The 230,686-nt window shown below is 43.4% G+C and carries 187 protein-coding genes, 8 tRNA genes and 1 pseudogene (1 of these 196 running past the window's edge); 82 read left to right on the top strand and 114 right to left on the bottom strand.

What is annotated here, in order from left to right; genetic code table 11:
* Positions 1 to 55: 55 nt before the first annotated feature.
* Positions 56 to 976, bottom strand: coding sequence for a bifunctional riboflavin kinase/FAD synthetase (ribF, locus tag D1814_RS14150; RefSeq protein WP_118493340.1), 921 nt, complete (start codon positions 974 to 976; stop codon positions 56 to 58).
* Between the two features lie 116 nt (positions 977 to 1,092).
* Complete coding sequence (murJ, locus tag D1814_RS14145; protein WP_118493337.1) at positions 1,093 to 2,652, bottom strand: murein biosynthesis integral membrane protein MurJ; 1,560 nt, start codon at positions 2,650 to 2,652, stop codon at positions 1,093 to 1,095.
* Positions 2,653 to 3,101: 449 nt separating this feature from the next.
* On the opposite strand from murJ, the gene rpsT reads away from it, so the two are divergent.
* The gene (gene rpsT, locus D1814_RS14140) at positions 3,102 to 3,365 is read left to right on the top strand and encodes a 30S ribosomal protein S20 (RefSeq protein ID WP_014950134.1); all 264 of its coding nucleotides are present in this window, start codon (positions 3,102 to 3,104) and stop codon (positions 3,363 to 3,365) included.
* Positions 3,366 to 3,548: 183 nt separating this feature from the next.
* Here rpsT and D1814_RS14135 read toward each other — a convergent pair whose 3' ends face one another.
* The 4 genes from D1814_RS14135 to D1814_RS14120 all read right to left on the bottom strand — a co-directional run bounded on the left by D1814_RS14135 (position 3,549) and on the right by D1814_RS14120 (position 7,335).
* Positions 3,549 to 4,301 carry an SDR family oxidoreductase gene (locus D1814_RS14135; protein WP_118493335.1) on the bottom strand — a complete coding sequence of 251 codons (753 nt, stop codon included), beginning with the start codon at positions 4,299 to 4,301 and terminating at the stop codon, positions 3,549 to 3,551.
* Positions 4,301 to 5,428 carry a phosphotransferase family protein gene (locus D1814_RS14130; protein ID WP_118493332.1) on the bottom strand — a complete coding sequence of 376 codons (1,128 nt, stop codon included), beginning with the start codon at positions 5,426 to 5,428 and terminating at the stop codon, positions 4,301 to 4,303. The genes D1814_RS14135 and D1814_RS14130 overlap by 1 nt, the downstream gene beginning before the upstream one ends.
* Before the next feature lie 150 nt (positions 5,429 to 5,578).
* Positions 5,579 to 6,421, bottom strand: a complete 843-nt coding sequence (locus tag D1814_RS14125) for an SDR family oxidoreductase (protein WP_118493330.1) — start codon at positions 6,419 to 6,421, stop codon at positions 5,579 to 5,581.
* 20 nt (positions 6,422 to 6,441) lie between these two features.
* Complete coding sequence (locus D1814_RS14120; RefSeq protein ID WP_118493328.1) at positions 6,442 to 7,335, bottom strand: bile acid:sodium symporter family protein; 894 nt, start codon at positions 7,333 to 7,335, stop codon at positions 6,442 to 6,444.
* A 119-nt stretch (positions 7,336 to 7,454) separates the two neighbouring features.
* Here D1814_RS14120 and D1814_RS14115 point away from each other — a divergent pair, with 119 nt between their 5' ends.
* Positions 7,455 to 8,360, top strand: a complete 906-nt coding sequence (locus tag D1814_RS14115) for a LysR family transcriptional regulator (RefSeq protein ID WP_118493326.1) — start codon at positions 7,455 to 7,457, stop codon at positions 8,358 to 8,360.
* A gap of 51 nt (positions 8,361 to 8,411) precedes the next feature.
* On the opposite strand, the gene D1814_RS14110 is transcribed toward D1814_RS14115, so the two are convergent.
* Positions 8,412 to 10,430, bottom strand: a complete 2,019-nt coding sequence (locus tag D1814_RS14110) for a hypothetical protein (RefSeq protein WP_118493324.1) — start codon at positions 10,428 to 10,430, stop codon at positions 8,412 to 8,414.
* A 300-nt stretch (positions 10,431 to 10,730) separates the two neighbouring features.
* Here D1814_RS14110 and D1814_RS14105 point away from each other — a divergent pair, with 300 nt between their 5' ends.
* Both D1814_RS14105 and D1814_RS14100 read left to right on the top strand, forming a co-directional pair.
* A complete protein-coding gene (locus tag D1814_RS14105; RefSeq protein ID WP_118493322.1) occupies positions 10,731 to 11,528 on the top strand; it encodes a UDP-2,3-diacylglucosamine diphosphatase in 798 nt (265 codons plus the stop codon).
* A gap of 194 nt (positions 11,529 to 11,722) precedes the next feature.
* Positions 11,723 to 13,441 (top strand): GNAT family N-acyltransferase, encoded by a 1,719-nt coding sequence (locus tag D1814_RS14100; protein ID WP_118493320.1) that lies wholly within the window; start codon positions 11,723 to 11,725, stop codon positions 13,439 to 13,441.
* A gap of 120 nt (positions 13,442 to 13,561) precedes the next feature.
* On the opposite strand, the pseudogene dapE reads toward D1814_RS14100, so the two are convergent.
* The 15 genes and pseudogenes from dapE to D1814_RS14025 all read right to left on the bottom strand — a co-directional run bounded on the left by dapE (position 13,562) and on the right by D1814_RS14025 (position 25,583).
* Positions 13,562 to 14,737, bottom strand: a pseudogene (gene dapE / locus D1814_RS14095) (succinyl-diaminopimelate desuccinylase).
* Positions 14,738 to 15,351: 614 nt separating this feature from the next.
* Positions 15,352 to 17,244 carry a SurA N-terminal domain-containing protein gene (locus D1814_RS14090; RefSeq protein ID WP_118493318.1) on the bottom strand — a complete coding sequence of 631 codons (1,893 nt, stop codon included), beginning with the start codon at positions 17,242 to 17,244 and terminating at the stop codon, positions 15,352 to 15,354.
* A 314-nt stretch (positions 17,245 to 17,558) separates the two neighbouring features.
* Positions 17,559 to 17,831, bottom strand: a complete 273-nt coding sequence (gene hupB, locus D1814_RS14085) for a nucleoid-associated protein HU-beta (RefSeq protein WP_012518978.1) — start codon at positions 17,829 to 17,831, stop codon at positions 17,559 to 17,561.
* 321 nt (positions 17,832 to 18,152) lie between these two features.
* Positions 18,153 to 20,504, bottom strand: coding sequence for an endopeptidase La (lon, locus tag D1814_RS14080; protein WP_118493316.1), 2,352 nt, complete (start codon positions 20,502 to 20,504; stop codon positions 18,153 to 18,155).
* Between the two features lie 342 nt (positions 20,505 to 20,846).
* Complete coding sequence (clpX, locus tag D1814_RS14075) at positions 20,847 to 22,121, bottom strand: ATP-dependent protease ATP-binding subunit ClpX (RefSeq protein ID WP_118493314.1); 1,275 nt, start codon at positions 22,119 to 22,121, stop codon at positions 20,847 to 20,849.
* Positions 22,122 to 22,196: 75 nt separating this feature from the next.
* Positions 22,197 to 22,826: an ATP-dependent Clp endopeptidase proteolytic subunit ClpP gene (gene clpP, locus D1814_RS14070; RefSeq protein ID WP_118493312.1), complete on the bottom strand. Its 630-nt coding sequence runs from the start codon at positions 22,824 to 22,826 to the stop codon at positions 22,197 to 22,199.
* A gap of 98 nt (positions 22,827 to 22,924) precedes the next feature.
* Positions 22,925 to 24,229, bottom strand: coding sequence for a trigger factor (tig, locus tag D1814_RS14065; RefSeq protein WP_118493310.1), 1,305 nt, complete (start codon positions 24,227 to 24,229; stop codon positions 22,925 to 22,927).
* 353 nt (positions 24,230 to 24,582) lie between these two features.
* Positions 24,583 to 24,659 (bottom strand) — tRNA-Pro (locus tag D1814_RS14060).
* A gap of 40 nt (positions 24,660 to 24,699) precedes the next feature.
* Positions 24,700 to 24,784 (bottom strand) — tRNA-Leu (locus D1814_RS14055).
* 6 nt (positions 24,785 to 24,790) lie between these two features.
* A tRNA-His gene (locus tag D1814_RS14050) sits at positions 24,791 to 24,866 on the bottom strand.
* A gap of 167 nt (positions 24,867 to 25,033) precedes the next feature.
* Positions 25,034 to 25,110, bottom strand: a tRNA-Pro gene (locus tag D1814_RS14045).
* A 42-nt stretch (positions 25,111 to 25,152) separates the two neighbouring features.
* Positions 25,153 to 25,237 (bottom strand) — tRNA-Leu (locus tag D1814_RS14040).
* A 6-nt stretch (positions 25,238 to 25,243) separates the two neighbouring features.
* Positions 25,244 to 25,319, bottom strand: a tRNA-His gene (locus D1814_RS14035).
* 86 nt (positions 25,320 to 25,405) lie between these two features.
* Positions 25,406 to 25,482 (bottom strand) — tRNA-Arg (locus D1814_RS14030).
* Positions 25,483 to 25,506: 24 nt separating this feature from the next.
* A tRNA-Pro gene (locus D1814_RS14025) sits at positions 25,507 to 25,583 on the bottom strand.
* A 498-nt stretch (positions 25,584 to 26,081) separates the two neighbouring features.
* On the opposite strand from D1814_RS14025, the gene folD reads away from it, so the two are divergent.
* From folD to D1814_RS13995, 6 genes are all read left to right on the top strand, one after another.
* Positions 26,082 to 26,936, top strand: coding sequence for a bifunctional methylenetetrahydrofolate dehydrogenase/methenyltetrahydrofolate cyclohydrolase FolD (gene folD, locus D1814_RS14020; RefSeq protein WP_118493308.1), 855 nt, complete (start codon positions 26,082 to 26,084; stop codon positions 26,934 to 26,936).
* A gap of 105 nt (positions 26,937 to 27,041) precedes the next feature.
* The gene (locus D1814_RS14015; protein ID WP_118493306.1) at positions 27,042 to 27,620 is read left to right on the top strand and encodes a DUF1415 domain-containing protein; all 579 of its coding nucleotides are present in this window, start codon (positions 27,042 to 27,044) and stop codon (positions 27,618 to 27,620) included.
* A 250-nt stretch (positions 27,621 to 27,870) separates the two neighbouring features.
* Complete coding sequence (gene tsaA / locus D1814_RS14010; RefSeq protein WP_118493304.1) at positions 27,871 to 28,590, top strand: tRNA (N6-threonylcarbamoyladenosine(37)-N6)-methyltransferase TrmO; 720 nt, start codon at positions 27,871 to 27,873, stop codon at positions 28,588 to 28,590.
* Between the two features lie 192 nt (positions 28,591 to 28,782).
* Complete coding sequence (locus D1814_RS14005) at positions 28,783 to 30,501, top strand: proline--tRNA ligase (protein ID WP_118493302.1); 1,719 nt, start codon at positions 28,783 to 28,785, stop codon at positions 30,499 to 30,501.
* A 38-nt stretch (positions 30,502 to 30,539) separates the two neighbouring features.
* The gene (locus D1814_RS14000; RefSeq protein WP_118493300.1) at positions 30,540 to 31,382 is read left to right on the top strand and encodes an MBL fold metallo-hydrolase; all 843 of its coding nucleotides are present in this window, start codon (positions 30,540 to 30,542) and stop codon (positions 31,380 to 31,382) included.
* A gap of 33 nt (positions 31,383 to 31,415) precedes the next feature.
* Positions 31,416 to 32,432 (top strand): phospholipase A, encoded by a 1,017-nt coding sequence (locus tag D1814_RS13995; RefSeq protein WP_118493298.1) that lies wholly within the window; start codon positions 31,416 to 31,418, stop codon positions 32,430 to 32,432.
* A 100-nt stretch (positions 32,433 to 32,532) separates the two neighbouring features.
* Here the strand turns inward: D1814_RS13995 and D1814_RS13990 are convergent, their stop codons facing one another.
* Complete coding sequence (locus tag D1814_RS13990; protein ID WP_118493296.1) at positions 32,533 to 33,435, bottom strand: histone deacetylase family protein; 903 nt, start codon at positions 33,433 to 33,435, stop codon at positions 32,533 to 32,535.
* A gap of 129 nt (positions 33,436 to 33,564) precedes the next feature.
* Complete coding sequence (locus D1814_RS13985) at positions 33,565 to 35,187, bottom strand: methyl-accepting chemotaxis protein (RefSeq protein ID WP_118493294.1); 1,623 nt, start codon at positions 35,185 to 35,187, stop codon at positions 33,565 to 33,567.
* Between the two features lie 383 nt (positions 35,188 to 35,570).
* Here D1814_RS13985 and D1814_RS13980 point away from each other — a divergent pair, with 383 nt between their 5' ends.
* Complete coding sequence (locus D1814_RS13980) at positions 35,571 to 36,350, top strand: sulfotransferase domain-containing protein (RefSeq protein ID WP_118493292.1); 780 nt, start codon at positions 35,571 to 35,573, stop codon at positions 36,348 to 36,350.
* Between the two features lie 64 nt (positions 36,351 to 36,414).
* Here D1814_RS13980 and D1814_RS13975 read toward each other — a convergent pair whose 3' ends face one another.
* The 3 genes from D1814_RS13975 to guaB form a co-directional block, all read right to left on the bottom strand.
* The gene (locus D1814_RS13975) at positions 36,415 to 37,320 is read right to left on the bottom strand and encodes a sulfotransferase (protein WP_118493290.1); all 906 of its coding nucleotides are present in this window, start codon (positions 37,318 to 37,320) and stop codon (positions 36,415 to 36,417) included.
* 204 nt (positions 37,321 to 37,524) lie between these two features.
* Positions 37,525 to 39,102, bottom strand: a complete 1,578-nt coding sequence (gene guaA / locus D1814_RS13970; RefSeq protein ID WP_118493288.1) for a glutamine-hydrolyzing GMP synthase — start codon at positions 39,100 to 39,102, stop codon at positions 37,525 to 37,527.
* 70 nt (positions 39,103 to 39,172) lie between these two features.
* Positions 39,173 to 40,642, bottom strand: a complete 1,470-nt coding sequence (guaB, locus tag D1814_RS13965) for an IMP dehydrogenase (RefSeq protein ID WP_118493286.1) — start codon at positions 40,640 to 40,642, stop codon at positions 39,173 to 39,175.
* Positions 40,643 to 40,742: 100 nt separating this feature from the next.
* On the opposite strand from guaB, the gene xseA reads away from it, so the two are divergent.
* Complete coding sequence (gene xseA / locus D1814_RS13960) at positions 40,743 to 42,095, top strand: exodeoxyribonuclease VII large subunit (protein ID WP_118493283.1); 1,353 nt, start codon at positions 40,743 to 40,745, stop codon at positions 42,093 to 42,095.
* A 15-nt stretch (positions 42,096 to 42,110) separates the two neighbouring features.
* Positions 42,111 to 43,274 carry a hypothetical protein gene (locus D1814_RS13955; RefSeq protein WP_118493281.1) on the top strand — a complete coding sequence of 388 codons (1,164 nt, stop codon included), beginning with the start codon at positions 42,111 to 42,113 and terminating at the stop codon, positions 43,272 to 43,274.
* Positions 43,275 to 43,722: 448 nt separating this feature from the next.
* Here D1814_RS13955 and der read toward each other — a convergent pair whose 3' ends face one another.
* From der to D1814_RS13840, 22 genes are all read right to left on the bottom strand, one after another.
* Complete coding sequence (gene der / locus D1814_RS13945) at positions 43,723 to 45,168, bottom strand: ribosome biogenesis GTPase Der (RefSeq protein WP_118493279.1); 1,446 nt, start codon at positions 45,166 to 45,168, stop codon at positions 43,723 to 43,725.
* A 345-nt stretch (positions 45,169 to 45,513) separates the two neighbouring features.
* Positions 45,514 to 46,773: an outer membrane protein assembly factor BamB gene (bamB, locus tag D1814_RS13940; protein WP_118493277.1), complete on the bottom strand. Its 1,260-nt coding sequence runs from the start codon at positions 46,771 to 46,773 to the stop codon at positions 45,514 to 45,516.
* Positions 46,774 to 46,817: 44 nt separating this feature from the next.
* A complete protein-coding gene (locus D1814_RS13935) occupies positions 46,818 to 47,438 on the bottom strand; it encodes a YfgM family protein (RefSeq protein WP_118493275.1) in 621 nt (206 codons plus the stop codon).
* 12 nt (positions 47,439 to 47,450) lie between these two features.
* Complete coding sequence (hisS, locus tag D1814_RS13930) at positions 47,451 to 48,734, bottom strand: histidine--tRNA ligase (RefSeq protein WP_118493273.1); 1,284 nt, start codon at positions 48,732 to 48,734, stop codon at positions 47,451 to 47,453.
* 82 nt (positions 48,735 to 48,816) lie between these two features.
* Positions 48,817 to 49,935, bottom strand: coding sequence for a flavodoxin-dependent (E)-4-hydroxy-3-methylbut-2-enyl-diphosphate synthase (gene ispG / locus D1814_RS13925; RefSeq protein WP_118493271.1), 1,119 nt, complete (start codon positions 49,933 to 49,935; stop codon positions 48,817 to 48,819).
* 8 nt (positions 49,936 to 49,943) lie between these two features.
* Entirely contained in the window at positions 49,944 to 51,026 is a 1,083-nt protein-coding gene (locus D1814_RS13920) for a RodZ domain-containing protein (protein ID WP_118493269.1), read from the bottom strand.
* Positions 51,027 to 51,032: 6 nt separating this feature from the next.
* Positions 51,033 to 52,220: a type IV pilus biogenesis/stability protein PilW gene (pilW, locus tag D1814_RS13915; protein WP_118493267.1), complete on the bottom strand. Its 1,188-nt coding sequence runs from the start codon at positions 52,218 to 52,220 to the stop codon at positions 51,033 to 51,035.
* Between the two features lie 24 nt (positions 52,221 to 52,244).
* Entirely contained in the window at positions 52,245 to 53,363 is a 1,119-nt protein-coding gene (locus D1814_RS13910; protein WP_118493265.1) for a bifunctional tRNA (adenosine(37)-C2)-methyltransferase TrmG/ribosomal RNA large subunit methyltransferase RlmN, read from the bottom strand.
* 275 nt (positions 53,364 to 53,638) lie between these two features.
* A complete protein-coding gene (gene ndk, locus D1814_RS13905; RefSeq protein WP_012519000.1) occupies positions 53,639 to 54,070 on the bottom strand; it encodes a nucleoside-diphosphate kinase in 432 nt (143 codons plus the stop codon).
* 304 nt (positions 54,071 to 54,374) lie between these two features.
* On the bottom strand, positions 54,375 to 54,785 hold the full coding sequence (locus D1814_RS13900) for a SufE family protein (protein ID WP_118493263.1): 411 nt from the start codon (positions 54,783 to 54,785) through the stop codon (positions 54,375 to 54,377).
* 54 nt (positions 54,786 to 54,839) lie between these two features.
* Positions 54,840 to 55,373: a putative Fe-S cluster assembly protein SufT gene (gene sufT / locus D1814_RS13895; RefSeq protein WP_118493261.1), complete on the bottom strand. Its 534-nt coding sequence runs from the start codon at positions 55,371 to 55,373 to the stop codon at positions 54,840 to 54,842.
* Between the two features lie 51 nt (positions 55,374 to 55,424).
* The gene (locus D1814_RS13890) at positions 55,425 to 55,781 is read right to left on the bottom strand and encodes a HesB/IscA family protein (protein ID WP_118493259.1); all 357 of its coding nucleotides are present in this window, start codon (positions 55,779 to 55,781) and stop codon (positions 55,425 to 55,427) included.
* Between the two features lie 9 nt (positions 55,782 to 55,790).
* A complete protein-coding gene (locus tag D1814_RS13885; RefSeq protein WP_118493257.1) occupies positions 55,791 to 57,008 on the bottom strand; it encodes an aminotransferase class V-fold PLP-dependent enzyme in 1,218 nt (405 codons plus the stop codon).
* Positions 57,005 to 58,261: a Fe-S cluster assembly protein SufD gene (gene sufD / locus D1814_RS13880; RefSeq protein WP_118493255.1), complete on the bottom strand. Its 1,257-nt coding sequence runs from the start codon at positions 58,259 to 58,261 to the stop codon at positions 57,005 to 57,007. Before sufD ends, D1814_RS13885 begins: the two co-directional genes overlap by 4 nt.
* Positions 58,258 to 59,019: a Fe-S cluster assembly ATPase SufC gene (gene sufC / locus D1814_RS13875; protein ID WP_118493253.1), complete on the bottom strand. Its 762-nt coding sequence runs from the start codon at positions 59,017 to 59,019 to the stop codon at positions 58,258 to 58,260. The genes sufD and sufC overlap by 4 nt, the downstream gene beginning before the upstream one ends.
* Positions 59,020 to 59,022: 3 nt before the next feature.
* Positions 59,023 to 60,459, bottom strand: coding sequence for a Fe-S cluster assembly protein SufB (sufB, locus tag D1814_RS13870; protein WP_118493251.1), 1,437 nt, complete (start codon positions 60,457 to 60,459; stop codon positions 59,023 to 59,025).
* 417 nt (positions 60,460 to 60,876) lie between these two features.
* Positions 60,877 to 62,043, bottom strand: a complete 1,167-nt coding sequence (locus D1814_RS13865) for an IscS subfamily cysteine desulfurase (RefSeq protein WP_118493249.1) — start codon at positions 62,041 to 62,043, stop codon at positions 60,877 to 60,879.
* Positions 62,044 to 62,061: 18 nt separating this feature from the next.
* Complete coding sequence (gene iscR / locus D1814_RS13860) at positions 62,062 to 62,547, bottom strand: Fe-S cluster assembly transcriptional regulator IscR (RefSeq protein WP_118493247.1); 486 nt, start codon at positions 62,545 to 62,547, stop codon at positions 62,062 to 62,064.
* A gap of 247 nt (positions 62,548 to 62,794) precedes the next feature.
* A complete protein-coding gene (locus tag D1814_RS13855) occupies positions 62,795 to 63,706 on the bottom strand; it encodes an alpha/beta fold hydrolase (protein ID WP_118493245.1) in 912 nt (303 codons plus the stop codon).
* A 44-nt stretch (positions 63,707 to 63,750) separates the two neighbouring features.
* On the bottom strand, positions 63,751 to 65,205 hold the full coding sequence (locus tag D1814_RS13850; protein WP_118493243.1) for a flavin-containing monooxygenase: 1,455 nt from the start codon (positions 65,203 to 65,205) through the stop codon (positions 63,751 to 63,753).
* A 206-nt stretch (positions 65,206 to 65,411) separates the two neighbouring features.
* Positions 65,412 to 68,762 carry a M1 family aminopeptidase gene (locus D1814_RS13845; protein ID WP_118493241.1) on the bottom strand — a complete coding sequence of 1,117 codons (3,351 nt, stop codon included), beginning with the start codon at positions 68,760 to 68,762 and terminating at the stop codon, positions 65,412 to 65,414.
* Positions 68,759 to 69,718, bottom strand: a complete 960-nt coding sequence (locus D1814_RS13840) for an ATP-binding cassette domain-containing protein (RefSeq protein ID WP_118493239.1) — start codon at positions 69,716 to 69,718, stop codon at positions 68,759 to 68,761. Before D1814_RS13840 ends, D1814_RS13845 begins: the two co-directional genes overlap by 4 nt.
* Before the next feature lie 218 nt (positions 69,719 to 69,936).
* Between D1814_RS13840 and D1814_RS13835 the strand changes: the two genes are divergently transcribed.
* Both D1814_RS13835 and D1814_RS13830 read left to right on the top strand, forming a co-directional pair.
* Complete coding sequence (locus tag D1814_RS13835; RefSeq protein ID WP_118493237.1) at positions 69,937 to 71,583, top strand: sensor histidine kinase; 1,647 nt, start codon at positions 69,937 to 69,939, stop codon at positions 71,581 to 71,583.
* The gene (locus D1814_RS13830) at positions 71,580 to 72,398 is read left to right on the top strand and encodes a LytR/AlgR family response regulator transcription factor (RefSeq protein ID WP_118493235.1); all 819 of its coding nucleotides are present in this window, start codon (positions 71,580 to 71,582) and stop codon (positions 72,396 to 72,398) included. The genes D1814_RS13835 and D1814_RS13830 overlap by 4 nt, the downstream gene beginning before the upstream one ends.
* Positions 72,399 to 72,567: 169 nt before the next feature.
* Here D1814_RS13830 and cysE read toward each other — a convergent pair whose 3' ends face one another.
* A complete protein-coding gene (cysE, locus tag D1814_RS13825; RefSeq protein ID WP_118493233.1) occupies positions 72,568 to 73,392 on the bottom strand; it encodes a serine O-acetyltransferase in 825 nt (274 codons plus the stop codon).
* A 5-nt stretch (positions 73,393 to 73,397) separates the two neighbouring features.
* Positions 73,398 to 74,162, bottom strand: a complete 765-nt coding sequence (gene trmJ / locus D1814_RS13820; RefSeq protein WP_118493231.1) for a tRNA (cytosine(32)/uridine(32)-2'-O)-methyltransferase TrmJ — start codon at positions 74,160 to 74,162, stop codon at positions 73,398 to 73,400.
* Between the two features lie 374 nt (positions 74,163 to 74,536).
* On the opposite strand from trmJ, the gene suhB reads away from it, so the two are divergent.
* The gene (suhB, locus tag D1814_RS13815) at positions 74,537 to 75,313 is read left to right on the top strand and encodes an inositol-1-monophosphatase (protein ID WP_118493229.1); all 777 of its coding nucleotides are present in this window, start codon (positions 74,537 to 74,539) and stop codon (positions 75,311 to 75,313) included.
* A gap of 140 nt (positions 75,314 to 75,453) precedes the next feature.
* On the opposite strand, the gene secF is transcribed toward suhB, so the two are convergent.
* The 6 genes from secF to D1814_RS13785 form a co-directional block, all read right to left on the bottom strand.
* Entirely contained in the window at positions 75,454 to 76,395 is a 942-nt protein-coding gene (gene secF / locus D1814_RS13810; RefSeq protein WP_118493227.1) for a protein translocase subunit SecF, read from the bottom strand.
* A 10-nt stretch (positions 76,396 to 76,405) separates the two neighbouring features.
* Positions 76,406 to 78,250: a protein translocase subunit SecD gene (gene secD, locus D1814_RS13805; protein WP_118493225.1), complete on the bottom strand. Its 1,845-nt coding sequence runs from the start codon at positions 78,248 to 78,250 to the stop codon at positions 76,406 to 76,408.
* 55 nt (positions 78,251 to 78,305) lie between these two features.
* The gene (gene yajC / locus D1814_RS13800) at positions 78,306 to 78,641 is read right to left on the bottom strand and encodes a preprotein translocase subunit YajC (protein WP_025255932.1); all 336 of its coding nucleotides are present in this window, start codon (positions 78,639 to 78,641) and stop codon (positions 78,306 to 78,308) included.
* Between the two features lie 24 nt (positions 78,642 to 78,665).
* Entirely contained in the window at positions 78,666 to 79,778 is a 1,113-nt protein-coding gene (tgt, locus tag D1814_RS13795) for a tRNA guanosine(34) transglycosylase Tgt (RefSeq protein ID WP_118493223.1), read from the bottom strand.
* Between the two features lie 172 nt (positions 79,779 to 79,950).
* Positions 79,951 to 80,997, bottom strand: a complete 1,047-nt coding sequence (queA, locus tag D1814_RS13790; RefSeq protein WP_118493221.1) for a tRNA preQ1(34) S-adenosylmethionine ribosyltransferase-isomerase QueA — start codon at positions 80,995 to 80,997, stop codon at positions 79,951 to 79,953.
* A 322-nt stretch (positions 80,998 to 81,319) separates the two neighbouring features.
* Positions 81,320 to 81,604: a DUF6471 domain-containing protein gene (locus D1814_RS13785; protein ID WP_118493219.1), complete on the bottom strand. Its 285-nt coding sequence runs from the start codon at positions 81,602 to 81,604 to the stop codon at positions 81,320 to 81,322.
* Positions 81,605 to 81,896: 292 nt separating this feature from the next.
* Here D1814_RS13785 and D1814_RS13780 point away from each other — a divergent pair, with 292 nt between their 5' ends.
* From D1814_RS13780 to D1814_RS13725, 12 genes are all read left to right on the top strand, one after another.
* Complete coding sequence (locus D1814_RS13780; protein ID WP_118493217.1) at positions 81,897 to 82,286, top strand: DUF2170 family protein; 390 nt, start codon at positions 81,897 to 81,899, stop codon at positions 82,284 to 82,286.
* 24 nt (positions 82,287 to 82,310) lie between these two features.
* Positions 82,311 to 82,991, top strand: coding sequence for a PspA/IM30 family protein (locus D1814_RS13775; RefSeq protein WP_118493215.1), 681 nt, complete (start codon positions 82,311 to 82,313; stop codon positions 82,989 to 82,991).
* Positions 82,992 to 83,138: 147 nt separating this feature from the next.
* Positions 83,139 to 84,194: a potassium channel protein gene (locus D1814_RS13770; RefSeq protein WP_183037593.1), complete on the top strand. Its 1,056-nt coding sequence runs from the start codon at positions 83,139 to 83,141 to the stop codon at positions 84,192 to 84,194.
* An 11-nt stretch (positions 84,195 to 84,205) separates the two neighbouring features.
* Positions 84,206 to 84,859, top strand: coding sequence for a YjfK family protein (locus D1814_RS13765; RefSeq protein WP_118493213.1), 654 nt, complete (start codon positions 84,206 to 84,208; stop codon positions 84,857 to 84,859).
* A 16-nt stretch (positions 84,860 to 84,875) separates the two neighbouring features.
* Positions 84,876 to 85,292: a DUF350 domain-containing protein gene (locus tag D1814_RS13760; protein ID WP_118493211.1), complete on the top strand. Its 417-nt coding sequence runs from the start codon at positions 84,876 to 84,878 to the stop codon at positions 85,290 to 85,292.
* A gap of 73 nt (positions 85,293 to 85,365) precedes the next feature.
* Complete coding sequence (locus tag D1814_RS13755; RefSeq protein WP_162889860.1) at positions 85,366 to 85,971, top strand: DUF1190 family protein; 606 nt, start codon at positions 85,366 to 85,368, stop codon at positions 85,969 to 85,971.
* A 2-nt stretch (positions 85,972 to 85,973) separates the two neighbouring features.
* Positions 85,974 to 87,140 (top strand): glutathionylspermidine synthase family protein, encoded by a 1,167-nt coding sequence (locus D1814_RS13750; protein ID WP_118493207.1) that lies wholly within the window; start codon positions 85,974 to 85,976, stop codon positions 87,138 to 87,140.
* Between the two features lie 20 nt (positions 87,141 to 87,160).
* The gene (locus tag D1814_RS13745) at positions 87,161 to 87,700 is read left to right on the top strand and encodes a rhomboid family intramembrane serine protease (protein ID WP_118493205.1); all 540 of its coding nucleotides are present in this window, start codon (positions 87,161 to 87,163) and stop codon (positions 87,698 to 87,700) included.
* Between the two features lie 46 nt (positions 87,701 to 87,746).
* Positions 87,747 to 88,448 (top strand): VC0807 family protein, encoded by a 702-nt coding sequence (locus tag D1814_RS13740; RefSeq protein ID WP_025255943.1) that lies wholly within the window; start codon positions 87,747 to 87,749, stop codon positions 88,446 to 88,448.
* A gap of 251 nt (positions 88,449 to 88,699) precedes the next feature.
* Positions 88,700 to 89,431 carry an ABC transporter ATP-binding protein gene (locus D1814_RS13735; protein ID WP_118493203.1) on the top strand — a complete coding sequence of 244 codons (732 nt, stop codon included), beginning with the start codon at positions 88,700 to 88,702 and terminating at the stop codon, positions 89,429 to 89,431.
* A 141-nt stretch (positions 89,432 to 89,572) separates the two neighbouring features.
* Positions 89,573 to 92,437 carry an ABC transporter permease gene (locus D1814_RS13730; RefSeq protein WP_232368890.1) on the top strand — a complete coding sequence of 955 codons (2,865 nt, stop codon included), beginning with the start codon at positions 89,573 to 89,575 and terminating at the stop codon, positions 92,435 to 92,437.
* Positions 92,434 to 93,870: a lipocalin-like domain-containing protein gene (locus tag D1814_RS13725; protein ID WP_118493199.1), complete on the top strand. Its 1,437-nt coding sequence runs from the start codon at positions 92,434 to 92,436 to the stop codon at positions 93,868 to 93,870. The genes D1814_RS13730 and D1814_RS13725 overlap by 4 nt, the downstream gene beginning before the upstream one ends.
* Positions 93,871 to 93,904: 34 nt before the next feature.
* Here D1814_RS13725 and glsB read toward each other — a convergent pair whose 3' ends face one another.
* From glsB to D1814_RS13710, 3 genes are all read right to left on the bottom strand, one after another.
* The gene (glsB, locus tag D1814_RS13720; RefSeq protein ID WP_118495395.1) at positions 93,905 to 94,813 is read right to left on the bottom strand and encodes a glutaminase B; all 909 of its coding nucleotides are present in this window, start codon (positions 94,811 to 94,813) and stop codon (positions 93,905 to 93,907) included.
* A 286-nt stretch (positions 94,814 to 95,099) separates the two neighbouring features.
* Positions 95,100 to 96,578 (bottom strand): alkaline phosphatase, encoded by a 1,479-nt coding sequence (locus D1814_RS13715; RefSeq protein ID WP_118493197.1) that lies wholly within the window; start codon positions 96,576 to 96,578, stop codon positions 95,100 to 95,102.
* 234 nt (positions 96,579 to 96,812) lie between these two features.
* Positions 96,813 to 97,772: a chemotaxis protein CheV gene (locus tag D1814_RS13710; RefSeq protein ID WP_118493195.1), complete on the bottom strand. Its 960-nt coding sequence runs from the start codon at positions 97,770 to 97,772 to the stop codon at positions 96,813 to 96,815.
* Positions 97,773 to 98,413: 641 nt separating this feature from the next.
* Between D1814_RS13710 and D1814_RS13705 the strand changes: the two genes are divergently transcribed.
* From D1814_RS13705 to D1814_RS13690, 4 genes are all read left to right on the top strand, one after another.
* Positions 98,414 to 100,009: an isocitrate lyase gene (locus D1814_RS13705; protein WP_118493193.1), complete on the top strand. Its 1,596-nt coding sequence runs from the start codon at positions 98,414 to 98,416 to the stop codon at positions 100,007 to 100,009.
* Between the two features lie 282 nt (positions 100,010 to 100,291).
* The gene (locus D1814_RS13700; RefSeq protein WP_118493191.1) at positions 100,292 to 101,236 is read left to right on the top strand and encodes a LysR family transcriptional regulator; all 945 of its coding nucleotides are present in this window, start codon (positions 100,292 to 100,294) and stop codon (positions 101,234 to 101,236) included.
* 98 nt (positions 101,237 to 101,334) lie between these two features.
* Complete coding sequence (locus D1814_RS13695) at positions 101,335 to 103,530, top strand: malate synthase G (protein WP_118493189.1); 2,196 nt, start codon at positions 101,335 to 101,337, stop codon at positions 103,528 to 103,530.
* A 372-nt stretch (positions 103,531 to 103,902) separates the two neighbouring features.
* The gene (locus D1814_RS13690; protein ID WP_118493187.1) at positions 103,903 to 104,787 is read left to right on the top strand and encodes a patatin-like phospholipase family protein; all 885 of its coding nucleotides are present in this window, start codon (positions 103,903 to 103,905) and stop codon (positions 104,785 to 104,787) included.
* Between the two features lie 33 nt (positions 104,788 to 104,820).
* Here the strand turns inward: D1814_RS13690 and D1814_RS13685 are convergent, their stop codons facing one another.
* Both D1814_RS13685 and D1814_RS13680 read right to left on the bottom strand, forming a co-directional pair.
* The gene (locus D1814_RS13685; RefSeq protein WP_118493185.1) at positions 104,821 to 105,837 is read right to left on the bottom strand and encodes an NAD-dependent epimerase; all 1,017 of its coding nucleotides are present in this window, start codon (positions 105,835 to 105,837) and stop codon (positions 104,821 to 104,823) included.
* A 13-nt stretch (positions 105,838 to 105,850) separates the two neighbouring features.
* Positions 105,851 to 106,645 carry a S1 family peptidase gene (locus tag D1814_RS13680; RefSeq protein ID WP_118493183.1) on the bottom strand — a complete coding sequence of 265 codons (795 nt, stop codon included), beginning with the start codon at positions 106,643 to 106,645 and terminating at the stop codon, positions 105,851 to 105,853.
* Between the two features lie 197 nt (positions 106,646 to 106,842).
* Between D1814_RS13680 and D1814_RS13675 the strand changes: the two genes are divergently transcribed.
* The 10 genes from D1814_RS13675 to D1814_RS13630 all read left to right on the top strand — a co-directional run bounded on the left by D1814_RS13675 (position 106,843) and on the right by D1814_RS13630 (position 118,550).
* Entirely contained in the window at positions 106,843 to 107,679 is an 837-nt protein-coding gene (locus D1814_RS13675; protein WP_118495394.1) for a PEP-CTERM/exosortase system-associated acyltransferase, read from the top strand.
* A gap of 155 nt (positions 107,680 to 107,834) precedes the next feature.
* The gene (locus tag D1814_RS13670) at positions 107,835 to 108,728 is read left to right on the top strand and encodes a PEP-CTERM sorting domain-containing protein (RefSeq protein WP_118493181.1); all 894 of its coding nucleotides are present in this window, start codon (positions 107,835 to 107,837) and stop codon (positions 108,726 to 108,728) included.
* Between the two features lie 171 nt (positions 108,729 to 108,899).
* Complete coding sequence (gene prsT / locus D1814_RS13665) at positions 108,900 to 111,632, top strand: XrtA/PEP-CTERM system TPR-repeat protein PrsT (protein WP_162889833.1); 2,733 nt, start codon at positions 108,900 to 108,902, stop codon at positions 111,630 to 111,632.
* Positions 111,633 to 111,655: 23 nt separating this feature from the next.
* A complete protein-coding gene (locus D1814_RS13660; protein WP_118493176.1) occupies positions 111,656 to 112,555 on the top strand; it encodes a ThiF family adenylyltransferase in 900 nt (299 codons plus the stop codon).
* Complete coding sequence (locus tag D1814_RS13655; RefSeq protein ID WP_118493174.1) at positions 112,555 to 113,067, top strand: serine O-acetyltransferase; 513 nt, start codon at positions 112,555 to 112,557, stop codon at positions 113,065 to 113,067. The genes D1814_RS13660 and D1814_RS13655 overlap by 1 nt, the downstream gene beginning before the upstream one ends.
* 5 nt (positions 113,068 to 113,072) lie before the next feature.
* The gene (locus D1814_RS13650; RefSeq protein ID WP_118493172.1) at positions 113,073 to 114,245 is read left to right on the top strand and encodes a glycosyltransferase family 2 protein; all 1,173 of its coding nucleotides are present in this window, start codon (positions 113,073 to 113,075) and stop codon (positions 114,243 to 114,245) included.
* Positions 114,242 to 115,405 (top strand): hypothetical protein, encoded by a 1,164-nt coding sequence (locus D1814_RS13645; protein ID WP_118493170.1) that lies wholly within the window; start codon positions 114,242 to 114,244, stop codon positions 115,403 to 115,405. Before D1814_RS13650 ends, D1814_RS13645 begins: the two co-directional genes overlap by 4 nt.
* Position 115,406: 1 nt before the next feature.
* Entirely contained in the window at positions 115,407 to 116,387 is a 981-nt protein-coding gene (locus D1814_RS13640; RefSeq protein WP_118493168.1) for a polysaccharide deacetylase family protein, read from the top strand.
* A 1-nt stretch (position 116,388) separates the two neighbouring features.
* Positions 116,389 to 117,432, top strand: coding sequence for a glycosyltransferase family 4 protein (locus D1814_RS13635; RefSeq protein ID WP_118493166.1), 1,044 nt, complete (start codon positions 116,389 to 116,391; stop codon positions 117,430 to 117,432).
* On the top strand, positions 117,432 to 118,550 hold the full coding sequence (locus D1814_RS13630; RefSeq protein ID WP_118493164.1) for a glycosyltransferase: 1,119 nt from the start codon (positions 117,432 to 117,434) through the stop codon (positions 118,548 to 118,550). The genes D1814_RS13635 and D1814_RS13630 overlap by 1 nt, the downstream gene beginning before the upstream one ends.
* A gap of 197 nt (positions 118,551 to 118,747) precedes the next feature.
* Here the strand turns inward: D1814_RS13630 and D1814_RS13625 are convergent, their stop codons facing one another.
* Positions 118,748 to 120,187, bottom strand: coding sequence for a lipopolysaccharide biosynthesis protein (locus tag D1814_RS13625; RefSeq protein ID WP_118493162.1), 1,440 nt, complete (start codon positions 120,185 to 120,187; stop codon positions 118,748 to 118,750).
* A gap of 208 nt (positions 120,188 to 120,395) precedes the next feature.
* Here D1814_RS13625 and D1814_RS13620 point away from each other — a divergent pair, with 208 nt between their 5' ends.
* Positions 120,396 to 121,244 carry a sulfotransferase family protein gene (locus tag D1814_RS13620; RefSeq protein WP_118493158.1) on the top strand — a complete coding sequence of 283 codons (849 nt, stop codon included), beginning with the start codon at positions 120,396 to 120,398 and terminating at the stop codon, positions 121,242 to 121,244.
* 84 nt (positions 121,245 to 121,328) lie between these two features.
* A complete protein-coding gene (locus tag D1814_RS19725) occupies positions 121,329 to 121,865 on the top strand; it encodes an acyltransferase (RefSeq protein ID WP_118493156.1) in 537 nt (178 codons plus the stop codon).
* Here D1814_RS19725 and D1814_RS13610 read toward each other — a convergent pair.
* The 8 genes from D1814_RS13610 to D1814_RS13575 are packed head-to-tail and all read right to left on the bottom strand — an operon-like array spanning position 121,862 to position 131,541.
* Positions 121,862 to 123,445 (bottom strand): hypothetical protein, encoded by a 1,584-nt coding sequence (locus D1814_RS13610; RefSeq protein ID WP_147402512.1) that lies wholly within the window; start codon positions 123,443 to 123,445, stop codon positions 121,862 to 121,864. The two genes, D1814_RS19725 and D1814_RS13610, sit on opposite strands and share 4 nt — an antisense overlap.
* A 56-nt stretch (positions 123,446 to 123,501) precedes the next feature.
* Positions 123,502 to 124,431, bottom strand: coding sequence for a glycosyltransferase family 2 protein (locus tag D1814_RS13605; protein WP_118493152.1), 930 nt, complete (start codon positions 124,429 to 124,431; stop codon positions 123,502 to 123,504).
* Positions 124,431 to 125,372 (bottom strand): sulfotransferase family protein, encoded by a 942-nt coding sequence (locus D1814_RS13600; protein WP_118493150.1) that lies wholly within the window; start codon positions 125,370 to 125,372, stop codon positions 124,431 to 124,433. The genes D1814_RS13605 and D1814_RS13600 overlap by 1 nt, the downstream gene beginning before the upstream one ends.
* Before the next feature lies 1 nt (position 125,373).
* Positions 125,374 to 126,294: a glycosyltransferase family 2 protein gene (locus D1814_RS13595; protein ID WP_118493148.1), complete on the bottom strand. Its 921-nt coding sequence runs from the start codon at positions 126,292 to 126,294 to the stop codon at positions 125,374 to 125,376.
* Between the two features lie 17 nt (positions 126,295 to 126,311).
* A complete protein-coding gene (locus D1814_RS13590) occupies positions 126,312 to 127,658 on the bottom strand; it encodes an O-antigen ligase family protein (RefSeq protein ID WP_118493146.1) in 1,347 nt (448 codons plus the stop codon).
* Positions 127,658 to 128,737, bottom strand: a complete 1,080-nt coding sequence (locus D1814_RS13585; protein WP_118493144.1) for a GNAT family N-acetyltransferase — start codon at positions 128,735 to 128,737, stop codon at positions 127,658 to 127,660. Before D1814_RS13585 ends, D1814_RS13590 begins: the two co-directional genes overlap by 1 nt.
* Complete coding sequence (gene xrt / locus D1814_RS13580; protein ID WP_118493142.1) at positions 128,734 to 130,098, bottom strand: exosortase; 1,365 nt, start codon at positions 130,096 to 130,098, stop codon at positions 128,734 to 128,736. Before xrt ends, D1814_RS13585 begins: the two co-directional genes overlap by 4 nt.
* Before the next feature lie 30 nt (positions 130,099 to 130,128).
* Complete coding sequence (locus tag D1814_RS13575; protein WP_118493140.1) at positions 130,129 to 131,541, bottom strand: TIGR03013 family XrtA/PEP-CTERM system glycosyltransferase; 1,413 nt, start codon at positions 131,539 to 131,541, stop codon at positions 130,129 to 130,131.
* Positions 131,542 to 131,692: 151 nt separating this feature from the next.
* On the opposite strand from D1814_RS13575, the gene D1814_RS13570 reads away from it, so the two are divergent.
* The 4 genes from D1814_RS13570 to D1814_RS13555 are packed head-to-tail and all read left to right on the top strand — an operon-like array spanning position 131,693 to position 136,510.
* Complete coding sequence (locus D1814_RS13570; RefSeq protein WP_118493138.1) at positions 131,693 to 132,325, top strand: XrtA/PEP-CTERM system exopolysaccharide export protein; 633 nt, start codon at positions 131,693 to 131,695, stop codon at positions 132,323 to 132,325.
* 26 nt (positions 132,326 to 132,351) lie between these two features.
* Positions 132,352 to 133,920, top strand: a complete 1,569-nt coding sequence (locus D1814_RS13565) for an XrtA system polysaccharide chain length determinant (RefSeq protein ID WP_118493136.1) — start codon at positions 132,352 to 132,354, stop codon at positions 133,918 to 133,920.
* Positions 133,921 to 134,865, top strand: a complete 945-nt coding sequence (locus D1814_RS13560; RefSeq protein WP_118493134.1) for an XrtA-associated tyrosine autokinase — start codon at positions 133,921 to 133,923, stop codon at positions 134,863 to 134,865.
* Between the two features lie 40 nt (positions 134,866 to 134,905).
* Complete coding sequence (locus D1814_RS13555; protein WP_232368889.1) at positions 134,906 to 136,510, top strand: TIGR03016 family PEP-CTERM system-associated outer membrane protein; 1,605 nt, start codon at positions 134,906 to 134,908, stop codon at positions 136,508 to 136,510.
* Positions 136,511 to 136,540: 30 nt separating this feature from the next.
* On the opposite strand, the gene D1814_RS13550 is transcribed toward D1814_RS13555, so the two are convergent.
* Positions 136,541 to 137,605, bottom strand: coding sequence for an XrtA/PEP-CTERM system-associated ATPase (locus tag D1814_RS13550; protein WP_118493130.1), 1,065 nt, complete (start codon positions 137,603 to 137,605; stop codon positions 136,541 to 136,543).
* Between the two features lie 156 nt (positions 137,606 to 137,761).
* Complete coding sequence (hldE, locus tag D1814_RS13545; protein WP_118493128.1) at positions 137,762 to 139,192, bottom strand: bifunctional D-glycero-beta-D-manno-heptose-7-phosphate kinase/D-glycero-beta-D-manno-heptose 1-phosphate adenylyltransferase HldE; 1,431 nt, start codon at positions 139,190 to 139,192, stop codon at positions 137,762 to 137,764.
* Between the two features lie 31 nt (positions 139,193 to 139,223).
* Between hldE and D1814_RS13540 the strand changes: the two genes are divergently transcribed.
* Positions 139,224 to 139,571 carry a GIY-YIG nuclease family protein gene (locus tag D1814_RS13540; RefSeq protein WP_118493126.1) on the top strand — a complete coding sequence of 116 codons (348 nt, stop codon included), beginning with the start codon at positions 139,224 to 139,226 and terminating at the stop codon, positions 139,569 to 139,571.
* 99 nt (positions 139,572 to 139,670) lie between these two features.
* Here the strand turns inward: D1814_RS13540 and D1814_RS13535 are convergent, their stop codons facing one another.
* On the bottom strand, positions 139,671 to 140,576 hold the full coding sequence (locus tag D1814_RS13535) for a DUF350 domain-containing protein (protein ID WP_118493124.1): 906 nt from the start codon (positions 140,574 to 140,576) through the stop codon (positions 139,671 to 139,673).
* A 273-nt stretch (positions 140,577 to 140,849) separates the two neighbouring features.
* Here D1814_RS13535 and glnE point away from each other — a divergent pair, with 273 nt between their 5' ends.
* On the top strand, positions 140,850 to 143,756 hold the full coding sequence (gene glnE, locus D1814_RS13530; protein WP_118493122.1) for a bifunctional [glutamate--ammonia ligase]-adenylyl-L-tyrosine phosphorylase/[glutamate--ammonia-ligase] adenylyltransferase: 2,907 nt from the start codon (positions 140,850 to 140,852) through the stop codon (positions 143,754 to 143,756).
* Between the two features lie 17 nt (positions 143,757 to 143,773).
* Here the strand turns inward: glnE and D1814_RS13525 are convergent, their stop codons facing one another.
* The 7 genes from D1814_RS13525 to D1814_RS13495 form a co-directional block, all read right to left on the bottom strand.
* Complete coding sequence (locus D1814_RS13525) at positions 143,774 to 144,391, bottom strand: TcpQ domain-containing protein (protein WP_118493119.1); 618 nt, start codon at positions 144,389 to 144,391, stop codon at positions 143,774 to 143,776.
* Positions 144,392 to 144,691: 300 nt separating this feature from the next.
* Positions 144,692 to 145,621: an LpxL/LpxP family Kdo(2)-lipid IV(A) lauroyl/palmitoleoyl acyltransferase gene (lpxL, locus tag D1814_RS13520; protein ID WP_118493117.1), complete on the bottom strand. Its 930-nt coding sequence runs from the start codon at positions 145,619 to 145,621 to the stop codon at positions 144,692 to 144,694.
* A gap of 230 nt (positions 145,622 to 145,851) precedes the next feature.
* On the bottom strand, positions 145,852 to 146,109 hold the full coding sequence (locus D1814_RS13515; RefSeq protein ID WP_118493115.1) for a DUF3081 family protein: 258 nt from the start codon (positions 146,107 to 146,109) through the stop codon (positions 145,852 to 145,854).
* Between the two features lie 72 nt (positions 146,110 to 146,181).
* The gene (locus tag D1814_RS13510) at positions 146,182 to 146,703 is read right to left on the bottom strand and encodes a hypothetical protein (protein ID WP_118493113.1); all 522 of its coding nucleotides are present in this window, start codon (positions 146,701 to 146,703) and stop codon (positions 146,182 to 146,184) included.
* Positions 146,704 to 146,716: 13 nt separating this feature from the next.
* Complete coding sequence (locus D1814_RS13505; RefSeq protein ID WP_183037594.1) at positions 146,717 to 147,901, bottom strand: hypothetical protein; 1,185 nt, start codon at positions 147,899 to 147,901, stop codon at positions 146,717 to 146,719.
* Positions 147,898 to 148,692, bottom strand: coding sequence for an outer membrane lipoprotein-sorting protein (locus D1814_RS13500; RefSeq protein WP_118493111.1), 795 nt, complete (start codon positions 148,690 to 148,692; stop codon positions 147,898 to 147,900). Before D1814_RS13500 ends, D1814_RS13505 begins: the two co-directional genes overlap by 4 nt.
* Position 148,693: 1 nt before the next feature.
* The gene (locus D1814_RS13495) at positions 148,694 to 150,988 is read right to left on the bottom strand and encodes an efflux RND transporter permease subunit (RefSeq protein ID WP_118493109.1); all 2,295 of its coding nucleotides are present in this window, start codon (positions 150,986 to 150,988) and stop codon (positions 148,694 to 148,696) included.
* A 261-nt stretch (positions 150,989 to 151,249) separates the two neighbouring features.
* Between D1814_RS13495 and D1814_RS13490 the strand changes: the two genes are divergently transcribed.
* Together D1814_RS13490 and D1814_RS13485 are read left to right on the top strand one after the other, a co-directional pair.
* A complete protein-coding gene (locus D1814_RS13490) occupies positions 151,250 to 153,499 on the top strand; it encodes an acyl-CoA dehydrogenase (protein ID WP_118493107.1) in 2,250 nt (749 codons plus the stop codon).
* 162 nt (positions 153,500 to 153,661) lie between these two features.
* Positions 153,662 to 154,369: a hypothetical protein gene (locus D1814_RS13485; protein ID WP_118493105.1), complete on the top strand. Its 708-nt coding sequence runs from the start codon at positions 153,662 to 153,664 to the stop codon at positions 154,367 to 154,369.
* Positions 154,370 to 154,488: 119 nt separating this feature from the next.
* Here D1814_RS13485 and D1814_RS13480 read toward each other — a convergent pair whose 3' ends face one another.
* Entirely contained in the window at positions 154,489 to 156,999 is a 2,511-nt protein-coding gene (locus tag D1814_RS13480) for a TonB-dependent receptor (RefSeq protein ID WP_118493103.1), read from the bottom strand.
* 485 nt (positions 157,000 to 157,484) lie between these two features.
* Here D1814_RS13480 and D1814_RS13475 point away from each other — a divergent pair, with 485 nt between their 5' ends.
* The 3 genes from D1814_RS13475 to D1814_RS13465 all read left to right on the top strand — a co-directional run bounded on the left by D1814_RS13475 (position 157,485) and on the right by D1814_RS13465 (position 163,295).
* Positions 157,485 to 159,503, top strand: a complete 2,019-nt coding sequence (locus D1814_RS13475) for a putative bifunctional diguanylate cyclase/phosphodiesterase (RefSeq protein WP_118493101.1) — start codon at positions 157,485 to 157,487, stop codon at positions 159,501 to 159,503.
* Between the two features lie 5 nt (positions 159,504 to 159,508).
* Positions 159,509 to 160,087, top strand: a complete 579-nt coding sequence (locus D1814_RS13470; RefSeq protein ID WP_118493099.1) for a thymidine kinase — start codon at positions 159,509 to 159,511, stop codon at positions 160,085 to 160,087.
* Positions 160,088 to 160,391: 304 nt separating this feature from the next.
* Positions 160,392 to 163,295: a TonB-dependent receptor gene (locus D1814_RS13465; protein WP_118493097.1), complete on the top strand. Its 2,904-nt coding sequence runs from the start codon at positions 160,392 to 160,394 to the stop codon at positions 163,293 to 163,295.
* Between the two features lie 87 nt (positions 163,296 to 163,382).
* On the opposite strand, the gene D1814_RS13460 is transcribed toward D1814_RS13465, so the two are convergent.
* From D1814_RS13460 to D1814_RS13425, 8 genes are all read right to left on the bottom strand, one after another.
* The gene (locus D1814_RS13460) at positions 163,383 to 164,408 is read right to left on the bottom strand and encodes a LacI family DNA-binding transcriptional regulator (protein WP_118493095.1); all 1,026 of its coding nucleotides are present in this window, start codon (positions 164,406 to 164,408) and stop codon (positions 163,383 to 163,385) included.
* Between the two features lie 183 nt (positions 164,409 to 164,591).
* Entirely contained in the window at positions 164,592 to 165,221 is a 630-nt protein-coding gene (gene upp, locus D1814_RS13455; RefSeq protein WP_118493093.1) for a uracil phosphoribosyltransferase, read from the bottom strand.
* A 206-nt stretch (positions 165,222 to 165,427) separates the two neighbouring features.
* Positions 165,428 to 165,649 (bottom strand): XRE family transcriptional regulator, encoded by a 222-nt coding sequence (locus D1814_RS13450; protein WP_014950268.1) that lies wholly within the window; start codon positions 165,647 to 165,649, stop codon positions 165,428 to 165,430.
* Positions 165,650 to 166,017: 368 nt separating this feature from the next.
* The gene (locus D1814_RS13445) at positions 166,018 to 166,560 is read right to left on the bottom strand and encodes a WbuC family cupin fold metalloprotein (RefSeq protein ID WP_118493091.1); all 543 of its coding nucleotides are present in this window, start codon (positions 166,558 to 166,560) and stop codon (positions 166,018 to 166,020) included.
* A 70-nt stretch (positions 166,561 to 166,630) separates the two neighbouring features.
* A complete protein-coding gene (locus D1814_RS13440; RefSeq protein ID WP_118493089.1) occupies positions 166,631 to 167,539 on the bottom strand; it encodes a hypothetical protein in 909 nt (302 codons plus the stop codon).
* A gap of 12 nt (positions 167,540 to 167,551) precedes the next feature.
* Positions 167,552 to 169,825 carry a galactose oxidase early set domain-containing protein gene (locus D1814_RS13435; RefSeq protein ID WP_118493087.1) on the bottom strand — a complete coding sequence of 758 codons (2,274 nt, stop codon included), beginning with the start codon at positions 169,823 to 169,825 and terminating at the stop codon, positions 167,552 to 167,554.
* A gap of 126 nt (positions 169,826 to 169,951) precedes the next feature.
* Positions 169,952 to 170,959: a ribosome biogenesis GTPase YlqF gene (gene ylqF, locus D1814_RS13430; RefSeq protein ID WP_118493078.1), complete on the bottom strand. Its 1,008-nt coding sequence runs from the start codon at positions 170,957 to 170,959 to the stop codon at positions 169,952 to 169,954.
* 36 nt (positions 170,960 to 170,995) lie between these two features.
* Positions 170,996 to 171,793: a TrmH family RNA methyltransferase gene (locus tag D1814_RS13425; RefSeq protein ID WP_118493076.1), complete on the bottom strand. Its 798-nt coding sequence runs from the start codon at positions 171,791 to 171,793 to the stop codon at positions 170,996 to 170,998.
* Between the two features lie 310 nt (positions 171,794 to 172,103).
* Here D1814_RS13425 and D1814_RS13420 point away from each other — a divergent pair, with 310 nt between their 5' ends.
* The 3 genes from D1814_RS13420 (at position 172,104) to D1814_RS13410 (ending at position 173,440) form a co-directional block, all read left to right on the top strand.
* Positions 172,104 to 172,469, top strand: a complete 366-nt coding sequence (locus D1814_RS13420; protein WP_118493073.1) for a hypothetical protein — start codon at positions 172,104 to 172,106, stop codon at positions 172,467 to 172,469.
* Between the two features lies 1 nt (position 172,470).
* Positions 172,471 to 172,677 carry a hypothetical protein gene (locus D1814_RS13415; protein WP_118493071.1) on the top strand — a complete coding sequence of 69 codons (207 nt, stop codon included), beginning with the start codon at positions 172,471 to 172,473 and terminating at the stop codon, positions 172,675 to 172,677.
* A 106-nt stretch (positions 172,678 to 172,783) separates the two neighbouring features.
* Positions 172,784 to 173,440, top strand: a complete 657-nt coding sequence (locus D1814_RS13410) for a crotonase/enoyl-CoA hydratase family protein (RefSeq protein ID WP_118493069.1) — start codon at positions 172,784 to 172,786, stop codon at positions 173,438 to 173,440.
* Positions 173,441 to 173,497: 57 nt separating this feature from the next.
* On the opposite strand, the gene D1814_RS13405 is transcribed toward D1814_RS13410, so the two are convergent.
* A complete protein-coding gene (locus D1814_RS13405) occupies positions 173,498 to 174,013 on the bottom strand; it encodes an Mpo1 family 2-hydroxy fatty acid dioxygenase (protein WP_118493067.1) in 516 nt (171 codons plus the stop codon).
* Positions 174,014 to 174,201: 188 nt separating this feature from the next.
* On the opposite strand from D1814_RS13405, the gene D1814_RS13400 reads away from it, so the two are divergent.
* From D1814_RS13400 to D1814_RS13380, 5 genes are all read left to right on the top strand, one after another.
* Positions 174,202 to 175,053, top strand: coding sequence for an META domain-containing protein (locus D1814_RS13400; RefSeq protein ID WP_118493065.1), 852 nt, complete (start codon positions 174,202 to 174,204; stop codon positions 175,051 to 175,053).
* A gap of 839 nt (positions 175,054 to 175,892) precedes the next feature.
* A complete protein-coding gene (betB, locus tag D1814_RS13395) occupies positions 175,893 to 177,359 on the top strand; it encodes a betaine-aldehyde dehydrogenase (RefSeq protein ID WP_118493063.1) in 1,467 nt (488 codons plus the stop codon).
* Between the two features lie 18 nt (positions 177,360 to 177,377).
* Entirely contained in the window at positions 177,378 to 179,030 is a 1,653-nt protein-coding gene (gene betA, locus D1814_RS13390; protein ID WP_118493061.1) for a choline dehydrogenase, read from the top strand.
* A gap of 168 nt (positions 179,031 to 179,198) precedes the next feature.
* A complete protein-coding gene (locus D1814_RS13385) occupies positions 179,199 to 180,416 on the top strand; it encodes a BCCT family transporter (RefSeq protein ID WP_118493059.1) in 1,218 nt (405 codons plus the stop codon).
* 139 nt (positions 180,417 to 180,555) lie between these two features.
* Entirely contained in the window at positions 180,556 to 181,278 is a 723-nt protein-coding gene (locus D1814_RS13380) for a TorF family putative porin (RefSeq protein ID WP_118493057.1), read from the top strand.
* Between the two features lie 123 nt (positions 181,279 to 181,401).
* On the opposite strand, the gene rlmF is transcribed toward D1814_RS13380, so the two are convergent.
* The gene (gene rlmF, locus D1814_RS13375) at positions 181,402 to 182,391 is read right to left on the bottom strand and encodes a 23S rRNA (adenine(1618)-N(6))-methyltransferase RlmF (RefSeq protein ID WP_118493055.1); all 990 of its coding nucleotides are present in this window, start codon (positions 182,389 to 182,391) and stop codon (positions 181,402 to 181,404) included.
* Between the two features lie 9 nt (positions 182,392 to 182,400).
* Entirely contained in the window at positions 182,401 to 182,874 is a 474-nt protein-coding gene (soxR, locus tag D1814_RS13370) for a redox-sensitive transcriptional activator SoxR (protein WP_118493053.1), read from the bottom strand.
* A 107-nt stretch (positions 182,875 to 182,981) separates the two neighbouring features.
* Here soxR and D1814_RS13365 point away from each other — a divergent pair, with 107 nt between their 5' ends.
* On the top strand, positions 182,982 to 183,362 hold the full coding sequence (locus D1814_RS13365; protein ID WP_118493051.1) for a VOC family protein: 381 nt from the start codon (positions 182,982 to 182,984) through the stop codon (positions 183,360 to 183,362).
* A gap of 159 nt (positions 183,363 to 183,521) precedes the next feature.
* Positions 183,522 to 184,865, top strand: coding sequence for a M24 family metallopeptidase (locus tag D1814_RS13360; protein WP_118493049.1), 1,344 nt, complete (start codon positions 183,522 to 183,524; stop codon positions 184,863 to 184,865).
* A 180-nt stretch (positions 184,866 to 185,045) separates the two neighbouring features.
* Here the strand turns inward: D1814_RS13360 and D1814_RS13355 are convergent, their stop codons facing one another.
* The 3 genes from D1814_RS13355 to D1814_RS13345 all read right to left on the bottom strand — a co-directional run bounded on the left by D1814_RS13355 (position 185,046) and on the right by D1814_RS13345 (position 187,795).
* Positions 185,046 to 185,513, bottom strand: coding sequence for a DUF3718 domain-containing protein (locus tag D1814_RS13355; protein ID WP_118493047.1), 468 nt, complete (start codon positions 185,511 to 185,513; stop codon positions 185,046 to 185,048).
* Between the two features lie 320 nt (positions 185,514 to 185,833).
* Positions 185,834 to 186,946, bottom strand: a complete 1,113-nt coding sequence (locus D1814_RS13350) for a hypothetical protein (RefSeq protein ID WP_118493045.1) — start codon at positions 186,944 to 186,946, stop codon at positions 185,834 to 185,836.
* A 48-nt stretch (positions 186,947 to 186,994) separates the two neighbouring features.
* Positions 186,995 to 187,795, bottom strand: coding sequence for a PaaX family transcriptional regulator (locus D1814_RS13345; protein WP_118493043.1), 801 nt, complete (start codon positions 187,793 to 187,795; stop codon positions 186,995 to 186,997).
* A 252-nt stretch (positions 187,796 to 188,047) separates the two neighbouring features.
* Here D1814_RS13345 and D1814_RS13340 point away from each other — a divergent pair, with 252 nt between their 5' ends.
* Complete coding sequence (locus D1814_RS13340; RefSeq protein WP_118493041.1) at positions 188,048 to 189,715, top strand: acyl-CoA dehydrogenase family protein; 1,668 nt, start codon at positions 188,048 to 188,050, stop codon at positions 189,713 to 189,715.
* Between the two features lie 28 nt (positions 189,716 to 189,743).
* Here D1814_RS13340 and zapE read toward each other — a convergent pair whose 3' ends face one another.
* The 3 genes from zapE to D1814_RS13325 all read right to left on the bottom strand — a co-directional run bounded on the left by zapE (position 189,744) and on the right by D1814_RS13325 (position 193,093).
* Positions 189,744 to 191,198 (bottom strand): cell division protein ZapE, encoded by a 1,455-nt coding sequence (gene zapE, locus D1814_RS13335; RefSeq protein WP_232368888.1) that lies wholly within the window; start codon positions 191,196 to 191,198, stop codon positions 189,744 to 189,746.
* A 253-nt stretch (positions 191,199 to 191,451) separates the two neighbouring features.
* Positions 191,452 to 191,997 (bottom strand): DsrE family protein, encoded by a 546-nt coding sequence (locus D1814_RS13330; protein ID WP_232368887.1) that lies wholly within the window; start codon positions 191,995 to 191,997, stop codon positions 191,452 to 191,454.
* Between the two features lie 34 nt (positions 191,998 to 192,031).
* Entirely contained in the window at positions 192,032 to 193,093 is a 1,062-nt protein-coding gene (locus D1814_RS13325) for an L-dopachrome tautomerase-related protein (RefSeq protein WP_118493035.1), read from the bottom strand.
* A 332-nt stretch (positions 193,094 to 193,425) separates the two neighbouring features.
* Here D1814_RS13325 and D1814_RS13320 point away from each other — a divergent pair, with 332 nt between their 5' ends.
* Both D1814_RS13320 and D1814_RS13315 read left to right on the top strand, forming a co-directional pair.
* The gene (locus tag D1814_RS13320; RefSeq protein WP_118493033.1) at positions 193,426 to 194,013 is read left to right on the top strand and encodes a DUF4136 domain-containing protein; all 588 of its coding nucleotides are present in this window, start codon (positions 193,426 to 193,428) and stop codon (positions 194,011 to 194,013) included.
* A 170-nt stretch (positions 194,014 to 194,183) separates the two neighbouring features.
* Positions 194,184 to 194,840 carry a hypothetical protein gene (locus D1814_RS13315; RefSeq protein WP_118493031.1) on the top strand — a complete coding sequence of 219 codons (657 nt, stop codon included), beginning with the start codon at positions 194,184 to 194,186 and terminating at the stop codon, positions 194,838 to 194,840.
* A gap of 163 nt (positions 194,841 to 195,003) precedes the next feature.
* On the opposite strand, the gene D1814_RS13310 is transcribed toward D1814_RS13315, so the two are convergent.
* On the bottom strand, positions 195,004 to 195,453 hold the full coding sequence (locus D1814_RS13310) for a Spy/CpxP family protein refolding chaperone (RefSeq protein WP_118493029.1): 450 nt from the start codon (positions 195,451 to 195,453) through the stop codon (positions 195,004 to 195,006).
* 167 nt (positions 195,454 to 195,620) lie between these two features.
* Between D1814_RS13310 and D1814_RS13305 the strand changes: the two genes are divergently transcribed.
* The 8 genes from D1814_RS13305 to D1814_RS13275 all read left to right on the top strand — a co-directional run bounded on the left by D1814_RS13305 (position 195,621) and on the right by D1814_RS13275 (position 206,371).
* Complete coding sequence (locus tag D1814_RS13305) at positions 195,621 to 196,334, top strand: response regulator transcription factor (RefSeq protein ID WP_118493027.1); 714 nt, start codon at positions 195,621 to 195,623, stop codon at positions 196,332 to 196,334.
* Between the two features lie 12 nt (positions 196,335 to 196,346).
* On the top strand, positions 196,347 to 197,714 hold the full coding sequence (locus D1814_RS13300) for a sensor histidine kinase (RefSeq protein WP_118493025.1): 1,368 nt from the start codon (positions 196,347 to 196,349) through the stop codon (positions 197,712 to 197,714).
* Between the two features lie 179 nt (positions 197,715 to 197,893).
* Positions 197,894 to 198,859, top strand: coding sequence for a class I adenylate cyclase (locus tag D1814_RS19720; protein WP_269747665.1), 966 nt, complete (start codon positions 197,894 to 197,896; stop codon positions 198,857 to 198,859).
* Positions 198,822 to 199,880: a class I adenylate cyclase gene (locus D1814_RS19715; protein ID WP_269747664.1), complete on the top strand. Its 1,059-nt coding sequence runs from the start codon at positions 198,822 to 198,824 to the stop codon at positions 199,878 to 199,880. The genes D1814_RS19720 and D1814_RS19715 overlap by 38 nt, the downstream gene beginning before the upstream one ends.
* 235 nt (positions 199,881 to 200,115) lie before the next feature.
* A complete protein-coding gene (locus tag D1814_RS13290; RefSeq protein ID WP_118493023.1) occupies positions 200,116 to 200,508 on the top strand; it encodes a BlaI/MecI/CopY family transcriptional regulator in 393 nt (130 codons plus the stop codon).
* Positions 200,501 to 201,688 (top strand): M56 family metallopeptidase, encoded by a 1,188-nt coding sequence (locus tag D1814_RS13285; RefSeq protein ID WP_118493021.1) that lies wholly within the window; start codon positions 200,501 to 200,503, stop codon positions 201,686 to 201,688. Before D1814_RS13290 ends, D1814_RS13285 begins: the two co-directional genes overlap by 8 nt.
* A 431-nt stretch (positions 201,689 to 202,119) precedes the next feature.
* Positions 202,120 to 202,710, top strand: a complete 591-nt coding sequence (locus tag D1814_RS13280) for a DUF2780 domain-containing protein (protein ID WP_118493019.1) — start codon at positions 202,120 to 202,122, stop codon at positions 202,708 to 202,710.
* Between the two features lie 130 nt (positions 202,711 to 202,840).
* Positions 202,841 to 206,371 (top strand): DUF748 domain-containing protein, encoded by a 3,531-nt coding sequence (locus D1814_RS13275; protein WP_118493017.1) that lies wholly within the window; start codon positions 202,841 to 202,843, stop codon positions 206,369 to 206,371.
* A 115-nt stretch (positions 206,372 to 206,486) separates the two neighbouring features.
* Here the strand turns inward: D1814_RS13275 and gloA are convergent, their stop codons facing one another.
* Positions 206,487 to 207,035, bottom strand: a complete 549-nt coding sequence (gloA, locus tag D1814_RS13270; RefSeq protein WP_118493015.1) for a lactoylglutathione lyase — start codon at positions 207,033 to 207,035, stop codon at positions 206,487 to 206,489.
* A gap of 168 nt (positions 207,036 to 207,203) precedes the next feature.
* Positions 207,204 to 207,866, bottom strand: coding sequence for a DUF1456 family protein (locus D1814_RS13265; protein WP_118493013.1), 663 nt, complete (start codon positions 207,864 to 207,866; stop codon positions 207,204 to 207,206).
* 243 nt (positions 207,867 to 208,109) lie between these two features.
* Between D1814_RS13265 and D1814_RS13260 the strand changes: the two genes are divergently transcribed.
* From D1814_RS13260 to D1814_RS13250, 3 genes are read left to right on the top strand one after another with little or no spacing between them, the layout of a single operon-like run.
* Positions 208,110 to 208,619 carry a (2Fe-2S)-binding protein gene (locus tag D1814_RS13260; protein WP_118493011.1) on the top strand — a complete coding sequence of 170 codons (510 nt, stop codon included), beginning with the start codon at positions 208,110 to 208,112 and terminating at the stop codon, positions 208,617 to 208,619.
* Entirely contained in the window at positions 208,619 to 209,644 is a 1,026-nt protein-coding gene (locus D1814_RS13255; RefSeq protein WP_118493009.1) for an FAD binding domain-containing protein, read from the top strand. Before D1814_RS13260 ends, D1814_RS13255 begins: the two co-directional genes overlap by 1 nt.
* Positions 209,631 to 211,844 (top strand): xanthine dehydrogenase family protein molybdopterin-binding subunit, encoded by a 2,214-nt coding sequence (locus D1814_RS13250; protein WP_118493007.1) that lies wholly within the window; start codon positions 209,631 to 209,633, stop codon positions 211,842 to 211,844. The genes D1814_RS13255 and D1814_RS13250 overlap by 14 nt, the downstream gene beginning before the upstream one ends.
* A 40-nt stretch (positions 211,845 to 211,884) precedes the next feature.
* Here the strand turns inward: D1814_RS13250 and D1814_RS13245 are convergent, their stop codons facing one another.
* The 10 genes from D1814_RS13245 to D1814_RS13200 form a co-directional block, all read right to left on the bottom strand.
* Positions 211,885 to 212,811, bottom strand: coding sequence for a dienelactone hydrolase family protein (locus tag D1814_RS13245; protein WP_118493005.1), 927 nt, complete (start codon positions 212,809 to 212,811; stop codon positions 211,885 to 211,887).
* A gap of 114 nt (positions 212,812 to 212,925) precedes the next feature.
* The gene (locus D1814_RS13240; protein ID WP_118493003.1) at positions 212,926 to 214,695 is read right to left on the bottom strand and encodes a lysophospholipid acyltransferase family protein; all 1,770 of its coding nucleotides are present in this window, start codon (positions 214,693 to 214,695) and stop codon (positions 212,926 to 212,928) included.
* Complete coding sequence (locus D1814_RS13235; RefSeq protein ID WP_118493001.1) at positions 214,692 to 215,147, bottom strand: hypothetical protein; 456 nt, start codon at positions 215,145 to 215,147, stop codon at positions 214,692 to 214,694. Before D1814_RS13235 ends, D1814_RS13240 begins: the two co-directional genes overlap by 4 nt.
* 17 nt (positions 215,148 to 215,164) lie before the next feature.
* The gene (locus tag D1814_RS13230; RefSeq protein WP_118492999.1) at positions 215,165 to 215,611 is read right to left on the bottom strand and encodes a YHS domain-containing (seleno)protein; all 447 of its coding nucleotides are present in this window, start codon (positions 215,609 to 215,611) and stop codon (positions 215,165 to 215,167) included.
* Between the two features lie 47 nt (positions 215,612 to 215,658).
* Entirely contained in the window at positions 215,659 to 216,432 is a 774-nt protein-coding gene (locus tag D1814_RS13225; protein ID WP_118492997.1) for an NRDE family protein, read from the bottom strand.
* A 1-nt stretch (position 216,433) separates the two neighbouring features.
* Complete coding sequence (locus D1814_RS13220) at positions 216,434 to 216,982, bottom strand: hypothetical protein (protein ID WP_118492995.1); 549 nt, start codon at positions 216,980 to 216,982, stop codon at positions 216,434 to 216,436.
* Between the two features lie 15 nt (positions 216,983 to 216,997).
* The gene (locus D1814_RS13215; protein WP_205422062.1) at positions 216,998 to 218,125 is read right to left on the bottom strand and encodes a D-alanine--D-alanine ligase; all 1,128 of its coding nucleotides are present in this window, start codon (positions 218,123 to 218,125) and stop codon (positions 216,998 to 217,000) included.
* Complete coding sequence (locus D1814_RS13210) at positions 218,112 to 218,705, bottom strand: DedA family protein (protein ID WP_118492990.1); 594 nt, start codon at positions 218,703 to 218,705, stop codon at positions 218,112 to 218,114. Before D1814_RS13210 ends, D1814_RS13215 begins: the two co-directional genes overlap by 14 nt.
* 130 nt (positions 218,706 to 218,835) lie before the next feature.
* Complete coding sequence (locus D1814_RS13205) at positions 218,836 to 220,593, bottom strand: DUF1223 domain-containing protein (RefSeq protein ID WP_118492988.1); 1,758 nt, start codon at positions 220,591 to 220,593, stop codon at positions 218,836 to 218,838.
* 10 nt (positions 220,594 to 220,603) lie between these two features.
* Positions 220,604 to 222,079, bottom strand: coding sequence for a radical SAM protein (locus D1814_RS13200; protein ID WP_232368886.1), 1,476 nt, complete (start codon positions 222,077 to 222,079; stop codon positions 220,604 to 220,606).
* 157 nt (positions 222,080 to 222,236) lie between these two features.
* Between D1814_RS13200 and D1814_RS13195 the strand changes: the two genes are divergently transcribed.
* Both D1814_RS13195 and D1814_RS13190 read left to right on the top strand, forming a co-directional pair.
* Entirely contained in the window at positions 222,237 to 223,214 is a 978-nt protein-coding gene (locus D1814_RS13195) for a hypothetical protein (protein ID WP_232368885.1), read from the top strand.
* Positions 223,215 to 223,327: 113 nt separating this feature from the next.
* Positions 223,328 to 223,864 (top strand): PepSY domain-containing protein, encoded by a 537-nt coding sequence (locus D1814_RS13190; protein ID WP_118492984.1) that lies wholly within the window; start codon positions 223,328 to 223,330, stop codon positions 223,862 to 223,864.
* On the opposite strand, the gene D1814_RS13185 is transcribed toward D1814_RS13190, so the two are convergent.
* On the bottom strand, positions 223,859 to 225,886 hold the full coding sequence (locus D1814_RS13185) for a TonB-dependent receptor (RefSeq protein WP_232368884.1): 2,028 nt from the start codon (positions 225,884 to 225,886) through the stop codon (positions 223,859 to 223,861). The genes D1814_RS13190 and D1814_RS13185 overlap by 6 nt on opposite strands.
* Before the next feature lie 263 nt (positions 225,887 to 226,149).
* Entirely contained in the window at positions 226,150 to 229,404 is a 3,255-nt protein-coding gene (locus D1814_RS13180) for a VPS10 domain-containing protein (protein ID WP_118492982.1), read from the bottom strand.
* A gap of 486 nt (positions 229,405 to 229,890) precedes the next feature.
* Between D1814_RS13180 and D1814_RS13175 the strand changes: the two genes are divergently transcribed.
* A protein-coding gene (locus D1814_RS13175) for a tetratricopeptide repeat-containing diguanylate cyclase (RefSeq protein ID WP_118492979.1) crosses the window boundary here: on the top strand, positions 229,891 to 230,686 show its 5' end (the start). The gene runs 1,130 nt beyond the window's last position; the window shows 796 of its 1,926 coding nt (coding positions 1-796); it begins with the start codon at positions 229,891 to 229,893; the stop codon falls past the right edge of the window.

Here is a 230,686-nt window from a genome sequence, read left to right as displayed (position 1 = left end):
CGAACGCAATGAAACTAATACGCGCAGAAACTTCTTGTGACTTTATCACGTTTAACTATGCTAATAACAGACGCGCTTGCGCCGCATCCGCTTGAATTTGATCTTTCAACGCCTCAAAAGAATCAAATTTAATTTCATCTCTTATTTTTGCCATCGGAAACACTGTTATGGGTTTGCCGTATAGGTCAGATGACAAATCAAAAATGTGAACTTCTAGCTGGTTTCTTACCCCGTTTACAGTGGGACGGGTGCCAATGTTAGCAACGCCATTAAAGTGCTTGCCATCTACTTCAACACGCACCGCAAACACACCGTGTATGGGTGTTTTCTGGCGTTTTAGCATGACATTCGCTGTGGGAAACCCGATGGTGCGGCCTTTTTTCTCGCCATGCACCACCCTTCCGTGAATAGCAAAGGGGCGGCCTAACATTTCGGTGGATAGTCCGAAATCACTGTCAGCTAGCGCTTCTCGAACCGCAGTTGAGCTTATGCGATGTGCATGCATAGTAAAGCTATGGGTACTCACCACATCAAAGCCGTACTGATGCCCCGCCGCTTCAAGCATTTCGAAGTCACCTTTACGGCCATTGCCAAAACGAAAATCGTCGCCTACAACAAGAAATTTAACACCCAGTTTGTCCACCAGTAGGTCGTGAACAAAAGTGTCGGCGCTTTGTTTTGCAAACTCAGCGTTAAAGCGTACAGCAAGCAGTCTGTCCACACCTTGCTGGCGCAGCAATTCGTACTTTTCACGAAGAGGACTAATACGCGCTGGCGCCTTATCAGGCATAAAAACTTCTTCAGGCTGTGGTTCAAACACCATCACGGTGGCAGGAAGTGATAGCGATTTCGCTTTTTCAAGCACATTAGCCAGCACAGCTTGATGACCACGGTGTACGCCGTCGAACTTGCCGATAGTGAGCACACACCCTTTGTGGTGCGGTTTTACATTGTTTAGCCCGCGGATAAATTCCACTGTTAGCCACTACCTTTTAACTGCTAGAAATTCAAAGCTCGCGATTATAGCCGACCGCGAGCACAATACCAAGCGCGCTCACCATTCCTGCACTGTTGGTTTATCGTTATTTAAAATTACTCGCCGCCGCTTCTGAAATGCCTGGGCCGCATGCCCAGCACGACCATGGTGGTTGTGAACAATATCATCGATAACGAAATGGTTATTCCTACCTCTAGCATTTGGGCAGAAAGCGATAAATCAAAGAAAGCTAAGCCTTGGTCTCGATAGTAAATAAGCCCGCCCATGGCAGCACTTGAGAGTATCACCCGCGCTATAAACAGAACCGATGTGCGGCTTAACGCAAAAACTCCCTGGCGGTGAAGCGTTATGTAGAGCAAAGCAGCGTTGAGCGTAGCTGACATGCTGGTGGCAATAGCTAACCCTACATAACCAAAAGGTATGGCTAGGACTACGTTAAACACCATGTTAGCGACCATACACCAGATACCGAATTTCACCGGTGTTTTAGTATCTTGACGGGAGTAAAAACCTGGCGCAAGAATTTTAACCAGCATAAAGCTGAGCAAGCCAAACGAATACGCAGTAAGCGAATAAGAGGCCATGATAGCTGTTTCAGCGGTAAATGCGCCGCGTTGGAATATAACAGTTAAAATAGGTCTCGCCATCACGCCAAGCCCTACTGCTGCAGGAATACCTAATAGGCATACCATACGAAACGCCCAATCGATATTCGCAGCAAATGCTTTGGGGTTATTACTTACGTGATTTCTAGACAGTGTAGGTAAAATAACTGTGGCAATGGCGATACCAAACAGTCCTAAAGGAAACTCAAGCAGTCTGTCAGAATAGTACAACCAGCTTATTGAACCGGTAACTAAAAAGCTGGCGATAAAGGTATCAAACAACAAATTGATTTGCCCGACTGACACACCGAACAAGGCAGGGATCATCAGAGTGCGTACTTTTACCACGTTTTCGTCATGCCAGCCCCACTTCGGCTTAACTAAAAGCCCTGTTCTGAACAAGAACGGTAGTTGAAATAAGAACTGAACAATACCGCCGATAAAGACGCCCCATGCAAGTGCATATGCGGGCTGCTCTAACTCAGGTGCTAAGTATATTGCGCACGTAATAATACAGACGTTTAGTAATACAGGGGTGAAAGCGGCAACCGCAAATTTGTTGAGGGTATTGAGTATTGCCCCTGCCAACCCTGTTAAAGAGATAAATGCTAAATAAGGAAAAGTAATTTTCAGCATGGTTGATGCAAGCACAAATTTATCGCCGGCTTCATCGCCTTCAAGCCATGCCACAAACCAACCGGTACCAAACAGGGCAGCCAAAACAGGTGATGCAATAACGCCAATAATGGATACCACAAAAACAATTGCGCCTAACGTACCGCTAATTTTTGCAACAAATTCTCTTAGCTGCTTTTTATCATCGTTTTCGTGAACTTCGGTTAAAACCGGAATAAACGCTTGAGCAAATGCGCCTTCAGCAAACAGGCGACGTAAAAAGTTGGGAATTTTGTTGGCAAAGAAAAATACGTCAGCAGCTGCCCCATCGCCCATAAGTTTGGCTACAACAACGTCGCGTACTAGGCCCAATACCCGCGAGACTAAGGTCATAATACTGACAATAAGACCAGATTTTATTAACTTCCGTGACACGTCACACTTCCAATTGAGGTAAAAATAGGCTGAACAGCAAAAGCCTTTTTTAAAAGTAATTAAAGACGTCTGCTACGCGTAAAGAGGCAACAATAAGTTGCGAGCGAGTCATAATAGCGAAAGCCTATGGTCTACGAAACGATTTATTCAAAATAGTTGTGCACCTTTATGAACTTTCTTGCTATAATCCGCGCCCGATATGGGGTGCTGTTGTTTATGCATGTCTATCGCTTAAATGTCCTGAAAGAATTTCGTTATAGATCTCTTTCAAAAAATGTCGCAGAGAAATGTCGCAAAGAATGTGCAACGTGTTGAGCATACTTTGTGTTCAATAGCTTGCGCGTTTTAACGCGGAATGATTTAAGTTTTAAATCGTTTGACATTTGGGCGTTTGATAGGCACAATCCGCACCCTCGTTTTTGACATGAATTTATTTTGGGAGTTACACCTTGGCTAACATTAAGTCTGCTAAGAAGCGTGCAATCCAAGCCGAAAAGCGTCGTCAGCACAACGCTAGCCGTCGTTCAATGACTCGTACAAGCATCAAGAAAGTTATCGCTGCAATTGCTAGCGGTGACAAAGAAGCGGCACAAGCTGCACTTACTGCTGCTACTCCAGTACTTGACAGAATGGCTACTAAAGGCTTGATTCACAAAAACAAAGCTGCTCGTCATAAGAGCCGTCTAGCTGCACAAATCAAAGCACTAGGTTAATCTTTACGATTAGTAGTTAAAAAAGCGCCTTTTGGCGCTTTTTTTGTACCTGTAAATAAATCAAGGTTTATTTGCTGTTTCAGAATAAACTTTAGACTTTCAAGTATAAAGCCCGCCTTTAGGCGAGCCCTATCATTAGATAAAAAGTCTTTGCGGTCTGTTCACTCTCTAGCTATCCGCTTATCAACTCATCTCCCTTATTGAGCTAGCCGGCGCGATACGCATGATCCAGTGAAGCATTGCCCAAGGCCAGCTTGGCACAAAGGCATTCGCTTTTTCTTTATTGATTGCATTCACCATAGCGCGACAGCCCACCTCGGTATCAACAATAAACGGCACCTTCTCAACTTTTTCATTTATTTCGCTGCGAATAAAACCAGGGTGAATGCAAGTGACTTTAATCGGCGTATTCATTACATCCATTCGAATACCTTCGGTCATAGACGTTAGTCCTGCCTTTGTAGCTGCATAAACAGTCATAGCACGCCTAAACCCGCGCACAGCGCTTATAGATGAAATCGTTACTAGATGACCACTATTCTGTGCTCTAAAGATGGCCATTGCTGCTTCACATTGTGCTAGCGCTGACACAAAGTTAGTTACCGCCGTTTGCTTGTTGGCGTGGAAATACCCAGTGCCAATTGACGCACCCTTGCCCATTCCTGCGTTTACAATGACTCTATCTAGGGTCCCCATGTCGGCTTTAAATGCGTCGAACACTTCAAAAACAGCATCGTGTTCATTTACATCGAGCGATCGAATATAAACATCAATGCTTGGATTAATTAAAAGTAACTCTTCTTTCAGTTTTTCTAAGTTCTCATAACGCCTAGCGCATAGCGCTAAGTTGCTACCCTGCTTGGCAAACTCTATCGCCATGCCCTTGCCTAAGCCAGAGCTCGCGCCTGTGATCAGAATATTGCGTCTTGTTGTCATTATCGTTTTCCTGATGCTTTAATGGCCTTATTACAACGCCACATTAAGTAATGAATGAAGATCCAAAAGTTTTTGAACGCTGGGTTATTTGTTTGCTTATGGTGATAGCGATAGTAGATCTGCTGGGCGATACCGGCTAAACGGAAAAGCCCGTACACCTCGTAAAAAGTAAAATCTTCAACATCTATCTCCATTTCCTTACAGTAATACGCCACAACTTGCTTACGAGTGAGCATTCCCGGTAAGTGAGTTGGCTGACGACGCGTTGATTGCGCTAAAAAGTCATCATCAGCTTGCACCCAATACGCCAAGGTGTTGCCTAAGTCCATAAGCGGGTCACCCAAAGTGGCTAACTCCCAATCCAGAACACCGATGATTTGGGTATAGTTCTCCGGCTTTAACACAACATTGTCGAACCTGAAGTCATTGTGCGTAATACATATGCGTTCTTGGTCAGGCATGTTGTTCTCTAGCCAGCGCATAATCTTTTTACCCGAGGGTACATTCCAGGTTTTTGCTTTACTGTAGCGCTCGCTCCACCCGCTTATTTGACGCTCTATATACCCTGCACCTTTCCCCAAGTGCTCAAGCCCCGCTCTTTTATAATCAACTTTATGAAGTTCTATTAAACTATCAAGTACATTAGTGCAAAGCTGCTTGGTTTGCTGATCTGTTGTCTCTAAACCACTGGGTAAGTTCTTGCGGGGTATTACACCGGTAAATTTCTCCATTACGTAGAACTCAGTGCCTAATATGCTTTCATCTTCACAAAGCCCAAGCATTTCTGGCACGTACCGGTAGACAGGCTTTAGCGCGTGCTGTAATCGGTACTCTCGCCCCATATCGTGGGCCCCTTTGGCTTTTGTGCCTGCTGGTGCCCTGCGCAAGATCAATGACGTTTGCTCGCTCTGGTTTTGATCGTTGCTTTGATAGTCCAAGCAGTACGTCCAATTAGACGCGCCACCGGAGTACTGGGTAATGTTAGGCAAACTATCGCTACTGCGTATAGCGGCTGACAATGGGCTCGAGGCACTAATACTTTCCTTAAGCCAATTGTGTACAGCGCCGACGTCTAGCTCTTCGCCTACACGCACGCTATTCGCTTTATCTATTACCTGTTGTTGCATATTTTTTCTTCTTTTAATTTTTGTAGTAATCGCTTATTCAAACCTGGTTATTGGTAAGCATATCTTCGAAACTAATTTTGTCTTCGCTGTCCATCACGCAATTCATAAATGCGAGCAATATGCGTTTACGAAAATGCCTGTCTGAACTCTTTAAATTTTTTCTTTAGTTATGCTTTCCATTGCTCGTTTCATCGTTTTAGTTTGATTGAGCATATTGCTTATATAGCGCTGAGTGGGTAACAACTTCTTCAATAAGAACGCCCGTTTGCCTAGCTTGTGAGTAAGAATAAGGAATTTCTCTTGACTGACTTGTTGATATATTGACTCCGCCACCTCTTCTTTAGTCATATCTGCCTTAGCAAAAAACTTATTTATCATCCTGTGTGAGGCTGGGTTATTGCTTCGCATCGACTCATCTAGATTGGTTTTGAAAAAGCTAGGGCATACCACACTAACGTTAATATTGTCTGGTGCTAGTTCCAACTTTATGGTTTCAGAAAACGATACTACAGCGGCTTTCACTGCGTTATAACTTCCCATATAAGGAATAGGCGTTAGCCCTGCTTGTGAGGCAACATTAATAAAGTAACCACTGCACTGCTTCCGCATCAACGGCAATAGCGCACGACTTACTCTCACCATGCCTAACACGTTAATATCGAATACCCACTGCCACTGTTCAATAGTCTCGTCTAAAAGGCTACCGCCCGTAGCGACCCCAGCATTATTAAACACATAATCAACGCCACCCCAGCGTGATTCAATAGTTTGCGCTAGGGCTTTAACGTCATCGTCGGAGGTTATATCGCAGTGAACATAAAACGCATTTGCACCTTGTGCAGAAAGCATACCTACCGTTTCATCTCCCCTCTCTTGGTTAATGTCTGCAATGCAAATACTTATATCTTTATCTTTGCTTACCCACTTTTCCGCCCATTTTAGGGCAATGGCCTGACCTAAGCCGGTAGCACCACCGGTAATTAATAAACGCATTATGTAGTTCCTACTTTTTATTATTTTACGAATACTTTTGGCGTTGTTTTCACCGCTATCTTTGCATTTCGCTTTGCCCACAGCGCTAATAATGCGGGACCGATGTACATTGCTATACCGTAAACGCCAGGGGCGATAGCGTAGTCAGGCGCTTGTAAAAAAGTAATGCATATCAGCATCGCAAGTGCCGCGTTTTGTACGCCTATTTCAATCGCAAGGGTAAGCGAGTCTTTAATTGCCAATGCAGAGAGTTTGGCAAGCATCAACCCTAGCAATACTGATAAAAGGTTTAACGCTAAACAAACTAGAAAGGCGCTTTCAAAAGATGTCGCTAGGTTATCTCTTTCTGAGACAAGCACTCCGATAATCATAAGCAACATAAAGTACATAGAAAATTGACGAAAGAAGTTTTCTGTTTTCATAGCGAAAGCGCTAATAAAGTGGCGGATAGTCATACCAATTATCACCGGCAATATTGATATACCTACTAGCCCTGCCACCGTTTGAATAATGGAGAATTCAGGGGCGTTTTCTTTTACAAAGTAGTTAATGGCAAATTGAATAATAAATGGCGTAGTGAAGACGCAGGCAATGGTTGAAATTGCGGTTAAGCTAACTGAAAGAGCTAGATTGGCTTTTGCAATATGGCTGATTAAGTTACTGGTAGTACCGCCAGGACATGCTGCCAAAACCATTACGCCAACGGCAATATAGTCGGGAACCCCAAACGCAATACATAAACCGAAGGCTAACAAAGGTAACAAGATAATTTGACCTATAAAGCCCGTTACTACCGCCTTAGGGGATTTAATAAGTCGGGCAAAGTCATCAAGGGTTAGGGTTAACCCCATGCCAAACATAACAAATGCCAACGCGAGAGGTAACAACACCTCGGTAAGTACAGATGCCTGCATGCACACGCCCCTTACAAAAGAAGCCTCTTTCAAAGAAACCTTTTATTAACATTTAAGCCAGTGTACTCTGTTTACCAATAAATAAAAATGATGCCTTATTATGGAAACCCATAAATAATATGCATGGAAAAATAGATTTTAATTTGTTCGTGGTGCTACGCGCAGTCTATGAGCACGGCAGTATTACGAAAGCCGCTAATGCGCTGCATATTACTCAGCCTGCAGTAAGCCACGCATTAGGGCGGTTACGAGGTAAATTTGATGATCCTCTGTTTATTCGTCATGGGCGACAAGTTGTCCCTACCCCGTTCTGCCAAGGCATCATTACATCGGTCGTGACGTCAATTGAAACCCTTGAAAATACCTTAAAAGGCAAGGTTGAGTTCGACATAGGTGATAAACCACGCACGGTTAACCTTGGACTGCGCGATATTCTTGAATCTATATTTTTTCCAATGTTAATTCCTGAACTTGTTCAAAACACCCCCAATATCACGGTAAATAGTAGACAGGTAACCTGGCCCGAACTAGCGCCTGCACTCACTAATAAAGAGATTGATATCGTAATTGATGCCCTCGTTCCTACCAGCAGTGAGATACGTTCTCAGTTTATCTGCGAAGAAACTTTTGTCGTACTATGCGCGCCTACAAATAGCTACCTAGACAACCCCAGTATTGAAAACTATTCAGCAGCACAGCATGCACTTGTGTCTTTGAAAGATTCCAAGCTGGACAATGTTGATCTCGCCCTTGCTCAACACAATTTGCATCGAAAAATATCCCTGCAATGTGAGCACTACTTTGCCGCCGTTAATGTGGTGAGTCAGTGTGACCTATTGCTGACGATGCCAACGCGATTTGCGCAACAGTTCCGCAACAAATTTGATATCGAAATTTCGCCACTTCCGTTTGAAGTTCCTCCTCTCCCCGTACACATGTACTGGCACAAAAACGCAGATGACGATTTAGTAAACTTATGGATGCGAAAAAAGCTTGTAGAAGTAGCAAATAAATTGGGTTTATAAAAAAGCCGATACACTGCGGTATCGGCTTATACTTACATCACTTTTCTAGAGCTAAAGAATAGGAAGTGTTAACTTGCCCGATGCATTGTCCCCGGCTTTTGTTTGATATTCATAATTAAAGGTCGCACTTACTGGATTTTCAGCAGTATTATCCTCTAGATATAGGCCGATACTATCTCTGTAGATGTACTCGCCGTCGACTACTGTAGTACCTCTTAGATAAGACATGCCAGACTGGTTAGATATACTCTCATTTTGGGCCACGTTTATTGCAAACTGACGCTGCATAAAAATGTTTTCATCTCGAACTAGCTCATAGCTGTTAACAAACGCGTATTGATTTCCATATTCAGTGTAACTTTCGAAATTAATAATAAGGTAACTAAGCGACTCGACTGATGTTGGCAGCAATATACTAACTGAATTTCCATAATTATTTGCTGAATTTGGAACCCCTGCTGTATTTTCACTCACAATAACTGAACCATTAGAGTAAAAATTGCTGTTATCTAATTTTAGCGCGTTGATATCGAACTCTGCAGTTTCATCTGTAGGAGTGGTGAACGAATAATCGTCACCATAAACATTTGCTGAAACGCCACCAGAGGTTGGAGAAACCTCTCCTATTGCAAAACGGTAGTTAGTATTAGCTTGTAATTCGGCTGCTGGAGTAAACGTGTGCTTAACGCCGCTTAATGCCACATTCTGGCTTAGTTCTACGCTTGCCTCTTCACTTAAGATATAAGTGTAACCATTAGGAACGCTATCATCAGCAGATTCGTTGCCCCGAACAATTGAAACCTGGTCATAAGTCAGGCTGACCTCGTCCAGATCTATATCGACAGCTTCGCTGTAGTACACTGAATAAGCAAAACTAGATGGGTTAACATTCGTAGTGATAACTTCGACGGTTGCTAGGGGCTCAACTTCAGTAGGAACTAGTACTAAGTTAATCACCTCTGAATCGGCTACTGTGTAATAGTTATTTGATTCAAAACCACTCGTATTAACGTTAATTGAAGTTTCTCCCGTTGCATAACGTGTTGAGCGACTAAGATTAATACTGCCCGTCGAATAGGTGATATCACCTACCTGGAAAGAGGACATTTCAAACGAGATACCACCATCAAATGGAATGACCAACTCATAAGAGTCACTTTCTTCGTCATATTCAGAAGTATACGTCTCTTCAAACATATCCATCATGAACTCAGCACCAGCGATAGGCTCGCCCATATTATCGATAAGGCTAATTACAACAGTTTTCTCCTCTGCTGCCTCATCCTCGTACTGACTAAGGCTAATTTCCCCTTCCGTAAACTCACTTGCATCGTAAATAAACAGTGTATCGCCAGATATATTTACATTGCCGTTGTTAGTGAAATCGAAGTCAGCTTCACCGTCGTCATCTATGTCGATATTCGCGCGCAACGTAACGTTCAAGTCACGCGGTAAAGTGATTTGATAAGTTTGTGTTTCGTCATTGAATTCACTTTCATGGGCGAAATTAAACACATCGCTGGTGGAAGCGCCCGAAAAAGAGAAACCAATAAAGCTCAGCCCACTTACTGCTTCGCCGCTTTGCATATCCGTAACGCTGAATTCCACTTCAACTGGCTCAGAAACCCCAATGATACCAATGTCATCGTAACCTTCGCCTGCACTTACAGGGCCGGTAGTTATGAAAAATGCTCGCTCAAGATAGCTTTCATCAGTGGAAGAAACTACAACGGTAAGGTCTGCACTCGCTGGTAAGCCTTCTAAGTTAAAACCGCCATTTTCTGAAGTTACACCTTCCGCAACCACTGTATCTCCTTGATAAACAGCGACATTCAAGCTCACTAAAGGTATATCAGTGCGTGTATCAACCACAGCGCCTGCCAGTGTAACCGAAGTTTGATTATTTTCGATTTGCTCTACAAGAAGGTTGTTTTGTTCAGTAAGTACAGTATTTTGTTGATTAAGCGCGTCAACAACTCCGTCATTACTATCATCATCAACTTCAATACACCCTGTAAGAGCGAGGGATACAAAAAGTGGGATCGGAGCGAGCTTTTTATTTATTTTCATGAGTGGCCTCTTAGTTTTTACGTTACATCACAATAGAAACTAAGGACGAAGAGAGAACGAGAGGATATTGATAACGGTCTGAATACTGAGACTGAACTACCTTGTACGTTACGAAACTTCATCCTTGAAACACCAGAGTATCCGATACGAATTTAATTTGCATGTAATTTGTAACGATAATTGCCGCCCTTTTCTTATACTTTAGATTAAGTTTGTAACACAATGGTCAAGCAAGCGTCACGGTAATGTCAATTTGCAAACCTATAGTGACGGTCCAAGGCATCGCTTTGGAAAACCGCTATGAAAAAGACACACTATCGGACACTTTGGCTATCAGATATTCACTTGGGCAACCGAGATTGCAAAGCTGAATACTTACTCTCCTTTCTAGATAGCATCACAGTAGACACCTTATATTTAGTGGGCGACATTGTTGATATGTGGCAAATGACCAAACAATTTCGATGGCCAAAAGCCCATAATCAAGTTATGCATAAGTTTATGCAAATGAGCCAACATGGTACGCGCGTAGTTTATTTACCTGGCAACCACGACGAGCCAATCCAGTCATACTCTGGCATGGCGTTCGGCGATATAGAAATAGAGCGAGAGTTGGTGCACACCACAGTGCGGGGAAAACGTTACCTAGTTTTACATGGCGATCAGTTCGACGGCGATGTGACCATGGGCAAATTCCATGCTTGGATTGGCGACAAAGGTTACGATCTACTGCTCTTTCTTAACCGTGAATTTAACCGATTTAGGACGTGGAGAAAACGTGAATACTGGTCGTTGGCAGGCTATATCAAGAAGCACATTAAAGGGGCGAATGAAGCCATTGCCCGCTATCGAGAGGCGTGCTGTAAGCGTGCAGAGGAAATGGGATTGGATGGCGTAGTGTGTGGACACATTCATCACCCTGAAAGTAGTTATGAAAACGGTATTCACTACATTAATGATGGCGACTGGATAGAGAACTGCAGTGCACTTTCTGAAGACATGAACGGAAATTTATCCCTTATCCATTATCTCGATTCAATTGGGTCAGCTACGGTAACCTCCATCGCAGCTGAAACGTCTCGCTCAAAAGCAGCATAGTTACCGCGACTTTCAAAGGGGGGCGCTCATAGCCCCCGTTAGTACTTTTACTACTCGCATCTACGCGCAACCAATTTGTTGAACCAGCACTAATTATATCTTTATAACACTGTCAAATAACTGCCATCAAACTGTGGGAAAAGCGTCACATTGCCCTGCTATTGTTCGCCAAAACCGAAAGAGAAACAGGTTCTATGTTTACTGTAAACGACGTACTGAACAAGCATTATCCTCAAGTGGCGAATAACCCTATTCTGTTCAAATCGCTGTCTTTCGTATTAAGGCACCTTCTTCACGAACGTGAAATTACCGAGTTTGGTGAAACCTATCCGCACTATGAAGACATTGATTTTGTTGAACAAGTGTTGGAGTACTTCAATATCAGCTACTCCACCCGGGATGTGGAAAAAGAACGTATTCCAAGCGAAGGTAAAGTGGTAATTATCGCAAACCACCCTATTGGCTCTCTCGATGCCCTTGCGCTAATTAAACTAGTTAGTGAAGTGCGGCACGACTTAAAAGTAGTGGCCAATGAAATGCTCATGGCTATCGAGCCTCTTCACGATATGTTGCTACCAGTAAATAATATGCAGGGTGGTACACCGAAGCAGCATTTATCGGCTATCCAAAAACACCTCAAAAGCGACGGTGCTATATTGATTTTCCCTGCTGGTGAAGTCTCTAGATTACGCCCGCAAGGTGTTCGCGACACGCGGTGGCACACAGGCTTTTTGCGTATTGCAAAGCAAGCTAAAGCGCCAATATTGCCAGTTTATATCGATGCTAAAAATAGCCCACTTTTTTACGGCGTGTCTATGGTATATAAGCCACTCGCCACTGCTCTGCTTGTAAAAGAGATGTTTAAACAACGCAAAAAGCACTTGCCCATGCGCATAGGGCTACTCATCCCCTTTGAAGCATACCAGCAAACGTCTATTCCGCTAAAAGAGCAGGTAAAGCTGTTTAAGCGCCACCTTTATCGCATTGGCAGCAACAAGAAAGGCGTATTTGAAACGCAGGCGTCTATTGCTATGCCCGAAGACAGAAAAGAGCTCGCCCGCGCTATGCGAGATTGCGAACATTTAGGTGAAACTGGCGACGGAAAGTCTATCTACCTGTATCAGCACAAAAGCTGCTCTCCGATTATGCGAGAGATAGGCCGTTTGCGAGAAGTCGCATTTCGCGCCGTGGGAGAAGGCACCAATAAACGTAGAGACATCGATCAATACGACTCTTACTATTATCACCTTGTGCTATGGGACGACAGCGACTTAGAAATTGTAGGCGCCTATCGCTTTGGCGATGCAGAACTTTTGACTGCGCCCGACCACCCTACGGGACTCTACTCAGCAACCTTATTTAATTACGGTAGAAACAACGAAAAACTCTTTAAGCAAGGCTTAGAGTTAGGACGAAGCTTTGTGCAGCCTCGCTACTGGGGCAAACGCAGCTTAGATTATTTGTGGTTTGGTATCGGGGCATTTTTAGGTCGCTACCCTAAATACCGATATCTTTTTGGTGCAGTATCACTGAGCAATACCTATCCTGAGCCCGCTAAAGATCTACTAGTACAATTCTATTCCACGTACTTTCCTGCAAAGTTCGGGGAAGCAACCTGTAAACGGCCTTATCAAATGGCTAACGATGCGTTGCATCAATTTAAAGGTAACGATTACAAAGCCGAATTTACCGAGTTAAAGGATTTATTGGCTAATATGGGTGTTAACGTTCCAACGCTTTATAAGCAATACTCTGAACTGTCTAAAGACGGTGGTGTGGCGTTCTTAGGTTTTAATGTCGACCCGGATTTCAATGACTGTATCGATGGTTTAGTGGTGGTTGATGTGCAAAGCCTGACCGAGAAAAAACGTAGGCGCTATTTAACCAACATACAGCTTAAAGCTACAGCCTAAGGTTAAAGGAAAAAACACGTCTCTTATAAAGACCTAGGCAAAAGCTAAAAAGGGAGCGCCTAACTGAGCTCCCTTTTCTACTTTTCTACTTTTCTACTTTTCTAGGCATACCAAAAGCAATTACCTACCGCCAACATTTTTAAGTATATCCGTGTAGATATCTTCGAGTGTAAGCAAGTCAGATATATGAATGTGTTCGTTTACCTGATGAATAGTGGTGTTTGGCACGCCAACTTCAACTACCTGAGTATGCTCACTAGCAAAGAAACGGCCATCTGAAGTGCCGCCGGATGTACTTATTACTGGGTAACGACCTGTCGCGCCTTTGATGGCTTTTTCAACACAAGCAATGAGGCACTTTTGTGCATCACTATTTGGTGTACTTAAATAAGCTTCGCAAGGTCTTGAAAAGCTTACATCGGCTTCTACATCTACCTCCTTAATAATATCGCGTAGCAATGTAGACAAGGTGTATTGATCAAACTGCCATGAATACCTAATGTTAAATTCTACCCGCACTTAACTAGGCACTATGTTATCGGTGAAGCTTCCTGTGTCCATGTGCGTTATTTGAAGCGTAGTGCCAGGAAAGTCATCGCTTCCCTTATCAAATGGATATTCAGTTAATGCGTTAACCACTTTATTTGCTTTGTGAATGGCATTGACCGCGGTCTTTGGGTAGGCTACATGGCCTTGCTTTCCAGTAATATAAATAGTGCCAGAAAGTGAGCCTCTGCGGCCTATTTTTATCGTATCACCGGTTTTTGTAGATGCAGAAGGCTCACCCACTAAACACATATCAAGCTGTACATTGTGAGACGATAAATACTCTGCTATCCACTTTGAACCCCATTGCGCCTCTCCTTCTTCATCGCTGGTAATTAACCACCAGAATGATATTCGGCTAGGATCTAAAGATGCAATGGTCCGCTCTGTTGCCGCTAGCATGGCTGCGATACCCGTTTTCATATCGGCGGCGCCGCGACCGTAAAGCTTATTTTCACTTATAACTGGACTAAAAGGCGGAGATTTCCATTTATCGAGGGAACCTGGCGGCACTACATCAGTATGCCCACTGAACGCTAGGTTTACAGGCCCCTGCCCCCATTTGGCGATGAGGTTTTTAACGCCACTAATTTTGTGTTTTTCACATACGAAGCCAAATTTTTCAAGTTTATAGATTAGGTAGCTTTGACAACCCGCGTCTAATGGAGTGATAGACTCCCTTGCCATTAGTATTTCGGCAAAGTGAATACTGCGCGCCGGCGCTAAAGAAGGTAAAGGCTGAATTGACATTCGTGTAACCCAATTTAGAAACATGGGTCTATTACACAAATTTAACGTGACACACTAATAACAGATTTGCGACAAAGCCATGACATCAAGGCAAAAGCCCTTATAGCGTAGATGATTGGGAAAAAGATTACTGCAAGTGTATGAGAGTTTCGACCGGCATCCCTAATATTTGTCTATAGCCGCACACATTGTTATAAATAGACCACAACTTATAAGAAGGCGTTATCGTGTTAAAAATAATTGTTTTAATACCACTTATCTTGTCATTACTTTGGTTTGGTTATTTGCAGGCTAACAAGTACACCCTCGAACAAGGCAAGCAAGGTTTTCTTTACATATTCGTGCTATCCGGTGTCATTGCGGCGTTTTATACACTCATGTTGTTTTTAACGAATTAACTTTTTTTGCTCATAGCGTGTCTATCTATGAGCTAACCCAACACAGCTTAAGGGTTTAGTAAGTAAATTTACTGAAGCATTGATTACGCTGCAGCACCAATTAAATAACCATCACGCGAAAAAGGCGACCGATCAAAAAAGCCAGCTTTTTGTTAAAAGCTGGCTTTTTACATTTATTGTATTGTTGCTACCCGTTATTTGAGTGGCTAAACCTGATTATAATGATTCTGAAATAGTCACGTCAGCATTTGCGCGAAGCGCATCGATATACTGCTGATAAACGCGTTGACCTTGTACTTGAGCAAGACGCTGTTTCAGGCTTTCACCTAGATCGTTCTCGAGCTCAGGAGCAGCATTTACGCCTTCTAGCATTACAACTGCGACATCGCCGTTAACTGTTGTTGCTACGTCAACCTTATCTTCACCTTCAAGACCCAATGAGAAAAGCGTGTCAACCAATGCACGTGCTAATATACCACCTGCTCTTGGCACTGCCGTAGCCGTTTCCCAAGCTACAGATTTTTCTGCTAGTTCGCTTTCAACGCTTTCTTCAGCGCGTACTTTTTGTGCGATGTCAAAGGCCCAAGCTTCTGCTGCTTCTTTCGCTTTTTCAGCTTTAACTGATGCTTCAATGCCTTCGCGAACTTCGTCTAGTGACTGGGTGCGTTGTGGTTGATGTTCAATAACACGTGCTACAACTACCGTTTCGTCATCAAGCTCGATGATATCGCTGTTAAGGCCTTCCTCGACTAACTCCGATGAGAAAGCAACATCCAGCAAGCCAGGAAAGCTCAGTTCTGCAGGTGCCGTATTTCGACTGAAAAGCACAGACTCTTGTATAGGTAAATCTACGGCATTCGCTGCGTCTTCAAGCGTATCTGGCACCTCAAACGCAATCTCAGCTAGGGTGTTTTGAAGCTCAAAGTACTTCTCCATTGCAGCATCGTAAAGAAGGGTATCGCGAATTTCGCTGGCCACTTCATCAAATGATTTTACTTGCGCTTCTTTAATGTCTGTTAACTTAATAATGTGAAAGCCAAACTCGGTCTCGACAACGTCAGATACATCACCCACGTTTTCTAAAGCAAAAGCGGCTTCATCAAACGCTGGGTCCATCATTTCAGGGGTAATAAAATCGAGATCACCGCCGTTCTCAGCTGAGAACGTATCATCGGAGTTTTCTTCAGCAAGTACTGCAAAATCAGCATCGTTATTAAGCTGAGTTTTTAATGACTCTGCTTTTGCTCTCGCGGCGTCTTGGTCATCACCGGCTTCGATAAGAATATGTGAAACTCGGCGTTCCTCTTCAGTGCCGTAGCTTCCCAAGTTGTTGTCGTAATAAGTACGCACAGCATCTTCATCTACAGAAACGCGACCTTTGAGGTCTTCAACGCTTAGTTTTACAAAAGCGAGTTTCACCTGCTCTTCAGTATCGAAAGAAGCAATATTGTCGTTGTAGAAAGCTTCTACATCAGCGTCTGTTACTTCGATAGAATCGGCGAATTCGTCAGAGCTCACCAATACGTATTTTGCATCGCGAGTTTGACGTTGAAGAGCATTAGCCTGCTGCACTTCGCTATCTAGAGAAAATGAAGAATTCGTTAACGCTGCCGCCAACTGATTCTGGGTCATTTGCGTTCTTAGATAATCGCGGAAGTCTGCAACTTGAAAACCATTTTGACGGAGAATAGCTTGGAAACGCTCGTTATCAAACTGGCCACCAAACTGAAATTCAGGCATTTGCACTATCGTTTCACGAATTTGTTCATCGCTTACACGTAAACCCATATCGGTAGCTTGTTGCTGAATCAGTTTTTCAGCAATAAGTCTGTCCAGTACATTTTTTCTAAAATCTGCGAGATATTGTTCGCTAGAGAAAAGCTGCGCGATGCTTTCGCCGTACTGTGACTCCATTTGTGCACGCTGATTCTGGTATGCGCGTTCTAGTTCTTGTGCCGAAATTTCTTCGCCGTTGACAGTTGCTACTGCTGTAGTACCTGATGATGTTAGGTAACTACCAACACCTGCGAATACGAAACTTAAAACGATAAGCGCAATTATCGCCATCGCCCAAGGGCCTTGAGAACCTTCTCTGATTCTTTCTAGCATGATTGTTCTTCAACTCCGTTGCTTACTACAGTTACCCTAATTCACCATCTGCTGGCAAGCTCAAGGTAAAATAAGCGCTGATTATAACCCAATGCCACCGAATATAAACGCCAAAACACACTATTTGTAATGTCTTTCGTCAAGTAAGGGTGTTTCACTAACATGTATAAGAAATAGACATGCCTGAAAGGGGTTATTCCTATTCTTAAAATATTGGGGTCAGAGTCGTTACTCTGACCCCAATATTGAATTCTTTCTTTTAGAAATAAAAAAGGCGATGGACTAGCCATCGCCTTTTTCTATAATTTTTTTGCTTAGTTACAAGCGTCTTTCAGTGCTTTACCAGCTTTGAAAGATGGAACTTTCGCTGCTGAAATCTGAATAGTCTCACCAGTTTGTGGGTTACGGCCACTGCGAGCTGAACGTTCGCGAACTGAGAAAGTACCAAAGCCTACTAGTGCAACTTGGTCGCCGTCTTTAAGCGCCGCAGTTACTGAGTCAGTGAATGCGTCAAGAGCGCGGCCAGCAGCTGCTTTAGAAATGTCTGCACCAGCAGCGATTTGGTCGATAAGTTGAGACTTGTTCACAATTAGATCCCCTTCGATTGTTATTATACTGTTTGTCCAAAACGATTTTGCTTGAACGTTATAGCAAGCTTGATCGTTAACATCAAGCTTCAGTCACAAATAATTAACTTTTTAAATGAATCGCTGCAATCCCTTTTGTGGCAAGGCTTCAAGCGAATACCAGTTAAAGGTAACACAACTTTTGTGACATGAAAGCCCTATTTTCAAAAAAATAAGGTTTTCTTTCGTCTAATGCGCATAATTTAGTCAATTATTGCATTTTTATAGCAAAAACTAGGCTGCACGCCTTTAAAAATAAAGGTATACAGCCAAACCTGTAAGTTACTTTTTAACCACTTCGAAACTTTCAACCGGTTCCTGAAGCGCAATATCAAGAACATCATCAATCCATTTTACTGGGTGGATTGATAAGTCTTTCTTCACGTTGTCTGGAATCTCTTCCAAATCTCGCTCGTTATCCTTTGGAATAACAACAGTTTTAATGCCACCCCGGTGTGCTGCAAGTAACTTTTCTTTTAGACCACCAATAGCAAGAACTTCACCGCGAAGAGTAATTTCGCCTGTCATGGCAACATCACACTTCACAGGGTTACCCGTTAGTGAAGATACTAAAGCGGTGCACATTGCAATACCGGCGCTTGGGCCGTCTTTTGGAGTCGCACCTTCAGGAACGTGCACATGAATATCACGCTTCTCATAAAAATCGTCATTAATACGAAGCTTTTCAGCGCGGCTTCTTACCACTGTCATTGCCGCCTTAATTGACTCCTGCATCACATCGCCTAAAGAGCCTGTAGACGTCATTTTCCCTTTACCAGGAACTGATGTGGTTTCAATAGTCAGTAAATCCCCACCAACCTGGGTCCAAGCCAATCCTGTAACCTGGCCAATTTGGTTGTCTTTGTCGGCCTTACCGTAATCAAAGCGCTGAACGCCAAGATAGTCTTTAAGATTATCTTGAGTGACAACCACTTTATCTTTGCTCTTCGTGAGTAAGATATCTTTAACCGCTTTACGGCATACCTTCGATACTTCGCGCTCTAAGCTCCTAACACCCGCTTCGCGCGTGTAGTAACGAATCATGCCAATCACCGCAGAATCTGTAATCTCAAGCTCTTTCGCTTTAAGTCCATTGCGCTCCATTTGCTTACCAATTAAATGGTTCTTCGCAATATTAAGCTTTTCATCTTCGGTGTAACCCGAAAGACGTATCACTTCCATTCGGTCAAGTAAAGGACCTGGAATATTCATACTGTTGGAGGTTGCGACGAACATCACGTCTGATAGATCGTAATCAACTTCTAAATAATGGTCGCTGAAGCTGTTGTTTTGCTCAGGGTCTAGTACCTCTAGCAACGCTGACGCAGGGTCACCTCGCATGTCTGATGACATTTTATCGATTTCATCAAGTAGGAACAGCGGGTTTTTAACCCCTACTTTCGCCATTTTTTGCACGAGCTTACCTGGCAATGAACCAATGTAAGTACGACGATGGCCACGTATTTCAGCCTCATCTCGCACACCACCTAGTGCCATACGCACATATTTGCGGCCTGTCGCCTTAGCAACAGACTGGCCAAGCGAGGTTTTACCTACACCAGGAGGCCCCACAAGACATAGAATCGGGCCTTTTAGCTTTTTAACACGCTGCTGAACCGCTAGGTATTCAAGAATACGTTCTTTTACTTTTTCGAGGCCGTAATGATCTTCGTTAAGCACGCCTTCAGCCCGCGAAAGATCTTTCTTCACCGGCGAACGCTTATTCCACGGAACATTAGTAAGCCAATCAATGTAGCTTCGAAGCACGGTGGCTTCTGCTGACATCGGCGACATCATTTTAAGCTTTTGAAGTTCAGCTTTCGCTTTATCTTCTGCCTCTTTAGGCATTTTCGCGTCGGCTATCTTTTTAGATAGCGCCTCGAACTCATCGGGCGCATCGTCTAACTCTCCCAGTTCTTTTTGAATGGCTTTCATTTGCTCATTCAAATAATATTCGCGCTGGCTTTTTTCCATTTGCTTTTTAACGCGGGTGCGAATTTTCTTTTCCACCTGCAGCAAATCAATTTCGCCTTCCATCAGTGCCATCAAATACTCAAGGCGCTCATTGACACCCTGCATTTCTAGCACTTTTTGCTTCTCAGTAAGTTTAAGAGGCATATGCGCGGCCATTGTGTCCGCTAAACGCGCCGCATCTTCAATCCCATTAAGTGAAGTCAGTACTTCTGGCGGGATTTTTTTATTAAGTTTCACATAGCCTTCAAACTGCGAAACGGCAGAGCGGATCAAGACTTCTTGCTCACTCTCATCAATACCTTCATCGTCTAACCTATCAACATTAGCAACAAAGAAGGGATCTGACTGTTTATAGCTTTCAATTTCACCGCGTACGCTACCCTCTACAAGCACCTTTACAGTACCGTCAGGGAGCTTTAAAAGCTGTAGGATAGTAGCAATGGTACCTACAGTGTAAATGTCATCTGCTTCAGGCTCATCAACGCCCGCGTCTTTTTGTGCTACTAGAAAAATTTGTTTGTCATTATCCATTGCCGCTTCTAGGCAACGGATTGATTTCTCACGCCCAACAAATAGGGGTATGACCATATGCGGGTAAACAACCACGTCCCGCAAGGCAAGCACAGGAATTTCAATGCGATTTTCACGCTCAACTGTCATACTTGTTCTCAATTAGTTTGAAATGTCATTTTTATATGGGGATGCAAGAGCAAAGTTCAATCGAAACTTATTAAAGTGTGTTAATTCCTTAACCTTACCTTCCCTGCTCTAGGGCCAGCCGACCTCAATATAACCATTATCGATTTTGCATCGAATGGCAACACAAAACTAAAAAATCTAGTAGAAAGGATAGCTTTACAGCACTTATTCGCTCAAATATCAAACACCTTTGATATTAGCTCATCAGTTGCAGGCAGTTATCACAAGGTTGCTTACGCGCCATTAAGCACCGATAAACACAAAAAAAGGTCCCGAAGGACCTTTTCTGTTCTAAGCTAACATCTATTCAGATGCGGCCTTTTTTTCATTACTGTCGTAAATCAAAATAGGTTTCGATTCACCACGTATAACAGTTTCATCGATAACGACTTTGCTAACATCTTCCATTGAAGGAAGGTCGTACATGGTATCAAGCAAAACCGCTTCAACGATTGAGCGAAGACCACGAGCACCTGTTTTACGGTCCATTGCCTTTTTAGCAATTGCGTTAAGTGCATCGTCACGAAACTCTAGTTCTACATCTTCCATAGAGAACAATGCACCGTATTGTTTGGTGATTGCATTCTTGGGCTCACGAAGAATCTGAATTAGCGCTTCTTCATTCAACTCTTCAAGACTAGTAACCACCGGAAGACGACCAATGAATTCCGGAATTAATCCGTATTTCACTAAGTCCTCAGGTTCAACTTGCTTGAAGAGTTCGCTAATTTGCTTGCTGTTGTCTTTCGACTTAACAGTAGCACCAAACCCTATACCTGTGTCTTTTTGCGCGCGTTGCTCGATAACTTTATCAAGACCAGCAAACGCGCCACCACAAATAAACAGTATCTTAGAAGTATCAACTTGCAAAAACTCTTGCTGAGGGTGCTTACGACCACCTTGAGGGGGAACAGAAGCAACTGTACCTTCAATCAGCTTAAGAAGGGCTTGCTGGACACCTTCACCCGATACGTCACGAGTAATTGATGGATTGTCAGACTTACGAGAAATTTTATCAATTTCGTCTATATAAACGATACCGCGCTGCGCCTTCTCAACGTCATAATCACACTTCTGAAGCAGTTTCTGAATAATGTTTTCAACATCTTCACCTACATAACCCGCTTCTGTAAGCGTGGTTGCGTCAGCCATTGTGAATGGCACGTCAAGTAAACGTGCAAGTGTTTCTGCTAGCAGTGTTTTACCACTACCCGTTGGGCCAATTAACAGAATGTTACTTTTGCCAAGTTCTACGCCTTCATGAACATCGCCATTGCGTAAACGCTTGTAGTGGTTATAAACCGCTACTGACAGCACCTTCTTCGCATGTTCTTGGCCGATAACATAATCGTCAAGATGAGCATGAATTTCAGTTGGTTTAGGTAAAGCGTCCTGCTTTTGCTTAGGCGCGATTTCCTTAATTTCTTCGCGAATGATATCGTTACATAACTCAACACACTCGTCGCATATAAATACCGACGGGCCTGCTATTAACTTTCTTACTTCGTGTTGGCTTTTGCCACAAAACGAACAGTACAGTAGCTTGTTATCACCGTCACCGCTTTGCTTATCACTCATTACTTTTGCCTCTGCCTTACCCGAGCCGAAAACCAAATTCGTGCTATGCACTGGCTCGGGTCATCTATAACTATACTACTTAGTTCCGGCTACGTCAGATCGATTTGCTAAAACTTGGTCAACTAGGCCGTAATCTTTTGCCTCGGTTGCACTTAAAAAGTTATCACGGTCTGTGTCGCGCGCGACTTTTTCATAGTCTTGACCAGTATGGTCTGCCATTAGGCGATTCAACTTCTCTTTAATAGACAGAATTTCTTTCGCATGTATTTCAAAATCAGATGCCTGACCTTGGAAACCACCTAAAGGTTGGTGAATCATAACGCGTGAGTTAGGTAGACAATAACGCTTACCTTTTGCTCCTGCAGATAGTAGAAATGCGCCCATGCTTGCAGCTTGGCCCATACATACTGTGCTCACGTCTGGCTTAATAAATCTCATCGTGTCGTAGATTGCCATGCCTGCAGTGACAGAGCCGCCCGGTGAGTTAATGTACAAGAAAATATCTTTCTCAGGATTTTCAGCTTCTAAGAACAACATTTGAGCAACGATGAGGTTGGCCATGTGATCTTCAACTTGTCCTACTAAGAAAATTACGTTTTCTTTTAAAAGACGAGAATAAATGTCGTATGAGCGCTCACCTTTAGAGGTTTGCTCTACAACCATAGGAACAAGTGCATTCATTGGGTCAAACGGGGTATTAGTCATAGCTACCTTGATTATCTAGCGTTAAAAACAAAAATGCTCGGAAGGCTCCGAGCATTTAAGCAGTTGCTGACAAGTATTGTCAATCAGACAGTAAAAAATTACGCCTGTTTGTTCATAACCTCGTCAAAAGCTTTAGTTACTTCAGTAACTTTTGCTTGCTCAAGAACCCACTCAATCGCTTGTTCTTCTAGAGCAACATTTTGCATTTGCTGCATAAGCTCTTGATTGTTGTTGTAGTAGTCAACAACTTCTTGCGGATCTTCATACGCAGAAGCAGCAGTTTCGATCATCTCGTTAACTTTAGCTTCGTCTGCTTTTAGTTCGTTTTCTTTGATTACTTCACCAAGAAGTAGACCAATAGATACGCGACGCTTAGCGTTGTCAGTAAACAGTTCCGCAGGTAGGTCTGGAAGGTTCTGACCACCGCCCTGCTGGCTGAAACGTTGCTTCGCTTGCTCGCGTAGCGCGTTTACTTCTTGATCGATAAGCGCTTGAGGAATATCAATCTCGTTAGCTTCAACAAGTTTAGAAATCACGTCTTCTTTAACTTGTGCTTTAAGCGTTTGGTCTAGTTCACGCTGCATGTTCTTACGAACTTCAGCTTTAAGTGCGTCAACGCCGCCTTCTTCAACACCGAATAGTTTAGCAAACTCTTCATCAACTTTTGGAAGGTCTAGACCTTCTACTTTCTTAACTGTTGCTTGGAAAACAGCGTCTTTACCCTTTAGGTTTTCAGCGTGGTAATCTTCTGGGAAGGTAACTTCGATTGTCACTTCTTCGCCCGCTTTCGCGCCAACCAGTGGCTTCTCGAAACCAGGAATCATGCGGTCTTTGCCAAGCTCTAGTGCGAAATCTTCTGCTTTTCCGCCTTCAAACTCTTCACCATCGATAGAACCAACGAAGTCAATGATAACTTTGTCGTCTTTCTTAGCTTTACGCTTAACTTCTTTCCAAGATGCGTGCTGCTTTTGAAGTGTTTCCATCATGTTATCAAGATCTTTGTCAGTAATTTCTACTACTGGCTTTTCGATTTCGATATCGCTTACACCTTTCACTTCTACTTCTGGGTAAACTTCGAAAGATGCTACAAATTCTAGGTCCTGACCATCTTCGTCTTTGGTCAGTTCAAACTTAGGCATACCAGCAGGCTGAATTTTCTCTTGAATGACTGCTTGGTAGAAGTTTTGCTGCATAACATCGCCAGCAACTTCTTGGCGAACTGCCTGGCCGAAACGCTTTTTGATTACGCTTACAGGAACTTTACCTGGACGGAAGCCGTTGATGCGTTGTGTTTTTGCCAACTGCTGTAGGCGTGACTTAACTGCTGAATCAACCGTGTCAGATGGAACGGTGATAGTAAGACGGCGTTCTAAACCCTGGGTCGTCTCGACTGAAACTTGCATTATGTTACCTCAACTATACGCCTCTATAGGCGTTTTGTTCTCAATCCCCTCTCCCGTCATGCATTAATTGCATATCACTCCGGGGTAGAAGGTCGTTATTTGACGTTTATAAAATCAAAGTTAGGACACGAAATCATGTCACAAAGCCAACCTGAAACAAACGTACTGGTTAAAAAAAGACGCGGTAGTATACAGCCGCACACCACAAGAGTCGAGAGGGAAACACAAGTTTGTAACAACCAATTGAACGCATTTTAAACAATTTGCGAAACTAGTTAGAAAAATGGCTCGAAAAACGGCTTTGACTAGTAATTTGAGGCGCTATTTGAAGATGGCAGGAAAACAAAAAATAATGGTCGGTGAGACAGGATTTGAACCTGCGACCCCTTGTACCCAAAACAAGTGCGCTACCAAGCTGCGCCACTCACCGATAGAGATGTATATAATTAAGCTTTGTAAGCTTAAGAATATGGTGCGGAAGGAGAGACTTGAACTCTCACGCCGTGAAGCACTGGAACCTAAATCCAGCGTGTCTACCAATTCCACCACTTCCGCAAGAAGTGGGGTGGACGATGGGACTTGAACCCACGACAACCGGAATCACAATCCGGGGCTCTACCAACTGAGCTACGCCCACCACAGTAACCCTGTGATTGTTTATGTGTGAACTGATAAACACATAAACGCCTATCGAACTGCCAGGATCTTGCTTTACTGTTCGATAAATTAACTTAACTTAAACCTTCAACACTCTTCGATTTGTTCTCTGAGCTGTGGGCCACTGCCAAGTCAAATAAGCATAAATGGTCGGTGAGACAGGATTTGAACCTGCGACCCCTTGTACCCAAAACAAGTGCGCTACCAAGCTGCGCCACTCACCGACAGGAATGCTTATGCTAAGCTTTTAAAAAAGCTTGAAAATATGGTGCGGAAGGAGAGACTTGAACTCTCACGCCGTGAAGCACTGGAACCTAAATCCAGCGTGTCTACCAATTCCACCACTTCCGCTAAAAGTGGGGTGGACGATGGGACTTGAACCCACGACAACCGGAATCACAATCCGGGGCTCTACCAACTGAGCTACGCCCACCATAGGGTGTGTTGCAATCTACTAGCTTATATTAGCAGTGTAGATACAAAAATTCAGCCTTGCTGTCAGGACCTACCTGACTCGCATGGCGCGCCCGGCAGGATTCGAACCTGCGACCCACGGCTTAGAAGGCCGTTGCTCTATCCAGCTGAGCTACGGGCGCTTGGCGAATCTTCGCTGCAAAAAGTGGTCGGTGAGACAGGATTTGAACCTGCGACCCCTTGTACCCAAAACAAGTGCGCTACCAAGCTGCGCCACTCACCGACTGACGTATCGACCAAGAAGCGTAAGCCTCTGTGCCGTTACGGGGTGCGAATATTACTGACATCCCCCCACCTCGTCAAACACTTTTTTAAATAAAATCATCAACCGCTCACAAAGCACTCATTATCATGTTTTTTTGTACAATTCCGCCTATATTCAGCTACTTTTAATTACGTTCTGTGTCAGTCTTGGATGGGTATGCCATATTGCTATTGCCACAAAAGTTATTTATGCAATATGTACAGAGCAAATAAGCTTGAAGAAAAGGGCTTTGTTTCTCATTACGTAAACTACTTATTGAAGTTATTGGTCTGTGTTTTTTCTCTTCTATTGTGCGCGTTTGCTCAAATACACAAGCTATACCGTCGAGTTAGACTTATTAAGGTTCAGTTGCGACCAATAACTACAATCTAATAATTGCTAGAGTATTCCCCCTATTTTATGAAACAATAAAGGGCACTTGTTGACCACCCAACCATATAAGAATCGTACAAGACTATGACCGCTCATCTTATTGACGGCAAATTAATTGCCAAGCAAGTTCGCCAACACGTCACATCCTATGTTGAATCACTTACCCAGGCAGGTAAAAGACAGCCAGGTCTTGCCGTTGTCCTTGTAGGCAGTGATGCCGCTTCTCAAGTTTATGTTTCAAATAAGCGTAAAGCCTGTGAAGAAGTAGGGTTCGTTTCTCGCTCTTTCGACCTGCCTTCAGACACTACGGAAGAAACCTTGTTGAATTTAGTGGATGAGCTAAACGAAGATAAAGAAATAGACGGTATTTTGGTACAACTCCCACTACCTGCCGGTCTCAATGCAGAAAAGGTGCTAGAGCGTATTCACCCTCATAAAGATGTTGATGGCTTCCACCCCTATAATATTGGCCGACTTGCTCAACGTATTCCGGCTTTACGCCCTTGTACGCCGAAGGGCATTATGACCATGATTGAGTCTACTAAACGCCCTGTTAAGGGCTTAGACGCTGTTATTGTTGGAGCATCTAATATAGTGGGTCGCCCAATGAGCTTGGAACTATTACTCGCAGGATGCACAGTAACCACCTGCCATAAATTTACGCAAGACCTTAAAAGTCATGTTCAGCGTGCTGACTTACTTGTTGTAGCCGTTGGTAAACCTAACTTTATACCTGGCGACTGGGTTAAACCTGGTGCGATAGTCATTGATGTGGGTATTAACCGTCTTAATGATGGATCGTTAATAGGCGATGTGGATTTTGAAAAAGCCAAAGAGCGTGCAGGCTGGATAACCCCTGTACCTGGCGGAGTTGGACCTATGACGGTTGCAAGTTTGATAGAAAACACGCTTGAGGCGTACGTTAAGTTTCATTCTTAAAGTAGCAAAGCTCAACCCAATTTTTGAGGCAGAAATTCAATTTCTGCCTTGTTGCTTTATACTCCCCTCTTTTTTGAATACAGACCTAATTTGAATAATTTCGTTATGGCAGAAACAACATCTCCTTTGTGCGAACAACACGTCATTGATGCAACGCTTACGTGGGTTGATGATATAGTGATAACTCACAACTTTTGCCCCTTTGCGCGCTATGTAAGAACGCCAAATCAAATTCGTTGTAAAGTAATCGCGGGGGATGCAGGGGACGTTATTCAGTCTCTGTACGATGAACTTCGCCATTTGGAAGAGAATGAAAGTACCGCCACCACGCTAATTGCACTTACACATCCATCTATCGCTGATTTTAATGAGTATCTCGATGTATTGGCTATTAGTGATAATATGCTACACGACTGGGGGTACAGCGGTACCTACCAACTCGCGAGCTTTCATCCTGACTATCTGTTTGACGGTAGCGATTTAGACGATGCAGAAAACTACACAAATCGTTCACCCTACCCGCTTTTACATTTAATTCGCGAAGCAGACATTACTCGCTATATGAAAAAAGAAGCGGATGCAGAGAAGATATTCAGTCATAACATTGAAAAGGCGCGCGCGCTTGGTTGCCCCTACTTTGAGAACATGTTGGAAGCAATAAAAAAAGATAAGCCTGCGCAATAAAACACGCGTAATGTTAATTGCTCAGCTAAGCATACAAGTTTTGTAAACTGGTACTAAAAGAAGTCCTAGTGCGTTAACTGTACAGGCCCAAAATGTTGGATTATTCCAGGGAACTCAAATAAACATTTCATTCGTGAACCGAGAAAATGTGTTATCTGGTTCAAGCTTTCACTTGCACTGTTACATTACCTGTTAATTATGAGAGTAATATGACAGCAAACATTATTTCTAATTAGGTTAAAACAGACCCGTGACTACGCCAACTTCATTTACTGTATCGACAATCGCAACTATCGCTACGCCTTTCAAACAAAAATTTGCTATCCCCAGGCAACCTAACTTAGCAAAAGCTCATGGTGTAATTACCTTCGAAGAAGATTTTAACGATATCCACATGCTAAAGGGGATAGAAAGCTATAGTCACCTGTGGCTACTTTTTATCTTTCATCAAAACATTGAGCGCGGTTGGAAAAATACAGTAAAAGCCCCTCGGCTGGGCGGCAATGCCACCATGGGTGTGTTAGCGACTCGTAGTACACATCGCCCCAACAGCATTGGCATGTCTGTCGTGAAAAACAATGGGCTAGTACACGATAGTGGCAAAGCGCATTTGCTGGTAGAAGGCGTGGACTTAGTAGACGGTACGCCACTAATCGATATCAAACCTTACATCGGTTACGCAGATAGTGTTCCAAACGCAAGCGATGAGCTTGACGATATCAACCCCATTCCCCAACGCCATGTTGAATTCTTAGATACGCTCACGCCAACGCTGTCTGAAATAGACAAACAGCACGACGATTTTACCTCTTTAGTTACAGCAGTACTGGCGCAAGACCCTCGTCCGGCGTATAAGCAAACGTTGGATAATGACGAAAAAACCTATCGCGTTACCCTTTACGATATTGATGTAGGCTTTAAAGTAAAAGATAGTGTCGTGTGGGTAACTGAACTCGTTCATTTAGGATAATTACACTTTTAGTGTAAACAGTCAGTGGCGAAATGGCTCACAGTTAATTAGAATACCGCCAAACGTGTGCTGCCCGCTCGCTGGTTAAAGCATTTAGCAACAATTCCATAAATTGCATAATGTCTATAACTTATTGCAGAGGGCCGACACACCAACAGTCTTAATACATTGAAAACAGGATACCTGCTTTACATGCGCACTAGTCAATATTTGCTTGCCACGCAGAAAGAAACACCTGCTGATGCAGAGGTTATCAGCCACCAGCTAATGCTGAGAGCTGGTATGATCAGAAAGCTTGCCTCAGGTCTTTACACCTGGCTGCCGTCAGGTCTTCGTGTACTTAATAAAGTAGCCAATATTGTTCGTGAGGAAATGAACAAAGCAGGCGCGATTGAAGTGCTTATGCCCGTTGTACAGCCGGCCGATCTCTGGGAAGAGTCAGGGCGCTGGGAAGAATACGGTCCGGAACTACTTCGTGTTAAAGACCGCCATCAGCGCGACTTCGTACTAGGCCCGACCCACGAGGAAGTGATTACAGCCCTTGTGCGCAATGAAATTAGCAGCTACAAGCAACTACCACTAAACCTGTATCAAATCCAAACGAAATTCCGCGACGAAGTGCGCCCGCGTTTCGGCATTATGCGTGGACGTGAGTTCACGATGAAAGATGCATATAGCTTTCACTTAGAAGAAAGCTGCCTGGAAGAGACCTACCAGAAAATGTATGACGCTTACTGCAACATCTTTTCACGCATGGGCCTTGATTTCAGAGCAGTAATAGCCGATTCAGGCTCAATTGGTGGAAATCATTCTCATGAGTTTCACGTGCTAGCGGACTCTGGTGAAGACGCCATTGCCTTCTCTTCAGACAGCGACTACGCCGCTAACGTTGAAATGGCCGCCGCTGTGGCGCCAGAAAAAGCACAAGCAACCGGTGCAGCGGTAGAAACTAAAGATGCAAAAGGTAAGGATTTCGAAAAAATACTCAAAAGTATTGATGCCGATATAACCAATGCAGTGAAAGTTGTTGTGGTAAAAGCTGCTAACGCCACTAATGACAAAGGCGAAGAAGTACAAGCGGACAACTGGGTTGCACTGGTACTACGTGCCGATCACGAATTAAATGATGTTAAAGCAGAGAAAATTGGAGGTGTTGCTACACCGCTAGTTGAAGCGTCATTCGATAAAGCTAAAGAGGTGCTAGGCGTAGTACCCTATTTTGCAGATGCAACTAACCTTCCGATACCCGCTTACGTTGATGCTAGTGCAGCAGCGCTAGCAGATTTTACTACAGGCGCAGGCGCTGGCGGTAAAATGAACGTCAACGTAAATTGGCCTGATGATATTACTGGTGTAGATATTCGCAGTGTAGTTGCCGGCGATGCCGCACCCGACGGTAAAGGCATTCTTGATATCAAGCGCGGTATCGAAGTGGGTCATATTTTCCAACTTGGCAGCAAATACTCAGAAGCCATGAACTGTGGAGTGCTTAGTGAATCAGGTAAGCATCAAACGCTTACTATGGGTTGTTACGGTATTGGCGTATCTCGCATTGTTGCTGCTGCTATCGAACAAAATCACGATAAATTCGGCATAAAGTGGCCAGATCCTATTGCGCCGTTTAAAATTGCATTAATACCAATGAATATGCATAAATCTCATCGTATAAAAGAAGCTGCAGAAGCGCTATACGAAGAGCTTATTGCATTGGGCGTAGAAGTGTTATTTGATGACAGAAAAGAGCGCCCGGGTGTTATGTTCAATGACATGGAATTAATTGGCATACCTCACAGCATTGTTATTGGTGAAAGAAACCTGGATAATCAACAGGTTGAATATAAGAATAGACGTACTGGCGAGAAACAGTTATTAGACCTTAGCGCAGCAAAAGACTTTGTAGCCGCTCTCTAAAACCTGAACTTGCCCATTAGATAAGTAGATGAGGGCGTATGCGGTTAACATTTTATGGCGTAAGAGGGTCAATACCCACTCCGGGGGCAGCTTACGTTCGTTATGGTGGCAACACCGCATGCGTTCACATTGAGCTCGAGGATGGTACCGATATCATTCTCGACTCAGGCACTGGTATTCGTTTGCTTGGCGATCGATTGGTTAGGAAAACAACGCCAATCCACCTTTTGTTAAGTCACAACCATTGGGACCATATTCAAGGCTTTCCCTTTTTTGCTCCCATTTACCAAGAATCACGTGAAATAAACATCTATCCAGGCCTCACCCAGCTTAACGAGCCAGATCAAATTTTAAAACAAATGGAAGGGTCATTATTCCCCGTTCCAAAAAACGCGTTAAAATCTTCCATAAGCCTTATCGAGTATCCTGCAACAGAGAATACATTTACCATTGGAAGTGCGACCATTACCCGCTTGGCCATGAACCACCCAGGCAGCGGAAGCGCTTATTGTATTGAGGCCGACGGTGCCAAAATAGCTTATATCACCGATAACGAGCTCTACCCTCCCTATAAAAAAGAAACAGATTTTCTAGATTTTGCGAAGTTTGCCAATAGCGCAGACTTGCTTATTCATGATGCACAGTACATGTTATCGGACATGCCAGCCAAAAACGGCTGGGGTCATTCGGTTGCTGAAGAAGCGGTCAAACTCGCCATGGCAAGTCATGTAAAACAATTAGCTTTATATAGTCATGATCCAGAACGCACTGATGACGCTATAGATGATGTCGTAAAACATTGTAATGAATATGTCACAGTGGCAGCGTCTACTTTAAACGTATTTGCGTCATCGGAAGGCCAAACGTTGGACTTCAATTAAATATAACAACCCCCTTGCTACGGAGAATTTAAGGTGTCTGTGTTAAAGCCTTTTATAATATTGGCAGCGTTTGCTGCTTGCACGTCGGTATGCGCTCAAGAATCACAAAAAGCGGTAAGCGAAGAAACGTCATCTATCGAGAACAGCGAACAGGAAACCGCTGTTGAAAATACAGATGAGCAAGGGCCACAAGAAGAAAGTGGTATTGAAGTTATTGATATCATTAAACGTGACACAACCACAGAAAGCGCGCTAGATGAACGTCTAGAAGGCGATAAAGAAGCACTTGATAACGTTTTTGCTATTACCCAGCATAGACAAAACTATTTACTTCCTATTACTTACGTTTCCAACCCTAACACCTTCGGCAATGAAGAGTTAACAGAAGAAAATGTAGATAACAAAGAAGCTAAGTTTCAAGTGAGCGCTAAACTACCGTTGTACATGGAAGATACTGGCTTTGACGGCTTGTACTTCGGCTTTACAGTGACCTCTTTCTGGCAGCTTTATAATAGCGAAGCGTCGAAGCCCTTTCGCGAAACCAATTATGAACCAGAAGTTTTTTGGCAAGAAACTGCTGACTACTCGGTTCTTGGTTACAAATTTAATACCTTCCAAGTCGGTTTCAATCATATGTCAAACGGCCAAAGTGGACTACGCTCTCGCAGCTGGAACCGCCTTTTCGCGTCAATAGTGTTCAGCGACAACGACGATATTTACTACCTTAAAACCTGGTATCGCATTCCTGAAGATGAAAAAGCAGACCCGCTTGACCCGACGGGGGACGATAACCCAGACATTGAAGACTACTACGGCAGAATGGAATTTGGTTACGGCAGAAAAATTGGTGCTTTCAAGGTGCTTGCATTGCTTCGAAACAACCTGGATTTTGACGAAAACAGAGGCAGCATTCAGCTAGACTTCACCTATCCAATATCAGACCGCTATGAGTTGCTGCTGCAGTACTTCAATGGCTATGGCGACTCTCTCATCGACTATAACCGCTCACAAGAACGTATTGGTATCGGTTTTCAACTGCACTTTCTGTAAAACAGATACGTATGTTTAAATACAAAGCGCGCAGCAAACGCTCCATTGTTTATCACCCCGTTTAAGCGCGCTTTTTACTTTCGATAGCTACTCCCCGCAGCTAGTCAATTACACCCGCAGCGCGATAAAGCTGAATATGTACATCCACCAGCGCAGCAATATCTCTTTGGTATCCGCCACCAATGACAGCAGCAATTGGAACACCTAAACGGTCAGCTAAAGCAAATACTTTCTTGTCCCTTTCATAAACGCCTTGCGTGGATATGTGCAAATGTCCTAAATCGTCATTTACATGCACATCCACGCCTGCATCATAGATAATGGCATCGGGTTGAAACTGCCTACTAGCTAAAGTAAGTGCTTCTTCAAGTGTGCCTAAATACTCGTCGTCCTCCGCTCCCTTGGCAAGTCCGATATCAATATCCGAAAGCTGCTTTCTGTATGGAAAGTTTTTTTCACCATGTATTGATAAGGTAAAGATATCGCGGTCATCTTCAGCAAGCTTGGCTGTACCATCCCCTTGATGCACATCTAAATCGATAATGAGTACATTATCAATAGATGGGGTTTGCTGCATAGTTTTTGCCGCTAGATACAAATCGTTGAACAAACAAAAGCCAGAACCAAAGTCAGCGAATGCGTGATGATACCCCCCAGTTAAATTCAAGGCTTTGCCCTGTTCTAACGCAAGGGTAGCCGTTAAACAAGTGCCTGCAACGGCGGTTCGAGTGCGTTCAATCAATTGCTGCGACCAAGGAAACCCTATTCGCCGCATGGCTTTCTTATCTAATGCCCCTGTAGTAAGCGCATTGACATAGTTCGAATCGTAATAGGCTGTAAGAAAAGATAAATCAACAGGTGACGGGGTAATAAAGCGCGCTTTGTCGACACCGCGCCTTACGAGCTCGTCTCGGATACCTACATATTTTTCGATGGGAAAGCGGTGTCGCTCGGGAAGGTCTAGCTGGCTATATATAGGGTGAAAAACGAGTGGCGTGGTCATTATTTCTAGTGCTACTTATTCAATACATGGCTCATGGAACTAGGAGTAAGCGGCATGGTTTTAAAAGCCTTGACGCTTATTCCAAAACATTTTCGTTCCACATCTGCGATTAATACTGACAAAGCACAGTTAGCGGGTCAAACTATTCACCACCTTTTCCACGTTTTCTGACATACTTTTCATTGAACGAGACATGTCATCACGCTGCGCAAGCTGATGATATTTTTCTGACGATGTCACTACGTTGCTTATAATTGCTTCCACCTGCTGTAGCACCGCTTCTTGCTCATCTGCCGCTTCGTTAAGCGCAATGACTACGCTCGCAGTTTCTTGAATATCTCTCACTACATCATTGAGGGTTTCAAGTGCCGTAGCTGCCTCTGCCGCATTGTTATCAGATAACTGCTTGCCAGCGGACATAGCAGCAACTGCGCCTTTCGCTTCAGCTTCAAAGCTACTTAATATATCGTTAATCTCTTTTGTTGATTGTTGCGTTTTTGCCGCAAGCGCACGCACTTCATCGGCGACCACAGCAAAGCCTCGCCCGTGCTCTCCTGCTCTTGCAGCTTCAATTGCCGCATTTAACGCTAACAGGTTGGTTTGATCGGCAATTTCATTAATGACGTTCACCACTTTTAGGATATTCGTGCTTCGACTTTGCAGTTCAGACACAATATTACTGGATTCGGTTACCGTTTTAGCTAGCTGTTTAAAGCCTGCATTAGCACTTTCAAATGTTGCGTAACAGCTTGCTACGTTCTTTTCAGAATTATTGGTAGCTACAGCAACTTGGTCAGTAATAGCCACTAAATTCTGTACAATCTCTTTCAGTTTATCTGTGCTGCTATCAAGCGAACGCGACGCATCGCGCTGTCCATTAGCGCCCTCCATGATAGATTGGCTAACATTACCAAGGGTGCCAAAAGCCTTTTCCATTTCTCTCTCAGCCTGTTGAAGCTGTGCAACTGAGTCTTTTAGCTTGTATTGCAAAGCTCGAGCGGAGTCGGCCAACATACCTAATTCATGGTCACTTGTATAAGTTAAATCATAGTCATAGCGACTATTAGCTAAGTTCGATATACACGCAGCAACAGCCTTCGTTGGCTTGATAACTTGCGAGCGCAAGCGAGCAACAACGTACACAACTGAAAGCACAGACAGCGCAATAGCAGCCAATAATATGATCCAAAGCATAGTTCGCGTATTTGCTTTAAGCTCAGCTATTGCACTCGCTGAGTCTGCTGCAATTTCTGATGCAATGCTTGATAAAAGCTTAGCGGGCTCCCTATCAATTCCGCGCACAAAGCTATCGCCAACTTTAGGATCAAAACCTGAGTTAACAAAAGCGCTGTAACCTTCACGATATTTTTCGGCCATTACAGCATGCGCTTTTTTAAATTGCCTGATATCAGACTTCACGCTATCACTTACCACTTCACTTGATAGCATCACGTCGAACTGACGAGTTATATCAGCTTCACGCTGCTTGAACCGTTCCCAGTATTTTTTTCTATCTTCTTTTTTGTGTCCGCGCAGCAAGACGTTCTTCCATTCTTGAACTTGTGTTTTAAACGTACTGAGCGTGGTATTAACGTCTCGCTCAGCTTGAACAAGCGTATTCTCTAGCTCATCAAATGCGCTAAGCAAAGAAAATGACTTTAGAATTGAAGCACCATTGAGTAATACAAGAATGAAAAGACTGGCGAGAACGGGCGTCATCACCAAACGACTGATGCTTGTGTAATTGAACACGGCTTAACCTTTAGTATAATTTTGAAGGAGGACGTCGCCATTAAATGATAGTTTTATGACGGTATGGTTACACTGATTACATTTGTTATATTTTTTTACTAGGGAAATTTATGATTGAGCGATAGATGAACAATAGTATATTTATCGTTCGAAAGTTCACTGCCTGCCTTACTATACAGGTCCCGTTTTTACAACGCGCTCTATTGTAGTGGTAGTATCAACTTTCTAAGGGCCTAATTTGACTACCATTACTTCGAGCCAGCGTTAATGATGAGGAAACTTGTGAAATCTAGCCTTGTCTGATAGTTTAACCAAGTTTTAAACATCTATGAAACTAAACTACTCAGGTGAGTTTTAAATTTAAGTACACACGGAATCGAGTAATGAAACGCTTGTTAAAAAATAGCTATTATACAATTAGGGAGCGACTTTTTTTTTCACGTAGAGTAAATTTCCTAGTATGCGGTACGCAAAAGGGAGGTACTACAGCGCTTGCCGAATATTTAAGCGAACACCACGAAGTATGCATGGCAAAAAGGAAAGAGGTTCACTTTTTTGACAAATTAGAATTGCCCGATTATTCCCACTATCACGCATTTTTTTCTCCAAAGAAGCACCACAAGGTTTTGGGCGAAGCTACACCTATTTACATGTATTGGGAAAGTGCACCCAAACGCATACATGAATACAACCCCCAAATGAAGCTAATCATTGTGCTTCGAAACCCAATAGAACGGGCATACTCTCATTGGAACATGACACGTAATAGAGGTGAAGAACCACTATCATTTAGAGAAGCTATAGAGTGTGAAGAAGCACGGTGTAGAGATAAAGAATCAAACGATAGTAGAAGGTACTCTTACGTAGACCGCGGACATTATCTAGAACAATTAGAAAGACTGTGGGGCCTGTTCCCCCGGGAAAACATACTTTTATTGAAAAATGAAGACCTCAAGAACTTTCCCCAGGAAACATTAAATAAAGTCTGCGATTTTATCGGCGTTTCACATTTAGACAATGTGCAAAAAAAGGACGTACACTCAAGAACATATGAATCCAAAATCTCAAAAGACGATAAAGCGTATTTACAAACTATCTATGCTGAAGGGATTAAAAGTTTAGAAAAAGAACTCGGATGGAATTGTAGTGAATGGCTTGCCTGAAGAGAGTCATCATCCCCTCTTCAGACGATTATTGTTAGGATATATAACTGCTAGGTGATGCCGTTCAAATTTGAAAACCCAACTGACGAACACGTTTCAACGAATTATTATCATATGAAGTTAAATCTGTAGTTTTGTAGCGCCCTAATGAAGAAGGAGCTTTAGGTAGTGTTGCCATAGATACGAAACAGTCTTGCGATACGCTGACGTCGGCGAACGTTAAAAGTTTTTTTATTGGCTCAAAAGGGTCACAACATAATTCATCGTAATTAACTATTAGTACCCTGTCTTGGCCAAACTGCTTTTGCAATTCCACCACTCTTTCATTAACAATTAACCAGTAATCCAATGATCGTTGTCTTATTTCACTTGGGGAGCACCTTGTTTCAATCCCCCACATCGCACACCAATTAAATAGTTGTTGTTGGTTTTCACTTAACGACATATCGAGACCATGCCGTATAGTGTGAACATACTTCATGTTGGGGTAGTAATCGAACAATTGGTAAAGGAGAATATGACTGTTGGGCTCTTTCCACCCCCATCGGCCAGATACTTCTGGCTTCTTGATTTGAGCCATTAACTTCTCGGTTACAAAACGTCGTGCCCAATGTCTACCAAGACCTAACGTGGTTTCTCTCCTTTGCGCCCAATAAAATAACACTTTCAATAATGTAGTCTTTTCCCTTAGCGAAAGTGGTTTATTTAATAGTAGGGCCTCATGCAGTGCAATATAATGGTGTATAGGGAGCTCGTATTTTAAAACTTTTAAGAGCCACTTATTGCGCTTAAAAATTAGTGTAAAAGAGAGATTATCGTTCGCTGGATTTAAACTATAACCCAAATGAATACCTGCCAGCATCATTATTTCAGCGACAACACGCGTCCCGCTACCTCCTACACCACCTATAACTAAAGGTGAGTTGTCTTCATTGCCATTTCCATTTCCATTTCCATGTATATTTTTCATAGTTACTCGTAGAATTGTTTTATGGCATTAAAAGCAACCCGTTATGATAATAACCAGAACTAAAATTGAAGCTAGCACCCCCACCAACCTCTTTAACAAGATTATTACAAATTACACATTATTTCAACATTTGCCAAGGGTACGAAAAAAGGGGTCAAAACAAAAAAAACCGACAAATTGTCGGTTTTTTCGATTGCTTGAATATTATTCCCACTCAATCGTAGCAGGCGGCTTACCTGAAATGTCGTAAACCACGCGGCTAATGCCGTCAATTTCATTGATAATGCGATTCGACACTTTACCTAGGAAATCGTATGGCAAGTGAGCCCAGTGGGCTGTCATAAAGTCGATGGTCTCTACTGCGCGAAGACTTACCACCCAGTCATATTTACGCGCATCACCCATAACGCCAACTGAGCGCACTGGAAGGAATACGGTAAACGCTTGGCTTACTTTTTGGTATAGGTCAGCTGCATATAGCTCTTCAATAAAGATAGCGTCAGCACGACGTAGTAAGTCGCAATATTCTTTCTTAATTTCACCAAGTACACGAACACCTAGGCCCGGGCCAGGGAATGGATGACGGTAAAGCATGTCATAAGGTAAGCCTAGCTCGAGGCCTATCTTGCGTACTTCATCTTTAAATAGCTCACGCAGTGGCTCAACAAGACCCAGCTCCATATCTTCAGGAAGACCGCCCACATTGTGGTGCGACTTAATTACGTGCGCCTTACCGGTTGCTGAACCCGCTGACTCAATCACGTCTGGGTAGATAGTACCTTGTGCTAACCATTTTGCGTTCTCAAGCTTGCTCGCTTCTTCATCGAATACGCGAACGAATTCATTACCAATAGCTTTGCGCTTAAGCTCAGGATCTTCTATGCCTTTTAAGCGGTCAAGGAAGCGATCTTCAGCATCGACACGGATAATATTTAAACCAAAGTGGTCACCAAACATTTCCATAACCTGATCCGCTTCATTAAGGCGCAGTAATCCGTTATCAACAAATACGCAGGTAAGGTTTTTACCAATAGCACGGTGAAGCAACATAGCCGTTACTGAAGAGTCTACGCCGCCCGATAAACCTAATATGACGCGCTCATCACCTACTTTTTCTTTAATACGCTCAATAGCATCGTCAATAATTGCGCCAGCTGTCCACAGCTTTTCACACTTACAAATATCCATTACAAAGTTAGTAAGTAACCGCATACCTTGGCGTGTGTGGGTCACTTCTGGGTGAAACTGCACCCCGTAAAATTGCTTTTCTTCGTTATACATCGCCGCGTGCGGGCATGAAGCCGTTTGCGCAATGGTTTCAAACCCTTCAGGAATAGCTGCTACTTTATCGCCGTGGCTCATCCACACGTCAAGAAGCGCCGCACCATTATCGCCAATTGCATCTTCAATTTTATCTAGCAGAGGGCTTGGTTTAATCACTTCTACTTGTGCATAACCAAATTCACGCTTATCTGAGCCCAGTACGCCACCGCCTAACTGGTGCGCCATAGTTTGCATGCCATAGCACACGCCTAACACAGGCACGCCGGCTTCAAACACATACTCTGGTGCTCGCGGTGAGCCTTTTTCGGTTACTGACTCTGGTCCGCCAGATAAGATAATCCCTTGAGGATTAAATTCGCGGATTTGTTCTTCGGTCACATCCCAAGCCCAAAGCTCGCAGTAAACGCCGATTTCGCGAACACGACGTGCTATCAACTGCGTGTATTGCGAGCCAAAATCCAAAATAAGTATGCGTTGGTCGTGGATATTTGTGGTCATGTTTTATTTTTACCCGTTAAATAAAAGAACAAAGGCTGGTGTAGTACCAGCCTCGCAGTCGTCGGTCGCCTTAACCTAAGCGGTAGTTTGGCGCTTCTTTAGTAATGCTTACATCGTGTACGTGGCTCTCGCCCATTCCAGCTGAGGTCACGCGCACAAATTGCGCTTTGGTATTCATCTCTTCGATGGTAGCGCAGCCTGTTAAGCCCATGGCCGAGCGAAGACCGCCCATTTGCTGGTGGATGATATTAGCAATAGGGCCTTTATACGCTACGCGGCCTTCAATACCTTCTGGTACCAGTTTTTCGGCGTTATCAGAATCTTGGAAATAACGATCTGATGAACCATGGCTTTGATCCATAGCGCCTAGTGAACCCATGCCGCGATATGACTTGTAGTAACGACCTTGGAAAAGCTCAACTTCCCCAGGCGCTTCTTCAGTACCCGCTAGCATGCTGCCAACCATCACGCAGCTTGCGCCAGCAGCTAAGGCCTTGGCGATGTCACCAGAAAAACGAATACCGCCATCAGCGATAACAGGGATATCTGTATCTTTTAATGCTTCTACAGCGTCAGATACCGCAGTAATTTGAGGTACACCACAACCGGTTACAATACGAGTAGTACAAATAGAGCCAGGGCCGATACCTACTTTAACTGCATCTACGCCCGCGTCGGCTAGTGCCTTTGCACCATCACCTGTTGCAACATTACCCGCAATAATTTGTACATCCGGATAGTCAGCACGTACTTTTTTAACACGGTCAATAACGCCTTGCGAATGACCGTGAGAAGTATCGATTAGTAGAACATCTACACCTGCATCAACAAGTAAGGCGATACGCTCATCAGTACCAGCACCAACGCTTACCGCCGCTCCTACGCGAAGACGACCTAGTGAGTCTTTACACGCATTTGGCTTGTTTTCTGCTTTTTGGAAGTCTTTAACGGTGATAAGACCTGTAAGCTTGAACGCGTCGTCAACAACGAGAATTTTTTCAATGCGGTGTTCGTGCATTAGATCTAGCACAACGTCAGAGCTTGCGCCTTCTTTTACGGTAACCAGATCATCCTTTTTGGTCATCACGTTGCTAATAGGAAGGTTTAAACGCTTTTCAAAGCGAAGGTCACGGCCTGTCACAATACCAATTAAGTTATTGTCTTTGTCCGTTACTGGGAAACCAGAGTAACCGAGACGCTTAGATAGCGCGAGAACTTCACCAATAGTTGCATCTTTGTCTACGGTCACCGGGTCAGATACCACGCCACTTTCGTATTTTTTAACTTCACGTACGTGTTTAGCTTGCTCTTCAGGCTTCATGTTTTTGTGAATGAAACCAATACCACCCTCTTGGGCTAGCGCAATAGCTAGACGGGCTTCAGAAACCGTGTCCATGGCAGCAGACACCATTGGAATATTTAACGTTACACCACGGGTTAGACGGGTTTGTAAGTTTGCAGTGTGAGGGAGGACGGTCGAGTGGCCGGGAACCAGCAACACATCGTCGAACGTCAGGGCTTCTTGGATGATACGTAGCATGCAACAACACCTATTCAGTTGAGGGTTAATTGCGGCGCAATTGTAGTGTTTTTTAGTTTTCAGGTAAACTCTAAATGTATTAAACCCAGTGATTTTTTTTATGTTTACAAATTCGCCATCTACGTCTCGACAAATTTTAACAGTTACCAAGCTTAATCGCCTAGCCAGAACCGTATTGGAGGGTGAGATTGGCCTTATCTGGTTATCCGCCGAAATATCCAATTTTGTTGCGGCAGCATCAGGGCATTGGTACTTCACGCTGAAAGACAATAAAGCCCAAGTACGCGCAGCCATGTTTAAAGGCTCTAATCGCAACGTCCGTATTCGCCCTAAAGAAGGCGATAAAATTTTAGTGCGCGCGTCAGTAGGCCTTTACGAAGCACGCGGCGACTATCAACTTGTGGTTGAACACATGGAAAGCGATGGTGAAGGTGCGCTTAAGCAGGCGTTTGAAGCCCTAAAGCTCAAGCTTAACAATGAAGGATTGTTCGATACTTCTAATAAGCGTCCGTTACCAGAACGTATTAACCGCATCGGTGTAATAACCTCTTCAAGTGGCGCAGCACTTCACGATGTATTAAGTGTATTAAAACGCAGAAGCCCACAAACTGAAGTCTTCGTTTACCCTTCAATGGTACAGGGTGAAAATGCGCCGCTACAGCTTATTAACGCACTGAGAACAGCGAACAGGCGCGCAGAAGTGGACGTAATATTACTTACAAGAGGCGGTGGTTCACTTGAAGACCTGTGGTGTTTTAATGATGAAAGTCTAGCAAGGGAAGTCGCAGCAAGTACCCTGCCCATTGTTAGCGCCGTAGGCCACGAAGTAGATTTTACCATTAGTGATTTCGTGGCTGATGTTCGTGCTCCTACTCCTTCTGCGGCGGCCGAAATTTTAAGCCAAGACTCGATGGCACTTTATCAAACGTTGCATCAGCAAAAGCAACGTTTAGCACGCGCAATACATCAATATCTTCAAGCCAGCAAACAGCAACTCGTTTTAAAGAAGCAGCGGTTAAACGCATTGCACCCACAAAGCCGCATACAGTCGCAATGGCAAACATTAGACCGGCTGCAGCTTCGTTTGACGCATAAAATGCAAAGTGATTTAGCAAAAGCAGAGAAGCAACTGAACACGCTAGCCTCTAGATTAAACCATCAATCGCCATCAGCAAACGTAGCGCGTGCAAAAGATAAACTAAACTATGCGAATAACAAGCTTATCTCTGGTATGAAGGCACTTATTAAAGGCAAGAAAAATGAACTTGGCAGCAAAGTAGGCCTCTTACAATCCGTAAGCCCTCTCTCTACACTTGCCCGCGGGTATAGCATCACGTTTTCCGAAAAAACAGCTGTTAACAGTGTTGAAAAAGTAGAAATAGGTGAAGAGATAAAATCACGAGTGACTGACGGTGAAATAACCAGTACAGTGACACATATTCAGCGCCAGTAGGTAACCACTAGTATTATGCCCGTTAGTGCACAAAACACTTTATATTACCCTTTGCAGCAGCGGGCTCGCGTATTGTACTACTACCTACTTCAGAACTTTGCTAAGCCAGTATCTATAACATATCTTTTTATATTTACTGTAATCAATTTCTCAAATCACGCTTTAGCATCTGCGGTAAATCAAAGCGTCTCTGTTTTCTCTACCTACCCAAGCAATGATTTATACGAATCCTGTAGTACACAGCATAAAACAAACAAGCTCGAACCTGATCTCATAAACAGCACCACTTTGTGTCAAGAAGATGCTATCTCCTCGGAAAGTTTCATTAAAGAACTGAGCGAATCCGGAAAATTCAGCAACCTTTTACCCTATGCTGAGGGAAATGACTATGAGTTGCTTATCGCTAACGTAGGTGCTGCGCCAGGTACGCATGAGCAACATGCAAAGCAATTCGCGGAATTTACGCTACAGTGGCGGGGCATTGAAATAGATTCTTCGGCGTTTTATAGCGGTATAGAAACCAGTGATAGCAATGTTATGGAAAAGCAAAGCATAGAAAATAATGCACATTTTCTGGTATCCCGTTGGCTTGAACACGTAAAGCGAAAGAAGATATTTACCAGCGAATTCTTGTTTGATGCCCTTGAAGCAAGCAATTATAACTTAGCATTACAGGTTCCAGACACCATAGGTGACTTCTCTAAATTAGACACCCAGCTTTTTTCTGACCCTTTTAGTGGTGCAATCACCCGTTACATACATCCAGACTTTGAAGACGCCTTGGTCGACGTAACTATCTACCCATTTTTAGCTCAGCTTTCTGTAGAAGAAAACGAACTGTTGCCAAAGCAATTAGAGCACGACTTACAAAAAGCATCAGCTACAGCAGAGTTGCAACACTTAACCTTATCTCAAGTTAGCCCAGCCTCTCCTTATATCGCAAACGACAAGGTTTCTGGATGGAGGTTAGGATTAAGTGCCGCTTCAGAAACATCCCCAACAATCTTCGCGACAACCTATGTATTTAGGCAACAAGACAAAATAGTTAAAGTGACGACCACTTTTCCCACTGAACTTTCAGACACTATCGTCAATCAGTTGATCGTCAAGGTTGAAGTACCCGGTGAGTCTGAAATGATGAAAAAAGTTCGCACCCTACTTTTAAAAAGCCAACGCTAGGCTTTTTTTACTCTTTTTCGCTTAGTAAACGATAAATTCGGTTTTGGCCTTTTTTCTATATCACTGCTAAGGATATAGATTTTTTGCTGTTCTTGAGGTTTGTATCTGTCAAACCAGTTGTATATTTGATTTTTTTGAAGTGGTGAGGTGTTTTTGAATAACTTTTCTACTGACAAAATGACGTCCAAATACAATTAACTACAATGCGTTTTCGCTTAGCAAAGTCAAAAGCAATTGCAAAAAAGGATCCAACAGTTACCAACGAAGGAATGCGCCATTTTTAGAGGGGCTAAGCGTCTTTTTAAGTGCGCGTGGGAATTATGAAAGTTGCGGGATAGCGTAAAGTCTACAACGAGTTTTGTAATTATGACTAAACGAGAGGAATAAATTAGACGCTATTTAAGTTTGACTGAGAAATAGCGTCTAGGTATTTGCGGCGTTTTTAAGACTACTTTTTGTCTTTGTAGTAGGACATCATACGGCGACGTTTGCGCTGCTGTGCTAAGGTCAAATTAGCTTTTTTACCTTCAAACGGGTTATTACCCTCTCTGAACTCTATCTTGATAGGCGTGCCCATAATCTCTAACGCTCTTCTGAAATAGTTCATTAAGAAACGTTTGTAAGAGCTCGGAAGGTCATCAACCTGATTGCCGTGAATAACAATAACAGGTGGGTTATAGCCCCCTGCATGAGCATACTTCATTTTCACCCGACGACCGCGAACAAGCGGTGGCTGATGGTCGTCCTGAGCCATTTCCATAATTTGAGTAAGCAGCGCAGTGTTGATGCGTTTAGTCGCACTCATATAGGCTTCTTGTACTGATTCGAACAGGTTACCCACGCCAGAGCCATGAAGCGCTGAAATAAAATGGATGCGGGCGAAGTCGACAAAGCCCAAACGACGGTCCATTTCACGCTTTATGTCGTCTTTTACATCAGTGCTTAGCCCATCCCACTTATTTACAGCCACAACTAACGAGCGCCCTGAATTCAGAACAAAACCGAGTAAGCTCAAATCTTGATCGGTAATACCTTCTCTGGCATCGATGACTAATAACACGACGTTTGCTTCTTCAATCGCTTGAAGTGTTTTTACAATAGAAAACTTTTCTACTGCTTCACTGATTCTTCTGCGCTTTCTTACACCTGCAGTATCAATAAGAATGTATTCACGCCCGTCCCTTTCCATAGGAATATAGACGCTGTCACGGGTTGTCCCCGGCATGTCATACACAACAACGCGCTCTTCACCTAAAATACGGTTTGTTAGTGTTGATTTACCTACGTTTGGCTTTCCTACAATAGCTAGTTTAATAGGCAGCTCTTGCAAACGCTGACGCTGAGTTTCAGCGTCTTCTTCTTCCTCAGGCTCTTCGTCGACAATTTCCATGTCTGGAAAATCTGCTTCCAAAGGCTTCAGTGCGTCCTGCAGTAATTGGCTAACGCCTCGACCATGGGCCGCTGCAATTTGCTTTATCTCACCTAAACCTAACGAGTAAAATTCTGCGCTTTCACTATCGCCGTCTATACCATCAACTTTATTCGCTACAACAAACACTTTTTTGTTTATGCGTCTTAGGTGGTCGGCAATACCCTGATCAGCCGGCAGCATACCTGCTCTCGCATCGACTAAAAACAGCACCACATCAGCCTCTTCGATAGCGAGTAAGGACTGTTGTGCCATTTCAGCATCAATGCCCTCTTCATCGCCTGTAATACCGCCGGTATCAACAACAATGAACTGGCGCTTTTCAAACTTCGCTTGTCCGTATTTACGGTCGCGAGTTAACCCGGGGTAGTCTGCAACGAGTGCATCGCGGGTATTAGTAAGGCGATTAAACAAGGTTGATTTGCCAACATTAGGGCGGCCAACCAAAGCAACAACGGGTAACATTTATCAGATCCTAAGGGTCATGAAAGCTAAAAAAGCACAAGCCACATACACCATGAAATCAAGCAACGTTTGGGAAGTTTATTCTCTAACGATTAGAAATTTGTGATGAGGCTTTTAAGAATGGGCGCATTATACCTTGTTCACTACCTAATACCAATCCGCATAGATAGTTACCCACTCAGCGAGAATTAAAATGTTCGTAATCGCGGCGTGTTCCCGCAGGTATAGAGGTTCTACATCAAGGTAAAGATATTTATGCCAAACTACGAATAGAATATTAAATAGAAAGGGCGTTTTAGGTCACACCTAAAACGCCCTTAAAAGGATGTATTCAATTATAAAATACTAGTTTGGCGCGCGTACCGAGACTACTTCGCCATTTCTTGTTACTGCAATAATATTACCGTCAACACTCAGCGGCGCTGCGAATATAGCGTCGTCTTCATCGTCACCGCCCACATCCAGTCGAGCCACTACTTCACCAGATTCTTGTTCTATCCAGTGTAAGAAGCCCCAATTATCACCTACTACAATATGTTCCCCCACCGGCGTCGCAGCCGTTAGAGATCGCTGTTTAAGTGCCCCTTGAGACCATAACTCTACGCCATTTCGTCTATCAAGGGCATAAACGTTAGAGTTGTTATCTACAACGAAGATTTTGTTGCCATCAATATTTAGATTACGAAACGACGCGTATTCACGTTTCCAAATAACGCGACCTGAGCGAAGTTCTACCGCGGCCAATGTGCCGTTATATGAAACGGTGTAGATAGTTCCGCCATAAAGTACTGGAGTAGTATCAATATCAACAATACGTTCTAGCTCTGTCGCGCCAGAAGGCGTTGCAATAACTGTTTCCCAAGCAAGTACACCGGTTTCAATAAGGTTTACTTGAATCTTACCTGTCGGCGTACCCACGATAGCGCCACCGTTAGAAGCAATGGGACCAGAAATACCGCGAAGTGTTAATGGAGGCGTATCACCTTCGTGTCTCCACATTTGCTCGCCAGCTCGGGTATTAAAGCCAAACAAGCTTCCAGCGCCTGTGTTTACCACAAGGATCCCTTCATCAGCAGCTGGAGCTGCAAGAATTTCTCCAGGAACCGTCGCTTCCCACACAAGCTCACCCGTTTCTGCATCCATTGCCGCTACATAGCCATTTTCAGTACCGATGAATACATGTCTGTCTGCAACAGAAATGCCGCCAATGCGAGCTGTTTCACCACTTTGCCATAACTTGGTTATTGAGCTCATCATGCCTTCAGAGCGAAACTGTGCGAAGTCTTTTTCCCACAACACCTTTCCTGTCTCTGGCTCCATCGCGACCACGGCGCCGTGGCGATCAGCAGCAAAAAGCTTGTCATAAGCATATACAGGGCGTAGACGTGAGAAGTAATGGTCTACGCCATCACCAATATCACGGTTCCACACTAATTCAGGAGTAAACTTAGCTTCAATCGGCTTTAAACGACGAATTTCTAGTTCTTCTTCATCTGCAAACCAGTCTGAAATAGTAGAACAGCCAGACATTGTGATAGACACTGCCAGTGCCATACCTATCGTGCGAGCAAATCGACCTTTACGGCCACACGTGTTGTGAAACAAATTGCGTACCTCTTTATTATTTACACCAGCCCAGTGGGCATCGCTTACTGTGCAGCAGAAACCGACAGGTTATCTAACTTCATTTGTAAAAGCGGATTGTTGGCATTTTTTTCTAACGCATTTGAGTAAGCTAAACGGGCATCGTCAAACTTGCCTTGTTTTTGATACACATCGCCTTTTAATTCAGAAACCTCTGCTGCAAATGCGTCGTTAGTAACATTGCTAAGCGTAGACAACGCCGCATCAAGCTGGTTCATTTCAATTTGCACCCGAGACAAACGAAGCGACGCTAACACCTTCATTTCATCGCTTTCAGCAAAAGTAACAACGCTATTTAGATGCGAAGCAGCAGCGTCTAAATCGCCCGCATCTACCGCTTGCTTAGCTGCAAGAAGACTGGCAATGCTAGCATAACCACTATCTTTATTTTCTTCGATGAAGGCCATAACTTTTGCGTCACTTCCTTCGGTACCAAATGTTTCTACCGCATTTTGATACGCAACGGATGCAGCTTCTTTATTTTCAATTTGCGCGTCAGAATACGCTCTCCAGCCCCATAGGCCGCCTAAACCTAGCGCAGCGCCAACGATAATAGCTGTACCGTGCTCTTTCCAAAAACGCTTAATCGCTTCTACTTGTTGTTCTTCTGTTGCGAACTGTTCCATGATGTCCTCTATTTATCTTGCGCCCAGCATCTCTGCAACCTTATTTGAAAAGGCATCAAAGCTGACCGTTACTTGTTCTTGACCGTCGCGCAGTGGTTTAACGCCCACTTCGCGAGACTGCATTTCATCATTGCCTAAAAGCAGCGCCAAACGTGCGCCTGTTTTGTCCGCACGTTTCAATTGTTTCTTAAAGTTTCCGCCGCCACAATGCATCATAATGCGAGTGTTAGGAAGCGTATTTCGAAGATGTTCAGCCACTTCCATAGCGTACGACTGCGCTTCATCACCCATTGCCGTTACATATACATCGGCGAAGCTCGTATCCTGACCTTCTTCGGTAAGTGTAGTCAGTAACAGTACCAAACGTTCAATACCCATAGCAAAGCCGACCGCAGGTGTCGCTTTGCCGCCTAACTGCTCTACTAAGCCATCGTAACGACCGCCAGCACATACTGTACCTTGAGCGCCTAGACTATCGGTAACCCATTCAAACACAGTACGGTTGTAATAATCTAACCCGCGTACTAAGCGAGGATTTATTTCGAACTCTATGCCGGCTTGGGTTAAGCGCGAACACAGCGTATCAAAGTGCGCTTTTGATTCTTCGTCGAGGTGGTCGATTAGCGCTGGCGCCTCGGCAATAGCAGCTTGAACATCAGGGTTCTTAGAATCGAGTACGCGAAGTGGGTTTGTTTCAAGTCGACGCAATGAGTCTTCGTCTAGTTGGTCTGCACGCTCTTTTAAAAATTCAACTAGTGTATCGCGATAAGCCGCACGCGCATCGTTTGAACCTAAGGTATTTATTTGCAGCTTTACATGCTGTTCGATACCAAACGCTTTCCAAAAGCGTGCGCTAAGAAGAATAACTTCTAAATCAATATCAGGCCCATCCATGCCGTAAGTTTCAACACCAAACTGATGGAATTGACGATAGCGGCCTTTTTGCGGACGTTCGTGACGGAACATGGGCCCCATGTACCACAAGCGCTGCTGCTGGTTGTACAATAAACCGTGTTCGTTACCTGCACGCACACAACTTGCTGTACCTTCTGGACGCAACGTCAAGCTGTCGCCATTTCTATCTTCGAAGGTGTACATCTCTTTTTCAACGATATCGGTGACTTCACCGATAGAGCGCTTGAATAAGTCGGTGCTTTCAACGATGGGAGTACGTATTTCCTGGTATCCATAGCTCGCCACTACTTGACGAAGTACAGATTCTACCTTCTGCCATGTACCGGAAACCTCCGGTAGGCAGTCATTCATGCCTCTAATTGCCTGAATAGTCTTAGCCACGTGAAATTCTCATACTGCTAAATAGTGAAAAGCCCCGCATTATAGGGGCTTTGGGAATAAACAACAATGAACAAAAAATCTCTTAGTCTTTTACAGAGACCTGAATTTTGTTTTGCTCACTCATGCGAGTTGCCTTGGCGCGAATTCTTGCCTCTAACTTGTCGACCAAGTCATCGTTTGGGAGGCGCTCTTTTACGCGCTTTCCGTCTTCATAAAGACCGCTCATATTGCGCGCACCAGTAAGGCCCAGATCAGACACTTCGGCCTCGCCAGGACCATTGACCACGCAACCGATAATAGACACGTCCATTGGCGTGAGAATATCTTCAAGTCGTTGCTCTAGCGCGTTTACGGTACCGATTACGTCGAACTCTTGTCTTGAACAACTGGGGCACGCAATAAAGTTAATACCACGAGAGCGAATGCGAAGAGACTTTAAAATATCAAAGCCAACTTTAATCTCTTCTACTGGGTCTGCCGCTAGTGAAACACGAAGGGTATCGCCGATGCCTTCGGCTAAAAGCATACCTAGTCCAACCGCACTCTTAACAGCACCAGCGCGTTGGCCACCGGCTTCTGTAATACCTAAGTGCAGAGGTTGATCAATTTTTTGCGCCAGCAAGCGATATGCGCCAACAGCAAGAAATACATCCGATGCTTTAACGCTTACCTTGAACTGGTCAAAGTTAAGTTTATCTAAAATATCCACATGGCGCATAGCCGACTCAACAAGTGCTTCTGGTGTGGGCTCACCATATTTTTCTTGTAAATCTTTTTCTAGAGAACCGCCATTAACACCAATTCGGATAGGTATGTTTTTATCTTTTGCGCAATCGACAACCGAACGTACACGATCCATATTGCCGATATTACCCGGGTTTATCCGCAAACAATCTACGCCGTATTCAGCAACTTTGAGTGCGATGCGATAGTCGAAATGAATATCAGCAACAAGTGGTACGCTTACCTGCTGCTTAATTTCTTTGAAGGCTTCAGCGGCTTCCATAGTAGGCACTGATACGCGAACAATTTCGCCGCCCACAGCAACAATACGGTTTATTTGATCGACAGTCGCAGCCACATCAGTGGTACGTGTATTTGTCATAGATTGAACAGCAATGGGAGCACCATCACCAATGGGAACGTTACCTACATTAATACGCGTAGACTTTCGGCGCTTAATAGGGCTTTCTGCAAACATCTAATTACCTATAAAGGAAGTACAAAACGAGCTGTTCTACCATTTTGATATGGAGAAATATCAACAGCGTCGCCGTTAACTGATATGCGCACATTATCAGGTGCGCCGAGTGTAACTTCAACAGGAGGAACGCCTTGAATTTCCATTATACGCCCTTTTTGCTTTACACCGTAGGCGATAGCCTCGCCAGAGGCGTCTTTGATATTAACCCAACAGTCATCTTCAAAGGTAAAAACCAATGAAATTGGCGCAGCATCAGCTTGAGTGTTAAGAGTGGCATTAGCTAACGTTTCATTATCGCTATCTGCCGCGTTTACGAGCGCTGTTAGGTTATTACTGTCGTCAACTGGACCGTCTGGAGTAGAAATGGCGCCATCGTCGAGCTCGCCGCTTTGAGTAAAACCATTATTCTGCCCACTTACATCGCTGTTTGCACCTGCTAATTCAGCGTCATCAGAGCCTGTATTTGAGACATCACCGATTTGAGATGAGCCTTGCTCTGAGCTTCTCGGTGATGGTGTGCTAGCCAAGTCACCTTGTACAGTGTCAGCACCACCAAAATTTCCATTTGCAGTGCCAGCACTTGAAGAAATTGGCGTGTTTGCCGCCTCTCTCTTTACAGCCTCATTTAAAGGCAGTTCAGCAACGGTGTCGTCGCTTGGCTGTTGATACCACCACACGACAACGCCAGCAATGATGAGAAGTAAAATCGCATAGGTAACCATCATCCAACGGTCATCGTGTGTCTGTTTTGCGACACGTTTTGAAAAACTCTGTAGTTTTTCCGATGAAGGTACTGATGTTTGATTGTGGAAGCGTTCAAATGCCTCAATAACTTCATGGGAGTTCATTCCCAATTGTTTGGCATAGTTTCTTACGTAGCCTTTAGTAAAGGTAACTGACGAGTTTTCATCAATTACATCACTTTCTAAATCATTGATTTGTTTAGCCTTTAGAAACAACTTATCGGCAATATCTTGCTGAGACAAACCTAGCTTTTCGCGACGTGCTTTAAGCATTGCCCCTGGGCTTGGCGTATTTTCTTGTTGTTGCGAAGTAACTTCTTCATTCGCGCTTTCTTCTGACACCATTAAATCTTATTCCTCCTGCATACTTGGTGGTACTAACCAAAGCGTCTGACCAGCAATAATAGCGCCAGTATTTTCAAGGTTATTCCACTTTTGCAGTGTTGCCATTTTGATATTGTGCAATAAAGAAATACGATATAAGTTTTCACCCTCTTTTACTACATGGAATTTGTCGTCAGGCGCAGATAATTCAGTATTTTGCTCTTTATCTTCGCCTTCTACCATGGCAACCTGCTTTTCTTTATCACTTAGGGTATCGTTTGATTTTTCAATCGCGGTTTTAATAGGAGGCGCCGGCTCACTTGCACTTTCGCCAGTTTGCTTTTGAACGGCTTTTTCAGATTCTTGCTCAACAGCGGGTTGTGCTGCCTTTTCTTCATTAGAAGAAGCCTTGGATTTTATTACGACTTTCTTTTGAAGCGCGTCGCGCTCAACCAAATATCGTTTAGTAAGATCACTTTCAGGGAACAGAGAAAGCAACATATCGCCATACCCCTTCGCTTTTTCCAAATCTTTCTGGCCCTTGGCGATTTCATAAGCCAGCCACAATGAATCTGGGGTAACCTTGGCAACACGTTGGTATTTTTGAAGTGTTATATCAGCTAGGTCCCACTGTTGTGACACTGTATACAGTTCACTTAACAAGAATAGACTCTTTCCACGGGCTGGTTGGTGCTGTAAAGCATTTTTAAAGTAACCGATTGCTTCATCAAGTTTCCCTTGGCTCTGCGCACACAAGGCTAGGTTTTCGTAGGTTTGCGCCGCGTTTGCGTATAGACGGTTATTAATCGCCTCGAAGAAATACGCTTTGGCTTTATCGTAATCGCCATTTTGACACTTAAACGCACCATAGCTATTGGCAATATCCCCATCGTCAGGAGCTATATCAATGGCAGTTTTGTAATATTCTTCTGCTCGCTGGTTATCGCCTACTAACTGATAGTAATACGCCATAGCGTACTGAACATCTGCAGAGCGAGGGTTAAACGCAAGCGCCTTATCAAGGTTCTTTTTCGCCTGCGTGTAGTTATTATTTTGGAGATATGTAAGGCCAAGAGACATGCGCGTCTTGGCGGCTTCTTCGTGATCAAAATCACCGCCATACATGCCTGATTGGCTGTTACTAACACAACCAACAGTGAGTATTACCGCGCTTAATAATCCAATTCTAAGTGAAGTTCGCAATCCTGCAACCATAGTATTACCCTATTATCTTAATGATTATTGGGCCATTTTTACTGAAATTGCCTCGCCCTTCACCTGTTTTTTTAACAATCTTTTCGTTCTGTCTACTACATCGCCCACTAATTGACCGCATGCCGCGTCAATATCATCGCCTCGGGTTTTACGCACAACAGTGGTAAACCCATATTCCATAAGCACTTTTGAGAATCTGTCGATGCGCGAGTTGCTAGAGCAAGTGTAAGGCGAACCTGGGTATGGGTTAAAAGGTATTAAATTTATCTTACTAGGAGTATCTTTTAATACCTTAGCCAGTTGGTGCGCCTGCTCAGTGCTGTCATTAATATTCGAAAGCATTACATATTCAACGGTTACGCGTCCTTGGTTAGCTTTAGATTTAGCTAGGTAGCGGCGTACCCCTGCTAAGAATGCTTCGATATTGTATTTCTTATTAACCGGTACAATTTCATTACGCAGTTCGTCGGTCGGCGCGTGTAGCGAAATAGCAAGTGCCACGTCAATCTGATCGCCCAGCATATCAAGTGCAGGTACAACACCAGATGTACTCAGCGTAACGCGGCGCTTGGATAGACCGAAACCAAAATCGTCTAGCATGATGTCCATGGCCGGCACTACGTTTTTAAGATTAAGCAGCGGCTCACCCATGCCCATCATTACTACATTAGTGATTGGGCGTTTGCTTGAGTCTTTAGAAAGGCCAAGGAAAGTAGCTACGCGCCATACCTGACCAATAATTTCGCTCACGCTTAAGTTACGGTTGAAGCCCTGTTGCGCCGTTGAACAGAAGGTACACTCTAGTGCACAACCTACTTGTGACGATACACATAAAGTTGCCCGATCAGTTTCAGGGATCCAAACTGACTCAACTTCCTGACCGCCTTCAAGGGTAAGTGCGAACTTAATAGTACCGTCGCTCGCTTCTTGGAAGTATGCAATTTCAGGGGCTTTAATCTCACAATTTTCAATTAACATCGCGCGAAGGTTTTTGTTGAGGTTACTCATTTCCTCAAAATCGCTGACACCTTGCTGGTAAATCCATTTCATTACCTGGTCGGCACGAAACGGCTTCTCGCCCATTTCTTTAAAGAAATTGCGCAAGCCTTCGCGATTTAAGTTTAATAAGTTAGTTTTTGCCATGAATAAGATGACCCTTTTACCTTCGAGGGATGCCCCCTCTTACTGCTGAATATGGTGTAAAAACCAGCGATTCGATTATGCCTTGTGCGGCATTTAAGAAAAAGAAATGCACTGATTAAAATTTGCGCGGATTTTACCACAGATGAGATACGAGAAAAAGTCGATTTAACGCAGAGAAACGTTAAGTTTGGCAATGCGCGAGAAGCGTGGTTTAGCTTGTTTAGATATAAACAAAAACGGGGCCCTTATGGCCCCGTTTATCTACCTTCGTAATCTTAGCGAGTACGTGGGCAGATTTCCTCTTCAGAGAAGAAGTATGCAATTTCACGTGCTGCTGACTCAGGCGCGTCAGAACCGTGAACTGCGTTTTCGTCGATTGACGCAGCGTAGTCTGAACGTAGTGTACCTGCAGCTGCATCAGCTGGGTTAGTTGCGCCCATGATTTCACGGTTAGCTAGAACAGCGTTTTCGCCTTCTAGTACTTGAACCATAACCGGACCAGACGTCATGAAGTCTACAAGTGCGCCGAAGAAAGGACGCTCTTTGTGTTCTGCATAGAAGCCTTCTGCTTGCTCTTTGCTCATGTGGATCATCTTAGATGCCACAATGCGAAGACCTGCAGATTCGAAACGGTTGTAAATTGCACCGATTACGTTTTTAGCTACCGCATCAGGCTTGATAATCGAAAAAGTACGCTCAAGAGCCATGTTCTCTCTCCAAACAAATAGTGTATGTATCTTTAAATTTTGGCCGCGAATTATAGGCAATTAATAACGGCTTGACCAGCGCCTTTTTAAACCAGGCGTAACATATTGTTTTTACTTGCAATATAGTGTCAGATTAACCCGCTGGCTATGACAATATGATGACAGTGTATACATTATTTTGCGAAAGCAAATATTGTAAAGCAATAATATCTGCCTTCACAAAGACTATACTCGGTAAATAAGATGAGGTGCGATATCTGACATAACGATAATGTACTAGGTTCTGTATATTAGACTTTAAGTATTAAGCGTTAGCTCTTGCAAGCTCTTGAATTTTACCCACGATAGCGCGTAAACCATTGCCGCGAGTCGGGGTGATATGACGCTCAAGATCTAATGCTTCAAAGTAGCCGTCGATATCAAATGCTAAGATGTCCTTTGGCGTTTTGTCGTTGTAGGCGGCGAGTACTAAGGCAAGTAGGCCTTGAACGATAACGGCATCGCTGTCCACGTCAAAGTTGATTTTATTACCGTCGTAAGACTCTATCAACCACACGCTACTTTGACATCCCTTTACTAGACGTTCAGGCGTCTTGGCATCTTCTGGTAAACCCGGAATAGATTTTCCTAAATCAATGATGTACTGATAACGCTGTTCCCAATCGTCGAAGAACGCTAAATCATCAATAATTTCGTCACTGCTAGGTAGTTGCATTGCTATTTCCGTAATTGTGTAAAAAGAATTATAGGTAGGCGGTATATTAACCGCTTAAAAGAACAAACCCGCTTCAAGCTGCGCTTCTTCACTCATCATATCACGCGACCAAGCTGGGTCGAATACCAACTCAACATTCACGTTTTTAACATGAGGCACCATGGCTACACGATATTCCACATCGCCAACTAAAACTGGCCCCATACCACAGCCTGGTGCTGTAAGCGTCATATCGATATTTACGGCACCAGATGCCTGTTCGATATCCACCTTATAGATAAGGCCGAGCGATACAAGGTTGATAGGAATTTCTGGGTCATAGATAGTTTCTAACGCGTCCCACACTTGCTGTTCACTGATGTTACCATCTTCGGGAGCGTCGAAGCTTAGCGTCATGGCTTTACGGCCAATTGCACCAGCATCGGTACCGTCAATACGGTACATATTACCACGCCAAGTTACGGTGTAATTACCACCTAGCTCTTGCGTGATATTAACAAACTCACCCTCAGGTATAACGGTGGGATTGCCAGCAGGAACCAAACGCGCCTTACATTCGCGTTCGGTGGTCACCATTTTTTGCTTCATAAACGATTTTGTACTCTTGGTAATACTCTTTGTGGGTAATGAACGCAGGCGTTAGCCCACGTTGAAGCTCTCGCCACACCCACATTCATCAACCACGTTAGGGTTGTTGTATTTTATGATGCCATTCACACCTTCAGTCACATAATCAATTTCTGTATTACGCAAGAGGTCTGTTGCATCAGCTGCTACTGCCACATTTACAATCGGAGAAATCTCTACAATTTCATCCCCTGCTTGTGCGCCATCAGCGAAATCGAGTACATAAGCATAACCCGTGCAGCCGCTTACTTTTGTCGATAAACGAATTAACTGACCAGGCTTATCTTTAAGCTTACTTTCGAAATGCTTAATGGCACTGTCAGTTAGCGTAATGAGCTTTGTACTAGGTACGAAAGTTTCAACACTCATAATGCCTCCTTAGGCCAACATCATTTTTGCTTTCTTAAGTGCAGCGAATAAGCTGTCGACTTCTTCAAGCGTATTATAAATTGAGAAAGACGCACGCGCGGTGCCAGGAATACCAAAGCGTTTCATAAGCGGCTGTGCGCAGTTATCGCCAGTACGAATTGCGACACCTTGCCTATCCAAAATAAAGCCTACGTCCGCAGGGTGAGCGCCATCAAGTAAGAAGCTCAACACCCCTACTTTATTAGGTGCGGTACCAATGATACGCATGCCGTCAAGCGCTTCTGCTTGTTCGGTAGCATAGGCAAGTAACTTTTGTTCATGCTCGTGCAGCGCATTAACATCAAACGCACTAAACCAATCTACCGCTGCGCCCATACCAATAGCACCAGCAATGTTAGGCGTGCCTGCTTCTAAGCGGTTTGGTAATGCACCCCATGTGGCTTCATGGTAAGTCACATCTTTGATCATCTCGCCGCCTACCTGCCATACTGGCCAGGTTTCAAGCACTTCTTTTTTACCCCACAAGCAGCCTATGCCCGTTGGACCAAAAAGTTTGTGCCCTGAAAACGTGTAAAAATCACAACCAATGTCTTGTACGTCAACGCCGCCATGAGCAATGCCTTGGGCGCCATCTACTAGCACCCATGCGCCAACTGCTTTCGCTTTTTGGGTCAGTGTTTTGATTGGGTTAACCGTGCCTAACGCATTTGATACATGTGGGAATGCCACTAGCTTAGTGTTTTCAGACAGCAATCTGTCGAACGCTTCAACATCAAGCTCACCACTATCGAAAATAGGCACAACGTTTAATGTTGCACCAGAGCTGCGGCAAGCTTGCTGCCAAGTAACTAAGTTAGCGTGATGCTCCAGTTCGGTCACCATCACTTCATCGCCTTCAGCAAGTAGCTGACTTAAACCATTAGCGACAATGTTAATAGCTTCAGTGGTACCGGCAGTCCAAATGACTTCTTCGCGAACGTTAGCATTAATAAACGTAGCAACGCTGGTACGTGCATTTTCGTAGCGGCGCGTGGCTTCATCTGACAAATGATGCGCTCCGCGGTGCACGTTCGCGTTCGTACCCGTGTAAAAATCTACCAAGGCGTCGATCACCGCCTGAGGTTTTTGTGTTGTTGCCGCGTTATCGAGGTATACCAGCGGTTTGCCGTCTACCGTTTTCGATAAAATAGGAAACTGGGCACGAAGTGCTGCAACGTTTAAACTCATTTCACCTCCATCTGAGCGAAACGTTCGCTCAAGATAGGTGCAAGCCACTCGCGTACTGCTACGTTTGGCACATCGTTAATTAGCTCTTGGATAAAGCCAAAATTCAGCATAACCAGTGCTTTACTACGCGGAATACCACGAGTAAGCATGTAGTACAGCGCTTCTTCTTCAATTTCTGCCACCGTTGCGCCGTGGGCACATTTTACGTCGTCGGCATATATCTCAAGCTCAGGCTTGGTATTAATAACGCCTCGGCGAGATAGCAATAGATTGCGGTTGTTAAGCTCTGCTAGTGTTTTTTGCGCATCGCGATGAATGTGAATACGACCGTTAAATACCGCACGGGCCTTATCACCAACAATACCGCGCGCGTTTTCTTCTGTTGTCCCATTTGGCATAGCATGCTCAATGGTTGAATGAAGGTCGAATAGCTCGCCTTCCGCCAGAAGATAAATGGCGTTCATCTTCGCGTCAGCAAATTCACCGGCGTGATGAATATCTACGTCTAAACGAGATAGCTCACTACCATAGCCCACCATAGTGCTGTTGAGCGTAGTGCGGTTATGCAGTTTGAAGTGACTACCACCTAATTGCTTGGCTTTGCCAGTAAACATAGCGAAACGATAGTGCTCTAGATGTGCATCATCAGCCAAATCATATTCAGCAAACGCTGTAGTTAGGCTTTCAGTATCGCCAAAACCTTGTTCGATAACAGTGGCGCTTGCGCCTTCTGCTACCTTCACTACCACACGCGTGTGAGCATCGACATTTCGTGAAGCCATATTCACGATGCGTACCGGTGTATCGATTTTTACACCTGCTTCTACGTTAATAAATATACCGTGTTGGCATAGTGCATCGTTCACTAAACCAAACATATGACGAGTTGGCTTAACTTGACCGTAAACACTACTAATAGCTTGCTGCGTAGCTGCATCATCAGTATTGAGCGACGTAATTGTCATGCCTGATGGCACATCAAGCGTATTAACCTGCGTAATCAAGACACCGTCTACAAATACAAGGTCGATAGCGTTTAGATTATCGATAGCAGGAACCGGTATGCTGTCAGCCTGTACAGCCTGTTTCGCTTCACGCTTTTCTACAGGTGTAAGCGGTGTAAAGCGCCAGCTCTCGCTTCTACGCGCTGGCCAGCCGTCAGCTTTTAACTGTGTTAAGGCCTGTTGACGCACGGGCGATAAATAATCGTCGCGCTGTGCGCTATCAATGACCTGTTCTAGCCATTGACTCATGCCTCAGCCTCCTCGTACGCTTTACCTAGGAATGCATAACCGCTTTTTTCTACTTCTAGCGCAAGTGACGCGTCGCCACTTTTCACGATTTTGCCATCAGCAAGAATATGGACAAAGTCAGGCTTAATGTAGTCAAGAAGACGCTGATAGTGAGTAACAACGATGAAGCTACGTTCACCGTCGCGCTGGCTGTTAACGCCATCTGCAACAACCTGTAATGCGTCAACGTCAAGACCTGAATCAGATTCATCTAGAATGCAAAGCTTTGGCTCTAACAAAATCATTTGCATGATTTCGTTACGCTTCTTCTCACCACCAGAGAAACCTTCGTTAACACCACGCTTTAGGAAGTCTAGCGGAAGCTGAACTTGCTTACAGGCTTCTTTCGCTTTTTTAAGAAACTCAGCAGCCGTCAGAGGCTCTTCGCCACGCTCTTCTCGCATAGCGTTTACCGACTCTTTCATAAACTCCATGTTGCTGACGCCAGGAATTTCTACTGGGTATTGGAATGCAAGGAAAAGACCTTCACGTGCACGCTCTTCTACGTCAAGCTCTAGCAAGTCTTTACCGTTCAGCATGGCTTCGCCTTCGCTGACTTCATAACCGTCACGGCCAGATAGCACGTAACCTAGTGTACTTTTACCGGCACCGTTGGGACCCATGATAGCGTGTACTTCACCAGGTTTAACTTCAAGGTTAAGACCCTTAATGATGTTCTTCTCTTCCACGCTGGCATGTAAATTCTTGATACTAAGCATTGATTACCCCACTGAACCTTCAAGACTAATTTCGAGCAGCTTGCCGGCTTCTACGGCAAATTCCATTGGCAGCTCTTTGAATACTTCTTTACAGAAACCGTTAACAATCATAGAAACGGCTTTTTCTGTGTCTAAGCCACGTTGCTGACACAAAAACAATTGTTCGTCGCTCACCTTCGATGTTGTTGCTTCGTGCTCAACAATCGCTGAAGGGTTGCGGCTTTCGATATACGGGAACGTGTGAGCACCACATTTATCACCGATAAGCAACGAGTCACATTCGGTAAAGTTACGTGCACCGTCTGCGCGCGGGCCCATTTGGACTAACCCGCGATAGGCGTTATTGCTGTTACCCGCTGAAATACCTTTAGAGATGATGGTCGACTTGGTGTTTTTACCCACGTGAATCATCTTGGTACCGGTATCAGCCTGCTGACGACCTCGAGTAAGTGCTACTGAGTAGAATTCACCTACACTGTTATCGCCTTTAAGTACACAGCTAGGGTATTTCCACGTTACCGCAGAACCCGTTTCTACCTGCGTCCACGAAATTTTCGCATTGGTATGCGCTACACCACGTTTAGTAACGAAGTTGTAGATACCGCCTTTACCGTTCTCGTCGCCTGGATACCAGTTTTGTACCGTCGAATACTTGATTTGCGCATCGTCCATCGCAACAAGTTCTACCACTGCCGCGTGCAGCTGATTCTCGTCACGCTGTGGTGCGGTACATCCTTCTAGGTAGCTTACGTAGCTGCCTTCATCAGCAACAATCAAGGTGCGCTCGAACTGACCTGTGTTCATTTCGTTGATACGGAAATAAGTAGAAAGCTCCATTGGGCAGCGTGTGCCTTTAGGAATATAAACAAATGAACCGTCGGTAAATACAGCACTGTTTAACGCAGCGAAATAGTTGTCCGTGCGCGGAACCACTGAACCAATGTATTTTTTAACAAGGTCAGGGTATTTCTGAACCGCTTCAGAAATTGGGCAGAAGATAACGCCTGCTTCTTCAAGCTTCTCACGGAATGTTGTAACTACTGATACCGAGTCGAATACCGCATCTACAGCGACGCCCGCCAGCATTTCTTGTTCGTGCAGCGGAATACCAAGTTTTTCGTAGGTGCGCAGTAGCTCCGGGTCCACCTCGTCTAATGACTGAGGTTTATCTTTCATACTCTTTGGTGCCGAGTAGTAAGAGATGGCTTGATAGTCAATTTTTGGATAGTCGACGTGCGCCCATTCTGGCTCTTCCATCTCTAGCCATGCATGGTAAGACTTCAAACGCCATTCAAGCATCCATTCAGGCTCATTTTTCATTGCTGATATGCGGCGGATAACCGACTCGTCCAGGCCGCTCTCAAACGTTTCAGATTCGATTTCTGAATAGAAACCTGCATCGTACTTTCTTTCTAACGCCTGTTCGATCTGTTCACTCATGTTGGGATCTCACTTGTTTGCCTGCATTTGCTGCCACTGTTCTTTCTACTCAACCGGCGAATAAATTACCCCACGGTCTTGGTAATTTATGTAAATCTTCAGCTTCAACAACTTTATGTAGTTGGGTTTATCCCCCACAAAATTGTTGAAACTGCCAGTTACATGCGGACAGCCTAAAATTTTTGGTGCCGTAGTATATAATACCCGACTATTTCACTCAAATATTCAGCCACTAATTTATGGCTACTAGCGGGTTTTAAACGTTACTTAACGCTTATTTCGCGTTAACTATTCATTAATTTTCGTCCACACTCACTACACTCACAGAATGCTTTTACGAAAAGCGTATTCAGCTTTCTACAAAAATTAAAACTTACGCTTAAACTAAAACCCATTTCCAAACGCTAAATACAGCGTTTAAGCAACGACCGCTTGCCGCAGTCGCGTGGTTACATCAACCACTTTGTTTACTACGTAATCAACGTCTTCTTGGGTCGTAAAACGCCCTACGCTAAAACGTATCCCTGCATGGGCCAGCTCATTGCTGCGGCCAATGGCTTTTAGCACATAAGAGGGTTCTAAACTCGCTGACGTGCACGCCGACCCTGACGATACGGCAATATCATTTAAGCCCATCATCAAGCTTTCGCCATCTACACCCGCAAAACTCACATTTAATATGCCGGGTATGCGCTGCGTGGCATGCCCGTTTAAATAAATATCGTCAAGTTGTTGGAGGCCCTGCCACAGCGATTCACGCAGCTTTAATATGCGCGCACTGTCGTCTTCCATTTTTGACGACGCCTGCGCAATGGCTTCCCCCATTCCCACAATTTGATGAGTAGCTAAGGTACCTGAACGCATGCCGCGCTCGTGTCCACCGCCATGAATCTGTGCCACCAGGTTGATTTTAGGGCGACGACGCACATATAAAGCCCCCATTCCTTTCGGACCATAAATCTTATGGGCGGATATAGACAGTAAATCTACCGGAAGCTCTGCCAAATCAATCGCTATCTTGCCAACACTCTGCGCGCCATCTACGTGAAAAAACACGCCCTTGTCGCGACAAAGTTGCCCAATAGCTCTGATGTCTTGGATAACGCCTAGCTCGTTGTTCACGTGCATGACCGATACTAAGATAGTGTCGTCGCGCAGCGCATTTTCGAGCTCGTTTAAATCAATTAACCCGTTTGACTGTACTTCAAGATAGGTGACATCAAAGCCCTGCTTTTGTAAGTACTCACAGGTATCCAATACCGCTTTGTGCTCGGTATTTACAGTAATAATATGCTTGCCTTTGTCGGCATAGCCTTGCGCAATACCTTTAATGGCGAGGTTATTTGACTCAGTTGCGCCAGAGGTAAAAACAATCTCTCTAGGGTCGCAGTTCAGCGCGTCGCTAATTTGATTTCTAGCAACATCTACCGCTTCTTCAGCCATCCAGCCGAATCGGTAGCTACGAGAAGCCGGGTTACCAAAGTTACCTTCAAGCGTTAAGCATTTTGCCATCGCCTCGGCCACTTTTGGGTCTACCGGTGTCGTTGCTGCGTAATCTAAATAAATGGGTGTTGATAAAGCCATGCGTTGCTCAATACCAATTTAAAGTTGAATACTTACTTCAATATCTTTAGTGACATGACGAAGTGATGCATTACCGTCCTGGCGACCAGCCACTTCCTGAACATCGCGCTTAGCCATTAATTCACCAAGCGTGATCGAATTCAAAAATGCGGCAATACGGTCGCTTAGGTCTTGCCACAAGCTATGGGTTAAGCAACGATCGCCGCCTTGGCAATCGGCTTGACCTTGACAGCGCGTAGCATCGATGGACTCGTCGACGGCGCGAATAACTTCGCCTATCGCAATATCACTTGCTTCCCGTCCCAGCAAATAACCGCCTCCGGGCCCGCGAACACTGTCTACCAGTTGTTCTTTACGCAGCCGAGAAAATAGCTGCTCTAAGTAAGATAAAGAAATTTCTTGTCGTTCTGAGATATCGGCAAGAGGCACTGGACCACGCTTTGAGTGCAAAGCGACATCAAGCATTGCGGTAACCGCATAGCGCCCTTTAGAAGTGAGTTTCATTGGATTCTCCCGCCGTTTTGTAGTACAGGAATTTTCACATACCCGACTAAAATGGTCAAGTATAAGACCCAGTAAATTAGTCAGGTATTATTGATGCCAGTAATCGCTTTTGTACATCAAGGGTTTTGTTTCGTTTTAGCCCCATCAAAATAAGCGCTAATAGGCGCTAAATTTGCGTGGTATCTCTTGCCCTAAATGCTAAGGGATCGTTTATTCTTCAGGTGAAAGATAACGTCTACCATCAGCGCTACTTGTTTGCATGCAAGTGTATATGAGCAAGGATACTGTCTGCTATCCGATGTGATTGAATGGTATCTATTTGATGGCGCAATCCGCGCAGTACTTGATGTTTAGCACCTGATATCGCTCTGGCTGTTGCAACACCGCCACTGGGGTGCACCATGTGATCAACATCTCCGTGTATCACTAATGTTGGGGCTTTGACATTTTGAAGCATTGACGTTCGGTCACCCGATTTCATGATCGCACCTATTTGTCGAAAGAGAGCTTTTGCGTCACTCTTACCTCCGTTGCGCTGCCATGCTAATTTCGCATATTGCTGCCATTGATTTATGGCATCTTCTGCTGCCGCATCGCCTATATGGGTCATCATTGCTTTATAATTTCTAACCGCGTCATTTTCGCTTGCTGGTGCTTTTGCTCTTGCTAAACGCCATAGCGTTGAATACGACGGCTGACCAACTTTTCGGCTCCCAGTGGTAGAGAAAATAGACGTCATAGATTGCACTTTTTCCGGGTGTAGGCTCGCGAGCGTTTGCGCAATCATGCCTCCCATAGACATTCCAGCAACATGCGCGTTTTCGATATTTAGCGCCTCTAAAAGCTGGGCAGTGTCTTCAGCCATGCGCTCTAATCCGTAAGCGCCTTTAGGTGCCTTGCCTCTTAGTTGTTGAAGGAGACTAGGATACGGTGTGTTGCTGCGCACTGACTTTCCTGAATCACGGTTATCAAAACAAATAACACGCAAGCCACTGGCCACTAGGCGTTCTATTAGCGCTTTTGGCCAATAAACCAACTGAAGACCCAGTCCAACAATAAGTACGATTGTCTCACTGTTTTTATTACCGTGCTCGGCATAACAAAATGCATCACCGTTATTAATGGTTACGAATTGCTCATTATGCTGGACTAGGCTCATTTCACTTTCTCTGTTATTGATAACTCTGTATTAGGGGGCGAAACTTATTCAAATTTCAGTGCAGGATCGTCAACACGGCCTTTTCGGAAGATCTTCACATCTTCCGCATAATTGAACGACATCGACCAAGGATAGTGCGTGCCCTGCCGTGGCAACTTATCTAATGAACGCTGAATGTATCCGGCCCCAAAGTTAAGCAGTGGCTGTGTTGCCATGTTCGGATCGGCAACAGGTGTACATTGCACATAATCTTGGTGCTTCATATAGTTCAATAGCCGAGTAAAATGCTCACACAACAGACCTATCTTTAAGGTCCATGATGACGAGGTATACCCAACCGCAATCACAAAATTAGGTACGCCACTAAGCAGCATACCCTTATACGTGACGCACTCTGAAAGTGTAACAGCTTTGCCATCTATTTTAGGAACTAATCCTCCTAATGGCAGAAGGTTTAAGCCTGTAGCCGTTACTATAATATCTGCATCTAAATGCTGCCCCGAATTAAGTTTAATGCCCGATTCAGTAAACGTATCTATCGTATCAGTTTCAACAGACGCTTTTCCATTTGAAATTGAATCGAATAAATTACCACCTGGTACTGCGCAAAGTCTCTGTTCCCAAGGGTTATAGGGAGGGTTAAAGTGTTCATCTACTGGGTACCCTACGGGTAACATTTTTGCATTAAGGCTGCGTACTATTTTGCGCGCACGATGCGGAAAGCGCTGACAAAACGCGTATACCCACCGCTGTTTAGCAATGTTAAACCGACGTGCGGCCTTGAACGCTATATCTTCGCTAAACCACCCACGTAAATATTTCGCGATTGGATCATTAACGGGTACCGGCAATATATAGGAAGGTGTTCTCTGGAGCATCGTCACATGGCCGGCTGTTTTCGCTAATGCAGGAACCAAAGTTACCGCTGTAGCACCGCTACCTATCACCACTACGCGTTTGTTTTCGTATTTCAGATCTTCGGGCCAATGCTGAGGGTGTACGATGAGCCCTTTGAAGCGGGATTGCCTCTTAAAATTTGGGGTATAACCTTTGTCATATCGGTAATAACCTGATGCGTTAAATATCCATCTTGCGGCGATGTGTTCTTGCTGTCCGCTTTCTTCTGATTTTAACGTTACTCGCCAATATTTCTTATCGCTTTGCCAGTCTATATCCACGACACGTGTCAAAAAGCGTATATGTTCCTTGATCCCATTTTCAACAGCGGTTTCGTTAACATAGGCTTTTATTGAGTCGCCATCAGCAATGGCTTTTTTCTCTTTCCACGGCTTGAAGTCATAACCAAAGGTGAATAAATCAGAATCTGAGCGTATTCCCGGGTATTTGAATAAGTCCCATGTGCCGCCCAAATCACCCCGGGCTTCTACAATAGAATAGGAAAGGTCAGGACATTTTTTTTGAATGTGGTAGGCGCAGCCGATACCCGAAATACCGGCTCCTATGATCAAAACGTCTAAAAGTGGTAACTCGCTCTGCATAACATCCCTGAAAAGTCATAACTAGCGTTACCACAATGTATGTTGGAGTCTTACACTAGTCAATACAGATGTTAAATAATTGTAAAACCAGTCTTTTGGTTACTGTTGCAGCGCGAGGGCGCGACCAATTCAATTGAAAAAATGCATGCTGATGCTCATCGTTTAGCGAACGTCACGAGCCAACTTAAGGTTTAACTCGTATCGAATTAGTCAACATATAGTGCTTTTTGAAGCGCTTGTTCAATGAGCGGGTAATGAACCTCTCCGGCGACGGACTTTAGCGCTGCGACAAAGTTCATCGATGTTGCTGGTTCATTCGGGTAACCGTGTTGCGACCATAATAGCCTCAACGCTTCAAGAATTACCTCATCTCCCAACTCAGTTCTTATCAGATCAAACGCTAGTGTGGCTCGCGAATATTGCTGATGTGGTGACGTGGCGTCGACTAAGCCCTTTTCTGTTCCATAGTAAAAACGTTGTTTATTTTCAAAGCGGCGCTTTTCGTATTTGACCAAGGCGTCTTTAGCCTCTTGGCCATACCGTTGTTCAATCATCACAAGTTCGACATATTTAGCCAGTGACTCCACCAAAAACGCACCGTCTTCGCTAATGCCGTTACCAATATCGTGGCCAAACCACTGGTGGGCGGTTTCGTGAACAGCACGGCGATACCTTTGATCAAAGACCGCCTCCGCTGTTGGTAGCGCCATAAAGCCCACGTCATAACCAATTAGCATAGCTTGCGGCATTGCAAATCCGGTTGGGCCGTTATTTGGTATTGCAAACATGCGCAGTTGACGATGAGGGTAAGGTTTAATCTCATTAGACAGCCAAGTTAAGGTATCTGCCATACCAAGTTGATTAATTTCAATCGCCGACTTTAGCTGTGCGTCACTGACATGCTGAGTGTTCGGTACGTACACCTCTGTGATAACATCTCCTACTCCTTGTTGGACAATTCGCCATTCATTTTCGTTTGTTTTATCGGCCTCGACAGGAATAACGAACCAACTTGGCATTTGGCGCATTGGCTGATCACTTTCAAAATGAAACACGGTGTGTGCTTCCACTTGTTCAGAGCGGGTTAATTCACCTGGTCCAATAGCCTTATAGCCAGTAGGAACTTGAATTTTACTTGAATACGTCGCCCATTTGTAAGCGAGCTCTCGTTGCCATGCAAGTTGATAAGGACGAGTTGAAAAGCGCTCTGATGGCATTAAGGTCGGCATTTTAGGTAATTGATACTCAGCACGCAATTGTGGGCTTCTCAACATCCACTCCGGTTGGAACCCAATTACAGGCAACAGTGGGCTCCCGCGTAAGTAGGTCATTTCAGGCTTAATATAAAACTGTGAGGTAGCCGGCCACAACTTAGGCTGCTGCAGTTCAAATCTTGCAACTAGAGTTACCGTTTCGTCAGGCTGTAATGGCTGCGCCAATGTAACTACATTCTGGCCATTGACCTGTCCGGCTTCGATGATATTATTTGAATTTGGCGCTGCCCTGCCTTTATTTGTCCGCTCAACAAAAAGTGTTGGTGATTCAAAATTGCCATACCGACTGACTAAAAACGACGTAATGACTTGCTCACTTTTGTTGCGTAAGCGATAACGCAACTCGAACTGGCCAGCACCTATGGTTGGCTCAATTTTAATATTAGCGTCTATGTGCTCAACGACCGGTGCTGGCTTGTCCAACCAATGACGATATGTGTGTTCGTATTCAGCTTTCCATGCTTCTCTATGGTGTGAGTAGGTCAGTGGTTTTTCGGCCACTAACTGTTGTTCTAGCCTAAAAATCATCAACACACAGACAGCCGCTAATCCAAACCCGAGCCAATATTTACAAGGATGTTTAACAAAGTGGAAAGAAAGCAACTTATTGCCATAAAACGTTCCCCTGTGACTCACAGCATTTGCGATTACAATACACAGAGACACGACTAAAACCCAAATGACCATATATGGAACAAACACAGAGTCACTCCCTGTACTTCCCCAAAAGTGATCACTTTGTTGCAGCGGCGATCCTGCGATATTCCACAAGGTATGAGTGAGGCCGAGACGACCAGATATAGGCGTAAACTTAAAAACCAACAAAGCGACTATCAAGGCACTGCTGATCATACGATTTTGTGCAATGTGCTGGAGGCTAATAAACAAACTAACCAATAGTCCTAAGCTCAACCCAATACGACTAAACTCAACAACATAGATAGAAACAACAACATCACTGCCCCCAACAAGTTCTGCAACCATGCACCCCAATACTGTTAAGGCTAACAGTACAAAAACCAAGACTCCGCCAACGCCCATTTGTGCTGCTAGTATGGTTTTGTTTTTAATAGGAGTCGTCGCAATCAATTTGTGACTTTTATGACTGACAAATAGCCCTGTAATTTGCCAACTCCAAAGCGCCATTAACAAGCTTCCAAACACAGGTAACACATCGCTGTTGATTCGATTGATCGCATCGAGCGAGTTTGTGGATTTTTCTGCAAAAGGTTCAACATAACTCAGGCCAGACAACACCTCGTTAAAGATCAAGAACGGCCAGGCTAATAAGATGAGTAAAGTCACCTTATTGACGCACACTGAGTTCAGGGTTTTGTGAAATAATGCTACCCAAGGAGAACTGCCAGTCCCTTTAAGCTCAACATTTTCAGTCGAGGGCGTCACACTAAGAGTTGAGCCCCTGATAGATGAACGACTAAGTGGCAACTCTGTTTTACCGTCACACGTTCTTAAACACGCGGCAATGAGCAGTAAGGCACCTACGAAGACCCCAAGGCGGTTCAAAGTAAATATAGTGGGGAAACTGGTCAAAACGCCCGCCGAACTCACCATTTCTACCTTAGTAAATTCGGTAAACAAAGGGGTAAATCCAAGTGGGTCCAACCACAACGCCCATTGATACAAACTTTCACTCGCAATAGCACTTCCAGCTAAAATTGGATTACCTGTTAAACTTGCAAGTACCAAATAACAAACCAATACCACCAGCGAAAACGCATAAAAAGAAAATACCGAGGTTTGCCACTTCGCCATCCAAATTCCAATCGCTACGTAACCCAGAACGGTGGGTAACAGTAACAATAAAGAAAAACGAGCCCAATCAATTAGTAGCTCAAGGTATACCAGCTCATTCATTGCTTGTGTACTCGACGTAAAAAAAGCAACTAAGCCTATAAACAAAAATGTGAAGGCAAAAACCAGCCAAGTAATTAAAACAAATCCGAAGACTTTCGCCAACGCTCTTTGAAGAGCCGTTGTTGGTGTTGCATTAACTAGCTCAGCCATGGCTGAGTTCTGCTCTCTCAAAAACACATTAGGCAACATTGCCCCCATGTAAACGGGTAGAATCAGCATAACCAGTGCAACATACTTCAGCTGAATTTGAACAATAAAAGACGGCGCATCGACCGTTAAACCCGTCGTAAAAAGATAGCCAACCGCGGGAACCAAGACACAGGCCACCCCAAATAACGGCTGCCTAATAAGGTAGTTAAGTTCGTTGCGGATCAAGCGGGCAAGTTTTAACAATACGGAATCCATCATGACGACACACCTCTCGTCTCAGAATTAAGCAGTGCAGTAGAGTCGATAGAGCCCAAATCACGCTCGGTCTGTGCACGAGTGCGAAAATACAAATCTTGTAACGTTGCCTGAACCAATTGCGCAGATTCACAAGGTTTACTGTCCGCGAAGACTCGCAACACGGGCTCACCAAATCGAAACGACTTATTCAATATCTGAACGTCGTTGCCTGTTTGAATTACACTTGGCTCTTGCTCACCTTGCATCGGCACAGTCCAAACTTTGTCGGACATGATTGTGACTAAATCGGCGACCGAACCCGACGCTTTAATTTCACCATTAAACAAAAGGGCGCTGTAATGACACAGGTTTTCAACGTCTTCAACGATGTGCGTTGAGAGTAATATCAACTTGTCTCTACTGATACTGATCAGCATGTCATGGAGTCTCTCGCGCTCTTCTGGGTCCAAACCTGCGGTCGGTTCGTCCATGATCACCACTTTGGGGTCGCCCAACAAAGCCTGAGCAATGCCAAAACGCTGTTTCATTCCGCCCGAAAAACGATTCACTGATTTGTTAGCAAACGCCTTTAAATTGGTCAGTTCAAGTAACTTGGGAATTTGCTCCGCTTGCTGTTGTCTACTCAGCCCTTTTAGCACAGCCATGTGTTGTAACAGCGCCACACAGCTCATATTTGGGTATACGCCAAAGTACTGAGGCAGATAACCCAATGTTTGTCTAATGGCTTGAGGCGCTTCCAAAATATCGATAGCCGATGACTCATTATCCGTTATCTGTAGTCTAATTTGGCCTTCATCGGCCTTTTGCAAACCGACGATCGTACGCATTAAGCTAGATTTTCCTGCGCCATTTGGCCCTAACAAACCTACCATGCCGGCCCGTAAATCAAGGTTTATGCCGCTCAGCGCTTTGGTTCCATCGGGGTAGGTTTTTGTTAAATTACAAATGTGAATCACGGCCGTTGCCTCCTTGTCTTTATGCCTACATATTAGCTCTTAGAAGTTGGTTAAAATATGCATAGATGACAAAGAGTTAAGACCATGTGCTGAAAGGCGAAATGACTCATAAAATTTATTTACGTCACAAAAATTGCTACTTTCGTCATCGCGTTAGGACGCACATGATGCAAAAGCAGTAAACTCAAATTTGCAGATGTTTTAATAAAAGGTTACGGATGAAGTATTTAACAACGATGCTTAGGGCCCCAAGCTCAAAGCGCTTTTCTCAATATTCTCAATGCCTGTTCGCGCTGCCATTATTCACTGCAATCCTGATTGAGACTCACGTCAGGTTCATTTCTGTCAAGCATTTTGGAATCGACCACCTGTGGCTATCGTCGACACCTAGGTTTGTTGACTATTTTTTATTGATTGCTCATTTGTTGCTTCAGTCTTTGCCTCTGTTTTTGGCTCTCGGATTCGTTCTGCGAAAGCCGCCAACCGCTTCTCGGTCAATGCTTTCGACTCTAGTCTCCTTGGTGCTAGGCTTTATTATTTATCCTCTCTTGGTTTATATTGCCGCTGTCTCCAGTGAGTGGTTTGCTCGATTCAATTTACTATCACTGCACTTTGTGGGGTTAACCGTTGCGGCAGTTTTACTTTGGTCGCTGGTGCATTTTATGAACCCTGTTCGTTCGCAGCTTACGCCATCAATTCCTACCGTTCATTCACAAAAACTAAGAAAGCTGCTATCCACCTTATTCTCGCTCAATAGCGTCATCGTGATATGCCTATTTACGTGGGCGTTTATTATTTCTGGGGCGTTTCATTATCACGAAGATCCTATGAATAATATGCCTATCAACTTGGTATTTGACCCCGTACAAATCGTCTCCAATCCATTGCCATTTTTAGCGTACTTTTGGCAATTTGCAATCATCTCTATCGTGGTAGGAGTCCTATATCTCGCCAATCGATATGTGTTAATAAAGCGTGTTCTTAATGGTTATGGCGTTTTTTATTTTGTCCTTGCTAGCGTTGTATTTTGGCTGTTATATACGCCAGTCGCGGGACAAATCGTCATTCACTTGCCGATGACACCGGCTGACTTCACTTTTATTCCATCTGAAAATTTTGATGTGTTCGATTCAGATAATTACAAGGTGTCGTTGCTATTCTTGTTTTTAACGACACCGCTGATATTGGCGTTTGAACGACAACATGACGTCGCAACTAATGCTGAAATAGCCGAACAAAAAACTCAGGCAGAGTTACAACTATTGCAACAACAAGTCAATCCACACTTTTTGTTTAACTCGATGAACAGTTTGTACGCACTCACTCTCAAAAAGTCAGACCACGCTCCAGACTTTGTTATGCATCTTTCCAACTTGTTACGCTACACCGTCTACGAAGGTCAAAATTCAACAGTGAAGCTAGAGCAAGAAGTCCAATACCTTCAAGATTATATCGCTCTGCAAAAGGTCAGATTAGGAGATAGATTAACTATTAAATCACACTGGCCGAAGTTACCACAAACTGATGAAATTGCGCCTCTGCTGTTTTTGGTGATCCTTGAAAATGCGTTTAAACACGGCGCTGAATCACAGCAAGGTAACGCAAAAGTTGAAGTCTCTCTTACCGTTACTCCCTCAAAGCACAAAGAAGGAGAAGTATTGGTCAGGTTTGAATGTTGTAACTCGTTTGAACTCGACCATGAACTAACGCAGACAGAAAATCAGTACAGTGGTGTGGGATTAACCAACCTCAAACAACGCCTCGCTATGCTTTATCCAGATAGACACTCTTACAAGGTTTTACACAATTGTTCAGGGCAACAACCGGCTCAAGATTGGCGCACTGTTTTGGAGATCACGTTATGAGTTCGTCAAATTTATCAACCCAATCACTTAAAGTCGTTAATCAAGCAATATCGGCCATTATTATCGATGACGAGCCACTCGCCCATGACGTACTGGTGCATCACATTCAAGCCCACAACCAAACTGCAAATGGGCAACAGACACGCTCTATCGATATAAAGTATCAGGTATACAACGCCACGGACGCGCTAAAATGGTTGAGTGAAAACGTCGTCGATTTGATTTTTCTCGATATTAAAATGCCCCTCTTAACAGGCATCGACCTAGTAAAAGTATTAGCGAATCGGCCACAAATTGTGTTTGTCACAGCCTACCAAGAACACGCAGTGACCGCCTTTGAATTAGACGTTACCGACTACTTAGTAAAGCCAGTGAGTTTATCAAGACTGCAACAAGCGATCGGTAAAGTCAGTCAAAGACTTACCCTGTCTAATACGCGCTCAACGCAAAATGCTGAGTCGTATGTAATGCTGAATTTATCCGGCACTAAACGAAAGGTTTTTACACGCGATATTCAATGGTTTGAAGCCTACGGAAATTACGTCAAAGTCTGGTTGAAAGATGAAATTCTGATGGCAAATTCAACCTTTAAACAGCTGCTGGATAGCCTGCCACATATTGATTTGTTGAACGCTGCTCTAAACAATACCGTTAACCAATACAATGAGAGCATGTTTGCTCAGATCCACAAATCCTATGGTGTCAACCTAGGTCAGGCAAAAGCTCTTGCTGGCGACCACCTTGTAATGATGAACGACACACAGATTAAAATTGGTAAAACCTTTAAAAAAGCATTAAAACAGAGGTTTCGCTGAACCTAGCCTTACTTTCACTCAAGTACACTGCTATATATTTGCATCTAGTAATATCGAATATATCTAGAAAAATCTGCATTTATAGACGGTGTTAGGCAATTTGAGAACTACGCTATACAAAACGCGAAGTATTTCTACCCAGATTTTGTTAGTAGTAAGAATTCCGGCGTTAAATTGCTGGGTCGAAAGAAGAATGGGCTTTTTCGCGCTCTTGGGTCTCTGTTAAATCAAAGCCCGTATCTGCGAAATCTTCAGCACTGATGTTGTGTAAATTATCGGTACACACATCGCCACCCAATGCCTGAATGACCTTGCACATCTCTTCCACTTTGGTGTCCATTTGGTGCATATGCTCAAGCATTATGCCCATAGCATTAGCCACAGGGTCAGGATTATCTGGCGCGACGGCATAAGCATCAAAACCATATTTCTGAGCAATTTTATCACGCTGGGGATTTACCGTTGCATTCGACTCTTTTTGCTTAGAAATGATAATACGACCGGGAATGCCAACTGCTGTAGCATCGTCTGGAATATCTTTAACAACTACAGAATTGGACCCTACTTTGGCATTTTCACCAATGGTAATCGGCCCTAACACTTTAGCCCCCGCGCCCACGACTGCGCCGTTTTTAAGGGTTGGGTGGCGCTTGCCGGCTTTCCAGCTAGTACCACCAAGAGTCACCCCATGGTATAGGGTAACATCATTGCCTATTTCGGCGGTTTCACCGATGACTACACCCATTCCGTGATCGATAAATACCCGCCGCCCCAACGTTGCCCCTGGATGAATTTCAATGCCCGTAAGCCAACGACTAAAGGTTGATAAGCTGCGTGCCAACCATTTCCATTCTGCCTTCCACAATTTGTGGCTAATTCGATGTAGCCATACTGCATGAAGGCCAGGATAATTGGTGAGTACTTCAAAGGTGTTTCTGGCCGCAGGGTCGCGATGAAAAACACCTTTTACATCGTCTTTAATACGGGCGAACATAGAGTTTACTCTTTTTCTTCTATCGCTGTTGAAGGGTCTTCGTCGCCTAAGTTAGCATTCTTCACCGATTTATCGATAGACGCCAAAATACCGCGCAATATATTAAGCTCTTGAGATTCAGGACGAGCTCGATTAAACAAGCGTCGCAGCTTAGTCATTACAACACCTGGGTGGCTTTTACGTATAAAAGACGTGCCCTCAAGCGTTGTTTCCAAATGGGTATAAAAACGCTCTAAATCGTCATTTAGCGGGTATTCTTCTTCAACGCTTGGGTAAGTTTCGCGATTTAAATAGGCCATGCGGATTTCATAACACAGTGTTTGTACTGCAGCTGCTAGGTTAAGAGAGCTATATTCAGGGTTAGCAGGAATACACATGTGGAAGTGACATTGCTGCAATTCTTCATTCGTCAAACCACTATTCTCGCGACCGAAAACCAGGGCTACCGGGTACTTTGCTACTTCCTGTACAAGTTTTTCTCCGCAATCACGCGGGCCAAGCATTGGCCATGAATGAGTGCGCGAACGCGCTGACGTACCTACCACTAAACCACAGTCTTTAACCGCTTCTTCTAAAGTGCTTACAATTTTTGCGTTAGCCAGCACATCGCCTGCACCAGCGGCAAGCGCACTTGCTTGGCCGTCGGGTTCATTCACTGGGTCTACAAGATAAAGACTGCTCAACCCCATGGTTTTCATGGCACGGGCTGTCGAGCCAATATTTCCGGTGTGAGAAGTGTTAACCAAAATGATGCGAATATTTTCGAGCATGCCTGTGATACCTACGTACTTATATAAAAAGATGATATTCGCTAACGCCTATCACCCTACAATCTTCAATTGGCTTAAGTTTACCATAGCGGCAGTATAGAAGGCTATTAGCAGCAATAACCATGCTACCGTCTTAGAAACGCTAGCGCGTGTCTTTTCAGCGTAGCGTAACTCCCTACCAATGGCTTTTTACAGCCATTGCCAAAGAACGCTTGGCATCAGAACGTTTCTTACGTTGATTAACACTTTCTCTTAGCGTTATTCATTTGCATCGCGCATAGATTCTGGTAGACTCCGCCCGTTTTCGAAAACAACTAGCTATTTTTTGTACAGCTAGTTAGTTTCATTGATCTTTTACAATTGGTGGTTTATCTATGCATCCTATGCTGAATATTGCAGTGCGTGCTGCGCGCGCGGCTGGAACAGTTATTGTTCGTGGTTTTGAAAAACATAATGAAGTAGCAACTGAGTCAAAAGGCTTGAACGACTTCGTTACTCAAGTTGACAAAGAAGCAGAGCAAGCAATTATTTATAAAATTCAGCAATCATACCCAGAACACTGCTTCTTAGGTGAAGAGTCTGGTGAAGTACACGGCAAAGAGACTGATTATCAGTGGATAATCGATCCGCTAGATGGCACCACCAATTTCGTAAAAGGCATTCCTCACTTTGCTGTTTCAATAGCACTTCTTCACAAAGGTCGCTTAGACCAAGCGGTTGTTTTTGACCCAATTCGCAGCGAACTATTCACCGCGAGCCGTGGTCAAGGCGCGCAGCTTAACGGTTATCGTATCCGTGCTTCTAAGCCACGTGATCTTACTGAAACCATTATTGCTACAGGCCTACCATTTAAAAACAAAGCTCAATTTGGCGAGTATGCACTAAGCCTAAACAAAATTTTCCACGAAGTGGGTGACATTCGCCGCGCAGGTAGTGCAGCGTTAGACCTTGCTTACGTTGCTGCAGGCCGTCACGACGGCTACTGGGAGCGTGGCATTAAGTCTTGGGATATTGCCGCGGGAGAGCTTATTGTTCGCGAAGCTGGCGGCCTAGTTACCGACTTTAAAGGGAATAACGATCCGCTTCACAAAGGCGAAATCGTTGCTGGTAGTGCAAAGGTTGTTCAAGGCCTAGTTAAGCACCTTAAGTAAACTTTGCTACGCAGGTTGGGGCTAAACCCACGTTAGATTATCGAATGAAGGCGCTATTAACGGCGCCTTTTTTTATTGCAGTTGGACATAAAAAAACCGCATCATAGATGCGGCTTTTTGTATGTTTCAAGCGTGTAAAACTAAGGCATAGGATCTAAGTCTGCGCCTTCCTTTTCCACTTGTGGCGGCATTAGGTCTTCTTTACTAATACCCAATGCAAGTGCCACTGAACTAGCTATGTACACCGATGAGTAAGTACCAACCACTACACCGAACAACAACGCGGTGGCAAACCCGTGAATAAGCGCACCACCCTTGTAGAACAAGGCAACCAATACCAACACCGTGGTTAATGAGGTGATGATAGTACGGTTTAGGGTTTGCGTTAGCGAGATATTGATAATCTCAACAGGCTCACCTTTACGAATTTTACGGAAGTTCTCACGAATACGGTCACACACAACGATAGTATCGTTAAGTGAATAACCAATTACCGCAAGCACCGCTGCAAGTACAGTAAGGTCAAATTCGATTTGAAGTACCGAGAATAAACCTAATGTAAGAATAACGTCGTGCGCTAGTGCCGAAACTGAGCCTAAAGCAAATCGCCATTCAAATCGCATCGCCACATAAACCAGAATACACAAGAGTGCGACTAGCATCGCAAGGCCGCCCTGCTCGGTAAGCTCTTCACCTACGTTAGGACCTACGAACTCGATACGACGCATATCAACCGCAGTACCGTCAGCGCGCAGCGCAGCTAGTACCTGCTCACCAATAGTCACGGCTTTAACGCCATCACGCGGAGCAATGCGGATAAGTACGTCTTGGCTACTGCCGAAATTCTGTACTATGGCATCTTCGAAATTCGCTTCGTTTAGCTGGGCGCGAATGCCTTCCAAATTAGCAGCGTCTTCATAGCCAACCTCAATAAGCGTACCGCCTGTGAAGTCTAGCCCCCAGTTAAGGCTATTAACGCCTAATGAAACGAATGAGCCGAGAATGAGAATAGTCGACAACACCATCGCAGGAATGCGCAGGCGCATGAAATTAACGGTTTCGGATAATTTTAATAACTGCATTTTTTACTCCTTAAATCGCTAATTTCTCTACACGTTTACCACCCCATACTGCGTTAACAATAACGCGAGTAACTAAGATAGCGGTAAACATAGACGTTGCGATACCAATCATTAGCGTAATTGAGAAGCCTTTGATTGGGCCGGTACCCACTGCAAACAGAATTAGACCAGCAAGGAATGTAGTAATATTTGCATCCAAGATGGTGGAGAACGCGCTGTCGTAACCTTGGTGAATAGCCTGCTGTGGGCTTCGGCCGTCGCGCATTTCTTCTCGAATACGCTCGAAAATAAGCACGTTTGCATCTACCGCCATACCAACGGTTAGTACAATACCTGCCATACCCGGTAGCGTAAGTGTCGCCCCAGGGATCATCGACATAATGCCTACAATCATGACTAGGTTTGTAATAAGCGCGATGTTGGCTACCACGCCAAAGGCTTTGTAGTAAATCAACATGAAAACAAGCACCGCCGCCAGACCATACATAATAGCCTGCATACCAAGTTCAATGTTTTCTTTACCTAAGCTTGGCCCAACCGTGCGTTCTTCAACAATTTGAATTGGCGCAATCAATGCACCAGCGCGAAGTAGCAATGCTAAATCACGGGCTTCTTTCGGTGAATCAAGACCCGTTATTTGGAACTTGCTGCCAAGTTGTGCGCGAATAGTGGCAACTGAGATAACCTGCTCATGCTTTTCAAACACTAGCTTACCGTCATCGTTTCGCTCACCGGTAGATTTGTACTCGATAAACACGGTAGCCATTGGTTTACCAATGTTGCCACGGGTAGAGCGAGACATCTTATTACCGCCTTCAGAATCAAGCGATATGTTTACGTTCGGAAGCCCGTATTCATCGACACCGCTATTCGCATCAATAATATGGCTACCTGTAAGCATAATGCGCTTCTCAAGCAGCTGAGGGATGCCCTGCTGGTCTTCAATCACCTGAGAGCCAGGAGGAACACGGCCGTTCAATGCATCACGGATGTCGTTCTTCTGATCAACCATGCGAAATTCAAGTGTTGCTGTAGCGTTAAGAATTTCTTTCGCGCGAGCAGTGTCTTGGATACCAGGTAGCTGAACAACGATACGGTCTGCGCCTTGTTTTTGCACAAGCGGCTCAGCCACACCAAGCTGGTTAACACGATTACGAATGATAGTGATGTTTTGCTTAACCGCGTTGTCACGTATTTCTTGAAGCTTACTCTCAGCAAAAATAGCGCGAAGGGTTAAGTCATCCACTTGGTTGAAGGTAAGGTCGCGACTTTGGTTGCGCAAAAAGAACTCTGCCTTATCTAGGGCATCTTCATCACGGAACGTTATGTCGATATGATCGTCAATCTGCTTTACACCGCGATAGCGAATACCTTCTTCACGTAGTGACGTGCGAAAGCCGCTTTCTGCATCTTCTAAAGACTTGGTAATCACTTCCGTCATGTCTACTTCCATTAAGAAGTGAACACCACCGCGAAGGTCAAGACCTAGTTTCATTGGCGTGCCACCTAACTCCTCAAGCCACTCTGGCGTGTCCGGGGCAAGGTTCATGGCAACGTAATAATCATCGCCAAGCACTTTTTCTAATGTTTCGCGCGTAATGAGCTGGGTGTCTGAATCAGAAACACGAACTAGTATTTGTTCGTTTTCAAATTCAACGCGTTTAGGAGAGATGTTTTTTTCACTTAGCGCGGCTTTCACTTGTTCAACAGTGGCATCTGTCACCACGGCATCACGGCCTGCTGAGATTTGTACGGCATGGTCTTCACCGTAAATGTTGGGAAGCGCATAAAGTGCACACACTGCAACCACAATGAGTGCACTCAGTACTTTCCAAATAGAGTTTTTGTTTAGCACTGGATAATCCTTTCGTGCCAGTGCCGAGAAGCGTCCCGGCCCCGGCGATTGTTACTTACAGTGACTTCATGGTGCCTTTAGGCAGCACAGCAGTTACTGAAGACTTCTGAACAACGATGTTGTTTGAATCGTTAAGCGCAACTTCGATGAAATCTTTTTCTTCTGACACTTTAGTGATTTTTCCTACCAAACCACCTTGTGTTAACACTTCATCGCCTTTGCCTAGCGAAGAAACTAGATTTTTATGCTCTTTCACGCGCTTAGCCTGTGGGCGGTAAAGCAAGAAGTAAAAGATTAAACCGAATACAGCTAGCATGATGATCATTTCCATGCCACCACCTTGCGGTGCACCAGCAGACTGCGCGTAAGCGTTCGAGATAAATAGGCTCATAAAATTCCCCAAATATTATCGTTGTTATAGTGCCGGAACCGGCAACCCTTTTTGTTCATAAAATTCTTGTACAAACTCGTCAAGCGTACCTGCGTCAATCGCATCGCGAAGACCCTGCATCACACGCTGATAGTAACGAAGGTTATGGATGGTATTTAAGCGCGCACCCAAAATCTCGTTACATTTGTCCAAATGATGTAGATAAGAGCGAGAATAGTTTTTGCAAGTGTAGCAATCACAATTCTCATCTAATGGTGAGGTGTCATTTCTGTGCTTCGCGTTGCGAATTTTGATAACGCCTTCAGTCACAAACAGGTGACCGTTTCTCGCATTACGCGTAGGCATAACACAGTCAAACATATCGATACCGCGACGCACAGACTCAACCAAATCTTCTGGCTTACCAACGCCCATAAGATAACGAGGTTTGTCCTCTGGAATTTTTGGCGCTGTGTGATCGATGATGCGGATCATGTCTTCTTTTGGCTCGCCTACTGAAAGGCCGCCGATAGCGTAGCCGTCAAAGCCAATGGCTTCGAGACCAGCAAGTGAAACATCACGCAACCCTTCGTACATACCACCCTGGATAATACCAAACAGTGCCGCTGGGTTATCGCCATGAGCTTCTTTACTGCGCTTAGCCCAACGTAGCGACATTTCCATTGAAACGCGCGCTTCTTGCTCAGTGGCTGGATACGGCGTGCACTCATCAAAAATCATCACGATGTCAGAGCCCAGGTCACGCTGAACTTCCATCGATTTTTCAGGCGTAAGTAAAATCTTTTCGCCATTAATTGGAGAGCGGAACGTTACTCCTTCTTCGGTAATTTTACGCAAGTCACCCAAACTAAATACCTGGAAGCCGCCCGAATCAGTAAGAATAGGCTTGTCCCAATTCATGAAATCGTGCAGATCGCCGTGCTGGCGAATAATGCCAGTACCAGGGCGTAGCATTAGGTGAAAGGTATTTCCAAGACAGATGTGTGCACCGCTGTCTTTTAATTCTTCAGGGGTCATTCCCTTAACAGTACCGTAAGTACCTACTGGCATGAACGCTGGCGTTTCAACAACACCGCGTTCAAACACCAAACGACCGCGTCGTGCTCGGCCTTCGGTTTTTAACAACTCAAATTGCATGTGAAAGCATTCCCACTTTTATGCGCTTTTGCGCTGGGTATAAAAATAAATTGGCGGCGATTATACCAGTAATTTGGCTGAGATCATGCCCCGTATCTATGTTTATCTGTAACTAAACTAGAAAGGCCTGAAAAACACCGATTTAAACGCTAATGAGCCCAGACTTATGTGCTCAAGCGCGCTCAATAAACATAGAATCGCCGTAGCTAAAGAATCGATATTCTTTTTCTATCGCTTCTTGGTAGGCATTCATCACGTTGTCTTTACCGGCAAATGCACTAATTAACATCATTAGCGTAGACTCTGGAAGATGAAAGTTAGTGAACATGGCGTCTACTACTTTGAATTCAAAGCCTGGATAGATAAAGATTTCAGTGTCTTCATTGAAGGCCGCGATAATTTCTTTATCGCCACGCTCGGCACTGGCTTTAGCCGCAGACTCTAAAGAGCGTACCGAAGTAGTTCCCACTGCGATAACTCGCTTTCCATTAGCTTTTGTAGCTAACACGGCATCAACGACTTCTTGGGGGACTTCGGCAAACTCTGCATGCATTTTGTGCTCAAGAATATTGTCAACGCGCACGGGCTGGAATGTACCAGCACCCACGTGCAAGGTTACAAAAGCCAAATTTACGCCTTTCTCTTTTAGCGCATCTAAAATAGCATCGTCAAAATGAAGCCCTGCAGTAGGTGCTGCAACAGCGCCTGGCTTTTGATTGTAAACAGTTTGATAGCGCTCTTTGTCCGAGTTTTCGTCCGGGCGATCAATATAGGGAGGTAGCGGCATATGCCCATGAGCTTCCAATAGCGTCAATACAGTTTCATCGTGATCAAACTGAAGAATAAATAGCGCCTCGTCTCGACCAGTAACCGTCACGTTCACTTTTTCTTCAAGAATAAGCTTAGTTCCCGGCTTAGGTGCCTTACTCGCGCGTACATGCGCCAAAGCAGTATTGTCTGAGGTGATGCGTTCAATTAGCACTTCTACTTGTCCGCCCGTTTCTTTTTTACCTAAAAGTCGAGCGGGGATAACTCGGGTATTATTAAAAACCAGCAAGTCGCCTTCATCTAAAAGTTCGACCATGTCAGCAAACATACTGTGGCGCACGTCACCCGATTTGCCATCCAGTTGCAATAGACGACTGGCTGAACGGTTTTCGGTGGGATATTTTGCAATTAGGCTTTGTGGAAGCGTAAAGCTGAATTCAGATAGTTTCATAGATAATAAATTCTTAATTTAAACGCAATTTATGTTGCTTTCTTTATGGTTTAACACAATATCAAGAGGAGGTAATTATACTAAAGTTGCGAAATTTCACAGAAATCAATGTCGACCAAAGTCTTAGAAATCCAACCTCTCAGCCTATAAGTATAGATATTAATACCCACTTATCGCTCAAAATACGCACTAGCTGAATTTTGTACTAGCGAGCAAATGCTTAAACGATTAATATCTGCTCCAGATAGTGATGATGTTCTCCCATAACATTCCTTATCGTTCGTACCCGGCATTTGCTGGGTACTTTTTTATCTGCCCTATTCTACTCTTTCGAAACGCTAAGATCAGTTAAGATTTCTTCTAAAAGCGCAGCATCTAAAGGTCGAGCTTTAAGCACGTATAAAATCTGAAGCAATAAATCGGCCCCCATAATACCTTTATTCACTTTATTTCTTAGGTTGTCTGCGCTTTGTTCCACACCAATTTCTTCAAGCCTTTGACTTAATGCTTGATATTTTACGCCGCGCACAGACATTTCAGATTTCACGACTCTTGCAACCGTTTGTCGCCAGGCATTCTTTGCACTTTGCGTATTTCCTGTGTTCACACAGCCTCCAAAAACCACCCAAATGTGATATATATTTTACAAAAACACACTTTTTTACACTTATAGCATACTTTTAATGTTGACGATTATGGCACAACAGGTCTACACTGCAAGTCAAGATATTGGCGAAGGCGTAAATAGTCGTTACAGTAACTGCGGTTGTTCTTTTAGCAATGCTAGGTTTTAGGTTTTGTGTTTCAACGCAAATTTAAGCTAAGCCGTGCGTTATAAGACACCACATTTACGACATTCATTTTCAACATTATCGCTTTAATAACTAAAGGAGAAAGGTATGAGCTGGGAACTGGAAAGCATCGAAGCCTTATTTAAAGAGCACGATGACTTTGTGGTAACACATGAGGAAAACTGCTTACTTATTGCTAATCAAGACGGCATTGATGCATGGCTTGCAATTAGTGGTGAGCAAATTTTGGTAGAAAGTCTCTTGTTCGCCGCGTCGGAAGTAAAAGATAAGCCAGCGCTTGATCATGAAATACTGTCTACCCATATGGTGTTCCCTCTTACTACGGTAGGTATTTCAAATATTGGTGGCGAAGAATATTACACCGCCTTTGGCGCACTAAGCGCCCAGTCCAAAGCCGAAAGTATTGTTATTGAAGTGGAAACCTTGTTTCAGAATGTTGCATCTTTCTTAGATGCCTACGAAACACACCTTAACTAAAATTTACTTCTTAAGGAGAAGCGAATGTCAGTGTGGAAAAAACTAATTACTGCAGTAAAAGGTGGTGCTACCGAAGCTGCGCAGTCTGTTGCAGACAGTCAGGCTATTCGAATTCTGGAGCAAGAAATCAGAGAAGCCAAAGAAGAACTACGCAAATCTGACCATGCGCGCACGCAGATTTTGGCGAAATGTAAACTTTCTCAACAAAAAGTAGATAGCTTTAACTCGTCAATAGCCGAGTATGAAGAGCACGCGCGTAAAGCGATAGATAACGATCGTCAGCTTGCTCTTGACTGTGCGCAGAAAGTGTCAGAGCTAAAAGAAGAACGTGAGCAAGAACAAACCTACCTTGATCAGTTCAAACAGTCTGAAAAGCAGTTGGCTAATAACATTCAGCAAGCTAAAGCGAATTTGCGTCGTTTAGAGCAGCAAGTGGATATGGTCAAAGCCACTGAAAGCGTGCAAAAAGCGCAGGTTGCAGTATCTTCACGCCACATGGGCGCGAACAGTAAAATGAAGACAGCGACTGAGTCTTTGTCTCGCATTCAGGATAAGCAAAAGATGCGCAACGCAGAACTTCAAGCAGCCGAGGAGCTGGCTAGCGAGGAGTCGAGCAGCGACTTAGAAAAACGCCTAGCCGAAGCGGGCATCAAAGGGGGTAAAACCTCGGCCGATGACGAGCTAGCTCGAATTCTAGGCAAGTAGGTTAAAGAATGGGAGCTAAGTGCTCCCATTTTTAATTATTGTTACAATAATTCTTTGCACAAATTGCAGGATAACCACGACCTAATCTAGACAAATCAAGTACTTCAAGGCAGAGTAAGGACACGCATAACAAGGGCTGTTTGTTTTATGTCTCCATGGATAAAACTGCGAAAAATCATGCTGCAATACTTTGCAGAATCTCGCTGGTACACCATTGTTGGTGCAACCGCGTTTTACGCAGTAACAAGCTATTGGCTTCTTTTCGCTGCAGGCGAACACGACTTAATTGCTAAAACCGATTTTGTTTACTGGTTGGCGGTAACTGCCTCTACGGTAGGTTATGGCGATCTGTCTCCCGTTACACCAGCGGGAAAATTAGTTGTTGCGCTTTATGTCATACCGCTTGGTTTGAGTATTTTCGCCATGGTAATTGGCCGAATTGCAGCTTGGGTTTCTTTAACGTGGAAGAAAGGATTGTTGGGTATGAATAGCTTGATGCTTAATGAACATATCTTGGTGATTGGGTGGAATGAGCAGCGTACTATGATGCTGCTTGACTTGATCCTTCAAGAACGAGATGCAATGTCTGAACGCCCTGACATTGTACTTTGCGTAAAAGCTGATATTACCAACCCGATGCCTGGCGTCATTGAATTTGTAAAAGTCGATTCGTTCAACAAAGACGAAGATATGGACCGCGCTTGTGTAAGCTCTGCCAAAACTATTGTTATCGATAACCCGCAAGATGATGTCACCATGACTACTGCGCTGTATTGCACCAAGCGCAATCCTGATGCACATCAAGTAGCCTATTTCGACGATGACAGCTTAGTTAGTTTGCTTCAGGACCACTGCCCTAAAGTGGAATGCACACCTAGTGTTGCAATAGAAATGCTTGTTAAAGCTGCATTTGATCCGGGTTCAAGTATGCTTCATCACGATTTGCTAAGTATTGATGAAGGACAAGCACAATTTTCAGTAAAAATACCGCAAAGTTGCCAAGCGATTTCCGTTGCCAAATTATTTATCAATCTAAAGCGTAAACACGATGCTATCTTTATTGGTTATGCACCGAATGGTCTTGTCAAAGAAATGGTGGTAAACCCGCCGTTAGACGCTACGTTAAACCCAGGTGACACCTTGTTTTACATCGCTGAGCGACGCATTAATGCAATAAACTGGTCGTCACTGGACGCTGATTAAGAGGCGTAAACATGTTTAGTAAACTATTTAAAAAATCAGAACCTGTTAAGAAATCAGAACCTAAGTCGCCAGAGATAATGGGGCTTTATTTAGGTGGTTCTTTCGAATTAGATAACTTAAAACTTTCTCTACTAGAGCCCGAGTTAACCATTGAAGGCGCAGCACGTTCTCAGTTAATTCAAGCAGTAGGTGAAGCCCCCTTAGATACTGGCGGCACTCTGCTTCGTTTTTACACTGACGATGATGGCTTTTTACAGGTGGTGACCGATGGTGGCCTATCAGAGAACCACATTACTGACGTGAAACTTTGGCACTTTTATGAGACAAAAACCATTGGCAACACAGCTCAGTGGAATGAATGTTTAAAGAGCGTAATCAGCCAGCCTACCTACGAGCTTGAGGGTAACATATATACCCGCGTATGGGGTGCGGTGGGCGACGAATCACCGCCGGTTGCTGTAACCGAAACGACCTACGAAGAAGATGGTGATGTAAGTAAAACTGATCAGTTTATGATGTTATACGAACGCCCCATCAGTAACGATAGAGTTGAGACCTTGCTTGTTGTTGGTGAAGAAAAACAAGTGGGTGATAACTTAGACAGATGCTTAGTAATTTCGACGGGATTTGACGTTGAGCCCGCGGACATCACTATAAACGGTTAATGAAAAAGGAATAACTATGGATACCATCATGCACTCTTTGGCTGGCCTGGATAATTTTGCGCTGTACTTCGGTTTGTCGATTGTCTTTTTGTTTATCTTCAAGCTGGTGTACGCCTTGGTTACACCTCACGATGAATGGAAGCTGGTGAAAGAAGAGAAGAACGTCGCTGCCGCCATTGGCTTTGGTGGCGCTATTATCGGTTTTGCTATCGCCCTTGGCAGCGCGGCCTCAAACTCTGTTGCTGTAGTCGATTTTGCTATTTGGGCGCTCGTTGCGGTTGTTGCACAGTCTTTGGCGTTTGCCATATTGCGTTTCAGCTTTATGCCCAAAATCGCGGAGCGTATTAATAATAACGAAGTCTCTGCAGGTGTTATGCTTGCCAGTATGTCCATTGCCGTAGGCTTACTAAACGCCGCTTGCATGACCTATTAAGGGGGCAGCAATGACTGATAAAAGTAACCTAGAACGTCAAAGTGTTGATAACCAGCAAAGTGAGCGACCTGTTATGAAGCGCACTAAGCACATAAACCTAAACCGTATGCGTAAAGGTTTTAATGTTAAGCCTTTAGCGTTAGGCGTGGCTAGCGTCATTCTTAGTGGTTGTGGCGGTGAAAAAGAAGATGCCACTATTTACACGTCGCTAGAAGATTGTAAACAAGACTTCCCAGATGCGGTAGAGCGCTGTGAAGCTGCCTATCAAACGGCGGTGGATGAAGCTATGCGCACCAGTCCACGCTTTAATTCTGAATACGACTGTGAGCACGAGTTTGGCCCAAATCAGTGCCAATACGTAAACAACAGCAGCGGCAGCTTTTTTATGCCTTTCATGGCAGGCTATATGGTGAGCTCTTTGCTATCCCCAAACCGCTACTACTCGCAACCTCTTTATACTTCTTACTCTTACAATTCACCGTTTCGTTCACGCTGGGTCACCGCAGACGGCTATGTGTTCGATGGCGATATTCGAAAAAGAAAATACCGCGTAAATAAAAGCGTTTACAAACCAAAACCGACGGTTAACCGCACCATGAAACGGGGCGGCTTTGGCAGTAGTGTGCGCGCCAAATCCTCTTGGGGTAGCAGCAGCCGTAAAGGCGGCTGGGGCGGATAAGAATGTTTAGAATGCCTTGCCAGCCTCGCAAGGGCTGGCAGCAGTTGGCCAATGAGTTTGGTTTCCATTTTCATACCATGTACGGCGAACCGTACTGGGATGAAAGTGCCTACTACCAATTCACACTCGCACAAATTGAAAACGACATTGAAGACCCCACTGCCGAGTTACATCAAATGTGCTTGGCGGTGACCGAAGATGTGGTTAATAGTGAGGAATTACTTACTCGCTTTTGTATCCCCGAGCAGCATTGGGATTTAGTACGTAATAGCTGGAACGAAAGAGACCCAAGTCTGTACTCTCGCCTTGACCTTGTATACAGCGGCAAAGGGCCGGCAAAGCTCCTTGAAAACAATGCAGATACGCCCACCAGCCTGTATGAATCCGGTTTTTGGCAATGGCTGTGGCTTTCTCAAAATGTCGATGCAGGCAAACTTGCTCTGCATGCCGACCAGTTTAACAGCTTGCAAGAAAAGTTAGTTCATCGCTTTCGTGAAATTGCCTTGCACTACAATATAAACCAACTGCATATGGCGTGCTGCAAAGATACTGTTGAAGACCGCGGAACCGTGCAATACCTTCAAGACTGCGCCAAAGAAGCTGGGCTTATGGCTGACTTTGTGTTTATCGAAGATATTGGATTGGCAGACACCGGTGTTTTTACTGACCTTAAAGATGCCCCTATTACTGATTGCTTTAAGCTTTACCCTTGGGAATTTATGCTGCGCGAAGAGTTTGGCGACGTATTAGAAGACGCCAAAGTAAATTGGTTAGAGCCCGCGTGGAAATCGATTATTTCAAATAAAGCGCTGCTTCCCCAGCTTTGGAAAAAATTTAAAGGTCACCCTAACCTACTTCCCGCTTATTTTTCAGACGAAACAAATGCAAATCGTTTGTCCGGAAAGTGGATTAAGAAGCCGCTTTTTTCTAGAGAGGGAGCCAACGTATCGATTATCGAAGGTGGTGTTGAGAACGTTTTAAGTGACGGACCTTATGGTGAAGAGGGTTTTATTGTTCAAGCTTTTGAACCATTGCCTGTTTTTGAGGGTAATCATACACTTATAGGTAGTTGGTTAGTAGATGACATGCCAGCGGGTATTTCGGTTAGAGAAGATGCCTCTGCCATCACCCAAGATCTTTCTCGCTACCTTCCCCATATTATTTTGTAATCTATCTAAGGGGCCTTTTTATGAAGCCGCTTTCATTTCAAATTCGCGTACTGCTAACGTTAGGTGCACTATTAATTGTAATAGAGGTGGCCAACTTACTCACTGGCAATGCGCTTAATCAGTTTGGTGTAGTGCCTCGTACCCTATCTACTTTGCCCTATATATTTACAGCCCCTTTCCTTCATGGCACGCCGACACACTTGATGGCAAACTTAGTGCCTCTTTTGCTGTTCATGTGGCTTACTATGCAATGGGGAAAACGTACGTTTCTCATCGCAACGCTTAGTGCACTCCTTATAGGTGGTATAGGCGTATGGCTGTTTGGCAGAACCGCTACGCATATTGGCGCAAGCGGTATGGTATATGGCTACTTCGGTTTTCTCGTACTGGCTGGCTTTAGAAGTAATAAAGTGCGGTATTTGCTCATATCACTGGTAGTAGCTGCACTGTACGGCGGAATGTTAGTTGGCGTACTTCCCACGTCGAAATTTATTTCCTTTGAATATCATTTATTTGGCTTTATTGGTGGCTTATTTGCCGCATGGCACTGGGCACGCTAATTACTTTCCGTATAATTAGCCTTAAGATAAGACGTTATTAAAAGATATGTCAGCAGTACAAGAACCTACTCAAAAGAATCAAGGCTTTTTCGGCAACCTCGCGTTTAACATTGTTATTCCTGTGGTGTTGATGAGCTATGCAAGTTCAGAAGATTACCTAGGGCCAGCATGGAGTATCGTAGCTGCACTCAGCTTCCCTATTGGTTACGGTCTATGGGACCTAAAAGAATCAGGAAAGGTAAACGGCTTTTCTATTCTCGGGATTATCAGCGTGTTGCTTACCGGCGGGTTTAGCTTACTTAAACTGCCAGCAGAGTACATTGCGATAAAAGAAGCGGCCATACCGGGCATTATCGGTATAGCGGTGTTAGTGACCCAATACACTAACAAGCCTTTGGTGAAAATGCTTATTTTGAACGACCAGATCATTAACTGGCCCCACCTCAATCAGGTCTTAGATGCCAAAGGAAAGCAGCCAGAATTTAAAAAGAAGGTAGCGGTAAGCTCTTATATTGTCGCGAGCTCCTTTTTTCTCTCTTCGGCGCTTAATTATATTTTGGCAAAAATGATATTGGTTAGTGAGCCCGGTACTACTGCGTACACTGAAGAGTTGGGTCGAATGACAGCGCTTAGCTACCCGGTCATTGTTATCCCAAGCATGATTTTGCTTATTGCCGCGCTTTGGTATTTATTTGCACAAATTAAAAAAATTACTGGCGAAGAACTCGATAACTTCATTAACCAGTAAAAAAACAATCGAGAAGGGGCTTAACGCCTCTTTTTAGATTCGAAGTACCTTGCCCTGCAGCTTCCTCTAGCATGGCAGAATTAAGATATACTCCCCTCCTTGCAGACACGCAAAACACCTAACACGCCTATAAAATATTAGCCCAAGGAATTTCCTCATTGCTTTTAACCAAAAAGCGTAGGTCTTACGTATACTTTCAATAATAAAAATAACCAGCTCCATTAAAACGGTTCAAGTCAAAAAGCCGACCTATGCTGACAATAAAAGAGTTAAAAAAATCATTTTCAAAGGCGGGAGCGCCGCTCATAAACAATCTTAATCTGACTGTAGCCCCAGGCGAATCGGTAAGCATACAGGGGGCTTCTGGGTGTGGTAAATCTACTTTGCTATCGCTCATCGCTGGGTTTGAGAGTCCAGATAGCGGCGACATTACGGTAAATGGGTTAGCAATTGCTAGGGCTGGCTACCATGGCAGTAGCACTCAGGCCAGAGACATTGATAAATTTCGCAAACAACATTTAGGTATTGTATTTCAAAGCTTTAACCTGTTCGATTGCTTTAACGTATGGGACAACATTGCTTTTACTGCAAGGCTAAAAGGTAATTTTGATAAAGGCTATCAATTAGCGCTAATGAAGCAGCTTGAAATATTACCCTTAGCGCAAAAGCCACTGAGCCAATTATCAGGAGGCGAACAGCAGCGCTGTGCCATAGCCCGAGCGCTCGTGCATCGACCCTCGCTTATTTTAGCCGACGAACCCACCGGCAATTTAGACGAGACCACCAGCGAAACCGTATCTGACTTACTATTTAAAACCTGTAGAGAAGCCAACACTTCCCTTGTTGTAGTGACCCATAGTCAAGACGTGGCCATAAAAGCAGATTCTGTTTTGCGACTTCACAAAGGCGTATTAGAAGATGTAAAACCTGAAAGCATGACAAACGCCCCTGTTTCACCGCAGTTCTCGGCAAACGAGCTTTAAGGCGGTGATGTTTAGCGATATAGGTATTCTTAAAATTACTCCCAACGATAGCGAGAAAGCGCTTTGTTTCGTACTTTATTACTAAGCCTTGCTAGCTTTCTTGCTATGGCAAAGCATAGACCGTGGGAACCATTACTCATTATGGTCGCAATAGTTTTGGCCAATGCCGGGCTTGTTACTGTTTTGCTAATAAACGAAGGGGCAACACAGGGCGAATTACTGCAGTCAAAGCAAGGTCTTTTTGCCGACAGTATCATCACCCCTGTCAACAGCGGAACTCAAGTTAACAGAGAACGTCGCACCGGCGGCGCTGCACATGAGCGCTCTGCACACAAACAAATACCACAAAAACGTTTTATACATAAAGGCTTTACAAAGGAGCACTATGCCGCCCTTCGCCGACATGGCTTTACCCAGCTTATAGCTATATCTGAACGCAGCATTACCCTTTCGTGCAGTGACAAGGAAGCAACACCAATTACCCTTAAATTACTTGGCGTTGATTCTCAGCCTCTTTTGGGAAGTACGTTTCGAGCAAGTGATAAAGAACTTTCGCTTTCGTCTCTTTCTTTAGGAATGGGAGAAAGTAAGCAGCCTTCTAATTCGCGGATATTGCGTACTAATTTTTCGGACAGCTTTTCCGTAAACGGGCTGCTTCACCCTGTTACAAATGCCAAGCTAACTTGTCATAACACGCTAAGTGAAGACGGTAGCACATTAGCCCCTTCTCCCTATTGGCCTGCATCGGTTAATACTTATGTGAATAGACTAGCGCCGCAAGATACGATATTGGTCTCTATAGATGATTTTTACAGAGGCGAAATAAGCCCTTCTTACAGTGAAGGTGATACAAAGCTCGGCACTAACAACATTACAAAACAACATAAAATTTTCGTGCCGCTTACTGGCTTCGCTGCTCTTACGCCTCTTTCAGAACAAGACCTTGAAACAATAGAAACATTACTTGGAATACCTGTTAAACAATCAACTAACGACAGTGGCAATGACACCGGTTCATTACCTGATAGCTTTAGATTAAACCTGTGGGCAATGAGCGCGCTTATGGGCGTAGTTTCACTTTTTATAGTGCTGAACGCCCTAAACTTGATGTACCGCACTCGGTTACCCAACGTGATTCGGCTTCGACAACTTGGTGTATCTAAGCGTGTATTAAGCGGCGCACTCTTTACTGAACTGATGGTTTACTGCGTGATAAGTATACCAATTGGCATCTTCATAGGTTTTCAAGCCGCCTCAAGGTTATCACCAGTAATAAGCGGCACCTTTTCGTCTTTGTTTAACGCCGTATTTGTTAATCCTAACGTAAACCTGATTTTTATTTTCGGGTTTGCGTTAACTACGACCTTTTTATCGTTAGTCGTTTTCTCTTTAGCTTCTATAATTAACCTTTCAAATGCGCTGACGGTACGCCCTGCTGAAAAAGAAAAAACGATGATTACATGGGTTGTGGGCTTTGTATCATTAGCAACCTTGATTCTGCTATTTATTGTTGAAACCTTTGTCTCCTCTACGACATCTGCTTTATTTTACGTTGCATTGTTATTACTCACCAGTTGCGGACTTGTGCTTCTGTGGCTACCTATTGTAGCCAAGCTACTCACTGCGTTTGTGCCAAGACAATGGCCAGTATTTCATTACGTGATTGCTAATATGCATTTACTGTCGAGAAAAACACGCCTTGCAGTTTGTGCATTTTTTATCGCGTTAACAGCAAATATCGGAATGAATACCATGACCGATAGCTTTAGAAGCGCAACGGAGCAATGGTTAGAACAAAGACTTTACGCGCCTTTCTACCTCTACACAGACGCACCACTCAAGAATGTAGAATCCCTATCAGCCAATTCACTACCACCACTGGCCGTAACGCCATTACTAAAAGCTGACGGTGATGCATTAAGTTTAAACGGCACAGAAAAAATAAGTGAAGTTATAGTCCACACCCCTACTTCCGTTTCTATTAGTAGTTACCCTGTTCATCAAAATGGTAAAGAGAGTCTTGCCCTCGATAGCGTAATAAACAACGACCTTAGTGCAGCTTGGCCTGCGTTTACGGAAGGGAAAGGAGTATTTATTAATCAGCAATTAGCCTTCGCGCTTAATGCTGAATTAGGTGACACGCTAAATATAGCTAATATAAGGTTTCGAAAAGGGATAAATGGAAGTAGTTCGAACGTTGCTCAATCAACAAATGCAGCAACCGACCAAACCGAGGGGGCAAAAGCCAGCTCTGTCAACCACTCGACAAACCAGCCTTCAAATACAGGTATTTTTTCTACACAACCTGAATGGAAAGTACTTGGCATATACCCTGACTATGGCAACCTTAATGGGCAGATATTAGCGCCACTCCCTTTGTTCAACCAAAACAACATTACAGTGAGAAATAACCTATTTTCCGGCGTACTGGCTATATACCCTAAGCCAGACGGCTACCAAGGGCGCACGGCGAGTAGCGAAGTTACCTTCACAAAAGAAACCCTCGAACAACAGCTAAAATCTCACCTTGGAGATGAAGCCGACATAACCCTGTATAGCAGGCAGGCGCTCTTAAATATCTCTATGAACACGTTCGATCACACCTTTGTATTGACCGATGGCCTGAATATTACAACGTTGCTCGTTGCAGGTATTGCCTTCGCGGTGTCTCTTACCGTTTTAACCATAGGCAGCTCTGCGCAACTGTCCGTACTAAGAGCACTGGGAGTTAGCCAGCTTAAAGTTAAGGCATCACTATTTATTCAGTATCTGCTACTTTGCTTTGTTTCAGCACTGCTCGCCATTCCCTTTGGCATCTACTTGGCTTACGTCTTTATAAATTTAGTCAATCGATACGCCTTCAACTGGGTGTATCTTCTTTCAATTGAAGTAAACGTCATTCTGTCTAGTGTGGGACTTTCTCTGCTCATCGTTTCACTGGTGCTTTTACTACCTTTAGGGAAACTCAAACCCAAAATTGATTTAAGACAGGAAGTGCAGTTATGACGTATAAATTAAATCGCAATAGCCACTATAAACCTTGGGCTTTAAGCAATTTTAACTGTTTACTGCTTATATTCATTTGCTCATTGTTGTCTGCTTGTAATGACAGTTCGAATACAGATGAGCAAAATAAGAGCACGAACTCTTCAAAAACTACTACAGCTCGTGGTTTCTTTGGTGACATGCAATCGAGCGACACATTTACTTCAGTAGAAAGAAACACGTATGTTGAGCTACCTGAAGATCATAAAAGCCATCCCGACTTCCAATTAGAATGGTGGTACCTAACCTTTGTATTAAGTGGCGAAAACGGTCAGGAATTCGGTTTGCAGTATACGCTTTTTCGATTTAATACTGATAAGGCTCCGGATAAGAGCACTGCTCGACCAGTCGTGCGAAATTGGGCTAACGTTCAGCAATGGATGGGGCACGCCTCACTACACACTTTAAATCATCACTATTTTGAAGAGCGATTTGCAAGTGGCGGCGTAGGTAACGCTTACGTAAAACCGCAACCCTTTACTACGGTGATTGACGATTGGGTTTGGAAAGCCACACGGCGAAAGGCAGAGACCGAAGCTCAGGTAGATAGCCAAGCCATGTTTCCTTCTATGTTAACGTTTGCTTTTGGTCAACGACATACTCGCGATACAAATCAGCCGTCTAATGTAACCTCCAAACCTTCTGAAGGCGAGTTACCTAGAAAGGATGGCTCCCAAAACGATGCTGTTGATAGAGCTTCACCTGCTGATACACAATTAAACAATGAAGTAGCGCGAAGAAATAACGCCGTTAAGGTAGCCCTTAGCTTAGACTCCACGGGTCCATTTATAAAACAAGGCAATAATGGTTATAGCAAAAAGGCACAAGACGAAAAGCTTCGCTCTTACTATTACAGTCAGCCATTCATTAATGCAAAGGGAACGATAAACATAGAAGGCAATAACATAAAGGTTGATGGTAAAGGCTGGTTTGATCATGAATGGACGAGCCACTTGGCCAACAGTGAGGCGTTAGGGTGGGACTGGTTTTCGCTGCATTTAAGCGATGGAAGCAAACTTATGGCGTTTAGAATGCATTCGCATACTGACAGTAAAGCAGAGAGCGAAAGCCAAAACGCTGAAATATTCACAACGGCCAGCTTCATAACTAAAAACGGAATGAAAGAGACCGTCGAACAAGCCGACGTAACTATTACGCCAACAGGCTATGAGCTAATTCAAAAAGGAAGCAAACAAGGAGGCGAACATAGAAGCGCAGCCCGTTCCGTCCCTACATCTTGGCGCATTCAATTACCGACAAAAAATATCGATGTTTCCGTTAGCGCGTTTAAAGAAAAACAGTGGAATGAAAGTTTATTTCCTTACTATGAGGGACGAGTTGAAGTAGAGGGCTCCCATTCAGGGAACGGCTTTATGGAATTGACCGGCTACTAGCGGGCTGAAGACCGTTGAAGTATAGCGAAAGGCCCTAATAGATAGACCAATTAATGCGTTCACTTAGCGAGGTTAGCGCTGCCACGCCTAGCTGAGAATTCCCCACACTGTTAAGTGCAGGTGAAAATACGCAAATAGTAAACCTGCCAGGTACAACGGCAACTATACCGCCGCCTACCCCACTCTTACCCGGCAAACCGACTTTAAAAGCAAAACTGCCCGCTTCGTCATACATACCGCTGGTTGCAAGTAATGCGTTCACTTGCTTAGTTTGATAAGGCGTTAAAACCTGCTCATTTGCGCAGGTTGAAAAGCCCCCGTTAGCAAGAAAGCTTGTAGATCGCGCTAAATCTTCACAACTCATTTCTAGTGCGCAGTTATGAAAGTAATTGCGAAGCACATCTTCCACGTCGTTTTCAAAATTGCCGTAGGCTTTCATTAAATACGCCATTGCCGCGTTACGAGAACGGTGTTCGAATTCCGAATCAGCAACTTCTTTATTAACTATAATTTCCCCATTGCAGCTTAAGCGTCTTACAAAATCTCTCATCGCAATAAAAGGCGATGCAAAGCGCGATTGCACCATATCGCTTACCACCAGCGCGCCTGCGTTAATAAAAGGGTTACGTGGAATACCGTGTTCGTATTCTAGCTGCACTAAGGAGTTGAACGGCAGCCCAGATGGTTCACACCCTACGCGCTCCCACATAGTTTCACCATAGTGATTGATGGACAAAACTAAGTTAAAAACTTTTGAGATACTTTGTATCGAAAAGGGCACGCTAGCGTCACCAATAGACGTTATGTGCCCGTTGATATCACAAATGGAAATGCCAAACTGACGAGGATTTACCGTTGCTAACGCTGGGATATAGTCTGCGACTTTTCCCATGCCAAGCATAGGCTCGACTTCATCATAAATATCCTGCAGTAACGATAGCATTTCGCTTTCCATTCTTTCGTTTGACCTCTTTTTTGATAATTTTTTTGCTAATAAAAGGAAAGCGCCGGTTAAAAACGAAGGCGCTTTCATTTTAAATTCTATTGTTTGTTTCTTTCTTCAATAGTGTACTTTGCTATCTAAGGCCTAGCGAAAGCAAGTTGCTCACTCAAACTATGTCTATGCTTAAATCTAGAACTTTAGAGTTACCTTAAGCCATCATATCTTAACGTAAACGCAAGCGCCTATGGGAACGCTCAACATTAGTGCGTACATCTACTTCAAACGTTTAGTTACAGCGCCAGTCTTCTTTGAAGTCACATAAGCCATCATCATCTTCGTCTGACGTAAGTTCAATATTGGTAGATATCTTTCTTGATACTTCATTTGCGTCATTATCGATTTTCATAGGCTGTTTTTTATCAATAAAACTGAAAATGGTTTTAGCAATATCGGTATTATCTATTTGCCCCATAAACGACTGATATCCAGCACCAAAGGCAAATACTTCAACATCTACACCAGTATGACCGCCTGTAGTCCAACCTGTATTTGTTTTCGAATCTAGGAAAGTTTTCACCGCCATAAAGCGCGTTTTATCATCTTGATTCGATACACTATTGAGCGTGGCTAGCTCTTCTTCACTTAACGATAAGCCAAGCTTTTGCGCCACATATTCGCCAGGGTTTTCTTCGTTAGCCATATCAAGAGCAATCGTCATCACCGAGGCTGAGATTGATTTTAAATGCTCAGGGCTCCAGCGATAATCGCCATTTGCGCCAATTGTTAAACCGCCGGTGCTATGGTCAGCAGTTAATACAACCAGTGTATCCGGGTTAGCTTTTACGTAATCGCGCAGATATTCCACAGTTAACGCCAGGTCATGCATTTCAGCCATAGCAGAGGCGATATCGTTAGCGTGGCCTGCCCAATCTACTTGACTTGCTTCAACTAAAAGGAAGAAACCATTGTCATTTTCTAATTGCTTGATAGCATGTTGAGTTAAGTACTCTAGACGGTTTTTGCGCTTATCATCAAGTACCGCAGGCAGCGCTACGGGAGCGAAAAGACCTAGCACATTACTTCCGGCTGGTATTGAAGCCAAGCGATTATATGAGTCAGCATATTCGTAGCCCGCATCGATAAACTGCGCCAAAATATCTCTATCTTCCCGTTCAAAGTAAGAGGTACCACCGCCTAACATTACGTCTGCAACAAACTCGCCGTTTGCGCGCACGTCAAAGAAATCCTCAGCAATTTTATTGTAGTTCTTGCGGCTTTCATTATGAGCAATGTATGAGGCTGGTGTGGCATGAACAATTTGAGATGTAACGGCCAAACCAGTACGCATACCTTTATTTTTGGCATGGTACATAACCGAGTTTACCGGCTGCTTATTAACATCCACGCCTATTGCACCGTTGTATGACTTCACACCGGTAGCAAGCGCAGTGGCGGCAGCTGCTGAATCCGTAACATAACCCGATACGCGAGCAGGATAAGTCGACGCGTTGCCCACCAAAATGTCGTCAAACACAACCGACTCTATTTGTGGTGTTGACGGGTCATCTACATAGTTGCGATAGGCGGTAGTGTAGGCAGGCCCCATACCATCGGCAACAACCATAATGATATTTTTCGGCACACCTTTAATTTGGCTGCTGTTTACGTTTGCTGACTCTGTCTTTGATTCAGTGATACCACAGCTCGCAAGAACAGCAATAGACGCACAACTTAGCAATGATGTGCGAACAAATTGTTTAATCATTTAAACTTCCCTGAGTAAGTAAAGATACCTGCTGACGTTATTAGCCGCAGTTACTGCAAAATCGATATTATCGCGAATGATTCTTTGGTGATCATAAAGGTATTAGCAAAGCGATAAGAGGTAATAGTGTAAATCAGGCGGACAATATGCTCAAAGCTTTTGGATAAAATAAGCTCGCTATGAGGTGACCGCATGTTCACCAATGCAAATTAGGCATTTTTAAGGAAGGAAAGTCTATTTGTTTTGCGCAGCGAGGTATTCACGCATGCGCTGCTGGGCCACGTCTACAAGCATATCGGGTTGGAACTTTGAGATAAATCTATTACACCCCACTTTTTCTACCATAGCATCGTTGAAGCTCCCACTTAATGAGGTGTTTAGCGCTATGAACAGGTCGCTCATACGCGGGTCGTTACGCACCTCCGAGGTAAGCCGATAACCGTCCATTTCCGGCATCTCTGCATCAGTAAACATAAGCAAGATTTCGTCGGTAGGGTTCTTCCCTTCATCAGCCCACTGTTTAAGTAAAGCCAGCGCCTCTGCGCCATTCTTTCGCTCAATAATGCTGATACCTAGCTGCTCTAAAGTGTCTTTTATTTGTTTTCTTGCCGTGCTGGAATCATCAACAATCAACACTTTCTTACCTAAAAAGTGATTGACGATACCTTGATCTAACACTTCCTCGGAAATGGAAGTATCGTAATCAATGATTTCCGCTAGCACTTTTTCGACATCAATTATCTCAACCAGCTCTTGTTTACCCTCAACATTCACCTGAGTTATGGCGGTTAGATAGTTAGATTTACCAATCCCGCTAGGGGGCGGCTGTATAGTCCCCCAAGATGTATTTACGATGTTTTTAACTTCGCCGATAATAAAGCCCTGCACACTTCTATTGTATTCAGTGATAATTACGTTTTTCGCTGTCGCTTCAGTGGCTGCACCGCGCATTTTTATTGCCTGACGCAAGTCTATAATTGGAATAGAACTGCCGCGGTAGTTCATTACGCCTTTAAGATTATTATGAGAGCCGGGCATTATGTTAAGCTTGGGTACGTTGATAACCTCTTTAATTTTAAAGACGTTCATGGCAAAAACATGACGTGTTCCAAGCTGAAACATCAAAAGCTCAAGTCTGTTTTCACCTACAAGCTTGGTTCTCTGATCAACCGACGATAGTACACTGTTATTCATAACACCCACTTTTTTTGTTTCAGAATCAACAATCTAAAGCCAACTTGATACCGTCATATTGATTCAATAGGCTGCGATGGCGTATCGCTAAAGTTACCCTGCCCGTTATTACAAAGCTATTACCCTTTTAGCTAATAGACAGTTGAAAAAACCAGCATAATTAATGCGTTATCAGCAAGACATTCTTTGCAACGACCACACATCTTGTGAGCTCTTATTCACTAGCATTAGTGCCTCCCCATGCTCGCTCATTCAAATACTCTAATGCGCGCTGAGCTTCACCGAAATATGCTCGAAAGGTACCGCTATTAACAAAAGGTAGCTTAAATATAGTAAACAACCTCAAATATGCCTCTTCTAGTTAATTATGCGCTCCGTTTTTTTAAGGCCTTTTAGCCATAGACGGCTAAGTTCGTTCTCCTCTCATTATCGAAGCTTCAAATCAGCCTTTCCTAACTTGACAGAAAATATAGCGCCTCAATGCACCCAATAAACATTCACGAAATAAATGACCGCAATGCAAAATATATATTTCTATTATTTCAATTCCAGCACTAGGATGAAATGGAATCAACGGGAACGCCCTACAGCGTAAACACAAACAACGTAAAGTATTTTAATTATAGTCGGGAGAGACGCTCATGTCGCAATATCAACAAGACATTGATAACTTCGCCACATTAAAGGCAGCACAAAATGGAAATTGGGAAGGTATCAACCCAGAATTCGCTGCACGCATGAAGGTTCAAAACCGTTTTAAAACTGGTTTAGACATTGCTCGCTATACAGCAAGCATCATGCGCAAAGACATGGCTGAATATGACGCAGATTCGTCTCAGTACACACAGTCTTTAGGCTGCTGGCACGGCTTTGTAGGCCAACAAAAAATGCTTTCTGTGAAAAAGCATCAAGGCACAACTAACAAAAGCTACCTTTACCTTTCAGGCTGGATGGTAGCAGCACTTCGCTCTGAATTCGGTCCTCTTCCAGACCAATCAATGCACGAGAAAACGTCAGTGTCTGCACTTATCGAAGAGCTTTATACTTTCCTTCGCCAAGCTGACGCACGTGAATTGGGTGACCTTTTCCATAAACTAGACGACGCGAAGAAAAATGGCGGTGACGTCGCTGCAATCCAAGCAGAAATTGACAACTACGAGACTCATGTAGTTCCAATTATCGCTGACATCGACGCTGGCTTCGGTAACGAAGAAGCAACGTACCTACTTGCAAAGCAAATGATTGAAGCGGGTGCATGCTGTATTCAAATTGAAAACCAAGTATCTGATGCGAAGCAATGTGGTCACCAAGACGGTAAAGTAACCGTGCCACACGAAGACTTCCTGGCTAAGATCAACGCAGTACGTTATGCATTCCTTGAGCTAGGTGTTGATGAAGGTGTAATTGTGGCGCGTACCGACTCGCTAGGAGCTGGACTTACTCAAAAGATCCCTGTATCTACTTCAGAAGGCGACCTAGCTGCTCAGTACAATGCATTCCTTAAAACAACTGAAGTTGCAGGCGCAGACGACCTAACTGAAGGTGACCTAGTTCTTAAACAAGGTGGTAAACTTGTTAAGCCTGAGCGCTTACCAAACGGCCTGTTCCGCTTTAAAGACAACACCGGTTTCGACCGTGTAGTACTTGACTGTGTAACGTCACTTAAACACGGTGCTGACTTGCTTTGGATTGAGACTGAAAAGCCTCACGTTGGCCAAATTGCTGAAATGGTTAACGCTATTCGCGAACAAGTACCAAATGCTAAGCTGGTTTATAACAATTCTCCATCGTTCAACTGGACGCTTAACTTCCGTCAGCAAGTATTTGACGCGTGGATAGAAGCAGGTAAAGACGTGTCTGGCTATGACCGCGCGAAACTTATGTCTGCTGACTACGACGACAGCGAACTTGCAGCAGAAGCTGATAAGAAGATCAAGAGCTTCCAAGCTGATGCAGCACGTGAAGCGGGTATCTTCCACCACCTTATCACGCTACCGACTTACCACACTGCGGCGCTGTCTACTGACAATCTTGCAAAAGGTTACTTCGGTGAAGAAGGCATGCTTGCTTATGTACGCGGTGTTCAGCGTCAAGAAATTCGCCAGGGTCTAGCGTGTGTTAAGCACCAAGCGATGGCAGGTTCTGATCTAGGTGATACGCACAAAGAGTACTTCTCTGGCGAAGGTGCACTTAAAGCGTCTGGTGAAGATAACACCATGAATCAGTTCGACGTATAACGCGAATAGGCAATAAGTTAAACGGAAAGCATCCCAACCTTTCCTACAGGGCACCTTCGGGTGTCCTTTTTTGTGCACGCCATTCATTTTATTTATGTCTTTTACAAATAATAAAAGAAGCTATATTTTTATCAGGCCCATAGGTAAACCATATAACATCTTATTTTCAATGAGTTACAGGTATAACTAAAAAAGATTTAAGACTAAACGCTTATCTGACAATCAAATAAAAAAGCTTTATAATAGGTGTGTTTAATTAGGTTTAATAAGAGCATTAGAATAATGAATATAGCGAAGGTCGACCTCAATTTATTAGTTTATTTAGATGTGCTGCTGCGCGAAGGGAGTGTAACGAAAGCTGCAAACCAGCTCAGTATTACTCAGCCAGCAATGAGTAACGGTCTAAAGCGTCTTCGCGATCTGTTTAAAGACCCGCTTTTAGTGCGCACCAGTGATGGAATGACTCCGACAAAGCGCGCCCTTGAGCTGCAACCTATTATTCGCGATGTACTTAGTCGATTAGAAAGCTCTATACAACCAGAAACAGATTTCGACCCGTTAACCAGTGACCGAACCTTTCGCATTATGACCAGTGATTATGCAGAAAGTACTCTATTGCTCGAATTGGTTGGAAGACTGGCAGACCTCGCGCCCAATATTACCCTTGATCTTATTACGCCAAGTGACGTGACGTTTCACGACGTAGAGCAAGGTAAAGTAGATATGGCGATTAACCGCTTCGATGAACTACCTTTGTCGTTTCACCAAAAAGTTATTTGGTATGACACCTTTAGCTGCGTAATGAGCGCAGACCACCCGCTAGTGGAAAAATGCAACCTTGAAGGCTACTTGAATGCTCAGCATATCTGGGTGAGTAAAACAGGCTTTGGTGTTGGCGTTGGTATTGACCCGAATGAAGTTCAAAAGTTGGGATGGGTGGATGCTGAACTGACCAAGATAGGAAAACAGCGTGCTATTCGTGTTTTTACTCGCCATTATCATGCAGCACTTCAAATTGCGAAAAAGCAGAAGCTTATTGCCACTTTGCCAAGCAAAGCTGCCCGTTTATTTAAGCATGACCCAGATGTAGTGATTAAAGAGCCACCTTTTGACATACCACCTATTGCGCTAAAAATGGCGTGGAGTGCTCTACTTCACCATGATGCCGGTCATATTTGGTTACGCCGATTGATCAGCGATGTGGCTAGCGAAATGAACGCCGGCTAAACATTCACAAAATATATGGCAAAAATACAAACCATAAATTAAAAAACTATCTCTATACACACTACACTGGGCTAACAGACAAATGTATAGAGGTAGTTATGCAAGGATATATTACTAGAGGCCGACTACAGGTTGCCGCACAACTCGATAAATTTATCAACGAACAAGCGCTTCCTGACACAGGCGTAGATCAAGACACCTTCTGGCAAGGTGCAGAAACCCTCTTTGAAAAATTTATTCCGCAAAATCGTGCGTTACTAGAAAAGCGTGAACAGCTTCAGCACGCTATAGACGACTACCACAAAGCCGGTAACCCCGTGAACGGAAATGAATATACCGACTTTCTAAAAAGTATTGGTTACCTTGTTGAGCAACCATCACAAGTAATTACGCAAACACAAAATGTTGATGCTGAAATTGCAACAATGGCTGGACCGCAGCTAGTTGTACCAATCAATAACGCTCGCTATGCGCTTAATGCAGTAAACGCGCGTTGGGGAAGCCTGTACGACGCATTATACGGCACTGACGTTATTAACAATGACGGTGGCGCAGAACCTGGTAAAAGCTACAACCCTGTGCGCGGAGCCAAAGTAGTTGCGAAAGCGAAAGACTACTTAGATAGCATGATTCCGCTAGCGAAGGGCAGTCATGCTGACGTCACAAAATACAAAATCGAATCAGGCAAACTGGCAATTACCCTTACTGATGGCGATGAAACTACACTTGCGAATACCGAACAGTGGCAGGGATATCAAGGTGACATTAGCGCGCCGTCAAGCCTGCTATTTGCCCACAACGGTCTGCATTTTGAAATTCAACTAGACCCGACTCACCCTATTGGCGAGAGCGATGCTGCAAACGTTAAAGACGTACTTGTTGAAGCCGCCCTGACTACCATTATGGACTGCGAAGATTCCGTTGCCGCTGTTGATGCCGAAGACAAGACCTTAGTTTACAGCAACTGGTTAGGTTTGATGAAAGGCACCCTAAGCATCGAAATGACAAAAGGCGGCAAGCAGATTGTTCGCGCTATGCATGGCGATAGAAGCTACCAGCCATCTAAGCACGCTCCTAAAGATGAACAAAAAGATGGTGAGCTTGTACTTTCTGGTCGAAGCCTTATGTTCGTTAGAAACGTAGGTCATCTTATGACCAACAATGCCATGCTCTTCGACGGCGAAGAAGTGCCAGAGGGGATCATGGATGGCTTAGTCACTTCTCTTATTGCTAAGCACGATCTTTTGGGTAATAGCAAATTTAGAAACAGCCGTGAAGGCAGCATTTATATTGTTAAACCTAAAATGCATGGACCAGAAGAAGTTGCATTCTCTAACGCATTATTTGGTGCTATCGAAACGATAATCGATGTTCCTACCAACACCCTTAAAATGGGTATTATGGATGAAGAGCGCCGCACGAGCATTAACCTTCAAGCGTGTATTGCTGAAGCCACTTCACGGGTTGTGTTCATCAACACGGGGTTCTTAGACAGAACCGGTGATGAAATTCATACCTCGATGCTTGCCGGACCTTTTGCAGAAAAAGCTACGCTTAAGTCGATGGATTGGATTAAGGCTTATGAAACTGCAAACGTGGCGGTAGGCCTTCGTTGCGGTCTATCTGGCAAAGCACAAATCGGTAAAGGCATGTGGCCAATACCTGATGAAATGCAAAATATGATGACCGCTAAAATAGGGCATCCAAAGGCGGGGGCTAATACTGCGTGGGTCCCCTCTCCTACTGCAGCGACACTACATGCGCTTCATTACCATGATGTGAATGTGTTCGACGTTCAGAAGTCACTAGATGAAAACTTTGATGGCCTTGCTGACATACTTACCATTCCATTGTTAGAAGACGCCTCTACGCTGACTCGCGAAAGCATTAAGCGCGAAATCGACAACAACGTTCAAGGAATTTTGGGCTACGTAGTACGCTGGGTTCACCAAGGTGTAGGCTGTTCTAAGGTTCCCGACATCAATAATGTAGGGTTGATGGAAGACCGCGCGACCTTGCGTATTTCATCGCAGCACATCGCGAACTGGCTAGAGCACGGCATTGTAAGTGTTGATCAGGTCAAAGAGTCTCTAGCACGTATGGCAGTGTTGGTAGATGAGCAAAATGCGGGCGACCCTGAATATATCCCAATGGCGCCTGATTTAGACAGCTCGATCGGCTTTTTAGCTGCAAGCGATCTTATCTTTAAAGGTAAAGAACAGCCTAGCGGTTACACAGAACCTTTGTTGCACGCCCGTCGACGTGAGATGAAAGCGAAGCTTGCTGCGAGATAATATTTAAAAGTATCTAAATGGATAGAAACTAAGGTTTATACTCGATACGACAAAGTACCTAAGAAGCACAATCGCACGTAAATAAGGCTCACTCTATTAACTTAGCAGTGAGCCTTTTTTATGTATCGTTCGCATAACGCTCTATAGTTTGCGGGCTATCAAGCGACAGTCGAACTCACTGATAAAATTACCGAATATTCAATTGTGTAGCGATATAGCAACACCTTAGACTAAAGATATCACTCTTCTGACCCCTCATATTTTGCCGATACTGCACCAGTAAACTACGCTTTTACTATGAGGCTATGCGTTTCGTTTTACAGCTCAACTTAAAACCTTTTGCGCGAGGCCTCTTTAATTTGGAGTATGCTCATGCAGATAGCCTCAGCGGCGATACCGAATAAACTTTTACAGGCGAACGTGACACAAATAGTTCCTATCTTTTCAGGTGGAGGTACGCGCTTGAGCGCCCATATCGGCATCATAAAAGCGCTGAACGATATGAATATTGACTTCGATACCTTAGTGGGTGTATCAGGCGGCTCAATTATCGCATCACTTTATGCCAAAGGTTACACAGTAGAACAAATGCGAGAACTCGCGCTGGTTACTGATTTTAAACAATTCACAGAGTTTTCACTGGTAAGACTGCTTCGGGAAGGTGGTCTTTCATCGGGGGACGTGTTTCAGCAATGGATTGACGAACAGTTAGAAGGCGCATCGTTTGTAGACCTCCCCCTTGACCTGCATATACTCGCTACCGACGTGAACGGCGGCGGGCCAGTTCTATTCAATAAACAAACTTCCCCTGATATGAAAGTATCAGAAGCAGTGCGGTACTCTATGTCGATTCCGCTTATCTTTTCATTTAAGCCCTTTAAAGAGCACTTGTTAGTAGACGGAGCGATATTGTCAGAAGATGCACTGTTTGAAGACTGGCGAGGTGATGGCACGCCATCGGTATGCTTTAGGCTACAAAGCACCAATCAAAAACGCAGGGCCATTAAGAAGAATTTACTTCAATTGCCTCAGTACGTCAGCATGCTTATTCGTACATTTATGACTGCAATATCTAGGGAATACGTTAATGCCAAGTATTGGCATAATACGGTAGTGGTGAATACCGGAGAGGTTTCCGCGGTGGACTTTTCGCTTTCACCTGAAATTAAAAACACACTTTTTGAACAGGGTTATTCTACCACAAAAGAGTTTTTGCCCAAAAAGTGTGCGGGATTTATGAGAAACAGTGCAATTTAACTGCTTTGTAGATAACGCTTAACGCTCTAGTTCTTACACCTTGTAAAAGTCGCGATACCAATCAACAAACGCTTTTACGCCGGTTTCAACATTGGTAGACGGTTGGTAACCGGTATCTTCGACTAGTGACGACACGTCGGCATAGGTATCAGGCACATCGCCTGGCTGAATAGGAAGCAGCTCTTTTTTCGCTTCAATACCCAACGCACTTTCCAAAGTTTCAATAAACTTCAAAAGGTGGACAGGCGTTTGCGCACCAATGTTGTACACCTTATAAGGAGCCTTACTGGTACTGGGATCTGGATTGCCGCCGTCCCAACTTCCATTAGGTTTCGCCACATTATCCAGCGAGCGTATTACGCCCTCAACGATATCATCAATATAGGTAAAATCACGACGATGGTTACCGTAGTTGTATACCTGAATCGTTTTCCCTTCCAAAATAGCTTTTGTGAACTTAAATAGCGCCATGTCAGGACGCCCCCAAGGGCCATAAACAGTGAAAAAGCGCAGCCCTGTAGTAGGCAAGTTATACAGATGGCTATAAGTGTGAGCCATTAGCTCATTCGCTTTTTTAGAAGCGGCATACAAGCTAACTTGGTGATCAACGTTATGCTGTTCTGAAAACGGCATAGTTTCGTTCGCACCGTAAACTGAGCTAGATGACGCATACACCAAATGCTCAACTTTATTATGGCGACACCCTTCCAAAATATTCACAAAACCAACAATATTCGAGTCGACGTAAGCATTAGGGTTTTCAAGAGAATAACGCACGCCTGCTTGCGCCGCTAGATGCACTACCCTGTCGAAATCATGCTCTTCAAAAAGCGATGCCATTTTATCGCGCTCTTCAACGCCCATTTCTGTGAATGAGAACAGTTCTGAAGCAGATGATGATTTAATTTCATCTAAGCGGGCGTGCTTTAAATTTACATCGTAATAATCGTTAATGTTGTCAATCCCGACAACTTGGTCACCACGATTGATAAGGTATTGAGATACAGCTGCGCCAATAAAACCAGCTGCTCCGGTGACTAAGATTTTCATTTATTGTTCCTGTTTATTTACTTTCCATTTTTGATAAAGCACGTTTCAATAAGGCATTAACATACTTAACAGGTATCGCATAAGATATACCAGAGGGATTCGATAAAGCACTTTCTTTGCCGTCTTTAACATACACTTTATTAACGACAGCAATAATCTCGCCAGTTTCGATATTAATAACTGGGCTCCCTGAATTACCTGGAAAAGCAGTAACATCTAATTGATAGATAAGACTCGGTTTTTGTAGCCTATCAAGCTGAACGCTTGAGAGTACCCTTGTATCGCTGGCAGGCATAAAGTCAGGGGTAATTGTCGCAATAATCCCCTTGTGAACAGCTGGAAATAAGCCTAAAGCACCACCTAAAGGATAACCGAATATTGCAACATCTGTCCCAGGTAGTTCCAGTGCTTCTTTGGCTAGCGCGAGAGGCTCCAACTTATTTTTAACCACGAAAAGCGCCAGGTCATGCTCAATATCTATTTCTAAAAGCTTAATCTTTTGAAAAGAGAAACCATCCGAAGACGGAAGCATCGCTACATAATATTCAACTATTGTAGGATCCAACTCTTGCCCCACAACATGGTAATTTGTGACTACATAGTTTCCGTTGTGTATTACAAAACCGGTTCCCTTTATAGAAGGAGCCTTGCTTTTTATAGGGCTGTAAAGCGCAATGGCAACAGTAGATTTTGTAGCCCGTTTAGTAAGTGTTACGAGATCTTCTGCAACCGCTGATGTCGCAAAAAAGAAAAACGATAAAAGCAAGGTAACAAAACTTGTTGTTTTAAAGCTATTTTTTGTAAACATATAGACGTATATTGTTAAAAAGAATAGTCGTTAGCAAGAGAATTTGGTTAATTATAAAGCGCTAACAGTATGATAAAAATAATACGTTCATGAACGTATTTTTACAAACTATACTTACTTATAGCCAAACAAAACATAAAAACATTATTGCCAAGTAAGCAACAATGCCCGTAGTCTCTGAGACAGGTAGAAAGCGTATGCAAAAAGGAAAGTTGGTACAGAAGGTACAAAACATTTTTGGTGCCAATAGTCGGGTCACTAAAGCACTCAAAGGATATCAAAAACTACAAGAAGTTAAGGAAATTTCTCATCATTTTTCTTCTTATCTTGAAACAAAAATAGCGGATACCGCAGCGCTTAAAAATGAATCTTATAAAATGCGCTATCAAGTTTATTGTAACGAAGAAGGATTCGAGCCCCCTAACGAATTGAAAATCGAAAAAGATGAGTTCGATGACTATTCAGTTTGCTGTTTAATTGAACATATACAAACCGAGAGGTTTGCAGGTACTGTTCGAGTAGTAAGACCGAAAAAAGACAATCAACTTCTTCCGATTGAAAAATTTTGTAGTAGCTCTATAGCAAATAGTAATTTGAGTCCAAGCAATTTCCCTCGGCACCAAATATGCGAAATATCACGTTTAGCTGTGCCAAACGAATTTCGTAGAAGAAGCATGGATAAATTCGATGGTGCCGCCATAGGTGCAATAAACCCTGTTAGTTACTCTGAAACTGAATTACGGTGCTTTCCATTTATCGCTATCGGATTATACCTTGCTGCTGCCGCAGTGTCGATAAACTCTGATGTGAAACACGCTTATGTTATGATGGAACCGAGGCTTGCTCGGTCTATGAGGTTTATTGGTATTCGGTTTGAACAGATAGGCCCTATAGTCGATTATCACGGAAAAAGAGCGGCTTACCACATCACACCCGAGATGCTGCATAAAAACCTTCCAAAGGGGTTCACGATAATGTATCGGCATATCAAGCATACACTTAAGAACCAACAAGCTATGCATTTAAAAAAATAATCGAGGTAGTTGGTAATTTTTTATGTCAGCTTTGTTTACACTGTAAAAATAACGCAAAATAAAATACCCTGCAATCAAAGACTTAAATCGTGGCACACAAAGTGCTTATATTGGATTGACGATTTATTCCGCTGCATACATAACGGAGAGCAGAGATGAAAAAGTTACTTTTAGCAACAGCAACAGCTGCAGGTTTAGCGCTTAGTGGACAAGCAGCTGCAACACCATTTTTTTTAGATCTTACTGATGACTCAGTTGTTAACCCGCGCGGTTCAATTGACACTCTAGAACTGGCATACGACTCAGTAACAGAAGTTAATACTGCGACTGGTGCACTGGTATCTCGCGGTGGTTTGGGCCTTATCGGTTATACGTTCAATGGCACAAACGCTGGATTTGATAATTTAGAAGCGCTAGTACTTAACGATGAAGGTAACTTTACTAACACCTTTACTTATGACCCTAGCCCAAATAACATCGGGCAAGACGGAAGTGGTTACCCGACTATTATAGGCACAGCGCTTACGTTCGACTTTGAATTGGACGGGTTTCTTAACGCAGACGGCGACACTGTAACGTATACTGGTGGTGTTCTAGATATCTATTCATACCAGTACAGCTATGATTTTAGTACACCGGAAGACGTTACTATCCTTGGAAACGAAGAACTGTTAATTGAAAGTGAGTTTGTTTCTAGTTCTATCAATCCTGGTGAACAGATAATCGAATCACTAATTACAGAAGTGAGCTTAACTCCAGCTGGCCAAGAAGTATTTTATTTTCAAAACTCTGCTGGTCAGTATGTCTCTTTCCAAGAGTACATTAATGCAACACTTACTGACATATTAGTATACGCTTCGCAAACAGTGACTGTAGGCGACCTTGCAAATAACATTGCGAACCCGATAGACTCTGACGGTCCAACGGTTCTTGTAAGCGATGATCACTCAATTGCTGTTAAATTCCAAGTTCCTGAGCCTTCAACAGTTGCAGTTCTAGGTCTTGGTTTAATCGGCATGTTTGGTTTCTCTAGACGTAATAAGAAATAATTACTGTCCTAGACACGTTTTGTGTTGCAAGAAGCTGCCCAATATGGGCAGCTTTTTTTATGTTCTAGATTCGACAAGCGCAGTTAATTGTCGTCACAAAAAGCCTTCGAACAACTTGTAAATTCTCTGGAATACGTTACCTTAGCAAGGTTAAGCAATAAGGAAGCTAATGTGAAATATTATTCTAAGTTCACTGTTGTATCGTTGTTTTGTGTATTAGCCGCATGTACAAATAACTCGCCTGAAGAATTAATGGCTGACGCCGCAGACCTGCTAGATAAAGGGCAATTGCAGGAAGCATCGGTAACGCTCAAAAACGTTATCAAAAATAACCCTGGGCTATTGGAAGCCAGAGAAATGCTAGGGTTCGCATACCTCTATCAGGGGCTATACCTTGCGGCTCAGAAAGAATTTGAACGCTCAGAAAGTAAGTTAAGCGACGAAGGAACAGTTGCACTGTCAGAAGCATATTTGTGGCTTGAAGAGTATGAAAGTATTGGAGACTTAGAGGCTTCAACTGAGGGCAGTTTAAAAGATACATTGAAACTATATAAAGCTATTGCCTTATATCGTTCCAGCAGTCTCTCAAAAGCCACCATTGCTTTCCGCGAAGTAACTTTATCTTCAAACGTTGATATTGCCGCGATAGCAAAGGCCTATTTATTGATCATTAATGACGACGCTCAACCTGCTTTAAAAGAATTGCATAGGGTAAATGAAGCGGTAAATCTATCTCCCATTGCGCTTCAATTGAAATTCACGCTGGAAACCTTCTCAAATGATTGGCCAGAAGCGGTAAGTACTGCAAAGCGATGGTTAGATTTAAGACCAGCCGATTATAAAATAAAAACACAACTTGCCACTGCACTAGTAAATGCGGGAAAATTTAAAGACGCCGAGCTTTACGTTAAACAACTATTGCAGTTGAGCCCTGAACAACCCTACTTCAATCAGTTAAATGGCACAATTTTGATTTCTCGAAAGGATTTCAAAGGTGCAACGCTCTACCTAGACAAAGCAATTAAAAATGGGCGTTCTAATCAAGTAACAAGACTTTTGGCGGCAGTTGCGCACTATCAACTCGAAAACTATGAGCAAGCTTATCAGAACCTTTCGACAATTATTGATTCTTTACCTAAAGACCATTATGCGAAGAGGCTCTATACAAGCATTCAGTTAAGACTGGGGTATACACAGGACGGTATCAACACTATTAATAGTATACCTGAGCTTGGCCAAGAAGATTTGCTCTATATTGTAGAAACATCGAGGCTATTAGTTCAAAAAAATGAATTAAGCGAAGCAAAACGACTAGTAGATAAAATAGACGCTTCCAAAATAGAAGACGGTGAAATGCTCCGTAATATTGGGTTGTTAAAACTTTTCACTGGAGAAAGCGGCATACCCGAATTAGAAAGAAATCTAGATAACTCGTCTGACGATATAAACAGCATCTACCTTTTATTGATTGCTTATATTGAAAATAATGAGTATGAAAAAGCCTATGAATTAGTCGAAACACGTTTTGCAGGTAAACAAAATATTATAGGCCGGTTAACCGCAAAAGGTTTTGTACAGCGCTCCGCAGGTGATATGAATGCCGCTCAAGAGACTTATTCGCAACTCAGAGAACTAAAGCCCGAAAACTTTGATGCGATGCTTTTTTTTATTGAGCAGTCAATAAGAGAGAAAGACTTTGAAAACGCTGCATCAAAGCTTTCAGATGCACTTGAAGTTTATCCGCTCAGCACAAGGTTATTGATGCGTTCATTTCAAGTACATCAGCGTATCGGGGACCTATCACCGTCAATTTCCCAGTTAGAGTCTGCCCAATCACAATCAGAAGACCCCCAATACGCGCTACTCTATGCAGCCGCACTACTTCTTGATGAACAGTATAAGTTAACCGTCGACTTTCTTAGAAAAAATGAGATATCGCTTGAAAACGTGCCAAAATATTGGATGCTTTTAGGCAACGCTTATGCGAAACAAGCAAATTACAATGAAGCACGAAACGCATTTTCGAAGTGGCGTAAGCAAGCCCCTTCTGTGTCATCTTTTGTTCAAAGTATAGAGCTTGAGGAAATAGATAATAATTTCTCAGAGGCTCAACGACTTATAAATGAGGCAAAACGCACACTGGGTAAAAACTCTACTTTAGACCTTCTAGCTACCAGATTGATGCTGTTGGAAGGTAACAATGAAGATGCAAAACAAGCTTATATAGGATTGCCAGAAACCGCTAAGAACAGTATTATCGGTCACCTTATTAAAGGACGTCTTGAAATCATTGATGGTAACTATAAATCGGCCCTATCAATTCTTGAGCCTCTCTATAATGAAGTGCCGTCAACAGAGCTAGCTTTACTTATATTCTCCTCCCTTGAAAAGCTTGGACAAGAAAAACGTGTGATTGCATTCACACAATCTCATCTCGAAAGAGCTGCAAGTAACGTGAAGCTCCGTCTTATCTTCGCTAACTATTTACTCGAGCGACGTCCAAAATTGGCGATAGAACATTACGACTCTCTTGTTAAAAGTGAAAAAGAAGACAGTCCACTTGTATTAAACAATTTAGCTTGGCTTCTGAACGAAGATGGTAAACCCGCGCGGGCGTTAAATCATATCGAAAAAGCGAACGAGTTAGTACCTAACAACCCCAACATTCTGTCAACCTACGCGGCCATTTTATCTTCTTTGTCTGAGCATGAGAAAGCGATACAGAAAGCCAACGATGCTTTTGTGCTAAGTAATAAAAATGCCTCTATCGGAATTAATTACGTTAGGGTTTTAATAAAAGCAGGTAGAAAGAATGAAGCGAAACGTGTAGCTTCCTCTATCATTCCAGTAACGATAGTTCAGGAAACACAACTAAACGAATTGAAACAACAGTTTCAACTTTAGGAATAACTTGAGGCTCGACGCTTATGTTTGATTATAACGATGCATTTTCGAGAAATATCGGCTGGGTAACTGAAGAAGAGCAGCAAAAACTTAAGAGCAGTAAAGTGGCTATCGGTGGCCTTGGTGGTGTGGGTGGTGACCACGCTATAGTCTGTGCTCGCATGGGAATATCTAATTTCAATATTTCAGATCTTGATACCTATGACTACGCAAACTTTAACCGTCAAGCTGGTGCCTTTGTATCTACTGTTGGTAAAGAAAAATCTGTAGTGATGGAAGAAACACTTAAAGATATTAACCCCGATGCAAAAGTTGTCAATTTTAAGCGAGGCATAACGCTTGAAAACCTTGATGAGTTTCTCGATGGTGTTGATGTCTATATAGATAGTCTAGATATCTTCGCGTTAGAAATTCGCAGACACGTGTTTCGGCGTTGTTACGAGCTCGGAATTCCAACGATAACGGCTGCGCCTATGGGGATGGGTACGGCAATGCTGTGCTTTAAACCGGGAAAGATGTCATTCGACGAATATTTCGCCATGATTGACGCCCCAGCTCAAGCAACCGATGAAGAAAAAGACCTTTATTTTGAAAATAATATTGTGCGTTTTGTCATAGGTGTATCGCCTTCCGTACAGCAAAGGCATTATTTGGTTCAGAACTCTTCAGTGAACTTTATGAAAAAGAAAGTTCCTTCAACATGCATGGGCATTTCACTCGCCGCCGGAGTGTTATGTACAAATGTGCTTAAGCTGTTATTGAACCGAGGGGATGTTGTTTGCGCGCCTAGGGGGCTGCATTTTGATGCCTACAGAAATAATTTAATAAAAACGTGGCGACCTTGGGGAAACAAAAACCCTCTTCAAAAGTATATGTTTAAAAAGGTTAAACAACTTTTAAATGACAACAAAGAAACTGCGTGATGTCTGAAACATTTAAATTAATAAAATCAGATTTTGCGAGAAAGAAGCAAATATTCTTGGATGATGGCGCTGAGATTTCGAAGCTGCGAATCTTTTTTACTGATGGGACAAGTGCAAACATACTTTATCGTTTAGCATATCGATGTGCTCAAATAAGACTGCTATCCCCTTTTGCACTGATACTTTCCCATATAAACCGTGTTTATAATGGATGTGTAATTGGTGTGAATGCCAAATTTGATGAAGGTTTTGTGATAATGCATCCTATTGGTGTTGTCATTAATTCAAAGGTTATTGGTGGCAAAAACATTACTCTAGAAAGTGGTGTGGTAATTGGAGACGAAAAAGGCGAGTCACCGATACTCAACGACGATATTTTTTTCGGAGCTGGAGCCAAAGCATTTGGCGGTATTAACATAGGAAGTAACGTGAAAGTTGGCGCTAATGCAGTGGTAGTGAAGGATGTCCCTTCAAACACTACAGCATTGGGAATACCAGCAAAAGCTAGATAAATCTCATGAAGTACATAGAATTCTTATTTTGGTTGGCCATCTTCCTCATTCTTTACAGCTACTTATTATATCCGGTTGTACTATATTCTTTCAGCAAAGCATTTTCTAAACGCGAGCAAGTCAAGAATAATGTGATAACTGAGGGTGGTGAATTACCTTCGGTGTCAGTCGTGATATCCGCGTATAATGAAGAAAGCTGTATAGGTGAGCGCATAGAAAACCTGTTATCACTTGATTACCCCCATGAAAAAATACAATTTCTCATTGCCTCAGACGGTAGCTCCGACAAAACCGACAGTATAATTAGCAGTTTTCGCGATCCACGTCTTTGCGTTTTTTGTTTTGAAGAAAACCGGGGAAAAATCAATGTACTCAACGACTTGCTTGAGCGTGTTAAAAGTGACATAACCGTATTCTCTGATGCCAATACCATGTTTGCAAATGATGCTGTACTCAACTTGGTTTCACCTTTTGAAAATGCAAGAGTTGGTGCCGTATGTGGCGAGCTTAACCTTGTAGACGCTTTTTCAGGCGACAATAAAGATGGCATTTATTGGAAATATGAACAATTTTTGAAAAAACACGAATCGAAAATTGATGCTCTCCTTGGTGCTAACGGTGGGATTTACGCGATTAGAACCTCGCTTTACGAACCATTGCCGGACAACACGATAATAGATGATTTCTGCATTGTGATGAACGTAGCCAAAAGAAAATATCAAATAATCTATAATAAACAGGCGTTGGCGACAGAAGAGATCGCACCGACCTTAAAGGAAGAAGCAGGCAGACGCATTCGCATAGGCGCTGGCAATTATCAATCATTGTCCCGCTTAACATGGTTGCTTAATCCACGCTATAAATGGCGCTGGTTTTCTTATCTAAGCCATAAGGTAATCCGCTGGTTTGTTCCTCATTTAATGATAATTACCTTGCTTCTCAACGTTGTACTCTTGTGGCACACTAATTATTTATATACGGTAATGTTATTTGGACAGCTAGCGTTCTATTCTTTCTGGTTGCTAGGCGAGTTGAGAATATTCAAAAACGTTCCAATAGTTGGAAATATTATTAGTCTAATAACATTTTTTGTATCAATGAATATATCCCTTTTCAGAGGTTACATTAAGTTTTTATCCTCTAACCTATCAGCGACATGGCAAAGGACATCTAGATGATCGCGCTTACACTAGCACTTTTAGTATTACTCTCAGTAGCATTTATTGCCATTGTAAAGAAAAAGAAAATGCAGAGTTGGCTTTGGAACTACACAAAAAGCCGGTTTACACAAAAGCCTACTGTAAGTGGTACGCAGCATGTCATGTTTTGCTTCGTAGACCACTATGAGCCTCAGTGGAAAAATAAAGATAACATTGAATTGGAGCGGCAACGTGTGGACCGATGGATGGTTGATTACCCTAAAATGGCCTCACAATTTCTTGATGCAGACGGAAATCATCCAAAACATAGCTTTTTCTTTCCCGAAGAGGAGTATCGAAAAGAACATTTAGATAAAATTTCCGATTTATGTGCTAAAGGTTTTGGCGAGATAGAGATACACCTACATCATGAAGATGATACTAGCGATAACTTAAGAAAAACCCTCTCTGGCTTTGCCCAATGTCTTCACGAAGAACATAATGCATTAAGCGTTGACCCGGAGACAGGCAAACCCGTTTACGCCTTTATACATGGAAACTGGGTGTTAGATAACTCTCACCCTGAAGGAAAATGGTGCGGTGTAAACGATGAGCTTATTGTACTTCGAGAAACCGGGTGTTACGCCGATTTCACGTTTCCATCCCCCGATGAATCGCAACCCGCTATGTTAAATACCATTTACTATGCGAAAGACGATCCTGAGAAACCGAAGTCGTATGAAACCGGACGACCTATCGTAAAAGGTGGCAAGGCTTGGGGTGACCTACTGCTTATCCAAGGAGTTTTGGGTTTAAATTGGAAAGTGCGAAAGAAAGGAATTTTCCCTCAAATCGAAAACTCAGATGTTAGAAAAACGTTTCCTCCGACACCTAATCGCGTTGATTTGTGGGTCGATCAAGCTATTCATGTCGAAGGAAAACCTGAATGGATATTTATAAAAGTACACACCCACGGAGCTCAGGATGGCGATATGGACACATTACTTGGCGAGCCTATAAAGGAAATGCATCGACATTTAACCTCTAAATATAACGATGGAAAGAATTACGCCCTACATTACGTCTCTGCTAGAGAAATGTATAACATCATAAAAGCAGCTGAAGCTGGGGAAGAAGGCAATCCAAACCATTTCCGAGACTATGTGCTTGCTCCCCCAGCGTTCAAAAAGCTAGCGTAGCATGTTGTCAAAAATAAAAATGAAAGCAGGGCGCATGCTGGGCCTAGACGGGTTGTCGTGGCGCACAGCTCCTAACGGCCTTTACAGCGTAAACTTTCACCGGATAGGCAATCGTAAAGATACGGAATTTGATCCGTGTGTATATTCGTGCACTACTGAAGAGCTTGATGCCCATATAAAATTTTTTAAACAAAATTTTGATATAATTAGTCTCAAGGCATTGACCGAGTTGTTATCGAACAATAAGAAGCCAAAATCTAAGCTATTGTGCTTAACATTTGATGACGGTTATATTGATAATTTTAGCAATGCCTTACCCGTGCTTTGTAATAACAATGTGTCAGCCACTTTTTTCATTGCAACGGGCCTAGTAGGAAGCCGGCATGTACCCTGGTGGGACAAAGTGGCCTACCTTATTAAGCGTCACACACCTAATCGAGTGCATCTTGATGCGTGGCGAAATGAGGTAGTATTTGAAAATTGTCAGGAACGTTTCATTCGAGCCGTACTACAAGCTGTCAAAAACTGTAAACTACCCGCCCAAAAACAGATTAGTCAGCTTGAGCAAACGTTGCATCATCAAGACGGCTACCCTCGTGCAGAATTTATGGATTGGCATCATTTAAATACGTTAGTCGAATCTGGAATGGAGCTCGGAGCTCACTCACACAATCACGATATATTAACTAAGCTTTCAGAAGATGAGTTATTTTATGAGTTGAGTCACTCAAAAGCTCTGCTTGAGAGCAATTTAGGGTGCGATATTTCAGCTTTTTCTTATCCTGTAGGGAGTAAGGCGACCTATGATAAAAGGGTAATAGAAGGGTTAAAAGATACCGGTTACGAACTCGCATTTAATTTTCAACCTGGCATAAATACAATCCCGAGTACTAACCCATATGATCTCCATCGATTCCCCATCGCTCCTGAAATGTCTATCGCAGATATAAAGCGCATGTTTAGTTACGCCAAGAGGTATTAGGATGCGTATTTTACACTGCGTAAGCAGTTTGAAAGTTGGTGGTGCGGAAAAATGTGTTAAGAACCTGGTTAAGGTACAAAGTCAAAAAGGCCTCGATGTCAAAGTTTTATCGTTTGGTGATAAAAGCGACGCGTTTCAACATGACATAGAATCACTCGGCGTTGAGGTTATCAACGTTAAAGGAAATATTATTACGCGCCTTATAAAGGCATCACGTTATTTAGCCGGCTTTTCCACAGTTCATATTCACTCCCCGGCGGTGATAAAAGCCTTTGCACCTATTTTCCCCATTCTACTCTTTAAAAAAGTGATTTATACGATCCACGGTGAAGTTGAACCTCCTATTGGGTTTGTAAAGGGATCTCACAAACTGGCACAACTTTATATCGACAAAGTGTTTGGTGTTTCTGAAAGCATTAGAGAGGGGATTTACAAACGTTATAAGTGGAAGCCACAAGACGTTATCGTCATTAGTAATGGCGTTTATTGCCCCCCTATTCCCCAAAATATCGCAGAACAGCCAATCTTAAATTTATGTACTGTGTGTCGACTTGTGCCACTTAAAAACATTGCACAATTGGTAGAAGCCTTCGCTCGGTATGAGCTTAGACAGTTTGCAAAGTTAAATGTGTTTGGGAATGGGCCTGAGCGAAGTGCCATAGAGCATCTCATCACGAAATACGCATTACACGATTCCGTAACACTGCACGGTGAAGTGTTAGACGAAGATGCCATTTATGAGCGTCAGGATATTCTATTAATTAACTCAACCACTGAAGGATTACCTATGTCTTTGCTAGAGGCTATGGCTCGGGGCATTCCTGCGATATCTACTTCCGTTGGTCAAATTCCTCGCCTTATTCAACATGGGGAAAATGGGTTTATTTACAATGTTGATGATATTGAGTGTTGGCATACACTGCTACTTTCGCAAATACATAATCGAGACAGCTTAAAACACGTTGGGCTGAGCGCATATGAATTTGTTAATCAGAATTACGCCATTAATGATGTATCCTCGATTTATGAAGCAGCATATCGATAATGAAAAAATCTATTCTTTTCTTCACTAACCTGCATCCTCTTCCATGGCAACCAGCTAGAGCGACATACAACTTTGAGGAAATTAGGCACCTGAAAGCACATGCCGATGTTAAAGTTCTGATGCCTGTTCCTTGGTTTACCTATTTCAAGCAGGTTGTGATTAACGGTCACAGAAGTCCTGAAGGCTTTTGTTTATTTCCGTTTTTTTATATTCCTAAAGTTCTTACCTCTTTACACCCTCTCTTCTTGTTGTTGTCACTTATTATTTGTGTAAAACCTTTGGTTTGGTTAGCTAAGAGTGAAAATGTAATAGCTAGCTGGGCTTATGCTGAAGCTGTCGTTGCAGCACTGGGAAAAAGCGTTTTTAAATACAAACTCATCATTGAATGCTTAGGCAGTGATGTTAATGCACTGATGCAGCAGCCTTTGCACAAAAAACAGATGCGCTGGGCGTTTAAAAAGAGTACTGCGGTAACGACAAAAAGCAAAGCGCTCGCTAAAGTGGTAAAAAAACACGTACCAGAGGTAAACCCTCACGTTATCTATAACGGGGTCGATTTTGACGTATTTACGCTCAGAGACACCACACCGTTTTCTAGCGAAACGCAGCGTCTTCTGTTTGTTGGTTCTCTTATTCCAACTAAAGGGGTATTTGAGCTTATTGAAGGTTTTGAAAAAGCGATGCTCAATGGCCAAATGATGACTTTGCGTATTGCAGGAGAAGGTGGCAGTAAAGAAGCACTTCAAAAGTTGATAAGCGCTAAGTCTCTTGAGCACGCTGTGACACTACTCGGCGCCATACCTCACCAATCGCTTGTGAACGAGCTTCATGAGTCAGACGCACTCATATTGCCAAGTTATAGAGAAGGGGTTCCTAATGTTATCATGGAAGCCTTAGCAACAGGGACACCCGTTATCGCTACTGATGTAGGGGGTATATCTGAAGTTTTGGTACCAAATTTAGGTGGCGTTTTGATCGCTCCTCAATGTACCAAGTCAGTTACGCAAGCTTTGCTAAGTATGAACAAGTTTGGGTGGGATAGAAAGCTCATTAAAGATTCTATTTTAAAATACACATGGCACAACGCAGCAACGCGGATTATGTCGCTATTTCGCTAAATACACAAATTTAGTTAGTAATGTCGCTTGATTGACCATATGAGCTGCTTTCATGCGACGTCTACGCTTGGGTACTGACTACCCAAACTTAGTGGTCGGTTTTTAGTGGATAAAATGCTTATCGTCTTTTCTAACTTTAAAAGAAAATAAGTATCTGTAGTTGGCATGAGAAGTTGCAAAGTATCCGTTTAAGTCGTCTAAGCTTTGGTTATTTTACCTCTAAACATTTCAATGATTTCTTTTAAATAATCACGGGAAAATAACCAAACGAGACCTATATAAATTAGCGCACCAGATATTACTTGCACACTCAATGTAACTAGTGGATAGATCATGTCAAGATAGTGCCCTATGAGTAGACATGCCGTCGCCATAGCACCACCGTAGAGGTGCACTTTATATATACTCCCAAGATAGTGTCTAAAACTTATATTAAGCGCTCTGCATGAGCGGTAGGTCGCCAGAAAGAATGCAAAACCAAAAGCGGCCAACCATGATGTGGCTATACCTACCCCACCAAATTGAGCGCCCATAAAAAAGCTTGGTATAAGAATAGCGCCATACAGGAATGTATTAGAAAGAACTACTTTCATCTGACCTGTTGCTTTCATAAGCGGATTAAAAAGTTGCTGTAAACTTTTAATGGGCATAGAAATACAGTAAACCGCAATAACCATAGCTGCATCACTCCATTTCTCTCCGAAAACTGTTGGAATAAGTACAAACGCAGTCCCTCCCATCCCCCAGAATACAGGAACGAAAATCAACGCGCTGATACGCTGAGTTTTAAGGAAGTACCATTCTAATGACGCAGGTTCATCTTGGATCTTTGCATATACCGGTAGAGCGATTTGTCGAAGCATTGGCAATACTTTTGCCGCCGGCATCATCGCCAATACTACAGCGAATTGATAAATTCCCAACTCAGTAATGCTAAGAAAGACACCTGCGATAGCAACATCTACGTTAAAAATGATATAGCCTAATGCTGACTGAGTAGCAGCGCGCCACGCAAATTCGTAAGTATTCTTAATTCTTTCAGTAAACTTTTTAGGCCAAATCCAAGAAGGTGATCTGAATAAATATCCAACCTGTTTAAGAATCTCTGTGAGCACCACGCCAAATACAATAGACCAATAACCATAACCCAACCAAGCCAAAGTAACGGTCGCCAATGCTCCTATAGACTCTGCAATTGCATCTACCATGGCGAGTTTTTTAAACAGCATTTCTCTATTTAGCAGAGTACTTGGGATAAAACCTATCAATGAAATGATAAAAGTTAGTGAGGTGACCCTTATAACATCTTCAAGTCGCGCGTCTCCATAGAATGTCGCTAACGGCTCCGCGAGTATTTGCAAAAGGATGAAAAGCAGAAAGTGTGCGATTATTGATAAAGTGAAGAACTCCCCTACCAGGTGGTCATCGATATTTTTTTCTCTGATAAGCGCTGGAGCGATGCCACCTCGGCTAAATGACCATGAAAGCGCCATAAAAAATGTTGAAAGTGCTATTACTGCATAGTCTTCAGGAAACAAGAATTGCAGGGTGAAAATAGTGGTAACCCACCTTACAGACTGACCTATAGCTTTACCAAAAGCGACCCATTTAAGGGAGTGGAGTACGGTTTCTCTCATTGCACCTTCTCGGTTGAAAAATACGTTTAGCTCAAACTAGATGAACGAACTCATTCTCGAGTCATAACATTCAAAGTAACAGATAAAAATTACACGAAGATGCTTCAACCTTATTTTACTTAGCCAGATACAACTGTATGATATCGCGATTATTCTTTCATATTGATGCATATGAGTACATCAATTTATAACGAGTGAGACTTTTTAAATGCAAAATGTAAAGGCAAGGTATACGTATCTTGTTGGGGCTGCGAAGTCGGGAACTACAAAACTTGCAGATCTTCTTGATTTACACCCCGATGTGTCGCTCGCTAAAGGAAAAGAGCCTGATACTTTCGCAATTCATGAAGTAAATGAAAGTAGCCTGCAACAGTACGATGCACTATTTGATAGTACGTCCTCAGTAAGAGTTGATGCGTCGACTTCGTATACCGAAACATCCGATACTGTTGACATTGCTAATCGACTTTTTAAGGTTGATCCAACTGCCAAGATTATTTATCTAGTAAGAGATCCGGCCAAGCGTGCTTGGTCGTCGTATTGGCACTATATTAGAAACGGCGTAGAAAGAGGTGAGCCTTTAGAGGCTATTTCATCGCCTAATTCACCTCACTTTAATGGCTCCTGTTACTATCAGCAATTAAGCGCAATAGCGGAAGTATTTCCTAAAACACAGATTCGAGTTTTGTTCTTTGAAGATTTTGTGAATAATACTGATGAAGTGTTTCAACAATTGCTCACTTTTCTCTCACTTTCTCCTGTTGAAATGCAGCATGGTGAAACAGAAAAAACTAAAAATAAATCTTACCAGTGGCGGGGAGCTGCTAGCGTTCTAAAACATATTAACCCCGCGCATATACAAAGAGTCACTAAGTTTCTAAAAAGCGTTTTGCCAGGCCAGGTTATCGCCAGTATAAAGAACTCTGCTACAAAGCCTGTACCCTCACTAGATGAACAAACTTACGCGCAGTTGCACGTACTTTTCGAGGAAGACTTTTGTAAATTGCAAAGTGAATTCGCAGACTGTTTCCTAGTTAGTCAAAATTGGAAAAAGTAGGTTTAATACGTCAGGTTCTAATGATAATAAATTAGGTACTGCAGTGCGTACTTACTCAAATTGAGTAAACGTAAAGGAAGCCAAATGATTAGAAAAATTTTAAGAAAATTGCGTCCGGTGAGCCCTGTCAACGTAGCAATTCAAAATGGCGCTAAAATTGGCAAGCATTTTAATATGTTGCGCGGTGTAATCATTGACCCAGATCACGCTTGGCACATTACCATAGGCGATAATGTAACCTTGGCTCCAAATGTTCATATTCTCGCTCATGACGCCAGTACAAAACACGAATTAGGGTATACACGATTAGCAAAGGTATCTATTGGAAATAAGGTATTTATCGGGGCAGGAAGTATTGTATTACCAGGTGTTACAATAGGCGATAGGGTCATTGTTGGTGCTGGCAGTGTTGTAAGCTCGGACGTGCCTTCGAATAGCGTTTTCGGAGGCGTGCCCGCTCGCCACATTTGCTCTTATGATGCGTATATTGAAAAAAAGCGTGCGGAAATGGAAAATTCTCCCATTTTCGGTGCTGAATATACCGCGGAAAATAATATTCCCTCTCACCTTAAAGCGTCTATGAATAAAGACATGGAGAAAGACGTAGGTTACGTTGTCTAGTTCAACCCTATGTCACTGATATATTCTTCGGGGTTGGGACGATTTGAATTGAGGATATCTCTTGATAACTGTAAAGGCTCGAGATTACGGTTTTGCTCTATTTCAACTAAACTTTGATCGGCTTTGCTGCTGCGCTCTATTGTAGTTAGCAAAGTAACTGATTGATTAACGGTATTACCAATAACAGATATTTTAGCCTTACCGTTTAGCCAATCCGTATTGTTTAACTCATCCTGCACGAAAGTAATAGGAGCTGTCTCTCCTGTATACGCTACAGTATTATTCAATACGTTTAATTCACCAAGTCCCTGAAAAGTTCTAATAAGCGGAAACGAAAAGCCCGAACCAATTATAAATAAATTATTTTTAAACGATACGCTTCCCCTGGATGGTCCCTTACCGTCGCCTCCAACTCTGCTTCCTAAGCCATATCGATTGTGAATAAGGAAATTATTTTGCACAACGTATTCTTGACCCATAAAATCATAGTGTCCATCATAACCAATTAACTCAAGCACATAACGGGCTTGATTATCGTTGCCGGCTTCTATCCAGTTATTATGTATGAGGCTTTTTTCGTATCTGGACTTTACGTTGTTTCCTTGATTATTGTGTATAAAGTTATGCGCTAAAACTAGCTGTGCTTTAGGAAAAGTATGGGGGTCACTTGCCACATAAATAGGGTGGCCCCACTTTTTACCCGCTTCTCTCCCACCGCTTTGAGTAATCTCCGAGTGAGTAACCGTCAAACTGCCAGCATTATAGTCCGTTCCCATCACTCCGATATGGCAACCTTTTATAAGTACTTGCCTTAAAACCGTACCGTGAGATTCATTTCGGAAACATACTGCAGCATCTTTAATTACAATGTTTTCAACTACCCAGAAATGAGATGAACGTAAACCAACGGCCCAGCCAAAACGGGGCACCCCACCACTTATGATCGGACGTTCATTTGCGCTTTCTGCATTCGAAGTCAGGGTAATTGGATATTCTTTACTTCCAGAAACAAATTTAATTTCAAATGGCTCAAAAACTTCAGCTTTATTTAGTACGATTGTATCACCACTGCGTACTTTCGCCAGAACTTGAGATACTTGAGTAAAGCGTTTGTCTGAACCTACATACCACGTGGTAGGGAGTGTATTACTGTTATCAGTTTGAACTTGCCAGGCAATTCGCAAGACATCTCGTCGCATAGTTTTATCAGTTTCAAAAAACTCAAGACGAGTTACCTTGTGGTCATTGGGTTTTGCGGGTGCTACAAGCTTTATACGCAGCACATCATTATCGAATATTTGTAACGTCTTGCCTGTTATAAAAGGACCACCGTTGACAGATAAATCGTAATGCTTAGGCGTTATTTCAAGAGGTTTAGTGCCAATACCCGTGAGTTTAATGCAGGCATCAAGTGTATTACCTGGCGGAACCGATAGTGTTGCTGGCATCGCTGCATAGTGCCTCACCCCCCACTGATACACTGAAATATTTTTTTCTATACAGTCACTTTCCGAGGCTAGGGCGCAATGAGCGCTCAATAGCGCTACGAGAAAGAGTATTGTAGTGTAAAAACGTTGCATAAAGAGCCTCGTAAACTTTAACCGCTATTTCGTTATCCTAAAATCACAGAGCTGAATTATTTACCATGAATAACTTTATATTCTTCATGTTTGATACCGAAGAAGCCAGCAACTGAACCAGCCGCAGAACAAAGTCGAAACAGGCCGTCTACTAATTTTGTTTTGTTCAGTGTAACGATGCCCTGTGCGAAACTCAAAAGGCTTCGCCCCAATCTGACCATGGTCATGAAGGTAACACGAACTAGCGCTTTGACATACGTTTCTTCAAAAAGGTGAGATCGCGTATATCCTATACCGGAACGAAACCCCCTTCTGCAAAACCACTTAATCGTTGCTCGGCTCTTAGGAAACTCTTCGTGTACAGGAGCCTCTGTGTACACGCAACGAAACCCAAGGTGATTACACCTTAATGCAAAATGATAATCACTGGCTCCCGTCATGGCAAAACGTTTATCAAAACAGGGGACTGTGGCCGCAATAACGCTTTTTGAAAGCAGTAAGTTGTTGGTATAAAACACTGGTAGCTGCTCCCCTTCCTCGTAAGGGTTTTTCCCGTAAATGAGGTTAACAGCCCAATCAGGGGTGCCACTTTCTCCAACTGAAACAACTCGACTGGTCACGATATCGCAGTTGTATCGCTCAGATGCTTCGAGCAACGTGTTAATCCAATTATCTTGTTCTAACCATTCGTCATCATCTATAAAGGCTAGAAAGTCAGCATTCAATGACTGACATAGGGAAACGCATTTATTCCTTGCAAACACTATCCCAGGCTTAGGCTCGATATCGTAAAGAAGGTTAATCGATGTACTTGAAACTTTTTTTGATTCAACCACTTTTCGGGTTTTGTCGTCATTTGCATTATCAACGACGGCAATCGTGACCTTTATTTCCTCTCGCACTTCTTGTTTGAGTAGACTATCGAGGAGTCGAGACAACCATTCAGGCCTTCTACAAGTTATAACCCCCACAACGACGTGTCTCATCACTTTTTCCCTCTAATCAACTCTTCTATTTTCTTGATTGGCCAACTGCATTTCCACCAAAATGAATTGTATGCATCGACGAATAATTTCCTATAAAACACTTCTTCCTTTTTTACTGCCAATAAGTGTTCTTTTAATACATTGGATAGACTAGATTGATAACTCAAGTAATCATTTCTGATTTTATTTAGTTCTGCTTCATCTACTTTCTCTTTCGATAGCTGTTCATAAACTGACTGCGCCATTACAGCAAGCGGAGTTTCTAAAGTAGGCTCAGTGCGCTGATTCCGCATCTTTTTATCTACGAAAGACAACTGTGAAGCAGCGATATCAAAAGGTTTGTCGATTAATGCAGCAATGTTTTTGGCCACGGTTTCAGGAGATGATAAGAGCTGATTGTAATGAACAATCAATCGAGGTGCATGCATTGAGTGATAGTACCCACTCAAGGTATAATTCATCCACAACATTAGTGACTTTTCCAAAGAAAAATCATCTCGCTTTTTGAGTGAACCGAATACCTCGAAAGGAGATCTCAGCATCAATATATAATGAGGTAATACCCTTTCATTTTCTTCAAGGACCTTTTTCCAAAAAGGAAGTAACAAGGTAGTTCTGGGGTCTTTCATTCCCCAAAAAGCTTGATTATCGTAATCGTTCTTAAGCAAAGAATGAGCTTTTTCTATAAAAAAAGACTCCTTGCCGATAGAATAATCGCAAATGTCCGCTATAGGGTTATCCCAAGAAGATGCTAGTTCATCTAACATGAGATCGTTGAGGGCTACCAATTCCGCATTTTCAAAGAAGCCTTTTTCATTTACCCCTTTCTGTGCTGCGAATAAAGTTTTGCCCATAAAAATACCCAGTTCATCAAGTAAACCAGAAAGCGCGGATGTTCCACTTCTGTGCATACCTATAACGATAAGTGCTTTATTTTGCATTCTATTGGACTCGATTTTTGGTTTGTTTCAATTTAATGAGTAGGTTAGAAGGCATCACCGATAATAATGACGCTGCAACTAGGTTTTCTAAATGCCAAGGCTTTACTTTCCAAGCAGATAAGAAGCAGCTTGCCGATAATTGTGGTGAATTTCTATATAAAAAATTATTACCGTAATGCTTGTAAGCATTGTATTTGGCGGTTTTGCAGAGTGACTTTTCTCGAGGAGTTAGGTCTTCTAAAGACGCTATCTTTTCAATACAGGAGAGGTCAGCGATTAACATTTTTTTATTATCCAAAGAATAGTTTTCTCCATGAATAAAGTAAATTGCTAATGGGGTTTTAGCGACGGCAAGTTTTGATGTCCTTGCGACCTTGAGCCAAAGGTGCCTATCGTCCACACCATGCAGTTCTCGGCTTTCATCCAACCCATTCACCTGATTTAACACTGTCCTTCGGACCATAGCGGTACAACAAGAGACGAAATTTCTATTCAGAAGCGCTTCAAAACACTCCCCTTCAAACTCAGGGGATGAACATTCTCGTTTGCCATGCTTATCAATGTCCACCCAGCTATAAACCAACCCTACATCGGGGTCGCTGAAAAGTGGAATTTGTTTTTCAAGCTTTTGGGGAAGCCATTGATCATCTTGGTCGCAAAAGCCAATGACTTCGCCAGTTGCTCGTGCAATACCGAAATTTCGAGCAGACGCTACGCCACCATTTTGCTTTTTAAAGTATTTAACGCGATGGTCGTCAAGAAATTTCTTAATAAGTTCATGAGACTTATCAGTAGACCCATCATCAATAAGGAGCAGTTCAAAATTATCGTAGGTTTGAGACAATATACTTTCAACTGTTTTGGTAAGTGTCTTCGCGCCATTGTAGACAGCCACGATTACACTTGCTTTTACGCTGCTCACTTCTTACTCCTTGAGGACTAAAGCCTCATCAAAAATATTATTATTAGATATAAACCTATCAAGCTCATTAAACTAAGGACAAAAGTTTGGACAATAGTTTTTGGTGTAAGCGATAGATTTAAATCGGGGTATTGCCTTGATACGCGAATAAAACACGCTGAAGTCATAGCTGCAAAGATGTAGAAAAAGATTACGTAACTTCTACTTATGAAGAAAGCCGTGCTACAAAACCCAATAAGTGAAACTTGTAAAAATATAGCGAGCGATATTTCACGGGACAGTTTAGGGTCTTTGGCGTGCTCCGTTTTCTTAAGATTTATGACTCTAAGTAACATGACCATGCACAGAAGAATAAAAGTCATCCACAACATGTAGCCTAAAACTCCCAATTCGGCCATCACAGTGACAAATGAGTTGTGGGCGACTTTGTAGTGATATTCCAGAAAACGTTCCTTTCCAAATCCAAACAGTGGCCTGTGGAGCAACATTTGAATGCCCTCATACCACGCTGTCAGACGTTGCATGGCGCTTTCATCGTCTTTGCTTATTGATCTGAATGAACTCATAACGATAATTACGCCTGGTACTGAAAGACTTGCTAGCACCAAAGATTTTACGCGACCGAACCTAAGATAGAAAAATGAAAATAGAACAGCCATTACCCCCACTAGCGAACCTCGACTCCCTGTCCAGTAAATTCCCATCATCAATATTCCTGCGACTGCCAGCCACATAATCTTCATGAGAAAACGCTGAGAATTTACCATGAAGAAAATTGCGATGGGTATGTTCATAACTAAGAACATACCCATATCATTAGGATCATTGAAGACCCCAATGTAACGTGCTTGTGCCATTTGAGTTGGCCCGTCATTCCGGTAAATAACGGTTTCAGCCCAACCTTCTCCAAAGGGCGAAGATATCTGAACGTAGGCGTGCTGAGACATAATCACGCAAGCAACTAAAGAAATAAATAGAATGACTTTTTGTCGGCCGAAGGATGTGAGAAAGCCTAAGAAGAGAATGAAGGGGATAATATTCGCATTGATCCAGTCGATAACATATCCAAGGTCATTAAAATAACGTGACGCTCGGACTTCTGAAAGAAACATCGAAAAGAACATCAATATTAAAATAGTGCATTGAACGTTCCATGCCTTTGGCCTCAATGAAACTAAATAAGCAAAAAAGGTAATTATTAGGACTATTCTAAGCAGTGGAAATTGTACATTGAGTACGGGCCACTCATGTGGTCTTATAAGAACTAACGCGGTATAGACACAAAGTAAGAAAAAGCCGAACTTAGCGTCAGATGTAGATGAACTTGCGCCAAACGACGCATTTTTCTGGGTAACTCCAACCATTAGAAAACTAAACGCCTTTTTATGTTTCTGGCAATAACCTTAAATTTAGCTAACACCCAGGTAAGCTTATGTTTATGTATTTCTACTTCATAAACAGGCTCGGAACTCGATGCTAAACTCTGTTTATAGGTCTCATTAAATGATGAAGACATAAAGTCATAATGAGAAAGCAACTGTTCTCTAGCCTTTTGGGCCTGTGCGCTATGCAACAACTTACCGGGAGATACGTTAGGCTTTTTGTCTTCGTCGAAACCACTTTGGTAAAAAATAACGGTATTGTTTGAGCGTATGCCATAATTTACTGCGATAACTTCACTTCCTTGCTCCAAATACAGCATAGATAAATTACCTTTACTCAATAGCTTACGAGCAATATTACGGTGAAATTCACGAAAAACGTGAGCGTCGAATATCGCTTTATAACCTCTACTTGTCCATCTCTTCCGATTAAGGGTGATTAGCGCATCAAATACTCGCTCAAGGTCGTCTTCAGTTGTTACTTGGCAAATACGCATCCCTGCCCGAAGCGCAGCATTCTGAAGCCTTTTCGTTTTTCGTATAAGCTTTTCTGCGCCATCAGGAATATCGACAAGATAGCGCCTTCTAACAGGACTAAATGTTGTGGGAACATCACCTCTTTGCACTGCGCTCAATATCAATGCATTCGGGCTCACATTACTTAAGCGAATGGAAGTTAATCCTTCTTTTCTCATTGTTGATTGAATGACCGACATAGGTTCGCTCAGATCAACTGCTGAAGAGCGTATCAAAAAATCCTGTGCTTCACTGCAGGTCTCAATGTCTGTTGGTTCATAGCTACCTATAAAGCAAGCGGTTTTTAAATTACTTTTGCTTATATAGAGTGGTAATACGCATACAAGAGCTTCAGCATCCCAACTAGTAAAAATGAGCAGCTTTTCGATATGTTCTCTGTAAAATTCAGCCCATGTCGATACCCAATCAAAACTATTAAATGCGCTTTTAAACTGGGCGTTGCGCTCCAACTCTATCCAAGAAGAGCGAATAGCTTTCATTTCATGAATATTATTTATTATTCGTGTGCTTATCACACTTTTCACTGCAGCGCTCTTTCGATATTGCTTAGGTTACAACTAGAATCGCAAGGTACTATTATCCATTGAATACTTGATGACATATCGCCGGATAGCGCATTTTTAAGTCGAGATTTTTTTAGACTGAATAGCGACTTGTAAAAACCGGATGATGTGCCATATCGATAAGCAATCAAAAAACGCTTCGTTCGTCGGTCACTGATTTCCCGAGCATTCCATTTGTCACTATCAAGATTTCGAACAGTGTGAAACCCTTCGGGTATGGGACTATTCAAATAATAAGATGCTTTATCATCTAAGTGCTCACCGTCGAACTCAAAATTTACGAGCTCAATATCTTCTATTGTTGCACTGCAAACTCTCGCATAGTTATATATTCGAGGCTCTATGGTTAGGGTCGCCGCCGAACAATCCTCATTCGACACATCTTCTGCAACCATCAAGGCAACGCTAGAGGATAGCACTAGACAGAGCCCACTTGCGATGAACAGCGCACTACGCGATAGAGGCGAATTTAATTCGCGTTTACTGGTTATTCCGCTTTTTCCTGCCGCATGCTCCCTATCTTCAAGTTTCCTACCTATATAAAACTGGAAAATAGCGACAGGAATGTATATGTACCAACCAAAGTTATTGTGATCCGTCATCAAACTACTTTGCATTTCAGTTTCATGGCCTATTACAATAAGTGCAACGATCCTTAGCCAATTCGTTACGAGCGCACCAGCTAAAGCAACAGAAGTGAATATCAATGCAGAGCGTAATGTTTTTAAATACAAAAAAACATACAAACTGCTGATTGCTGCAGAAACGATCACATACCTTAATCCACTACAACCTTCTGCTATTTCAAAGATTCCTGCCGGGATAGTAACAAACTCATTCTCTACATAAACAGGGATATTGGTTAACCCCATTAGCGCAGTAACAACATAGACTGATAAGCTTTGTAACGGGATTGCTAATGCTCCCCAAAAGGGAAAAATGAACACAAGAAAGGAAAAGGGAAATAAAGTTGAAACATTGAATCTAAAAATGCAAAAAGCAAGTGAAATCAAAGTCCCTAACGATGCAGCCCAATAAAGTAAGCTTATCTGTGACCAGGTAGTAAGCACTAGCCCTATGGCTGATATCGCTAAAAGGCCAAGCCAAGGCAAGCTAGGTCGCTCGCGGAAGAGCACTCGGTTTTCTTGTTCAAGTATATAGAAGAGGTAAACAATGATAAAAGGAACCAGATAGGCGTGAGAGTACGTTCCATCATCGAAACTATATTCCCAAAGCGATACCATTATTGGATAGTTGGCTAAGCACCACAGCACGGTGATAGACAGTAAAACCCAAAAAAACTTGTGAACCTTCAAATCCATTGCGACTTCTCCCTGCAAGTTCAACTACCGCTATCTTCCCTTTCCAAACAAAACTACTTCAACCGTTCTGATAAGAATAAGAATATCTAAAAGTAAACTTTGATGCTTTACATAGTACAAGTCGAATTTAAGTTTCTCCATAGAATCTTCGACGCTTGCACCATAAGGGTAATTAAGCTGAGCCCACCCTGTTAAGCCTGGCTTCACATTGTGTCGTTGGTTGTAATAAGGAACTTCTCTGACAAGTTGTTCAACGAATTGAGGGCGCTCTGGACGCGGCCCTATAAATGACATTTCACCTTTAAAAACGTTGAGCAGCTGAGGTAATTCATCCACACGATATTTACGAATGAAGTGACCTATTCTCGTAACCCTGTCGTCGTTTTTACTCGCCCACTTAGCGCCATCTTTTTCAGCGTCAGGACGCATACTTCGAAATTTAAGTATTTTAAAAAGCTGTCCATTCAAACCTACTCGTTCCTGTTTGTAGAGAACCGAAACACCAGTTCGTCTCCCATCATCGAGATAAATAATAATAGCGGTGGCTAGCATTATAGGCCATACGAAAAAAAGTATTATAAAGGCTAAGATAGCATTTACGGTGTAATCTAGGGCATCGCGTAAGTAGTTTTGGCTCTTAAAGCCATTAGAGTAAATCACCCAGCTCGGATACATAAGGTTAACTACTATTTGCCCAGTTTCACGTTCCATGAAGTCAAGGAGCTCAGTAACTTCTATCCCTCGAAGTCTGCAATCAAATAATACTTCAACTGGCAAAGTACCACGCCGCTGGTCGCACGCTATAACGATTTCTTCGATGTCATTGTCCACGATGAACTGCTGGAAATTTTCATCAACTTTGACATGAATAATTTTTTCTTTGTGTATACCGTCTTCTCGATTATCGCCTGGAATTGGTATAAAACCGACCAATTCAAATCCAATACGGTCGACGTCACGGCGCATTCTTTTTTCTATAATAGATGCACGCTCACCCGCGCCCAGCACTATGATCCTAACCTTACCAAGACCTAGTAACCCTAAACGGTTTGTAAAATACCTGAATACAACGAGCGTTATAATGATCGCGCACACTGAAGCTGGTAGAAAATAGCTATCCATCAGCAAGTGGTCAAACAAAACACGACTGACAACTTCAACTAAGAAGTAACTTAGCCCTACGCTGACAAAGATTCGACGTATTATTCCTCTAAATGTCTCGCGAAGTTTTGCCTCATATAGCCCGACAGACAGGGAACAAAGCAAGATAGATACTGTTAGCAACCCAGTATTAACTAACAATTTTTCAACAGGAACTTCTGAAGATAGCCCAACTTGCGTCAATATAAAGTGAGTAATATACCCAATGTACGCGATTAGTAATGCTTCCGTTATAACTAAAATGTTGGAGCGTTTATTTTGATTTCGCTTATTTACTGCCACCCCTGGCCTCCCAAAACTACTTTATAATCTCCATCATAAATGGATTTATTCTAATAGACTAGAATTGTTGTTGGCATTATAGTGTCAACTCCCGTAGGGTAAACAAAAAAGCACGCTAAAAATTAACCATATGAGTGTAGGATGATCTCTTATGTACCGCTTTAAGTCGTTTCGTTTTGTAGCAACAGTAGCACTAGGCACTGTATTAATTGGATGCTCGAGTAACTCGACGCTGCCTCAAGCTACAACCCGCGCATCTCTTACTACCGATGTTGAGCAATATCAATACTTGATAGGCCCAGGTGATACCTTAACAATCTTTGTATGGAGGAACCCTGAAGTCTCTGGACAGTTCGTGGTTCGTCCCGATGGAAAAGTAACTACATCATTAGTTGAAGATATTGATGTAGCAGGTAAAACCCCTTCTATGCTAGCGCGAGAGATTGAAGAGCAACTATCTACGTATATCAATAGTCCTCGCGTTACCGTAAGTGTTAACAAGTTTTCTGGCCCGCTCAGCGAACAAGTCCGTGTAATCGGTGAAGCTACTAATCCAAGCGCGGTCAACTATACCGAGCACATGACTTTGTTAGATCTTATGATAGCTGTTGGAGGTCTAACCGAGTTTGCACACGGTAACGGAGCAAAACTGGTTCGTGTAGTTGATGGGAAGCAAACAACATTTGCCTTAGATATAGATGACCTCATCCGCAGTGGCGACATCTCTAAAAACGTCGATATTTTACCGGGCGATATAGTTATCATCCCGGAAGCATGGTTTTAGTTCTAAGCAGTTAACGGAACAGTTTAATGCAGGATTTACAACAAACCTTACTCCAATTTTTGGATCTGGTAAAAGGAGTATGGGTTAAGAAACGCTATGTCATAGTAGCGTCATGGCTCATTTGCCCGTTAGGTTTTCTACTTGTAGCTAACCTTCAAGATCAATACACTTCAAAAGCGCAAGTGTATGTAGACACTCGATCAGTTCTACAGCCACTATTAAAGGGGCTCGCGATACAAAGTGATCCAGATTCTGAAGTAAGGATGATGGCAAAAACCCTTCTCAGCCGATCTAACGTCGAGACAATAGCCAGAGAAAGTGATCTCGATATAACAACTGATACTGTTAATGAATTCGAAGAGCTAGTTACTCAATTAGCTTATGAGATTCAACTTAAATCAGCAGGCCGAGACAATATTTATAATATAAGTTATGAGCACACTAATGCGATTACCGCTCAGCGAGTCGTTCAAGAAACGCTTGATTTGTTCGTGGAAGGGTCTTTAGGAAATAATCGAAGGGACACCGACACCGCGGGACGGTTTTTAGAAGAGCAAATTGCAGAGTATGAGACTCGCTTATCAGAGTCAGAACAGCGTCTTGCAAACTTCAAAAGACAATACAACAACATACTACCGCTATCAGGCACCTATTATTCACGCTTGCAAACGCTCAATACTGAGTTAGAGGCCACCAAACTTTCTATCAGGCAGACTAATAAACAAGTTGACTCTTTAAAGTCGCAGATTAAAAGTCAAGCCGCGTCTGCGAGTTTGGGAGTAACGAATCAAGAGGATAGTGTATTAAAAACCCGCTACGATGACCGCATCAAAAACTTAGAAGAAGATTTGGATCGGTTAAAGTTACGGTTCACTGATAAGCACCCAGATGTCATAGAAACTAAGCTGTTACTAGAAAGTTTAGAAGCATCAAGGAAAAAAGAAGTAGACGCATTTTTAGCCGCTACAGAGGGCGACATTCAAGGGCCGATGAACGAGCTAACTCAGGAAATACGCCTTGAAATGAGCCGGCTTCAAAGTGAAATAGCGGCGTTAAATGTCAAAGAGTCCGATTTAAAGACTAAAATTTCAGAATTAGAGTCAAAGGTCGACCTAATACCTCAAATTGAAGCAGAGTCTTCAGCGCTCAATCGTGACTATGATATTTTAAAGAAAAAGTATGAGGAATTACTAGGTCGGCGCGAGGCTGCGGACTTATCTCGCAGAGCTGAAGTATCTGCCGAAGAACTTCAATTCCGCATTATTGAGCCGCCACTCGTAGCCAATAAGCCCTCTGGACCTCATAGAATAATACTTTACACAGCAGTATTATTCGTTGGTTTTGGGGCAGGTATTGGACTGGCCTTCCTAATTAGCCAGTTAACCCCTGTGCTTATCAGGCCTAAACAACTTCTCAGGCTTTCAGACTACCCCATTTGGGGAACGGTTAGTCACTTAGAGTTTGAGCGGATAAATAAAACCAACAACCGAAGACTATTAGTTTTTCTCGCTTCCTCGGGTGCAATTGTTATGATTTACAGCGTGCTTATTGCTGCTGAAATAATGAATATAAATATTGCAGAGAGGTTCTTTTAAATGAAAAACACTATTGAAAAAGCTCTGCAGCGACAGAAAGCTGAAAGAGAAGCGGAAAATAAGAAAACCAAGGCTGAGATGTCAGGTCATCGGGTTCAAAATACAGTAGAGCCTGCGGAGCAAATAACATCTAAAGAGCTCTCTGATAATACAACGGGTTCTCAATATATTGAAGATTCGGCGAAAGCAGGTACTAGGACCGAACTCTCTCCGTTCACTCTTAAGCTGAAAGAGCTTAGCGATAAAGGCCATATATCCGTATTAGGTGAACGTAAACAAATTAACGAAGAATATCGCGAAATAAAGCGTAAGCTAATCGCTAATGCCTTCGGTGCTTTGGCGAAAACCTTAAACAATCCGAACATTATAATGGTGACCAGTAGCCGCCCTTCTGAAGGCAAGACCTTTACTGCAACGAATCTAGCGCTCAGTATCGCAGCTGAACAGGACAAAACTGTCTTGTTGGTCGACGCTGATGTACTAAAGCCCAATGTACTAAATACGTTGGGCCTAGAGCGACGTAAAGGACTTATGGAATACTTGTCAGGCGACGTAGAAGATATCTCTGAAGTACTTTATCCTACAAATATTGATAAGCTAAAGATTATTCCTGCAGGTAAATCACATCATTTGTCCACAGAAATGCTTGCGAGCCAAAAAATGCATGAAACTGTAGACGAGTTTGCTAATCGATACCCCGATCGAATTGTTATATTCGACACACCGCCTCTCATCGGCATTAACGAAAGTGCTATTCTCGCTAACTTTGCTGGCCAAGCGGTAGTAGTAGTTGAAGAAGGGAAGACTAAGATCAATGATATCAAGATGTCGGTAGAACGGTTAAATCCCGAGATGGCCATCGGGTTCGTTGTTAATAAATCAATACACCACGATACTGATGGAAGTGGATATTATGGATATTATTATGCCGAGCGAGAGAACTAGAATACACACGCGGCAACAAGGGATTTTATGGGGAGCCTTAATGGGCACCTCCCTTTTGTACTCATTCAACGCGTTGGCAGAACTAAAAATAACTGGAAAAGCAGAAGCTGAATACATCTTCCAAGATGTCGAATCTGAGGCTGAAGGGCAGCTTTCGTTAGACACTTTACAAGTTACTCCGTCAATAAATGCGAGCCTAGATACAAGAACGTTCAGAGGTTTTTGGTCAGGTTCGCTTACGCATTTAGAACGAGATAAAGTTGATAACAGTCGCACAGATACTTTTGAAGAATATACTTACAGTTTAGTATGGCAACCATTCGATAGCTTTTTACAAATTGAAGGGCAAGGGGCTCTTAGCTATCAAAATACAAATGCAAACAATTATTTGGTTTCAGACTTTCTCAATAATTCCGATTCGCTTTCAAAGACTCGTTCAAACCGTATTTCAGCGTTAGCCAACTTTGATCGCGGCAACTGGGTTCATGCTCAAGGCGGTATCGCTTATGCTGACGTTGCTTCAGAACGTTCCACATTAAATAGCGGTCAGGCTTTAGACAATAACACTATTGAGTTATTTGGCGGTATATCTAACGGCGACAGCATACGACGAGTTTTTTGGCAGCTTGACGGTACGTATATTAATACCGACCGCGCGCAAAATAACAACGACGAATTTATTACACGAACCGCCGACGGTTTTATAGATATTGCTGTGATAAAAAGCTTTGGTATAAGACTCACTGCAGTACATGAGGCCAACCAGGTTTCTGACCGTGATGATACTTCTAGTAGTACCCGGAAATTCAATTCTTATGGAATGGGCCTTTTTTACCGTCAAAGTGAAGATAGATATATAGCGGTTACAGCCAATGGTAGCGACTCTGATTTAGATGAAGACGATGACGAAACTTTTATTGGCTTAGACTTTAAGTGGGCGCTAAGTCCTCGCACTAACTTATCTGGTTCATATGGAAGACGATTTTACGGCGAGGCAGCTTCGTTCGACGCTAGCTATAATTCTAAATACCTACGCACATCATTGAGCTATAGTGAAGATGTCACAAATACGTCCAGGCTTTTAGCTAACCCCCAAAACCTAGGTGTATTTGTCTGCCCTGCTGCCACTATATCAATTGCAGACTGCTTTCAGCCAAGTAGCTTAACCTACCAACCTGATGCTAGCGAACAACTAGTGCAATTAACATCCCAAGTAATTGAGTTTGACGACAATATAATTATTCGAAAAAGCACCAACTTCCAAGCCGGGTATGATTTTTCACGACTAACAATTGCGCTCACATCGCGTTATGCAGAAGACGATTACCTAGACTTAGAGCGGCTTCGCCGAACCTATTCCCTTGGTACAACCTTAGTTTACGAACTCGGAAGCTACACGAATATAAGTACAGAGGTTACTTATGCCAATATCACACAACGTTCAGACCAAGCTGACTTAAATGGGGAAACTGACAATTGGCGAGGGAATATAGCTATTCAACGTGAGATTGGCAGATACCTAACTGCAGCAATTGATTTTACATACGTGGACCAATCGGGCGACATTGCAACTGGAGTCGGCCTTTTCGGAAACAATTATTCAGACCGACGCATTTCATTATCCGTTATATATAAGTATCAATAACAACAAGCGCCTTGGTTGGCGCTTGGAACATCAATCTTTCTTATCATCACTCTTAAGCCGTACGTAAGTTTTAAACTTCTTCTTCATAAGCTTATCTACGTACTGGGTCATTTTCACTTTCTGTGAAATTGCATCATCCAAAGCATCAACCAACTCAGCTAACATATCCAAGTAGTACTTAGTGTCGCGAATAACATTCCCTTTCGGCGTCATAATAGTCTGACTTTCGGGGTGGTCAGCAAACCCCATATGTTCGGTAACTTCCGCGCCTGTTTTGTCTGGCTCGAACATTTCGGCTTTTACTTCTTCAATAACCTCGTTTACCGCACTAGCGCCAAAGCTCTCCAGCTCTTCAAGAAAGCCATAAAGCATTATCCTATCCATGAGGGTATTAATCTTGCGAGGTATGCCACGAGAGAACATATGAATGCGTTCTAACGCTTCGTCGCTAAATAGCGCAGTACCGCTCCACCCGGCGTGGTGCAAACGGTATTCAATATATTCTTTGCACTCTTCTAAAGAAAGTGGTGCTAGATGACACGACGCCACAATACGCTGCCTAAACTGCTCCATATTCGGCGCACGAAGAATAGGCTGTAGCTCTTCCTGACCAAGCAAAAAACTTTGAATAAGCGGCTTGCCGTTTAGCTGAAAGTTGCTAAGCATTCTTAGCTCTTCGATGGTTTCTAACGGAAGGTTTTGTGCTTCATCTACAAGTAATAAAGCGCGGCGCCCTGCTTTATTTAAGTCGTAAAGAAAAATTTCTAGGGCTTTTAAAATATCCGCTTTTGAACGCCCCTCTGTGGGAATATCAAATTTAGACGCGACCATTTTTACCAGTTCGTCTGGCGACAGCTTTGGCGTTACTATTTGCGCTGCCGCGATATCGTCTTCAATTTCTTCAAGCAGGCTATTTGCAACAGTGGTTTTGCCCGTTCCAATTCCACCGGTAATAACAATAAACCCCTCGGCTTGAGAAAGACCATACTGCAGGTAAGACATGGCGCGCCTGTGCCATTTACTTGCAAAGAAAAATTCAGGGTCTGGGGTTAACTGAAACGGTTTCGAGTTAAGTCCATAGTAACTTTCGTACATACTATTTGCCGTTATTCCATTAGAAATGTGTGTTCAAAACCAATGCTTAAAGTTGGTTAAGGCTAGCGCGTTATACTTTACTTATGCTTTTAATGTATATGGTAACCAACAACGCGCCGTTATCGAAGTATTATCTTTATAGCTCCCACTAAAGGCTTATCGCAGTTTGTTTTCAGTAATGCGCTCGATGATACCTGTAGTCGATACACCATCTTCAAACGTTAACACTTTAACTTCACCGCCATTTTCCAGCACGTCCGTGCCTCCCGCAATCTCTTCAATTTTGTAGTCGCCGCCTTTTACCAGTACATCTGGCAGTAATCGAGCGATAACTCGCTGAGGCGTATCTTCTTCAAAGGGTACAACCCAATCGACTGCGCTTAAGCCTGCTAGTACCGCCATACGTCTGCTAACGTTATTTACCGGGCGCCCAGGCCCTTTTAGCTTGGTCACAGACGCATCGGTGTTAACTGCAACAATTAATCGATCACCAAGCTGGGCAGCTTCTTCCAGATAAGCAACGTGACCAGAGTGCAATATATCAAAACAACCGTTAGTCATGACAATACGCTCGCCGCGTGCTTTTGCCGCCTTAAGCGCTATTTCTAGCTGGTCTTCATTCATCACACCGCCATCTAAATGTACCGACTGCTCGCCCAAGGCCAGTGCAAGTTCCGTATTTGATACGGTAGATGTGCCTAACTTTCCTACTACAACGCTTGCTGCTAAATTAGCTAGTACACAGGCTGCTTGAAGCGGTAAATTACAGGCCATGGCAACAGCGAGTGTTGAGACAACCGTATCCCCTGCTCCGGTTACGTCGTAAACCTCTTTAGCTTTTGCGGGTAGATGAAACTCGTTGTTATCTCCATCAAACAATGTCATACCGTCTTCTGAACGCGTTACCAGAAGGGCGCTTAAATTCAACGACTCTTTTAAGGACTGCGCTTTTTCTACCAACACTTGCTCACTAACTATCTCGCCGACAATACCGCGAAGCTCGTCCATATTCGGTGTAACTAACGTAGCTCCAGCGTATTTACCAAAATCACTGCCCTTAGGATCTACTACCACACGCTTATTCTTACTTCGCGCTTTTTCTATCAGTACTTTTGGGTCGCTCAAGCAGCCTTTTGCATAGTCGCTTAGAATAACAACGTCAGCATTATCCAACGCTTTATCGAAGGCTAATTCCAGTGTTGATTTATCAGTTTCCTCAAAGCTCTTCTCAAAATCCAAGCGCAGAAGCTGCTGATTTCTGCTCATCACGCGAAGCTTAGTAATGGTATCGAAGCCATCCACCTCAAAGAACTCACAGTGAATATCGTGACTCTCTAACCGGTCTTTTAATATTTTGGCGTTTTCGTCTTTACCGCACATGCCTAGCAGGGTTACCTCTGCGCCTAACGTTGCTACATTTACCGCAACGTTGGCGGCGCCACCCGCTCTATCCTCGGAATTTTTAACGTTTACTACTGGCACGGGCGCCTCGGGTGATATACGCCCTGTACCACCGCTCCAATACCGGTCTAACATAAGGTCGCCAACAATAAGCACTTTTGCTTTACTAAAATCTGGTAATATCATGCTGAGAGTAATTTTTTAGACATTGAGTACATTGGCACAGAGTATAACAGCCAAGACAGGCAATACCCACCAACCAAACTTAAATACCCCTTGGTACCTTTATATGGTTGAGAACAAGCTCGGGCAGATTTATACGGGCATCACTACCGACCCTAAACGTCGAATATCTCAGCATAGAGGGGTATTAAAAGGGGGCGCTAAGGCGCTTAAAGGTAAGTCACCGTTAATTTTTAGAGCCGTATTTGAAGTTGCCGACAAAGCGCAAGCGGCAAAGCTTGAATATGCGGTTAAGCAAATGAGCCGCGCTCAAAAAAACAGCATCATTCAAAAAAAGCAGCTCAACGATTTATCGTGTATAAAATCAGCGTTTGAGGACTGAGTGATTGGCGACAGGTTTGTCGCCAAATATCATTTAATGAGAGCGCCATAGGCAAAATACCTTGATAACTAGGTTTGTAAAAGCTCCCAAGTTGCTAATCTAACCACCTAAAACACCATTGATGATCATAGCGTTACCAATGCTTAGCGTGAAACCTAACGCCGCTACACCTACATTGTGCTGATGGTCCACTTCTCGGCGGAAGTTCATACCGAAAAGAATGATTTTTTTATTCACCAGAACCAATACATGTAGTGCTATGGCTAAACCTACGCTTACAATCAACCATCCCGTTACATTGCTCACATAGCCCGATGGATTATAGATAAGTAGGTTTTTTGCTGCTGAAACAATCATTGCCGTGCCAAGCAGGTTACCACTATGTTCGATAGCGAGCGCTAACTGCCCTTTCTCTAATGCCCCCTGAAACGAGTCATTTTGATTATCCCGTGCGTATCTGAACTCTAAAATTCGCGTCATCACTAGTAGCATGGTCAGGACTACGGTAAAGCCCGTTACTATGGCAATCAGCGCATTCATGTCGCTGCCGTCAACCCATATCATAATATTGCGTAGCACTATTGCACTGGCTACTAGGCTCGCAGCATCAACAAGCGCTACACTAACGCTTCGTTCGGCAATCATTGTGTGGGTGTCTAGTTTGTTAAGTACTAGTTTATCGTGTGCAAAACGCCCAAATTTCACAAGCATGATCCCCACAAAACCAAAAGTCACCATGCCAATAGCCGCCTCTTGGTATCCTGCACCTATATGCCGCCCTACTACTGAGCTCAGCACTATGCATAAAGACAACATGCCTCCGGCAATGCTTATGCCAAACGCAAAGTTATCTTTAACACCAAGTTCTTCAGTTACTGAGTATTTTCTAAATGCGCCAGTCAGCCATTTCATAATCATCAGTAGCACTAACGCTATTGCTACATCCATGGCAAGGTAAATTAAAAGTTCCTGCGTGAGAGGTACTAGTTTTAGTAAGGCTTCCACGTTATCTTTGCTCCTTGAACATACGAAGTTCCCTGCTGATTGCCCTCTTTTAATCAGTGTTGTTGTAGTAATAACAATTGGGGCAGCAGCATCCATTCTTGCTAAATTGGTACAAAGATGGCAGCGAACTTGTTCAGATTTATTTTAATAAATGCCCCAATAAGTCACCGTCATTAACCGAGGCGGTAAAACTTAGCAGGCTATGAATACTTTCAATAAAAATTTGAGTATTCATTATTTTACACAGATGTTATCTCTTAAGACGCGAGCATTATGCCAATAGACAACGAAAATAGCATGACAAACGTAGAGCAAGCCGGAAAATTATGGCAGCAGTTCCTAGATTCACCCGCCTTAACCGAAACCGACCAAGTCATTGCAGCAAACCATCGCGAAGCCCTTTTAAGCGCTTTTGCTCGCTCGGCTTTCCTAGCTGAAACACTGGTACGAAAGCCTGCGTTTATCTCCAGAGTCGTCGAACCTGTGTCTGATTTAACTGTGTCTGACTCAACCTTTACTCACTTCAGCACTGAATTAAAAACAAAGCTTGAAACACTCAAAAGCGAAGACGAATTACTAAAAGAACTTCGTGAATACCGCAATCAAGAAATGGCGCGTATCACCTTCTTAGATGTTCTCAACAACCAGAATATTGAAGCTTCACTTGCTCAAGTTTCGGCATTGGCGGATGCGCTGATAACTAGCGCCTACCATTGGATTTACCAACACTTAGCTCACCGCTATGGAACTCCAAAGAGTAACAACCAAGATATGCACATGTACATTCTTGGTATGGGCAAGCTCGGTGGACGAGAGCTCAACTTTTCGTCAGACATTGACTTGATATTCGCTTACCCAGAAAAAGGAGAAACTAGCGGAGGCAAGAAAGCGCTAGAGCATCAGCAGTTTTTTACCAAGCTAGCCCAAAAGCTTATTCAAGCGCTGAACAAAGTGACTAATGATGGACAAGTCTACCGTGTTGATATGCGCTTACGTCCGTTTGGGGATTCTGGTCCCTTGGTAATGCATTTTACCGCGCTTGAAGATTACTATCAGGACCAAGGTAGGCACTGGGAACGCTTTGCCATGGTGAAAGCACGGGTCATTAATGATGACGATTCAGATAATGCTACGTGGCTAAAAGGGATTCTTCACCCCTTTACGTTTAGACGGTATTTAGACTTCACCACTCTGGATGCGCTGCGCAATATGAAAAAGCTTATAGCTACCGAAATTCGCAGGCGACGTTTAAGCAACAATATTAAACTGGGCGCTGGTGGTATTCGAGAAGTCGAATTTTTCGCCCAAAGTTTTCAGCTTATCCACGGTGGTCGTGAACCGGTGCTACAAAGTAAGTCTTTACTTCACACCTTAGACGTTTTGAGCGAATTAGACATTGTAGAAAGCGAAGTCACAAAGCAGCTTAAACAAGATTATTTGTTTTTAAGGAAAGTAGAGCACACATTACAACAAAGCCAGGACCGTCAAACTCAAACTTTACCCGACGAACCGTGGCAGCAAAATGCGCTAATTGATGTTATGGGCTTTGCGGCTTATAGCGACTTTTTAACTCATTTAGACGAAGTCATGGCTCGCATACACGGTCATTTCAACGAATTAGTTGAAGAGAGCCATGACATGCATTCAGACGAAGACCAGCTTTTTATCGCTTGCCAAGACGCATGGCGTCTTTCGCTGCAAGAGGACGAATTTACTGAAACGTTTAGCGACTATCTTTCCAGTAAAGTAAGTAAGCAAATTTTCGCGATTCTCGTCGCTTTTAAAGATAAGCAACGAAACTACCGTATAGGGCAAAGAGGCGAAGATACCCTTAACAAACTTCTTCCCGAAATATTATATGTATTGATTAAACAGCACCCTAATCATACTGCACAGGTGTTAAGCCGGTTATTGGGCGTGATTGAGGCAATTACCGGACGTACAACTTATCTCGACCTTTTGCTTGAAAACCCTGATGTGCTTAAGCAGTTGGTAAGGCTTTGCGAGAGAAGCGACTGGATAGCACAAGAAATTAGACGATTCCCACTTTTATTAGATGAACTGCTCACCCCACTCTATTTAGGGCAGCAGAATACTGACATTCAAACCAGTAAGCAGGAATATCAGACCGAACTACGCGAGACCATGCTCCGTATAGAGCAAGACGACGTGGAAATGTTGATGGATGGACTTAGGCAGTTCAAACTCTGCCAACAGCTTCGTATCGCTGCCAGTGATATTAGTGAATCCCTACCCATTAATAACGTTAGCGACAAACTAACCGTTCTAGCAGAGGTTATTTTAGAGCACGTCGTTAACGCAGCGTGGATGCAAATGCGACAGCGCTTTGGCGTTCCTTCGCACCTAGAGGGTAATGATAAGGGCTTTGCTGTTATTGGCTACGGTAAATTAGGCGGTTATGAGCTGGGATATGGCTCAGATTTAGATTTGGTTTTTATACACAATGCGCCCCGTTCGAGCAGTACAGACGGCAAAAAATCAATTGAGGCACAACAGTTTTATATTAAATTAGCCCAACGCATTATGCATCTCCTTAATACTAAAACACTGTTTGGTCAGCTGTACGAAACTGACTTGCGTTTGCGCCCTTCTGGCAACGCTGGATTATTGTGCTGTCACATACAGGGGTTTGAAAAATATCAAGTTGAGGAAGCTTGGACATGGGAGCACCAGGCGCTGGTGAGAGCAAGAGCTATCTGCGGCGACACATCACTTTTGGATGACTTTTCACAGGTAAGGCATGCAATTCTCAGTCAATCTAGAGCTCCCGAAACACTGTCACAAGATGTCTGCAAAATGCGCATAAAAATGCGTGAACACCTACTGGCTAAAAATAATGAAAAAGTAGATTTGAAGCAGTGTGAAGGCGGTATTACTGACATTGAGTTTATTGCGCAATATCTTGTTTTAGCACACGCTTGTACTGTAAAAGCAATGACTGAGTATCCAGATAATCTTAGAATTTTTGATGTTGCAGCCAGCGCGAACATCATTGATACGCCAACAGCACAAAAACTACAAAAGGCCTACTTGCTGCTTCGAGAGCAATATCACCACCTCACCTTAGCAGACACAAAGTACGCTGACCAAAGTGAAGAGTTAGATATTATACGCCAACAAGTAACACAACACTGGGATACACTATTTAGAACACAGTGAGTAAGTCTGGAAACACGCTATCCGCGTACCAGGCGGCATTGGTTTTTAAGAAAGTCGGTTTCTTGAGCAGTAACAACTAAAGAGCGCTGCTCTGCGCATAAATAGGCTTGAACTTCACCTTCAAAACTACTGTCGATTGCGCTCGCGATCTTAGCTAAAGAACCTGCGACTGTGTTGTCTAATTGAAACTGATGCTTAATAACAAAGTCTTGTTCCAAATTCCAAATTAACTGCATACCTTCAGCTTGAGCATATTGTGAAATAGCCTCGCGAAGCGTGTTGCCTTCTTTGAAGGTGCGGTATTTGTGTTCGCCAGTCCAGTTCTTTTCAACCGGACGCGTTTGACTGGACATATTTGCCAACTTGCTGTCTAGGTTAGGATCTACACCGGCAATATCGAGCACGAAATCGCCCTGTTCATCCTCTAACGGGTCAGTTGAAGACATACGAAAGTCACGATAAAACTCGCTGAGTCCTTTGGAAACAGATTTCTCTTCTTTTTGTGACGCAGGTGTAGGAGACTGTTCGTGAGTTTGTAGCATATAAATCAGTACGCCTGCAGCGATAACTAGCACTACCGCAATACCTATCTGCTTTGCCCAAAATGAAGAGCTTGAATAACTCGTCTGTCCCATAACCTACCAATCTGTGAATACGCTAAAACAAGTTCTAAGCTTTTTTCGCTGCTCGAACCAACCCCGATTTATTTATCTTAGACGAATCGGCTTTAATACGCATTTATCCTATTTATCTATTTTTGTAAGAGCTAACTTGTTTTGACCAGTTACGGTATAAACAGTGCATTACTTTTTAGTTGTCTATTGCCGATTATAATATTCAACTTCCCCCAATGCTGACAAATCAGTCGCTCTTATTATAGTCAACCGGTGTACGCACTTTTTTGGTTAGTGTGGCTTTTAAATTCGCGTTTACAATTATTTATAAAGTGATTCGGGATTACTCTCAGGGCGTGTTTTGAAACGCTTATGCATCCATAAGTAGCTCTCTGGCTGCTCTTTCACGGCGCTATCGACGTGCTGATTTAAGAGAGTTAAAGCCTCTGTATCTTCCATTGCGCCAAGTTCAGAAAGTGGTGGGTATATTTTTATTTTATAGCCGCGTTTAGTGTATTGAGACGTTATGATCATAGGCTCAGAATTCGTGCGCCTAATAAACATAAGCGTCGCCGTTGTTGTAGCTGTCTCTTTTACGCCACCAAATGGAACAAAAATGCTCTGTCTAGGGCCGTAATCTTGATCGGGCAGGTACAAACATAACTCTTTATCATCAAGTGCCGCGATAAGCGCCTTAGCATTACGTTTATCAATCATATATTTATTAGAGCGATTTCGCCCGTGATACTGAAGATAATCGACTAACGGATTGTTGTGTTTTCTGTAAAAGGCAATGCTTGGATGATAAAAGCCGATACCACGGCAAGCAAACTCTAGGTTCATATTGTGTAACGCCATACCAAAAACGCCTTTGCCCTTAGTTAGGGCTGCTTCTACGTGCTCGGTACCTTCAATTTCAATAGCTCGCTTAACTCGCCAGTCTGGCCACCACCACCCCATGGCGGTTTCGAACAACGCCATACCCGTTCGGCGTATGTTTTCTCTGTAAAGTGCTTCAATTTCACTTTCAGACAAAGACGGGTTCCAAAGCTGTAGATTACGCTTAGCAACTTTCGCTCGTTTAGGCACTACAAGAGCAATCAGCTTTCCTGCGCCGCCCCCAATAGTGCGGATAACAGGTAATGGTAGCCAAGTAATAGCATAAAGAATAAAAACGCCCAACCAAACGGGCCAGAATTTAGGGCCAAGGAATGCCAATTTAAACTTAGGAGCTTTAATTGCCGCCGCCAATGTGTATTTCCTATTAAGTGAAGTGGGCGGCATTGTAGCAGAAGGTCTTTTGCGGGGCTAATTGGGCCAGTTGATCAATGGATTGATTGATTGAGATAAAAGGGATGAAAACAAACATTAGGTAGGTGGTGACGGGATTACATTTTTTGCTAGACATCACCACCTAGCCTGAGGCTTTACTCAACCGCCTGTTGCTAGCTTGCTGTAGCAACATTAAAAAAAATTGTGATTCAGTACTCTTTATCAATTTCCTTTAGTTTCTTTTCAAAAGATTCGTACTGTTCTTTTGAATCATAATCGAAGTGATACTGATTATGAAAACCAAACTGAAGCTTCACGTTCACGTCTTCAATGTACAGCGTATACCCGTCGTGGTCAGTAAACGCTGTTATTCCGTTAAGCTTATACTGTTCGTTTTCTTTCGCACCATGTTGGCGAATCTTATCGAAAACTTGAAGTAAGAACTTGCTGTCTAATTCGTTTTTCATTGTAAATCCATAGTTGTGAATTTACTTACTTTTACATCAACAAGCGGTTTTTGGATTTAAAAATACTAAAGATCAATTGAAGTTATATCTGAAGCCGACGTTAACCATATTTGTAGAAAAGCTGTCTTCCCCAGTCATATGAACATATTCTAAGCGAATCATAGATCTAACACCCACATAATAGTCAAACCCTAAACCAGCGATTCCAGCTGCAATACTTTCCGAGGCTCGACATTGCGTAACCACACCAGCGTCAGAACATTCTGAAGAAAGATCTACATCTACTTTAGCAATACCTAATTTGTAAAATAACTCCCCTGTACCACCACTCGCCTTACCTAAGAGCGCAAGATAGAGGGCATCGCCTTTATTTTCTTTTGCATAATCGAATAGACTGATATAGCCAGCTTCCGCGTACCACTGTCTATGTATTTGTTTACCAAAGGCGAGGCTATAAGCAAATTTGCTTTCGCTCGTGGTTGAAGTTTCGAAGTCGTTATAAGCTACCGTAGCTAATCCATAAGTTTTAGGTGCAGCATTCGCTTGAGAAATTCCAAGCGCTATCGCACCTAGCATCCATAAATACCGATTCATCTATTTTTTTCCCTCAAAAATAGTACTCTAGTGAAAATTCTATATGGTCATCTCTTCTTAAGAAAAAGAAGGGATCATCTTGGTCGTCAGATGAGAAAAAATAACCATCTAACGACCATCGCCAGTTCGCTGACAATCTACTACTTGCTTCGATATAGGCAGAGTACGTTGACGTAGCATCTAAGTCTTTTACAAACCCCACAAGTATTTCACTACCAGCAATATCGTTAGCCATAATCCGCAAACCAAGCATTACATCATTCTGAGCTATAGCAAAGAAGTTATCGTCCCGCTCATCATATTGATACTCAGCTAAATAACCAAGACCATACCTGCTGCCAAATACACCTTCCTGAGTATACTCGAACCCAGCAACCAGTGCCGCAAAGTCTTCAGTCTGCCCCTGTCTATAAATACTTTCCATTTTGAGCAGCCATGCTCCGCTAACCTTAAGTAAATCTACACCTACTTGTTCTATCTGAGCGTAATATGGGTTTATAGACAGTATTCCTGAATCGGAAACTTGTGTAATTAGTTCAGGCTCCCTTGTGGTTCCAGAAAAATACGAAAGTCCTACTTCCCAGTCATCGATCGAAGATTGCCACCTAAACGCGTAATCAAGGTTACTCTCTTCACTTGCTGATTCGTAAATAGCATCTGAAACCGCCAATGGCGGGCGAAGCCTTCCCTCAGTACCTTGAAACGTTCGCTCGCGGAAATATGGCAATACGAAAACTGAAAAATTCCCATATTCTGTAAAATATGAAACGTTCACCATAGGTTGGCCTAACTTGGCTTCACCATCTACAGACTCTACCGAATCGGTTTGGTTGATAATGTCCACGAGGTGCACAGATTCAGTTTGCCCCCAAAACACCTTACCTATGCCAATCTTAGTTTCCCAAGTATCTCTGTAATGCGCCCACTGCAATTCTCTAATATCGCCATGGGTGCGTTCACTATCGTGCTCATCCACACGATAAAAAGGATTGAAAATTAGCGTATCTTGGCCATCGTTGAACTCAGCATAGATTTCGGGAGAAAGATACGCTGAAGCATACGTACGCTCTTGCTGCGGATACAACGAATCCTGCAAATAATAACGCAAATCAAGGCCTGCAGAGCCGGTGAATTCTGCAGAATTGGCGAAAGAGGTAAAGTTAATAATTAGTGACAGTGCAACCGCTTTTCTAATCATCGAACTCTCTTTAATCTGTTTTTATCGAAGTCACTTTCTTGTAAATCTGTGTCGAAAGTTAATTCTTCGGTAATCAAAGACGTCGACTTTTTAGTTTGTACATTTCGCATCAAGCTTTTCATAGGACGCCAAAATTTGTTTTTGTATTGTTTGTAATCAGACAAATAAAGCGTTTTTAACAACGACTCTTTACGGTCAAAAAACTCAACTTTCTGAACACGATAATGTGATTTATCTATCCAAACTTTTTGATAAGAGTATCCTGAGAAATCATATTCTGGAACCTGCTTTAAAACGAAACAGGCCTCCCCGTTTATTTCTTCTTCTCCCAAGAATGTGTACGAAAACTTTTCCACTTCGTATGAAGTCATATCTTCAAAGGCAAACTCACTACCTACGAAAGGGCCGCTTTTGCTTTGCGACGATATGCGCTTTACACGCTTCAACGCTGGCAAGAATATCCATTGTTCATCAGCTTCAAGCGCATGCGAGAAACTTAAAAATGCAGTGCCCTTTACATCTCTAGGAGACTCAAAAACGGTAAGTGCTTTATCTCCGTCATCTTTTACTTCCAGGGACTTAACTTCAAGTTTTCTTGTCGCTTCTTTTCCCTGCGAGTTTTTCAAGAGCATCAGAACTTTCGCCTCATTAGCCCCCCAACCAGTATCCCTAGCCTTGCGTTCCTTTGCTATAGCGATGGCCTTTTCATCACCCTTTATTTCTGAAGCTAAACCGTAGCTAGCGGTACAACCTAATGTTGCAATCAACACTATTCGCGAGAGAAAATTCATATTAAGACTCCTTCTGGGCCGTTCTAGTGTCCTCTAGCCATGCAAGCAACGCAGGCAGGAAGATAAAATCAACAATTAATGCGGCTACGATAATAATGATTGTCAGCATACCCATATGTGCATTTAAGACAAAGCTTGATGATGCTAACACGGCAAACCCTAAGGTAAGGACAATTGTAGTCGTCGTTAAAGCCATTCCAACAGTTTCAAAGGCATAAACGACACTTTCTTTTGCGTTTAAACCTTGCTCTCTAGCGGTCTGATATTTCGTCAAAAAGTGAACGGTATCATCAACTATTATTCCCATCGTCATACTTATAACGACAGAGAGTGCCATATTTATTTCACCTGAGATAATTCCCCATACTCCAAATCCTATCGCGGCAGGCAGTAGGTTTGTAATTAAACTGATGCCACCAAGCTTTATCGACCTCAAAGCAAATAAAATGAGTATGGAAATTAAGACAAGTGCGAAAACACTTCCCCACACCATGTTTTTCATATTTCGCTCACCGATGTGGGCAAACATCAACGGTGGGCTTGCCGCTTCAATTCTATAATCGTCCGACAGACTCGCAAAATAATCTTTTGCCTCTCTCTCAAGCGTCGTTATATCGCGACTTCCTAAGTTTTTAGTAAGTGCAATTATTCGAAGTGCTGACTTATCTATATCAATTTGGTTACCAAGGTCTAACCCAAATGGCAGAGACATTTCATACAATAATAAATACTGGGATGCGAGCTCGCCGTCGGCGGGTATTACATTAAAGCTTTGGTCATCTCCATTCATGTTTCGGTTCAAGCGTTTAAGCGTATCGGTAAAAGTTAAAACGTGGTTAACTTCACTTCGCGCCCGTAACCATTTAGAAAACTCCTCTATCCGCTTTAAAAAGATAGGGTCTGTGACACCGTATGATTGGTCCGTGTAAATTACGAAGTCAATATTTGACATTCCACCAAGCTTATCTTCGTTTACTTCTACAGCTTGCCTAAACGCACTACGTTCATCGAAATATTTAACCGCAACATCGTTTAAAACATTATTTGTAGCAAATAGGCTAATTACCACAATGACGAGGAGCGAAATAGGCAGCAATATCCGATGGTGCCGATTAACTAAGGTTGCCCATTCCGAGAATACTGAATTATTTACCGAAACAGACGGCTTGAGAGGTCGCAGGGTTAGAAGTGACGGTAATACCGTGAGTGAAAAGACACAAGCCAGCATTACACCAACCGCTGTCATGTTGCCTAAGTGAGAGAGAACAGGTACAGCAGAGAAATTTAGCATAACAAACCCTATAGCAGTAGTTATACTGGTAATGAAAATAGGCTTTTTATTTACCTCAATACTCTTTTTGATTGCATCTTTATTAGCCAACCCTTGGTTTAGGTAGTACTTCACTCCTACTATAATATGAATACAGTCTGCAACAGCAAGTGTTGTGATCATAGTCGGCGCATTTACAGTAGCAGTACTTAAATAAACTCCAAGCCAGCCTGTCAGACCTACAGTAATCGCTACAGAAAAAATCACTACCACTAATGTGAATACCGCGGCCCAAAGTGACTTTACGATCAAAGCAATCGCGATAAAAATTAACAAAAACATTAAGGGTATTAATGTTTCAGCATCTTGCTGTGCAGCCACGGCGAACGCATCATTCATTATCACCATTCCATTCAAGTAAATGTCATGGTCGGGATATTTATTCTCAAAGTGAGATTTAATTTGCTTTGCAGCTTCGGCTATTTCAATTACTTGCTGGGTTTGATCACCATCAGGTAACTGAATTGTCGTATCGATAACGGTAACATCTGTTGTTCTCGATATGAGTCGACCGTAGACTTCTGGACTGCGAGAAAGTACTTGAGTGATGTTCGCAATACCTTCTTTAGAGAGCTTCTCTAAAGTAATTAAATCTTCAACAATTAAATCACCTTCGTCATCAAACGTGTTTTGATAATTCGATATCGATTCCACCCGTGTAGACAAAGGTAATTGCCATGCAGCTTCTGTTAATTCATTTACTAGCGTAAGCGTGGAAGGTTTTAATACTTGTCCATCCCTGGGCACTACCATAAAAGCAACATTTTCGCTTTTATTAAAAATGTTCTGCATTTCTTCAAATGCAAGCCGTTGTGGATCATCAGGTTCGAAAAATACCTTATAGTCTCCGCGGAAATATAGGTTCTGAGTTCCGATAAGAGAAATGGCTGTGGCCATTAAAACTAAAATTAGCGTTATGACAGGGAATCTTATTGCTACTGGCGCGCTGCTAGGTGTGTGACTCATCACAGTATCCTTGGTTTTGTATAACGAAATTTTACATTGAAAACAGCAATTAACATAACCCACACAAAAATTTAATCATCAAAAATAACCACAATTACGTAAATTTGGTTTTCGGAATGCGTAGAGGATCACCCTTTAAGCCATTGATAACAAATGGCATTAACACTAATTAATGTTTAGATTAATGATTTTTTTTGATCTTTTGTGAATAAAGTGTAGTATTAACTAAAACAACTGGTCAGATGAGCGGATGAGTTAATTATGAGTATCAGAACTAGCTTAAAAAAAGTATTACCTCCAATTTCAGTCACAGAACAAGAAGCCCTAGACGCGGGTGATGTGTGGATTGAATCTTCAATTTATCAAGGTAAGCCAGACATGCAGGCATTACGCGATATCCCTCAGGCAAAACTGAGCGCGGATGAGCAAGCATTCATGGACGGTCCAGTAGCTGAATTATTGAATATGATCGATGATTTTGAGCTAGGTAACGGTAAACATATCCCTCAAGAAGTTTTAGACTTCCTTGGCAAAAACCGTTTCTTCTCAATGATCATCCCAAAGAAATTTGGCGGTCTTGAGTTCAGCCCTTATGCAAACTCGACCATTGTTGCAACAATTGCTGCGAAAAGCGGTGCAATTGCGGTAACCGTTATGGTGCCTAACTCGTTAGGTCCAGGTGAGCTCTTAATGCACTACGGCACAAACGAGCAACAAGACTACTGGCTACCTCGCCTAGCGGACGGTCGCGATATTCCTTGTTTCGCGCTAACAAGCCCAGAAGCAGGTTCAGACGCGGGTGCCATTCCAGATGCAGCTATCGTTACCAAAGGCGAATACAACGGCGAAGAAGTTCTTGGTCTTCGCGTAAGCTGGGACAAGCGCTATATCACACTTGCACCGATTGCAACCGTACTTGGTTTGGCATTTAAAGTGTTCGACCCAGACCAACTACTTGGTGACAAGTTAGAACTAGGCATTACTTGTGCCCTTCTTCCTAAGTCACATCCAGGTGTTGAGCTAGGTAACCGTCATGATCCTATGGGCGTACGTTTCTACAACGGTACTACGCGTGGTCAAGACGTGTTTATTCCTATGGACTTCATCATTGGTGGTCAAAAGAACATTGGTCGTGGCTGGCAGATGCTAGTTAGCTGCCTAGGTGCCGGTCGCGGTATCTCTCTTCCAGCAATGGGTGTGGCTACAGCACAATCTGCATTCAAAGGTACAGTAGAGTATTCATTCGTTCGCGAGCAGTTTGGCCTTCCAATTGGTCGCTTCGAAGGTATTCAAGAAAAAATGGCGGACATCGCGGGTAAGACATTCTTACTTGAAGCGATGCGTGTTCTAACCACTGAAGGTTTAGGCCTAGGCGTTAAGCCATCAGTAGTGACAGCAATTGCCAAGTACCACATGACTGAGCTAGGACGTGACGTGATGAACTCTGCTATGGATATCCAAGCGGGTAAAGCGATTCAACGTGGCCCTCAAAATACATTAGCGGGTGGTTATGCTGCACTTCCTATCGCAATTACGGTAGAAGGCGCGAACATTCTTACTCGTAACCTAATGATCTTTGGTCAAGGTGCAATGCGTTGTCACCCTTACCTTAAAGATATGGTTGACCTTATCCACAGTAACGAAAGTTCAGCGGATGCAGAGTTCAACAAAGTACTTCGCAAAACCGTTGGCTTCAGTGTTAAGAATGCGTTCCGCAGCTTAGGTAAAGGCTATCTTCCTTTCCTACGTGAGAGCGAGTCTGCACTGCCAGAAGTTCGCAAGTATGAGAAGCGTGTAAACAGCATCTCTGCGAAACTAGCGCCATTGGCTGATCTTTCGCTTGCAGTACTAGGCGGTGACCTTAAGAAAGCTGAGCTTTTATCAGCACGTCTTGGTGACGTAATGAGCTACCTATACGGTGCGATGGCAGCAATTCGTTTCTACGAGCAGCGCATTGAAGACAGAAAGCTTGCACTTCCGTACTTTGAGTACGCTATGCAGTGGTCTCTACAGCAAGCTGATCAGGCAATTGTTAATTTCATCAACAATTTCCCGAACACAGCGACACGCGGCCTAATGCGTCTTCTTACCAATACCTATACCAACAGTGTTGCGGGTATTAGCGACGACTTAGTACGTGAGCTATCAATTGCGTCTATGCAAGACAACAGCGTGAAAGACCAGCTTACTCATCTTGTACGCGTTAGTCCTGGTGATGGTAACGACATTAACGAGCAAGCGTTTAAAGCGAAACACGCAGTAGCGCACCTTCTAGGCAAAGTGCAAAAAGCACTTCGCAAAGAGCCTGTAGTGCCGTTTATCTCTTTTGAGCATGCACTCAACAAGTTACAGGAAAAAGGTATTGTAACTGCTGATGAAGCCGCGAAGCTTCACGATTACAACGAAAAGCGCAAACTAGCAGTGCGTGTAGATGAATACACGTTTGATATGGAACTTGTTCCTGCGTCACAAACGCTTAAAGCGATTGATGGCGGTCAAAACGCTGCGTAATATGCAATAATGCAATATTGTCGATACAAAGCCCTGTCACCTTCGGTAACGGGGCTTTTTTATTTACCCAAAACTTCACGCCAAGCATCACCTCGCTTTTCATTGTTTAATTCGTGCTCTATCCTTTAACTAATCTCATCTATTAATGCAAGGATTTGTGCAGTGAAAAAGGCGCTAGTTTTACTAAATAAAGGCGTTCTCCCTCTCTTTTTCTCTTTAGTTTTATCATTATCGTTTTGCTCCTTTGCTCAAGATAATGAGAACAATTTTGTTGTCGGTGAACTCAACCATCCTCGCGTTGCTAATTTTTATAAACCCTTAATACAGCGTGCTTATCTCGATATTGGAATAGACGTAACATTTGAGAAAGTCGGCGGGGAACGAGGGCTTCGGCTTTTAAATAACGGAATGACAGATGCAGATGTTATTCGCTACGACGTAGTCTCACAACCTGACAATAATATTGCTATTGTTCCACCTGCCCTTTCCCATGGGGCATCATTTCTGCTGTGTATTAGAGGGGCACAGTGCGATAAAAGCGTAATTCAAAACCCAGATAAAGCAATAGCTGTTACCACGCGCTTTTTCTTCAATATGCACGTAAACCCAGATGAGCTTAATGCTAACATCTTTGAGTTTGATGATTTTAATCACGTCATCAGTTTATTATTAAATGGTCGATATGATTACGCAATTTTACCCAGTGACTATTCAGAAAAGGCTATTTTTGAGCAGGCTGGAATAAAATATATCTCACTAGTAGAACACGAACTAGTGCATGTTATTCATAAAAAACATTCCCATTTAGTAGACCGTCTTTCCTCCGCCATAGCCAAGCAGCTTGCGTTGGAAAAAAGTAACAATAAGTAACCCAAATAAAAACGCCCACATTATTACGAGCGGGCGTTTTAAAGGCTTTGATATTTAGCGCACTATGTATCTTCTACCTAGGTAAAATCTCTTCATATTGCGCGTTAACTAAACGAGCTTTAGTCAAACATATACTTAAGTGAAAGTACTGTTGTACGACCGTTCAGAGGGCGCGCTCGAACATAACTACCCACTGCCGCAGAACCTTCTTCTGACTCAGTAATAATGAATTCATCAGTTGCGTTGTTCATGCTCAGTGCCACTGAGAATTGATCGTTAACCCAGTAGGTAGCGAAAAGGTTTACTAGCGTATAACCTTCTTGCTTAAGGTCGTTGTTATCTTGAACATAGTATTCTGTAGAACCTTGCAATGAAGCCCCTACTGACCAGTAGTCTGTAACGTACTCAGGCGTAATTGTCCAAATCCAATCTGCTTGGCGACGAGGCGTATTGCCCTCTAATGCAGGGTTATTGACGTCGTCACTAATCTCAGCGTCAGTCCATGTAAGGTTACCTGACATCACAAAGTTGTCCGTTGCATTCCAACGACCTTCTAACTCAAGACCTGTCGCTTCGTACTCGCGCATGAATGTTAGTCCACTTGTTACTTCTGCTTGCGTATCTTCAGTAACAGTATCAAACAAGGTAGCGTTAACCATTAGGTCTTTTGTACCGTACTTATAACCAATTTCGAACTGCTTGGTTGTGTCGTAGCCTGAAGTTGTGCTCGTTAAGCTACCGTCAGCATTCAACGTACCACCAATTTGAAGTAGACGGTCAGCAATCGCACGACCACCTTTTGAGTATCTAGCGAAAAAAGTTTGGCTATCGCTCAATAGGTATGAACCACCAATCGAGTAAGACGTGTTATTCGCACTGTAATCTACGATTTGAGACGCTGCACCGGCACGGTTTAGGTTGATTACACCACCGCGGATAAAGCCGCTATTAGTTGCAGAAGCATCTTCAATTTGCTCAATTACACCGTTACCGTTTAGGTCGAAATCAGCATTACCGCCACAGCAAGAACTAATAAGCTCGCCAGACGCTTCAGTGGTATCGTGACGTACCGACGCATCAATAAGAATGTTGTCCGACAATTCGAAGCCAACGTTCATGTAAGGTGCTTTAGTCACATAGTTGAGGTCCCATTCCCAAGACAGGAAACTTGCCGATAGTAAACCATCAGACACTAGCTCAACACCGTCTGCATCCGTAATAGTAAGCAACTGAGAGTTGTCACCATCAAGTGTTTGAATAAATGTCTGCCAGCTTGACCAGCTCGTAGCGATGTCTTGATTTGAATAGTAGTAACCTACGGTTAGGTCGATACCGTTATCAAACTCTTTACGCAAGCTGAAATCATTGATCATGTTACCAAGGTCGTTGATGCGCGTGTCGAACTGAAGGTTCGTAAATGCTTGACCCGTATATACTTCACCTGCGCCAGGGCCGTTGGCTAGTACTACGCTTGTGCTATCACAGTTTAGCGCATTGCCGTCACCGTCTGTCGCGCCGTCACAAAGCGCTGATGCGAAGTTAGATACATCGCCCGGGCCTGCTGGGAAACCGTCGGTGAATGGTGCGATAAAGCCACCAGATATATCAGAAATGCGGAATTTATTTAATAGGAACAAATTCTCAGCCACTTCAAGGTCAACTTCTACGCCAAATGAGTTTACTTTTGACTCGATACCGTCACGGACGTCACGGTTTTCTGGATTACCAAAGCTGTCGAAAGTAGAAATATTCGTGTTGTAAGCTGAATTCAATGCTTGCGAGCTTGCATCGTAGCCAGGAACTGGGCCATATTCGCCATCACCTTTAACTAGTACTGGTGAAGGAAGATACGTCGACACTTTGTCATCTAAGTTCTTGTAGAAGAAACGGATGTGGCCGTTATCCAGCATCTTAGTGATATTAAACTTAACTTGGCCACCTTGGTCACCGTTGTAGCCCGTTTCACGAGGGCCTTCACCGCCACGAGCAAATCCCGCAATGTGGTAATAAAGGTCATCGCTTATTTCGCCACCATAGCGAAAATCTAAACGAAACTCTTCGTAATCAATACCAAATGAGGTACCAATTGCGCCTCCACCCACTTCACCAGTATTACTGATTAAGTTAATGACGCCGCCTGGTGAGTTGCTTGCGAACGTTGACGCAGAGCCACCTCGTACCGCTTCTACATTCGCAACAGACCAGTCGTAACGTAAGAAGTTGTCTGCATTACCGAAGTTAATGTCACCATATTCCAACACAGGTAGGCCATCTTCATGTAGCTGCAAGAACTTTGAGCCACCTGTAGCAAGCGGAATACCACGAATTGTGATGTTTGCGTTACCGCCACCACCAGAAGATTCAGCACGTATACCAGGTAGTGCGCGGAAAACTTCAGCGGTAGAACGTGGTGCGAGTTTAAGAATATCTTCCTCATCAAACGCGCTTACAGAAACACTTGCTTCCTGCATAGTTGCGCCACCAGGTGCAGCGGTTACTACGATCTGTTCAAATTTTTCTTTAGATTTTGCTTCTGCGTTCGATGTCGCTGTTTCTTGTGCAGCTGCAACTCCCGAAAGCGCTGTGCAAATGGCGAGAGTCAGTGAATTGAATGTGTGATGTTTTTTCATGTTTTTCTCCGGCAATGTGATGGAGCTGTTAAATCCTGTGTCCCCTCTTCCACTAAACTACTAGGTTTGATGAGAACACAGCCAACTTAATCGATTAAGAATCTATAACAAAAAAACTACATTGTAAATATTCTGTGAAAATATTTATCACAAACCTTTTAAAAAAGGAGCGCGATGTTAAAATACTTATTCCCAACATAGACCCACAGCCTTATAAAATGCCCACAGCGAGAACATCAAATATCGATTAAGACAAATCACGACAAATAAGAACGCCAATGGAGTATTTTTCTACCGGTCGATTAGTTCACACGTTAATTTTCTGAACTTTGGTCTCATACAAACTAATAACGGAAAAACGTACTATATTGTAGCTGTACGTTTTTTGTATCAGTAGAGATAGCATTATTAAGTGCCTAAGATCGCTACGTGTTTACATACTCTCCTTATGCACGCAATAGGTACTACCCAAGGGTTTCAGAAGGTTGAATAAACAAAAAGACATCATCACAAAGGTTGAAATAGAAAGAGATACAACCGACATGCTTTTAGGCAACAGTTTTGTCGGCCTTCTAATGACTATCTTCGCGTTTTCAGGCCTTGTCTTTTTCTTTGAAAACGAGGAACCGTCGGTCTTTACACAAAAGCTGCAAGTGTGGGTTGCTATGGTGAGCGTTTCCATCGCGCGCCTCACAGACTCCCTTTACTGGCGGGTTAATTTAGCTGGCAAAACCTATAACCCTCGCCCTGCTTTAATCAGGTTTTCTGCTGGTTTGTACATAACCGGAACAATATGGGCCCTATATTCAATTCTATTTTATTCGTCTATGTCTACTGTAGAGCTCGCAGCAACTATGGTGGTACTCGCAGCTATGGCAGGGGGAGCAGGAACTGTACTATCACCAAACAAAAATCTTGTGAGCTTCTACTCTACGGCGCTTCTTGTTCCAATGTCGGTGTGTGCTGTCACTGACGAAGGAGGCGAGTTTTTTATTCTAGGCGTATTAGGCTTGGTTTTTTGGTTCGGCATTTTTACAAGTGCCTTTCGCTATCACAAATTTTTTATTGGTACCCTTTATCTCAAGGCAAGAAATAATAGCTTGGTTGAGCAGATGAAGATTGAGCGTAGCGAGGCTGAAAAAGTTAATCAACTGCTTACTGTTTCTAACGAAAAACTTGATGCATCAAACGCCACGCTTGAAGCAGAGGTCGAACGGCGAACCGCTGCTCTCTACCGATTATCTAATAGAGACCCGTTAACTAACTTACTTAACCGAAATGGTTTCTTGAAATATTTGAATAATTTACTCGATACAACTCGAGCGCTTGATAACTCATTAGCATTGCTGTTTATAGATTTAGATGGGTTTAAGCAGGTGAACGATAGTTTAGGTCATAAGGTTGGAGACATAGTGCTGGCTGAAATAGCCAATCGATTGCGCAACTACACAGAGGAAAACCATCTCGGTAGGTGGGGCGGTGACGAGTTTGTTGCTGTTATCCCCTACGCGAATGTCGACACGGCCAAAGCAGTAGCCCACGCCATGCGCAGCGGCGTCACTATCCCAATAGTTGCTAATGATAACCAAATTACTCTCGATGCAACTATTGGCATAGCCATGTTTCCCGAACACGGTGAAACTGCTGTTGATTTGATACAACAAGCTGATTTGACTATGTATGACCAGAAACGTGAACAGCGAGGCTCTATTGGTGTTTTCAGCCAAGCACTTCACCAAGAAATTAAGCGAGAGCAACAACTTTGCGAACGTTTACGCTGCGCAATCGACAACGGCGAGTTTACCGTTTTTTATCAGCCAATTATGGATGTAAAATTAGATACACTCTCATCAGTTGAAGCATTGCTTAGGTGGAAGTGCGATGATGAAAGCATTTCTCCAGCTGTTTTTATCCCACTCGCTGAACGTAGCGGGCTCATGCCAGAGATAGGGGCCTGGGTGTTAAACCGAGCACTGATAGACCTGTCACACTGGCAGTTTAAACAAGGGCTTGCAATATCGATTAATGTGTCAGTTTCTCAACTGCTTGATGATAGCTTTCTAAAAACTGTAGACAATGCACTAAAAACGACACAAATCTCTTCGATGCGGCTTCATTTAGAAATTACAGAAAGCGTTTTCGCTAGCGACGAAGAGGTTGTAAGCGTAAAAGTTAATGAACTTCTAGCTCGAGGTATTAAAGTTTCTATTGATGATTTTGGTACAGGCTACTCATCATTGAGTCGCTTACAGTCAATGCCATGCGATTTTATTAAAATTGACCGCTCTTTTGTACAGAATAGCTCTGAAGAGAGTGATACCATTATAAGAGCGACACTTTTAATGGCAAAAGAGTTTGGCTGTAAGACTATTGCAGAAGGGATCGAAACCGAAGAGCAAAAGCTTCATCTTGCTCAACTCGGTACTGATTACTTACAAGGTTTTTACTTTGCTAAACCTATGAATGCCGGCGACCTAATCTCTTGGTATAACGAAAATTATTAATCACCATGGCTCAACTTTATTTTTATTACTCTGCAATGAATGCAGGAAAATCCACTTCTCTACTTCAATCTGCTTACAACTATCGCGAACGCGGAATGCATTCAATTATCTATACCGCTGCGCTAGATGACAGATACGGGGTTGGCAAAGTAACATCGCGAATTGGTTTACAGGCCGACGCAAAGTTATACGCTAAAGACGACGATTTATATGCTTCGATAAACAAGGACTGCAAAATAAGTAAGCCCGACTGTGTATTTATTGACGAAGCGCAATTTTTAACTAAAGCGCAAGTAAAACAACTAGTGGATGTTGTTGATGAACTGGGAGTACCCGTTCTTGCTTACGGGCTACGAACTGACTTTTTAGGCGAAACCTTTGAAGGGAGTCACTATTTACTGGCTTGGGCGGATAAGCTATCGGAATTAAAAACCGTTTGTCATTGCGGTAAAAAGGCAAGTTTCGTAGTGCGCTTGGATGAAAATGGCAATGCCGTAAAAAATGGCGATCAAGTTCAAATAGGTGGTAACGATACGTACGAATCAATGTGCCGTAAGCACTTCAAAGAATTGGTGTGGGATTAGGTTAATCTGTCAACAACATAGAAATACACTTTAACCTCTCAGTCTCCCGTTATTACATAACCAACGCGTTCTCAAAATAGAAAGCAAGTTACCTTAATAAACTTGCTTTCCTAAACTACAGCACACACTTTGGGAATTATTACCGTTCTCTCTTAGGTCATCGCATAAACTTAACAACTTTCAATAAAATCCCGTCCTTCAACATAAGACACTTAAGCCGTTAACTTGCACAGATGCTAACCTGCCACTATTGTTAAATTGCTGTAAATCAAACCTATACTCGAACATTTAGCAAGGACACAGCATGAAGCACACCAGCACATTCAAACCTGCGTTAGTCACCCTCTCTATCGCAGCAGCACTGCCCGGAGCTACAGCAACAGCGCAAGAGGCAACAGGTGAGTCACAAGTTGAAGTTATTCAAGTATCAGGTATTCGAGGTTCGCTAATTCGTGCTCAAGCAGTAAAGATGGACAATGACTCTATTGTCGAAGCCATTTCAGCAGAGGACATCGGTAAGCTTCCAGATTCATCCATCGCCGAGTCCTTGGCCCGTTTGCCCGGCCTTTCTGGTGAGCGAGTCGGAGGAAGAACGTCGGGGATATCTGTTCGAGGATTTAAAGAAGACTTCACAGGTACTTCGCTAAATGGCCGAGAACTTATTGGTATTGGTGACAACCGTGGTGTTGAATATGACTTGTACCCCGCGGAGATAATGACCGGAGCAACTATTTATAAGACGTCAGATGCATCACTAATTATACAAGGTATAGGCGGTACGGTTGACCTTCAAACCGTACGCCCACTTGCAGCGCAAGAAACGCTAACCGTAACCGGCGTTTACGAACTAGGCGGTAACGACTCTGACAACCCCGAGTTTGATAACAGCGGCAATCGATTTGCTCTTTCATTTGTAGAAAAATTTGCCGACAACACAGTGGGTCTGGCACTCGCTATTGCTTCAACAGAATCGCCTAGGAATGAGAGGAAGTACGGCGTGTGGGGTTATGGTGAAAACGATGACGGACAGATACTCCCTTTTGGCTTAGATACGCAAGCAATTAGCCGTGTATTAGAGCGGGATACCGTTTCTGCCATTGTTCAGTGGCGCCCGACCGATAGACTAGATATTGTATTTGATACCCTTGATATTGATTACTCTGATTCGGGTGTTATACGAGGTTTTATTGAGCCCTTTGCAGCAACAAATGTCATCGGTAGCGGTGTTAATAGCGCCGGTACACAAATCAATGTAAATCCTGTATTGAGAACAGACCCAGCTCAAAAAGATGGAGAGCTTCAAACCTTCGGCTTAAACATAAAATACGACATTAGCGATGATTGGTCGATTACACTAGATGTCGCAGATAGCGAATCAAGTAAGCGAGACTTACGGGGTGAATCTTATGCAGGTCTCGCCCGGTCTGGTGCGCTCAGTGAGGGCCAATTCGGTTCCCGCCAATTTCAAATGAGTGCCGATGGTATTTCCTTCACCGATAGTAATGGTCTAGAAGCATTTTCTGACCCAGCCCTACTGCAGTTGGCCGGCCCTCAGGTCTGGGGTGGCGGAATGGCCAATATTGCCGACCAATTTGCTACTGATGTTTTGCAAGCAAACGGCCAACCTTACAGTTACTTCAACGCGCAAGACGGTTTTTTAAACTTCGCTGATTTTGAAGAAGAGTTGACAACGGTGCGCTTTGAAGCGAAAGGCTATATTGACTGGAGCATATTTGATACCTTTACGGTAGGAATAAACTATAGCGATAGATACAAGGCGAAAGATAATAAAGGATTCTTTACCACAGCTTCATCTTACCCCTTTTCCGATGCTATTCCCGATCAATACCTTTATAACGGGCTCGCTGACTTAACATGGGCGGGAATGGGCAAGGTAGTAGCGTATAACGGCTTTGCGCCATACAATGATGGTGAGTACACACTCAATGATGCCGGACTGTTAGAACCGGATCGTTTAGGCGACACATACACGGTAGATGAAGAAGTCACTACCCTGTACGCACAGCTAGATTTTGAAACTGAAGTAGAGGGTTTCAATGTAAAAGGCAATGTGGGCGCTCAATATGTGCAAACCGACCAGAGCTCTTCAGGTTTTATTGGTATTGTTGGACCAAACTTTGCCGTGTGTGATGATGATGGTAACGGGGCGGCCGATGCCGACTGCGTTATAACTGACGGCGATGATTACTCGCATTTTCTACCTAGCTTAAATGTAAGCGTGGAGCTGGATGAGAAACGCTATTTACGCTTTGGCGCGTCTAAAACGATAAGCCGTGCTCGAATTGATCAGATGAAAGCATCAGGTTTTGTTAAGTTCGATCAAAACATAGAGCTGATCGCCACAGAAAATTCTGAAGCTGCGGTAAGAGAGTTTGGTTCACCATGGTCTAAATTTACAGGAAACCCAACCCTTCGCCCGCTTGAAGCAAATAACTTTGACTTATCTTTTGAGAACTATTTCGATGAAGAAGGCTACGTCTCAGTTGCGCTTTTTTATAAAGATTTAGTTAACTGGACGCGTGACGGTAATCAGCTTATCGACTTTACAAACGATGTGACGAACGACGGCGCAAACTACTTTATTCCAGGGTTTCATGACAGGGTCATAGATGTGGCTGGTAATTATGGTCCACAGGATACGCCTTATGAAGTAGGCGATTTAGTAACGCCGCCAGATCAGGGGTTCTATTCTTTCTTTGAAGATGGCCTTGAAGGTGAAATGAAAGGTGTTGAGCTAACGGCCAATATTCCATTGCGAATGGTAGTAGATGCGCTAAACGGCTTTGGTATTGCAGCTTCAGCAACCATTTTAGATGCTGAACTCGAAGATGGTACAGCTATACCGGGTCAATCAGACAATACCTACAGTATTACTGCTTACTACGAAGCTAATGGCTTCGAAATCAGAATAGCTGCTACAGACCGCTCTGAGTTTCTTACTTATCAACGTGGGGGCTCTAACAAAATTGAAGCTGCCACGCGGGATGCCGTTACCCAGGTCGATGCCCAAATCAGTTATGACTTTGCAGATACTGGAATTGAATATTTAGAAGGGCTAAGGATTTCCCTTCAAGGCGTTAATCTCACCGATGAGAAGGAAGAAACTATTGATGATGCGGGCATTGTTACGCTTCGCCGGGAATTTGGCCCTTCATATATGCTTAATTTGAATTACGCTTTCTACTAAAAAAGCTCTGGGCAAATCTGACCTTGCTACAGGTTAATAAGACACACCAATCTCGGGTGTCTTATTAACCTTTTCGAGCAAGTTTTTTTAAACAGTTTCTCCAACGCGAAGCTCGAAAGGCAATGTACTTTTAGTAGAAACCATATTAAGTAGCGCTTTGGTTGCTTCGACACCTTTACTCGCACTAGATTGGCATACGGTAGTCAGGCTAGGTCGAGAGCGTTCGGCTTCTTCGATACCATCAAAACCGGTTATTTTAAGCTCTTCTGGGACGTTAACTCCCATATCTAAGGCTAAGTTAAGCAACTCCAGCGCTATGATATCACTCATACACAAGACAACATTGGGTCTCGGAGAACTGGTCAGCACTTCTTTAGCTGCTTGCTTGGCGAAGTGTCGATCACTTTCTGGAAGGTGCCATATACGCTCATTGCTTACCGTAATATTTTTCTCTTCAGCAGCTTTTAAATAACCATCTAGACGCCGATGGGCAATCGAGCTGTCTACATCGATTAGCTGACTATCATAGATTCGACATGTAGAGGGGGAGTCAATAAGGCGCAGCCCAAAGATGGCCACATTGTCGCCTTCATTTAATGCATGAGACGCTACGCGATACGCCGCTTCTTTGTTATCAATATTAATAGACGGTTTATCTTCAATATCAAAATCAACTGTAACAACCGGCTTAGGAGATACCGCTAGTTCCTTTACCAAATTACTGTTGCGTGGTTGACCATAGCAAATAAAACCGTCAACAAAGTCAACGACATCAAGGAGGCTATTTGAATCACCTGCATAAAGTAACAAGTGCTTCCCATTCTCTTGAAGGGCAGATGAAACCCCTTTGATAAATGTGCTAGCTACGGGGTCGCTCACCATATAAGAGATGCTATCGGCGAGTACTAAAGCCACAATATTCGAGGTGCCCTTTCTAAGGATTTGCGCTGCTTTGTTCGGACCGCTGTATCCAATCTTTTTGCACTGCGCCAAAATCTCTTCGCGCTTCGCTTTTGATAACTGGTCTGGGCGATTAAACGCATTTGAAATGGTTGCTGTTGATACGCCTAACTGCTCAGCAACATCTTTAAGGGTGAGTTTCGTTTTATTCATTGTTATTAGCTCTTTTAACGAGACTTACTACCCTGAATCGTAATTAAAAAAGGGTAGCAAGCGTGCGCTTCGACTACCCTTTGACTATAACATCAACTTAACCGTTTAACGCAGTTTTTAACTGCAAACTTGGCGTTTGAGTCTAAAATTTATTGGCAAGCTTAACGTTAAGAAACTTGCGCTCTATCTTGTACCGAAAATTTTATCCCCAGCATCACCTAGGCCCGGCAGTATGTAGCCTTTTTCATTCAATCTATCATCAATAGCAGCTGTGAATATATCAACATCAGGATGTGCATCAACCACGGCTTTAATACCTTCTGGTGCGGCAACAAGAAACAACCCCATTATTCGGCGACAACCTTTCTTCTTAAGTAAGTCAATAGTAGCAATTAGGGTTCCGCCTGTGGCTAGCATAGGATCTACTATCAACGCTGTACGTTCGTCGATATTCTTGACCACCTTATCAAAGTAGGCAACGGGCTGAAGCGTATCTTCGTCGCGATAAAGGCCAACCACGCTAATCTTTGCATTTGGGATTAACTCTAGTACACCTTCAAGCATGCCCAAGCCGGCGCGAAGAATAGGCACTACGGTTATCTTTTTGCCTTTTATTTGTCTTACTTCCACCTCGTCGCCAGACCAGCTTTTTATTGTCGCGCGTTCTGTAGGCAAAGTTCGCGTTGCTTCATAGGTCAGTAAATTTCCCACTTCAGAGGCAAGCTCGCGAAAATCTTTGCTACTAATTTTGGCATTTCGCATAAGTCCTAGTTTATGCGCAATAAGCGGATGGGTAATTTCGTGAACGGCCATGTAAGACTCCTTGTAATCGATTTCACTATATTTTAACCCAGCCGTACCTTAGTTAAAGCGATTAGTCGTAAAAATATGTTTATTCAATGCTTATATAGGACAGGTCAGGCAGATTTCACGAAAACCAGCTTGTTGCCCGAGCACTATTTTTGCCAATTATTCAGCTGTCTTTGACGTTATGTATGGTGTGTATGAGCGCTACTGACCTACCCTACTTGTAAAGTAGCGCCATCTGGCATAGTCACTTCAATTTTCATATTTCCGCCAACGGCCGCTAAATATGCAGCTGCGCGTTGAAGAGAAACATCTTGAATACGCTTCGATTCCAACTTGCTTACGCCAGAGGCGGTGACCGATAACGCCATTGCGACCACTTCTTGTTTAACTCTGTGCTGCTTTCTTATGTCACCAAGTGTAATTTCTTTCATTGTCTTTTACCGAAAATTTCGGGCATTAAAAAAGCCCAGATGGTGATACCTTCTGGGCTTTTGCAAAACGTTCTTACCTGCAGTGCCCAGAAGCCAATACTTGCCCCTGAACACCGACGGTCAGGTGCAATCAGTAATTAAAATTATAAAAATAACCAGTTGAAACGTTTCGCATAATAATTCTCTTTTTACAATGTACTTGTACAAGCGGCGTTCAGCCGAGATTAGGTGTAATAGTGGGGCTAATGGTTTTTCTTTGAAAGCAGTAGCCGCCTCGTGTCACTTATCCTTAACCATACCATGTAGATAAGCAATAGCAACGACTTTCCAAACAGGAAAGTCTGGAAGACAAACTTAAAACCGCCATTTTAGAAACCAGGCGAGCTTAGGCAGTTAACTTTAGAACCAACCTTTATTTGTTTAAGCGAAGCGAGAAAGCGTGGTACAAGATCGCTTCCTTCTTCAGGAGACCAGTTTGCAAAGCCCTTATCGTCTGTCACTTCGTAAGGTCCCTGTTTAACTTCCATGAAAACTACTGGGCTGTGGCACACCGTTGCATGCCAAGTGTTAGGGGGAATTTCAATTCCGCTCGTTTCACCATTTGCCGCTAACGTAACTTTTTCTGTAACTACGCCTTCATCGTTGAAGAATAGAATATCTAGCTCGCCTTCCACAATCATGAAAAACTCCCATTTGTGAAGCTGCACGTGTCGATGGGGCCGAACGTAGGAGTCTGGCATCATAGCAATAAAAAGACGCTGAACCATATCAGTATAAGATTTGTGAGCGTTAAAATTAGCCCGTCGGCGAGGACTCTCTGCCGCCGTCTGTTTTAGCTCTTTAAACAGTGCTTTATCAAAATACTGAATATTGTCCAACGTCGTTTCCTGATGAATGCTTTGATGTTGCATTAAAGACTATCGCTCTTTTACCGAATGGCGCAAGCTTTAGCAACCGAGCATTGCCTGACAACCTTCTTTTTCAGTGAAGACTTGCGACCTCTACCCATCCTCCTCGAATGTATTTCATTTTTTTATCTTGGTGACAGAACACAGGGATCTTCCAGCCGTCCTCACTTCGTTTTTCTAACCGATTGTCAGGCCAGGTGTACGCCGCTTGAGAGGAGAGCTTTACCCATTGCTTATTAGCTTTAGCTGGCGCACGACCAAGTGCCTTCCATCCTTTACTGTGAGTATTCGCCTCTACACCATGTGGACTGAATCTAAACATAGGTGACTGATGTTCATCCAATACCACCATATGATGGTCCCCTTCATAACTGACCCGAATGGCCCGTTCAGCGCCTGGGATCACCATAGCACTTAAGTCAGCGATAGGCGACGACGCATTGTCTACGGTTACTAACGTGCGCTTTGCCGGGGGCGCCAAAGACTTAAAGTAACCCGAAATATCGCTACGCTTACCGTTTAAAGCAATCGCTACATTCCACGTCTCTACATGCTCATCCGCTTTTTCAAGTCGTTTGTCATACCAGCCATAGTAATTGTTCTTACTTACCTGCGACCATTTGGACTCTACCTTGTTATCTGTGACCCATTCTGGCAATGGTCTAGGGCCCGCAGTTTGTACCTTGTACCACATTGGGTGATCCCAATTCGCATAAACTCCACTTGGGGTTATACGGATAAAGGGCTCACCGTTGTCCCCAAGCACTTCAAGCTTTCCTTTGCCGGTGAACTGTACAAGAATTTCATTGCCCAAAGGTGAGCTTTGAATTTGAGAAATCACACTGACGTTTTGCGCGTTGGCCTTGTCTATGACAGGCAGCCACTCACCCGCAACAGCTGAAGCCCCGTGAGCTAATGCATTTGCAGATGTTAATAAACCCGCACATAACACAGTGCTTAGTAAGATTACTCGTTTAATCATGGCTATATTCTCCTACTGGCACATCGCCGAAAGTTCGCCTGTTACCGTAATGGCTTTTGATGCAGAGGGAACTAACTCGCCTTTTTCATTGCGCGCATTAACAAATAACATGTAATCACCCGGTGGAACCACCGCTTGCTGACTTGGCATTTTCACCACCACTTTTCTGTTGTTTTGGCGCAAAATGGAAAGTTCCACGCTTCGCTGATCGCCATCTATCAAGTGAGTGATGTTTGTGCGTCTGATTAACACTACCGACTCTATTTTGGCATTCATCGCTGCGGTAGCGGCATCAGTATTTTTCAAGCCCACAGAAAAACGTTCTCCCACCGCGACGGTTTTATTTCTTTTACCTATTGCTGGACGGTTACCAAACATATAGGAAGGCTTATAGATTTCAAACGACGGATCCCGCCCATCGTTAGGTGAGAAACCTGGCAAGGTTATGCTATAAGCATAAGCGGTATTAATTGGTGCATGCCCTCCAATTAGCACGCTGCCATCGGGTAATAACGCTGCGGAGTTGTGGTAAGTACGCGGTCTGTTCTGCTCGGCAACCTGCCTAAAGGTTTCGGTTTCGGGGTCAAATATTTCTGCTTTTAAAATAGGCTTTCCCGAACCTGGCAGAACCACTTCATCTCTATCGGCACCGGATACGACTAATACTTCGCCAGTAGGCAATAGTACCCCTGTTCCGTACCAGCGCCCCTGATTGAGACTTCCTGTTGAACGAGAGTCATATAGCATCTTCTCGCCTTCAATAGTTACCGAGTCGATTCGCGCCAAGTTTGTTCCAAGATATAAGCCCGGGCTTGTTGCCGCAACACCGGTTAATACGCCACCAGCGGTAAGGAATTCGGCTTTATTGTAGGTACCGTTTTCATCTGGTGTTAGTGGCAACATCATAGAAAACGTTGAGCCTCTAAATCCTGCACCAAGCAGGGCTTGTACATCAGCTAAGCGATACGGGTCATCGATTATAGGCGCTAACGCATCGAAGGGATTGGCAATAAACTCTTCCGTTAGACCGGTTAGTAAACCACTTAACGACTCATCCGCTTGTGTGTTAGTAACATTTAGGAAGCTTGCCAAGTCAGAAATACCCGCTTCGCTCAAGTGAAGTGGTAAGCCAGCAAAACCAAGATCAGCCCATGTTTTAGATTGCGGATCATACGCCGCGACGATATTCCATAACGCCTGATCGTAGCTTTGGCCAAACGGGTTGAATGCCTGCCCGCCACCGTTGTAAAACACATGGCCGTTAGGTAGCAGATGTAATCTTGGATAGAGAGGCAGCGAACGCTCGGCCAGTGGACCGTTATCGCTCCATTCTCCACACGATGTGTCGTAGGTTTCGGTAACTGTAACATTACGTCCTGAGGTTTCAGGGCGGGTCAAATAAACAGGTTTAACTAATTTAGTTACGCCACTTGCTACTAGGACGTTTCCATTTGCTAACGACAATGCACTGGGATACCAACGCCCAAAGTTCATATCCCCTGTTTTACGCCAACTGTTATCGTCAGGGTTGAAGATGCGGCTATTTTTTAGCCCTTCTAGCTCAGACAACCCGAAATTGATAGGCTCGCCTAGTAGGCTCGTATTCACACCGGGCTCATGGTAATAATCGGTTCCACCAACAGCCATAAGCTCGCCGTTCGGCAAACCAACTAAATCGGCACAGAAAAGTGCGCCATCGTTATTTGTTCTATCGTCATCAGTGTTTAAATCAAGGGGCAGCGATGTGCCTAAAAAGCCTGTGATATCACCAATAATGGTTTCAGAGTCATTGCCATCGGGATTGGCACCTGCATCTACCGGAGACGGGGCTATCCAACTTGCATTGTCGTTTTTCATCGTCAGCACGCGGGTTTGGTCATTAATAATCGCAGAACCGATTTCCAGCAGCGCGTTATACTCTACGTTTTCTGTGCCTTCTAACGCGTTAAAATAAAGGATACGGCCATCGTTCAATAGGGCCAAACTGCCTGCCGCTGGCTTGCATTTCAGCACACCGTCTTCGTTTTCTTCACATTTGCCGTTAACCGGATAATTGTTAAGGGGGTTAGTTATGTTGGTATTGTTTTGATCTGGAAACTCGCCAGACACTAACGGTTCCTCAAAAGGGTTAGTAAAAATACCCTGCTGCTTACAAACAGCGATATTTGAACATTCCGGGGTGACGATGGGAACCTTACCCTTGTTTCTATCGGCAAAGGCAAAATGAGAGGTGATACTTAATGTAAGTAAAGTGAGTGTAGGTAAAACCAGTGGACGTTTTTGCATTGTGGCATCCTATTCTTGTTAAGTTAACATGCTGCTTTATCTCTGAAGTCACACCAGAAATGTAAACAGCATGTTAACCAAACGATTCACTAGGATGCTTGGATGCAGTTTTCTTGAATTTATTTTCTATCTCTTGTTATTACCGCGCATCCTGCGGCTTTGCTCTTGACGCTTCTCTTCTCGCTTTTCTTTCCTATCTTTCTTATCTGGCGTCAACGAGCCCGTTTTGAATTTTACTTTACGCTTGGCTTTCGCTTCAGCTTTTTTCGCCGCTTCAAGTGCCATTTCTTCTTTTTCAACTTCCAGCATTTCCGGTGTCTCTAGCGTTATTCGCCCCAACTTACCCGACTGCAGTTCTTTAAGCAGGATTTCACATATTTTATGGAGATTTACGCGACCACCCGCTTGAATAGCCCCGCGCGTTTTGGCGGCGGCTTCTAAAAACTCAATTTCAGTATCCGGCAGCTCGTCCAGCTTATAGCGCTCCTTCATTACTTCTGGATACGCTTTAATAAGGTAATCTGCCGCAAAAAAGCCGACATCGTCGTATTCCATGGCGGTGTTTTTAACGGCACCTGATGAAGCTAACCGATAAATGGAATGTGGGTTTTCGAGCTTAGGCCACAGTACTCCCGGCGTATCAAACAAAATAATACCGCTGCCTAAGTTTATGCGCTGCTGGCTTTTTGTAACGGCAGGCTCGTTGCCGGTTTTAGCAATAATTCTGTCGGCTAGAATATTTATTAGCGTCGATTTACCCACGTTCGGTATACCCGTGATCATAGCTTTAATTGCTTTAGGCTGACCTTCTTTATACGAACAAATACTTTTTACCAGCTGCATAATTTGCTTGCTGTTGCCCGGATTGTCGCTAGAGGTCGTAATCGTCTTCACGCCGCGCTCTTTCTCTAGACTCTCCTGCCAGCGCGCCGTAATTTCTGGGTCTGCCAGGTCGTACTTATTTAGAATCTTAATACAGGGCTTGTCGCCCCGTATTTTTGCAATTTCAGGGTTTTCACTGGAATACGGAATACGTGCGTCAAGAACCTCAATAAGAATGTCTACTTGATTAAGCGACTCTTTAATTTCTTTCAGGGCTTTGTGCATGTGCCCTGGGAACCATTGTAATGCCATGGTTGTTTCCTATCGTAATCGAGTTAAGGGGCGTGCTTAACGAGTTAATTCATAAGCGCAGATATTCACAGCGCTGGCTAAGTTTAACGAGTCAATGTTACCGCTTCCCGCAATGGTATACGCGGTCGCGTTAAGCTGTGATAGTGCATCAACAGGCACGCCACGGGCTTCGTTGCCAAACAGATAACACTGGTAATCACCAAAGGTGTTAGAGGTGATATTGTCACCATTCATATCCAAGAAAGCGAAACGTTCGAACCGCTCGCCTAGGCTTTCAAGCGCTACGTTTAATTCCATGTTCACATGGAATATAGCCCCCATACTTGAGCGCACAACTTTCGAGTTATACGGGTCCACACTGTTTGGGCTTAGTAAAAGCGTAAAATCTCCAAACCACGCTAGCGTTCTTAGTATGGTGCCTAAGTTGCCGGGGTCTTGAACTTCATACAAATAGATGTATTTTTCGGCACTGGATTTGTTTGTAAAAATGTTGGTTTGTGACCGCTGTGAACCTAACGAGGGGTTAGGAAGTGGAACGCGAGCAATAATACCTTGAGGTGACTTAGTATCGCTTAGTTGCTGCATTTGTTGCGACGATACCTTTTCTATCTTCACACCTTCAACCTTCATACCAGCTTTAGGTGCAGGAAGTCTTTCTTTTACCCAAGTCTCATACTCAGCCGTTACATAGAGGGTGATATCACCTAAAGTACTGCTGTTATGCTGAGCAACATTGATTAACTCTAAAACTAAGTGTTCCCCTTCCACCAAATAGAATCCGAACTGCGTTCTAAATTTCTTTTGATGAAGCTTTTTCACGTCACTTAGTTTCATTTGCACTGCCCTTTTTATAACTTTCGGCGCAAGTGTAAGGTATGAACTTCAAAACGCAAAGCGGCAAGACTTAATAGTGAAAGAAATAATGAGGTAAAAAGGCTTTAATGGAAAATACAGCCTGAAGGGTGAGTAAAAAAGACGTTTCAAACAAATTAAAAACGCCAACTTATTTACCGAAGTATCGCGGCAAATGGTGTAAGCAATAAAACTAAAAATTGTGTAACTCTGAATTTCAATGTTGTCGTGTAAACTCTAAGCATTGCAACCATAGACATGAAGTATATTAATATTTTGGGAATCCCAAAACATGTACACCTCTTTCTTCCAAAGCCAACCAAAAAAGTCTGCACAACTTAAGTCGACAGAACGGCTGAATAACCTCGAACAATTCCTACATTACGCGAAGAACGTGCTCCCTTCTATTGCTTTAACGAAGAAAAACGCTTGGCCAATACAACATGATCATTGTTTTATGCGGGTGATTTTAGACAATGTTGTCGGCTGTGCGTGGTATGAGGTCATTCCGTCACCAGCCTATAAAAACCTGACCGACGAGCAAGCCAGCGCAGCATTAAATCTGGCGAGACAGATAGCCACTGAGAGTGTATCGCTTCACGCACTCAACCAACGCTCGAAACAATGGCGCAATAAGCAGCTAAAGTTGGAGTTTTAGTATGACAAAACGAACAACCATTAATGACGCAAATTTAATTCAGGTCGGACAAGACCTAGAGCGAATAGTGAAAGATAAACGAGCGCTGTGGAGGGCTAATAACGCGAAAGCGCGACGCAGGCAACGTCGGTACAAAAAGAAGCTTATTGCAGAACTTCCTCGGATTATCACCGATATTCATAGCACATATCCTGAAGATGAAGCGTAAAGCACTTTCATAAAAGATATCAATTACCTACAATCACTGCTAGAAAGTTGCGCTTAGCAAAGCGTGGCGTACATTAATACTTATCCAGAAAGTGACAGGACATACCATGGCGTTTAGTTTAGCTATTAATAACGATATTGCAGTAATCACCTTTGACGACGGAAAAGTTAACGCCGTAGGCTTTGAGCTTATTCAGCAGTTCAACGATGCCTTAGATGAAGCAGAGAAAAACGCAAAAGCGGTTGTATTACACGGCGGTGAAGGCAAGTTTTGCGGCGGCTTTGATTTGTCTGTAATGAAAGCCGACGACAAAACTAAACAGCACGAGCTGGTGTCACAGGGGGCAGATTTAATTGTTCGCCTTTATAGCTTTCCACTACCTGTAATAATTGCGGCAGAAGGTCACAGTATTGCAATGGGCGCAATTATGCTTATGGCTGCCGACTTGCGTATCGGTAAAGATGCAGACACTAAATACGGTCTTAATGAAACCGCCATTGGTATGGTGCTACCGCCATTCGGTATGGAGCTAGCCAAAGCTAGACTTGCCAGCACCAGTCTAACCGAAGCCTTACTTTTTTCGCGTATCTACCAAGGCAGTGAAGCAGTAAAAGCAGGCTTTTTAGATGCTGCGGTGCCTCAAGAGCAGGTACTAGCCACGGCTATGGGTTATGCAGAAAAATTGAAGATGTTACCTAGGAAGTCTTTTGCTGAATCTAAAATACAATTGCGTAAAGAAACGATAGAGAAGATGAAAGCCTAGGTCTTATATTGTAAAAACGCGTTGAAACTGGTTGTTTCAACGCGTTGTTTAAAACCATTACCTTACAGGTCCAGAACGGCGTTCAATTTCTTCTTTGAGTGTACTCCTTAGCCCCAATTCGAAACTCAATTCAGCAAGCACAAAGAGCGGGCCTATCGCCAAACCCATAATATCGTCCACAAACGCTGGTTTTTTCCCCTCGAAATGATGACCAATGAATTGCAGCACCCATCCACCGATAAAAATGCCTAACGAGACAACAAGCCACATACTTACACTAAGCTGCGCGATGGGTTGAGCGAAATAAACCATAGCCCCAGTAATGAGTGTCATCACAACGCCCAGCTTTATGTCTAATTTAATATAAAATGCGTTGCCTATAACCCAGACGAACAAGGCGGGGCTAACAACCATAGCCCCAAGAATGGGCGCATCGACAAAAAATGCAGGCTTGCTGAGCAGGCAAAACACCGAAAAAACAATAAGCGGTATGCCAATAAAATGGGTGTATATGTTTTTCTGATCCCTGTGATACTTAGCGTACTCACTTAAGTGTTGTTCTAAATTTTTCATACTGCGTCAACGTTTTATTTGTATTGTAGGGTCAGTTTACTCTTTGCTATTACATACAAACTGTCGCTTTGACGACAAACCGATCAAAATCGACTTGTTATCTACGATTTTTCAACTGAATAATATTGCTGAACTTAGTCGTGAAAAGCGACTCCTACCGTTATTGATGAATAATAAGCGGGGTTTTCGTGAATAAAAGGAAGTACCTTTTAACTTTAGCTGTGCCTGCAGTTCTCTTCCTAACGGCTTGCAGTTCAGTTTCTTCATTGTATACGACTGACGAACAAAAACAGAATAATGAGGGGAACAATCTTGCGTTTTCAGCTAGCCATTGGCAGGTTAAAAGCATTACTCAAGGAGGTATTATCGATTTTAGCCACGTTACGCTTAATATGGACCAAAGTGGTGATATTAACAGAATAAGTGGAAGCACTGGCTGTAACCAGTATACAGGGGCGCTCGACGTTGCAAATGACGGTAAAGCATTTAGTGAAGACAGCCAAGCTCAACCCTTCTCTGTTGATAAAATTGTACTTACCAGAAAGATGTGTGCCCCAGCGCTTATGAAGCAGGAGCAAAGCTTTGTAGATGCTCTGACTTCATCGAAAAGTTATGCAATATTGGATAACACATGGCTAGTCCTGTATGACAGTAACAACGACGAAACCGTAAAAGCGATAATTTCATCCCCCTCCCAAGGGTCTAACATTGGGAATGCAGATAAACGCGCAACTGGAGTTAACAAAAAGTCAAAAGACGCCGCTAAAAAGCAAGATGTTGTCGACAGTTCTATTCAGACAACTAGTAGAACCTATGAGTGTGAGACGCCGAATGCCAGTACCACAGAATTGCGCGTAAATACCCTTGGCCCAGATACAAAAACAATCACTATCAACAATGCGCATCACATTGTGCAGCTATCACGTTCTGCATCGGGTGCAAAATACACTAATAACAAAGGTGTGGTGTATTGGAATAAAGGTGGCGTTGCCACCGTTTCTATAAACTCTGGCTATTACCACTGTACGATTAACCATTAGGATGCAAGCTGGTGTATTAGCGCGTGAAATAGGCATCGCGACTTATTTAGAAACAATCGCTACTTTTTATAAAATACTTCGGCACTTTAGATAAAGTGCCGAAGCCGCAATACGCTTGCTATGCTTGTTACGTGCTTTGTTCTTGTTACCAATTATTGAGCAGTCCTTAATAAAAAGCACTTCTTCATTTAAACCAATTCTTTGTGTACCTATTCTACTTAGTTACTTAACGACTATCTTTGTATTTGTGTGACTACTTCCTTTCCTAATTAGGAGCTTTTTAAAGGCTTTTTGAGGCACTACTTTAGCCACCACTACTCTCTATCGAATAGTTTCAACTAAACACTTTTTTCATGCTTCATGCTGTTCAAAATAAAAGCTTTCACGTGGAGTTAGTACTTTATTCATATATTTAATCTTCCGCCTTTAATCACTATAAATCATACACTTAAGCTATAAACACACGCGATTAACATCATTATCACTTGCCATTGAATATGCTTCGGCGTTGAAACAATAGTTAGAACACTATACAATTTATTTTTATTGAACAGCCAATTAAAATAAAAACGCTATTTTGAAGCATCGAAATCGACCTTTACGAAGCCCTCAGAAATGCTGAGCAGGTGCGGGGGAAGGTGAAGAAAGCTACAAGGGTGTTTATTAAGCGAAGAGCAGATAGTTCGAACGTTTCGAACGCTCAGCGAGAAAAATAGTTTCAACACTATTCATCGTATTGAAACCAAAGATATGTATTAGGTTGTACGTATTTATTTTTTCACGCAAAGAAGGCGCTAATTGGCGAGCGTTGTCAGCACTATTAAAGTAGGAGTTTATGCATGTCATTACCAACTTATCAGAATTTCATTCACGGCGAGCCGATGGCGAACAAAAGCAAAGAGACCTTTGCAGTAACCAACCCCGCAACTGGTGAGGTAATTTACCACGTAGAAGTGGCTGATGAGTTTATTCAGCAAGAAGCAATTAAAAGCGCTAAAGAAGGGTTTGCGGTGTGGTCAGCAATGATGCCAATTGAAAGAACCCGCATTCTTAACAAGGCGGTTGCAATGCTTCGTGAACGTAATGATGAACTCGCTAAATTAGAAGTACTTGATACCGGTAAGCCTATTCAAGAGGCTGATTGTGTAGATATTGAAACTGGCGCTGACGTCATTGAGTACTATGCGGGCCTTGCTCCTACTCAACTGGGTACCCAGCAACCTGTTGGCGGCGATTTCTTCTACACACGTAAAGAAGCGCTAGGTATCTGTGCCGGTATTGGCGCGTGGAACTACCCTATCCAAATCGCCTGCTGGAAATCAGGCCCCGCACTTGCCGCAGGTAATGCATTTATATTTAAACCGTCAGAAGAGACCCCAATGGGCGCGCTTAAACTGGCTGAAATTTTCACTGAAGCTGGCGTACCCGCTGGCGTATTTAATGTGGTTCAAGGCGCAGCGAAAGTTGGTCAGTGGCTTACAAATAGCCCAGACATTGAAAAAGTATCGTTCACTGGTGAAGTGGGTACAGGTAAAAAAGTCATGCAAAGCGCTGCTGCGTCGAACTTAAAAGACGTGACGATGGAGCTTGGTGGGAAGTCACCGCTTGTAGTATTCGAAGATGCCGACGTTAGCCAAGCTATCAGCGCCGCTATGCTTGGTAATTTCTACACCCAAGGTGAAATCTGCACTAACTGCACCCGTGTTTACGTCCAGCGCTCTGTATATCAAGCCTTTATTGATGAGCTTAAAACCCGTACCGAAAACAACATTGTTATGGGCGATCCGCTTGACCCTAATGTAAACCTAGGCGCACTTATTTCTAAAAAGCACCAAGAGCTAGTACTTAGCTATATTGCTAAAGGAAAAGAAGAAGGCGCTACGCTGTTAACCGGTGGTAATGCTGCCTCTCCAGCATCCGCACCTAACGGTTATTTTGTCGAACCAACAATTTTCACCGACTGCACTGACGATATGACTATCGTTAAAGAAGAGATCTTCGGACCAGTAATGAGCGTGTTAGTTTTCGATGATGAAGACGAAGTGATTACGCGAGCAAACGACACCGAGCTAGGTTTGGCTGCGGGTGTATTTAGTAAAGATATCCAGCGCGCCCACCGCGTTATTCATCAGCTACAAGCCGGTATTTGCTGGATAAATGCATATGGAAACTCTCCAGCTGAAATGCCTGTAGGCGGTTATAAGCAGTCAGGTATTGGACGTGAAAACGGCGTTGAAACGCTTAATAGCTACACGCAAACCAAGTCGGTTTATGTGGGTATGAGCCAAATTGAAAGCCCGTTTTAAGCCGCTGTAGGAGTACATATGCAGACATTTGATTACATTATTGTTGGAGCAGGTTCTGCTGGCTGTGTGCTAGCGAACCGCTTATCAGAGAACCCAAAGCACAAGGTGTTGCTATTGGAAACCGGTGGCTCAGATAAAAGCATTTTCATCAAGATGCCAACAGCGCTGTCTATTCCTATGAATACCGACAAGTATGCGTGGCAATTCAACACTGAAAAAGAGCCATATTTAAACAACCGTGAAATGCACTGTCCACGCGGTAAAGTGTTAGGCGGCTCGTCGTCTATTAATGGAATGGTGTATGTACGTGGTCACGCCAAAGACTTTGATGAATGGGGAGCACACGGCGCAGAAGGTTGGAATTACCAAGCCTGCCTACCTTATTTCCAAAAAGCAGAAACCTGGTACAAGGGTAACGACGCTTATCGTGGTGGTAATGGTGAACTTGGCGTTAACAACGGCAATGAAATGAAGAACCCGCTTTATACCGCCTTTATTAAAGCCGGTGAACAGGCGGGCTACGACATCACTAGCGATTATAACGGTAGGCAACAAGAAGGCTTTGGGCCTATGCATATGACCGTGAAAGACGGTGTACGCAGTTCTGCAAGCCGTGAATATCTTGACCCGGTAAAATCGCGTAAGAATTTAACTATAGTGACTGGCGCGCTGGTTACTAAAGTCGTGCTGGAAGATAAAGTCGCAAAAGGCGTTGAATATGTAGTGAACGGTAAAACCGAAACTGCCGCCGCATCTAACGAAGTGATTTTAAGTGCCGGCTCTATTGGCTCGCCACATATCCTGCAACTTTCTGGAATTGGCGACAAAGATATTCTTGAAAAAGCAGGTGTCGATGTTAAGCACCACCTACCGGGTGTGGGCCAAAACCTGCAAGATCATCTGGAATTTTATTTCCAGTACAAGTGCAAGCAGCCCATTACGCTAAACCGCAAGCTCGGCTTAATTTCAAAAGGCTTGATCGGCGCTCGCTGGTTGTTAAACCGTTCTGGGTTAGGCGCAACGAATCACTTTGAGTCTTGCGCCTTCATTCGCTCGAAAGCAGACGTGGAGTGGCCTGACATTCAGTACCACTTCTTGCCTGCCGCTATTCGATACGACGGAAAGTCCGCGTTTGATGGCGATGGCTTTCAAGTGCACGTAGGTCACAACAAACCTAAAAGTAGAGGTAGCGTAACCCTTCAGTCAGCTAATCCGACGGTTCCGCCAAAAATCTTGTTTAACTACTTGCAACACGAAGATGATATTGAAGGATTTCGAGCTTGCGTAAGACTAACAAGAGAAATCATCGCACAGTCAGCATTCGACGACTTCAGAGACGGCGAAATTCAGCCTGGCGAGCATATTCAAACAGACGAAGAAATCGATGCCTTTGTGCGCGAAGCTGTTGAGAGTGCTTACCACCCGTCGTGTTCGTGCAAAATGGGCGAGGATGACATGGCAGTAGTAGATTCTCAAACCAAAGTACATGGCATTGAAGGACTGCGTGTGGTGGATTCATCTATCTTCCCTACCATTCCAAATGGAAACCTTAATGCACCTACCATAATGGTAGCTGAAAAAGCGGCAGACAAAATTTTGGGTAAGCCTGCTTTACCACCACAAAATGTGGCGGTAGACATCCACCCTAATTGGCAAACCGAGCAACGCTAAACGTTAAAACGATTTCGCACCAGTGTGCTTGTTTATTAAAAGAGCGTACCTTCCACAGTGCCTACATTTAGCCGATTAGAGCGGCTTCAGGATGTAGATGGGTGGGCTTTTATATAACGAAAAAAGGAAAAAACATGTTTCATTTTTATCAATATTGGGAGGGTGATAATGACAGTATGGCTTAGTGCAGGCATCATTTTCACTCTGCTTTCGGTGGCCTATATTTTGTTTAAATGGGGCAACATGAAAGTGGTCGGCGTAACGCCAGTTAGAACCTTTACCTTTATTGCCATTCTTTTTACCTCGGGTTTGGACGTGGGCCTAATTATGTTCCCGCTCACTGAATTTGCTGGTTATGCTGACATAAGCGCAAGTCCTGAATATGCATTCACCAATCCACTCGCCATTGAGTTTGGTTTTTGGGGTTTCTTAATTTGGGGATTCTACTTTCTTACTTGTTTTTATTTCTGCGTAATAGAACCCAAAGTTAAATTTTTCGAACTTCCTATTGTTAAGTTTGTAAACAACGTTGTAATTATAGGAACCTGTGCATTCACGGCTTTCTTACTGCTGTCTAACCTTCCATGGTACCTTCCGGCGGTGGGCGACGGAGAATCAATCGTTCCGACGTTCTATCTGATTGTATTTGCTGCTATTGCATTTGCTGTGTACTCAAGTACTAGCATTAAATACGTGCGTATTTTAAGTCTCACCACAACGTGGGTATTTATAGCGCTTATTATCGGCATGTGGGCGGCGGCATTTATGTTTGGTGAAAGTAAGATAGCTGCTTATTTTACGAACCTCGGCCTTATTGGAGGCTATTTTGCGAATATTGATAACTTTGTACTACCCATAAATGAGTATCACGAATTTTACCTATTCTGGTGGTTCAGCTGGAGCATTATGATAGGTCAGTTTACCTCTCGTTTCGTAGGCGGCCTTAAAACCTATCAAGTTATGTTAGCTATGATGGTTATCCCATCTATCCCTATCGCCGCATGGTTTTCGGTACTGTACCACTATCACAGCGCCGGTATTCCTACAGAAGGAATAACCAATATGGCCATGGTATTCGTAGGTGTAGTTTTCGTGATTAATTCACTTGATTCGCTGATTAGACTCTACACCGACAACCTAAATATGACTGTGGAGCGTATAGGAAAAGGTAACTACATTGCACTTAACATAGTTGCGCTTTCTCTACTTACGCTATTGTTCAAACTAGACTTCTTACAAATACAGTGGGTGGGAGCGCTAGTTATTGCCATTTTCTTTAGCTGCTTTGCTTTCATTCTAAGTCAGAAGTTTAAATCGGTAACGGCTATCAAAACCTCGCCGAAAGAAAACAAGATCGACTTTACTAAGATAGAAAATCTCAACTAAATAAATCATTTACTTCTTACCTTCTTAACATTGGCTCACTTTGAGCCAATGGGGGTAAGTATTGCCCGAAACCGGCGTGAAAGCGCATTAAATAGAAAACGGGCTAAATAAAACAACGATAAAAAACAGGTGTTTAACAATGAAAAAATTGAATTCTTTTTTTGCATCAACTCACGTATTCACAGTGGCTTTCGTTACAGCATTGTATTCTTCAGCCACGTTCGCGGACTGGAGCGCCAATGTTTCTGCGGTATCCGATTATACCTTTAATGGTTTAAGCCAAACACAAAACGACCCAGCTCTTCAGGGTGGTATTGATAAAGCTTTTGATAACGGGACCTACGTTGGTACCTGGGCGTCTAACGTTGACTTTGGTGGCGATACCAACCTTGAATGGGACGCCTACGTTGGCCGTTACCAAATGCTCACCGAAGCGGTCAGCATTGACTACGGGATTGCCTACTATTCCTATCACGGTGGTGACGACTCAAGCGATGGAAACTATCCGGAAATTTATACTAAATTCGGTTATGCCAGCGACTACGGTAATACCGAACTTAACCTGTGGTACACGTGGGACTACTTTGGCACGGGCTCAAGACACACTGTTGCTATGATTGCTCACACCTTTGAACTTGCACCAAACCACAACCTTCGTGCTAGCTTTGACGTATCTAACTCTTTAGACAGCGATACTTGGGTATGGCGGGATGAAAACACGTCTTTCTATCACTACCGTTTGGCCTATCAGACAAGCTACAAAGGATTAGACTTTGAAATTGCTGCTGAAAACACAAACCTTGATATAGATACCGCCGACGAGCGTATTGTATTTGGTGTATCAAAGACCTTTAGCTTCTAAATTTCGATCTCTGGCATAGTTTTTACGAAAAAACATGTACTAATTTGAATGCATGCGAGCACCACATTCCCGGTGCTCGCAGTTTCAGCTGCTTTTAGTTAGTCGAGTTCAGCTACTACACGATTAAAATGTCCATGCAATAAAGCGGCTTAGTTTGCTTCCCTGCCCCATATCAACCACCTTACACTGGCTTGCACCGTAATAATTGATACTAGTTTTAATAGGTTTTAGGTGAGCACTCTTGGAGACTAAACAGGTGAACCACTCTACGTTGTTTTTTACCGATACGCTTTCTTGCACCATGCGCTGAATAAAAGCCAGTTCGCCGCCTTCGCACCACAATTCATTCGCTTGACCTGCAAAATTTAAGTTCGCATCCTGCCTTTGGTAAGAGGCGCTTTTGCCTTGCAGCTTGGATGTACGATCCCCTAAACCTTGAACTTGATTATCGGTAAACTTTCCACCACTTCGCTTCTGCTTATTGCGAGTTAAATTGGATGTTTTTCTTCGTGTGCCAGACAGGGCATCTCGGGCAGACTTATGAAACGGCGGGTTGCACATAGCAAAGGTGAACCGTTCGCTCTCTTCAATGACACCTTTAAAAATGTGCGCACTATTGGTTTGTTTACGTACTTGGAGTTTATCGGCTAACACACTGTTTTTGCTCGCAATGACATTAGCGTTTTTTACAGCAGCTTCATCAACATCGCTACCCACAAACGACCAGCCGTAGGACGTAACACCGATAATAGGATAGATAGCATTTGCGCCAACGCCTATATCAAGCCCATGAATGTTTTGATCTTTCCCGTTTTGTCTCTGTCCATCCTGCGCACTGCTACCTGTTGATTTTAATAAGTCAGCAATACCGTGTATATAATCGGCCCTACCAGGTACAGGGGGGCATAAGTAGCCATCAGGAATATCCCAGTAGTCAAGCCGATAATAGTGACGAAGCAAAGCTGCATTAAGTACCTTTACAGCTTGTGAATTAGTGAAATCTATACTGGTATTGCCACTTTTAGCTTTTACGAGAAAAGGCTTAAGCGCAGGGTATGACTGACACAGCGCATCCATTGGATAGCCGTTCTTATGTAGATTTTTGGGATGCATGAAGCGCTACTATTTGTGTGAAACTAAAAAATGAGATTGCACGTTTTCATCGAGCAACTGGGCGCCACTACCACGGGCTGCCACTTTATCGTCAGTATTGTAAAGCCTACAGCGCTCTAATGACAAACACCCACAGCCAATACAGCCTTCTAGTGACGTCTTCAAACTAGTCAGCGCCGCAATTTTTGCTTCAATATGCTGATTAAATACCGTGCTCAGTTTAGCCCAATCGGCTTGGGTAGGTGTTCTGTTGTCGGGAAGTGTAGACAACAAGTTCTTTATTTGAGCAAGGGAGTAACCCATGTTTTGCGCAATCAAAATAAAGGAAACTCTGCGAATGACAGAACGAGGAAATGCTCTATTACCACCACTAGTGCGCACAGAAGGAATAAGCCCTTCGTTAGCATAGTAGCGAATTAATGACACTGCGTTACCTGTACGCTTTGCGATAAAGCCAATACTTACCAAGGGTTCCGGGGCCATAGCGCCTCTCTTCTCATAATTTTTTATAGTGTATAAAAACGCTTGATCTAAAGTTAGCTTTAGATATTAAGCTGTTTTTCGTTGATTATCTACACAAGGAAAAGCACATGACAGTTGCATACTTAGAGCACACGAATATTACCGTTCAAGACCCAGATCAGTTAGCTAACTTGCTTTGCACGCTTTTTGGTTGGAAAGTAAGGTGGAGCGGCGGCGCTAAAAATGACGGCTATACCGTACACGTAGGAAACGATAAAGACTACCTTGCCCTTTACAGGCCCAAAACTATTAATGATATAGAGAGCGATTATAAAACCTTGGCCAACATTAACCATATTGGCATTGTTGTGCCAAATTTAGACGAAGCCGAACAGCGGGTTCTTGCGTTAAATTTCAATACCTACAGCCACGGTGATTATGAACCAGGTAGACGCTTTTATTTTATGGCACAGCAAAACATAGAAATTGAAGTCGTTTCATATGTGTAATGCCATCGAGTGTTACACCTAGCTGAACTTTCAATTTTAGTGTTAGATTAACGTTACCCCACTCGTGCGCGTTTTTCTTAGTTTTTTGTTTGCTAAGTTTGTTTACTAAAAATGTACGCGCACTGTGATCATTTAAATAATAATAGACAGGAAACATGGATGAGAAAGGTACTAGCGATAAGTTTAGGTTTAGTAATGTTATCCCTATCGGCAAGCGCATGGGCAAATAACATACTTAGTATGAAACAGCGCAGCGAGCTAATTGATAAGATCACCGTTGAACGCTTCAATTCTGTACTCCCTAAAATAATGGAGCGTGAAGGCATCGATATGTGGGTGTTAATGTCACGGGAATACAATGAAGACCCTGTTCTCAAAACTATGCTGCCTTCTACTTGGATTTCCGCACGACGCCATACCATGTTAGTCATTTATAACCCAGGCAATGGTCAACCACTGGAACGTTTAGCCGTTGCAAGATACGCAGTAGGCTCGCTATTTAAAAAAGCGTGGGACAAGGAAGCACAACCTGATCAGTGGCAAGCCCTAAAGCACATCATAGAAGCCCGAAATCCCTCGAAAATAGCCATTAATACGTCAAATGCATTTGCTCTTGCAGATGGCATGACTGCTACCGAACACGAAAAATTTATGGGTGTACTTTCTGAGGAACTAAAAAGCCGAGTAGTGAGTGGCGAAAGGCTGGCTATAGGCTGGTTAGAAACACGCAGCGAACTGGAAATGCAGTACTACCCAGCACTCACTCAAATTGGTCACTCGCTGATAGCGACAGCATTTTCAAATGAAGTCATTACACCTAACGTAACCACTACAGATGATGTTGTATGGTGGCTTCGGGATCAAACCCGAGCGTTAGGGCTCACCAATTGGTTTCATCCTACGGTTTCAATCCAACGACAAGACAATAAAGTGTTCGATCAGATCAGTGCTTTCAGCAAACGTCCTGGGGAAAACATCATTCGACCTGGCGACTTGATACACGTGGATTTTGGTATTACCTACTTACGACTTAACACGGATCAACAGCAGCATGCTTACGTGTTAAAGCCTGAAGAAAAAGACGCACCTGCGTCACTTAAAAAAGCACTAAAATCCGGAAATCAGTTACAGGACATACTGACCGGTAATTTTAAAGTAGGCAGAACGGGTAACACTATATTGAGTATGTCGCGACAGCAGGCTATTGAACAAGGTATTACTCCCGCTATTTACACCCACCCGCTTGGTTTTCATGGGCATGCAGCTGGCCCAACGATAGGAATGTGGGATGCGCAGCAAGGAGTACCGGTTCAAGGAGACTACCCGATGTTTGCACAAACGGCCTATTCCATAGAACTAAATGCAGCAAGCTTTATTGAAGAGTGGAACAAAGAAATCAGAGTTATGCTGGAAGAAGATGCATTTTTTGACGGTAAGTCAGTAACCTATTTAGATGGTAGGCAAACTGAGTTTCATTTGATTCATTCCGGTAAAAAGCAATAGATATGCATGAAGCTTTGTGCCTTTTCCAAAAGGAAGAGATATCAATTGGCGAGAATAGCCAGTATAAAAAAGAGATTTAGAAGTAAAATTCGTAAAGTGTCAGGCCTTTCGCCTTTTCAAGCGAAAGGCCATGAAACTGTACAAAATATTAGCAGTAGGTTGCTATCCTAAAACGTGGTCTTATTCAGCTGCAGTGCGAACTACTACGTTTTCTGTGCTGTATTCAAGGACAAAGTCAGACATTTCTTTGTGGTTACAGATAATGTTTTCACCTTCCAGACCAAACTTCGCTAGTGCTGCATCTTTACCTACAGAAAGTGCTTCTAGACATGCTTGTGAAGCAACATCTTTATTCTTTGCAACAAGTGCTACTGTTTTTGCATTTTCAGTTGCCTTGTTGTTTTTGTACATGTAAGCGAAAGTGCGAAGTGACTCACCGTTACAACGTACAGATGCGCTAAATTCTTCAGCGTTAAAACCCTTAGAACGAACAAGACGCAAAGCAGGACCAAAACCTTCTTTAGCTGCAGTTAAACACGCTTGTGTTTCAATGTTGTCGTTAATTGGCTTTAGTACTACATCTTTTGCGAAAGATTGAGTAGCAGCAACAGTTAATGTTAAAGCAATAGCGAAAGTAGACAGTTTCATTTTTGAATTCCTATTTTGTAACTAAATTAGATATCACCTAAGTGATGTGTACATTATGACCAAAACTTTCAAAAAATAAAGCATTTTTCGTAATTTAATTACAGAAAATGGGATTTAAACATACATATCACGACAAAACTGAAAGTAATTTACATAAAGTAACAACATTTATATAAAAATTTACATATAAGTCTTTTTAGTTACAGGTTGCCGATTACGGGCGCACAAAAAAGCGCGCATGAAATTACTTTCAGCGCGCCTTATTCAAGAAATTCTAATGGGGTAATAGCCGTTGCCAGCGTAACTTTAGAAGTCTTGGCCTATAAAATGAGATCGTGCATCCAATTAAGCGATGGCAACTGCTGTTCTGGTTGGTAAAAGAGCCTATTTAGCCTACCCAGTAAATTAACTGAACGACTGGGATCATGCGCTTTCACCCTGTGCTCACTTTCGGTAAGCATGAATTCCCAAGGCTGAAGATTAAGGTCGTCTACGTCTTTTTGCGTGACACCAAGTGACTTCAGTGTTGATAAAATGCGTTCCGTCTTACTTTCGACAATAGGAATAATCTCATTGCCATAAAGGTCATCGAGCGGTTTGTTGATAGCTTCCAATGTGTGATTTATCGCTGCCCATACCTCATCATGATCGAATGTCCAACCCCGCGGAGCATAGTAACCTTCTATTTCCCATTCAAACTCAGCATTACTCACTGCAATAGAGCTCTCTGCTTCTGGAGAATAGGCTAAATCCGGCTTAGCGCCGATATTGTATGCATCGACGCTCATGGCGATACAAATAATCAAATCACCGCAGTGTTGCTTATTTGTGTAAAGCGCTTCAAATGCCGCCCGCTTAACGCCCATCCAGCCATGTACCTTTGATGGCTGCTCTACGAAGTGCCTTACATCATCCGGTAAGTCTTCACCATAGGCATCAATAAGCAATGGAAGCGGGTTTTGATCTGGGGCTTCATCGGGCATCCACACTTCGTATTCTTGTCGGTTATCAGCTTTCCCGCGACTTTTTATTCCATAGGACAAATTCACAGGACGGCAAATACTTCTATCTTCATCTACTTTATGAAAATACTCAGAGCGCATGCGTTTTATAAATGGTGCATCTAATCCTGCTAATGCTGCTGTTGGATAGCGATAGCCTATTTCACTATGTTCGACCATGTGCAACGTTGGAATAGCTTGTGTTAGCTTATTTTTAAGCCCTGATAACGCGTTTACCTTTGGTAGAACAATACTTCTTTCTGGTTCTATAGTAAGTCTGCTTCCATCTTCAGTGACGAATTTCGGGGTTTTGTGAAATTCATAACCTGAGAACCCTAATACATTCACTGCGGCGTTTCTATATTGAGAAAGCTCGTTAAAAAGCGCAGTATGATTGCGAATATGTTTAAATAACGGTCTTGATACGGTCATATTTACTTCCCTTTCAGCTACTTCCGTTCTAATTCAGCGTTTATTAACCTAATTTTGGTCTAAAAAGCGAAGCCATATATGTGCGCCCATATCATCGTATTTTTTTACAAGATTACGGTAGCGCTCGCGCATCGCCACATCTACAAATGGTGACGGCAATAAAGGATCAAACACCAAGTGGTACAACGCTCTGTCTCCTATCACATAAGATTCTTTGGTGGCTTCTTCAAGGGGTAAAGTAGGTATTCGGGCAAGAGATTCCTCTATTTCACTGCATCCTACTTCATAAAGCGTTTCTAAGTCTAAGTGGCTCCATAGTTTCATAGCTTTGGCTTGCGTTTGATTATCAAAATCGTTGGCGCTAAATACGAGCGCTTTACCCGATAGACCAAGAGTGTGAAGTTTGTCTCGCACTTCACTTGCACCACCTGAAAAATTGTTCGGCCTAACATACATATTACTTGCAAGTTTCATCATACCCACAAGCTTAAGAGCACGTTCAGTAGTCCTCAGCTGCTTTTTATCACTTTTAGGAAGTAAACTGGTTTGAGCAACAACCCAATCGTTCTGCCAAGGTACAAGCTCATTTTCATCCTCTCGCCACTGATGTATTTCCTTAGCAAACCTAATGCCCTTGTCAGCAAGTTTATAATCCCCTCTCTCAACCAAGGTGATGAGCCGTGCAGACTGCAAGCGGGTTAGCGTTACTCGAATGTTGTTTTCAGAAATACCAAACAGTTCTCCCACACGAACGGCTGCACTAGCATTCATTTTAATATTTTCACGGGAGCCCAAAAGCTTTAGCAGTAGCTTTCTTGCAACGGGCTTTTTCTCTTTTTCTAATTGCAAACTCTATTTACTTCTTTGTCTCAGATAATGGCTAAGCAATGACTAAGCAATGACTTCTGTTTCAACTTACTTGATTGCTTACATGGTATAAGTTCAGCTGTGTGTGCATCCATCATTATATAAACGCAGGCCAGGCACAAACATTACATAAATTATCAATTTTAAACTATTACTGTAATATTCTAATATAATGATTTAATGTAAAGCTCTGGAACAACGATATGCTTTACATATCCATTGAGTGGAAATGCCATGACTTCATCTAATCGATTTGTTACGCACCTTGTAGAAAACCAACCTACCATTCTTGCCCCCTATAATTTGTGGCGTGATGATGCGTTGCTACGTGTGTTTGTAAACCAGCATTTGCCGCCATCCCACCAGCATGAAGAAGGTTTGTTGGACAACTATGGTCAACTTGCAGGTCATGCACTTATGAACCATGGAGAACTCGCTAACAAAAATAAGCCCATTCTTCAGACCTTTGATCGCTATGGCCGTCGTACAGACAATGTAGAGTTTCATCCTAGCTATCACGCACTTATGGAAAGTGCGATGCAGCACAATGTACATAACTATTCGTGGAAGCATGAAGGTATTGATGGTGCCCATACCATCCGGGCAGTACTAATGTATATGCACTATCAAGCTGAGTCTGGTACATCTTGCCCCCTGACTATGACACACGCAGCGATCCCCGCCATGCGGTATGGTAAAAACTTACCGCCTTACTACTTAGATAAAGTCATCAATGGTGTATACGACCCTCGTGCTTTACCTGCGAGTCAGAAACACGGGCTGACTATTGGTATGGGGATGACTGAAAAACAAGGAGGTTCAGATGTTAGGCGTAATACCACTTCAGCGTATAAACAAAGTGATGGCAGCTATAATATCATTGGGCACAAGTTCTTTTTCTCTGCCCCCATGTGTGATGCGCATCTTATACTTGCACAAGCTGAAGGCGGTTTAAGCTGCTTTTTGCTACCAAAGGTATTAGAAAACGGTGAACTGAATAACGTTCGAATTCAGCGTTTAAAAGACAAGTTAGGCGATTGGAGCAATGCCTCTTCTGAAGTTGAATTTCAGGACGCCACGGCATATTTAATCGGTGAAGAAGGTCGTGGCGTGCCGGTAATCATAGATATGGTTTCATTAACCCGATTAGACTGCATGATTGGTTCATCCGCTCTTATGCGGCAATCACTGGTTCACGCCTTACACCACGTAAGTCACCGCGATGCCTTTGGCAAAACGCTAATCAATCAGCCTTTAATGCAAAATGTATTGGCAGACTTAACGATAGAATGCGCAGCTGCTACCGCGCTTACTATGCGCGTTGCAAAAGCGGTAGATAGTGCACAGAATGATAGCCATGAAGCCGCGTTGGCAAGGCTGGCCACGGCAATTGGAAAATACTGGATTTGTAAGCGCACGCCTATGTTTGTAAACGAAGCGCAAGAGTGTTTAGGTGGCATTGGTTACGTGGAAGAAAATCCTATGCCCCGTTACTACCGCCAAGCCCCGCTTAACTCTATTTGGGAAGGAAGCGGAAATGTACAATGTTTAGATGTACTGCGCGCACTTGCCAAAGAGCCGAATGTTAAAGAGGCTTTGCTTAAAGAGCTTAAAACCCAAGCGGGTAAAAATAAGTACTACGACATTCACCTAAGTAAGTTGTTTGACGAGCTATCAAACACGCAGAATATGGAAACGCGCAGCCGCTATTTAACCGAGCAAATGGCGCTCGCGCTTCAGGCATGCTCTCTTCTTTCTACGCCGCACAATAACAACGACGCCTTTATCGACATTGCCCACACTTTTTGCGAATCTAGACTCGGCAACGCGAGTGGTTTTGCTTTAGGTACGTTACCCGACACTACGCCATTTGAGCGCATTATTGCGCTGGGGCAGGTTTGATATGATTGAGCAAGATAAAAACCTTTCGTTATTGCCGCCCCCATCCCTTACCACCCATTTCAACTAACCGAGACGCGGCTCGTCGAAATGAAAAAGCGAGATCATTGGCAGACGAAAATTGTGCCAGTGACACGCCAATTCGCCCTGTCGCCGACCATTCATAATATTTGCCCTCTTTGGTGCGGATCATGGTGGTCGCAAAAGAACTCGAGTTTCCTCCCTTATCATTGACAATCAATTCGCCATCACCGTCACTGCTTTCGACTTGCGCTTCAAAATCAACAAACAATTCGTCGAGCGGAACTTGTGCCGCTAGCACCAAGCGGGTACGAGATTCATAACACGCGTCAATGAGAGTCACGAACCGTCGCGCTTCGTTAAGGTGATTGGCGTCCAGTTGGGGGACGCGTTCCATGATGATGACCGGAAACCGCCGGCAGAGGGAGATATAATCGGCCGCCCCCAGCGGTTGGTAGCATAACTCGGAAAAGTGAAACCAGGCGCACCGGTCATTGAATCGGGCGACCTGGACGCTGCGACCAAAGAGGACGGAAATGCTCTCGCCCTCGTTTGTGGATGTAGTGCTACCAAATATGTCTTCCAACTGCCCCTGTATGTTGTTGTTAATATTATTATCGCCATGAATATCTTTATTTGACCAAAAATAGGATTGGCCATCCGCTCTACTTTCAAGTCGATAATCCTTCTGGGAATCTTCCATGGAAATAATATCGAACGTGCCTTTCAACATGTCTATAAATGGCAAGAAGAGAGAGCGGTTAATACCTCCCTCATACAGAGTATCGGGGGAACGATTCGAGGTGACCACCACCACGACATTCCAATACGATAAGTATAAGAAAAGTCGTTTCAAAATCATGGCATCGGCAACGTCTGTCACTTGAAATTCATCGAAACAGAGGAGTTGGGCTTCTTGTGCCAATTGTTGCGCAATTATGGGGATCGCATCATCCCGTGGGTGCTCTTGTTTGTAGACAAAGATTCGATGATGGACGTCTAGCATGAACTCATGAAAGTGAACGCGGCGTTTGGTTATTTTTGCGTGTTTGTGACTGTTATTTTTAAAGCAATAATCATCATCAGGAACATTAACCAAGGCGTAAAAAAGATCCATTAGGAAGCTCTTGCCGACCCCGACCGGCCCGTGAATGTAAATACCTCGAGGTGGTGGACCAAAAGACCACAAATGGAACTTCTTTCGAAGAAAAGACTGCGCGGATGCCAAAGAACGCACCAATAAATGCGGACCGTTGCTTGTAGTGCTGTCCACTGTCTGATGGTCAGTGCGCATGGGTACTGGAGGGAGCGAAGCAAGAGACTTGTATAGAGCATCGAGTTTTGCCGCCAGAGCTAATTGCGCGTTATCTTGTTGCACCTCCCCGGCATCCACCTTGCGTTCATACGCCGCTGTCACTGGGCCTGTAGGAATTGACTGCCGTGCGACGCGGTGTTGTACTGCCATACTCTTCATCACCGTCTTCATCATGAACCTGATGAGTTTATCAACATGGTGGATTGGTACGTTAGATTTCTGTATGGGTATCAATCGATATTTATAGTTGAGATTCAAGCTTCGGATTTTAACTTACAAAAATCAGACATAACTATTTGAATAAATGAAATAAAATAGTTTTTAAAATGGCTTATTTGATATCTAAACTAAACATGAAACCACTTAAACTGAACAACACTTACCTAAACCTATACAAACCAACCTAAAATGGGTTAACCGAGTACCCTTTTTGCGCCAGGCGAGCATGGGCTGTCATGGCTGATAGGTCCATTACCACTCCGTCTATCAAGGCGCTTTTTTCAACGCCATGAGCCGCAGCAGACTGCCCGCACACTATCACTTTAACGCCTTGCTCTATCAAAGCAGTAAGTAGAACTTCATTGCCGTTAGGTTGCCCCTTGCGCTGTTTGAAGAGTTCAGTCTTTAACATTTCTTCTGTGGCAGAACCGTGAACCACGAGCGCAAGCGAAAGATTTTCCGGCTTCACACCGTTAGCTACATGCATATTGATAAAACGAGCCAGCGACTCAAACTTACGGTTAACCTCACCAGGGCTTGCAGCTTTAGCTACGTCAAATGCAACCTCGAATGTCTGATTTTCAGTAAAACTAACGTCTTCAACTGGCGCATGTTTTCCGAAAGAGCTAAACACTGGGCCATATTCAAATTCTGGTTTAGCTGAAGCTTGCCCCGTCATACACAATGCCACTACCAAACCAAGTGACGCGCTGCCGATTCCTTTTGTCATGATCATTTCCTTTTCCTCAACTATTTCTCGTGATTTAACGCGAAGGTAGCGCTGTTTTGTATACTTCAAACGTAATGTCGCTTACATCGCTGCCCGCATCTTGGATTTTGCTGTTCGTATAGTAAAGCGAACCGTTATAAATACTAAAGGTATCAGCCCAGTTCACCACATCGCCTTTTACAAGTGTGCGAAGGTCGAGGCTCGGTGTAAGATACTGTACCTCTTGCTTTTCTAAGTTAGCTAAATAGACGTTGCCCTCGTGATAAATCATGCCATCTGGCGCACCTGTTGTAGCGACTGTTCGCACTTTTTTAGCCAATACCTCGTTCGAGGCTTTCTTTATATCAGAGGTATTAATGGCATACAGTGAATAACCCGACAAAGCATGAAAATATAAAGTGTCGTTCAACGTATCTAACGCGATGCCGTCTGATTGAACGGTCATGTTGAAGGGCTTGCCTTCAATACTCAGAGACTCTACCTCAGCTTTTGTCGTTTCATGATTGTCTAAAATGCGATAGCTGGTATTGTCGTCAAGGTTATACACCACTAAGCCCGCATGGGCCGAATCCGTCATGTATATGCGGTTTGTGTCCTCGTCTACGCGTAGATCGTTAATGTAAGAATCAGAGTGATAGGCATCTTCACTAAGGATCAAGGTTCCTTCGATTTCGTTTGTGGCTAAATCAACGACAAACAAGCGCGGCGCATCCACTACCCCATTAAACTTAGGGTTGCGGGTGTCCAACACATACAGTTTATCTTTGTAGGCAACAACTGACTGCACGGCTAAAAAGCAATCTTTTCTTACCTCGCTTTGCGCTACGCACTCGTTCGTTTCATTATTAGGGTATGCAACAAACTCTCCGTTAGCGGCAACCTGAGCCACAGAAAAACTTACATCATCTCGCCAATTGGGCGCGTTCACGAATACTCGCCCATCGTTACTCACCGTCACGCCCGTAATTTGTGTGCCTTTAATGTCGCCGACCAATTCAACTTGAGAATCCTGTGCTTCGCGTGCTGCTGCGTTGATAGAAAAAACTGCCGCTATCGCAGTAACACTTAGTGTGCGTCTAATTTGCTTAATATGCATATCCTTTACCCTTTAAGTCATTTCTTTAAACATAGCCGCTCGCATACCATACACCATTAAGCGGGTGCTTTGGCGTGCGTATCAGAAAACGGTTAAGAAGCCTTAGATAACAAAGCATACGGTTTAAACACCTTGGTAGCGCACAATTCGACGACGAGTGACGACAATTCAGCGAATTACGCTCAGTGAGCAAAAGGTTGTTGCTTATTATCACCCCGTTAAGTGTTAATTCAGATCTAAAACAGGGTATTTTGTCGTTAAAGTAAGAAATAGTTAAATTTTTCTGCTGACGGAGCATCCTTTTAACAGCAGTAATTAAGAGAGGATTTATTATGCGAAGTAGCACTTCAACAGAATGTCAAAGGGGCTTTTGGCAACAGAAGTATGGTATTAAGTCAGCCTTATTGTCGTTGTTAAGTTTAGCGTTAGTTGTTGGGTGCGCCAGCAAACCTCAAGTCAGCGTAGATGACACGCAAAACTTTGCTGACATTAAAACTTTTTATATCCAAGCGCCGTTAAACCCTATCAATGAAACCCTCGCCAACCACTTGTCTTCAACCATTACCGAGCGTTTAATTACCAAAGGCTTAACGCCTACAAGTGAGAACGAGGCTGATGTTTCAGTAGGTTACCTTCCCTCCACTACCACCAAAGAAGATGGAACTACTTTGAACTTAGGGTTGGGAACAGGAACCTTTGGGCGCTCTGGGGGCATTTCTCTCGGCAGTATATTTAGCATACCTGTGGGTGACCAAACCTCTTTCCAACAAGGTCTTCAAATAGATATAGTAAAAGATGGGAAGTTTATTTATAGCGCATCGGGCAGCGTTGAACTCGAGTCTAAAGACAGTATTAGTATTCAAAACAAACTCGATGAGCTTGTGATAAAATTGCTTGAGCAGTTCCCACCTAATAAATAGTGTTTTTATTTATTTGGGAACAAAAGAATACAGCATAGTAAATCCCAACCCTGCCAATACCAGAAAAAACTTCTTCGATAAGAAACTTGGTATTTATATTGCCTATGAGGTGTATATAAAACAACACGTTCATGCGCATTTGACATGAATCGAGCTAAGTAGAGTCTAAAGTGGATACCACATACCGTTACTTGTCTTCGTCGCCTTCATTGTTCAACTATTTAGGCGACACCAACAATGCCCAAAGCGCCCTTCAAGATGTTGTAGAAAAATCCAAACAAGCCAACGCCCTTAGCGATGCATTGGTTAATTTCAAAAGCGAATTGCAGGGCAATCAAATTGACGCCTTCCTTGAAAAGATGGAAAACGGTGATGCTACACTCAATAGCACTACATTAACGAACTACCTCGAGTTTAATAGGCAAAAACTTGCCTCAGAATTAAACAATTTAGCGGCAAAATTTGGTATCACGGATAATAAAAACTTTACGATTAGCAAAGGCAAATTGGTAGTTGAAACTGATGACAATACAGTAGGACTAGACAGAGCTACATTACACCTTCAACAGTATCTAGAAAAAGACGCTAACCTTACTTCACTTATTGAGCAGACATCTCGACTTTCACAGTTCACTGAATGGAGTGAGGCCACCAACTTTGCATCCTCACTTAAAGTGGAAAATGCTGACGAACAGACCATTCAGTCGTTTTTAAAAGACGCGCGCTCGTCTGTTATGTCAGACAATACATTGATATTTAATAAAAGCGGGTTTGGCTTTTCTTCTGAAGGCAAAGCTAAAGCTCTTATCGAAGAGTTTCAGAAATAAGAGTGGATATAGGTGCTAATTCAGGGAAAGGTCACCTCATAAAAGCGATATTGCCTGAACTAGTATAAATTAGTTATCGCTACCAGCTTCTTTTAATACTCGTATTGCGAAGCGCAAAAAAAGCGCCTTAACGGCGCTTTTCGTTTGTTAAGCATGGTCTAAACTAGCTGTGATGACGCTGTTTTTTGCCACGCTTCTTTTTCATATTATCAAACTTTTCAAGCTGCTCATCGGTTAGAATATCCGCTACTTTCATGCGAATTTCGGCACGCTTAAGAAAATGTGCTTTTAGTATTTCAGCCTTTTGCTCCGCAATCGCATTTACCTTCTCTTGATAGTCAGCGTCGTCAGGGTTTAGGCCCGCTAGTGCATTCATTTTTCTGCGCTTACCTTCTTCACCCATTTCGGCTCTTTTAGCCTGACGCTCAGCTTTAAGCTCCTCTTTCAATACTTGAAACTGCGTCATTTGCTCGTCGGTTAGGTCAAGTACTCTTTCCATTTTATGCAAAGGAAAGAAATCTCCACCTCTGCGTTCATCTGAATTCTTACCACCTGCGTAAGCAGTGGTTGCGATACATGCACTTAATAAAACACCGGTAATTAATTTTTTCATCTTAATCTTCCTACTTGTTTTGCCATGTTTATGCATGACGTTAAAAAATAATGTTGTTTCATCAACGGAATTAAGTATGCGTGAATCAATCGATAAGTAGGGTTAAGCTAGTGTAAAGTTCGGTAAAGTTAAAAAAACAGTACGGTTATAAGGGGTAGTATTAGGTTATGGAAAATGAAAAACTAAATATTTTACTCGTCGACGACGACAAAGACCTGTGTGCCCTACTCCAAGAGTTTTTAGAAGGCGATGGCTTTAACGTAGATGCCATTCACAGTGGTGATGAAGCAATAAAAACACTACTAGATACCGACAAGTATGACACTGTAGTGCTAGATATTATGATGCCCGGTATGTCGGGTCTTGATGTATTAAAATCGGTTAGAGCCGAAAAGCAAACCCCAATCCTGATGCTAACAGGTCGTGGCGATGACATAGACCGAATTGTGGGCCTTGAGTTAGGTGCTGATGATTACCTACCTAAGCCTTGTAACCCAAGAGAGCTTGGCGCCCGAATTCGCGCTATCATCCGAAGAACCCAGTACTTAAAAACAACGCCTGCCGCTTCGCCAAGCGAACTACATGGTATCCATTTAGATATCGGGGCACGCCAAGCCACCGTAAATGGAAAATCCGTAGCGTTAACAGGAGCTGAGTTCAACGCACTTAGCTACCTGATGGAGCGTGTAGGGCAAACCATTTCCAAGCAGGAGATGACGCAAGAAGTATTGAAACGACCATTGGAAGCCTATGATAGAGCGATGGATGTTCACGTTAGCCGAATTCGTCAGAAGCTCTCAGCTGCCGGGGTTACTAACGTTATTCAATCTGTCCGCGGTGTTGGCTATCAAATGCTAACCGTACCTCAGCAACCAGAATAGAAGATATGGATCATGGTAAGCAACATTAAATGGTCGGGCATAAAAGCTAACTTACGGTTTAAGCGCTTGTTCTGGAGAATTTTTGTTGCTTTTTGGATAGCCAGCTTAGCGGTCATGGCGGCAACTGGCTACGTCTTAGTAAACGAATATACCTCAAGTAACTATACCAAACGTTTTTTTGACGATGCGACTAATCAGGCAGAAAGAATTGTATGGCGATACGAGCATGAAACGTTTACAAAAGGCAGGGCTAGAAACGAGATTAAAGAGTGGATTAAACGACGAAATGGTCGAGAAAATCAGCTGCTCCCCATGCTAATTTCTTCGGTAAATGGCGATGTAATTTATCACTACCGAATGAATAAGGTGCCTGAGGACCAACGGGTAACACGTGAAATCTATGGCCCTTCAAACACGCAATACATAGTTCAGTTCAGACAACCCCAAGCGCCGCGAATCTATAAGCAAGTACTAAGTCGCTTTCAGTCAGTGCAATTTATATTTATATTTTTAGCCTCAGCACTGGTAAGCGCTCTGCTTAGTTGGGGCATTGTAAAACCGATTAAGTATCTAGGCTCCTTTAGTCGAAAATACGCCAACGACCAAACTGCGTCACAGGTACCTTATCAGCTACTTTCTCGTGGCGACGAACTGAGCGATTTGGCTACTGATATTAATTTCATGGTTAGCAAAACCTCTGATGCTATAAACGCTCAGCAAAGGTTATTACATGACGTATCCCATGAGTTGCGCGCCCCTCTTGCTCGTCTTCAGGCGTCTGCTGCTATCATCGAACAGCATCAACCTGATAACAAACACGTGTTGCAAATACACAATGACTGCCACCGTATGGACCAGCTCATTCAGCAAATTTTAAATTTCTCAACACTAGAGCAATCTCACCAGATTGCTGAGCCTTGCGATGTGATTGCGTTATGTAATCGTGTTTTGGATGATATGGCTATTAACTATCCAGGCATTCCAACTTCACTAGACTTTAGCGTGTCTAGTAAAAACGATGCAATGATAAACGGTTTTCCCGAAGCGCTGCATCAGGCGTTAGACAACATTTTAGGTAATGCGTGTAAGTATTCTGACAAAGGGCAGCCGGTATCTGTAAATGTTGCTTCAAGTACTTATAACGTTGTCATCGTTATTGAAGACAATGGCGTGGGCGTAGATAACAATGAAATTGAAAAGTTAATGCAGCCGTTTTACCGGGCCGGAAATCAAATGCATACCGAGGGCTTTGGACTAGGTTTAACTATTGCGTTAAAAGCAGTAAAAAAGCATGGCGGAACACTTGAAATGCAGAGTCCAGAAGAAGGCGGACTTAGGGTAGAAATTACGTTACCTAAAAACCCGCCGGCTCAATTGTAAAGCTCCTTTTGGTAAAAAGTCGCTTGTACTTATCGATGCCAAAACCTATTAGCTCGTTATTTGTTTACTTAGTGCATAAAGCCAATGCCATAACCAAGTTCATCTAGTTTCTAAAAATAGAGGAAGTCGATACGAATTAGCGTTATGCTTGGCGGCATGAAGAAGTGCAGATTAACATAATGGCTACGCAGCAGCCGCTTTCCGTCCAGCAAAACCTTACCATTAGGTTATTGCGTGTATTAAGGTATAACAAAACTCGTATCGAACGGGCACTTACCCTTATGCCTGCAAGGCAACAGCCGCTTTTTCATGTGCTCCCATTCCTTGTACATATTAATCACGAAGCACTTCCTGGTTATATTGCCTCATTATCGTCGGGCGAGGCCGTTCCTTTTGGCATCAATAATTATTCCTTTAGGTCTGATATAGAAAAGGCGCTTTTACGGTGCTTCCCCACTGAGAATCATCTGTTCTCTGATATCAAACAAATTTGGCCGAGACAGCGGGCTATAGAGTCACTAGTTCTCATGGGTAGTGTGGGCACTATTGCGCAAACTGATGACTCAGACTTCGATTTTTGGGTATGTATTGAAGGTAATCGCTTTTCAGCTACAGAGCTTTCTTTACTTCAACAGAAGCTTACTGCAATTGAAAAGTGGGCGGAAAACACCTTTGGAATTGAAGTTCATTTCTTCTTATCTGAAATAGATAAAGTAAAGAAAAACGACTTCGGTGTGGCTGAGGGTGAAAGCGCAGGCTCTGCACAAGCGTTGTTTTTAAAAGCGGAATTTTACAGTACCAATATTGTAGTAGCAGGCAAGGCCCCCTTTTGGTGGCTTACCCCAGAAAAAACCAGTGAAAAACAATACCAAGCCATTTATGACAGCTTGGAAAAAGGCGGATCACCGGATTTAGACTGGTTTATGGATTTGGGTCACTTAGAAAAGCTAGATGCTAGTGAACTGTTCGGCGCTGCCATCTGGCAGTTGGGAAAAGCGATGGACTCCCCGTTCAAGTCGGTTTTGAAAATGGCAAAGCTTGAAGTTTACTTGGCCAATATTTCACATGGGCAGCCGTTGTGTAACCTGCTTAAAAAACATGTTCACCGTGGTGCTGAGGCGCCGGGGCCGTGTTGCAGATATTGACCCCTACGCATTGATGTTTAACGAGCTTATTACCCACTATAAAGCCAACGGACAGCCCGAGGACATTGAGATACTGCAGCAATGCTTGTATTTAAAATGTGCATGCCCATTGAGCCAGCCGCTTTTTGAGGGAGAAAAGCCAAATTTTAAACGCAGAATTTTAGGATCCTATGCGAGACAATGGGGCTGGAGCCGAAAGCAGATCCTTCATTTAGACAACCAACAGGATTGGACGTTTAGTGAGCGAGTGCAGCTTAGTCGCCGTGTCCATAGTTTTCTTTTGAAGTGCTATCGACGCATTTCTAAAGAACTTAGCGACCACCAGCAAGTCATGGACGAAAAGGACATGACGGTGTTGGGCAGGCGCTTAAGCACCTATTACGCGAAAAAAGAAGATAAAATCGAGTTCCTGCGTCGGGCATTTGACGAGAGCCTGTACTGCAATAAAATAACGATCGCCATGCGCCAGCTTAAAAACGGTGATGAGGTATGGTCTGCCTATGCCGGTGATTTGTTGAGTAAATCTGGCATTATTGATGAAGCCCAGAAAATATCCCAAGCGCCTAGTGCGATTGCGCTAATGGTATGGTTGGTATCCAGTAAAATTATCGATACTAGTAGTAAGGTTTATTTAGACTATAACTATGGCGAAGTAAGTGAATTAGACCTTAACGACCTTCTCAAGCATTTGTGCAAGTATTTCCCGCCCGTCAGGGTGTCGTCGCTACCCCGTAATGACCTACTTGCGCCCGAGCGTATAACCGCATGCTTTGCTATTGTGAATTTTCCCACTTTACGTCAAAAAGCCACGGTTGAAGATGTAGCAGTAATTTATAAAACGTCTTGGGGAGAAACGTTTTTAAAATTCGGCAATGATGTTCTGGATACCTTATGGTACGACCTTCAAGAAGTATCGCCTAAACCCGTGTGTTACGTAATGGTTCCAAGAGGAAATCAACAATCGCGTATCTTAGGCGAATTCTTAGAGTCAAACGATCTTAACTTTAACGTCCTTTATTAAAAGGTAACTACACGCCTTTTTTCAACACGTAGTCACCCCCGTGCCAACGCCTTAGCCTATTTGTCTTATGTTTCCAGTCACTTCCCTGCTTAAAAATACGAAAGCACTGAACATATTACTCATCCCTTACAAAACCGGTCTAAAAAACATACAAAAAACCTTGCACTTTAGAATTACAAGTGTAATCTAAATATATCGACTACAAGTGTAATCAATAAGGATAGGTTTCGTTCCTATGAGCAAGATGTCAGACAAACCCGAAATTTCGAACGCCGAATTTGAAGTACTAGACGTATTGTGGGACGACCACCCCGCTACATCAAGCGAAGTGGTTTCACGGTTAAACGATAAGAAAGACTGGCATGAAAAAACCGTAAAAACCCTATTGGGTCGCTTGGTAAAGAAGGACGTATTAGGCTTTGAAAAACAGCAGCGCCAGTATCTTTATTACCCACTGATTGCGCGCGAAGAATATACAAAAAAAGAAACGACAAGTTTTGTAAGTCGACTATTTAAAGGGAAAATCGCGCCTATGGTCGCGGGGTTTGCAAATCAAAACTCGCTGTCTAAGCAAGATGTTAACGAGCTTAAAGCGCTTATAAAAGAGTGGGAAGAAAATAATGATTGATTGGATTATTGCTCAACAAGGCATTTTGTCGCTCGCACTCATTTTATTGATTGTTTCTGAGCACTTTTTCACGTCTAAATTAGGGGCCTCATTAATGTATAAGCTATGGGCGTTGATACCAGGCTGCTTGATAGTTAATAACCTTCCGCTGTCGTTGGTTAGCATCCCATCAAATAGCTTTTCTCGCTATGTAGTCGGTGTTAAACCTACAGTGAGTACTGTTGCGTTCGAAAGTTGGTTTACTCTTTGGGCCATAGGCGTAAGCATTATCACTGCCTATGTTTTAGTACATCATATTACAACATGGGCATCTGTAGGGAAGCGACGTGCAATCCACACCAATGCCTACTATTCAAGCAAAGCAGCCACCCCTATGCTATTTGGATTCATCGCCCCCAAAGTGCTTATCCCCTTTTCGTTTAAAAGCACGTTTTCAAAGCAGCAACAGAAGCTTGTATTGGAACATGAAAATTTTCATCGCAAACATCGTGATCACCTGTGGAATACGCTAGCGCTAACTATTGCCATTCTATTTTGGTTTAACCCACTAGTTTGGCTTGCGCTTAAATCTTTCAGAATAAACCAAGAGCTGGCTTGTGATCATGCTGTACTAAAAAACAAGACAGAAAAGGAAAAACTCACCTATGCAAAAGCACTTGTGCAGTGTGCCGAGCATTGTTCACGCACTATAAATTTGTACCCAACCTTTGGAGAAAAGACGACTATGATGAAACGTTTAAATGCTATAAAACAACCTATGCGCAGCAATAAAGTACTGGCAGCGAGCGTACTTTCTGTTGCAGCTTTACTGACTATTAATACCGCATTGGCTAATGTGCCCCCACCACCGCCAAAAGCTGAAGCCAACATGGATAAATCGAAAGTTAATGAAGCTTCGCCTGTAAAACACGTTTCGCCCACCTACCCGAGCGAGGCAGCAAAAAACAATGTCGAGGGGTTTGTCGTACTGTCTTTCGATATCACTGAAACGGGTGCAACTGATAATGTAACAGTAGTGAAATCTCAGCCAGCGGGCGTATTTGATAAAAGCGCCAAAGTTGCGCTAAAGCAGTGGGAATATAAGCCTCGCATTAAGGGTGGGAAAGGCATTAGGCAACAGGGTTTACTGGTACAACTCGATTATAAACTAGGTAATTCAGTAGAAACACCTGAAGGGTGAATTACAGAATAAAAACGCGAATAGCGCGAAAAAATGACGCTAGTAAACACTTTCCCTAACGGGATATTTCATATGCCAGAATACTAAAAGGAGCGCACTGCTCCTTTTAGTGTTTTGTCTAATTGACTTAATTTTTCACTAATTCACACTTACTTATTTTTCACTACTTACGTGCTACCTGCATGCTACTTGCTACTTGCTACTTGCAAAACAACTAGCTCCCATGCAGCTTAGTTAAATGTAAAGCACCTTTACATTTCACCTAAAGAAAATACCGCTGTACTAAGGTAGAATGTAAGTAGTCACATACCTTAATACTTCTAAGTTATGGAAGGTTTTGATAATCGATAGCTAAGTGGCGTCGATTATTCGCAATCGCTTCACGCCATGTGGGTCTTTTACCGTCTTGGCGTAAAACAAGGAAATTTACTATGAAACGTTTCGCTTTAGCACCTGCTGTGCTTGCTCTTACCGTTTTTACAACAAACGCAAATGCTAATATAGAGCAGCTTAAAGGCCTTTTAGGCGACAAAAAAGCTGACACTACTGTAACTACTAGTAGCCTAACTGAAATGGCGACAAGTGCAGCGTCTGGTATCGACTTATCTAGTTTAGTGGGTACAGTCTCTGACAATCTCAATGTATCTGAAACGCAATCAGAAGGCGGTATTGCATCTATTATGAACTATGTTCAAGGTAACCTTTCTAGTGGTGACTACGCGCAGCTAGCAAGCAGTATTCCTGGCATTGATGGCCTACTTGAGAATGTGCCTTCGCTTAGCAGTGATACGGCCGCAAGTTCTAGCTCGTCACTATCAGGGTTGCTTAATAAAGCGTCTGAATATAGCTCTACACTTAAATCTGTAAATGATTTAAAGCAACAGTTTGAGGCGCTAGGCCTATCAACCGATATGATTGCCAGCTTTGCCACGCAAATCAGCTCATATTTAAATGTAAATGCTGATGAAGAAACACAAGCACTTTTTAAATCTGGCCTAGATAATTTGCTAGCGGCTCTGTAACCTATCGAAAGCGTACTGAGATATGCTGCCTAGCAGAAATTAGTACGCCTTAAGTCTTTTTTGCAAGGTCGTGTTTTTCTAATGCAACCTTGCTCATCTTTTCATACTCATTTACGCAGCCTAATCGCCTATGCAAAATGCAATATCCTGGTTTTCCGCGAAACCAAAGTGGTTTCGAGTTTCTACCTACCTTGTCCTTTTCTATCTTACTTATGCCCTTCTTTTGGGTGTAGTGACCCCTGCAGTGCTAGAGGCAAAGTTACCTAACCTCGTAAAAGAAAATACAGGTCGAAATGCCGCGGTTAAAGATATTGCAATAAACCCTTTTCTATTGAAGCTAGGCATTACAGATTTTGTCATCTATCCATCATCTAAACCTCTAACAACTAGTGATAGTGACGAGCCTGGCAAAAACAGCAGTGAAAGCGATACCAAGAATAAAGCTTCCAATAATCGCTTTTTTAGCGTCGATAATATTTCGCTAGACATCGGCTTTTGGAAAACACTGCTTACTCTCACTCCTGCGGTCGAGTCGTTAACCATCAATGCACCATATACAAAAGTGGCACGTTTAAATACCGATAACGACACACAAACATTCAACTTTTCTGACATCCTTACTCACATAGAGAAGCGCAGTACGCAGGAGAAAGATGAAGAGCAAGACGCAGCTGACGGGCAGATCCCTAGAATAATACTAGGTCAATTTATACTAAGTAACGGCCATGTTGTTTTAGAAGACGAAGTTACTGATACCTTTCTTGATTACCCTGATTTGGACGTTGCACTGCAAGACCTAGATACGCATGCTGTAATTAGTGTAAATGACAATAGCCAAGCCGCGTTTAATCAATACCAGTTTGATTTGCTTACCGCCGAAAAAGGCAAAATTTCCATCAAAGGTGAATTCCAACTATCTCCTTTTAAAGTTACTACAGACGTTGCGATAAGCGACGTTGCTCTGACACCGCTTTGGTCGCTATCAAAAGATTTGATAGAAGCGGTACTAGTAGAGGGCACGGTTAACTTAAGCCTTCAGGCTCAAGCTTTTGAAGAGGAAGAGGCGTTTCAGTTTTTACTGGAAGACGGTGAATTTATCGTCAATGATTTGGTATTTAATTCAGGTGCGTCATTAAGCGCGTCATCGGGCGGGCCAAATAGCGCCAGAATTTCAAAAGAGATCCTAGCCATTCCCTCTTTTGCCGTTCACAACATAAACGTAAACGGCGCAGAGCGGCAGGTAAATATTGCTGAAGTTGCGCTAGACGATGTCAGGGTGTCGGGCTTGTTTGATAAGACAGGGCTAAACTTACAACGCCTGTTTACACCTAAAGTTCTAACGTCTTCTACTACCCAAGTGAGCTCCAACACAAACACAAACACAAACACAGATATCCCCGCCTCTGAGCTTCAAATAGAGGACAAAAACACAGAGCAAGCAGGGGTTAATGAAATACCTGAGACTAACAAACACGCTCATAAAAAGACTGCTTCGCCCGCTTCAACTGGCGAGGAAATGCCAAAAGAAGCGCCAACTAACAACAGTTCACTGGAGACGGTAGATAAGTCCACGTGGCAGGTTGCGCTGCAAAAGTTCGCGTTTAATAACGGCACCGTTGATATGGTAGAGCGCAGTGTAAGTGATGGCACCTATTACAGAGTTAGTCACTTCGATATTGAAAGCGGGAAAATCACCACTGATTTCTCTAAACCCATTTCTTATTCCACAAGCCTGCAGGTTTCTGCCGATACCCAGACCTTTAGTAATACGTCAAAAGGTACACTGACAAGCAGCGGAAGCCTAGTTATTGCAGAGCAAACGGTGAAGGGCAAAGCTGCCGTCGAGCAACTAGTGCTTAATCAATTTCAGCAATATATTTCCCCCTACGCCAATGTCACACTTGAAAAAGGGCTATTTAATCTGAATGTTGAATTTGACGCTGCAATGGGTGATGAAGGTACTGAAACTCTAAACGTTAAGGCTAGTACTCAAGTTTCTGACTTAAGCGTTCTGGATGATGCCAAAAAGCCGTTGTTGCAATGGCAGTCTTTAATAGTGGACGATATTAATTTTGACCATGTCTTTAACCAGCTAAGCGTAGACAATATTCAGTTAAAATCGCCCTTCACTCGACTTATCATCGACGAAGCCAAGCAAACCAATGTGAGCAAGCTAGTTGTTGCTTCAAAAGAAGACAACAATGAAGAGCAGACCGCTAAGAATAATATCGCTGGCGAACCTGACAGCATGAATTCAACAAAATCGGCAGCATCTTCAACTAGTGAAAAGGTGACAGCAAACGCTGAAGGGCTTGCTATTGCAGTGAACGCTATATCAATTGAGAACGGTAAAGCCTATTTTGCTGACCACTCATTAACACCAAAATTCGCGTCGGCGATAGAAAGCCTAAACGGGAAAGTAACAGGCATCGACTCGCGTTCAGATACGCCAGCCAATGTGGATATCACTGGAAAAATAGATAACTACGCACCGGTAAAACTAGCGGGCACCATTCACCCGTTAAAAAGCGATTTAGACCTAGATTTAAACTTCTCGGTAAAAGGCGCTGAACTTACATCAGTTAACCCCTATTCTGGCACCTATATGGGCTACTACATTGACAAAGGTTTATTGTCATTAGCTGTACAATACAAACTCAATGGGAAAGCGCTAGAAGGTAAGAATCATGTGGTTATCGACCAGCTAACCCTAGGCAAAAAATCTAATTCTGACCAAGCGCTAAGTTTGCCACTTGGGCTAGCTATCGCGCTGCTAGAAGATAGCAATGGCGTTATAGATTTAGGTTTGGATGTATCAGGAGACGTAGACAGCCCAGATTTCAGCTTTGGTTCCATAATCCTTAATGCTATTGGCAATATCATTACCAAGGCGGTGACTGCGCCGTTTTCGCTACTAGCAAATCTAGTTGGCAGTGACGATGAGTTAGACAGTGTTGCGTTTACGTTTGGGGAACACAAGCTACAAGCTGAAGCTAAGAAAAAACTAAACACCCTAGCTGAAGCCTTAAAAAAACGTCCTGGGCTTAGAGTGAACATTGAGGGTACGGTTAATGCTGTATCAGATGCAAGTACACTGGCACAACGACAGTTAAATGCCACGCTTTTCGCAAAAAGCGGGCTTGTTGTACACACTACTACCTCCGGCAGTTCAAGTAGGATCGAGAATACTTCTGCCGATGCTGAAATTGAAAGTTTCGGCAACAAGGGTAATTCAACAGACGAGCCATTAACTGGTAGCCGCATCCCACTGGAAGGCCCATTATCCGATGCTCTTTTGTCACGCTATGTAGAGATATTTACGCCCGACCTTGACCAAGAATATAAGGAAATGGTGGCACAGTTATACCCTGATTTAGCAAGTGAAGGCGAAGGTCAAAATAGTAGTGATGACGGTAGCGATACGATTAACAAAGAAGATGTGCAAAGAGCACTGATGATTGCCCGTTACAACAAGCTTCGCAATAGCATCGACATACCTGAAAGTGCGTTAATTGAACTTGCCGACTTACGCAGTAAAGCGGTAAAAAGCTATTTGGCCAACGAAGGGGAAATTGAAGCAAACCGTTTATTTTTGCTTAATACCCAGCACGACTTACATACTGACTTAAGCGGCGTTGAGTTAACCTTGGAAGCGAACTAAAAAACAAAAAGGGTAGCCGATTTAACTGGGCTACCCTCTTCTATTGACATATTTTTGAAATTTTCGGCTAGCTAAACGCTTCGAGCAACACGCAAGAGCCCTTAAGATCTCTCCGTTACTTTTTCAAGTGTGGCGCACATGTTTCAGCAACTTTTGATGCGTCAAAAATCTCAATCCAGTAGCCATCAGGATCTTTGATAAATGCAATTCCCTTCATAGAGCCATCATTGAGGCCTTTTTGAAAAGGAACATTTAGGGATTCGAATCTGGCGCAGGCTGCTTCAGCATCAGGTACATGAAAACCAATGTGACCAAAACCCTTAGGTTCGGTATTGCCGTTGTGATAACTGACGGTCTCTGGCGTATCGCCCCAATTATGGGTTAGTTCAAGCATTGCTGGGCGACCAAAAGTCTGCTGGGTACGCTTTTCAACATCGTCGGAAATATCAGAAAAATCATCCCCGGCCGCCAAAAAGTAAAGGCTAAATTCCATTTCTTCAAAATCTAAACGCTTAATGAGGGTCATGCCCATCACACGTGTGTAAAAATCTAATGAGCGCTTAGGGTCAGCAATGCGCAGCATGGTCTGATTAAACACAAAACCTTTTGTCGCGTCGTCTTTGTCTTCATAAAGGCCATCGGCTTGTTCGAAGTGTCGGCTCATAATAGTCGTCCTTAGCGTTAAAGATTGTTAAAGGCAAAGTAGCTTCAATTTGCCTCAAAAGAGTCATAGAATTGAGGGGTGTTTTCTTTTAAACAACCGCATTTGGTCTATTGTCCTACGCGCTTTACCTCAAATGCGTTTTATACGACCGCAATCTTTTGAAGGCTTTTATTTTTTAGAAAGCTTACCCCAAACAGAACCTGCATCATCCTTCTTGGCGGGCGACGCTTTTGCATTTGTGTTTTTACGCGTCATTTTCGGCTTCTCCTCTTTCTGCCTACTATCACTCTTATTAAGTGCGCTTGGTTTAGTGCCAATAGCATTCGAGCTTTTCGATGACTTGTTCGAAGTTTGTCGCGTAGACTCTGGTCGATACTTTTTCACCATGCCTTGCAACAAATTACGTACTACTTGATCACCCGCAGGTTTGTAATTGCGGTGGTCTGGTTTTCTAAAAAGAGCAGAAAGCTCGCTCTTACTAATTCTAAAGCCAGCCAGTTGAAGTACTTCAATCATATCTTCATCTTTGTAACTCATTGCAATACGAATTTTGCGAAGTACTTCGTTATTACTTAATCGCTCTTTAGGCCCAAGTTCTTTGGGCGCTTGTCCTTCTTGTCGACCTCGATTCTTGATAATCAATCCATCAAGAAAAAGCGCAATAATCTTATCTCGACACGGCAAATAACCCGCTTCATCTTCTCGCTTCATTACGGCATGTAAATAGTCAATTTCCATATCGTAGTTAACCAATTTAAAAATGCTTATAGCTGCAGTGTCGTTTATAGCTAACGCATAACGAAGGCGACGTAGAACATCGTTGTGAATCATGTAAGTGGGCCTGAAAGGTGGAGTAGCCAATAAGCGGCATAAATTAAAAATGTAGAGCCAACGGCTCTTTCTTACATTTTACACCACTTAAGCATTTGCATCTATCACGGCTTACAAGCAAGCGACACCATTTTTCTCATGGTGAAACCAAATTAACTTTCATGGCGTAACGATACTGTATATCTCGTTACGCTCATTTCTCTGGAGTACCGAAATTGAGCTCATTGGTAAAAGGATACTTCCATGGCAACGTTAAATCTCAATGGGAAAGACGTCAGTCTCCCTGATGACCCACGAACTACACTTTTAGATTTTCTTCATCAACATTTATCACTTTTTGGTACTAAAAAAGGCTGCGACCACGGCCAGTGCGGTGCATGTACGGTTATCGCCGACGGCGAGCGCATCAATGCGTGCTTAGTCTTTGCATTTCAGCTAGAAGGCGCTGAAGTCACAACGATTGAGGGTATAAGTGAAGATGAAGCGCTTCATTCCTTACAACAGGCCTTTATCGAGCGTGACGCGTTTCAATGTGGCTACTGCACATCCGGTCAGATATGTTCAGGGGTATCTTTGCTTCGCGAGATGAGTAATGAAGACCCTAGCGCTGTTACCTACAGCCGTTCTCGTAATAGTACAGCAGCTCTTAAGGAAGACATCAGCGAACGCATGAGCGGTAATCTCTGTCGATGCGGCGCTTATCCGAATATTGTGGATGCAATCACAGATGTCATTGCTTTGGAGAAACAATAATGCAGCCATTTGACCTCCATCATTATAACGGCGAAACCCAGTTAGATAGCTTCCCTTTAAACAATACATCACGTTTTTTGGCAGGCGGCACCAACCTTATAGACTTAATGAAACTACAGGTAGAAACGCCTCAAACATTGGTGAGTCTAGCGAAATGGGAAAAAGCTAACGCTATCACCGAAGACGACAATCACTATTATATTGGCGCCATGGTGACCAATTCTGACTTAGCGAAATTTGCTCACACGCAGCCCTCACTGTCTTTACTTGCACAAGCTTTATTAAGCGGCGCAACGGTTCAACTAAGAAACCGGGCGACGACGGCCGGCAATTTATTACAGCGTACCCGTTGTTATTATTTTTACGATACAACGAAAGCATGCAACAAAAGAGAGCCTGGTACTGGCTGCAGTGCACTTAACAGTATGAATAGAATTCACGCTATTTTTGGTATCAGCGAGCATTGTATTGCCACCCACCCTTCCGACATGGCTGTGGCCATGATGGCCGTAAACGCTCAAGTGCACACCCAGCAACCTAATGGCAACACTCGCAAAATTGCGCTGAGAGATTTTTATTATGAACCGGGTGACACACCACACATAGAACATCAATTAGCTGAAGATGAACTTATTACCCATGTCAGCATAGAGAAGAAAGCTAATGGCACGCAGTACTACCACAAAGTACGAGACCGTTCTTCGTATGCATTTGCCCTTGTGTCTGTTGCTGCTGGTTTAAAAATTGATGACGGACGAGTTAAAGATCTTACACTCGCCTTTGGTGGTGTAGGCACTAAGCCTTGGTACCCGCAAAAGGCTATTCGTGTTCTTGAAGGCGCTGAGATAACACCTGAAGTTATATCGCAAGCGGCTGAAGCTGAATTATCTAGCGCAAGGACCTACGGCAGTAACGATTTCAAGCCAAAACTATTGCGCAGGACGTTAGAAAAAGTGCTTTTAGAGATAGCAGAACATCAGGAAAAGCACCCGCAGCATGAAGGAGCTTTATATGACAACGCATAACGCTAAAACGGTAGGAACGTCAGTTAGCCGGGTTGATGGCGCTGCAAAAGTGACAGGCCAAGCAAAGTATGCTGCAGAGCATATGAGCGAACGCGCTCCTTTAATAGGCTGGGTTGTATCAAGTGACACTGCCGTAGGTGAAATCACATCCCTTAATACAGAGCAAGCAGAACAGGCCGATGGCGTACACGCGGTGATCACACATATTAATGCGGGGCCCCTTAAGCCATTTAGCAAGCCTGCGGATGAAAGTAGGTTTACCCAAAGTCGCGCTGTGCTTAACGAGCCTCACATTCGTCATTTTGGTGCGCCCGTGGCATTAGTTATTGCTGACACTTTGGAGCAAGCACGCTTTGCTGCAAGTCTAGTCAGCTATACCATAAATGGTAAAACACCAGACTTACTCACAGAGTTTGATGATGCTACGCAAAAGCCAGAGTCGCTAGATGGTGGGTTTGAAGCAGATGCATCTAGCGGAAACAAACCACAGCAAAGCGATATTCGCGCAAGCATCCACACAACCTATACCACGCCAAGCCAAATCTCGGCCGCAATGGAGCCCCACGCCACGGTTGCCGACTTTAAAGATGGAAAGCTTGAGGTCTATTGTAGCGTGCAAATTATTGCAACGGCTGTAGAAGCGCTCGCTATTACTCTTGAAATGGATGTAGAAGACATTGTAGTGCAAAGTCCGTTTGTAGGTGGTGGCTTTGGCTCTAAACTAGGTCTTCACTACGATGCTACGCTTGCTTGTATAGGGGCTAGGCAATTAGAACGCGCAGTAAAGGTGGTGTTAAGTAGACGACAAGTCTTTTATAACACTCCCCACCGCGGGCACAGTACACAGCAGATAAACCTTGCATCTGGTGATGATCATGCACTGTTAAGCATACAGCACAAAAGCGCTATGCCCAAAGCCAAAGGCTATGAATTTGCCGAAGCAACGGGGGCTGGCGCACGGGTTACCTATAAATCACAGTTTATTGAAAGTACGCATAGAGTCAAAGACGTTGACCTGCCGCTTATCGACTCTACCCGCTCTCCCGGCGACGCCATTGGTTCGTTGGCTTTTGAGTCGGCTATTGATGAACTTGCGCATGAAGCAGGCATCGACCCGCTTACGTTTCGCATAAAAAACCTGCCAGTAGTGCACCCTATGAAAGGCACGCCCTTTACTACCCACAACTTGGGGGAGTGCCTTCGCCAAGGCGCGCAAAACTTCAAATGGCAGCACAAAGCACAGCCCACACCAGGGAAAAAAATTGGTCATGGGGTAGCCAGCGCCATGCGTATGAATGTGCTTGTTGAAAGCTCGGCGGAAGTGGAATTAAGTGCAAACGGTGAGGTAACGGTTCGTACTGATATGACAGATATTGGGACAGGAACCTACACCATTCTTACCCAAATTGCCGCAGACACCTTAAATACGTCGGTAGACAATGTCACGGTAAAACTTGGTGATAGCCGCTACCCCGCCTCATGCGGCTCAGGTGGCTCATTCGGAGCCGCTAGCTCTGGCTCGGCGGTTAAAAAGGCGTGTGAAGCGCTTATTGCGAATATTAAAAGCTCACTTCCCCCAGCTCTTAGCCAGGCAAAAGTATCCATATCAGATGGGAAAGTAAAGTTGGTGCCTTGCGCACAAAGTGACAATGATGGCGCAACTGAAGTGCACTTGCTTGACAAATTTATCTCTAACAACGACTTCCCTATGTCAGCAACCGGGAAAGTATCCGAAGACGACACCAGTGATGATGAGCAGTACTCCTGCGGTGCGCACTTCGTGGAAGTTGAGGTAGATGAATACACAGGTGAAGTTAGGCTGCTTCGTCAGTATGGCATGTTCAGTGCAGGGCAGATCTTAAATATGAAAACAGCTGCCTCGCAGATAAAAGGAGGGATGGTGTGGGGTGCAGGCTATGCGCTTACCGAAGGAATCCACCATCACACAGATACGGCAAGCTTCGTAAACCCAGACTTCGGTGAGTATCACGTTGCCGTAAATAGAGATATTAGCGAGGTAAGTTTAGATTTTTTGCAAGAGCCTGATTATGCCGCATCGCCAGTAGGCGCAAAAGGTATTGGTGAACTAGGCATTACTGGTGCCGGCGCCGCTATTGCTAACGCGATTTATGATGCATGCAAAGTGCGGGTACGAGACTTTCCCATTACTATGGATAAAATAATCGCAGGTAAAAAATAAACGTTAAAGAAGCGGCCTAATTAGGCCGCTCCAATACACATTATTTCAAATGACTATCAAAAAAATCTACCGTTCGGCGCCACGCTAATTCCGCGTCTTTGGGGCTGTAACGACTTGTCGAATCGTTGTGGAAACCATGCTGTGCTTTGGCATAAGTAAAGGCTTCGTACTCAGCGTCATTTTCCTCTAATACGGCTTTATAGCTCTCCCATGTGGCATTCACCCGCTTATCGTTTTCAGCAAAGTGAATCAATAAAGGGCCTTTCACTTCTTTAATTAACGGCGGGTTAGCTGGTGTCCCGTAAAAAGGAACCGCAGCGTCTAACTTGTCAGGTATGCTGGCCGCTAGAAAATTAGCAATATAGCCGCCAAAGCAAAAACCTACTACGCCAAGCTTACCTGTTGTCTTTTCATGATCTTTAAGCCACAGCGCTGCCGCTACCATGTCTTGCTCTATTTTGTCCTTATCAAGGCTCTTTTGCATAGCGCGGCCGTCGTCATCATTTCCCGGATAACCACCTAGCGGAAACAGCGCATCTGGAGCAAAAGCCACATAACCTTGCATAGCAAGTCTTCTAGCTACATCTTTTATATAAGGGTTTAAACCGCGATTTTCGTGTACCACTAAAACACAAGGCGCAACGCCAGATTCAGGTAAGCTAGTGGGCTGTACTAAATAACCACCGCCTTCACCGTGGCCTTTGGGCGATGAAAAGACTTCGTAAGTAGCTTTAATAGCTGGGTCGTTAAACGACACTTGCTCTGCTTTTGCATAGTCAGGAATAAGTGCGCCACCAATAGCGCTTACGGTGAGACCAGCAACCGAAAGTGAAGCAAGACGAGTTAAAAACGTTCGGCGGTCTATATCTCCGTGGGCGTATTCATCGTACCAATCAAATGCCTGTTGCGGTATTTGAAGAGCTTCGTCTACTGAGTTACTTAACTTTGTGCTTTCATCTGATTTCATACCGTTCAATCCTTTAAAATATAGAAAATTGCACTCACATGGTGCCCAAATTACATTCTGATAAACGCTGCAAACGAATGGGAAAACAAAGAAAACTTGTGTCGTTCTACCTTTTTAATGCTGGTGCCTTTGTATGTATCGCTGAGCGTTTTCTTTACCCATATACTTACCCAACGTACGCTTATCCACTTGCGCGAGATTGACAACAATTAAACCATCCAACGCATCATTAAATGCTGGATCAACGTTAAAACATACAAGTTTTCCGTTCAGTCCCAGATACTGTTTCAGTAAAATCGGAATTCCTGGGCCTTTCTCTAAACGGGACAGCACTTTAGAAAATAAACCTACGTCGCCTAAGGAAGACAGCATATCTGATTGCCAAAACGTATTATTAGAAGGTGCTAAAGGAGTGGTCGGCTGAACGAGCTTCGCCTTTTCATTGTCATAATGAGTGACCGTCATCACTGAAGCAATAAGTTGTCTAGCAACAGGGCTATAGTCGTTGCTAATACTCACCGGACCAAACAAATGAGTATATTTAGGATTCTTGGCAACGAAATGAGCAATACCTTTCCATAAAAGTAATAAAGGCTGCAGTTGGCGCTGGTACGCCGGCGCAACAACAGAACGTCCCACTTCAATACTGTCGTCCATGCTGTTCAAAAAAGCAGAATCATAATTGAACAAGCTGCGTGAATATAAGCCTTCAATACCACTTTGTTGAATTAGCTCTTTTGTAATGCCTAACCTATAGGCTCCCACAATATCGTGTTTTTGTTTTTGCCAAACGAAGAGTTGTAAATAGGACCGGTCGTACTCGTCTGTATCACTAGCATTTCCACTTCCTTCTCCGACTGCGCGAAAGCACAATTCCCTGACTCTGCCAATTTCCATAAGACTATTGGGAATCCGGTTTGAAGATACGCAATAAACTTCAAGATCACCTTGGGAGAGTAACAAATCATCATCGTTAAGTTCTTCAACTTCTTTGGCGAGCAATGCCTTATCTACGGCATCCATCACTGGGGTAGCATAATAATTACGGTTTTCATCACCATTTATTGAGGTGCTGTCACCGTTTCTTGAGGAGTTCAGTAAATAGGTATTAAGTCTTAGGTAATCAGCAATGCACTTATCATTGTCAAGCTTATTTAGCTCCTTCGCCTCAATAACATCTCCTAAAGAAACCGTTATTGTTTTCCCGCTTTTATTAATGAGCTCACGAGGAAGCAGCAGCGTTCTTAGTAACGGATGTACTCTACCAGCTTGGTAAAACAACCGGCTATTCACTCCATCAATAAACAAAGGCAATACTTGCGCTTGTGAACGTCGCACAAAACCGCCAATAGACTTACTCCAATCTTTGTCAGTAATTTGATTTTGCCCAGATTGCCAAGACGACACTTCGCCGGCGGGAAAGACAATGAGTACACCACCTTCGCTTAAATGGCGATGCGCTTCCTTTACTGCCCGTGTATTTGTTGAGCGAGAAGATTTAGTTTCAAAAACATCCACACCAATAAATAATCGAGCAAGCTGTGGAATTCTGGATAACATTTCATTGGCAAGCACTTTTACGTCTTGACGGACTTTGCCGATTAGCGCAGCAAGGATCACTCCCTCTAGACCACCTAATGGATGGTTGGCAACGACGACTAACGGCCCTTTTTTAGGAATATCACCGATGCTACCTCGCTCTATTTCATAACGCGTATTAAGCTGCACAAGAACTTCGTTAGCAAACTCAAACGAATCGTCTGAAAAAGCGTATTTTTCATAAATAGCATCAAGTTTAGATAACCCCGATACCTTCTCAATTACCTTTTCACCGAAGCCAAAAGGGGTTTTTCTAGGCAGCTTGAATGGGCTAACGGCACTCATTTAAGCCCCTTATTAAGTAGCTTGTAGGTGATCCCTTCTGGATTTTTCATGTCTTTAACAAGCAAAATCACGCCGCTTATCCACACTAAACATGCCATTACGAATAAGGTGCCGCTATCATTTCCAACTATGTTTCCGGCTGCATCAAATTCAGGCATAGCAATGCCTAATGGAGTAAATAAATGAAAGAAAATTGCACCCGACATAATACCAACAGTCATTGCGGCGCCTAAACCATGCAGCCGGCTAAATAAGAGAATAGATGCGATTAACTCTGCTATACCAACTAAATAGCCACCATATTCTTTGAACCAAGCTAGATTTGCCCAATCACCCAAGGTACTAAAAATATGAATTGTTTCTATCGAATTAGTAAATTTAAAAAACAATGATTGGACAAAAATAAAGGCGACAAAAACCGATAGAACAATCTCTAATGGTGGTTTTTTCATGTTTTATATCTCTTTCGTTATTTACTAAGAATTGGCCAATTCAAATCAGCTTGTGAAATGTGTAAAGCGCGATCAGCGTCCCAGTCATTTTTGACTTTTTTGTTGTAATTTAAATATAGCTTGCCATCAACAATTGCCCAGTATTCAGCATCGCCTGGCGCAAAATCATTCATAGCTGAAACAGCCCACGCGCAATACCCACCATATTGCGGAGCATAGCGTTCAGGATCTGCCCTAAACCTTTCAAGGTTAGTTTTAGAAGAAAAGTACCAATCAGCACCTTTGTATTCGGTAACCCAGTCACTCTTTCCTTTCACAGGAGCATCGCCTTTATCTAGAGAAAAATAGGCAACTGTATCGTACCCGCCCACCGCTTTACTGCTAAATAAACCTGTGTAAATTTCATCTTCTGCAAACGCATTAAAGCTAATTATTGCAATAAAAAGTAACGCTATTCTCTTCATATTTTGACCCTTAGTTTTTGCATTGGCACAGCGTTGTCGCTTACCAATTAATTTTGTTCTACTTCACAGAGCGAATTGTCTATAGCCACTTTGCCTATCACCGCCTTATTTGAGGCGCATTTGTGAACGGCGGCTTCGCTAAAAAGGCTTTCCTCTATCGACTCGTAATACATGTCTTGTAACTCTTTAGAAACAAAAATAGACGTTAAACTTACCGTTCTAGCGTCCTCTCTATTCATAAGAGGTGAGAGAAAAGGCGTCTGTTTATTATAAGACCGATGGAATTGCGGCCCTATTTCATGGCTAGGTAAGGTTTTAGATAAAAGGCGAAAAAGTGAATGGCGGTATTGATAAGCTTCTTCAAAATGAAGCGCTGCTGAAACTAGCGGTGGTTTGACTCTCTTTTCAGCAAGATTGTGTCCATCCCAAATCCAACTTTGAATTTCCTGACCTGTGAAATCTCTGTCAAAAATGGCTAGTGTGAAAGGCGCTGTTCGCTCAAGTTCATAGCGTCTCAATCGGAATAACACGTCGCTGTAGGAATTCGCGCTGGCTAAATGTTTTACCAACAAACCTCTGCTAATTAGCGGGCCCTGAGGAACTTCTCCTTGGTAATAGTTCAAAAGGCAAACAGCTAAACCGTGTTCGTTTACAGAAATCCACGTCCCCTGCCCTTCAGGGTCTATAGGCATAGTGCAATAAACGCCATCGAGCAGAAATGTCTGTGGTTTTAACGCGCTTTTTCGTGTTCGCTGCTCGTCTCTATTAAAGTAAATACGAGTGGTTCCATCTTCTGTCTTTTGCCAGCTTAACGTACACATGCTATTGCGACCGTCTAAAGCTTGCAGTACTAGGGGCCACACCAAAATTACTTACCGCTCTTATTCCCTGCATAGAAGCCGCTAGTTTGATCATGGCAAAATGGTGGGTGGCATGAAGTGCGACGAAGCTAAGCTCTCGACCTAACGTTGATGAGGCTTCATCAATAGCCTTTTTTGAAACTAATGTTTCTAGCTCAACTTGTATAACTGCCCCCAAACAAGCATCGCTAATATCACAAAGCCATTTATTCAACATTGCGATCTCTTTTTTAGCGACCTCTATATCTCTTTCTACTGCGTGCCCGCGCCGACGAATGTTGTAATCTACTTTGTCTTCAGCAGTGGCTAAAGAATGAAACAAATCCAACCAGTGCCTAAAGTGTTCACCTATTGAACTTTCCATGTGCGGGGTGCATACCGCAACATAGTCGATTTGAGAAATACTCTCTAAAAAATCTAAACCCTGGTTAAGTACTTCTTCACACCCTAAGATAATGGTAGATACTGACGACCGTTGACTCGCCTTTTCGTTTAAATGAATGGTTTTCATAATACCTCGCAAAGACTAATCAGTAGACGGATAGTGCTGTACTAGCTGCTTTTCTTCTTTCCAAGCTGAAAGCAACTGCTTAATTGACGGTGGGCTAATACCTCGCTTTTTTTGTTTATACCCAATTTGGTATAGCAAGCGATATTGGTACATTAACGTAGAAAAGATTTCGGTAAGCGAAGCATCACTATCCCAAATATGGGCTGCTTCACTGCTTGCGCCGTTAATTTCTAAAATATCAAAGTCGCCACCCGACATTAGTTGGCTAATGTCGTCGAACTTAATATCCAGACGCCCGTAATGAAAACCATCAAAATCTTTAAGTACTTCGTCAAACTTCTGTTCCATCTGGGGGGTTATAAACGCGTTACCGTTTTTAAAAATAGAACCGCGCGAGTGACTCCCAGCAAAGGCTAATTGAAATTCCTCGCCTTCTGGCACTACCCAGTTAAGCTTTTCTTTATGCCTTGGCAAATACAAATGCGCCAGTTTTCCCGCACGGGAATCTCGTTGGATAAGTACTTCCAAGGTATCTACACCGTTACCCACAACGCATGCAGCATATTTGAAGGTCATTGAAATTATCTTGCCCTTTTCTTCATCAGGTTGTCGCACATAAAACACCCCTGCCTCGGCTTGATAAATGGACTTGGCTTGCAGTAAAAAGCGGCTGTCCGTAGGAAAGCTTTCGATGTAATTAAACAAGTCCTTATTATTTTTAATCAGCTTAACGCCTGCCCCTCGACACCCCAAGTCTGGCTTCGCTACCAGCGGATATTGAAGACCTTGGGTTTCAAGTGTAGGTAAAAGTTTGGACAAAATATCTTCGCTGTTTCCTGTCGTCTTTTTAACCGTATAAAAAGGAAGGATATACTGTTTGGTAATCGGCCCCACTGCTTCGAAAATATCGTTTTTTGACTCGCCCACCATACCGCTTAGTTTAATTGCTGGGTTTGCAGAAAGTGGAAGAGCCCAGTCGAATCTCGCCAAACCTATGATCAAGCTTTGCAAAACGACAGGGGCGTAAGCTACCCACGCAGGAATAAATTCAAATGGCGAGATATCTCGTTTAGAAATAGGAAGTTGGGGCAACCCTGCATTAACGCGACCTTGCTCGATTACACAAATATTACTTAGTGGCACTATAAGCCTCTCTTTTAAAATAGCTTTGCAACGTTTTATTAACCAACCACATGATCACCGCTGCACTTAGAACAAACAAAAGCATGTTTTGCTGAACCACATCAATTGAACCTAATTTATGAAGTGTGCCAAAAATTATGCTAGTCCAAAGCACGCTAGCCAAAAGCACTGCTGCCGTAAAAATCCACACGGGAACGGCTATAAAACCACTTACAGAGTAGCCCACTGTTCTTAAGCCTGGTACAAAACGAATAATGAACAAATGAACGAAAGCGCCCTTCAGTAGGCGTTTTTGAATAGCACGAAACTTTTGTTTTTTTACCAGCCTGAAACGCATAGCCCTTACTTTCCTTGCCATTCTTCCTAACCAGTAAAGCCCTAAATCACCGGTGGCAATGCCTAGAAAAATAGCTAAAAGCGCTAAGTGCGTGGGCAACAAGTCGTTTGAAGACATAGCTGCTGCCGTGACGATAGCGACGTCCTCTAATAAATAAGACAGAATTACAATTCCAACCATCAACAGGGCTGTAGAGTGCGAACCATTTAAAAGCCCGTGTTGAATTGATGTAACAAACTCCATGCTGTTCTTCTTAAACTCTAGGTATACGTCTTAAAAGATAGCTGTAAGACAATAAAAATTTCTTAAACATCTAAGAAATAGACTAATTAACTAATTTTTCTGGCAAAAGACATAGGTTTAAAGTGGAAAATCAATTCAACCAAGATGCTGCGACCTGAAGTGGCGAAGGGTCGCTTTCTTGCGATACCCAAACCACAATAGCCTTTCGAGTTGTACTAGTTTGACTATTTTCTGGAAACGGTAAATGCCCTTGATAATACTGAGTATCGAAGCTCAACGTATCCTGTTCATAGTCGATAACAACAAAATCATGAACGAGTTTCCGCCCTGCGTTCTCACCTCGCTTTACCGATGTTTCTATGCCAAAACCAAGTAATGCCGCGTGAACCGTTAGCGAAGGGTTATCCCTGCTCGCGTTTGTTTTATTGAACGTCACGTTTATGTTGTCGTTTTCTACCGAAGCATGAAGTACGCCAGACAAAGGGGCGGTTTTGTTCGGTAACGGCTGCCCGCGAAACCAACCGTTCCAAGCACGGCCATTTAGGGCAAAACCGGGCGTGGCGATAGTGTTGGCTTTACCTACACGCTTGTAGTCTCGTTGCCTTTTACTAAAAGCACTGTCAGCGAAGGGATCTTTCCAACCCAAATAATCCCAATAGTCCACATGAAAGTTAATGGGAACTAACTCAGTCCATAACTTCTCGCTATCTACAAAGCCTGAAATCCATTTTTCAGCCGGTGGGCAGCTGCTGCAACCTTGGGATGTATAAAGTTCCAAGACGGTTGTTTGATTAGGCGTGCTGGTAAGTATGAAAGGCGCGCCTGCTGATTCATTGGATAATGAGTTTGTCGTTAGCAACGGTGCTAATTCAGACGCTGGAACATGCGCTAAACCTGCGGTTTTACTCTCATTAGAGTGCAGAGTAAGGGCAGCTTTAACTATGGGGTTCTTTGCAGCTTGGCTCGAAGCATTATCTACGTCTCTATTTATAGATGTTGAAACCATCGATTGTTCCGGCTGTGCATTAATACGCCAGTCGTAATCAATAAAGCGAAGCTTGTAATTGGAAGGTATTGGTTGCTCAATATATTGGTTGATGTATTGGGGTAAGTCTCGGGCTTTGCCCGACGCAACAAAGTCTTCTGTATAGAAGTCTAATATTTCTGACACATACGCTCGTTTGCGCTTACCATCTAAATAGAAGTGCTTTTTCTTGCTGAAAAATTCATAGGTAAGCTGTTCTAGCGTTTCATTTAATTGCTCTGGGTAAAATGGCGTTTTAGGTAGTCGTGGACAATCTTTCACCATACAGTTAAGCGCGAAGTGTGCCCTTGGTTCGTTTAACGGCCTTATCACGTCATTTTCATAGTCGTATAAATTAGTGACTTTCCCGCCAATCACCACATCTCGAAACTTAAAAAAAGCGGCGCGAGAGAAAAAGCTTGTAAAGCCATCTGGAATACCTTTTTCAACCACTCCATACATTGCCAATGCGTTGTAGCTATTGATGTGATAGCTCATTACTTCTTCTGGCGAAGTGAATAATTCAGGTGTTGCTGTTGGACTAGCAAAGCCAATAAAAGATACGACATTTTCTAGTGGCGCAATATCCTCAGACAAGGCCTTAAAATTAGTTCGCCCTTCTTCATCAACATAATTTGCTAATACATACTCCCAGTCTTGGGTCGCTTGTTTGTAAGCTTGCTTCAGCGTAACAAGCGCTTGGTTTTCAGCGTTAGCACTCATTGAATTTACTTCATTTGGCTTTTCGCTTGCACTTACACTCTGTACCAAAAACAACAAGAAAAGCGCTAAAACCCATGAAACAAACACTCGCGAAGCGTCACCGAAAGCGCTGTTAAACTTGAGCGAATTAGAATACTGCATGGCTTCTTCCTTATCCTATTTCTGAAGTTTGTTGATTTGAGGGAACGCTACTTGCTCTAGCGCCAAGTTCGTTATTAACCCCGTGAACTAACTCATGACTTAGCTCTTGGCTTAACTCTTGACTTGGCCCTTGATTTAACACCTTAGGTGACTCACTGATTGATTCGTTTGAGGCCCCAATGATGGGTTCGTGAACAGGCTCATCATTGGCAAGCAGTCGAATAGGGATCACGTTATCTTCTCGATAGCGCTCTCCTAATGGCTGGTATTGCTTTACCTGCCCGCGATGGTTGGTGTAAGAAAGTGGTTTCAATATATGCTCATCGCGCTCGGCGTTATGTTTACACATGGAAACAGGGCCGTCTGCTGTCATTACCATGAATGAACACGCATCAATTCTGTCCTGCTGCAGCGCACTGGCATCCATAAAGTTTTGAACGAAAAACGACAGTTTATGCACACGCCCGCGACTTTTAACTAAACTAATGCGCATTTCCAACAGCTTGGCCGATGTTGCTTTGGCGAGCTTCCAAATCCATAGTGGGCGAGCAAGCAGTGCTTTACTGTAATCCCATATAATCTTTGCGGTGCCATGCTGCCGGGTTGTTTGTATGTGCTTAAAGTCTTCAATAAATTGCGCAAACAATTGCGCGTTATCAACTACCGAATAGACTTGATTATCGGCAACTAAAGTGGGCATGTAGCTGTGGCAATCGCTATGCCCTATACGTACCTTTTCCCACGGCAAAGCTTTAGATATCGTTTTTTCAATGGCCGCTTTTACAGTAAGCGGGTCGACCACATCAGTTCGTGCCCCCCACTCGCCTCGACCGGTTTCAGCCTGAAGCTGAAACGAAGCAAAACTAACTGCACCTGCGTGTTGTACAAAAAAGTCCACCAGCATGGGCAGTTCTTTGAAGTTGTCGGTGTGCACTGTGGTGTTAAAAATAACCATAAGGCCCAGACCTTTGGCCCGCTCTATGTAATCTTCACGAATAGCATTTAACGACTGCTCATCATCATAACCTTTGCGCTCTTGTGTGGTGTCTACGTGGAATGCAACGTCGTTAAGCCCAGCTTCGGCTAACTCAGTGAGCAGGTCTCTTGTGGCAGCAATACCATTTGTAAAAAGCGCCGTATGTAAGCCAAGTTGATTTGCATAAGCAACAATATCGATAAGCTCGCTGCGTTTTCTTAACGTAGGGTCGCCCCCTGTAATTTGCACACTGGTTCCGAGCCCATAGTGTTTAAGCACGTTGTCTAAACGCTTAAATACTTCTTGAATGGGAATATCACGAACTGCTTGCGAATGCTCTGACAAATAGCATAAGGTGCAATCAAGATTACATTTTTGCGTGATTTCAACAGCAACACAGCCAATGGTGTGCGTTCGCCCCAAAAGTTGATTGGGAGTAAAATGTTCACCCATTCGCTTTCGTGTAGAAGCAAGTTGTTGATTTCTTGTAGTACCAGGGGAGCACGCCATTTTAATGTGCCTTTTTCAAACTACTCAGTATCAACAAAGACCTTTTACATTTGAAAATACTTTCAAGGCATGCCGTTTTTTTGCACTAGCCACATTGTTTTATTGTGTAACAAGTCATGCAGAAACTAGCGAAGCACAGTTAGAAGTAGCTACACAATTGAGTGCGTTCGAGGAAGTGAAAAGCCTTGTTTTTTCTGACCCTTACTCCAGCCTTCCGCAATATGAGGTATCGCGTAAACACTTTGACGTTAGCGGCGAAAACATACTGCTAAAACACGCTCAGAGAACCCTTTCATCAAATGCAAATTTTATCGAATTAGGTACCAAACATAAGCTACTTCAAGCCAACGGAATATGCTTTTCCGGTACTTGGAAGATAAATCAAAACAGCCCTTACACTGGGCTTTTTCAAGCGGGTACGGAGATACCTGTTATCGTTAGAGCATCCGTCAGTTTAAGCGGAACAAAGCAGCGGGATAAGCGAGCATTTGGGATAGCGATTAAGCTTTTTCCTTATGCCCATAGTGCACTTACTGAGAACATATTTCTTATGCACTCCCTTGGCGGTACGAAAACAAAGTATGTGGCAAACCTGCCTATGACTAACGAACCAGCGCTTGGTGAGCTGCCTCCCTTTAGCCAATTGCTTACCGCCTATCGATTGGAAAGCGATTTGGAGGAAGCCGATAAAGCGTTTAGCGGCAAAAAAGCTAATGCGCGGTTTAGACCAGTATCTCATCTGGCAGCAGTAAAGGTCGGTGATGCAAGCTCAAGAGTGGCGGGGCATACAGAAGAAAGTACGTTAGAACTGAGTATTTCAGCGCCAACAACTTCGAAAGGAATCGAATTAGAGCGCGAACTTGAAATGAAAACCGAAAAACAAGGCCCCCACTGGCTAAGAGCAGCATTAAACTCAGATACACCGCTGGTAAATAAAGACGACTTTCGAGATGAATTGTCGTTACGGCATTATCCCAATCAGACGCTGTCTTGGGTTTTGTCTGCCGCCAATTTTAACGATGCAGGAATAGATAAAGCTAAATGGCAAGAGATTGGCGAAGTTACGTTAACCGAATCAGTCCTTTCACTTACCTGCGATACTAAGCTTCACTTTAACCATCCTGCCATTAAATGACGCTAAGTATTTCCGTTTAAACGGGTAAACCCCGCGCTAGACGGTTTTTACTGCCTATCGAGATTACCGTATAGTATGCGATGTATTCATCGTTTTGTTTTAAGTGTTGTTTCATGCCCGCTTCTTTTCGCAAAAACAGTCGCAGTATTCACTTGTGGCTATCGCTAGTTATCTTTATTCCTGTGGTCATTGTTATCGCTAGCGGCTTGTTATTGCAGGTCAAAAAAGAATTCGACTGGATCCAGCCGCCTACGCAAAAAGGCCAAAACAGCGCGCCAACGCTTTCCTTTGGGGAAGTGCTTGATGCAGTAAAACAGATACCCCAAGCTAACTTAAACAATTGGGACGATATCGACCGTTTAGATGTTCGCCCCGGAAAAGGTATCATAAAGGTGCGTGGCAAGAACCACTGGGAAGTGCAGCTCAATGCACAAACCGGCGATGTGCTTCAGGTAGCCTATCGGCGCACAGACACTATTGAAGCCATTCACGACGGCAGCTGGTTTTTTGAAGGCGCCAAGCTTTGGCTGTTTTTACCGGCTGCCTTTTTGCTTTTTGTGCTGTGGGTAACTGGCCTTGTTATGTTGTACACCACCCTGAAAAGCAAATATCGAAAAAAGAAATACCGCCAGCCGCTAAATAACTCATAGTTGATAAGTAATGGCTAGCTGTACACTTTCCCCTTGAGCAAACGCGGCTTTATCATCAGCGCTAGTGTAATAGTGTTGATTAGTGAGGTTACTCCAGCTTGCTTGAAGTTGAACCCTCTCACTTAATTGCCAATCTGCGCCGATGTCTAGGGTAAAAACGTCGCTAAGGGCTCGTTCTCCGTCTGCAATGTCTGTCTTACTGGCTCGATAGCTTAGTACCGTGAAAAATCGCGTGTCTTGCCAATTAACACCTACATCTAGGCGCTGATTGTTTGCCGGTATATCTGCAATGTTATTACCCAAGTTGTCTTCACCGCTAATCCGCATGCCGCTGAGTCGAGCATCTAAGGTATTATCTTGTGATTGCCAGCTAACCTGATAGCTTACGCCTTCTATAGTTGCACTATCTAAATTAGCGTATTGAAGTACATCTTCAGCAACTGTAATGCGTTCAATATAGTTATCAATTTGCTGGTGAAACACTTCAATTGAGCCCTGAATGTGCTTTGCACTATAGGCCACGGTTAGCTGTTTATTAAGGGCCTGTTCGGTTTCAAGCTGTATACTACCCAGCACGGTACCTCGAGGAGTTTCCCCAGCAAAGAAACGCTCAGTTAACGATGGGTTTCGAAATGCACTAGAAACATACACGCTAGCCGCCCAATGTGATGAAAGCTGATAATTTGCGCCCAGATAGCCACTAAAATTCGTGATTGATTGCGACCTTCTAGGCTGGGCATTACTAGGCTGGGCATTACTAGGCTGGGCATCATTAGACTGGGTTGGGCTGGCACCTGAATCATCAGACTGTTGCTGCCAATCAATTCGAGCACCTAATGCCAGAGACAAGCTTCGCCACTGGCGTGAAGTATCTACAACGATTGCGGTATTAACTTCACTGGCATCAAGCGTACGCACTTCATACGCCAGGTCAGATTCAAATGAGCCTAATGAAAAGTCTGACAGCGCAGAGTCGGTCAATACGGTTTCTGATGGCGTTAACGTAAATTCCCTCTCATCGGACACCACGCCTTCCCGACCGGATAGCTGGAGCTGCCAGTTTAGTTCCCAGTCTTTTAACCGTATATCTGTATTAATGTTAAGGCCATAATCAAATGCCTTGTTTTCGCTGTCATTTATACGACTGTCTGGTCGCAACACCGAGGTATCTAAGCTTGATTTATGCCACCAGATATTCCCAGCAAATAGATTAGCTTCAAACGCTATTTTGCCAAGCCAATGGGTATTGTTTGGGTAGGTTGTTATTCGACTTTTTGGGTAGTCACTACTGGATTTACCAATGTCGTTGTTATCAGAATAAAGTGTCCAGGCTTCTTTTATGATGCTGTTTTCAGCTCTGTGCCTGAGAAACAGCCCTGTTTGTTCAAATTGATCGAACAGCGTATTTCCTTTCGCATCCTCACCGTTATTCGCGCTCCTGTATGAGATATTCCAATCTGTATCCCCCAACTTTTCGGTGCGGTTTACGCCGTTTTTACTGCCATCGGCAACACTGGTACCGGCATAACTCACGGCTTTCATCTGCTGATTACTGCTGTAACTTACTCTTAAATGGGGCTCTAGTAGCGATTCAAACTGTAAATTCACCGCGCCGCCAATAGCGCCCGAGCCTAGATAAGTGGAAGCTGCGCCCGGTATTACGGTGGCTGAAGAAATAAAGTCAGGCGGAATAAAGCCTATACTTGAGCCTGCACGCCTATCGCTGACAATAGGTACACCGTCCAGTAAGGTTTGAATTCGCCACCGCGAGAACCCTCGCACACTAATACTTTGTATCTGTCCGCCCTGCCCGTTTAATGATATTGACGGCGATTGAAGTAGCACATCATTAGCGTGCAAAGGCGAAACCAGGCTACTTTTATCAAACGCATATTGAGGGAATATGCGTGACAGCGCTTCATCATAATAGGGACGCGTAGCTGTTACCGTATAGCGTTCAACGCTTTCAAATGGTTCGCTTCGAGCAAAGCTCGCTGTCGATAAAAGTGATAACAAAAACACTGCAAAAACCCTTGTCGAGAATATAGGCGACGAACATATAAAAGGCGAAGCACTAGATGCAGGTAAACCTGATGAAATTTCGATAAACATTGAAGAACGTTGAACTGGCAAAAAAGAAAACAATAAAGGTCTCACTAGCCGATACGTACAAATGATAGAAGTACGTACCGCAAACTCTGGTTAAAAATGAAAAGAAAAACGCGGCAGTAATGCTACTGCCGCGTGCTAAACCCAACTAGACTAAAAATCAGGCTAGTCGGCCGTTATTTAGCGATTACAGGAAGACCTGTTGTCCAAGGACCACCGGCATCAACCACAGCTTTTTGCAGCTTAGGTACAGCAGTATCTTGTAAGGTACTGATACGCGTAACTACGCTATCTAAACTGTCTTGAGCATAGCCAAGCTGATCTTTGTGCTGCTGTGTAGGCCCATAAGATGAACCTAAAGCAGAACGCGCATAGCGCAGGCGGCTCATAATATTCGCCGGCTTGATGCCCATTCTATCGCGAGATTTAAGACCATAAAATGCTCTGTTTATTTCGTTTATTTCATCTTGAATTGAGGCAAATTGGGCTTCAAGTTTAGCCACATCATTTGGCGTGCGGTCGATAGCTGTGCGCAACAGAGCCATCGTATCTTTAAGCTGCGTCAGCACTGTTGTTGAAGAAAGTGCACGTTTTTGCGCTCCGCTTACCTTGTCTGAATAGGCAGCTATTTCTTCATAAGTAGCACCTTCAAGCGCACCTTGATAAATAGGCTTAAGTTCAAACGAAACAGGTTCAGAAAGTGGTGTTACCTTAGCATCGACGCGCTTGAACAAGGTAGCAGTATAGGTACCGGGTAGCGCCATCAAACCTTTACTTCTGCCATCTTTACCGGTGAGCGGGCTAGTTAACGCATGCTTCATATCCCAGGTGATGCGATGCAAGCCTTTTTTCGCTTTACCCTCAACGCGCTTAATAACGTCTCCGTCGCTGTCGCGTACCTCAACATAGACTGCAGGCGCCGCTTCTTGGTTTTCTGCTTCCACGACTTCCCAGCTTGGGTATTTAGGGTACTTCTTATCTTCTATTAACTTCTTCTCTGCTTCTTGGCGCTTTTCTTTTGCCGTAAGCAAACTGTCTTTAAGATAATAGGTGAAGGTTGCACCGTGCTCAGGGTTCTCAGCAACAAAGCGGTCGTCGCCGTCAGAGTCAGTGTGATTATCATCTAGCTGAAACCATTTAACTGGGCGGCTTGGCCCAAACAAAATGGCATCTTGCTGCATAGACTTCTTCGTTAACGTACGCAGCGGCGCGTAGTCATCAAGAATATAAATACCTCGACCAAAGGTACCTGCCACTAAGTCATTCTCTCGGCGCTGTATTTTAACATCGCGAGTTGAAATGGTCGGCATACCACCGTCTAACTCAACCCAATCTTTGCCGCCATCTACCGAGAAAAATACACCAAACTCTGTACCGATAAAGAGCAAGTCTTTGTTAATATGGTCTTGCACAATACGCCAAACTAGGTGCTTCTCAGGCAGGTCTTCAGCCAATGAAGTCCAGCTTTTACCTAAGTTAGTCGATTTAATAAGATAGGGTTTATAGTCGCCATATTTGTGATTATCAAGCGCCACATATACGGTATTTGGGTCGAACAAGTCAGCGCGAATATCATTCACATAAGAATTGGCAGGAATGCCTCTGATATCGTCTAATTCGATTTTTTTCCACGATTTGCCGCCGTTGGACGTTACTTGAATAATCCCGTCGTCAGTGCCTGCCCACAAAATGTTTTCATCCACTGGGCTTTCAGCAAAATTAGCAATGGTATGGAATTCGGTCATGGCATATAAATCCCAACCGGCTTCTACCGACCATGTACGCCCCATCAATGGCGAGTGCATACGATTACCGTTTTTCGTTAAATCGCCTGATACTGGCGTCCAGCTATCACCGCGATCATCGCTTCGCCACACCCGCTGCGAAGCAAAGTAAATACGCGCGGGGTCATGAGCTGAAACATTTATCGGTGCATCCCAGTTGTATCGTTCTGCTGGGTCGCCTGGAAGTGGCTGAGGCTTGATGTATACACCTTCACGGGTTTTCATATCAACGCGGGTCAAATTACCCTGTTGCCATTGAGAATACATTATATCAGGGTTGCCTGGCTCTACCGCTGGGCCATGTCCGTCACCACCTAATGTTAAGAACCAATCTTTGTTCTTTATTCCTTCCTCTCGCATAGTGCGTGAAGGGCCGCCTTGCGTAGAGTTGTCCTGCGCACCCGCGTAAATTTTGTAAAAAGGCTTTGAGTCATCTGGCGCAACTTTATAGAACTGGGTCAACGGCAAGTTAGCCATAAAGCGCCAGTTCGCCATTCGGTCGTGAGACATATAAATACCGCCATCAGACCCCATTAATACAAAATCTGGGTCGGTGGGATGAAAGGCCATAGCGTGGTCGTCCACGTGCTTGCGCTTGGTATTAATAGGTGTCCATGTTTTACCGCCGTCGTCTGATACTTTGCTGTAGTTACTGGCGATGTAAACACGGTCAAATTGATGCTGGTCTGCGAAAATTTCTTGATAATAGTGAGGACCAGTTCCGCCGCCTACTTCATCAGACATTTTAGTCCAGCTAGCGCCTTGGTCTGCTGAGCGATAAAAGCCACCACCGCGATTATCCGTTTCGATAGTGGCATAGATAACATCTGGGTTCATAGGCGATATAGCCATACCAATTTTACCCATATTCCCTTTCGGCAACCCTGTTTTAAGCTCAGTCCAGGTTTCGCCACCATCGTTAGAAGTATGAATACCTGCGCCTTCGTTTGTGCCTACATAAGCGCCAATGGAGCGTTGGCGCGCCCACGTAGCAGCATAAAGTTTATCTGGGTTGCGCGGGTCGATAAGTAAAGACGTTACGCCCGTCCATTTGTCAGCTGGCTTTAATACCTGCTTCCAGGTTTCACCGCCATCGGTGGTTTTATACAAACCGCGCTCGCCGCCACCACTCCAAAGTGGACCTTGGGCAGAAACCCATACGATATCGGGGTTAGTAGGATGGATAATAATGTCTGAAACGTGCTCTGACTTCGACAGCCCCATATTCTTCCAGGTTTGACCGCCATCTAACGACTTGTAAACGCCGTCACCGAAGCTGATGTGGCGACCGCCATTGTTTTCGCCAGTTCCCACCCAGATGATGTTTGAATTACTTGGCGCAATGGTCACATCACCAATGGAATAAACAGGTTGATCGTCGAAGATGGGTTCCCACGTTGTGCCCGCGTTAGTGGTTTTCCATACGCCGCCAGAGCCAACCGCGGTGTACCATGTAGACGGGTCGTTCTGGTCAATCGCAATATCAGCAATTCGGCCCGACATATAGGCAGGCCCAATGTTTCTAAGCTCTAAAGCTTTGAACGTTGAACTGCTAAAAATACCGTCTTTGTCGTCTTTGTCTGCGTAGGTGGGTGAACATGAAAGTGCAATTGACACCGCAACTGCCGCTTTAAGAAGCTTTCTCATTATTATTATCCAATGTGTGTTGGTAGAGCATAGCGCTCTGTTTAAATTGTAGTATTACCAGTTATAGCATTACTAACAAATGCTTAAAGTTACAATGAAACGCACGACCAACAGCACAATACTAAAGTTAAATACATGCAGCGCATGCCATACTTCAATTAACATCGGAATTAATAATAAATAAAACTAGCAACGTATGCAGATTGATATTGGAACTACTCTAGCGCTTGTGACTGGTATAATTAGAGCATCTGGTTCCTTACGAGTATAAAAATTACCAGTAGTAAGTAAAATAAAACATAACAAAATATACACAAGATGGGCGGTGTTAATATTCTTTTGCTGATACACTCAACACTTTAACTGCATTATCCTATAGGTAATGCTTGTTATATCTAGTTAGTAAATGGTAGTGACATCGTTTTAGTGAATTTTTTTTCAAGCTGCTTTGTTTTCTCAGTATTCATTTTGGCACTCTGTGTACCGATGGAGGTGCGCGGGTCTCTGCCAGTACCTGAGAAACAAGGTAGTTCAGTTCAAGTACTCCCTGTCAGCGTTGATAAACTGAAAGAACGTGCACTATCTTTCTATAAGGCGGGGAATTACAAGCAAGCCATTTCAACCTTTTCGAGCGTTGCTAAAGTATTAGAAAACCGAACTCACGAAAGCGACCTATCTGTCTTAGGCAGAACCTACATCTATATTGCTCAATCATATAAAAGACTCAAACTACGCGAAGAAACTGCCGCTTTTTACAGGAAAGCGTTAGCCACATATGAACGTATCGATAGTAAACGTAATATGGCACGCACCTTAAATACCTTGGCGGAAGCTGAGCGCTACCTAGGTAATTTAGATATCGCGCTGAATTTGGTCATGGAAAGCTTACGCATACACGGGACAATTGACGACCCGGATGGTAAAGCCAAAGCACATATGGGCGCGTCAATTATTTTGCGTTACATTGAAAATTACGAACTATCTCTTGAACATTTGAAGCTGGCTTATGCTTATTTCAAAGGTGAGAACAATGCTGTAGGAACAGCAAAAACAGCGAACGAAATAGCTCATCTCTATGTGCGTTTGGCTTCTTTCGAAGACGCCAGGTCGTTTTACGAGGTCGCCTTAGCATATCCAGCTGAACAGCTTCCCCCTGCTACTATCGCTACCGCTTTGCGAGAACTGGCTGGGATTGAGGTGATAGCAGCAAACTACAAAGAAGCACGTAACTACGCTACCCGTGCTATGGCTATTTACAACACGCAAAATACACCTGAAAAGA

It is taken from the genome of Alteromonas sp. BL110, from assembly GCF_003443615.1.
In the GTDB taxonomy this organism is placed as follows: domain Bacteria; phylum Pseudomonadota; class Gammaproteobacteria; order Enterobacterales; family Alteromonadaceae; genus Alteromonas.
This window is presented reverse-complemented; position numbering and strand designations above follow the sequence as displayed.

Bases quoted from the DNA above. Each gene is read 5' to 3' on its own strand.
- D1814_RS13750 (WP_118493207.1), top strand. From the start codon at position 85,974: ATGTTTAGAATGCCTTGCCAGCCTCGCAAGGGCTGGCAGCAGTTGGCC.
- tgt (WP_118493223.1), bottom strand. From the start codon at position 79,778: ATGCAATTTGAGTTGTTAAAAACCGAAGGCCGAGCACGACGCGGTCGT.
- D1814_RS13440 (WP_118493089.1), bottom strand. From the start codon at position 167,539: ATGATTAAACGAGTAATCTTACTAAGCACTGTGTTATGTGCGGGTTTA.
- D1814_RS13490 (WP_118493107.1), top strand. From the start codon at position 151,250: ATGAGTATCAGAACTAGCTTAAAAAAAGTATTACCTCCAATTTCAGTC.
- D1814_RS13570 (WP_118493138.1), top strand. From the start codon at position 131,693: ATGTACCGCTTTAAGTCGTTTCGTTTTGTAGCAACAGTAGCACTAGGC.
- D1814_RS13305 (WP_118493027.1), top strand. From the start codon at position 195,621: ATGGAAAATGAAAAACTAAATATTTTACTCGTCGACGACGACAAAGAC.
- D1814_RS13865 (WP_118493249.1), bottom strand. From the start codon at position 62,043: ATGGCTTTATCAACACCCATTTATTTAGATTACGCAGCAACGACACCG.
- D1814_RS14115 (WP_118493326.1), top strand. From the start codon at position 7,455: ATGCATGGAAAAATAGATTTTAATTTGTTCGTGGTGCTACGCGCAGTC.
- D1814_RS13975 (WP_118493290.1), bottom strand. From the start codon at position 37,320: ATGAAAAATATACATGGAAATGGAAATGGAAATGGCAATGAAGACAAC.
- D1814_RS13275 (WP_118493017.1), top strand. From the start codon at position 202,841: ATGCAAAATGCAATATCCTGGTTTTCCGCGAAACCAAAGTGGTTTCGA.
- D1814_RS13505 (WP_183037594.1), bottom strand. From the start codon at position 147,901: ATGATTAGAAAAGCGGTTGCACTGTCACTAATTATTAACTTTACCTCT.
- D1814_RS14005 (WP_118493302.1), top strand. From the start codon at position 28,783: ATGCGCACTAGTCAATATTTGCTTGCCACGCAGAAAGAAACACCTGCT.
- sufB (WP_118493251.1), bottom strand. From the start codon at position 60,459: ATGAGTGAACAGATCGAACAGGCGTTAGAAAGAAAGTACGATGCAGGT.
- D1814_RS13755 (WP_162889860.1), top strand. From the start codon at position 85,366: ATGAAGCGCACTAAGCACATAAACCTAAACCGTATGCGTAAAGGTTTT.
- der (WP_118493279.1), bottom strand. From the start codon at position 45,168: ATGTTACCCGTTGTTGCTTTGGTTGGCCGCCCTAATGTTGGCAAATCA.
- D1814_RS14015 (WP_118493306.1), top strand. From the start codon at position 27,042: ATGGCAGAAACAACATCTCCTTTGTGCGAACAACACGTCATTGATGCA.
- D1814_RS13470 (WP_118493099.1), top strand. From the start codon at position 159,509: ATGGCTCAACTTTATTTTTATTACTCTGCAATGAATGCAGGAAAATCC.
- D1814_RS13280 (WP_118493019.1), top strand. From the start codon at position 202,120: ATGAAACGTTTCGCTTTAGCACCTGCTGTGCTTGCTCTTACCGTTTTT.
- D1814_RS13775 (WP_118493215.1), top strand. From the start codon at position 82,311: ATGTCAGTGTGGAAAAAACTAATTACTGCAGTAAAAGGTGGTGCTACC.
- clpP (WP_118493312.1), bottom strand. From the start codon at position 22,826: ATGACTAATACCCCGTTTGACCCAATGAATGCACTTGTTCCTATGGTT.
- clpX (WP_118493314.1), bottom strand. From the start codon at position 22,121: ATGAGTGATAAGCAAAGCGGTGACGGTGATAACAAGCTACTGTACTGT.
- D1814_RS13220 (WP_118492995.1), bottom strand. From the start codon at position 216,982: ATGAAAACCATTCATTTAAACGAAAAGGCGAGTCAACGGTCGTCAGTA.
- D1814_RS13955 (WP_118493281.1), top strand. From the start codon at position 42,111: ATGCCCGTTAGTGCACAAAACACTTTATATTACCCTTTGCAGCAGCGG.
- D1814_RS13850 (WP_118493243.1), bottom strand. From the start codon at position 65,205: ATGCAGAGCGAGTTACCACTTTTAGACGTTTTGATCATAGGAGCCGGT.
- D1814_RS13625 (WP_118493162.1), bottom strand. From the start codon at position 120,187: ATGAGAGAAACCGTACTCCACTCCCTTAAATGGGTCGCTTTTGGTAAA.
- D1814_RS13835 (WP_118493237.1), top strand. From the start codon at position 69,937: ATGAAGTATTTAACAACGATGCTTAGGGCCCCAAGCTCAAAGCGCTTT.
- tig (WP_118493310.1), bottom strand. From the start codon at position 24,229: ATGCAAGTTTCAGTCGAGACGACCCAGGGTTTAGAACGCCGTCTTACT.
- betA (WP_118493061.1), top strand. From the start codon at position 177,378: ATGCAGACATTTGATTACATTATTGTTGGAGCAGGTTCTGCTGGCTGT.
- D1814_RS14135 (WP_118493335.1), bottom strand. From the start codon at position 4,301: ATGACAACAAGACGCAATATTCTGATCACAGGCGCGAGCTCTGGCTTA.
- D1814_RS19720 (WP_269747665.1), top strand. From the start codon at position 197,894: ATGGCTACGCAGCAGCCGCTTTCCGTCCAGCAAAACCTTACCATTAGG.
- D1814_RS13650 (WP_118493172.1), top strand. From the start codon at position 113,073: ATGAAGTACATAGAATTCTTATTTTGGTTGGCCATCTTCCTCATTCTT.
- D1814_RS13235 (WP_118493001.1), bottom strand. From the start codon at position 215,147: ATGAAAAAACCACCATTAGAGATTGTTCTATCGGTTTTTGTCGCCTTT.
- D1814_RS13700 (WP_118493191.1), top strand. From the start codon at position 100,292: ATGAATATAGCGAAGGTCGACCTCAATTTATTAGTTTATTTAGATGTG.
- D1814_RS14105 (WP_118493322.1), top strand. From the start codon at position 10,731: ATGAAAAAGACACACTATCGGACACTTTGGCTATCAGATATTCACTTG.
- D1814_RS13290 (WP_118493023.1), top strand. From the start codon at position 200,116: ATGAGCAAGATGTCAGACAAACCCGAAATTTCGAACGCCGAATTTGAA.
- D1814_RS13405 (WP_118493067.1), bottom strand. From the start codon at position 174,013: ATGAAAAATTTAGAACAACACTTAAGTGAGTACGCTAAGTATCACAGG.
- D1814_RS13480 (WP_118493103.1), bottom strand. From the start codon at position 156,999: ATGAAAAAACATCACACATTCAATTCACTGACTCTCGCCATTTGCACA.
- D1814_RS13260 (WP_118493011.1), top strand. From the start codon at position 208,110: ATGGCAACGTTAAATCTCAATGGGAAAGACGTCAGTCTCCCTGATGAC.
- D1814_RS13340 (WP_118493041.1), top strand. From the start codon at position 188,048: ATGACTTCATCTAATCGATTTGTTACGCACCTTGTAGAAAACCAACCT.
- D1814_RS13725 (WP_118493199.1), top strand. From the start codon at position 92,434: ATGACGTATAAATTAAATCGCAATAGCCACTATAAACCTTGGGCTTTA.
- D1814_RS13760 (WP_118493211.1), top strand. From the start codon at position 84,876: ATGGATACCATCATGCACTCTTTGGCTGGCCTGGATAATTTTGCGCTG.
- D1814_RS13745 (WP_118493205.1), top strand. From the start codon at position 87,161: ATGAAGCCGCTTTCATTTCAAATTCGCGTACTGCTAACGTTAGGTGCA.
- D1814_RS13990 (WP_118493296.1), bottom strand. From the start codon at position 33,435: ATGACCACGCCACTCGTTTTTCACCCTATATATAGCCAGCTAGACCTT.
- D1814_RS13855 (WP_118493245.1), bottom strand. From the start codon at position 63,706: ATGAGCCTAGTCCAGCATAATGAGCAATTCGTAACCATTAATAACGGT.
- betB (WP_118493063.1), top strand. From the start codon at position 175,893: ATGTCATTACCAACTTATCAGAATTTCATTCACGGCGAGCCGATGGCG.
- yajC (WP_025255932.1), bottom strand. From the start codon at position 78,641: ATGAGCCTATTTATCTCGAACGCTTACGCGCAGTCTGCTGGTGCACCG.
- D1814_RS13645 (WP_118493170.1), top strand. From the start codon at position 114,242: ATGATCGCGCTTACACTAGCACTTTTAGTATTACTCTCAGTAGCATTT.
- D1814_RS13265 (WP_118493013.1), bottom strand. From the start codon at position 207,866: ATGATTCACAACGATGTTCTACGTCGCCTTCGTTATGCGTTAGCTATA.
- D1814_RS13690 (WP_118493187.1), top strand. From the start codon at position 103,903: ATGCAGATAGCCTCAGCGGCGATACCGAATAAACTTTTACAGGCGAAC.
- D1814_RS13425 (WP_118493076.1), bottom strand. From the start codon at position 171,793: ATGAAACTAAGTGACGTGAAAAAGCTTCATCAAAAGAAATTTAGAACG.
- D1814_RS14110 (WP_118493324.1), bottom strand. From the start codon at position 10,430: ATGAAAATAAATAAAAAGCTCGCTCCGATCCCACTTTTTGTATCCCTC.
- pilW (WP_118493267.1), bottom strand. From the start codon at position 52,220: ATGGTTGCAGGATTGCGAACTTCACTTAGAATTGGATTATTAAGCGCG.
- D1814_RS13210 (WP_118492990.1), bottom strand. From the start codon at position 218,705: ATGGAGTTTGTTACATCAATTCAACACGGGCTTTTAAATGGTTCGCAC.
- D1814_RS13205 (WP_118492988.1), bottom strand. From the start codon at position 220,593: ATGCAGTATTCTAATTCGCTCAAGTTTAACAGCGCTTTCGGTGACGCT.
- D1814_RS13635 (WP_118493166.1), top strand. From the start codon at position 116,389: ATGCGTATTTTACACTGCGTAAGCAGTTTGAAAGTTGGTGGTGCGGAA.
- D1814_RS13500 (WP_118493111.1), bottom strand. From the start codon at position 148,692: ATGAATTTTCTCTCGCGAATAGTGTTGATTGCAACATTAGGTTGTACC.
- sufT (WP_118493261.1), bottom strand. From the start codon at position 55,373: ATGAAGCAAAAAATGGTGACCACCGAACGCGAATGTAAGGCGCGTTTG.
- D1814_RS13890 (WP_118493259.1), bottom strand. From the start codon at position 55,781: ATGAGTGTTGAAACTTTCGTACCTAGTACAAAGCTCATTACGCTAACT.
- D1814_RS13360 (WP_118493049.1), top strand. From the start codon at position 183,522: ATGAGAAAGGTACTAGCGATAAGTTTAGGTTTAGTAATGTTATCCCTA.
- sufC (WP_118493253.1), bottom strand. From the start codon at position 59,019: ATGCTTAGTATCAAGAATTTACATGCCAGCGTGGAAGAGAAGAACATC.
- guaB (WP_118493286.1), bottom strand. From the start codon at position 40,642: ATGCTACGTATCATCCAAGAAGCCCTGACGTTCGACGATGTGTTGCTG.
- D1814_RS13410 (WP_118493069.1), top strand. From the start codon at position 172,784: ATGGCGTTTAGTTTAGCTATTAATAACGATATTGCAGTAATCACCTTT.
- zapE (WP_232368888.1), bottom strand. From the start codon at position 191,198: ATGGCAGTACAACACCGCGTCGCACGGCAGTCAATTCCTACAGGCCCA.
- glnE (WP_118493122.1), top strand. From the start codon at position 140,850: ATGCCAATAGACAACGAAAATAGCATGACAAACGTAGAGCAAGCCGGA.
- D1814_RS13330 (WP_232368887.1), bottom strand. From the start codon at position 191,997: ATGACAAAAGGAATCGGCAGCGCGTCACTTGGTTTGGTAGTGGCATTG.
- D1814_RS13630 (WP_118493164.1), top strand. From the start codon at position 117,432: ATGAAAAAATCTATTCTTTTCTTCACTAACCTGCATCCTCTTCCATGG.
- trmJ (WP_118493231.1), bottom strand. From the start codon at position 74,162: ATGCTCGAAAATATTCGCATCATTTTGGTTAACACTTCTCACACCGGA.
- D1814_RS13845 (WP_118493241.1), bottom strand. From the start codon at position 68,762: ATGATGGATTCCGTATTGTTAAAACTTGCCCGCTTGATCCGCAACGAA.
- sufD (WP_118493255.1), bottom strand. From the start codon at position 58,261: ATGAGTCAATGGCTAGAACAGGTCATTGATAGCGCACAGCGCGACGAT.
- D1814_RS14125 (WP_118493330.1), bottom strand. From the start codon at position 6,421: ATGCGTTTATTAATTACCGGTGGTGCTACCGGCTTAGGTCAGGCCATT.
- D1814_RS13180 (WP_118492982.1), bottom strand. From the start codon at position 229,404: ATGAGAAAGCTTCTTAAAGCGGCAGTTGCGGTGTCAATTGCACTTTCA.
- D1814_RS13385 (WP_118493059.1), top strand. From the start codon at position 179,199: ATGACAGTATGGCTTAGTGCAGGCATCATTTTCACTCTGCTTTCGGTG.
- upp (WP_118493093.1), bottom strand. From the start codon at position 165,221: ATGGCCGTTCACGAAATTACCCATCCGCTTATTGCGCATAAACTAGGA.
- D1814_RS13350 (WP_118493045.1), bottom strand. From the start codon at position 186,946: ATGACCGTATCAAGACCGTTATTTAAACATATTCGCAATCATACTGCG.
- D1814_RS13565 (WP_118493136.1), top strand. From the start codon at position 132,352: ATGCAGGATTTACAACAAACCTTACTCCAATTTTTGGATCTGGTAAAA.
- D1814_RS13740 (WP_025255943.1), top strand. From the start codon at position 87,747: ATGTCAGCAGTACAAGAACCTACTCAAAAGAATCAAGGCTTTTTCGGC.
- D1814_RS13590 (WP_118493146.1), bottom strand. From the start codon at position 127,658: ATGGTTGGAGTTACCCAGAAAAATGCGTCGTTTGGCGCAAGTTCATCT.
- D1814_RS13610 (WP_147402512.1), bottom strand. From the start codon at position 123,445: ATGCAACGTTTTTACACTACAATACTCTTTCTCGTAGCGCTATTGAGC.
- D1814_RS13420 (WP_118493073.1), top strand. From the start codon at position 172,104: ATGTACACCTCTTTCTTCCAAAGCCAACCAAAAAAGTCTGCACAACTT.
- D1814_RS13735 (WP_118493203.1), top strand. From the start codon at position 88,700: ATGCTGACAATAAAAGAGTTAAAAAAATCATTTTCAAAGGCGGGAGCG.
- D1814_RS13655 (WP_118493174.1), top strand. From the start codon at position 112,555: ATGTCTGAAACATTTAAATTAATAAAATCAGATTTTGCGAGAAAGAAG.
- D1814_RS13920 (WP_118493269.1), bottom strand. From the start codon at position 51,026: ATGGTGTCAGAAGAAAGCGCGAATGAAGAAGTTACTTCGCAACAACAA.
- D1814_RS13365 (WP_118493051.1), top strand. From the start codon at position 182,982: ATGACAGTTGCATACTTAGAGCACACGAATATTACCGTTCAAGACCCA.
- D1814_RS13550 (WP_118493130.1), bottom strand. From the start codon at position 137,605: ATGTACGAAAGTTACTATGGACTTAACTCGAAACCGTTTCAGTTAACC.
- D1814_RS14100 (WP_118493320.1), top strand. From the start codon at position 11,723: ATGTTTACTGTAAACGACGTACTGAACAAGCATTATCCTCAAGTGGCG.
- D1814_RS13525 (WP_118493119.1), bottom strand. From the start codon at position 144,391: ATGGGACAGACGAGTTATTCAAGCTCTTCATTTTGGGCAAAGCAGATA.
- D1814_RS13285 (WP_118493021.1), top strand. From the start codon at position 200,501: ATGATTGATTGGATTATTGCTCAACAAGGCATTTTGTCGCTCGCACTC.
- D1814_RS13660 (WP_118493176.1), top strand. From the start codon at position 111,656: ATGTTTGATTATAACGATGCATTTTCGAGAAATATCGGCTGGGTAACT.
- D1814_RS13555 (WP_232368889.1), top strand. From the start codon at position 134,906: ATGGGCACCTCCCTTTTGTACTCATTCAACGCGTTGGCAGAACTAAAA.
- D1814_RS13515 (WP_118493115.1), bottom strand. From the start codon at position 146,109: ATGAAAAACGAATTAGACAGCAAGTTCTTACTTCAAGTTTTCGATAAG.
- D1814_RS19725 (WP_118493156.1), top strand. From the start codon at position 121,329: ATGATTAGAAAAATTTTAAGAAAATTGCGTCCGGTGAGCCCTGTCAAC.
- D1814_RS13300 (WP_118493025.1), top strand. From the start codon at position 196,347: ATGGTAAGCAACATTAAATGGTCGGGCATAAAAGCTAACTTACGGTTT.
- D1814_RS13245 (WP_118493005.1), bottom strand. From the start codon at position 212,811: ATGAAATCAGATGAAAGCACAAAGTTAAGTAACTCAGTAGACGAAGCT.
- soxR (WP_118493053.1), bottom strand. From the start codon at position 182,874: ATGGCCCCGGAACCCTTGGTAAGTATTGGCTTTATCGCAAAGCGTACA.
- D1814_RS13190 (WP_118492984.1), top strand. From the start codon at position 223,328: ATGCCCGCTTCTTTTCGCAAAAACAGTCGCAGTATTCACTTGTGGCTA.
- D1814_RS14000 (WP_118493300.1), top strand. From the start codon at position 30,540: ATGCGGTTAACATTTTATGGCGTAAGAGGGTCAATACCCACTCCGGGG.
- D1814_RS13935 (WP_118493275.1), bottom strand. From the start codon at position 47,438: ATGGAACAGTTCGCAACAGAAGAACAACAAGTAGAAGCGATTAAGCGT.
- D1814_RS13445 (WP_118493091.1), bottom strand. From the start codon at position 166,560: ATGCAACATCAAAGCATTCATCAGGAAACGACGTTGGACAATATTCAG.
- D1814_RS13200 (WP_232368886.1), bottom strand. From the start codon at position 222,079: ATGGCGTGCTCCCCTGGTACTACAAGAAATCAACAACTTGCTTCTACA.
- D1814_RS13695 (WP_118493189.1), top strand. From the start codon at position 101,335: ATGCAAGGATATATTACTAGAGGCCGACTACAGGTTGCCGCACAACTC.
- D1814_RS13770 (WP_183037593.1), top strand. From the start codon at position 83,139: ATGTCTCCATGGATAAAACTGCGAAAAATCATGCTGCAATACTTTGCA.
- D1814_RS13415 (WP_118493071.1), top strand. From the start codon at position 172,471: ATGACAAAACGAACAACCATTAATGACGCAAATTTAATTCAGGTCGGA.
- D1814_RS13465 (WP_118493097.1), top strand. From the start codon at position 160,392: ATGAAGCACACCAGCACATTCAAACCTGCGTTAGTCACCCTCTCTATC.
- D1814_RS13885 (WP_118493257.1), bottom strand. From the start codon at position 57,008: ATGAGTTTAAACGTTGCAGCACTTCGTGCCCAGTTTCCTATTTTATCG.
- D1814_RS13240 (WP_118493003.1), bottom strand. From the start codon at position 214,695: ATGAGTGCCGTTAGCCCATTCAAGCTGCCTAGAAAAACCCCTTTTGGC.
- hldE (WP_118493128.1), bottom strand. From the start codon at position 139,192: ATGATATTACCAGATTTTAGTAAAGCAAAAGTGCTTATTGTTGGCGAC.
- D1814_RS13250 (WP_118493007.1), top strand. From the start codon at position 209,631: ATGACAACGCATAACGCTAAAACGGTAGGAACGTCAGTTAGCCGGGTT.
- D1814_RS13225 (WP_118492997.1), bottom strand. From the start codon at position 216,432: ATGTGTACGTTAAGCTGGCAAAAGACAGAAGATGGAACCACTCGTATT.
- iscR (WP_118493247.1), bottom strand. From the start codon at position 62,547: ATGAAACTCACTTCTAAAGGGCGCTATGCGGTTACCGCAATGCTTGAT.
- D1814_RS13495 (WP_118493109.1), bottom strand. From the start codon at position 150,988: ATGAGTCACACACCTAGCAGCGCGCCAGTAGCAATAAGATTCCCTGTC.
- guaA (WP_118493288.1), bottom strand. From the start codon at position 39,102: ATGACCACAAATATCCACGACCAACGCATACTTATTTTGGATTTTGGC.
- D1814_RS13600 (WP_118493150.1), bottom strand. From the start codon at position 125,372: ATGCAAAATAAAGCACTTATCGTTATAGGTATGCACAGAAGTGGAACA.
- D1814_RS13730 (WP_232368890.1), top strand. From the start codon at position 89,573: ATGGTCGCAATAGTTTTGGCCAATGCCGGGCTTGTTACTGTTTTGCTA.
- xseA (WP_118493283.1), top strand. From the start codon at position 40,743: ATGTTTACAAATTCGCCATCTACGTCTCGACAAATTTTAACAGTTACC.
- cysE (WP_118493233.1), bottom strand. From the start codon at position 73,392: ATGTTCGCCCGTATTAAAGACGATGTAAAAGGTGTTTTTCATCGCGAC.
- D1814_RS13715 (WP_118493197.1), bottom strand. From the start codon at position 96,578: ATGATTAAACAATTTGTTCGCACATCATTGCTAAGTTGTGCGTCTATT.
- D1814_RS13900 (WP_118493263.1), bottom strand. From the start codon at position 54,785: ATGCAACTACCTAGCAGTGACGAAATTATTGATGATTTAGCGTTCTTC.
- rlmF (WP_118493055.1), bottom strand. From the start codon at position 182,391: ATGCATCCCAAAAATCTACATAAGAACGGCTATCCAATGGATGCGCTG.
- secF (WP_118493227.1), bottom strand. From the start codon at position 76,395: ATGCAGTTATTAAAATTATCCGAAACCGTTAATTTCATGCGCCTGCGC.
- D1814_RS13325 (WP_118493035.1), bottom strand. From the start codon at position 193,093: ATGCATATTAAGCAAATTAGACGCACACTAAGTGTTACTGCGATAGCG.
- queA (WP_118493221.1), bottom strand. From the start codon at position 80,997: ATGAAACTATCTGAATTCAGCTTTACGCTTCCACAAAGCCTAATTGCA.
- ndk (WP_012519000.1), bottom strand. From the start codon at position 54,070: ATGGCTCTTGAGCGTACTTTTTCGATTATCAAGCCTGATGCGGTAGCT.
- D1814_RS13980 (WP_118493292.1), top strand. From the start codon at position 35,571: ATGAAACGCTTGTTAAAAAATAGCTATTATACAATTAGGGAGCGACTT.
- D1814_RS13670 (WP_118493181.1), top strand. From the start codon at position 107,835: ATGAAAAAGTTACTTTTAGCAACAGCAACAGCTGCAGGTTTAGCGCTT.
- D1814_RS13780 (WP_118493217.1), top strand. From the start codon at position 81,897: ATGAGCTGGGAACTGGAAAGCATCGAAGCCTTATTTAAAGAGCACGAT.
- D1814_RS14120 (WP_118493328.1), bottom strand. From the start codon at position 7,335: ATGCAGGCATCTGTACTTACCGAGGTGTTGTTACCTCTCGCGTTGGCA.
- folD (WP_118493308.1), top strand. From the start codon at position 26,082: ATGACCGCTCATCTTATTGACGGCAAATTAATTGCCAAGCAAGTTCGC.
- D1814_RS13255 (WP_118493009.1), top strand. From the start codon at position 208,619: ATGCAGCCATTTGACCTCCATCATTATAACGGCGAAACCCAGTTAGAT.
- D1814_RS14130 (WP_118493332.1), bottom strand. From the start codon at position 5,428: ATGCAACAACAGGTAATAGATAAAGCGAATAGCGTGCGTGTAGGCGAA.
- D1814_RS13685 (WP_118493185.1), bottom strand. From the start codon at position 105,837: ATGAAAATCTTAGTCACCGGAGCAGCTGGTTTTATTGGCGCAGCTGTA.
- D1814_RS13765 (WP_118493213.1), top strand. From the start codon at position 84,206: ATGTTTAGTAAACTATTTAAAAAATCAGAACCTGTTAAGAAATCAGAA.
- suhB (WP_118493229.1), top strand. From the start codon at position 74,537: ATGCATCCTATGCTGAATATTGCAGTGCGTGCTGCGCGCGCGGCTGGA.
- D1814_RS13830 (WP_118493235.1), top strand. From the start codon at position 71,580: ATGAGTTCGTCAAATTTATCAACCCAATCACTTAAAGTCGTTAATCAA.
- D1814_RS13310 (WP_118493029.1), bottom strand. From the start codon at position 195,453: ATGAAAAAATTAATTACCGGTGTTTTATTAAGTGCATGTATCGCAACC.
- D1814_RS13620 (WP_118493158.1), top strand. From the start codon at position 120,396: ATGCAAAATGTAAAGGCAAGGTATACGTATCTTGTTGGGGCTGCGAAG.
- lon (WP_118493316.1), bottom strand. From the start codon at position 20,504: ATGACAGTTGAGCGTGAAAATCGCATTGAAATTCCTGTGCTTGCCTTG.
- D1814_RS13910 (WP_118493265.1), bottom strand. From the start codon at position 53,363: ATGGCAAAAACTAACTTATTAAACTTAAATCGCGAAGGCTTGCGCAAT.
- D1814_RS13605 (WP_118493152.1), bottom strand. From the start codon at position 124,431: ATGAGACACGTCGTTGTGGGGGTTATAACTTGTAGAAGGCCTGAATGG.
- gloA (WP_118493015.1), bottom strand. From the start codon at position 207,035: ATGAGCCGACACTTCGAACAAGCCGATGGCCTTTATGAAGACAAAGAC.
- D1814_RS13710 (WP_118493195.1), bottom strand. From the start codon at position 97,772: ATGAATAACAGTGTACTATCGTCGGTTGATCAGAGAACCAAGCTTGTA.
- D1814_RS13320 (WP_118493033.1), top strand. From the start codon at position 193,426: ATGCGAAGTAGCACTTCAACAGAATGTCAAAGGGGCTTTTGGCAACAG.
- D1814_RS13680 (WP_118493183.1), bottom strand. From the start codon at position 106,645: ATGTTTACAAAAAATAGCTTTAAAACAACAAGTTTTGTTACCTTGCTT.
- D1814_RS13640 (WP_118493168.1), top strand. From the start codon at position 115,407: ATGTTGTCAAAAATAAAAATGAAAGCAGGGCGCATGCTGGGCCTAGAC.
- D1814_RS13380 (WP_118493057.1), top strand. From the start codon at position 180,556: ATGAAAAAATTGAATTCTTTTTTTGCATCAACTCACGTATTCACAGTG.
- D1814_RS13460 (WP_118493095.1), bottom strand. From the start codon at position 164,408: ATGAATAAAACGAAACTCACCCTTAAAGATGTTGCTGAGCAGTTAGGC.
- xrt (WP_118493142.1), bottom strand. From the start codon at position 130,098: ATGGATTTGAAGGTTCACAAGTTTTTTTGGGTTTTACTGTCTATCACC.
- D1814_RS14090 (WP_118493318.1), bottom strand. From the start codon at position 17,244: ATGCTAGAAAGAATCAGAGAAGGTTCTCAAGGCCCTTGGGCGATGGCG.
- ylqF (WP_118493078.1), bottom strand. From the start codon at position 170,959: ATGGCATTACAATGGTTCCCAGGGCACATGCACAAAGCCCTGAAAGAA.
- D1814_RS13450 (WP_014950268.1), bottom strand. From the start codon at position 165,649: ATGAAAGAAATTACACTTGGTGACATAAGAAAGCAGCACAGAGTTAAA.
- D1814_RS13675 (WP_118495394.1), top strand. From the start codon at position 106,843: ATGCAAAAAGGAAAGTTGGTACAGAAGGTACAAAACATTTTTGGTGCC.
- D1814_RS13560 (WP_118493134.1), top strand. From the start codon at position 133,921: ATGAAAAACACTATTGAAAAAGCTCTGCAGCGACAGAAAGCTGAAAGA.
- glsB (WP_118495395.1), bottom strand. From the start codon at position 94,813: ATGCTATCGTTACTGCAGGATATTTATGATGAAGTCGAGCCTATGCTT.
- ispG (WP_118493271.1), bottom strand. From the start codon at position 49,935: ATGTTTGCAGAAAGCCCTATTAAGCGCCGAAAGTCTACGCGTATTAAT.
- D1814_RS13230 (WP_118492999.1), bottom strand. From the start codon at position 215,611: ATGAAGAGAATAGCGTTACTTTTTATTGCAATAATTAGCTTTAATGCG.
- D1814_RS13705 (WP_118493193.1), top strand. From the start codon at position 98,414: ATGTCGCAATATCAACAAGACATTGATAACTTCGCCACATTAAAGGCA.
- D1814_RS13510 (WP_118493113.1), bottom strand. From the start codon at position 146,703: ATGAATCGGTATTTATGGATGCTAGGTGCGATAGCGCTTGGAATTTCT.
- D1814_RS13435 (WP_118493087.1), bottom strand. From the start codon at position 169,825: ATGCAAAAACGTCCACTGGTTTTACCTACACTCACTTTACTTACATTA.
- D1814_RS13355 (WP_118493047.1), bottom strand. From the start codon at position 185,513: ATGAAACTGTCTACTTTCGCTATTGCTTTAACATTAACTGTTGCTGCT.